This window comes from Streptomyces sp. NBC_01506, from assembly GCF_045040295.1.
In the GTDB taxonomy this organism is placed as follows: Bacteria; Actinomycetota; Actinomycetes; order Streptomycetales; family Streptomycetaceae; genus Streptomyces.
In genome coordinates this window covers 7,847,205-8,077,890 of record NZ_CP109422.1, presented here as the reverse complement: position 1 = coordinate 8,077,890, position 230,686 = coordinate 7,847,205, and the positions used below count along the sequence as shown (strand labels likewise).

200 protein-coding genes, 7 tRNA genes, 3 rRNA genes, 1 pseudogene and 2 riboswitches (2 of these 213 only partly in view) are annotated in these 230,686 nt (G+C 70.8%); of the genes and pseudogenes, 63 read left to right on the top strand and 148 right to left on the bottom strand.

Going from position 1 to position 230,686, the window contains the following annotated elements; genetic code table 11:
- The 7 genes from OG329_RS36255 to OG329_RS36225 all read left to right on the top strand — a co-directional run.
- A protein-coding gene (locus OG329_RS36255; protein ID WP_405800898.1) for a hypothetical protein crosses the window boundary here: on the top strand, positions 1-1,120 show its 3' portion. 890 nt of this gene lie to the left of the window's left edge; only the last 1,120 of its 2,010 coding nucleotides appear in the window; its start codon lies off the left edge, out of view; its stop codon occupies positions 1,118-1,120.
- 164 nt (positions 1,121-1,284) lie between these two features.
- Complete coding sequence (locus tag OG329_RS36250; RefSeq protein ID WP_405800896.1) at positions 1,285-3,441, top strand: Ig-like domain-containing protein; 2,157 nt, start codon at positions 1,285-1,287, stop codon at positions 3,439-3,441.
- Between the two features lie 153 nt (positions 3,442-3,594).
- Entirely contained in the window at positions 3,595-3,927 is a 333-nt protein-coding gene (locus OG329_RS36245) for a hypothetical protein (RefSeq protein ID WP_405800895.1), read from the top strand.
- The gene (locus tag OG329_RS36240; protein WP_405800893.1) at positions 3,920-4,990 is read left to right on the top strand and encodes a polyprenyl synthetase family protein; all 1,071 of its coding nucleotides are present in this window, start codon (positions 3,920-3,922) and stop codon (positions 4,988-4,990) included. Before OG329_RS36245 ends, OG329_RS36240 begins: the two co-directional genes overlap by 8 nt.
- A gap of 50 nt (positions 4,991-5,040) precedes the next feature.
- Entirely contained in the window at positions 5,041-6,204 is a 1,164-nt protein-coding gene (locus OG329_RS36235; RefSeq protein ID WP_405800892.1) for an oxygenase MpaB family protein, read from the top strand.
- Between the two features lie 60 nt (positions 6,205-6,264).
- The gene (locus OG329_RS36230; protein ID WP_405800891.1) at positions 6,265-7,230 is read left to right on the top strand and encodes an endonuclease/exonuclease/phosphatase family protein; all 966 of its coding nucleotides are present in this window, start codon (positions 6,265-6,267) and stop codon (positions 7,228-7,230) included.
- Between the two features lie 147 nt (positions 7,231-7,377).
- The gene (locus tag OG329_RS36225; protein ID WP_405800890.1) at positions 7,378-7,866 is read left to right on the top strand and encodes a Rieske (2Fe-2S) protein; all 489 of its coding nucleotides are present in this window, start codon (positions 7,378-7,380) and stop codon (positions 7,864-7,866) included.
- A gap of 27 nt (positions 7,867-7,893) precedes the next feature.
- Here the strand turns inward: OG329_RS36225 and OG329_RS36220 are convergent, their stop codons facing one another.
- On the bottom strand, positions 7,894-8,811 hold the full coding sequence (locus OG329_RS36220) for a LysR family transcriptional regulator (protein ID WP_405800889.1): 918 nt from the start codon (positions 8,809-8,811) through the stop codon (positions 7,894-7,896).
- 73 nt (positions 8,812-8,884) lie between these two features.
- On the opposite strand from OG329_RS36220, the gene OG329_RS36215 reads away from it, so the two are divergent.
- Positions 8,885-9,856, top strand: coding sequence for a DMT family transporter (locus tag OG329_RS36215; protein ID WP_405800888.1), 972 nt, complete (start codon positions 8,885-8,887; stop codon positions 9,854-9,856).
- Here the strand turns inward: OG329_RS36215 and OG329_RS36210 are convergent.
- Positions 9,847-11,178, bottom strand: a complete 1,332-nt coding sequence (locus OG329_RS36210) for an aminotransferase class I/II-fold pyridoxal phosphate-dependent enzyme (RefSeq protein WP_405800887.1) — start codon at positions 11,176-11,178, stop codon at positions 9,847-9,849. The two genes, OG329_RS36215 and OG329_RS36210, sit on opposite strands and share 10 nt — an antisense overlap.
- Before the next feature lie 35 nt (positions 11,179-11,213).
- On the opposite strand from OG329_RS36210, the gene OG329_RS36205 reads away from it, so the two are divergent.
- Complete coding sequence (locus OG329_RS36205) at positions 11,214-11,891, top strand: pyridoxamine 5'-phosphate oxidase family protein (protein ID WP_405800886.1); 678 nt, start codon at positions 11,214-11,216, stop codon at positions 11,889-11,891.
- A 1-nt stretch (position 11,892) separates the two neighbouring features.
- On the opposite strand, the gene OG329_RS36200 is transcribed toward OG329_RS36205, so the two are convergent.
- The 3 genes from OG329_RS36200 to OG329_RS36190 form a co-directional block, all read right to left on the bottom strand.
- Positions 11,893-12,885: a DMT family transporter gene (locus tag OG329_RS36200; RefSeq protein WP_405800885.1), complete on the bottom strand. Its 993-nt coding sequence runs from the start codon at positions 12,883-12,885 to the stop codon at positions 11,893-11,895.
- Positions 12,886-13,046: 161 nt separating this feature from the next.
- Complete coding sequence (locus tag OG329_RS36195; protein ID WP_405800883.1) at positions 13,047-14,060, bottom strand: EamA family transporter; 1,014 nt, start codon at positions 14,058-14,060, stop codon at positions 13,047-13,049.
- Positions 14,061-14,145: 85 nt separating this feature from the next.
- Positions 14,146-14,697 (bottom strand): Clp protease N-terminal domain-containing protein, encoded by a 552-nt coding sequence (locus OG329_RS36190; protein WP_405800882.1) that lies wholly within the window; start codon positions 14,695-14,697, stop codon positions 14,146-14,148.
- 235 nt (positions 14,698-14,932) lie between these two features.
- Between OG329_RS36190 and OG329_RS36185 the strand changes: the two genes are divergently transcribed.
- On the top strand, positions 14,933-15,127 hold the full coding sequence (locus OG329_RS36185; protein ID WP_384321491.1) for a hypothetical protein: 195 nt from the start codon (positions 14,933-14,935) through the stop codon (positions 15,125-15,127).
- Positions 15,128-15,238: 111 nt separating this feature from the next.
- On the opposite strand, the gene OG329_RS36180 is transcribed toward OG329_RS36185, so the two are convergent.
- The gene (locus OG329_RS36180) at positions 15,239-15,844 is read right to left on the bottom strand and encodes a PadR family transcriptional regulator (protein ID WP_405800881.1); all 606 of its coding nucleotides are present in this window, start codon (positions 15,842-15,844) and stop codon (positions 15,239-15,241) included.
- Between the two features lie 162 nt (positions 15,845-16,006).
- On the opposite strand from OG329_RS36180, the gene OG329_RS36175 reads away from it, so the two are divergent.
- A complete protein-coding gene (locus OG329_RS36175; protein WP_405800879.1) occupies positions 16,007-16,828 on the top strand; it encodes a PhzF family phenazine biosynthesis protein in 822 nt (273 codons plus the stop codon).
- Positions 16,829-16,852: 24 nt separating this feature from the next.
- Here the strand turns inward: OG329_RS36175 and OG329_RS36170 are convergent, their stop codons facing one another.
- Entirely contained in the window at positions 16,853-17,653 is an 801-nt protein-coding gene (locus tag OG329_RS36170; protein ID WP_405800878.1) for a CPBP family intramembrane glutamic endopeptidase, read from the bottom strand.
- A gap of 161 nt (positions 17,654-17,814) precedes the next feature.
- Between OG329_RS36170 and OG329_RS36165 the strand changes: the two genes are divergently transcribed.
- Positions 17,815-19,581, top strand: coding sequence for a substrate-binding domain-containing protein (locus OG329_RS36165; protein ID WP_405800877.1), 1,767 nt, complete (start codon positions 17,815-17,817; stop codon positions 19,579-19,581).
- A 21-nt stretch (positions 19,582-19,602) separates the two neighbouring features.
- On the opposite strand, the gene OG329_RS36160 is transcribed toward OG329_RS36165, so the two are convergent.
- Positions 19,603-21,135 carry a glutamate--cysteine ligase gene (locus OG329_RS36160; RefSeq protein WP_405800876.1) on the bottom strand — a complete coding sequence of 511 codons (1,533 nt, stop codon included), beginning with the start codon at positions 21,133-21,135 and terminating at the stop codon, positions 19,603-19,605.
- A 521-nt stretch (positions 21,136-21,656) separates the two neighbouring features.
- Between OG329_RS36160 and OG329_RS36155 the strand changes: the two genes are divergently transcribed.
- Together OG329_RS36155 and OG329_RS36150 are read left to right on the top strand one after the other, a co-directional pair.
- Complete coding sequence (locus OG329_RS36155) at positions 21,657-22,274, top strand: hypothetical protein (RefSeq protein WP_405800875.1); 618 nt, start codon at positions 21,657-21,659, stop codon at positions 22,272-22,274.
- Positions 22,275-22,641: 367 nt separating this feature from the next.
- Entirely contained in the window at positions 22,642-22,848 is a 207-nt protein-coding gene (locus tag OG329_RS36150; RefSeq protein ID WP_405802200.1) for a DUF5999 family protein, read from the top strand.
- Between the two features lie 165 nt (positions 22,849-23,013).
- Here the strand turns inward: OG329_RS36150 and gcvP are convergent, their stop codons facing one another.
- Positions 23,014-25,899 (bottom strand): aminomethyl-transferring glycine dehydrogenase, encoded by a 2,886-nt coding sequence (gene gcvP / locus OG329_RS36145; protein ID WP_405800873.1) that lies wholly within the window; start codon positions 25,897-25,899, stop codon positions 23,014-23,016.
- A gap of 182 nt (positions 25,900-26,081) precedes the next feature.
- Positions 26,082-26,179: riboswitch (glycine riboswitch) on the bottom strand.
- 112 nt (positions 26,180-26,291) lie between these two features.
- On the opposite strand from gcvP, the gene OG329_RS36140 reads away from it, so the two are divergent.
- Entirely contained in the window at positions 26,292-26,696 is a 405-nt protein-coding gene (locus tag OG329_RS36140) for a PRC-barrel domain-containing protein (RefSeq protein WP_405800872.1), read from the top strand.
- A 139-nt stretch (positions 26,697-26,835) separates the two neighbouring features.
- Here the strand turns inward: OG329_RS36140 and OG329_RS36135 are convergent, their stop codons facing one another.
- From OG329_RS36135 to OG329_RS36075, 13 genes are all read right to left on the bottom strand, one after another.
- Positions 26,836-28,200, bottom strand: coding sequence for a DNA polymerase IV (locus tag OG329_RS36135; protein WP_405800870.1), 1,365 nt, complete (start codon positions 28,198-28,200; stop codon positions 26,836-26,838).
- Between the two features lie 73 nt (positions 28,201-28,273).
- Positions 28,274-28,840: a MerR family transcriptional regulator gene (locus tag OG329_RS36130; protein WP_405800868.1), complete on the bottom strand. Its 567-nt coding sequence runs from the start codon at positions 28,838-28,840 to the stop codon at positions 28,274-28,276.
- A gap of 185 nt (positions 28,841-29,025) precedes the next feature.
- Positions 29,026-29,499: a bifunctional nuclease family protein gene (locus tag OG329_RS36125; protein ID WP_031232239.1), complete on the bottom strand. Its 474-nt coding sequence runs from the start codon at positions 29,497-29,499 to the stop codon at positions 29,026-29,028.
- 53 nt (positions 29,500-29,552) lie between these two features.
- Complete coding sequence (locus tag OG329_RS36120; protein ID WP_405800866.1) at positions 29,553-30,305, bottom strand: MerR family transcriptional regulator; 753 nt, start codon at positions 30,303-30,305, stop codon at positions 29,553-29,555.
- A gap of 17 nt (positions 30,306-30,322) precedes the next feature.
- A complete protein-coding gene (locus OG329_RS36115) occupies positions 30,323-31,234 on the bottom strand; it encodes an FHA domain-containing protein (RefSeq protein WP_405802199.1) in 912 nt (303 codons plus the stop codon).
- A gap of 85 nt (positions 31,235-31,319) precedes the next feature.
- Positions 31,320-32,105 carry a DUF881 domain-containing protein gene (locus OG329_RS36110; RefSeq protein WP_405800865.1) on the bottom strand — a complete coding sequence of 262 codons (786 nt, stop codon included), beginning with the start codon at positions 32,103-32,105 and terminating at the stop codon, positions 31,320-31,322.
- Between the two features lie 5 nt (positions 32,106-32,110).
- Entirely contained in the window at positions 32,111-32,443 is a 333-nt protein-coding gene (locus tag OG329_RS36105; protein ID WP_023543062.1) for a small basic family protein, read from the bottom strand.
- Positions 32,440-33,369: a DUF881 domain-containing protein gene (locus tag OG329_RS36100; RefSeq protein WP_405800863.1), complete on the bottom strand. Its 930-nt coding sequence runs from the start codon at positions 33,367-33,369 to the stop codon at positions 32,440-32,442. Before OG329_RS36100 ends, OG329_RS36105 begins: the two co-directional genes overlap by 4 nt.
- 97 nt (positions 33,370-33,466) lie before the next feature.
- On the bottom strand, positions 33,467-35,962 hold the full coding sequence (locus OG329_RS36095; protein ID WP_405620317.1) for a sugar phosphate nucleotidyltransferase: 2,496 nt from the start codon (positions 35,960-35,962) through the stop codon (positions 33,467-33,469).
- 114 nt (positions 35,963-36,076) lie between these two features.
- Positions 36,077-36,685, bottom strand: coding sequence for a CDP-diacylglycerol--glycerol-3-phosphate 3-phosphatidyltransferase (gene pgsA / locus OG329_RS36090; protein WP_405800861.1), 609 nt, complete (start codon positions 36,683-36,685; stop codon positions 36,077-36,079).
- 143 nt (positions 36,686-36,828) lie between these two features.
- Positions 36,829-36,945 (bottom strand): 5S ribosomal RNA (gene rrf, locus OG329_RS36085).
- Positions 36,946-37,025: 80 nt separating this feature from the next.
- Positions 37,026-40,150 (bottom strand): 23S ribosomal RNA (locus tag OG329_RS36080).
- A 317-nt stretch (positions 40,151-40,467) separates the two neighbouring features.
- Positions 40,468-41,991, bottom strand: a 16S ribosomal RNA gene (locus OG329_RS36075).
- The 16S, 23S and 5S rRNA genes sit together here, the layout of an rRNA operon.
- A 568-nt stretch (positions 41,992-42,559) precedes the next feature.
- On the opposite strand from OG329_RS36075, the gene OG329_RS36070 reads away from it, so the two are divergent.
- Positions 42,560-43,009, top strand: coding sequence for a PTS glucose transporter subunit IIA (locus OG329_RS36070; RefSeq protein ID WP_405800859.1), 450 nt, complete (start codon positions 42,560-42,562; stop codon positions 43,007-43,009).
- Between the two features lie 103 nt (positions 43,010-43,112).
- Entirely contained in the window at positions 43,113-44,783 is a 1,671-nt protein-coding gene (ptsP, locus tag OG329_RS36065) for a phosphoenolpyruvate--protein phosphotransferase (RefSeq protein ID WP_405800857.1), read from the top strand.
- Between the two features lie 76 nt (positions 44,784-44,859).
- Here the strand turns inward: ptsP and OG329_RS36060 are convergent, their stop codons facing one another.
- Positions 44,860-45,819, bottom strand: a complete 960-nt coding sequence (locus OG329_RS36060; RefSeq protein WP_405800856.1) for a hypothetical protein — start codon at positions 45,817-45,819, stop codon at positions 44,860-44,862.
- Between the two features lie 64 nt (positions 45,820-45,883).
- On the bottom strand, positions 45,884-47,872 hold the full coding sequence (locus tag OG329_RS36055) for an acetoacetate--CoA ligase (RefSeq protein ID WP_405800855.1): 1,989 nt from the start codon (positions 47,870-47,872) through the stop codon (positions 45,884-45,886).
- 236 nt (positions 47,873-48,108) lie between these two features.
- Between OG329_RS36055 and OG329_RS36050 the strand changes: the two genes are divergently transcribed.
- Positions 48,109-50,517 carry a glycoside hydrolase family 31 protein gene (locus tag OG329_RS36050; protein ID WP_405800853.1) on the top strand — a complete coding sequence of 803 codons (2,409 nt, stop codon included), beginning with the start codon at positions 48,109-48,111 and terminating at the stop codon, positions 50,515-50,517.
- 38 nt (positions 50,518-50,555) lie between these two features.
- Here OG329_RS36050 and OG329_RS36045 read toward each other — a convergent pair whose 3' ends face one another.
- Positions 50,556-51,128 (bottom strand): NUDIX domain-containing protein, encoded by a 573-nt coding sequence (locus OG329_RS36045; protein ID WP_405800851.1) that lies wholly within the window; start codon positions 51,126-51,128, stop codon positions 50,556-50,558.
- 60 nt (positions 51,129-51,188) lie between these two features.
- On the opposite strand from OG329_RS36045, the gene OG329_RS36040 reads away from it, so the two are divergent.
- A complete protein-coding gene (locus OG329_RS36040) occupies positions 51,189-52,076 on the top strand; it encodes a M15 family metallopeptidase (protein ID WP_405800850.1) in 888 nt (295 codons plus the stop codon).
- A gap of 135 nt (positions 52,077-52,211) precedes the next feature.
- On the top strand, positions 52,212-52,568 hold the full coding sequence (locus tag OG329_RS36035; protein ID WP_405800849.1) for an Mpo1-like protein: 357 nt from the start codon (positions 52,212-52,214) through the stop codon (positions 52,566-52,568).
- Between the two features lie 222 nt (positions 52,569-52,790).
- Here OG329_RS36035 and OG329_RS36030 read toward each other — a convergent pair whose 3' ends face one another.
- The 4 genes from OG329_RS36030 to OG329_RS36015 are packed head-to-tail and all read right to left on the bottom strand — an operon-like array spanning position 52,791 to position 57,222.
- Entirely contained in the window at positions 52,791-53,399 is a 609-nt protein-coding gene (locus OG329_RS36030; protein ID WP_405800847.1) for a GTP-binding protein, read from the bottom strand.
- Positions 53,380-53,775 carry a DUF742 domain-containing protein gene (locus OG329_RS36025; RefSeq protein WP_405800846.1) on the bottom strand — a complete coding sequence of 132 codons (396 nt, stop codon included), beginning with the start codon at positions 53,773-53,775 and terminating at the stop codon, positions 53,380-53,382. Before OG329_RS36025 ends, OG329_RS36030 begins: the two co-directional genes overlap by 20 nt.
- 10 nt (positions 53,776-53,785) lie before the next feature.
- The gene (locus OG329_RS36020) at positions 53,786-54,244 is read right to left on the bottom strand and encodes a roadblock/LC7 domain-containing protein (protein WP_405800844.1); all 459 of its coding nucleotides are present in this window, start codon (positions 54,242-54,244) and stop codon (positions 53,786-53,788) included.
- Entirely contained in the window at positions 54,241-57,222 is a 2,982-nt protein-coding gene (locus tag OG329_RS36015) for a nitrate- and nitrite sensing domain-containing protein (RefSeq protein ID WP_405800843.1), read from the bottom strand. The genes OG329_RS36020 and OG329_RS36015 overlap by 4 nt, the downstream gene beginning before the upstream one ends.
- Positions 57,223-57,690: 468 nt before the next feature.
- Between OG329_RS36015 and OG329_RS36010 the strand changes: the two genes are divergently transcribed.
- Entirely contained in the window at positions 57,691-58,230 is a 540-nt protein-coding gene (locus OG329_RS36010; protein ID WP_405800841.1) for a hypothetical protein, read from the top strand.
- 50 nt (positions 58,231-58,280) lie between these two features.
- On the opposite strand, the gene OG329_RS36005 is transcribed toward OG329_RS36010, so the two are convergent.
- The 9 genes from OG329_RS36005 to OG329_RS35965 form a co-directional block, all read right to left on the bottom strand.
- Positions 58,281-63,224 carry a hypothetical protein gene (locus OG329_RS36005; RefSeq protein WP_405800840.1) on the bottom strand — a complete coding sequence of 1,648 codons (4,944 nt, stop codon included), beginning with the start codon at positions 63,222-63,224 and terminating at the stop codon, positions 58,281-58,283.
- Positions 63,225-63,324: 100 nt separating this feature from the next.
- A complete protein-coding gene (locus tag OG329_RS36000) occupies positions 63,325-64,251 on the bottom strand; it encodes a hypothetical protein (protein ID WP_405800838.1) in 927 nt (308 codons plus the stop codon).
- An 82-nt stretch (positions 64,252-64,333) separates the two neighbouring features.
- Positions 64,334-65,878 (bottom strand): hypothetical protein, encoded by a 1,545-nt coding sequence (locus OG329_RS35995; protein WP_405800837.1) that lies wholly within the window; start codon positions 65,876-65,878, stop codon positions 64,334-64,336.
- Positions 65,879-66,063: 185 nt separating this feature from the next.
- Positions 66,064-69,696 (bottom strand): hydantoinase B/oxoprolinase family protein, encoded by a 3,633-nt coding sequence (locus tag OG329_RS35990; RefSeq protein ID WP_405800836.1) that lies wholly within the window; start codon positions 69,694-69,696, stop codon positions 66,064-66,066.
- The gene (locus tag OG329_RS35985) at positions 69,693-70,739 is read right to left on the bottom strand and encodes an SGNH/GDSL hydrolase family protein (protein ID WP_405802197.1); all 1,047 of its coding nucleotides are present in this window, start codon (positions 70,737-70,739) and stop codon (positions 69,693-69,695) included. Before OG329_RS35985 ends, OG329_RS35990 begins: the two co-directional genes overlap by 4 nt.
- Positions 70,740-70,810: 71 nt before the next feature.
- Positions 70,811-72,139 carry a glycosyltransferase gene (locus OG329_RS35980; RefSeq protein WP_405800834.1) on the bottom strand — a complete coding sequence of 443 codons (1,329 nt, stop codon included), beginning with the start codon at positions 72,137-72,139 and terminating at the stop codon, positions 70,811-70,813.
- On the bottom strand, positions 72,064-73,278 hold the full coding sequence (locus OG329_RS35975; RefSeq protein WP_405800833.1) for a glycosyltransferase family 4 protein: 1,215 nt from the start codon (positions 73,276-73,278) through the stop codon (positions 72,064-72,066). The genes OG329_RS35980 and OG329_RS35975 overlap by 76 nt, the downstream gene beginning before the upstream one ends.
- Positions 73,279-73,571: 293 nt before the next feature.
- Complete coding sequence (locus OG329_RS35970) at positions 73,572-74,990, bottom strand: HEAT repeat domain-containing protein (RefSeq protein ID WP_405800832.1); 1,419 nt, start codon at positions 74,988-74,990, stop codon at positions 73,572-73,574.
- A 205-nt stretch (positions 74,991-75,195) separates the two neighbouring features.
- Positions 75,196-75,603: an ankyrin repeat domain-containing protein gene (locus OG329_RS35965; RefSeq protein WP_405800831.1), complete on the bottom strand. Its 408-nt coding sequence runs from the start codon at positions 75,601-75,603 to the stop codon at positions 75,196-75,198.
- Between the two features lie 253 nt (positions 75,604-75,856).
- Between OG329_RS35965 and OG329_RS35960 the strand changes: the two genes are divergently transcribed.
- Positions 75,857-76,051: a hypothetical protein gene (locus tag OG329_RS35960; protein ID WP_189109156.1), complete on the top strand. Its 195-nt coding sequence runs from the start codon at positions 75,857-75,859 to the stop codon at positions 76,049-76,051.
- Positions 76,052-76,106: 55 nt separating this feature from the next.
- On the top strand, positions 76,107-77,777 hold the full coding sequence (locus tag OG329_RS35955; RefSeq protein WP_405800829.1) for a hypothetical protein: 1,671 nt from the start codon (positions 76,107-76,109) through the stop codon (positions 77,775-77,777).
- Between the two features lie 33 nt (positions 77,778-77,810).
- Here the strand turns inward: OG329_RS35955 and OG329_RS35950 are convergent, their stop codons facing one another.
- The gene (locus OG329_RS35950) at positions 77,811-79,355 is read right to left on the bottom strand and encodes a PLP-dependent aminotransferase family protein (protein ID WP_405800828.1); all 1,545 of its coding nucleotides are present in this window, start codon (positions 79,353-79,355) and stop codon (positions 77,811-77,813) included.
- Positions 79,356-79,459: 104 nt separating this feature from the next.
- Between OG329_RS35950 and OG329_RS35945 the strand changes: the two genes are divergently transcribed.
- The 4 genes from OG329_RS35945 to OG329_RS35930 all read left to right on the top strand — a co-directional run bounded on the left by OG329_RS35945 (position 79,460) and on the right by OG329_RS35930 (position 82,937).
- Entirely contained in the window at positions 79,460-80,128 is a 669-nt protein-coding gene (locus OG329_RS35945) for a YitT family protein (protein WP_405800826.1), read from the top strand.
- Complete coding sequence (locus OG329_RS35940) at positions 80,125-80,895, top strand: glycerophosphodiester phosphodiesterase (protein ID WP_405800825.1); 771 nt, start codon at positions 80,125-80,127, stop codon at positions 80,893-80,895. The genes OG329_RS35945 and OG329_RS35940 overlap by 4 nt, the downstream gene beginning before the upstream one ends.
- Positions 80,896-80,904: 9 nt before the next feature.
- The gene (locus OG329_RS35935) at positions 80,905-82,296 is read left to right on the top strand and encodes an MFS transporter (protein ID WP_405800823.1); all 1,392 of its coding nucleotides are present in this window, start codon (positions 80,905-80,907) and stop codon (positions 82,294-82,296) included.
- Positions 82,297-82,562: 266 nt separating this feature from the next.
- Positions 82,563-82,937: an RNA polymerase-binding protein RbpA gene (locus tag OG329_RS35930; RefSeq protein WP_003959706.1), complete on the top strand. Its 375-nt coding sequence runs from the start codon at positions 82,563-82,565 to the stop codon at positions 82,935-82,937.
- A 131-nt stretch (positions 82,938-83,068) separates the two neighbouring features.
- Here OG329_RS35930 and fxsA read toward each other — a convergent pair whose 3' ends face one another.
- From fxsA to OG329_RS35910, 4 genes are all read right to left on the bottom strand, one after another.
- Complete coding sequence (gene fxsA / locus OG329_RS35925) at positions 83,069-83,680, bottom strand: FxsA family membrane protein (protein ID WP_405800822.1); 612 nt, start codon at positions 83,678-83,680, stop codon at positions 83,069-83,071.
- Between the two features lie 53 nt (positions 83,681-83,733).
- A complete protein-coding gene (locus tag OG329_RS35920; RefSeq protein WP_405800821.1) occupies positions 83,734-84,501 on the bottom strand; it encodes a polyprenol monophosphomannose synthase in 768 nt (255 codons plus the stop codon).
- Between the two features lie 551 nt (positions 84,502-85,052).
- On the bottom strand, positions 85,053-86,693 hold the full coding sequence (locus OG329_RS35915) for an amidohydrolase (protein ID WP_405800819.1): 1,641 nt from the start codon (positions 86,691-86,693) through the stop codon (positions 85,053-85,055).
- Positions 86,694-87,283: 590 nt separating this feature from the next.
- Positions 87,284-87,724 (bottom strand): Lrp/AsnC family transcriptional regulator, encoded by a 441-nt coding sequence (locus OG329_RS35910; RefSeq protein WP_405800818.1) that lies wholly within the window; start codon positions 87,722-87,724, stop codon positions 87,284-87,286.
- 203 nt (positions 87,725-87,927) lie between these two features.
- Here OG329_RS35910 and OG329_RS35905 point away from each other — a divergent pair, with 203 nt between their 5' ends.
- Complete coding sequence (locus OG329_RS35905; RefSeq protein ID WP_405800817.1) at positions 87,928-88,326, top strand: hypothetical protein; 399 nt, start codon at positions 87,928-87,930, stop codon at positions 88,324-88,326.
- Positions 88,327-88,460: 134 nt separating this feature from the next.
- On the opposite strand, the gene OG329_RS35900 is transcribed toward OG329_RS35905, so the two are convergent.
- The 3 genes from OG329_RS35900 to OG329_RS35890 all read right to left on the bottom strand — a co-directional run bounded on the left by OG329_RS35900 (position 88,461) and on the right by OG329_RS35890 (position 91,239).
- Complete coding sequence (locus OG329_RS35900) at positions 88,461-89,633, bottom strand: acyl-CoA dehydrogenase family protein (protein ID WP_405800815.1); 1,173 nt, start codon at positions 89,631-89,633, stop codon at positions 88,461-88,463.
- A 283-nt stretch (positions 89,634-89,916) separates the two neighbouring features.
- The gene (locus OG329_RS35895) at positions 89,917-90,573 is read right to left on the bottom strand and encodes a TetR/AcrR family transcriptional regulator (RefSeq protein WP_405800813.1); all 657 of its coding nucleotides are present in this window, start codon (positions 90,571-90,573) and stop codon (positions 89,917-89,919) included.
- A 96-nt stretch (positions 90,574-90,669) separates the two neighbouring features.
- Positions 90,670-91,239, bottom strand: a complete 570-nt coding sequence (locus tag OG329_RS35890; RefSeq protein WP_405800811.1) for a TetR/AcrR family transcriptional regulator — start codon at positions 91,237-91,239, stop codon at positions 90,670-90,672.
- A 102-nt stretch (positions 91,240-91,341) separates the two neighbouring features.
- Between OG329_RS35890 and OG329_RS35885 the strand changes: the two genes are divergently transcribed.
- The gene (locus tag OG329_RS35885; protein ID WP_405800809.1) at positions 91,342-92,253 is read left to right on the top strand and encodes an alpha/beta hydrolase family protein; all 912 of its coding nucleotides are present in this window, start codon (positions 91,342-91,344) and stop codon (positions 92,251-92,253) included.
- Between the two features lie 73 nt (positions 92,254-92,326).
- Here OG329_RS35885 and OG329_RS35880 read toward each other — a convergent pair whose 3' ends face one another.
- Positions 92,327-93,733, bottom strand: coding sequence for a peptidase C39 family protein (locus OG329_RS35880; RefSeq protein ID WP_405800808.1), 1,407 nt, complete (start codon positions 93,731-93,733; stop codon positions 92,327-92,329).
- 165 nt (positions 93,734-93,898) lie between these two features.
- Between OG329_RS35880 and OG329_RS35875 the strand changes: the two genes are divergently transcribed.
- Complete coding sequence (locus OG329_RS35875) at positions 93,899-94,528, top strand: hypothetical protein (protein WP_405800806.1); 630 nt, start codon at positions 93,899-93,901, stop codon at positions 94,526-94,528.
- Positions 94,529-94,890: 362 nt separating this feature from the next.
- Positions 94,891-96,801, top strand: a complete 1,911-nt coding sequence (locus OG329_RS35870; RefSeq protein ID WP_405800804.1) for an AAA family ATPase — start codon at positions 94,891-94,893, stop codon at positions 96,799-96,801.
- A 33-nt stretch (positions 96,802-96,834) separates the two neighbouring features.
- On the opposite strand, the gene OG329_RS35865 is transcribed toward OG329_RS35870, so the two are convergent.
- The 10 genes and pseudogenes from OG329_RS35865 to ribD all read right to left on the bottom strand — a co-directional run bounded on the left by OG329_RS35865 (position 96,835) and on the right by ribD (position 105,657).
- Positions 96,835-97,944 carry a hemolysin family protein gene (locus OG329_RS35865; RefSeq protein ID WP_405800803.1) on the bottom strand — a complete coding sequence of 370 codons (1,110 nt, stop codon included), beginning with the start codon at positions 97,942-97,944 and terminating at the stop codon, positions 96,835-96,837.
- On the bottom strand, positions 97,941-99,365 hold the full coding sequence (locus OG329_RS35860) for a hemolysin family protein (protein WP_405800802.1): 1,425 nt from the start codon (positions 99,363-99,365) through the stop codon (positions 97,941-97,943). Before OG329_RS35860 ends, OG329_RS35865 begins: the two co-directional genes overlap by 4 nt.
- 281 nt (positions 99,366-99,646) lie before the next feature.
- Positions 99,647-100,117 (bottom strand): annotated as a pseudogene (locus tag OG329_RS35855) (PH domain-containing protein); the annotation flags it as partial.
- Positions 100,118-100,131: 14 nt separating this feature from the next.
- Positions 100,132-100,980: an ATP phosphoribosyltransferase gene (gene hisG / locus OG329_RS35850; RefSeq protein ID WP_405800800.1), complete on the bottom strand. Its 849-nt coding sequence runs from the start codon at positions 100,978-100,980 to the stop codon at positions 100,132-100,134.
- 89 nt (positions 100,981-101,069) lie between these two features.
- Complete coding sequence (locus tag OG329_RS35845) at positions 101,070-101,339, bottom strand: phosphoribosyl-ATP diphosphatase (RefSeq protein ID WP_405800798.1); 270 nt, start codon at positions 101,337-101,339, stop codon at positions 101,070-101,072.
- Between the two features lie 34 nt (positions 101,340-101,373).
- Positions 101,374-101,859 carry a 6,7-dimethyl-8-ribityllumazine synthase gene (gene ribH, locus OG329_RS35840; RefSeq protein ID WP_405800796.1) on the bottom strand — a complete coding sequence of 162 codons (486 nt, stop codon included), beginning with the start codon at positions 101,857-101,859 and terminating at the stop codon, positions 101,374-101,376.
- Between the two features lie 80 nt (positions 101,860-101,939).
- Positions 101,940-103,232: a bifunctional 3,4-dihydroxy-2-butanone-4-phosphate synthase/GTP cyclohydrolase II gene (locus OG329_RS35835; protein ID WP_405800794.1), complete on the bottom strand. Its 1,293-nt coding sequence runs from the start codon at positions 103,230-103,232 to the stop codon at positions 101,940-101,942.
- A complete protein-coding gene (locus OG329_RS35830) occupies positions 103,229-103,897 on the bottom strand; it encodes a nicotinamide riboside transporter PnuC (protein WP_405800793.1) in 669 nt (222 codons plus the stop codon). The genes OG329_RS35835 and OG329_RS35830 overlap by 4 nt, the downstream gene beginning before the upstream one ends.
- Positions 103,894-104,526, bottom strand: a complete 633-nt coding sequence (locus OG329_RS35825; protein WP_405800792.1) for a riboflavin synthase — start codon at positions 104,524-104,526, stop codon at positions 103,894-103,896. Before OG329_RS35825 ends, OG329_RS35830 begins: the two co-directional genes overlap by 4 nt.
- The gene (gene ribD / locus OG329_RS35820; protein WP_405802196.1) at positions 104,527-105,657 is read right to left on the bottom strand and encodes a bifunctional diaminohydroxyphosphoribosylaminopyrimidine deaminase/5-amino-6-(5-phosphoribosylamino)uracil reductase RibD; all 1,131 of its coding nucleotides are present in this window, start codon (positions 105,655-105,657) and stop codon (positions 104,527-104,529) included.
- Between the two features lie 175 nt (positions 105,658-105,832).
- Positions 105,833-105,963: riboswitch (FMN riboswitch) on the bottom strand.
- Positions 105,964-106,123: 160 nt separating this feature from the next.
- On the opposite strand from ribD, the gene OG329_RS35815 reads away from it, so the two are divergent.
- Positions 106,124-106,870, top strand: a complete 747-nt coding sequence (locus OG329_RS35815) for an SDR family oxidoreductase (RefSeq protein ID WP_405800790.1) — start codon at positions 106,124-106,126, stop codon at positions 106,868-106,870.
- A gap of 47 nt (positions 106,871-106,917) precedes the next feature.
- On the opposite strand, the gene OG329_RS35810 is transcribed toward OG329_RS35815, so the two are convergent.
- On the bottom strand, positions 106,918-108,102 hold the full coding sequence (locus OG329_RS35810) for an ROK family transcriptional regulator (protein WP_405800789.1): 1,185 nt from the start codon (positions 108,100-108,102) through the stop codon (positions 106,918-106,920).
- Positions 108,103-108,231: 129 nt separating this feature from the next.
- Between OG329_RS35810 and OG329_RS35805 the strand changes: the two genes are divergently transcribed.
- Positions 108,232-109,452: an MFS transporter gene (locus OG329_RS35805; RefSeq protein ID WP_405800787.1), complete on the top strand. Its 1,221-nt coding sequence runs from the start codon at positions 108,232-108,234 to the stop codon at positions 109,450-109,452.
- A 119-nt stretch (positions 109,453-109,571) separates the two neighbouring features.
- Here OG329_RS35805 and OG329_RS35800 read toward each other — a convergent pair whose 3' ends face one another.
- From OG329_RS35800 to OG329_RS35790, 3 genes are all read right to left on the bottom strand, one after another.
- Positions 109,572-110,864: an alginate lyase family protein gene (locus tag OG329_RS35800; protein ID WP_405800786.1), complete on the bottom strand. Its 1,293-nt coding sequence runs from the start codon at positions 110,862-110,864 to the stop codon at positions 109,572-109,574.
- Between the two features lie 286 nt (positions 110,865-111,150).
- Complete coding sequence (locus OG329_RS35795; RefSeq protein WP_405800784.1) at positions 111,151-112,872, bottom strand: flavin monoamine oxidase family protein; 1,722 nt, start codon at positions 112,870-112,872, stop codon at positions 111,151-111,153.
- Positions 112,873-112,930: 58 nt separating this feature from the next.
- Positions 112,931-113,746, bottom strand: a complete 816-nt coding sequence (locus tag OG329_RS35790; protein ID WP_405800783.1) for a carbon-nitrogen hydrolase family protein — start codon at positions 113,744-113,746, stop codon at positions 112,931-112,933.
- A gap of 311 nt (positions 113,747-114,057) precedes the next feature.
- Here OG329_RS35790 and OG329_RS35785 point away from each other — a divergent pair, with 311 nt between their 5' ends.
- Positions 114,058-114,663: a Repetin gene (locus tag OG329_RS35785; protein WP_405800782.1), complete on the top strand. Its 606-nt coding sequence runs from the start codon at positions 114,058-114,060 to the stop codon at positions 114,661-114,663.
- A 93-nt stretch (positions 114,664-114,756) separates the two neighbouring features.
- Here the strand turns inward: OG329_RS35785 and OG329_RS35780 are convergent, their stop codons facing one another.
- Positions 114,757-115,212 (bottom strand): Lrp/AsnC family transcriptional regulator, encoded by a 456-nt coding sequence (locus tag OG329_RS35780; RefSeq protein WP_078078353.1) that lies wholly within the window; start codon positions 115,210-115,212, stop codon positions 114,757-114,759.
- Positions 115,213-115,234: 22 nt separating this feature from the next.
- On the bottom strand, positions 115,235-116,716 hold the full coding sequence (locus OG329_RS35775) for an amino acid permease (protein WP_405800780.1): 1,482 nt from the start codon (positions 116,714-116,716) through the stop codon (positions 115,235-115,237).
- Between the two features lie 155 nt (positions 116,717-116,871).
- Between OG329_RS35775 and OG329_RS35770 the strand changes: the two genes are divergently transcribed.
- Positions 116,872-117,270 (top strand): ATP-binding protein, encoded by a 399-nt coding sequence (locus tag OG329_RS35770; RefSeq protein ID WP_405800779.1) that lies wholly within the window; start codon positions 116,872-116,874, stop codon positions 117,268-117,270.
- Between the two features lie 86 nt (positions 117,271-117,356).
- On the opposite strand, the gene OG329_RS35765 is transcribed toward OG329_RS35770, so the two are convergent.
- The 5 genes from OG329_RS35765 to OG329_RS35745 form a co-directional block, all read right to left on the bottom strand.
- Positions 117,357-118,229 (bottom strand): RNA polymerase sigma factor SigF, encoded by an 873-nt coding sequence (locus tag OG329_RS35765; protein ID WP_405800777.1) that lies wholly within the window; start codon positions 118,227-118,229, stop codon positions 117,357-117,359.
- A gap of 118 nt (positions 118,230-118,347) precedes the next feature.
- Positions 118,348-119,790: a GuaB1 family IMP dehydrogenase-related protein gene (locus OG329_RS35760; RefSeq protein WP_405800776.1), complete on the bottom strand. Its 1,443-nt coding sequence runs from the start codon at positions 119,788-119,790 to the stop codon at positions 118,348-118,350.
- 392 nt (positions 119,791-120,182) lie between these two features.
- The gene (locus OG329_RS35755) at positions 120,183-121,232 is read right to left on the bottom strand and encodes a sugar-binding transcriptional regulator (protein ID WP_405800775.1); all 1,050 of its coding nucleotides are present in this window, start codon (positions 121,230-121,232) and stop codon (positions 120,183-120,185) included.
- 102 nt (positions 121,233-121,334) lie between these two features.
- A complete protein-coding gene (gene rpe / locus OG329_RS35750) occupies positions 121,335-122,018 on the bottom strand; it encodes a ribulose-phosphate 3-epimerase (protein ID WP_405800773.1) in 684 nt (227 codons plus the stop codon).
- 69 nt (positions 122,019-122,087) lie between these two features.
- Entirely contained in the window at positions 122,088-122,522 is a 435-nt protein-coding gene (locus OG329_RS35745) for a winged helix-turn-helix transcriptional regulator (RefSeq protein ID WP_405800772.1), read from the bottom strand.
- Positions 122,523-122,611: 89 nt separating this feature from the next.
- Here OG329_RS35745 and OG329_RS35740 point away from each other — a divergent pair, with 89 nt between their 5' ends.
- Positions 122,612-123,286: an NADPH-dependent F420 reductase gene (locus OG329_RS35740; protein ID WP_405802195.1), complete on the top strand. Its 675-nt coding sequence runs from the start codon at positions 122,612-122,614 to the stop codon at positions 123,284-123,286.
- Here the strand turns inward: OG329_RS35740 and OG329_RS35735 are convergent.
- From OG329_RS35735 to fmt, 6 genes are all read right to left on the bottom strand, one after another.
- Entirely contained in the window at positions 123,238-123,633 is a 396-nt protein-coding gene (locus tag OG329_RS35735) for a signal peptidase I (RefSeq protein ID WP_405800770.1), read from the bottom strand. The two genes, OG329_RS35740 and OG329_RS35735, sit on opposite strands and share 49 nt — an antisense overlap.
- 55 nt (positions 123,634-123,688) lie before the next feature.
- On the bottom strand, positions 123,689-125,044 hold the full coding sequence (locus OG329_RS35730) for an FAD-binding oxidoreductase (RefSeq protein ID WP_405800768.1): 1,356 nt from the start codon (positions 125,042-125,044) through the stop codon (positions 123,689-123,691).
- 42 nt (positions 125,045-125,086) lie between these two features.
- On the bottom strand, positions 125,087-125,737 hold the full coding sequence (locus OG329_RS35725; RefSeq protein ID WP_405800767.1) for a TetR/AcrR family transcriptional regulator: 651 nt from the start codon (positions 125,735-125,737) through the stop codon (positions 125,087-125,089).
- Positions 125,738-125,827: 90 nt separating this feature from the next.
- Positions 125,828-126,280, bottom strand: a complete 453-nt coding sequence (locus OG329_RS35720) for a pyridoxamine 5'-phosphate oxidase family protein (RefSeq protein ID WP_405800766.1) — start codon at positions 126,278-126,280, stop codon at positions 125,828-125,830.
- A 125-nt stretch (positions 126,281-126,405) separates the two neighbouring features.
- Complete coding sequence (locus tag OG329_RS35715; RefSeq protein WP_405800765.1) at positions 126,406-127,839, bottom strand: RsmB/NOP family class I SAM-dependent RNA methyltransferase; 1,434 nt, start codon at positions 127,837-127,839, stop codon at positions 126,406-126,408.
- 106 nt (positions 127,840-127,945) lie between these two features.
- Positions 127,946-128,902, bottom strand: coding sequence for a methionyl-tRNA formyltransferase (gene fmt / locus OG329_RS35710; RefSeq protein WP_405800764.1), 957 nt, complete (start codon positions 128,900-128,902; stop codon positions 127,946-127,948).
- A gap of 531 nt (positions 128,903-129,433) precedes the next feature.
- Here fmt and OG329_RS35705 point away from each other — a divergent pair.
- Entirely contained in the window at positions 129,434-129,970 is a 537-nt protein-coding gene (locus OG329_RS35705; protein WP_405800763.1) for a hypothetical protein, read from the top strand.
- Between the two features lie 136 nt (positions 129,971-130,106).
- On the opposite strand, the gene OG329_RS35700 is transcribed toward OG329_RS35705, so the two are convergent.
- The 14 genes from OG329_RS35700 to pyrR all read right to left on the bottom strand — a co-directional run bounded on the left by OG329_RS35700 (position 130,107) and on the right by pyrR (position 146,787).
- Positions 130,107-132,254, bottom strand: coding sequence for a primosomal protein N' (locus tag OG329_RS35700; RefSeq protein ID WP_405800761.1), 2,148 nt, complete (start codon positions 132,252-132,254; stop codon positions 130,107-130,109).
- A gap of 134 nt (positions 132,255-132,388) precedes the next feature.
- Positions 132,389-133,597, bottom strand: coding sequence for a methionine adenosyltransferase (metK, locus tag OG329_RS35695; protein ID WP_405800760.1), 1,209 nt, complete (start codon positions 133,595-133,597; stop codon positions 132,389-132,391).
- 259 nt (positions 133,598-133,856) lie between these two features.
- Complete coding sequence (gene coaBC / locus OG329_RS35690) at positions 133,857-135,095, bottom strand: bifunctional phosphopantothenoylcysteine decarboxylase/phosphopantothenate--cysteine ligase CoaBC (protein ID WP_405800758.1); 1,239 nt, start codon at positions 135,093-135,095, stop codon at positions 133,857-133,859.
- Between the two features lie 97 nt (positions 135,096-135,192).
- Positions 135,193-135,465: a DNA-directed RNA polymerase subunit omega gene (gene rpoZ, locus OG329_RS35685; protein ID WP_023542989.1), complete on the bottom strand. Its 273-nt coding sequence runs from the start codon at positions 135,463-135,465 to the stop codon at positions 135,193-135,195.
- Positions 135,466-135,545: 80 nt separating this feature from the next.
- On the bottom strand, positions 135,546-136,109 hold the full coding sequence (gmk, locus tag OG329_RS35680) for a guanylate kinase (RefSeq protein ID WP_405800757.1): 564 nt from the start codon (positions 136,107-136,109) through the stop codon (positions 135,546-135,548).
- A 38-nt stretch (positions 136,110-136,147) separates the two neighbouring features.
- A complete protein-coding gene (locus tag OG329_RS35675; RefSeq protein WP_354607031.1) occupies positions 136,148-136,471 on the bottom strand; it encodes an integration host factor in 324 nt (107 codons plus the stop codon).
- Between the two features lie 257 nt (positions 136,472-136,728).
- Complete coding sequence (gene pyrF / locus OG329_RS35670) at positions 136,729-137,610, bottom strand: orotidine-5'-phosphate decarboxylase (protein WP_405800755.1); 882 nt, start codon at positions 137,608-137,610, stop codon at positions 136,729-136,731.
- Positions 137,607-138,716 carry a quinone-dependent dihydroorotate dehydrogenase gene (locus tag OG329_RS35665; RefSeq protein ID WP_405800754.1) on the bottom strand — a complete coding sequence of 370 codons (1,110 nt, stop codon included), beginning with the start codon at positions 138,714-138,716 and terminating at the stop codon, positions 137,607-137,609. Before OG329_RS35665 ends, pyrF begins: the two co-directional genes overlap by 4 nt.
- A gap of 15 nt (positions 138,717-138,731) precedes the next feature.
- Entirely contained in the window at positions 138,732-142,043 is a 3,312-nt protein-coding gene (gene carB / locus OG329_RS35660) for a carbamoyl-phosphate synthase large subunit (RefSeq protein WP_405800752.1), read from the bottom strand.
- A complete protein-coding gene (gene carA / locus OG329_RS35655) occupies positions 142,036-143,187 on the bottom strand; it encodes a glutamine-hydrolyzing carbamoyl-phosphate synthase small subunit (RefSeq protein WP_405800751.1) in 1,152 nt (383 codons plus the stop codon). Before carA ends, carB begins: the two co-directional genes overlap by 8 nt.
- Positions 143,184-143,777 carry a hypothetical protein gene (locus tag OG329_RS35650; protein ID WP_405800750.1) on the bottom strand — a complete coding sequence of 198 codons (594 nt, stop codon included), beginning with the start codon at positions 143,775-143,777 and terminating at the stop codon, positions 143,184-143,186. Before OG329_RS35650 ends, carA begins: the two co-directional genes overlap by 4 nt.
- Positions 143,774-145,060, bottom strand: a complete 1,287-nt coding sequence (locus OG329_RS35645; protein ID WP_405800748.1) for a dihydroorotase — start codon at positions 145,058-145,060, stop codon at positions 143,774-143,776. Before OG329_RS35645 ends, OG329_RS35650 begins: the two co-directional genes overlap by 4 nt.
- Before the next feature lie 2 nt (positions 145,061-145,062).
- Entirely contained in the window at positions 145,063-146,085 is a 1,023-nt protein-coding gene (locus OG329_RS35640) for an aspartate carbamoyltransferase catalytic subunit (RefSeq protein WP_405800747.1), read from the bottom strand.
- A gap of 141 nt (positions 146,086-146,226) precedes the next feature.
- Positions 146,227-146,787: a bifunctional pyr operon transcriptional regulator/uracil phosphoribosyltransferase PyrR gene (pyrR, locus tag OG329_RS35635; protein WP_405800745.1), complete on the bottom strand. Its 561-nt coding sequence runs from the start codon at positions 146,785-146,787 to the stop codon at positions 146,227-146,229.
- 216 nt (positions 146,788-147,003) lie between these two features.
- Here pyrR and bldD point away from each other — a divergent pair, with 216 nt between their 5' ends.
- Complete coding sequence (gene bldD, locus OG329_RS35630; protein ID WP_023542978.1) at positions 147,004-147,504, top strand: transcriptional regulator BldD; 501 nt, start codon at positions 147,004-147,006, stop codon at positions 147,502-147,504.
- A gap of 375 nt (positions 147,505-147,879) precedes the next feature.
- On the opposite strand, the gene nusB is transcribed toward bldD, so the two are convergent.
- The 14 genes from nusB to OG329_RS35560 form a co-directional block, all read right to left on the bottom strand.
- A complete protein-coding gene (nusB, locus tag OG329_RS35625; protein ID WP_405800744.1) occupies positions 147,880-148,311 on the bottom strand; it encodes a transcription antitermination factor NusB in 432 nt (143 codons plus the stop codon).
- 2 nt (positions 148,312-148,313) lie between these two features.
- Positions 148,314-148,880: an elongation factor P gene (gene efp / locus OG329_RS35620; protein ID WP_405800742.1), complete on the bottom strand. Its 567-nt coding sequence runs from the start codon at positions 148,878-148,880 to the stop codon at positions 148,314-148,316.
- Positions 148,881-148,964: 84 nt separating this feature from the next.
- Positions 148,965-150,077 carry an aminopeptidase P family protein gene (locus OG329_RS35615; protein WP_405800741.1) on the bottom strand — a complete coding sequence of 371 codons (1,113 nt, stop codon included), beginning with the start codon at positions 150,075-150,077 and terminating at the stop codon, positions 148,965-148,967.
- A 197-nt stretch (positions 150,078-150,274) separates the two neighbouring features.
- The gene (locus OG329_RS35610; RefSeq protein ID WP_405800740.1) at positions 150,275-151,303 is read right to left on the bottom strand and encodes an AAA family ATPase; all 1,029 of its coding nucleotides are present in this window, start codon (positions 151,301-151,303) and stop codon (positions 150,275-150,277) included.
- Positions 151,304-151,488: 185 nt separating this feature from the next.
- Positions 151,489-151,929, bottom strand: a complete 441-nt coding sequence (gene aroQ, locus OG329_RS35605) for a type II 3-dehydroquinate dehydratase (protein WP_023542973.1) — start codon at positions 151,927-151,929, stop codon at positions 151,489-151,491.
- Entirely contained in the window at positions 151,926-153,029 is a 1,104-nt protein-coding gene (gene aroB, locus OG329_RS35600) for a 3-dehydroquinate synthase (RefSeq protein WP_405800739.1), read from the bottom strand. The genes aroQ and aroB overlap by 4 nt, the downstream gene beginning before the upstream one ends.
- On the bottom strand, positions 153,026-153,601 hold the full coding sequence (locus tag OG329_RS35595; protein WP_405800738.1) for a shikimate kinase: 576 nt from the start codon (positions 153,599-153,601) through the stop codon (positions 153,026-153,028). The genes aroB and OG329_RS35595 overlap by 4 nt, the downstream gene beginning before the upstream one ends.
- Positions 153,598-154,782 (bottom strand): chorismate synthase, encoded by a 1,185-nt coding sequence (aroC, locus tag OG329_RS35590; protein WP_405800736.1) that lies wholly within the window; start codon positions 154,780-154,782, stop codon positions 153,598-153,600. Before aroC ends, OG329_RS35595 begins: the two co-directional genes overlap by 4 nt.
- 140 nt (positions 154,783-154,922) lie before the next feature.
- Positions 154,923-155,768 carry a shikimate dehydrogenase gene (locus tag OG329_RS35585; protein WP_405800735.1) on the bottom strand — a complete coding sequence of 282 codons (846 nt, stop codon included), beginning with the start codon at positions 155,766-155,768 and terminating at the stop codon, positions 154,923-154,925.
- Positions 155,755-157,698, bottom strand: coding sequence for an endolytic transglycosylase MltG (gene mltG / locus OG329_RS35580; RefSeq protein WP_405800734.1), 1,944 nt, complete (start codon positions 157,696-157,698; stop codon positions 155,755-155,757). The genes OG329_RS35585 and mltG overlap by 14 nt, the downstream gene beginning before the upstream one ends.
- Before the next feature lie 191 nt (positions 157,699-157,889).
- Complete coding sequence (ruvX, locus tag OG329_RS35575) at positions 157,890-158,366, bottom strand: Holliday junction resolvase RuvX (RefSeq protein ID WP_405800733.1); 477 nt, start codon at positions 158,364-158,366, stop codon at positions 157,890-157,892.
- Positions 158,367-158,420: 54 nt separating this feature from the next.
- Entirely contained in the window at positions 158,421-161,090 is a 2,670-nt protein-coding gene (gene alaS, locus OG329_RS35570; protein ID WP_405800732.1) for an alanine--tRNA ligase, read from the bottom strand.
- Positions 161,090-161,458 carry a DUF6167 family protein gene (locus OG329_RS35565; RefSeq protein WP_405800731.1) on the bottom strand — a complete coding sequence of 123 codons (369 nt, stop codon included), beginning with the start codon at positions 161,456-161,458 and terminating at the stop codon, positions 161,090-161,092. The genes alaS and OG329_RS35565 overlap by 1 nt, the downstream gene beginning before the upstream one ends.
- Before the next feature lie 5 nt (positions 161,459-161,463).
- The gene (locus OG329_RS35560; RefSeq protein WP_405800729.1) at positions 161,464-161,934 is read right to left on the bottom strand and encodes a DUF948 domain-containing protein; all 471 of its coding nucleotides are present in this window, start codon (positions 161,932-161,934) and stop codon (positions 161,464-161,466) included.
- A 213-nt stretch (positions 161,935-162,147) separates the two neighbouring features.
- Between OG329_RS35560 and OG329_RS35555 the strand changes: the two genes are divergently transcribed.
- Positions 162,148-164,463, top strand: coding sequence for an ATP-binding protein (locus tag OG329_RS35555; protein ID WP_405800728.1), 2,316 nt, complete (start codon positions 162,148-162,150; stop codon positions 164,461-164,463).
- 37 nt (positions 164,464-164,500) lie between these two features.
- On the opposite strand, the gene rpsD is transcribed toward OG329_RS35555, so the two are convergent.
- The gene (gene rpsD / locus OG329_RS35550) at positions 164,501-165,115 is read right to left on the bottom strand and encodes a 30S ribosomal protein S4 (protein ID WP_023542962.1); all 615 of its coding nucleotides are present in this window, start codon (positions 165,113-165,115) and stop codon (positions 164,501-164,503) included.
- A gap of 180 nt (positions 165,116-165,295) precedes the next feature.
- Here rpsD and OG329_RS35545 point away from each other — a divergent pair, with 180 nt between their 5' ends.
- Positions 165,296-165,973: a DUF2470 domain-containing protein gene (locus OG329_RS35545; protein WP_405800727.1), complete on the top strand. Its 678-nt coding sequence runs from the start codon at positions 165,296-165,298 to the stop codon at positions 165,971-165,973.
- Positions 165,974-166,024: 51 nt separating this feature from the next.
- Here OG329_RS35545 and OG329_RS35540 read toward each other — a convergent pair whose 3' ends face one another.
- Together OG329_RS35540 and OG329_RS35535 are read right to left on the bottom strand one after the other, a co-directional pair.
- Positions 166,025-167,392 carry a replication-associated recombination protein A gene (locus OG329_RS35540; RefSeq protein WP_405800725.1) on the bottom strand — a complete coding sequence of 456 codons (1,368 nt, stop codon included), beginning with the start codon at positions 167,390-167,392 and terminating at the stop codon, positions 166,025-166,027.
- Between the two features lie 44 nt (positions 167,393-167,436).
- Complete coding sequence (locus tag OG329_RS35535) at positions 167,437-168,072, bottom strand: vitamin K epoxide reductase family protein (RefSeq protein WP_405800723.1); 636 nt, start codon at positions 168,070-168,072, stop codon at positions 167,437-167,439.
- Between the two features lie 145 nt (positions 168,073-168,217).
- Between OG329_RS35535 and OG329_RS35530 the strand changes: the two genes are divergently transcribed.
- The 4 genes from OG329_RS35530 to OG329_RS35515 are packed head-to-tail and all read left to right on the top strand — an operon-like array spanning position 168,218 to position 171,811.
- Positions 168,218-169,099: an ABC transporter ATP-binding protein gene (locus OG329_RS35530; protein ID WP_405800721.1), complete on the top strand. Its 882-nt coding sequence runs from the start codon at positions 168,218-168,220 to the stop codon at positions 169,097-169,099.
- Positions 169,099-169,956, top strand: coding sequence for an ABC transporter permease (locus tag OG329_RS35525; RefSeq protein WP_405800720.1), 858 nt, complete (start codon positions 169,099-169,101; stop codon positions 169,954-169,956). The genes OG329_RS35530 and OG329_RS35525 overlap by 1 nt, the downstream gene beginning before the upstream one ends.
- Positions 169,914-171,188 carry a sensor histidine kinase gene (locus OG329_RS35520; protein WP_405800719.1) on the top strand — a complete coding sequence of 425 codons (1,275 nt, stop codon included), beginning with the start codon at positions 169,914-169,916 and terminating at the stop codon, positions 171,186-171,188. The genes OG329_RS35525 and OG329_RS35520 overlap by 43 nt, the downstream gene beginning before the upstream one ends.
- Positions 171,185-171,811 (top strand): response regulator, encoded by a 627-nt coding sequence (locus OG329_RS35515; protein WP_405800717.1) that lies wholly within the window; start codon positions 171,185-171,187, stop codon positions 171,809-171,811. The genes OG329_RS35520 and OG329_RS35515 overlap by 4 nt, the downstream gene beginning before the upstream one ends.
- A gap of 66 nt (positions 171,812-171,877) precedes the next feature.
- Here OG329_RS35515 and hisS read toward each other — a convergent pair whose 3' ends face one another.
- Positions 171,878-173,140 (bottom strand): histidine--tRNA ligase, encoded by a 1,263-nt coding sequence (gene hisS, locus OG329_RS35510; RefSeq protein WP_405800716.1) that lies wholly within the window; start codon positions 173,138-173,140, stop codon positions 171,878-171,880.
- A 13-nt stretch (positions 173,141-173,153) separates the two neighbouring features.
- Positions 173,154-173,867: an MBL fold metallo-hydrolase gene (locus OG329_RS35505; RefSeq protein WP_405800715.1), complete on the bottom strand. Its 714-nt coding sequence runs from the start codon at positions 173,865-173,867 to the stop codon at positions 173,154-173,156.
- Positions 173,868-174,224: 357 nt separating this feature from the next.
- Between OG329_RS35505 and OG329_RS35500 the strand changes: the two genes are divergently transcribed.
- Positions 174,225-175,013 carry a peptidylprolyl isomerase gene (locus OG329_RS35500; RefSeq protein WP_405800714.1) on the top strand — a complete coding sequence of 263 codons (789 nt, stop codon included), beginning with the start codon at positions 174,225-174,227 and terminating at the stop codon, positions 175,011-175,013.
- A 258-nt stretch (positions 175,014-175,271) separates the two neighbouring features.
- A complete protein-coding gene (locus OG329_RS35495) occupies positions 175,272-176,501 on the top strand; it encodes a DUF349 domain-containing protein (protein ID WP_405800713.1) in 1,230 nt (409 codons plus the stop codon).
- Positions 176,502-176,595: 94 nt separating this feature from the next.
- Here the strand turns inward: OG329_RS35495 and OG329_RS35490 are convergent, their stop codons facing one another.
- From OG329_RS35490 to pgsA (OG329_RS35420), 15 genes are all read right to left on the bottom strand, one after another.
- Positions 176,596-179,226 (bottom strand): RelA/SpoT family protein, encoded by a 2,631-nt coding sequence (locus tag OG329_RS35490; RefSeq protein ID WP_405800711.1) that lies wholly within the window; start codon positions 179,224-179,226, stop codon positions 176,596-176,598.
- Between the two features lie 171 nt (positions 179,227-179,397).
- Positions 179,398-179,943 (bottom strand): adenine phosphoribosyltransferase, encoded by a 546-nt coding sequence (locus tag OG329_RS35485; protein WP_405800710.1) that lies wholly within the window; start codon positions 179,941-179,943, stop codon positions 179,398-179,400.
- Entirely contained in the window at positions 179,940-181,079 is a 1,140-nt protein-coding gene (secF, locus tag OG329_RS35480; RefSeq protein WP_405800708.1) for a protein translocase subunit SecF, read from the bottom strand. The genes OG329_RS35485 and secF overlap by 4 nt, the downstream gene beginning before the upstream one ends.
- Position 181,080: 1 nt before the next feature.
- The gene (secD, locus tag OG329_RS35475) at positions 181,081-182,844 is read right to left on the bottom strand and encodes a protein translocase subunit SecD (RefSeq protein ID WP_405800706.1); all 1,764 of its coding nucleotides are present in this window, start codon (positions 182,842-182,844) and stop codon (positions 181,081-181,083) included.
- A gap of 144 nt (positions 182,845-182,988) precedes the next feature.
- Positions 182,989-183,516, bottom strand: coding sequence for a preprotein translocase subunit YajC (gene yajC / locus OG329_RS35470; RefSeq protein ID WP_405800705.1), 528 nt, complete (start codon positions 183,514-183,516; stop codon positions 182,989-182,991).
- Between the two features lie 162 nt (positions 183,517-183,678).
- Positions 183,679-184,812, bottom strand: coding sequence for a Holliday junction branch migration DNA helicase RuvB (gene ruvB / locus OG329_RS35465; protein WP_405800704.1), 1,134 nt, complete (start codon positions 184,810-184,812; stop codon positions 183,679-183,681).
- Between the two features lie 97 nt (positions 184,813-184,909).
- A complete protein-coding gene (gene ruvA / locus OG329_RS35460; protein WP_405800702.1) occupies positions 184,910-185,536 on the bottom strand; it encodes a Holliday junction branch migration protein RuvA in 627 nt (208 codons plus the stop codon).
- The gene (ruvC, locus tag OG329_RS35455; protein WP_405800700.1) at positions 185,533-186,090 is read right to left on the bottom strand and encodes a crossover junction endodeoxyribonuclease RuvC; all 558 of its coding nucleotides are present in this window, start codon (positions 186,088-186,090) and stop codon (positions 185,533-185,535) included. The genes ruvA and ruvC overlap by 4 nt, the downstream gene beginning before the upstream one ends.
- A 174-nt stretch (positions 186,091-186,264) precedes the next feature.
- Positions 186,265-187,017, bottom strand: coding sequence for a YebC/PmpR family DNA-binding transcriptional regulator (locus OG329_RS35450; RefSeq protein ID WP_405800699.1), 753 nt, complete (start codon positions 187,015-187,017; stop codon positions 186,265-186,267).
- A gap of 62 nt (positions 187,018-187,079) precedes the next feature.
- Complete coding sequence (gene pdxT, locus OG329_RS35445) at positions 187,080-187,685, bottom strand: pyridoxal 5'-phosphate synthase glutaminase subunit PdxT (protein ID WP_405800698.1); 606 nt, start codon at positions 187,683-187,685, stop codon at positions 187,080-187,082.
- Positions 187,675-188,586: a pyridoxal 5'-phosphate synthase lyase subunit PdxS gene (gene pdxS / locus OG329_RS35440; RefSeq protein WP_405800696.1), complete on the bottom strand. Its 912-nt coding sequence runs from the start codon at positions 188,584-188,586 to the stop codon at positions 187,675-187,677. The genes pdxT and pdxS overlap by 11 nt, the downstream gene beginning before the upstream one ends.
- Positions 188,587-188,712: 126 nt before the next feature.
- A complete protein-coding gene (locus OG329_RS35435; RefSeq protein ID WP_405800695.1) occupies positions 188,713-189,258 on the bottom strand; it encodes a hypothetical protein in 546 nt (181 codons plus the stop codon).
- A gap of 138 nt (positions 189,259-189,396) precedes the next feature.
- The gene (locus tag OG329_RS35430; protein ID WP_405800694.1) at positions 189,397-190,560 is read right to left on the bottom strand and encodes a glycosyltransferase family 4 protein; all 1,164 of its coding nucleotides are present in this window, start codon (positions 190,558-190,560) and stop codon (positions 189,397-189,399) included.
- Positions 190,557-191,510, bottom strand: coding sequence for a phosphatidylinositol mannoside acyltransferase (locus OG329_RS35425; RefSeq protein WP_405800693.1), 954 nt, complete (start codon positions 191,508-191,510; stop codon positions 190,557-190,559). Before OG329_RS35425 ends, OG329_RS35430 begins: the two co-directional genes overlap by 4 nt.
- Positions 191,507-192,163 (bottom strand): phosphatidylinositol phosphate synthase, encoded by a 657-nt coding sequence (gene pgsA, locus OG329_RS35420; RefSeq protein WP_405802193.1) that lies wholly within the window; start codon positions 192,161-192,163, stop codon positions 191,507-191,509. Before pgsA (OG329_RS35420) ends, OG329_RS35425 begins: the two co-directional genes overlap by 4 nt.
- Before the next feature lie 285 nt (positions 192,164-192,448).
- On the opposite strand from pgsA (OG329_RS35420), the gene OG329_RS35415 reads away from it, so the two are divergent.
- Positions 192,449-194,662, top strand: coding sequence for an elongation factor G-like protein EF-G2 (locus OG329_RS35415; protein ID WP_405800692.1), 2,214 nt, complete (start codon positions 192,449-192,451; stop codon positions 194,660-194,662).
- Between the two features lie 155 nt (positions 194,663-194,817).
- Positions 194,818-196,473, top strand: a complete 1,656-nt coding sequence (locus OG329_RS35410) for a hypothetical protein (RefSeq protein ID WP_405800691.1) — start codon at positions 194,818-194,820, stop codon at positions 196,471-196,473.
- Between the two features lie 30 nt (positions 196,474-196,503).
- On the opposite strand, the gene OG329_RS35405 is transcribed toward OG329_RS35410, so the two are convergent.
- Entirely contained in the window at positions 196,504-197,064 is a 561-nt protein-coding gene (locus tag OG329_RS35405) for an HIT family protein (RefSeq protein WP_405800689.1), read from the bottom strand.
- 66 nt (positions 197,065-197,130) lie between these two features.
- Here OG329_RS35405 and OG329_RS35400 point away from each other — a divergent pair, with 66 nt between their 5' ends.
- Entirely contained in the window at positions 197,131-197,871 is a 741-nt protein-coding gene (locus tag OG329_RS35400; protein ID WP_405800687.1) for a potassium channel family protein, read from the top strand.
- A 28-nt stretch (positions 197,872-197,899) separates the two neighbouring features.
- Here the strand turns inward: OG329_RS35400 and thrS are convergent, their stop codons facing one another.
- Positions 197,900-199,882, bottom strand: coding sequence for a threonine--tRNA ligase (gene thrS, locus OG329_RS35395; protein ID WP_405800686.1), 1,983 nt, complete (start codon positions 199,880-199,882; stop codon positions 197,900-197,902).
- 194 nt (positions 199,883-200,076) lie between these two features.
- Here thrS and OG329_RS35390 point away from each other — a divergent pair, with 194 nt between their 5' ends.
- Positions 200,077-200,802 (top strand): exonuclease domain-containing protein, encoded by a 726-nt coding sequence (locus OG329_RS35390; RefSeq protein ID WP_405800685.1) that lies wholly within the window; start codon positions 200,077-200,079, stop codon positions 200,800-200,802.
- A 54-nt stretch (positions 200,803-200,856) separates the two neighbouring features.
- Here the strand turns inward: OG329_RS35390 and OG329_RS35385 are convergent.
- Both OG329_RS35385 and OG329_RS35380 read right to left on the bottom strand, forming a co-directional pair.
- Positions 200,857-200,928 (bottom strand) — tRNA-Val (locus OG329_RS35385).
- Positions 200,929-200,967: 39 nt separating this feature from the next.
- Positions 200,968-201,423, bottom strand: a complete 456-nt coding sequence (locus OG329_RS35380) for an SRPBCC family protein (protein WP_405800684.1) — start codon at positions 201,421-201,423, stop codon at positions 200,968-200,970.
- 92 nt (positions 201,424-201,515) lie between these two features.
- On the opposite strand from OG329_RS35380, the gene OG329_RS35375 reads away from it, so the two are divergent.
- Positions 201,516-204,005, top strand: a complete 2,490-nt coding sequence (locus OG329_RS35375) for an SCO7613 C-terminal domain-containing membrane protein (protein WP_405800683.1) — start codon at positions 201,516-201,518, stop codon at positions 204,003-204,005.
- An 80-nt stretch (positions 204,006-204,085) separates the two neighbouring features.
- Here the strand turns inward: OG329_RS35375 and OG329_RS35370 are convergent.
- Positions 204,086-204,157: transfer RNA gene (locus OG329_RS35370), tRNA-Val, on the bottom strand.
- Between the two features lie 55 nt (positions 204,158-204,212).
- The gene (locus tag OG329_RS35365) at positions 204,213-204,671 is read right to left on the bottom strand and encodes a TIGR02611 family protein (RefSeq protein WP_405800681.1); all 459 of its coding nucleotides are present in this window, start codon (positions 204,669-204,671) and stop codon (positions 204,213-204,215) included.
- Between the two features lie 190 nt (positions 204,672-204,861).
- Between OG329_RS35365 and OG329_RS35360 the strand changes: the two genes are divergently transcribed.
- Both OG329_RS35360 and OG329_RS35355 read left to right on the top strand, forming a co-directional pair.
- Positions 204,862-205,275: an SsgA family sporulation/cell division regulator gene (locus OG329_RS35360; RefSeq protein WP_023542925.1), complete on the top strand. Its 414-nt coding sequence runs from the start codon at positions 204,862-204,864 to the stop codon at positions 205,273-205,275.
- A gap of 206 nt (positions 205,276-205,481) precedes the next feature.
- Positions 205,482-206,039, top strand: coding sequence for a CGNR zinc finger domain-containing protein (locus OG329_RS35355; RefSeq protein ID WP_405800679.1), 558 nt, complete (start codon positions 205,482-205,484; stop codon positions 206,037-206,039).
- Between the two features lie 3 nt (positions 206,040-206,042).
- Here the strand turns inward: OG329_RS35355 and OG329_RS35350 are convergent, their stop codons facing one another.
- Complete coding sequence (locus OG329_RS35350) at positions 206,043-206,195, bottom strand: hypothetical protein (RefSeq protein ID WP_203233637.1); 153 nt, start codon at positions 206,193-206,195, stop codon at positions 206,043-206,045.
- A gap of 128 nt (positions 206,196-206,323) precedes the next feature.
- Positions 206,324-206,785, bottom strand: a complete 462-nt coding sequence (locus tag OG329_RS35345; protein ID WP_405800678.1) for a hypothetical protein — start codon at positions 206,783-206,785, stop codon at positions 206,324-206,326.
- A gap of 205 nt (positions 206,786-206,990) precedes the next feature.
- Between OG329_RS35345 and OG329_RS35340 the strand changes: the two genes are divergently transcribed.
- Entirely contained in the window at positions 206,991-207,503 is a 513-nt protein-coding gene (locus tag OG329_RS35340; protein ID WP_405800677.1) for a DsbA family protein, read from the top strand.
- A 24-nt stretch (positions 207,504-207,527) separates the two neighbouring features.
- Here OG329_RS35340 and OG329_RS35335 read toward each other — a convergent pair whose 3' ends face one another.
- From OG329_RS35335 to OG329_RS35325, 3 genes are read right to left on the bottom strand one after another with little or no spacing between them, the layout of a single operon-like run.
- Positions 207,528-208,367, bottom strand: coding sequence for a GNAT family N-acetyltransferase (locus OG329_RS35335; protein WP_405800675.1), 840 nt, complete (start codon positions 208,365-208,367; stop codon positions 207,528-207,530).
- Positions 208,368-208,409: 42 nt separating this feature from the next.
- Entirely contained in the window at positions 208,410-209,231 is an 822-nt protein-coding gene (locus tag OG329_RS35330) for an aminotransferase class IV (RefSeq protein WP_405800673.1), read from the bottom strand.
- On the bottom strand, positions 209,228-210,286 hold the full coding sequence (locus OG329_RS35325) for a chorismate-binding protein (RefSeq protein ID WP_405800672.1): 1,059 nt from the start codon (positions 210,284-210,286) through the stop codon (positions 209,228-209,230). Before OG329_RS35325 ends, OG329_RS35330 begins: the two co-directional genes overlap by 4 nt.
- A gap of 178 nt (positions 210,287-210,464) precedes the next feature.
- Between OG329_RS35325 and OG329_RS35320 the strand changes: the two genes are divergently transcribed.
- The 5 genes from OG329_RS35320 (at position 210,465) to OG329_RS35300 (ending at position 210,907) form a co-directional block, all read left to right on the top strand.
- Positions 210,465-210,537 (top strand) — tRNA-Gly (locus OG329_RS35320).
- A gap of 36 nt (positions 210,538-210,573) precedes the next feature.
- Positions 210,574-210,647 (top strand) — tRNA-Cys (locus OG329_RS35315).
- 1 nt (position 210,648) lies between these two features.
- Positions 210,649-210,720 (top strand) — tRNA-Val (locus OG329_RS35310).
- A gap of 20 nt (positions 210,721-210,740) precedes the next feature.
- A tRNA-Val gene (locus tag OG329_RS35305) sits at positions 210,741-210,812 on the top strand.
- Positions 210,813-210,835: 23 nt separating this feature from the next.
- Positions 210,836-210,907, top strand: a tRNA-Val gene (locus OG329_RS35300).
- Between the two features lie 90 nt (positions 210,908-210,997).
- On the opposite strand, the gene OG329_RS35295 is transcribed toward OG329_RS35300, so the two are convergent.
- The 4 genes from OG329_RS35295 to OG329_RS35280 form a co-directional block, all read right to left on the bottom strand.
- Positions 210,998-211,309 carry a zf-TFIIB domain-containing protein gene (locus OG329_RS35295; RefSeq protein WP_405800670.1) on the bottom strand — a complete coding sequence of 104 codons (312 nt, stop codon included), beginning with the start codon at positions 211,307-211,309 and terminating at the stop codon, positions 210,998-211,000.
- Positions 211,310-211,377: 68 nt separating this feature from the next.
- Positions 211,378-212,370: a phosphotransferase family protein gene (locus OG329_RS35290; RefSeq protein WP_405800668.1), complete on the bottom strand. Its 993-nt coding sequence runs from the start codon at positions 212,368-212,370 to the stop codon at positions 211,378-211,380.
- Positions 212,371-212,591: 221 nt separating this feature from the next.
- Positions 212,592-212,798 carry a hypothetical protein gene (locus OG329_RS35285; protein ID WP_382570012.1) on the bottom strand — a complete coding sequence of 69 codons (207 nt, stop codon included), beginning with the start codon at positions 212,796-212,798 and terminating at the stop codon, positions 212,592-212,594.
- 188 nt (positions 212,799-212,986) lie between these two features.
- Positions 212,987-213,244 (bottom strand): hypothetical protein, encoded by a 258-nt coding sequence (locus OG329_RS35280; RefSeq protein WP_405800667.1) that lies wholly within the window; start codon positions 213,242-213,244, stop codon positions 212,987-212,989.
- A gap of 205 nt (positions 213,245-213,449) precedes the next feature.
- On the opposite strand from OG329_RS35280, the gene OG329_RS35275 reads away from it, so the two are divergent.
- Positions 213,450-214,721, top strand: a complete 1,272-nt coding sequence (locus OG329_RS35275; RefSeq protein ID WP_405802191.1) for a protein kinase domain-containing protein — start codon at positions 213,450-213,452, stop codon at positions 214,719-214,721.
- 7 nt (positions 214,722-214,728) lie between these two features.
- Here the strand turns inward: OG329_RS35275 and OG329_RS35270 are convergent, their stop codons facing one another.
- From OG329_RS35270 to OG329_RS35235, 8 genes are all read right to left on the bottom strand, one after another.
- Positions 214,729-215,550: a TrmH family RNA methyltransferase gene (locus OG329_RS35270; protein WP_405800666.1), complete on the bottom strand. Its 822-nt coding sequence runs from the start codon at positions 215,548-215,550 to the stop codon at positions 214,729-214,731.
- Entirely contained in the window at positions 215,543-216,769 is a 1,227-nt protein-coding gene (cobA, locus tag OG329_RS35265; RefSeq protein WP_405800664.1) for a uroporphyrinogen-III C-methyltransferase, read from the bottom strand. The genes OG329_RS35270 and cobA overlap by 8 nt, the downstream gene beginning before the upstream one ends.
- Before the next feature lie 457 nt (positions 216,770-217,226).
- Positions 217,227-220,601: a nicotinate-nucleotide--dimethylbenzimidazole phosphoribosyltransferase gene (gene cobT, locus OG329_RS35260; protein ID WP_405800663.1), complete on the bottom strand. Its 3,375-nt coding sequence runs from the start codon at positions 220,599-220,601 to the stop codon at positions 217,227-217,229.
- Positions 220,602-220,937: 336 nt separating this feature from the next.
- Entirely contained in the window at positions 220,938-222,158 is a 1,221-nt protein-coding gene (gene cbiE, locus OG329_RS35255) for a precorrin-6y C5,15-methyltransferase (decarboxylating) subunit CbiE (protein ID WP_405800662.1), read from the bottom strand.
- 214 nt (positions 222,159-222,372) lie between these two features.
- Positions 222,373-223,011, bottom strand: coding sequence for a GNAT family N-acetyltransferase (locus OG329_RS35250; protein ID WP_405800661.1), 639 nt, complete (start codon positions 223,009-223,011; stop codon positions 222,373-222,375).
- A 131-nt stretch (positions 223,012-223,142) separates the two neighbouring features.
- Positions 223,143-224,003: a MetQ/NlpA family ABC transporter substrate-binding protein gene (locus OG329_RS35245; RefSeq protein WP_405800660.1), complete on the bottom strand. Its 861-nt coding sequence runs from the start codon at positions 224,001-224,003 to the stop codon at positions 223,143-223,145.
- 86 nt (positions 224,004-224,089) lie between these two features.
- Complete coding sequence (locus OG329_RS35240; RefSeq protein WP_405800659.1) at positions 224,090-224,758, bottom strand: methionine ABC transporter permease; 669 nt, start codon at positions 224,756-224,758, stop codon at positions 224,090-224,092.
- Complete coding sequence (locus OG329_RS35235) at positions 224,755-225,843, bottom strand: methionine ABC transporter ATP-binding protein (protein WP_405800657.1); 1,089 nt, start codon at positions 225,841-225,843, stop codon at positions 224,755-224,757. Before OG329_RS35235 ends, OG329_RS35240 begins: the two co-directional genes overlap by 4 nt.
- A gap of 725 nt (positions 225,844-226,568) precedes the next feature.
- Here OG329_RS35235 and OG329_RS35230 point away from each other — a divergent pair.
- The gene (locus OG329_RS35230) at positions 226,569-226,928 is read left to right on the top strand and encodes a hypothetical protein (RefSeq protein ID WP_405800655.1); all 360 of its coding nucleotides are present in this window, start codon (positions 226,569-226,571) and stop codon (positions 226,926-226,928) included.
- A 116-nt stretch (positions 226,929-227,044) separates the two neighbouring features.
- Positions 227,045-227,380 carry a hypothetical protein gene (locus OG329_RS35225; RefSeq protein WP_405802190.1) on the top strand — a complete coding sequence of 112 codons (336 nt, stop codon included), beginning with the start codon at positions 227,045-227,047 and terminating at the stop codon, positions 227,378-227,380.
- An 85-nt stretch (positions 227,381-227,465) separates the two neighbouring features.
- Here the strand turns inward: OG329_RS35225 and OG329_RS35220 are convergent, their stop codons facing one another.
- Both OG329_RS35220 and OG329_RS35215 read right to left on the bottom strand, forming a co-directional pair.
- A complete protein-coding gene (locus tag OG329_RS35220; protein ID WP_405800654.1) occupies positions 227,466-227,972 on the bottom strand; it encodes a GNAT family N-acetyltransferase in 507 nt (168 codons plus the stop codon).
- Positions 227,973-228,160: 188 nt separating this feature from the next.
- On the bottom strand, positions 228,161-229,330 hold the full coding sequence (locus tag OG329_RS35215; protein WP_405800652.1) for a glycerophosphodiester phosphodiesterase: 1,170 nt from the start codon (positions 229,328-229,330) through the stop codon (positions 228,161-228,163).
- Positions 229,331-229,620: 290 nt separating this feature from the next.
- Here OG329_RS35215 and OG329_RS35210 point away from each other — a divergent pair, with 290 nt between their 5' ends.
- The gene (locus OG329_RS35210; protein WP_405800651.1) at positions 229,621-230,244 is read left to right on the top strand and encodes a lysophospholipid acyltransferase family protein; all 624 of its coding nucleotides are present in this window, start codon (positions 229,621-229,623) and stop codon (positions 230,242-230,244) included.
- A gap of 54 nt (positions 230,245-230,298) precedes the next feature.
- On the opposite strand, the gene OG329_RS35205 is transcribed toward OG329_RS35210, so the two are convergent.
- Positions 230,299-230,686 carry the 3' end of a DHA2 family efflux MFS transporter permease subunit gene (locus tag OG329_RS35205; RefSeq protein ID WP_405800650.1) on the bottom strand. It continues 1,166 nt past the right edge of the window, so 388 of the gene's 1,554 nt are visible here — the last part of the coding sequence; its start codon lies beyond the right edge, outside the window; it ends in the stop codon at positions 230,299-230,301.

Genomic DNA, 230,686 nt, shown 5'->3' with positions numbered 1-230,686 from the left:
GTATCTGTCCATCGACTACAAGTCGCCCGACAACTTCGTACGCGAGGTGCCCGCCACCTTCGAACTCGTACAGAAGGCCGAGGAGGCCTACCGCTGGAGCGGCGACCGCGCGTACGTGGACGACCCGGCCCTGTGGAACTTCTACCGGCACGCCACGAACGAGTTCGTCGAGCTGCACGACGGGCTGAAGGACAACGGGTCCGTGAAGGTCGCCGAAGGCACGGGCAAGGGCATCTTCGAGGGCGCCGCCAGCTACAACGAGCAGAGTGACGAGCCGCTGGCCGAGGCGGGCGACGCGATCGGCTCCCAGTACCAGGCGTATCTGGCGATGGCCTCACTCGCCCGCGGCAAGGGTGACCGCGCGCTGGCCGCGGCGTACGACAAGAAGGCCAAGGCCCTCAAGGAGTACTTCAACTCGACCTGGAGCGGGGACGGTTCGGGCGCCGACATGGTGCGCGGCTACACCACCGACGGCGCGCCGCTGACCGGCTGGGGCAAGGAGAACAGTTGGTTCATGCCGATGAAGCAGATCATCGAGCCGGGCGCGCGCAACGAGGCGTATCTCGACTACATCGACGAGCAGGCGTCGGGCGCGGGCAAGCCCGGCAACATCGAGGCCATCTCGTATCTGCCCGACACGTTCTTCCGCAACAACCGTCAGGACACCGCCTGGAAGTGGATGACATACGTCTACGACCAGAAGGACATCCAGCACGTCAACGCCAAGCAGGGCACCAACGGCGACTATCCCGAGATCTCCTTCACGCTGCTCGGCCAGACCGTGGAGGGCCTGATGGGTGTCACGCCGAACGCGCCGCAGCGCGCCCTCACGACGGGGTCGCGGCTGCCCTCGGGCATGGACTGGCTGAAGATCGACGATCTGGCCGTCGGCGACAACACGTTCAGCCTGCGGCACGACGGGGCGAAGAAGTCCACACTCACCAACTCCTCGGGCCGGTCGGCCTATTCGTGGGAGGCGCGCTTCCCCGGCAGGTACTCCACGGTCAAGGTGAACGGTCAGACGCGCAAGGCGCGGACCAAGGTCGTGGACGGGGTGACGTACACGTACGCCTCCGTGTCGGTGGGCCGGGGACGGACGGTGACGGTCGAGGTCCGCTGAACCACCGTACGTCGGCGGGTAGTTGGGCAGGGTCACACCAACACACGAACACGGGCCGGCGGTCCGTCGCGAGAGGAGCGGCTGTGGGAAGAGCCGTCGTGGGGCGAGCGGTCAGGGTCGGGCGTCGGAGGCGAGGCCGATGGGCGCGGGTGCTGGCTCCGGTGGTGCTGGCTGTTCCCCTCAGCATGGTGGTGCCGGCGCACGCCGGTACCGATGGCCCCGACGGGGCGCGCCGCACCGTCGTGGAGGTCACCGACTTCGGCGCCGATCCGCGCGGCAGGCGTGACTCCGCCGCCGGTATCCGCGCCGCCGTCGACCACGCGAAGAAGGTCGACGGACCGACCACGATCCACTTCTCGCCGGGCACGTACCAGATCTGGCCCGAGCGGACCGCCAAGCGGGAGCTGTACGTCAGCAACACCTCCGGCACCGACCAGAGCGTCAAGACCAAGAACATCGGCATCCTGATCGAGGACATGGCCGACGTGGTGGTCGACGGCGGCGGATCGACGCTGGTCAACCATGGGTACCAGACCATATTCGCCGCCGTCCTCTCGACGGATGTGCGGTTCACCGACTTCCGTCAGGAGTGGGTGGCTCCCAAGACCGTCGACCTCACGGTGAGCGACACGGGAGTGGACGACGGCCGGGCGTATCGCACCGTCACCGTGCCGAAGGCGTACGGCTACACCGTCGACGGCACGACAGTGAACTGGCGGGGCGAGCGCAGCCCCACTACCGGTGAGCCGTACTGGACCGGGTCCAACTCGTTCAACTACACGCAGGTGCACGACCCCAAGGCCAACAAGACCTGGCGTACGGACAATCCGGTGTTCCACAACGTCGCGGCCATCACCGAAATCGGTCACCACCGGCTGCGGATCGAGTACGAGAACGCCACCGCGCCCACGGACCGGGGGTACGTCTACCAGATGCGCGAGACCACCCGGGACACCCCCGGCGGTCTGTTCTGGGAGTCGAAGAACGTCACGGTGGACCATCTGGACCTGGGCTATCTCCACGGGTTCGGGCTGGTCGGCCAGCTCAGCGAGAACATCACGATCGACTCGGTGAACTTCAAGGCCGACCGCGAGTCGGGCCGGGTGACCTCCGCCTTCGCCGACCACATCCAGATGTCCGGGGTGAAGGGCAAGGTCCGGATCTCCAACAGCCTCTTCGACAACCCGCAGGACGACCCCATCAACGTGCACGGCACTTACCTCCAGGTGACGTCGGCCGAGGCCGACTCGCTCAAGCTGAGCTATATGCACCGCGAGACGGCGGGCTTCCCGCAGTTCCACCCCGGCGACGAGGTGGAGCTGGTCGACAAGCGCACGATGCTCGCCGTGCCCGGCGCCACCGCGACCGTGCTCGCGGTGGACGGTCCGAGCGGCGAGGCGGTGCCGCCGGGCGAGGAACCGGCAAGCTATCTGCGGGAGATGACGCTCGCCGTCGACGCGCCGCTGCCCGCCGAGATCGCGGCCGGCCCGGACAACTACGTCGCCGAGAACACCACGTACACGCCGAGCGTCGAGATCGTCGGAAACATCTTCCAGGCGGTGCCGACGCGCGGCATCCTCGTCACCACGCGCCGGCCCGTCCTGATCGAGGGCAACCGGTTCGACGGTATGAGCATGGCGAGCATCTACATCTCCTCGGACGCCTATCAGTGGTTCGAGTCGGGCCCGGTGCGCGACGTGACCATCCGCGACAACGTCTTCGACCGGCCCGCCAGCCCGGTGATCTGGTTCGATCCGACCAACCGCGAGACCGTACCGGGGACCCCGGTGCACCGTGGTGTGCTGGTCGAGGACAACACGTTCAACATGGCCGGGGGCACCCTGGTGTCCGGCCGTGGTGTGGGTGATCTGACCTTCAGGGGCAACGACGTCAACCGGTACGCGTGGGTGACCCTCAAGGGCGGCACCGACCCGATGCGCGTCGGCGACACGACAGCGCTGACCGCCGAGACGCTGCCCGCGAGCTACCCGGCGCCGCTGTTCACCTTCGACGGGGCCGACGACATCACGGTCGCGGACAACGACTACGCGGCCGGCTTCAACCGGCGGATCGACAGCCGGGACATGGACGCGGACGAGATCACGGTGACGGGCGACGACCTCGCCCGCAACGAGGACAACCAGAGCGCCGATCCCGTCACCGTCACGTACACGAGCAGCGACCGCCGGGTCGCCAGGGTCGGTGCGGACGGCACTGTCACGGCGGTCGGCAACGGTACGGCGCTGATACGGGCGCATGTCACGGTCGGGGGCCGCGCGGCCGCGTCCGACCCGGTCCGGATCAGGGTGGTGAGGAGCTAGGCCGACTCAGACCCGACCGCAGCCCCGAATCCGCACATCTGAACGAGCGATCACCCGTTGGGGTATCCCGGGGCCGCGGGCGCCGGCCACCAGGCACTCTGCTGTCAGGGGGCGGGCACGGACGTGCCCGCCGCGGGGCGGAGGGTGGGGACGGTGCGCGTGCCACAGGGCATCCATCATGACCGGGACAGTGCCGGCGGGGGCGGTCCGGTGCTCCTGCTGGCCGGTCTGGCCGATCTGGCGCTGAGTACATGCGGGTCGGCGCTGAAGGCCGCGAACGGTCTGCTGGGCCGGTCGGACATCGGCGCCCTGGCGGCGCAGGGCCGGCAGGACCTCCAGGCACGCGGCCGACTGGCCATCGACCGGCTCGGCGACCAACTGGGGGGCGGCGACGGCAACGGCTCGGGCTCGGGGGGCGAGGCGCACATGGAAGTGCTCGCGCGCCAATCGCACCGCCGCGTCGCCGGCGGCGGCCCCGGTGTCTGACCCCTGCGAGCCGACGTCGTTGAAGTCCCGCGTGGACCGGGAGCTGGAACGGTTCGTGGCGGCCGAGGCCGACGCGCTGCTCGCGCTGGACGACGAACTGGCGCCCCTCGTGGACGTACTGACAACCGTGACCGCTCGCGGTAAACGCCTGCGGTCGGCGTTCTGCTACTGGGGCTGGCGTGCCTCGGGACAGCCGGACAGCGACGCGATGGTACGGGCGGCGGCGAGCATGGAGCTGGTCCACGCCGCCGCCGTCGTCCACGACGACATCATCGACGACAGCGCCCTGCGGCACGGCCTGCCGACCGCCCATGTGGCCCTGCGCGAGGCGTTCGCGCACGGAGCGGACGGATCGCCCCCCTCGCGCCGCAAGGCGCGGGCGCGGTCGATGGCGATGCTGGCCGGCGACCTGCTGATGTCGTGGGCCGGCCAGATGTTCACCGACTGCGGCCTGCCCGCCGCGTATCTGGGGCAGGCCCGGGGCCTGTGGGCGGTGCTGGCCCGGGAGTTGATAGCCGGGGAGGCCCTGGAGATCCTGCACACCGAAGGCGCGGCCGACGTACGGCGATCGCTCAAGGTGATCCGCTACAAGACGGCGAAGTACACCGTCGAGCATCCTCTGCACATCGGCGCCGCACTCGGCGGCGCCGACCCTTCCCTGCGGGAGGTCTTCACCGACTACGGGCTCCCGCTGGGAGAGGCGTTCCAACTGCGGGACGATCTCATCGGTATGTTCGGCGACCCCGCGACCACGGGCAAGTCGAACACCGACGACATCCGCGCCGCCCGCCCCACCGCGCTCCTCGCCCTCGCCCAGCAGGCGGCCACCCCCGCCGAACAGGACGAGTTGACGAGTCTCCTCGGGCGTCGCTCCCCCACCGCCCCTCAACTGCGGCGTGTACGGGCCGTCGTGGAGCGCACCGGGGCGCGCGCCCGGGTCGAGGACATGATCGCCGAACGGGTCGGGCACGCGGTCGGCGCGCTGGACGGCGCCGGGCTTCCCGAACTCGCCCACCGGTCCCTGACCCGGCTCGCCACCGCGGCCACCAGCCGGCCGGACTGACCACCGTCCGACGCCGCTTCTGAGCCCCCCCACTCCCGAAAGGGTCGCCCGTGGCCTACACCGAACAGTCCCTCGACGCCCTGCGCCGGACCGGCGACGAACTGGCCGACGCCACCGTCGCGACCCTCTTCGAGCGCGGCGAGGTGGGCACGTTCAACACCCTCATGCGGTACGTCTCCACGGTCGGGCAGCCACTGCCGGACGGGCTTCCGGAGGTGGCCCGTGAGTATCTGCACCGGACCGCCGCCCCGCCCGCGTGGGTGGACTGGGACGAGATGGAGAGAGCGCGGCTGTTCTTCATCGACAACAACGTGCACATCTCCACCGCGCTGTCCTTCGCCTCCATGCCCGCGTGTTTCCTCGTACCGCATGTGGCGAAGCTGCTGTCGGCGAGCCATTCGCTCAACTTCCCGTCCAAGCGGATGGCCGAGACCGGGCAGTTCACGGTCTATCTCATGCGGCCGGACGCCTTCGAGGCGGGCAGCCGGTTCGTCCCCGCCGTCCAGAAGGTCCGGCTTCTGCACGCGTCGATCCGCCATCACCTCGCGCGGGAGGGGCGCTGGGACGTGGCGAGCCTGGGCACGCCGATCTGCCAGGAGGACATGATCGGCGGGCAGATGATGTTCTCCATCCAGGTCCTGGACGCCCTGCACCGCCTCGGCATCCATATGAGCACGGAGGGGGCGAATTCGTACTACTACGCGTGGCGCGTGGTGGGTGCCATGCTCGGTGTCGACCAGGCCCATGTGCCCCCGGATCTGGAGGCGGCGCGCCACTTCTCGGACCTGTACATGACGCGCCACATGGGCCCCAGCGAGGAGGGCGCCCATCTCACCCGCCAACTGATCGATCTGTACGAGGAAGTGGTGCCCGGCACCCTCCTGGACCCCGTCGTCTCCGCCCTCATCCGGCATCTGATCGGTGACACGTCCGCCGACTGGCTTCAGGTGCCCCGCACCCGGTGGGACACGCTCGTCAAGGCGGTGCCCATGTTCCTGAACGTGCTGGAGACCGTCGAGGACCACTCCCCGCTCGGCGCCTGGGCCCTGGATCGCCTCGGCCACCTCACCACCATGTTCGAACTCTCTTCCCTCACCCGTGGCCGCGTCATGCACTACGCCGTTCCTGAGCGGTTGAAGAAGGAGTACGGCCTGTCCTCCACCGTCCCTCGCGGCCACCGCTGGACTCCCCCGGCGCCCACGGTGCGCGCGTGAACGGCAACTGATCCGCCTGCCTGTTCGTCTTGATGAACACGATCAAGCGGATGGGAAGCCATGGTGAAGGACACAGACGGGACGGCGAGCGTCGGGTCGCCGTGGACGCGGGGCCGGGTGCTCGCCGGGCTCTCGGTGCTGACGGCCGCGCTGCTGGTGTTCCACCGGGCCGTGCCCAACGTCGCCGGGAACGTGGGCAGTTCGCTGGAGGCGTTCCTGCCGTGGCTCGGTGTGGCGGTCGTGGTGCTGCTCGCTCTGGCGCTGCTGCGCCGTTCGGCCCTCGCGCTGGTGGCCGTGCTGCTGCCGGTGGCGGCGTGGACGTATCTCTTCGGCGGGCTGTTCCTGCCGGGTGCGGCGTCCGACTCGTACGACCTGGTCGTGGTGCAGCACAACGTGAGCGACGAGAACACCGACCCGGCGGGCACCGCCCGCGCGCTGGCCGAAGCCGAGCCGGATCTCATCGCGCTTCAGGAGTTGGTGCACCCGGAGCTGGCGGTCTACGAGAAGACCCTCGCCGCCGACTATCCGCACCATGCGGTCCGGGGCACGGTCGGGCTCTGGTCGAAGCATCCGCTGAGCGGCACACAACCGCTGGACATCAAACCCCGGGCCATCGCGGAAGGGTGGAATCGCGGGCTGCGGACCGTGGTCCACTCCCCGTACGGCGAGATCGCGGCGTACGTCGCGCACCTGCCGTCCGTCCGCTTCGGGGTGAGCGGCCTCGCGTCGTCCTCGCGCGACGAGAGCGCCGGGCTGCTGGGCGAGGCCGTCGCGGCCGAGCGGACGGGAGCGGTGATCCTGCTGGGCGACCTCAACGGCACGGTCGACGACCGGGGGTTGGGCCCGCTGACGTCACGGATGAACACGGCGGAACGGGGCTTCGCTTTCAGCTTCCCGGCCGCTTTCCCGGTGGCGCGGATCGACCAGGTCATGGCCCGCTCGGCGACCGTCGCCCATATCCGCACGCTGCCCGCGACCGGCAGTGACCATCTGCCGGTCGCCGCCGGGATCACGGGTCTTGGCTGAGGAATCGGCTTGATCCGGAGGGGCGATTTCCCCGGGAAGTCCTTGAAACTTTGAGAAAGTCTTCCGGGGCTTGAACGCCGCGTCCCAGCGGTGCGTACCCCCTCAAGAACCGGCCGCCGGAGCCGGCCACGGACAGGGAGCAGAGACATGACGGGAACGCAGGGCACCGCGCGGCCGGCCACGGGCCGGACAGTGGCGCGCCGTACGGTCGTGGCGGCGGCGGGCGCGGCCGGCCTCGGCGCGGCACTCGTCGCCTGCGGCTCGGACGACTCGTCGTCGGAGCCGGCCGCTCAGGAACCGGCGGGCAAGGACGACGGCGCCAACGGTGACGGCGGCTCCGCCGGGCAGGGAGAAGTGCTCGCCAGGACCGGCGACATCCCGGAGGGCGGCGGCAAGGTCTTCGAGTCCAAGGGCGTCGTGGTCACCCAGCCCTCGGCCGGCCAGTTCAAGGCCTTCTCCTCCGAGTGCACGCACTCCGGATGCACGGTCGGGAGCATCTCGAACGGCACCATCACCTGCCCCTGCCACAACAGTCAGTTCGACGCGTCGGACGGCAGCGTGAAGAAGGGCCCCGCCACCCGGCCGTTGGGAGCGGCGTCGATCTCGGTGGACGGAGACGAGATCAGACTCGCCTGACCACGCGGCCGACGAGCCACCTACCCCCTACGCCGCGTCCGCCGCCGTCACCACCCTTGCCGCTTCCTCCAACGCCTCGACCGCCGCCCTGATCGACGGGCGCCGGTCGGCGTCGGCACGCCACACCGCGTACACGTGCCGGAACATCTTCTCCCGGACGGGCACCGCCACCACGCCCTGGGGCAGCCGCCCACGCCCCAGCCGAGGCGCGACACAGACCCCCAACCCGCTGGCGACCAGCTCCAGTTGGGTGTGCTGCTCGCCCGCCATGTGCTCGATCCGCGGCTCGATCCCCTTCGCACGCAGCGTGAACATCAGCCACTCGTGGCAGAACTCGCCCATCGGCCAGGACACCCACGACTCATGGGCGAACTCCTCCAGGTCGACGTCCCGCCGGTCCGCCAGCGGGTGATCGGCCGGCATCGCCACATCGGCCGCGTCCTGAAGCAGGGACGCCCGCGCCAGCCCGCCGGGCACGGGCAGCCGTTTGTTGTTCCAGTCCAGTACGACGGCGAGATCGAGGTCGCCCCGCAGCATCTGGCGGATCGCGCCGTCCGGGTCCAACTCCCTTGAGCGCACCCGCAGATCGGGATGCGCCTTGCGCAGCGCGGCGAGCGCGACGGGGAACAGACCACGGGCGGCGGTGGGAAACGCCGCGAGCCGCACCTCGCCGACCGCCTGGCCACGCTGCGCCTCGATGTCCGACTGCGCGAGTGCCACCTGGGAGATGATCCGCCCGGCGTGATCGGCGAGCAGGCGTCCCGCGTCGGTGAGCCGGACGCCGCGCCCGTGCTTGGCGAGCAGTTGCTGGCCGACCTCCCGCTCCAGCTTGGCCATCTGCTGCGAGACCGCCGAGGTGGTGACATGGAGTCCGTCCGCCGCGCCGCTCACGGAGCCGTGCCGGGCGAGCGCGTCGAGGATCCGCAGCCTCTCCAGGTTCAACATGTAAGCGATGCTACGCGAACAGGTCAAGAAATTCTTGCTTGTCCTAAGAGGTTCCGGCCCTCATGGTTGCCGTATGACCCCAGCGACCCCGCCTCGCCGCCCCACGATCGACTGGCGCATCCGCTTCGGTGCGCTCTCGCTGATCTGGGGCTTCAGCTTTCTGCTCATCAAGGTCGGCACGAACGGCTACGCGCCGTTCCAGGTGACCTTCGGCAGGCTGTTCTTCGGTACGGCGGTCCTGGCCGTCGCGATCGCGGTACGGCGCGAGCGGCTGCCGCGCTCCATCCGCACCTGGGGCCATCTGGCGGTGGCCGCGTTCTTCCTCAACGCCGTGCCGTTCTCGCTCTTCTCCTACGCCGAGCTGACCATCCCGACGACCCTCGCGAGCATCTGCAACGCCGCGGCACCGCTGTGGGGCATGCTGCTGTCGCTCGTCGCGCTCTCCGAGGACCGCCCCACCAGGCGCCGCGTCGGCGGTCTGGGCCTCGGCTTCGTCGGCGTACTGACCGTACTGGGCGCCTGGCAGGGGTTCTCCGGGCTGGACTTCACCGGTACGGCCATGGCTCTGCTGGCCTCCCTCAGCCACGCCGTCGGCTGGATCTATGTGCGCCGCACCCTGGCGGCCAGCGACAGCTCGCATATCGCGCTCACCGGAACCCAGTTGTTCCTGGCCACGGTCCAACTGGCCGTCGTGACACCGCTGTTCACCGATCTGCCGACGTCCTTCCCGATGGTGCCGCTGTTCGCCGTCGTCGCGCTCGGCAGCCTGGGAACGGGGCTGGCCATGCTGCTCCAGTACGGCATCGTCGCCGAAGTCGGCCCGACGACCGGTCAGATGGTCACCTACTTCATCCCCGTCATCGCGACGGCCGCCGGTGTGGCGGTCCTCAATGAGCCGCTGCACTGGAACACCCCGGTCGGCGCGGTCATCGTGCTCGTCGGCGCCGCGCTCACCCAGGGCAGAAGCAAGAGCCCCCGCGCCACCCAAAAGCCCACACCCGCACCCGAGCCCAGGCCCGCGCCCGAGCCCGCCGCTCAGCCGTAACTGCGCGCCGGCGCGGCCCCCGCCGCGTCGGCCACCGCGTCCGCGACCGACCCGATGTCGTCCCGCGTCATGCCCGAGACCGTCAGCCGCACGCCGGGCGCCGCCGCCAGCCGGAAGCGCGCCCCCGGCGCCACCGCCCAGCCCGCGCGCAGCAGCCGCGCCACCGCGCCCGTCTCCTCGGCGACCGGCACCCACACGTTCATCCCGCTGCGCCCGTGCGCTTCGACCCCCCACTCCGCCAGTGCCCGCACCAGCGCGTCACGCCGCTCGCCGTACGCGCGCGCGACGTCACGGGTGTCCACCGCGCCGGCCGTCCACAGCTCCACGACCGCCTGTTGCAGCAGCCTGCTCACCCAGCCGGGACCGAGCCGCTGACGGCCCGTCACCCGGTCGACGGTCACGGCGTCCCCGGTCAGCACGGCGATCCGCAGATCGGGGCCGTACGCCTTCGCCGTCGACCGGACGAGCGCCCAACTGTCCGTCACCCCGGCCAGCGGATACAGCGGCTCGTCGACGATGCGGTGACCGTGGTCGTCCTCGATCAGCAGTACGTGGGGATGGGCCGCCAGCACCGTACGCAACTCCCGCGCACGGGCCTCGCCCACCACCGCGCCCGTCGGATTCTGCGCCCGGTCGGTGACGACGACCGCCCGCGCCCCGGCCCGTAGCGCCCGCTCCATCTCACCGGGCAGCGGCCCGTCGTCGTCCAGCGCCATCGGTACGGGCCGCAGCCCGAGCGCCGGCACCAGGTCGAGCAGGGCGCCCCAGCCCGGGTCCTCGACGGCGACGGCGTCCCCGGGCCGCAGATGCGCGGCCAGGACACGCTCGATCGCGTCCAGCGATCCCGAGGTGACGGCGACCGGCCCGGCGGGCACGCCGTCCTCGTCCAGCCCGGCACGGGCGAGCCGGGCCAGCTCCGGCAGGACGGCGGCGTCCCCGTACCGCCCCGGCCGCCGATCGTGGCGCCGAGCCGCGGCCGCGAGCGCGTCGTGCAGCGGCGGCAGCAGGGCCGGATCCGGATTGCCGTCCGACACCTCCCGTACGCCCTCGGGTGCGTCGACCCCGATCGAGCCGCGCGCCGTGCTCGACGGGCGCGCGCGCACGCGGCTGCCCCGGCGGCCCGCCGTCTCGATCACACCACGGTCGCGCAGCGTGCGGTACGCGGCGGCCACCGTGTTCGGGTTGACGCCCAGCTCCAGCGCCAACTCCCGCAGCGGGGGCAGTGGTTGGCCGGGCGCCAGATGTCCGGCGCCGATCCCGCGCTCCACGCTCGCGGAAATCTCCGCCGCGCGCCGCCCTGTGATCCGATACTCTCCTAGCACAAAGAACACTATGCACTAGCACAAAGGAGAGCGCAATGCCGGAGCCCACCTCCTCCCCCTCCGCCTATCGGCCCACCGACCGCACCGTCCCCACCCGCTCCGCCGACCGCGCCTCGTACGACCGCGAGACGGTGCACGGGATACTCGACGCGACCTACCTCTGCCACCTCGGATTCGTGCGCGACGGCGCTCCCGTCGTCCTCCCCACCCTCTACGCGCGGGTCGGCGAGACGCTGTACGTCCACGGATCGACCGGCTCCCGGCCGCTGCGGATGGCGGGCGACAAGGCGGACCCGGGGCTCGCGGTCTGTCTGACGGTCACCCATGTCGACGGCCTGGTGCTGGCCCGCTCCGCCTTCCACCACTCGATCAACTACCGCTCCGTCGTGGTGCACGGCACCGCCTACCAGGTCACCGACCTCGACGAGCGGCGGGCCGCGCTGGACGCCGTGGTCGAGCAGGTGGTGCCCGGCCGCTCCCACGACTCACGGCCCGCCAACGCCAAGGAGCTGGCGGCCACCGCCGTACTGCGCCTCGATCTCGCCGAGGTGTCCGCCAAGATCCGCACCGGCGGCCCGAACGACGAGCCCGAGGACCTGTCGCTCCCCCACTGGACCGGTGTGGTGCCCGTCGTACGCGGACACGGCACACCGGTCCCGGCCGACGACCTGGACCCGGCCATCGGCCTGCCCGACTACCTCTCGCCGCTCTGAGTCACGCGAGGACCGCCGCCTTCCGGCGGTCCGACGCGAGGCGCGCCTCCGCCGTGGCGAGCCCCACCACGGCGGCGAGCAGCAGCAGCGTCCCCACCACCGTGGCGACGGTGAGCTGTTCGTCCAGGAGGGTGACCGCGATGACCGCCGCGCTCACCGGCTCCAGCAGCATGATCACGGAGACGGTCGCGGACCGGACGACCGCCGCGCCCGCGAAGTACAGGGCGTACGCGAGGGCCGTGGGCACGGCGGCGACGTACAGCAACAGCCAGAGCACCCGCGCCGGTTCGGCCAGGTGCGGCAGCAGCCCCTCGCCGGCCGCGAGCGGCAGCACGCACAGCGACGCGACGGCGAAGGCCCCGGCGGTGGTGGACAGGGAGTCGACCTTGCCGCCGTCGCGGCCGAGCCGGCGGGTGAGCAGGGTGATGGCCGCGTAACCGGCCGCCGCGAGCACCGCGTACGCGATGCCCACGGGACGTACGGTCGCACCGTCGCCGCCGAGCACCAGGACGGCGAGTCCGGCGAGAGCGCCGACGACGGCGGCCAGACCGCTGCCGCCGAGCCGTTCGCCCATGGTCAGCCGCGCGCCGAGCGCGATGAGAACGGGGCCGGCGCCGAGGGTGACCACGGTGGCGACCGCGAGACCGGTCTCCTCGACCGCCGCGAAGTACGCGCTCTGGAAGACCGCGAGGCCAACGCCCGTACCCACAACGCGGATCAGTCGGCGGCGGCGCGGCTCGGCGGCCGTCTCCCGCGGAAGGGACGCCGCCGCGCGCCTGCGGCGCAGCGCCAGCGGACCCAGCAGCAGGACGAGCCCGCCGACGCAGCGCCAGAAGGAGAGGGAGAGCGGACCGATGTCGCTGACGCGGTAGACCAGCGAGGCGGCGGCGCCGGCGGTCCCCCAGGCGACACCGGCGACGACAAGATAGAACAGGCTGCGGCCGACCGACAGGCCAGGGGCGGCGGACGAGACGGATGATGCGGAAATCGACACGTGACTTCTCCGTGTGAAGAACGGGTTGGTGGTCGCTCACTGCGTCTCGCGGGCAGCGACGAGCCGCTCGGGGACTGCCCGAGCCCGGTCTTCGTCAGCGGATGGCCGCCCGCGGTCAGACGGCGGGAGGCGGAAGCACTGTCAGTCGCATGATCGGCAGCTTATGTCGCCGTCCGTCCGGCGGACAACCCATCGCCCTCACCGATCACTTCGGGCACGTCAGCCCCGTCAGCCCCGTCGGCCGGTGCACCACCCCTCGCCGCCGACGTGGAGGTCTGGGCGATGAACGCACCGACAAGCACCACGAAACCGCCCAGGATCTGCGGCGCCGACAGGTGCTCGCGCAGCAGGACCCAGGCGAGCACGGTCGCGATCACCGCCTCCAGACAGGCGATGACCCCCGCCACCTGCGGCGAGAGTCTGCGCACGCTGACGACGCCCGTGGCGTACGCGAGCACGGTCGCGATGAGCACGATCCACCCGAGCAGCAGCGGTGCGGCGATCTGTGACCCGCCCATGTCGGCGTGGCCGGCCAGGAGCGAGAAGTCCATGCCCCAGGGCCGGGCGACGACGGTGAGTACGAGTGTGCCGATGAGCAGCCCGTACGCGATGACTCCCAGCGGGTCGACGGCGTCGGCCGGGTCCGCGGGGTCACCGCCCTGGTCGGACAGCAGGAAGTAGCCGACCTGGCAGAAGGCGGCAGCGAGCGCCAGCAGCAGACCGATCACATCGAAGGAGAGCCCGGACCACACCTCCACGACGCAGGCGAGTCCGCCCACAGCCAGGACCACGCCGACGGCGGCGGCGCGGGTCACGGGCCTGCGCCGGACGAAGCGCACCCAGAGCAGGACCAGCGCCGGTGCCAGGTACTCCACGAGCAGCGCGACACCGACGGGGATACGGGAGAGCGAGGCGAAGTAGAAGGCCTGCACGCCCGCCACGGCGAACAACCCGTAGCCCGCCAGCAGCGCGGGCCTGCGGCGGACGAGGTCCCGGTGGCGCCAGGCGAGCGGCAGCATCACCAGCGCGGCTCCGGCGGCCCGGAGCCAGACGACATGCAGCGGATCGAGCCCCGCTTCGATCAGCGGCTTGGCCGCGACACCTGATCCACCGAACGCGAAGGCCGACACAAGCGCGAGTCCCAGGCCGACGCTTCTCCCCTGAGACGCGTGCATGAGCACATCATGTCAGTCGCGGTCAGGAGCGTCGGCACTTTTTGCGCCTGTCGAGACGGGCCGTGACCGCGGGCTTCGTGACCCGTCACACTCCGTGAGCCGCGTCCGCGATACGGCTGGTGAGTGCCCGCGCGTCCACTCCCGCCCGCTCCAGCACCTCGACCGCGCGGCAGGCCCGGTCCGAGGCGAGCGCGGTGAGCAGATCGAGACCACCGGCCCTCGGCGCCCCGCGCAGTCGGGCCCGTTCGATGGTGCCTTCCAGGACGGTGACGGCCGACGGGGACCAGCCGGGGACGCCGCGCACCGATACGACGGGAACCGCGCCCGAGTCCTCCACCGTCCCCTGCCAGCGCAGCCCGTATCCGATGCTCCGCTGGACGAGATAGCCGAGGACGCGGGCGACCTGCGACCCGCCGTCGAACGCCGCGCGCACCTCGGAATCCGACTCCAGCAGTGAATGGAGCAGATGGGCGGTGTCGATCTGCCGGTCACCGTCGCGGTGGGCCCGCCTGCGCGCTCCCGACACGACGGCCGCGAGCGCGGCGGAGAGTCCGGCGTCGATGTCCGCGCGGATCGAGACGGCGGAGACAACGGTCGAATCGGACTGTTCGGGCAACCACGGGGTAGGGCTCTGCACCCTCCCACCTCATCACCGGGCCGGTGGAGAACGCATCCCCGGCGGGGAGCATTCGAGCATCCCACCGAAGTTGGGTACAGCGGTGCGCCCTCTCCTCCTTACGAATGAGATCCGGCGCCGACGTGCCCGAGGGGGCGCGCGCCGCCTTGCCTCACACCCGTGACGCAACCGCCGCGCGAGAGCGATCGTCCCTCAGGTACGACGATGGCGCGACGACCGCAGGAAGGGGTGGCCGATGTACTGGATGGTCGCCCTGCTCGCGGTCGACGGACAGCAGTACGTGTACCGCGTGTACGCGCCGGCCGACGCCCTGCGCGGTGATGTCTTCTGGGCGGCGTTCCACTGCCACGACGAGGGCCCGCACCCACGGGCGAGCGACCGTTTCGACTCGGCGGAGTTCTGGCGGCTCCTGCCGGCGGCCCGCACCTGACGCCCGGACACGCCGAAGGGGCCCCGCGACGATCTCGTTGATCGTCGCGAGGCCCCTCGCGAGCGGTACGTGGCGGACAGGCGCCCGCCGCCCGGTCCGGCCCGGTCCGGCTCAGTCCTCGTCGGCGAGGATCAGATAGAGCTTCTTACGGGCGTCGTTGATGACGGCGAGAGCCTTCTGGCGCTGGTCGGCGGAGCCGGTCTTCCAGACCTGCCCGAACGCCTCCATCAAACCGAAGCCGGCCTGCCGGATCTCGTTCATCGTCTCCCAGTCGACCCCGCGCCCGGCCTCTTCCCACGGGGCGTCGGGCCCCGACTCGGCCTCGGTACGGCCGGCCTCGGTCAGCGTGAACAGATTCTTGCCGCCCTCGCTGCGGCTGGCGATGAGACCTTCGTCCTCCAGAAGCTGGAGGGTCGGGTAGACCGAACCGGGGCTGGGGCGCCAGGCGCCCGAGCTGCGCTCGCCGATCTCCTGGATCATCTCGTAGCCGTGCATCGGCCGGTCCTTCAGCAGCGCCAGGATCGACGCGCGTACGTCGCCGCGCCGCGCCCGGCCCCTGCCTGGGCCACGGCCTCGTCCGCCGCCCCCGAAGGGGGGCCCGAAGTTCGGCCCGAACGGCCCGAAGGCCGCACGCCGCCCCTGGGAGTCACCCCGACCTCGATGGCCGGGCCCGCACTGCCCATGTCCGTGATGTTGCTCGTGTCCATGTGAACGCATTGCTACGCTCCTTCCATCAGTGATCAGTCGCGAGTCTGTCGCGATGGCTCAACGATATATCGGTATAGTTCGTTTGGCAACAGCCTTGGCAACCGTCTTCGATGCCAGTCGTCCCGTATTGGCCTTGGCCTGCGACGTCCGCGCTCTCCTACGGTCTGGGGCATGCGCATCCGAATCGTCGACGCCTTCACCGACCGCCCCTTCGCCGGCAATCCGGCGGGGGTGCTGCTCCTTGAGTCCGGGCCGTTCCCGGACGACACCTGGCTCCAGCGGGTCGCCAGGGAGGTGCACCTCTCGGAGACCGCGTTCGCCCATCCCCTGCCGCCCGGCGGCCCGGCGGACTGGGCGCTGCGCTGGTTCACCCCGGCGGCCGAGGTCGACATGTGCGGGCACGCCACACTCGCCACCGCCCATGTCCTGCACGGGTCCGCACTCGCGACCGGCGCGATCCGCTTCGCCACGCGCAGCGGCGTACTGGGCGCGACGGCGCACGACGACGGCCGACTGACTCTCGACTTCCCCACGTCGTCACTGACCCCGGTCGCGGTCCCGGACGGCGTCCCCGCCGCCCTGGGCGCGGCTCCGCTCTCGGTGCACGACACCGCGGTCCACATCGGGGATCTGCTGGTGGAGCTGGCCGACGAGCGGACCGTACGGGAACTGACCCCGGACATCCGGTCGCTCGCCGCCGTCTCGCGGCGCGGCATCGTCGTCACCGCGGCGGCCGAGGACCCGGACCGGGGCTACGACTTCGTGTCGCGCGGCTTCTTCCCCAACGTCGGCATCGACGAGGATCCGGTGACGGGCAGCGCGCACACGGCGCTCGCCCCGTTCTGGTCGGCGCGGCTCGGCCGTACGGAGCTGACCGGTCTCCAGGGGTCCGTCCGCACCGGTCTCGTCGTCACCTCACTGCGTGGCGCGCGGACGCTGCTCACGGGCCGCGCGGTCACCGTCATCGACGGCGAACTCCTCGCGACCCCGTGAGTCCCCCGATGTGATCGCCGTCGCCTACGGCGTCGGCAGCCAGTCCACATGTCCGGCGAGCAGCGCGTATCCGACGAACGCCACGATGTCGAGCAGCGCGTGCGCCACCACCAGCGGCATGACCCGCCCCCAGCGCCGGTAGGCCAGCACGAACACCACGCCCATCACCATGTTCCCGATGAAGCCGCCGATGCCCTGGTACAGGTGGTACGACCCGCGCAGCACCGAACTGGCCACCAGGGCGGCCATCGGTGTCCACCCCAACTGTCCGAGTCTGCGCAGCAGATACCCGACGACGATGACCTCTTCGAGTACGGAGTTCTGCACGGCCGACAGGATCAGTACCGGGTACTTCCACCACACCTCGGGCAGCGATTCGGGCACCACGGTCAGATTGAACCCGGCCGCGCGCGAGGCGATGTAGAAGGCGAGTCCGGCGCTGCCGATACCGGCGGCGAGCAGCGCGCCACGGCCGAGATCGGGCCACGGCCGGCGTCGGTCGAACCCCAGATCCCGCAGTCCGCTGCCCTCCCGGAGCAACAGATGTGCCACCAGCACCACAGGCACCAATGAGCTGGCGATACCGAACAGTTGCCAGGCAAGATCCAGCCAGGGACGTCCGGGCGCGTGCGAGCTGTTGAGCGTGGCCGCCTGATCGCTCAGTCCGCCGGGCCTGGTGACCGACCCGACAAAGCTGATCAGCGCCGACACCCCGCTCGCCCCCAGCGAGAGCGCCAGGACGATCAGCACCTCGGACCGCAGCATCCTGCGCGAGAGGCTTCTCTGGGGAATGGAATCGGCCACGACGCCCGCCTCCGACTGCACTGCTGCCTCCAGTTGACTAATCGCGCCTCAAGCCCCTTCCCGTCCCGCTAGGGTCTCGAATGCGGGTACGAAGATCGTGCGACAGGCCGGGGGACGGGCGTTTTTCAGCGGGCCGAAGTCCCCCATTTTCCTTGTTCAGGCCAAGGAGGGGCACCACCGCCATGGAACGTCACAGCTTGCCCGACGACGCGGCGCCGGACAGCACCAGGGGCCGTCACCCGCGCCGTCGCAACGTGCTGATCGCCACGGCTCTCGTCCTGAGCGTGGCGGCGGGGGCGGGCATCGCGGCGGGGAGCGGTCTGCTGTCCTTCTCGGACGGCTGTACGGGCTCGGCCGTACGGATCGACCTGGCGGCCTCGCCGGACATCGCCCCCGCCGTACGCGCCGTCGCCGACAAGGCCCGCGAGAACGACATCACCTCCGACGGCCGCTGCGTCGACGTGCGGGTCGACGCCCGCGAGAACTACGAGATCGCCGACGACCTCGCCACCGGCACCGGCGCGTCCGACTACGAGGTGTGGCTGCCCGACTCCGACGTCTGGGTCGAGCGCGCGCTGGACGCGGACGACGGCGTCGCGCTGACCACCGCGGGCAGCGCGGCGACCACACCGGTGACCCTGGCCGTGGTCCCCTCCGCCGGCACGAAGCTCGACTGGCCCGAGGAGACATACACCTGGGCGCAGTTGACGGCGTCCGCCATCGGCAAGGACGCGATACGCCTCGGAGTGGCGGACCCGGCGCGCAGCGCCACCGGTCTGCTGGCATTCAGCAGCGTCGTCGCGTCCACGCGCCGGGCGGACCCGGACAGCGACACCCGGATCGCCGCCACCGCCGAGGCGCTGGCGGCGCGCGTGTCCGAATCGGACGGCCAGGTGGTCCGGTCCCTGGCGCGCGGCCCGGCGGACAACGAGCGCGGCAACGAAGCCGTGTTCCTCACCGAACAGGCCGCGTTCACCCACAACTCCGCCGACAGCGGCGCGTCCGACCTCGAGCTGTTCTATCCGACGGACGCGGCACCGGTCCTCAACTACCCGCTGAATCTGGTCAATGAGGCCGACCTGTCCACGGCGGAGAGCCGCGCCGCGATGCGCTTCATGTCCCTCCTCAACGAGGAGGGGGCCCAGCGCACGCTGGCGGAGCACGGCTTCCGTACGGCCCACGCCGTCGTGCCGGCCGGCCTGGTCCGCGCGGCGGGCGGCCGTGCCCCGCAGCCGTACGCCCTGACGAAGGCACAGCCCCCGACCACGGACACGGTCGACGAGACGCTCGGCATGTGGACGATCACCGTGCAGGACTCCCGGCTGACCCTCGTCGTCGACACCTCGGACTCGATGGCGGCGCCCGTACCGGGCCGCGACGGCGAGACGCGCATGGACGCCACGAAAGCCTCCATGCTCCAGACGCTCGCCCGGTTCACACCGGAGGACGAGGTCGGTCTGTGGGACTTCGCGGCCGGTCTCGACGGCGGCGAGGACCATCGGCGACTGGCGGACACCGCCCCCCTCGGCGAGCGCGCCGAGGGCGGCGCCACCCACCGCGAAAGCCTTTCGGCCGCCGTCTCGGCACTGGCACCCGTGCCTGCGGGATCGGCCGCGGCGACCGGTCTGTACGACACGACGCTGGCCGCCTTCAAAGAGGCCCAGTCGTCGTACGTGAGCGGCAAAGCCAACGCGCTCGTCGTCCTCACCGGCGGACCGGACACGGACGGCGCGGCGCGCACGGCCCTGATGGACGAGCTGAGGAAGCTCGCCGACCCCAGGCGTCCGGTCCCGCTGATCGCGATCGCCCTGGGCCCGGAGGCGGACCGCGAGGAGATGGACGAGATCGCCAGGATCACCGGCGGGGCGGGTTACGAGGTGAGCGACCCGGCCGACATCGAGGCGGTGATGATGGAGGCGATCATGTCGGTGGGCACGAGCGAGCGGTAGCCACCACGTGTCCCCGCGCCGTCAGAGGGACAGGTCGGGCATCCGCGCCGGAGCGGGGAAGCCCACCGGCCAGGTGTGCACCGGCTCCCCCTGGTGCATCAGCTCCGCGTAGCGCCGTGTCGTCGCGGCGAGCGCCGCCTCCCGGCGGAGCCCGGCCTCCTGGGCTCGGTGGTAGGTGTCCACCTGCCACGACGCACCGTTCACCCGGCTCTGGCAGCGCCCCTCGATCACCCCGAGGTAGAAGTCCCGGTCGGCCGGTTCCACATTCCACGCGTCGAGCCCGGCGGCGGCGAGCGGCAGCAGTTCGTCGCGCACGAGCTGCACGGCCGACACCTCGGCGACGGCGTTGCCGGCACGGCCGTTGCGCGGCCACCGCAGCCGGGCCTCGATCCCGTCGCGGCACGCGACATCGAAGTTCCGCTCCGCGGTGGCGAACGGCATCCGGGTCCACACGGGCCTGGACTCCTCGGCGAGCGCGCGCACGAGACCGTAGTAGAAGGCGGCGTTGGCGACGACGTCGGTGACGGTCGGCCCGGCGGGCAGGACGCGGTTCTCGACCCGTAGATGGGGCTGCCCGTCGGCGACGTCGTACACGGGCCTGTTCCAGCGGTAGACGGTGCCGTTGTGCAGCACCAGCTCCGCGAGGCGCGGCGTACCGCCGCCGTCCAGGACCTGGAGCGGATCCTCCTCGTCGCTCATCGGCAGCAGCGGCGGGAAGTAGCGCAGATTCTCCTCGAAGAGGTCGTACGCGGAGTCGATCCAGCGCTCGCCGAACCAGGTCCGGGGCCGCACGCCCTGCGCCTGGAGCTCCGGCGGCCGGGTGTCGGTCGCCTGGAGGAACAGCGGCGGCCGGGACTCGCGCCACAGCTCTTTCCCGAACAGGAAAGGCGCGTTGGCGCCCATGGCGATCTGTACGGCGGCGACGCACTGCGCCGCGTTCCATACGTCGGCGAAACGGTCGGGGGTGACCTGGAGATGCAACTGCACGGACGTACAGGCGGCTTCGGGCGCGATGGAGGGTGAACTGCAGGAGAGCCGTTCGACCCCGTCGATGTCGAGCGCGAAATCCTCGCCCCGCGCGGCCACCATCTGGTCGTTGAGAAGTGTGTAGCGGTCCGCGTCGGAGAGGTTCGTCGAGACCACGTCATCGAGCGAGAGCGTCGGCAGAATGCCGATCATCACGATCCCGGCGTCGACCTCATTCGCTTTGCGATGGGCATATCCGAGACCCGTACGCAGTTCTTCCGCGAGCTGGTCGAGAACACGTCCGCCGAGCCGGTGCGGAGCGATATTCACTTCCAGATTGAACATTCCGAGTTCCGTCTGGAAATCCCGACTGGCGATCCGCTCAAGCACTTCCGCATTCATCATGCGGGGCATCCCGTCGGAGCCGACGAGATTCAGCTCGATCTCCAGACCCATCAGATTCCGGGGCCGGTCGAACCGTTTCTCCCCCAGGAGCCGCCCCAGCACCGCGAGGCACTGCTGGAGCTTCCTGCGGTATTTCTGCCGATCGGACAGGCCGATACCGCCCGATTCGACCTTCTCCCCCATCGGAGGGTTCCTCCTTCATCTCGGCGCCCCGGCGGCCCCGTGCGGCGCTTCACGATCGATAGTGCCCAGACTGAGTGATCCATAACGCCCCGTTTGCACGCCGCGCCCGGTAGAGTGGGGTGAGCGACCTCGCGGCACATTCCTTCGGCATGAGGTAGTGAGCAAATTCACTTTCCGTCGGGGCCGTGAAAACGGTGACGAGTTTCGGCCTACCGCTCCAGCCGAATCATCCCAGGCCACAAGCCTGCGTTCACCGCTCATCTCGCGGTTCATCGATGACGATTCCGCGCAAGATGGACCGGATACCGCCTTGTACGCAATGCGTGCGACAGCTAGCAGAAACATTCTGTGAACACGCATCGTATAAACTGTGTGCGAACCAGGCAGAGAGTCGGAGCCCGGCCACGGCCTTGGGCCCTCCTCTGACCACGTTCGACCCACGCGCGCCGACAGCGACGTCTGCACCCGCACTCCGCACCACCGACGCTTCACTGTGCCTACTGAGCGAGAGGCAACCCACCATGCCGCTGCATGTCCCCCTGGCTCCAGCGCCCGCCCTGCGCAGCGTCCTCGCGGCACTCGGTTCTCCCACCGCCGTGCGCGAGGCCCGTACACCCGCTCTCCGGTCCGTCCAGGGACCGTTGAGCCCCGAACTGCCCCTTCCGGTACACGTACTCGAACAGATCGCCCCGAGCAGTGACGCGCCACAGACCCGGCTGGCCGGCTGGCGCTTCCTGATCCACAGCGGCGATCGCGCCGTCGCGGCGGCCGACACGATGCTCACCCCGGACGGCTGGGCGTTCTCGCGCTTCTTCGAGGGCCCCTACATCTCATCCACCCAGCGGGCTCTGCGTCAGGCCGAGACGCTGAAGTCCCCGTACCAGCCACGCCTGCTCTCGGTGCCGGGGCTCTACATGCTCACGCTCTGGCTGCACCAGGACATCGAGGCGGACGGCTCCGCCGGCGCTCCGGCCCCGGCGGATCTCCTGATCCCCCTCGCGCCCGCCCCGCCCGGCATCGTGGCCCACCGGCCGCACCGTGTCGCCGACCTGCTCCCGATGATGGGCCTGCGACTGACCTCGGGTCGGCCGGCGGCGTCCGCCGCCTCGTCGGGACCGCTGCTGACCGCCCCCGCCTGAGCGGTGCCCGCGGTCCGTTCACCGGACCGCCGACGTCCGGACCGCCTCCCGACCGCCCCACGCGCCTTACACTGCCCCGTGACCCACATCGGTCACGGGGCAGTGCGCTGACCCGCGCCGGACAGGGAGCGACGGAGGTGGACTAGTCCCGATGGGTCACCCCGAACCACCCGAAATGACGCCCCAGTTGGGCTGAACCGTCCGGGTGGGTGACACGTCCTTAGGCAGAGACGAGCGCTGCCGCGAAATCCCTGCGGAACGACGCCCGTGGGGCAACACTGGGGTACGGACCAACAGAAACCGGGGGGCGGCCATGAACACATCGAGCCGCAGGACACTCACCACGACGCAGCGAGAGAACCCACCCATGTGCCAGCACCAGCCAGCCTGCCCGACAGCCGACTCAGCCGACCGGGAGGCCGCCCGGCTCGCGGCTCACCATCCGGAGCAGGGCTGGAGCCTGCTGTGCAACGGCGTCCTGCTCTTCGAGGACACCGGTGAGCTGCTGCCCGACGGCCAGATCATCGCTCCGCACCGGCCGTCCGGCACCGAACAGGTGATGACGGCGGCCTGACGCGGTCCGTACGAAGGGGGCCGGCCCGGAGACTTCACTCCGCACCGGCCCCGACGCATGTACGGCAGGTACGTCCCAGCCCGGACCGGTCTCGAACCGGCCCCGGTACGCGGTCCGTCCGCGCCCTGTCCGCGTCCGCCCGGCCCGACGGCCGTACGCCGTGCGTCAGTTGTCGTACTCGTCCAGCGGCGGGCACGAGCACACGAGATTGCGGTCACCGAACGCCCCGTCGATCCGGCGGACCGGCGGCCAGTACTTGTCGGCCGCCGAGACCCCGGCCGGGAAGACCGCCTCCTGACGGCTGTACGCGTGCTCCCACTCCCCGCCCAGCGCGGCGGCCGTGTGCGGGGCGTTGCGCAGCGGATTGTCGTCCGCCGGCCACTGGCCCGACGCGACCTTCTCGATCTCGGCGCGGATCGCGATCATCGTCTCGCAGAACCGGTCCAGTTCGGCGAGATCCTCGCTCTCGGTGGGCTCGATCATCAGCGTGCCCGCCACCGGGAACGACATGGTCGGGGCGTGGAACCCGTAGTCGATGAGCCGCTTGGCGATGTCGTCGACACTGACGCCGGTCGCCTTCGACAGCGGACGCAGATCCACGATGCACTCGTGGGCCACGAGCCCGTGCGGCCCCGCGTACAGGACCGGGAAGTGCGGCTCCAGTCGCTTGGCGATGTAGTTGGCGGCCAGTACGGCGACCTGGGTGGCGCGCTTCAGGCCCTCGCCGCCCATCAGCCGTACGTAGGCCCAGGAGATCGGCAGTATCCCGGCCGAGCCCCAGGGGGCCGCCGAGACCGGTCCGACGCCCGTGGCGGGTCCCGCGGCGGGCTGGAGCGGGTGGTTGGGCAGATACGGCGCCAGGTGGGCGCGTACGCCGACCGGGCCGACACCGGGGCCGCCGCCGCCGTGCGGGATGCAGAAGGTCTTGTGCAGATTCAGATGCGACACGTCCGAGCCGAACCGGCCCGGCTTCGCCAGCCCCACCAGCGCGTTGAGGTTCGCGCCGTCGACGTACACCTGACCGCCGGCGTCGTGCACGGCCGCGCAGATGTCGGTGATGTGCTCCTCGAACACCCCGTGCGTGGAGGGGTAGGTGACCATCAGGACGGCCAACTCGTCGCCGTACCGCTCGATCTTGGCGCGCAGGTCCTCGACGTCGACGTCGCCGTCCTCGCGGGTCTGCACGACGACGACCTTCATCCCGGCCATGACGGCGCTGGCGGCGTTCGTCCCGTGCGCGGAGGACGGGATGAGACAGACGGTGCGGCCGGTGTCGCCGTTGGCGCGGTGGTAGGCCCGTACGGCCAGCAGCCCGGCCAGTTCGCCCTGGGAGCCCGCGTTGGGCTGGAGGGACACCGCGTCGTAGCCGGTGACCTCCGCCAGGCGCTCCTCCAGCTCGCGGATCAGCGTGAGATAGCCGCGCGCCTGGTCGGCCGGCGCGAAGGGGTGCAGCGCGGCGAACTCCGGCCAGGTCACCGGCTCCATCTCGGTGGTGGCGTTGAGCTTCATGGTGCAGGAGCCGAGGGGGATCATGCCGCGGTCCAGCGCGTAGTCCCGGTCGGCGAGTCGGCGCAGATAGCGCAGCATCGCGGTCTCGGAGCGGTGCTGGTGGAACACCGGGTGGCTGAGGTAGTCGTCGGAGCGCAGCAGGGAGTCCGGCAGCGCGTCGCGCGACGCGGCGTCCAGGGCCTCGATGTCGCCCTTGACGCCGAAGGCGGTCCATACGGCGGCGAGTTGGGCGCGCCCGGTGGTCTCGTCGCAGGCGAGCGAGACGAGGTCGGCGTCGACCTGGCGGAGGTTGACCCCGCCCTCGCGGGCGGCGGCCACCACGTCGGCGGCCCGGCCCGGGACCCGTACCGTCAGCGTGTCGAAGTAGGCGTCGTGGACGATCTCGACGCCACCGGCGCGCAGACCGTCGGCGAGGACGGTGGCGAAGCGGTGGGTGCGCTCGGCGATCGCGCGCAGCCCGTCGGGACCGTGGTAGACGGCGTACATTCCGGCCATCACGGCGAGCAGCACCTGAGCGGTGCAGATGTTGCTGGTGGCCTTCTCGCGCCGGATGTGCTGCTCGCGGGTCTGCAACGCCAGGCGGTACGCCTTGTTGCCGTCCGCGTCCACGGAGACCCCGACGAGCCGGCCGGGCAGGCTGCGGGCGAACTTCTCACGTACGGCCATGAATCCGGCGTGCGGTCCGCCGAAGCCCATGGGGACGCCGAACCGCTGGGTGGTGCCGACGGCGATGTCCGCGCCCAGCTCACCGGGTGAGGTGAGCAGCGTGAGGGCCAGCAGGTCGGCGGCGACGGTGACGACGGCGCCGAGTCCGTGCGCCTGGTCGATGACGGGCTTGATGTCCCGTACGGCACCGGAGGCGCCCGGGTACTGGACGAGTACGCCGAAGGCACCGCGCTCGGCCACCTCGGCGGGGATTCCGTCGGCCAGGTCGGCGACGACGACTTCGACACCGGCCGGTTCGGCCCGGGTGCGGATCACGGCGACGGTCTGCGGCAGCGCGTCGGCGTCGACCAGGAAGACGCCGTCCTTCACCTTGCCGACGCGGCGGGCGAGCGCCATGGCCTCGGCGGCGGCCGTGCCCTCGTCCAGCAGGGAGGCTCCGGACGTCGGCAGACCGGTCAGATCGGCCACGACGGTCTGGAAGTTGAGCAGGGCCTCCAGGCGGCCCTGGGAGATCTCGGGCTGGTACGGCGTGTACGCGGTGTACCAGGCCGGATTCTCCATCACGTTGCGCAGGATCACCGGCGGCGTGAACGTGCCGTAGTAGCCGAGACCGATCATCGGGGCGAGGACCTTGTTGCGGTCGGCGAGGGACCGCAGCTCGGCCAGCACCTCGGCCTCGGTGCGCGCGGCGGGCAGCCGCAGGGCCTCGGCGCTCTTGATCACGTCGGGCACGGCGGCGGCGGTCAGCTCGTCGAGCGAGCCGTAGCCGACCTGCGCGAGCATCTTCGCCTGCGCGGCGGCGTCGGGGCCGACATGGCGCCGCTCGAAGGGGATGCCTCGCTCCAGTTGGGAGAGTGGCGTGCGGTGAGCTGTCATAAGGGGAGGTCCTCCTGGTCTGGCGCGACCTGCGAGGGGCACCGATACACGCATGCCCGGACGGGGCCTCCCCCTCTGTCACATCAACCTGAGAGTTTCACCGGTCCACCGCGAGGCGGGCCGGCTTTCACCGTCGGTGAGAGCCGATGCCGTCCGACACCTGCTCTGCTTTCCAGAGTGACCTCGTCCATGCGGTACGGGGGCCTGAGAGTTTCCGGGGAGGATTTGCTCCTTCGGCGCCTCCGGCAGTCTCACCGGACGGCTCTCCCGCACGGGGTCGACAGCCACTGGCCAGCCTACCAGCGAGGTCTCGCCATGGGGCTCGAGTGGCCGATACCCCGGATGTGCCCTTTCGTAGGGTAAGGGAGCAGGTGCGACCAGTTGGAGGGACCGTGCAGACCGACATCGATCCGCGGAGCCTGATCGGCCGCAAGGCGTACGACCGCGACGGGCACAAGATCGGCACCGTCGACGAAGTGTATCTGGACGATGCGACGGGCGTACCGGAGTGGGCGGCGGTACGGACGGGGCTGTTCAGCCGGGACGCGTTCGTGCCCCTGGCGCCCAGCACCTACCGCAACGAGACCCTGCACGTCCCGTACGAACGCGCCCTGATCAAGGGCGCCCCCGACTTCGGTGTCGGCCGCCATCTCTCCCCCGACCAGGAGGTCCAGCTCTACCACCACTACCAGTTGGATCTCCCGGAACCGGCGGCCCCGGAAACCCCGCCCCGCCGACCCGACCGCGACTTCGGCCATGTGGCGGGCCATGACAACCCGAGCCCGTCCGGCGACTAGAAGAACACCCCGCCAGACGGACCCTTGAAGCCCGCCCGGCGCTTGAGGACACCACGCCGCCGAGCGGACCACCCAAGCCCGCCCGGCGCTTGAGGACGAACCGGCCGCCGGACGGGCCCGGCGATCCCGACCCGGCCCCTCACAAGGACCGCGGCGCGACCAAGGGCAGCGGCTCCGAAAGCGCCAGGTCAGGATCGTCCGTACGGAAGGTCCGCACCCGCCCCGGCACCACCGACGTGGGCTCCTCGAACCGTACGGTGACCCGCCCCACGCCACTTCCCTGCACCCACCCCGCGCCGAACTCGGCATGACGCACGTCGTGCCCGGCGGGCCAGTGCCGCTCCGCGACCGGCTCCGCGTCGGCCTGCGGCAGCGGCGCCTCGGGCTCGTCCGGCTCATGAACGACTCCCGCACCCCCCGCATCCGCGTCGGCCGCCGCCTGCGCGAACAGATCCTCCTGCGTGTAGTCGGTCAGCCCCGTCACGCCCACCCCCAGCAGCCGCACCCCTCCGGTGGTGTCCAGGGACTCCAGCAGCCGCCCCGCGGCCTCACGCACCACGCCCGGGTCGTCCGTGGGCCCGCGAAGCGTCTCGGAGCGGGTGAGGGTCGAGAAGTCGTACCGGCGCACCTTGAGCACGATGGTCCGGCCCGAGTGCCCGGACTCCCTGAGCCGCCGCACACACCGCTCCGCCAGCCGGTCCACCTCCGTCCTGACCCGCACACGGTCGTGCAGGTCCACGTCGAAGGTGTCCTCGACGGAGACGGACTTGGTCTCCCGCTCGGCCACCACCGGCCGGTCGTCGTGCCCCGACGCCATCCGGTACAGCGACGCGCCGTGCGCCTTCCCGACGAGCCGTACCAGCTCGTCCTCGCCGGCCTCCGCCAGATCGGCGACGGTGGTCATCCCGGCCCGGCGCAGATGCTCGCCGGTGGCCGGCCCCACGCCGGGCAGCGTCCGTACGCCCATCGGCCCCAGCAGCTCGCGCTCCGTGCCCGGCTCCATGAGCACCAGACCGTCGGGTTTGGCCTGCTCGGAGGCGATCTTCGCGAGCATCTTGGACCCGGCGAGACCCACCGAGCCGGTCAGCCCGGTCACCGCCCTGATGTCACGCCGCAGCCCCTCGCCCGTGGCCCGCGCCGACGCCGAGTCGAATGCCGAGCCACCGGCCTCCAGATCGACGAACGCCTCGTCCAGACTCAGCGGCTCCACCAGCGGTGACAGTTGCCCCAGCAGCTCCATCACCTGCTCGCTGACCGTGCGGTAGAGCGTGAAACGCGGCACCAGATACGCCGCGTTCGGCGCGAGCCGTCGCGCCTGCGCCATCGGCATGGCCGAGTGGATCCCGAACCGCCTCGCCTCGTACGAGGCCGTCGAGACCACCCCGCGCGGACCGAGACCCCCGACGACGACCGGCTTTCCGCGCAGGCTCGGCTTGGCCGCCTGCTCCGCCGCGGCGAAGAAGGCGTCCATGTCGAGGTGCAGGATGGTCGGTGCGGGTCTCACCCCACCGATGCTCCCCTACACCACTGACAATCGGCCGGACCAGGTGCCCGGACCGCGTGCTCGGACCAGGTGCTCAGACGGCCCGGTCACGGCGTCTGCGGGCGAGTTCGTCGGCGGGATTGTGGCCGATCAGAGTCTCGCCGGTGTCGACGCGCTCCCCGTGCAGTTGCGACAGCGCCGCTTCCACGTCCCGCCACACCACCCCGACGGCGATGCCGAAGATGCCCTGACCGCCCTGGAGGAGATCGACGACCTCGTCCGGCGACGAGCACTCGTACACCGTCGCGCCGTCGCTCATGAGCGTCATGCGCTCCAGGTCGCGTACCCCCCGCCCGCGCAGATGCTGGACGGCCGCCCGGATGTTCTGGAGGGCGACTCCGGTGTCCAGGAAGCGCTTCACGATCTTGAGGAAGACGACGTCCCGGAAGCTGTAGAGCCGCTGGGAGCCCGATCCCTTCGCGGGGCGCACACTCGGCTCGACCAGCCCGGTGCGCGCCCAGTAGTCCAACTGGCGGTACGTGATGCCCGCCGCCGCGCACGCGGTCGGCCCCCGGTAGCCGACCGTGTCGGTCGTGGGGTCGGACGTACTGCCGTGAAGCGGGTACGGGCCGTTCGCCGTACCGTCGCCGCTGCTTCTCACACCGACCTCCGTCCTTGACCTGCCCCGTCGACGGTAGGCAGTCCCTCCGGGTGCGTCAACGATCGCCACGCTAGGCACGCCGAGTGATAATCACCCTGAGAGTGGTTTCGCGTGTCCCGTCGCCGGGAAAGGCTGATCGAATGCGCTGACAGAGTCCGGTATGACGGTCTTCGACCGTTCACCGCTCACTGGCTGTTGGTCCCGAAATCCTCCGGAGAGATCTGGTCGAGGAATTCGCGGAACTTCTCCACCTCGTCCTCCTGCTCGTCGGGGATGGCGATGCCCGCATCGTCCAGCACCCCGTCGCTGCCGTAGATGGGCGTGCCGGTGCGCAGTGCCAGCGCTATGGCGTCGGACGGCCTGGCACTGACCTCGACACCACTCGCGAAGACCAGCTCCGCGTAGAAGACTCCTTCGCGCAGGTCGGTGATGCGCACCTGCGTAAGTTCCTGGCCCACCGCTTCAAGGACATCCTTGAAGAGGTCATGAGTCAGTGGTCGGGCCGGTGCCATGCCCTGTTGGGCGAAGGCAATAGCGGTAGCTTCCCCAGGCCCGATCCAGATGGGAAGGTACCGGTCGCCTCCCACTTCACGCAGGAGCACGATCGGTTGGTTGGAGGGCATTTCCACCCGGACACCCACGACGTCGAGCTCGTTCACACAGCAACCCTAGGACGTGCCCGGTCGGTTTGGGTAGTCGGACTCCCCCAAGATCAGGTAAGCCGGACACCGAGAGCCGTCTGGACCAGTGCCGCGTGCAGCCGGACCGAGAGCGCGGCGAGCTCCCTCGTCGCGGCCTCGGCATGTGCCCTGGTCTGCGGATTGCGGTGCCGGCGCAGGGGCGCGACGACCTGCTCGACCAGTCCCACCTCGCGGTCGGCGGCGGCTTTCACCGCTCGTAGATGACGTGGCTCCAGACCGAATCTTCCGAGTTCCGCGACAAGTTTCGCCACGGTCACGGTCTCGGAGTCGTAGCCGCCGTCCGCCATCGGGGCGATGAGGCCGTACGCCTCCCACTCGTCCAGCTCGCTCTCGGCCGCCTCGGTGGCCGCCAGCAGCTCCGCGCGGCCGATCTTCGGGGCGGTGGGCGGCTCGGGCTCCGCGCCCCACGTGGAGCCGAGCAGATCGCGCTGGGCGCCCTGGGAGGTCTGCGCGGGCAGTGGGAGCCGTTCCCCGCGCGCCACGGCGTCGAGGTGCTCCCTGATGACCTTGAGGGGCAGATAGTGGTCGCGCTGCATGCGCAGGACCTGGGCGAGGCGCTCGATGTCCTCGGCGCTGAACTTGCGGTACCCCGACGGAGTGCGCCGGGGCTCGACAAGACCCTCGGCCTCCAGAAACCGGATCTTGGAGATGGTGACCTCGGGGAACTCGTCCCTGAGCTGGTTCAGCACCATGCCGATACTGACCAGTGGTTCACCCGTGGGGGCGGTGCCGTGGCCGGCACCGCCCGTCGGTGGTCGCAGCATGGACCTTCCCTGAAGGGTCACACGCCCCGCTGGCTCGCGTAGAAGACCAGCCGGTACTTGCCGATCTGGACCTCGTCGCCGTTCGACACGGCCACGGCGTCGATCCGCTCCCGGTTGACGTACGTGCCGTTGAGACTGCCGACGTCGGAGACCGTGAAGTGACCCTCGGGGCTCCTGCGGAACTCGACATGCCGCCGCGACACGGTGACGTCGTCGAGGAAGATGTCGCTCTGCGGGTGCCTTCCGGCCGTCGTCAGGTCGCCGTCCAGCAGGAAGCGGCTGCCCGAGTTGGGGCCGCGGCGCACGACGAGCAGCGCGGAACCGAGGGGAAGCGCGTCCACCGCGGCCTGCGCCTCCGGCGAGAGCGAGGGAACGGCCGTCTGACCGGTCGCTTCCGCCTCGTACGCCTCAAGCCCTGAGATGGAGATGGTCGAGGTCGTCTCCGAAGGACGCTCCGCGGGCGTTCCGGCCCTCAGCGGCGCGCCACAGTTGGAGCAGAACCGACTGTCCTGGGCGTTGCGGTGCCCGCACCTCGTACAAACCGGCAAGGCCGCCATGGGCGGACCCTCCTGACCGGGGGGAAACCCTCCACCCGTACTTGAGGTTGATGGTCCACCGAAACCTATGCCGCCAGAACTGGCGGGGTCAACAGACGACGCGCCGTGACCGCCCGGATTGTCCCCACCGGGGCCGCCGACCTCATCACGGAAGAGCGGACGCTCGCCGCCCTGCTCCTCCTGGCCGTGGCGCGGAGCGCGATGCCGGGCGTTGCCGCCGTCCTCGCGTGCACGCCTGCCGAACAACTTTCCAAACAACTTCACGGGCGATTCCCCTTGACCTGAACAGACCCGCCCGTGGGGCAGGACGAACCCTGAATGAACACACCTGCCGACTCGGACATCTTCACAACGTCCGTATCCATCAGACAGTTTCCACCACGCACGACGCGGAATGTGCGCCGACCCCCCGGAACCTTCTGCCCTGGTCCCCCGGTCCGCATGCGCCCCCGCCCCACTATGACGACGACCGAGCGTAGTCAGGGCGCTTCGCCGGTCGCAAGGCGTCGACGACGATCTCGTCAGCGGCCGCCACCGTGGCCGTGGCCTGCTCCTTCTCCAGTGTCTGCACCACACCTCCGGGGATGTTGAGCGCCGGCTCCAGATCCTGCGGTTTGCCGATCACCTTGAAACGGTACGGGGCGTTGATCCGCTTCCCGTCCACCTCGATGTCGCCGCCGCTGCCTGAGAAGTACGTCGCGGCGACCACCCGGACCCCGTTCACCTGGATCGCCTCGGCGCCGGCCGCGCGCAGCTCCTGGATCGCGTCGAGCAGCATGTCGGAGTCGACGGAGCCGCCGTCGTCGTGGACGGTCAGCGTGATGCCGGGCCCTTGAGCGGCGACCGTACCGGCCAGGATGCCGAGCTGCTGTTCCTTCTCCCGTGTCTGCTTACGCGCCTCCTCGGCCTGGTCGGAACTGGTCTCCAGCTCCGTCTGCTGGTCGTCCAGACTCTGCTTCTCGTCCTCCAGCCGCTGGGTGCGGCCGTCCAGCTCGTCCAGGATCCGTACCAGGTCCTCCTGGCGCGCGCCGCGCAGCGCGCTGTCGTCGTTGGTCGAGCGGACCTGGATGGCGAGACCGAGGCCCAGCACGAACAGCAGGACGGCGACGATGAGTTGGGCCCGGGTGACCCGCGGCGGCCACAGTCCGGCGGCGAGCCGCTGACGGCCCGTCATCCGCGCCGGCTCGGGACTCTGCGGAGTCTGCGGGCTCTGCGGAGTCTGTGGGGGCTGTTCGCTGTTCATCGGCCTCACGCCCGGAAGACGTGCCGGCGGATCGCGGCAGCGTTGGAGAAGATCCGGATACCGAACACCACGACCACTCCGGTGGACAACTGGGCGCCGACACCGAGCTTGTCACCGAGGAAGACGATGAGCGCGGCCACCACCACGTTCGACAGGAACGACACCACGAACACCTTGTCGACGAAGATCCCGTCGAGCATGGCCCGCAGTCCCCCGAAGACCGCGTCGAGCGCGGCGACGACGGCGATCGGCAGATAGGGCTCGACCACCGCCGGCACTTCGGGTCGAACCAACAGTCCGACCACGACTCCCACGACGAGGCCAAGTACCGCGATCACGATGTGCCCTTCCCTGTGTCTGCCGTGGCCGCTGCGTCGCCCTTCCCCGGGTCGGCGGCCTTCGGCTCTGCTGTACGTACGATCAGGCTCGGCGCGGCAGGAAGGCGCACCGTCTCCTGGTCGGAAATGCTGGTGCGGACACCGAAGTTCTCCTGCAACGAGTGCAGATACTGCCCGTCGGCGCTGTCCTGGAACGCGGTGCTCAGGTTTTTCCCGTCCCCCACGGCCAGCACCGTGTACGGCGGCACCAGCGGCTTGTTGTCGACCAGTATGGCCTCACCGGCGGCTCTGATCGCCGAAAGGGCCGTCAGACGCTGGCCGTTGATGGACACCGCCTCGGCCCCCGACTCCCACAGACCGTTGACGATCTGCTGCATGTCCCGGTCCCTGACCCGCCCGTTGTCCGAGAAGTTGGTGCTCTCACGGGGGCCGCCGGCGCTCTCGTCGGCGGTCTTGGCATCGTCCACGACGAGCTTCACGCCCGGCCCCTCGACCTCCGTGGCACCCGACAGGAGGGCCACCAGTTCGCCCTGCTCACCGCCGTGGTCCCGCAGCGCCTCGCGCTGCTGGGCGCTCACCTCGTCGCGGAGCTTGTCCACGTCGCGTTCGAGGGTGTCCGCCGCGGACGTCTCGGCGTCGATCCGGTCGATCAGCTCCTCGCGTTCCTTGGCGAGGACCGGAGCGTCGACACGCGCCTCGGCCGCGCCCACGGTGACGACCAGCGCGGCCAGTACGAGCCCCGCCGCCAGGCCCAGCTTCGCCCGGAGCGTACGGGGCATCCCGCCGTCCTCCGCGTCCCTGCGGGCCGCCGCCTCCGCGTAACCCTCGTCCAGGCTGTGGTCCATCACATTGTTCAGCAGCGACATGGACGCGTCGGGACGCCGGGGTGGCGACGGTGTGCTCCGAACGGGGGGGTGCTGCGGCATGCCGCACATCGTCGCACGGCGCGGGCGCTACCGCCGAATGGCCCCATCGGTGTGCCGGAGAGCGTCGGCCACCCGCCTCCGGCACACCGTACTCACGTCACTGACCTGCGCTGTCCACGACCGCCGACCACTCGTCCAACAGCGCCTGGGCGGAGGCGTCGTCCGGGCCTTCGGCCCACAGATGGGTGACGGCCTCGGCGGGCGCGGGCAGCACCATCACCCACCGCCCGTCGGCCTCCACGACCCGGACGCCGTCGGTCGTGTCGACGTCCCGCTCACCGGCCGCCTCCACGACCCGCCGCATGACCAGGCCCTTGACGGCCCAGGGGGTCGCCAGATCCCTGCGCAGCACATGGGCGCGGGGAATGCGGGCGTCGATCTGGCTGAGCGTGAGCTGCGTACGGGCGACCAGACCCAGCAGCCGTACGAAGGCCGCCGTGCCGTCGAGGAGACTGCTGAACTCGGGAACGATGAACGCGCCGCGACCGTCGCCGCCGAAGATCGTGGAATCCTCGCGGCCGACCCGTGTCAGATCGTCGGGCGACGTGGTCGTCCACTCGACCTGGGTCCCGTGGTACGCGGCCACCTGCTCGGCGATCCTGGTGGTCGTCACGGGCAGCGCCACCCGCCCGCTGCGCCGCTCTGCGGCGACGAGGTCGAGCAGCACCAGCAGGGCACGATCATCCTCGATGATGCGTCCGCGCTCGTCCACGAGCGACAGCCGCTCACCCACGGGGTCGAACCGCACCCCGAACGACGCCCGCGCCGACGCCACGATCTCGCCCAGCCTGACCAGACCGGACCGGCGCGACTCGACGGTCTCGGTGGGCCGCGCCTCGTCCAGGCCGGGGTTGATGGTCAGCGCGTCGACACCGAGCCGCCCGAGCAGACTGGGCAGAACAAGCCCGGCACTGCCGTTGGACGCGTCGACGACGACTTTCAGCCCGGCCTCGGCGATCCCCGTCGTATCGACATTCCTGAGCAGCGATCCGGTGTACGAGTCGAAGACGCTCGCCGGGAAGTGCAGGTCCCCGATCTCGCCCGGGAAGGCCCTGCGGTACTCCTGCCTGGCGTACACCCGGTCCAGCTTGCGCTGCCCGCCCTGCGAGAGGTCGGCGCCCCGTTCGTCGAAGAACATGATGTCGACGGAGTCGGGCACACCGGGCGTCGTCCGGATCATGATGCCGCCGGCGCTGCCGCGCCCTGTCTGCTGCCGGGCGACCGGCAAAGGCACGTTCTCCAGATCGCGTACGTCGATGGCGCTGGCCTGGAGCGCGGAGATCACGGCCCGCTTGAGCGCGCGCGCACCACGTGAGTGGTCGCGCGCCGTGGTGACCGTGGAGCCCTTCTTGAGCGTCGTCGCGTACGCGCCGGCCAGCCGCACGGCCAGCTCGGGCGTGATCTCGACGTTGAGGATCCCGGAGACCCCACGCGCTCCGAAGAGATGCGCCTGCCCCCGGGACTCCCAGATCACCGAGGTGTTGACGAACGCGCCGGCCTCGATGGTCTTGAACGGATACACCCGGACATTGCCCTGGATGATCGATTCCTCGCCGACAAGGCACTCGTCACCGATGACGGCGCCGTCCTCGATGCGGGCGGCGCGCATGATGTCGGTGTTCTTGCCGATCACACAGCCCCGCAGATTGCTGTGCTGCCCGATGTACACGTTGTCGTGCACGACGGCCCGATGGAGAAAGGCCCCGGTCTTGACGACCACGTTGGACCCGATGACGGTGTGCTCGCGAATCTCGGCGTCCGCCTCGACCTTGGCGTAGTCACCGATGTAGAGCGGACCGCGAAGGACGGCGTCCGGATGGACCTCGGCACCTTCGGCGACCCACACTCCGGGGGAGATCTCGAACCCGTCGAGGTCGACGTCGACCTTCCCCTCCAGGACATCCGCCTGGGCCTTCACATAGCTCTCGTGCGTCCCGACGTCCTCCCAGTAACCCTCGGCGATATAGCCGTAGATGGGCTTGCCCTCCTTCATGAGCTGGGGGAAGACATCGCCCGACCAGTCCACCGAGGTGTCGGCCTCGACATAGTCGAAGACCTCGGGCTCCATCACATAGATGCCCGTGTTCACCGTGTCCGAGAACACCTGGCCCCAGGTGGGCTTCTCCAGGAAGCGCTCGACCTTCCCCTCCTCGTCCACGATCGTGATGCCGAATTCCAGTGGATTCGGCACCCGAGTCAGACACACCGTGACCAGCGCGCCCTTCTCCTTGTGGAAGGCGATGAGGTCCGTGAGGTCGAAGTCGGTGAGTGCGTCACCGGAAATGACGAGAAAAGCGTCGTCCTTGAGGGCCTCTTCGGCGTTCTTCACACTCCCCGCAGTGCCGAGCGGCTTCTCCTCATTGGCATAGGTGAGCTCCATTCCAAGCTCCTCGCCGTCACCGAAGTAATTCTTCACGAGAGAGGCGAGGAACTGAACGGTGACGACGGTCTCACTGAGTCCGTGCCGCTTGAGCAAACGCAGCACATGCTCCATGATTGGCCGATTTGCCACCGGCAGCAGCGGCTTGGGCATGCTCGAGGTCATGGGGCGAAGACGTGTGCCTTCGCCGCCAGCCATCACGACGGCCTTCATGTCGGAAGCGTCCTCCTTGAAGAGACGGTCTCGCCGACGTCACCCATCTGGACAGGCCGTATGGCAGGCATCAGGTGCGGGCCGGCGACTCTGCACGGCACCACATCGACGAGCTCAATCGGCCACTCTGTCCGCTCTGACGAGCCGGCGGACCTGGACCACGTAGAGGATCCCTGCCCACCAATAGAGAGTTGTACCCCATCCAGCGAACGCCCATCCGAAAACTTCGGCGAGTGATGCAAGCCATCCGCTCCCGTCGCTGAGTAGCAGCAACGGGAAGGCATACATCAAGTTGAAGGTAGCCGCCTTTCCCAGGAAGTTCACCTGGGGAGGCGGATAGCCGTGCCTGCGGAGGATTCCCACCATCACCAGCAGCATCAGCTCGCGGGCCAGAAGCGCCGCGGTGAGCCACAGGGGCAAGATCTCCCGCCAGGTCAGGCCGACCAGGGTGGAAAGGATGTAGAGCCGGTCCGCGGCGGGGTCCAGGAGGCGCCCGAGGTTGCTGATCTGGTTCCAGCGGCGGGCGAGGTAGCCGTCGAGATAGTCGGTCACTCCGCTGAGCATCAGGACGAGCAATGCCCACCCGTCACTGTTGGGCCCGCCGAACTCCGGACGGAGGATGAGCCACAGGAACAGCGGCACGCCCAGGAGGCGAGCCATGCTCAGGATGTTGGGGATGGTGAACACCCGATCCGTCTGGACGCGGGTCTCCTGAACCTCCACCCGGGGGCCTCCTGTGCGGGTATGTACCGACGATGCCCCCTGACCCTACCCGGACCGCCCAGGGGCGGACGCCGTGGGGTTTGGCACAACGCAGAAATGCCTCAGCCCCCGAACACAGAGTTCGGGGGCTGAGGCTAAAGATTGTTCGGCGGCGTCCTACTCTCCCACAGGGTCCCCCCTGCAGTACCATCGGCGCTGAAAGGCTTAGCTTCCGGGTTCGGAATGTAACCGGGCGTTTCCCTAACGCAATGACCACCGAAACACAATGAAACACTGAACCAACCGGAAAAACACACAGTCGTTCGTTGTCTCAGAACTAACACAGTGGACGCGAGCAACTGAGGACAAGCCCTCGGCCTATTAGTACCGGTCAACTCCACACCTCACGGTGCTTCCATATCCGGCCTATCAACCCAGTCGTCTACTGGGAGCCTTACCCCATCAAGTGGGTGGGAGTCCTCATCTCGAAGCAGGCTTCCCGCTTAGATGCTTTCAGCGGTTATCCCTCCCGAACGTAGCCAACCAGCCATGCCCTTGGCAGGACAACTGGCACACCAGAGGTTCGTCCGTCCCGGTCCTCTCGTACTAGGGACAGCCCTTCTCAAGACTCCTGCGCGCGCAGCGGATAGGGACCGAACTGTCTCACGACGTTCTAAACCCAGCTCGCGTACCGCTTTAATGGGCGAACAGCCCAACCCTTGGGACCGACTCCAGCCCCAGGATGCGACGAGCCGACATCGAGGTGCCAAACCATCCCGTCGATATGGACTCTTGGGGAAGATCAGCCTGTTATCCCCGGGGTACCTTTTATCCGTTGAGCGACGGCGCTTCCACAAGCCACCGCCGGATCACTAGTCCCGACTTTCGTCCCTGCTCGACCCGTCGGTCTCACAGTCAAGCTCCCTTGTGCACTTACACTCAACACCTGATTACCAACCAGGCTGAGGGAACCTTTGGGCGCCTCCGTTACTCTTTAGGAGGCAACCGCCCCAGTTAAACTACCCATCAGACACTGTCCCTGATCCGGATCACGGACCCAGGTTAGACATCCAGCACGACCAGAGTGGTATTTCAACGGCGACTCCACCGGAACTGGCGTCCCGATCTCAAAGTCTCCCACCTATCCTACACAAGCCGAACCGAACACCAATATCAAACTGTAGTAAAGGTCCCGGGGTCTTTCCGTCCTGCTGCGCGAAACGAGCATCTTTACTCGTAGTGCAATTTCACCGGGCCTATGGTTGAGACAGTCGAGAAGTCGTTACGCCATTCGTGCAGGTCGGAACTTACCCGACAAGGAATTTCGCTACCTTAGGATGGTTATAGTTACCACCGCCGTTTACTGGCGCTTAAGTTCTCAGCTTCGCCACACCGAAATGTGACTAACCGGTCCCCTTAACGTTCCAGCACCGGGCAGGCGTCAGTCCGTATACATCGCCTTACGGCTTCGCACGGACCTGTGTTTTTAGTAAACAGTCGCTTCTCGCTGGTCTCTGCGGCCACCCCCAGCTCACACTGCAAGAGTGATCACCGGAAATGGCCCCCCTTCTCCCGAAGTTACGGGGGCATTTTGCCGAGTTCCTTAACCATAGTTCACCCGAACGCCTCGGTATTCTCTACCTGACCACCTGAGTCGGTTTAGGGTACGGGCCGCCATGAAACTCGCTAGAGGCTTTTCTCGACAGCATAGGATCATCCACTTCACCACAATCGGCTCGGCATCAGGTCTCACCCTGCATGAGAGACGGATTTGCCTATCTCTCGGGCTACACCCTTACCCCGGGACAACCACCGCCCGGGCTGGACTACCTTCCTGCGTCACCCCATCGCTTACCTACTACAAGTCTGGTCCGACGGCTCCACCACTCCCCTACACTCCGAAGAGCTCAGGGCGGCTTCACGGTCTTAGCATCGCCTGATTCAGTACTGGGCGTTTCAAAGCGGGTACCGGAATATCAACCGGTTGTCCATCGACTACGCCTGTCGGCCTCGCCTTAGGTCCCGACTTACCCTGGGCAGATCAGCTTGACCCAGGAACCCTTAGTCAATCGGCGCACACGTTTCCCACGTGTGTATCGCTACTCATGCCTGCATTCTCACTCGTGAACCGTCCACAACTCGCTTCCGCGGCTGCTTCACCCGGCACACGACGCTCCCCTACCCATCCGCACGCCCGTTGAGGCTATATGTACGAATGACACGACTTCGGCGGTACGCTTGAGCCCCGCTACATTGTCGGCGCGGAATCACTTGACCAGTGAGCTATTACGCACTCTTTCAAGGGTGGCTGCTTCTAAGCCAACCTCCTGGTTGTCTCTGCGACTCCACATCCTTTCCCACTTAGCGTACGCTTAGGGGCCTTAGTCGATGCTCTGGGCTGTTTCCCTCTCGACCATGGAGCTTATCCCCCACAGTCTCACTGCCGCGCTCTCACTTACCGGCATTCGGAGTTTGGCTAAGGTCAGTAACCCGGTAGGGCCCATCGCCTATCCAGTGCTCTACCTCCGGCAAGAAACACACGACGCTGCACCTAAATGCATTTCGGGGAGAACCAGCTATCACGGAGTTTGATTGGCCTTTCACCCCTAACCACAGGTCATCCCCCAGGTTTTCAACCCTGGTGGGTTCGGTCCTCCACGACCTCTTACAGCCGCTTCAACCTGCCCATGGCTAGATCACTCCGCTTCGGGTCTTGAGCGCGCTACTATACCGCCCTGTTCGGACTCGCTTTCGCTACGGCTTCCCCACACGGGTTAACCTCGCAACACACCGCAAACTCGCAGGCTCATTCTTCAAAAGGCACGCAGTCACGACTGACAGCACAAGTGCTGCCAGCGACGCTCCCACGGCTTGTAGGCACACGGTTTCAGGTACTATTTCACTCCGCTCCCGCGGTACTTTTCACCATTCCCTCACGGTACTATCCGCTATCGGTCACCAGGGAATATTTAGGCTTAGCGGGTGGTCCCGCCAGATTCACACGGGATTTCTCGGGCCCCGTGCTACTTGGGTGTCTCTCAAACGAGCCGTTAATGTTTCAGCTACGGGGGTCTTACCCTCTACGCCGGACCTTTCGCATGTCCTTCGCCTACATCAACGGTTTCTGACTCGCCTCACAGCCGGCAGACTGTGAAAGAGAGATCCCACAACCCCGTATGCGCAACCCCTGCCGGGTCTCACACACATACGGTTTGGCCTCATCCGGTTTCGCTCGCCACTACTCCCGGAATCACGGTTGTTTTCTCTTCCTGAGGGTACTGAGATGTTTCACTTCCCCTCGTTCCCTCCACATACCCTATGTGTTCAGGTACGGGTGACAGCCCATGACGACTGCCGGGTTTCCCCATTCGGAAACCCCCGGATCAAAGCCTGGTTGACGGCTCCCCGGGGACTATCGTGGCCTCCCACGTCCTTCATCGGTTCCTGGTGCCAAGGCATCCACCGTGCGCCCTTAAAAACTTGGCCACAGATGCTCGCGTCCACTGTGCAGTTCTCAAACAACGACCAACCACCCGCCACCCCGCCCACAACAGACGAGTTCACCGGGGCCGGCATCCCGAAGACACAAACAGCTCACGCCGCCCGTACCTTCAGACACCCAACAGCGCGCCCGGCCCAGCCCCCCAGCATTCCCGTTCCACGCCGAAGCAGTACTTGGAAAACCCTGAAAAACTGTGCCGAATAGTCAACGTTCCACCCATGAGCAACCAGCACCGGACAGTCGCCGGTGTACTGGCCTCTGACCAAACCCCCGAAAGAATCTGGTGAGAAGTGCTCCTTAGAAAGGAGGTGATCCAGCCGCACCTTCCGGTACGGCTACCTTGTTACGACTTCGTCCCAATCGCCAGTCCCACCTTCGACAGCTCCCTCCCATAAGGGGTTGGGCCACCGGCTTCGGGTGTTACCGACTTTCGTGACGTGACGGGCGGTGTGTACAAGGCCCGGGAACGTATTCACCGCAGCAATGCTGATCTGCGATTACTAGCAACTCCGACTTCATGGGGTCGAGTTGCAGACCCCAATCCGAACTGAGACCGGCTTTTTGAGATTCGCTCCACCTTGCGGTATCGCAGCTCATTGTACCGGCCATTGTAGCACGTGTGCAGCCCAAGACATAAGGGGCATGATGACTTGACGTCGTCCCCACCTTCCTCCGAGTTGACCCCGGCGGTCTCCTGTGAGTCCCCATCACCCCGAAAGGCATGCTGGCAACACAGAACAAGGGTTGCGCTCGTTGCGGGACTTAACCCAACATCTCACGACACGAGCTGACGACAGCCATGCACCACCTGTACACCGACCACAAGGGGGGCACCATCTCTGATGCTTTCCGGTATATGTCAAGCCTTGGTAAGGTTCTTCGCGTTGCGTCGAATTAAGCCACATGCTCCGCTGCTTGTGCGGGCCCCCGTCAATTCCTTTGAGTTTTAGCCTTGCGGCCGTACTCCCCAGGCGGGGAACTTAATGCGTTAGCTGCGGCACCGACGACGTGGAATGTCGCCAACACCTAGTTCCCAACGTTTACGGCGTGGACTACCAGGGTATCTAATCCTGTTCGCTCCCCACGCTTTCGCTCCTCAGCGTCAGTAATGGCCCAGAGATCCGCCTTCGCCACCGGTGTTCCTCCTGATATCTGCGCATTTCACCGCTACACCAGGAATTCCGATCTCCCCTACCACACTCTAGTCTGCCCGTATCGAATGCAGACCCGGGGTTAAGCCCCGGGCTTTCACACCCGACGTGACAGACCGCCTACGAGCTCTTTACGCCCAATAATTCCGGACAACGCTTGCGCCCTACGTATTACCGCGGCTGCTGGCACGTAGTTAGCCGGCGCTTCTTCTGCAGGTACCGTCACTTTCGCTTCTTCCCTGCTGAAAGAGGTTTACAACCCGAAGGCCGTCATCCCTCACGCGGCGTCGCTGCATCAGGCTTTCGCCCATTGTGCAATATTCCCCACTGCTGCCTCCCGTAGGAGTCTGGGCCGTGTCTCAGTCCCAGTGTGGCCGGTCGCCCTCTCAGGCCGGCTACCCGTCGTCGCCTTGGTAGGCCATTACCCCACCAACAAGCTGATAGGCCGCGGGCTCATCCTGCACCGCCGGAGCTTTCAACCATCCCCCATGAGGGGCACAGTATTATCCGGTATTAGACCCCGTTTCCAGGGCTTGTCCCAGAGTGCAGGGCAGATTGCCCACGTGTTACTCACCCGTTCGCCACTAATCCACCCGAAGGCTTCATCGTTCGACTTGCATGTGTTAAGCACGCCGCCAGCGTTCGTCCTGAGCCAGGATCAAACTCTCCGTGAATGTATTCCCGACCCCAAGGGTCAGGTGGACACCACGAGAGCGGAACAACCAGTCGGAATAAGACCGGCCGTTCACAGCGTCCTCGCTGTGTTTCTATCAAAGGAACCTCAACCCAATCCACAGAATGTGGACGAGGTCGGGGTATCAACATATCTGGCGTTGACTTTTGGCACGCTGTTGAGTTCTCAAGGAACGGACGCTTCCTTCGACCCCGTCTCCGGGCCCTCCGGGCTTTCCCTTCGGTCTTACGTTTCAAACAGTATCAGGCCTTTTCGCCTTCCCTGACCACTACCTTCCGCAGGCATGCGAAAGCCGTAATCCGAGAGAGTTTCTGACTTGATGGGTGCTGCCGACCGACGACTCGAAGTCGCGTAAGGGTCAGGCAGGGGTACGACAGTACATGCCGCCCCGGCGGGCAGGCAAATCGTTTTCAGGGCCTCGCGGGGCCACCGACTGGCAGCTCTCGGGCGGAACCGTCACTTCATATGACTTACGCTTCTGAACGGTACGTCGTCCATGACAGGTAGTGACGGCGGCAGACGAATCTCCGCCCCCTGGGAGGCTCCCTATGACCAGCGTGACGTCCCCACTTGCTGGACGCGTCATCGGACTCGCGGCTGTGCCGGACCCGGTGTTCTCCGGTGCGATGGTCGGGCCCGGTACCGCGATCGACCCCGTGCGTGAGCCGTCCGAGGCCGTCTCGCCCATCGACGGCACCGTCGTCTCCCTGCATCCGCACGCTTTCGTCGTCCTCGACTCCGAGGGTCACGGCGTGCTGACACATCTGGGCATCGACACCGTCCAGCTCAACGGCGCGGGGTTTGACCTGCTCGTCGGTAAGGGGGACACCGTGACGCGCGGTCAGGCCGTCGTGCGGTGGAACCCCGCCGACGTCGAGGCCGCCGGGAAGTCCCCGGTGTGCCCGGTGGTGGCGCTGGACGCGGGCGCCGATGCGCTGTCCGATGTCGTGCGGGACGGCGAAGTGAAGGCCGGCGACGCGCTCTTCGGCTGGCAGTGACCTCCGCGACATAGTCGGCACGGCCGTCGGCCGTCATGACCGGCGGTCCAGTTCATCAACCGCGGCGATCCGGTCGGTCGCCGCACAACCGGAGACGGGTGCGATGCAGACAACGCTGCGAGGCGTCGGCGTCAGCCACGGCGTGGCTATCGGCGAGGTTCGGCACATGGGAACGGCGGTTCTGGAGCCGCCGGCCAAGCAGATCCCGACCGAGGAGGCCGGGCGCGAACAGGGGCGGGCCCGCCAGGCCGTCGAGGCCGTGGCCGCGGACCTGATCGCTCGGGGCAATCTGGCCGGCGGCGATGCGCAGGGGGTGCTCGAGGCGCAGGCCATGATGGCTCAGGACCCGGAGCTCATGTCCGACGTGGAGCGGCGTATCGCCGTCGGGAGTACGGCGGAACGGGGCGTGTACGACGCTTTCGCGTCGTACCGGGCCCTGCTCGCGAACGCCGGGGAGTATCTGGCGGGACGGGTCGCCGACCTGGACGACGTGCGGAACCGGATCGTGGCGCGGCTGCTCGGGGTGCCGATGCCCGGTGTGCCGGACAGCGACGAGCCGTACGTACTGATCGCCCGTGATCTGGCTCCCGCCGACACGGCGCTGCTGGATCCGACACTCGTGCTCGGATTCGTGACCGAGGAGGGCGGGCCGACCAGTCACAGCGCGATTCTCGCGCGCCAGTTGGGTGTGCCCGCCGTGGTGGCGCTGCCCGGTGCCGGTGAGCTGGCCGAGGGCACGATGGTCGCGGTCGACGGCAGCACCGGTGAGGTCTTCGTCGAGCCGAGCGCTGCGAGGCGGGCGGAGCTGGAGGAGTCGGCCGCGGCGCGGCGGGCCGCGCTGGCCGCCTCCTCCGGGCCGGGTGCTACCTCCGACGGGCACAAGGTGCCGCTGCTGGCGAACGTCGGCGGTCCCGCCGATGTGCCGGCGGCCGTCGAGGCGGGCGCCGAGGGTGTGGGGCTGTTCCGTACCGAGTTCCTGTTCCTCGACGACAGCAAGCAGGCGCCGTCGGAGGAGAAGCAGGTCGAGGTGTACCGGCAGGTGCTCGAGGCGTTCCCCGAAGGCCGGGTGGTCGTACGGGTGTTGGACGCGGGCGCCGACAAACCGCTCGATTTCCTGACGCCGGCCGACGAGCCGAATCCGGCGTTGGGTGTGCGTGGGCTGCGGAGTCTGCTTGAGCACCCGGATGTGCTGCGGACGCAGCTCACCGCGCTGTCCAAGGCCGCCGAAGGTCTGCCGGTGTATCTGGAGGTCATGGCGCCGATGGTGGCCGACCGCACCGATGCCAAGGCGTTCGCCGACGCGTGCCGCGAGGCGGGGCTCAACGCCAAGTTCGGGGCGATGGTGGAGATTCCGTCGGCCGCTCTGCGGGCGCGCTCGGTTCTTCAGGAGGTCGAGTTCCTTTCGCTGGGGACCAACGATCTCGCGCAGTACACCTTCGCCGCCGACCGGCAGGTGGGCGCGGTGTCGCGTTGGCAGGACCCCTGGCAGCCCGCGCTGCTCGATCTGGTGGCGATGGCTGCCGACGCGGCCGGCCACGAGGGCAAGAGCTGCGGTGTGTGTGGTGAGGCGGCCTCCGATCCGCTGCTGGCGTGTGTGCTCACCGGGCTGGGTGTGACGTCGCTGTCGATGGGCGCCGCGTCGATCCCTTACGTACGGGCGACGTTGGCCAAGTACTCCCTCGCGCAGTGCGAGCGTGCCGCGTCCGCCGCGCGCGCGGCGGACACCGCCGAGGGGGCGAGGTCGGCCGCTCAGGCGGTGCTGTCCGGCGAGTGACCTCTGGGGCCGGTGGCTCGACCGGTCCCCTTCCGTAGGAGCTTCCCGTCGCGGCGCGGCGGGAAGCTCCTCGCGTTCAGCGGTGGATGTCCATGTCCTCGATGCCGAGGTCGAACCCCGCGCGATACTCCACCCCCGATTCTGGGGAGAGTGGTTCGCCCGTGTCGGCGTCGGTGCAGTACGCGCTGAAGACCTCGCCCTCGCTGAGCGGTGTGAGGGTGCTGTTCCTCAGCCGCCAACCGTGGAGCCGGTCCGGGGCGCCGGGTCCGGTCGTGCGGAGAACGACTCCTCCGGATCCGTCGAGCGCGATGCCCGCGGCGAGGACGGTGACGAACTCCGCGCTCTCGGTCGCGTCGAGCCGGGCGGGCCCGGTGTCGGGCCGTTCCACATGGAGGGCCGCGAGGAGTTGTTCGTCCGGTGTCGGGACGCTGCACACGAGGTGATGCGTGCCCGGTCCGGCCCGCTCGATCAGATGGGTCAGGAGCCTTGAGGCGCGGTCGAACGAGGCGCGGCCGATGTCCACTCCGCAGTCGGCGCACTCCCCGAGGTCGGCGAGGACCATCGTCGCGTACTCCCAAGTGGCCTTGCGGACGGCGGTGTCGATGAGCTGCGGGACGAGTTGCCCGAGGGGCTGTCCGGTGTACGGCACGACGGCGCCGCCCGTCGCCGCGATGCGTGCGGTGAACCGGCCCCGGCTGGCCTCGGCGTCCGGGTCGAGCGCGGTCTGCGCGCAGTACTCGGCGAACTCCTCCGGGTCGAACAGCGCGACGGATGTGTGCGCTCCCTCGGTGGCGAGGGAGCGGAGCAGTCCGTCGATCTGCCGCAGATAGCGCTGGTGGTCGTCGAAGGTGAAGGTGCGGTAGCGGCGCATGGCGGCGAAATCCTGCTCGTCGGCGAGCAGGCCGACGGTGCAGGGCACTTCGCGGCGCAGCGCGCGCCGTTCGCTCCGCGCGCGCCGCGACGTACCCACCGGGCCGGTCCGTCGGGCAGTCCTGTCGTGCGTACGGTTGGTCTTCCTACGGTTGATGTGTGTCATGACTCCCCCTGAGCACTGTCGATCTCTGCTCACTCAGAGTAATCGGGGGGTCTGACAACGGCGGTCAGGAGCGGTGAGCGCGCCGCTCCTGGGCCAAGGACTCGTAGAAGTGGAGCAGTTCGAGATTGTCGACGGATCCGGGATTGACGGCCTTGGTCAGCTCCGTGCCCTGGAGCAGGCGCTTCACCGGGACCTCGATCCGCTTGCCGGTGAGTGTGTGGGGAACGGCCGGGACCTCGATGATCGTGTCCGGGACGTGGCGCGGCGAGAGTTCCTGGCGGATGGTCGTCTTGATCCGGGCGCGCAGGGTGTCGTCGAGTACGGCGCCTTCGGCGAGATGGACGAACAGCGGCATCCAGTAGCCGCCGTCCGGTTCCTCGAGGCCGATGACCAGGGATTCGCGGATCTCGGGGAGGCGTTCCACGGCTTCGTAGATGTCGGCCGAGCCCATCCGTACGCCTTGGCGGTTGAGGGTCGAGTCCGACCGGCCGTGGATGACGACCGAGCCGCGGTCGGTGAGGGTGATCCAGTCTCCGTGGCGCCAGACGCCGGGGTACATGTCGAAGTAACTGTCGTGGTAGCGGCTGCCGTCCGGGTCGTTCCAGAACCTGACGGGCATCGACGGCATGGGGTTGGTGATGACGAGTTCGCCGACCTCGTCGATGACGGGTTCACCCTGCGGGTCCCATGCCTGGAGGTCGGTGCCGAGGCAGGCGGCCTGGAGTTCGCCGATGTGGACGGGGAGGGTGGGGACGGCTCCGGCGAAGCAGGTGCACACGTCGGTGCCGCCGCTGACGGAGGCGATCCACAGGTCGTCGGCGACCTCGTCGTGGAGCCAGCGGAAGCCGTCGGGGGGCAGGGGCGATCCGGTGGTGGCGACGCAGGCGATCTTGGACAGGTCGTGGTCGCGGGCGGGGTGTACGTACGCCTTGCGGCAGGCCATCACGTACGCGGCCGAGGTGCCGAAGAGGGTGGCTCCGGTCTGTTCGGCGATGCCCCACTGGGCTCCGGTGTCGGGGTAGCCGGGGCTGCCGTCGTACAGGACGATCGTCGTCCCCGTGAGCAGGCCGGAGACGAGGAAGTTCCACATCATCCAGCCGGTGGAGGTGTACCAGAAGAAGCGGTCGCCGGGGCCGAGGTCGCAGTGGAGACCGATCTGCTTGAAGTGTTCGAGGAGGATGCCGCCCTGCGACTGGACGATGGCCTTGGGCAGACCGGTGGTGCCGGAGGAGTACAGGACCCACAGGGGGTGGGCGAACGGGACCTGTTCGAAGACCGGTTCGGTGTCGGCGGAGGTGAGGGCGGACCAGTCGAGGGCGCCTTCGGGGGCCGGGGTGCCGAGGAGTGGCACATGGATGACGGCGCGCAGGGTGGGCAGTTCGGCGCGGAGTTCGGCGACGGTCGCCGTGCGGTCGTGTTCCTTGCCGCCGTAGCGGTAGCCGTCGACGGCGAACAGGACGACGGGCTCGACCTGCTGGAAGCGGTCCAGGACGCTGCGGGCGCCGAAGTCGGGGGCGCAGGAGGTCCAGACGGCACCGACGGCGGCGCTGGCGAGGAAGGCGACGACGGCCTGCGGGACGTTGGGCAGATAGCCGCTGACGCGGTCGCCGGGCCGTACGCCGACGGCGCGCAGTTCGGCGGCGAGTGAGCCGACCTGGCTGCGCAGCTCCGCCCAACTGAGGGGCGTCGGTCCGTGTGTCTCGTCCACGGACAGGAGCGCGGGTTCGTCGGCGCGCGCCGGGTCCTCGGCGGTGCGCAGGGCGTGCTCGGCGTAGTTGAGGGTGGCGCCGGGGAACCACTCGGCGCCGGGCATGGCGCGCGAGCCGAGCACGCGTTCGTACGGGGTGGAGAACCGTACGTCGAACCAGTCGGCGACCGCCGTCCAGAACGTGTCGAGCTCCGTGACCGACCAGCGGTGCAGCGCAGCGTAGCCGCCTTCGGCGGGGGCGCCGTACCGTTCGGCCGCCCACGCCTGGAACCTGGTCACGTGCGCCGCCGCGATCCGGTCGGCGTCCGGCTGCCACAGGGGCGCTGGGCTGGCTGCTGAGGTCATTCGGGGGCTCCCGGGCTTGCTCGACGCGTGGTGTGCGTGGGGCGCGCGCACTGGTGTGGCACAGGTGTGGAGGTGCGCCCCGGCTCTCACGGACGATGCCATGTGATCGTCTTTCGCACCAGACATGCCCTGCCGAGTGCCCGGGAGGGCCCCTGCGGCGACATGTGGCCGCACCACGGGTGAACGGGAGTTGAACGCGGCCCGGTCGGTCTCCGCCGGGTGGCAGGCTGAGCAGCATGAACGGTCGTGAGCTGCTGCGCTCGATGAAGGATGCCGGTTCCGTACGGGGAATGCGGACGGTGCGGTCGGCCTGGCGTCGGCACCGTACGGACGAGCGTGATCTGCCGGCGCGGGGCGCGGAGCGGGCCAGGGTGCCCGGACCGGTCAGTGGTGCGGAGCCGTTGGCGGGCGGTGGGATCGTGCGGTTCGCGCGGGCCGAGCTACGGGTGTGGGTGGCGGTCGGCGGCGCCGTGTTCTGGGGCTGGGACGGCGACGGTCCTTCGCCGTCGTACGCGCTGGCGGGCGATCCGCCCGAGCCGGATCCGCGGGCCCAGCTCGAGCCCGACAAGGACGGCGGCTGGCGGGTGGTGTCGGAGCGGGTGACGGTGGCGGTCTCCCGGCACGGCGGTGTGGAGGTGGCGACGCCGGGGGGTTTGGTGCTGCGCCGTGAGCTGCCGCCGCGCTGGTGGGAGCCGGTGGACGGGGGCGGGCCCGCGCGGTGGGCGCAGCGGACCGAAGTGGCCGCCGACGCGCGGTTCTTCGGGCTCGGCGGGCGGGCGTCGGGGCCGCGGCTGCGCGACGGCGTGTACCGGCTGTGGAACACCGATCCGCGCGGCGGCTTCGGCCCCGGTGACGATCCGCTGTACATCACGATGCCGGTGCAGTTGGTGGTGGCGGACGCGGGCACGCACCTCGCCTTCTACGACAACGCGTGGGACGGGCGCGTGACTCTTAAAGAGGGTGAGGAGGGCGCGGGCTCCGGTCATGACCGGCCGGGCACCTCCGAGGTGCGGATGGACGGTGGTCCGCTGCGCTGCTGGGTGCTGCTCGGCACGCCCGCGCGGGTGCTGCACGGCTGGACGGCGCTGACGGGGGTGCCCGCGCTGCCTCCTTCGTGGGCGCTGGGGCCGCAACACGCGCGGTGGGGTTTCGGCAGTGCGCGGGAGGTACGGCGGATCGTGGCCGGCTACCGCGAGCGCGGGCTGCCGCTGTCCGCGCTGCATCTCGACATCGATCACTACGACGGGCACCAGGTGTTCACCGTGGACCGGCGGAACTTCCCCGATCTGCCCGCTCTCGCCAAGGAGTTGCGGGCCGAGGGGGTGCGGCTGGTGTCGATCGTGGATCCGGCGGTGAAGGCGGCGCCGGGGAACGAGACGTACGACAGTGGCGCTGCGGCCGGTGCGTTCGTGCGGGACGCGCGCGGTGGCGACGTACGGGGCGAGGTCTGGCCCGGTGAGTGCGTCTATCCGGATTTCACCGATCCGGCGGTGCGCGAGTGGTGGGGCGCTCTGTACGAGGAGCGGCTGGCGCAGGGTTTCTCGGGAGTCTGGCACGACATGAACGAGCCGGTGTCGTTCGCGCCGTTCGGGGACATGACGCTGCCCCGGTCGGCCAGGCACGCGCTCGACGGGCGTGGTGGCGATCATCGCAAGGCCCACAACGTGTACGGACTGACGATGGCGATGGCCGGGTACGAGGGGCTGCGGCAACTGCGGCCGGACGAGCGGCCCTTCCTGTTCTCGCGTTCGGGGTGGGCGGGGATGCAGCGGTACGGCGGCACCTGGTCGGGCGACGTGGAGACCGGTTGGCCGGGGCTACGCGCGTCGCTCGCCCTGGTGCTGGGGCTGGGGCTGTGCGGGGTGCCGTACTCGGGTCCGGACGTGGGCGGCTTCACCGGGAGTCCGTCGCCCGAGCTGTATCTGCGGTGGTATCAACTGGGCGCCTATCTCCCCCTGTTCCGTACGCACGCGGCGATCGACGCGGGGCGCAGGGAGCCGTGGGAGTTCGGTGCCGACGTGCTGGGCCACGCGCGGGCGGCGCTCCTGGAGCGGGAGCGGCTGGGGCCGTACTTCATGACGCTGGCCCAGTTGGCGCGGCTGACGGGCGCGCCGTACGCCCGTCCGGTGTGGTGGGGCGCGCCGGAGGACCGGGCGCTGCGGGACTGTGAGGACGCGTTCCTGCTCGGGGACTCGCTGCTGGTGGCGCCGGTGCTGGAGGCCGGTACGGACCGGCGCGCGGTGCGGCTGCCGCGCGGGCGCTGGTACGACACGGCGACCGGGGCGGCGTACGAGGGGCCCGGTCAGGTCCTGCTGGACGCGCCGGCGTCCCGGATCCCGGTGCTGGCGCGGGCGGGCGCGGTGATTCCGGTCCGGTCCTGGGCGGGCGCCGACGGGGCGGCCGGGGGTGTCGCGGATGCCGCAGGTGTCGAGCTGGAGGTGTGGCCTCCGGCGCCGGGGCGTACAGGTGGCGGGCTGGTGGTGCGGGACGCCGGGGACGGGTGGGCGTATCCGGAGGTGGAGCGGTACACGTCGCGGCTGGTGGGCGGCGAGGTGGTGGTGGAGCGGGTGACGGACGACGGGGTGGTGCCCCCGGAACTGCCGGTGCGGGTACGGGGTCGGGGCGCCGGGTCGGCGGTCGGGTAAGGCGCGGCGCGGGAGGCGGTCGGGCGGGGCCGGAGGGGTCAGACGGGGCGTGCGGGAGGTTCCGGGGCTGCCGGGGCTGCCGGGGCGCTGTCGTACCGGCCGGCGAACCAGGACCGTACCGCCCGCGTGTGCAGCGGGAACGCCAGCTCGGCCGGGGCTCGCAGCAGATGCCAGCCGGTCGTCTCGTCGGTCGCCACGGACGCGGGCAGTTCGGCGGCGGGGCGTTCCGGCAGCAGCGCGAAGATCAGCAGGTGGCCGTCCGGCGAGCTCATGGCGTCGGCCAGCCGTACGTCCCGCTCGGCGGCCTCGATGCCGGTTTCCTCGCGCAACTCGCGTACGGCGGCGTGCCGCCAGTCCTCGGCGTGGTCGATGAAGCCGCCGGGGAGGGCGACCTGGCCGCGCCGGGGTTCGATCGTGCGGGTGATGACGACGAGTGCGGTACCCCGGTCGTCGGTCACGGGCAGCAGGGTGACCGCGACCGGGAGGGGGTTGCGGTAGGCGGTGGCGCCGCAGACACGGCAGGTGCGGGGCCAGTCGGCGGCTGCCGGGTACGGCGCGCCGCAGCTTGTGCAGTGCGAGTCCTTCACGAAGTGGTTCTTGGGGTCGGCCACGCGCGGACTGTAGCCGATCACTCTTTCCCACGGGCCGTGGAACTGATAGACGGTGTGTCCATGACACGACTCGCTTCCGCACTCCGCGCGCTGGCCGCCACGGCGGCCACCCTGCTCGCCGTGACCGCCGCAGCCCCGGGGGCGTCCGGCGCGACCGGGACGTCAGGATCGGCCGAAACGGCAGGAACCATCGGGGCCGCCGACACCTCCGGCGTGGGCAGCGGCTCCCCGACCGCCGGGCCCACGGCGCCCGAGCAGTTCGTGGCGCTGCGGGCCGTGGCGCCGACGATCATCCATGACATCCGCTACATCACCCCGCACAACTTCATGGGCGAGCCCGTCGACGGCTACCAACAGCCGCTGTGCATCCTCACGCGCCCGGCCGCGCAGGCGCTCCAGCGGGCGCAGTGGAAGCTGCTGCGGCAGGGCTACTCGCTCAAGGTGTACGACTGCTACCGCCCGCAGCGGGCGGTCGACCACTTCGTTCGCTGGGCGAAGGACCTGGAGGACGAGCGGATGAAGCCAGAGTTCTATCCGCAAGTCGACAAGTCGAGACTGTTCACGGACGGTTACATCGCCGAGAAGTCCGGGCACAGCCGTGGCAGCACGGTGGACCTGACGATCGTCGAACTGCCGGCCAAGCCGACCCGGCCGTATGTGCCCGGCGAGAAGCTGGTCCCCTGCTACGCGCCGCAAGGTGAGCGGTTCCGGGACAACTCCGTCGACATGGGCACCGGTTACGACTGCTTCGACACGCTCTCGCACACCGACGATCCGCGCGTGCGGGGTGAGCAGCGGGCGAACAGGCAGCTCCTGAAGAACACGCTCGCCGATGTCGGATTCACCAACCTCCCTGAGGAGTGGTGGCACTTCACCCACAAGCCGGAGGTCTTCCCCGACACCTACTTCGACTTCCCGGTGTCCTGGCGCTCGGTCGTCGGCCACTGACCCCCGAGGGCGGTCGGCCGGGACCACCCCCGTGGGCTCCGGCCGGACCGCTCTCTACTCTCGGACGCGCGAAGCCCGTTTCCGGTTCTCCTCCTGCCCGTTCCGGGTTTCAGGCGGAGCCGTTACGGTGCCCGTATGGCATCGCGGACACCGGCGACATACCAGTCGTACGACGAATTCTGGCCCTACTACGTGGCGATGCACTCCCGCGCGGCCACGCGTTGGGTGCATCTGACGGGGACTCTGACCGGCCTGGCCGTCAGCGTCTACGGGCTGGCGCGCGGCCGGAAGCGGTACGCGGCGGCGCTGCCGCTGATCGGGTACGGAACGGCCTGGCCCGCGCATTTCCTCATCGAGAAGAACAATCCCGCGAGCTTCGGACACCCGGCATGGTCGCTGCGCGGCGACGTGCAGATGATCCGGATGATGCTGGCGGGGCGCGATGCCGAGCTGGCCGAGATCGCCGCGAAGTGGCTCGCCGAGAACCGCTGAGAGCCGCCGAGAACCGCTGAAGACCGCTGGGAAACGTTGAGAAGCGTTGAGGCGTCGCACCGGTGAGGCACCGGTGCGACGCCTGCGGACACGTCGTGTCCGCGCGTGCGGGAGGGCTGGTGCGGGCGGTAGTCGGAGCCGTACACCTCGGATCTCACGGTCCGTACCCCTGTCGGTGGGGGTACGGACCGTGTTCCGTCCGGGCGGTCGGCCGGCGGCCCGTCAGGTGGTGACGGCGGGTTCGCGCTGTTCGCGGGCGCGGATCATCGCGTGTTCCACAACGGCGACCAGGACGTCCTTGGCGGACTCGCGGCGGCGCGCGTCGCACATCAGCAGCGGCACCTCCGGGTCGAGATCGAGCGCCGCACGGACTGTCTCGGCGGGGAAACGGGCCGCGTCCTCGAAGCAGTTGACGGCGACGGCGAAGGGGATGTCCCGTCGCTCGAAGTAGTCGACCGCCGCGAAGGAGTCCTCCAGCCGCCGGGTGTCGGCGAGCACGACCGCGCCGAGCGCGCCCTGGGCCAACTCGTCCCACAGGAACCAGAAGCGGTCCTGGCCCGGCGTACCGAAGAGGTAGAGCACGAGGTCGTCCCGGAGCGTGATGCGCCCGAAGTCCATGGCGACCGTGGTGGTGGTCTTGCCCTCGATGCCCGCGATGTCGTCCACGGGCCGGCCCGCCTCGGTCAGCAACTCCTCGGTGCGCAGCGGCTTGATCTCGCTCACCGCGCCCACGAAGGTGGTTTTGCCCACCCCGAAGCCGCCTGCCACCAGGATCTTCAGAGTCACCGGCTCGATCGGCCGCTGTCCACGGCTAGAGCGCCCGAAGACCATTGATCACCTCGCGGAGAATGTTCACGTCCGGCAGCTCGGCCGGTGGAACGGGACGGGTTACGTGCACCAGTTCGCTCTCGACCAGATCTCCCACGAAGACTCTGACCACCCCTACGGGGAGGTCGAGGCCCGCGGCGAGTTCCGCGATCGACTGGGGGCCGGCTCTGCAGAGTTCGACTATCTCCACATGCTCGGGAGACAGTGTCCGGTCGCCGACGGGTTCGTCGGCGGCGGACGCCGGGATGACGATGGCGATCAGATCGAGCCGGTGCCGGGTCGCGCTGCTGGTCCGGCCGCGTGTCATGGCGTACGGGCGCACCACCGGGCCGGCGTCTTTGTCGAACCAGTGCTTCGGATCCTCGCCTGCTTGACTCATGACATTCAGCTCACCCGGTGGCGGGCTGTCCGGTGGACTGTCCGGCGCGTGGTGCGGCACCGAGGTGGACGCCCACGCGCTTGACCATGAGCGTCATCTCGTAGGCCACCTGGCCGACGTCGGAGTCGGAGTCGGAGAGCACGGCGAGGCAACTGCCGTCGCCCGCCGCCGTGACGAACAGGAAGGCGTCGTCCAGCTCCACGACGGTCTGGCGGACCTTGCCCGCCTCGAAGTGCCTGCCGACGCCCTTGGCGAGGCTGTGGAAGCCGGAGGCGACGGCGGCGAGATGTTCGCCGTCCTCGCGGGTGAGTTCCTTGGACGTTCCCGTGGCGAGGCCGTCCCCGGAGAGGACTATCGCCTTACGGATGCTGCCGACCCGTTCCACCAGCTCGTCCAGGAGCCAGTTGAGGTCGCCCGGCACGGATCCGCGGCGGGTGGAATCGGATGCTGCGGCTTTCGGTGCGGTCATCGACCGTCCCCCTCCGGTGTCGTTCCTGTGGTGTCGCCGGGGCCGTTGATGTCAGCGGTGCCGTCGGTGCCATCGGTGTTGTGGGTGCCTTTGAAGTCTTGGAAGACGCGGGTGTCTTGGGTGTCTTGGGTGTCTTCGGCGGTGTTCTGCTGACGGCCACGCTGCCAGCCCCTTTGAAGGGACGCCATACGGTTGCGGACTTCGTCCGCGTCGCGCTCGTAGTCCCGTTCCGTCGCGTCGGCCGGCGGCGTCTCGACGTCTTCGCGTACGGCGTCCTTGAGCTGGGGCGCGAGGCTGGCCTGCCGCACGCGCCGCGGGAGGCCGCCGAGAGGGGCGCTGCCGAACGGGGCGGGAGAGCGGTTCTCGTCGGGCGTCACGCCGGCTCCCTCGGGTGTGGGCGTCACGAGGCGTGAGGCGGGAGCAGGTGCGGGCGCGGAGGCGGGGGCGGGACCGGTCGCGGGATCGGTCGGCGACGGCTCCGTCGCCGGGTGGGCGCCGCCCCTCTCGTCCAGGCGCCGTCCGTGATCGGCGACCAGCTTCGGGGTCTTGCGGCTGCGGCGGGGCAACTGCGCCGGGAAGCCGAGCGCGTCGGCGGCGTCGCGGCCGGGACGGCCGTCCCGGCCCTGCGGGCCGTCGGGGTCCGCGGCCTGACGGTGCTGCTCGTGGACGTCCCCGGCGCCGGGACCGCGCGGTCCGCGCGGCTGACCCGCCTCGCGCACCTCGCGCCCGCGCGTGCCGCGGCCGGTGTCACGCAGGTGCTCACGGGCGCGGAAGATTCCGCCGCGCTCGCTCTCCGTGTCGTCCAGGTCGCCGCTGCCGAGATCACCGAGATCACCGCTGCGGTCACCGAGATCGCCACGGTCGGTCGCCGCGTCGCCGTTGTCGTCACGGGCGGGCCGTTCCTCGAACTCCCCGCCGGTGAGCGGTGGTTCGAGTTCGATGGGCCCATCGAGCACGGAGCGGCTGCCGCTGAGTCCGGTGGGCACCTGCGACAGCGAGGCCAGCCTGCCGTCGGCACGCCCACGGCCGTTGTCGGCCGCGAGGTTCTGCCGGTCGAGCCGGAATCCGGTGCCCTGTGTCTCGGGCGCCTCGGTGAGCAGCGCCGCCGGCAGGAACACGATCGCGGTCGTGCCTCCGTACGGAGAAGGCTGGAGCGAGACCCGGACGTTCTGCCGCTGCGCGAGCCGGCTGACGACGAAGAGGCCGAGGCGGTCGGTGTCGGAAAGCTCGAACTCGGGTGTCTCCGCGAGCCGCAGATTCGCGTCGAGGAGGTCGTCGGAGTTCATGCCGAGGCCGCGGTCGTGGATCTCCAGGGTGAATCCGTTGGCGACGCGTTCGCCGTGGACCTGTACCGCCGTGTGCGGGGGCGAGAACACCGTGGCGTTCTCCAGCAGTTCGGCGACGAGGTGGGTGAGGTCGGCGACGGCGGGGCCGCCGACACCGATCCGCGGCAGCCTGCGGACCTCGACGCGCTCGTAGTCCTCGACCTCGGCCACGGCGGCCCGTACGACGTCCATGAGCTGGACCGGCTTGCGCCACTGGCGGGACGGCGCGGCTCCGGAGAGGATCACCAGGCCCTCGGCGTGGCGCCGCATACGGGTCGTCAGGTGGTCGAGGCGGAACAGGTCGGCGAGTTCGTCGGTGTCCTCCGTACGGCGCTCCATGGTGTCCAGGAGCGTGAGCTGGCGGTGCAGCAGGACCTGGTTGCGGCGGGCGAGGTTGACGAACACCTCGGAGACTCCGTGGCGCAACTCGGCCTGTTTCACGGCTGCTTCGACGGCGGCGCGCTGGAGCGTGTTGAGCGCCTGGCCGACCTGGCCCAGCTCGTCGCGCTCGTAGTCCAGTCGCGGGGCTTCCGTCTCGACGTCGACCTGCTCGCCCGCCGCGAGGCGTCGCATGACGCTCGGCAGCCGGACGCCGGACACTTCGTGCGCCTCCTTACGGAGGCCGGACAGGTCGCGGATGAGGCTGCGGCCGACGCGTATGGAGACGATGAGCGAGACGAGCAGTGCGAGGAAGCCGAGGACGCCGGCGACTCCGGCCAGTACGAGGACGTTGAACCCGGCCGGCTCGACCCGGTCCTGGTAGCGCTCGTCGGCCGCCTCGCTCTCGCGGGCGAGGCTGTCGAGGACCGGATCGGACGTCTCCTGCCAGCGGGCGGCGTCCACCGACACCGGGTCCTTGCCCGGACCGGCGGCGATGAGCTGTTCCTCCGCCTCCCGGAGCGGCTGGGTGCCGGGGCCGCCCCAGTACTGCTCGAAGATCTCGCGCTCCGAGGCGGGCAGGACGTCGAGGTTGGTCTCGTAGAGCAGCGTGCGGTTGGCCACGAGGTCGGAGACCAGACGGATCTCGTCCGATGTGGTGCGACGGGTGATGAGCGCGGAGACGACCAGCGCGTCCTCACGGGAGAGCATCTCCTGGGCGCGGTCGACACCGACCAGTGCGCGGGCCTGCCTGTCCAGATCCACGTCCTGAAGGGCGTGCAGCGACGACAAGAAGCTCTGGCAGGGGTCGACGAGTCGGTTGTAGAAGTCGAGCGCCTGGCCGCGGGTGACGGTGCTCTTCTCGACGGAGCGGCGCAGCGCGCCGAGGCCGTCGAGCGCGTCGGTGAGCGACGTCAGCCGTGCGGAGGTGGTCTCGCTCATCTGGTCGCGGACCGACGGGTTCTCGGCGTTCGCCTTGATCTTGGTGACGGCCCGGTCGGTGGCCGCGCGTGTTCGGCGCAGTTCGGCCAGGGAGTCGGAGTTACGGGGGTCGGCCAGATAGATCAGGGTCTGGCGGCGTTCCCGCTGGACGACCTGGACCGTGTTCTCCACCGGGTCGCCGACCTTGTCGATGATGTAGGCGACGTCGAGGAGTTGGTTGGCCTCGCGGCCGGTGAGTGTGGTGGCGAATGCCCACAGGGCCGTGAGGGAGACGAGCGGCACAAGCAGCAACGCCACGATCTTCCGGCGGATGGACTTCCCGCGAAAGCGCATGGCCTCCCCCAGCTCGACCTTCCACCCGATGTGGAAGGCGTCTTCGTCAGAATCGACAACCTCGTCAACAAACGGCGCGAGCCTACTACTGCCACACCGACAACTCGAAGGCATGTCCGGGCAATTTTCGGCCCAAACCAGGCGAGTTGATCACGAGTTGTCCTGGTATTCACGGAGATGACTTTCGCCGCTGTCGCGCACAGTACCTGGCGGGACGTCACTTTTCGCAATCGATCAGATGGCCGGATCTGTGCGTGCGCGGGAATCTTCCTGATCTGTCGCTCGTCTATGTGTATGGGTACTGACGTACGGAAGTACCGGCTCAGGGCGGGGAATTCGGAGCGAGGGACGGGGCGGGCGGTGGGCGCTGCGGCGCCGCTCATCGCACATTCGGTGTCATGGTTCGCGTGAAGCGGCCTGGGCCGGGCAGTCACCCTGATGTCGGACAGTGGTGGGGAGTTACGGTCCATGAATACGAAGTCGGACACGGATACGGCGAAGAAGGCGGGCAAGGGGACCCAGGCACGCGCGGCGGGGCGCGAGGACCGGGAGTCGGACGGTCGGGCGCCGGCTGAGGTCGAAGTCGAGGTCGAGCTGCCCGCCCCGCGCGGTACGGGCCTCTCGCGGCGGCTGTGGGTGGAGGAGCCCGCGATACGGCGCCGGATGCCCGACCCGGTGCGTACGGCGGCGGTGCGGGCCGTGATCATCGCGTCGCTGACGCTGATGCAGGCGATGGTGGCGTTCTTCTCCACGCTCGCGGGCTCGTGGCTCGCCTTCCCCATGGTGCTGAGCAGCGTGGGGAGCACGGTCGTGGCGACGTGGGGGGTGCTGGACGTATGGGTGACGCGTCAGGTGTGGAATCAGCGCCATGGCGTGGTGTCGGTGCCGAGCAGTACGGCACGGCAGTTGCGCAGGGAGCGCCGCCGGGCGAGGCGTACGGCGCGCGCGGCGGAGCGTGACGGCGCGCGGATACGACGCCGGGGCGCCGGCCGGCTCTCCGAAGCCTGAACGCGATTCATCGAGCGCCGGCGGCCGTCGAGGACCGAGTGGTCACTCTGTCATTCGATCACTCGGTCTGTGAGCGGGGCGGCCGGCACCTCGTCGGCCGCCGTCGTGGCCGCCGTCGTGGCGGCTGCCGCTGCCGCCTGGGAGCGTTTGAACATACGCGTCGCCGTGATCTCGCCGTGCACCGTCTCACCGTCCGGGTCCTGTTGGGGAAGTCCCGGCCGCAGATGCTCCTCGACGCTGATGTATTTGAGGCCCGCCCGCAGGTCCGCGTCGTTGCGCAGCCGGATCACCAGAGGGAATTCGGCCAGTGCTGTCGTGTCGAAAAGGCCGGTCGTGTAGAGGAGTTGGACGCCGAGCGCGTCCGAGACGGCGCGCTGGAGCTCCAGCAGGTACGTGGCGTTGGCGCGGCCGATCGGATTGTCGAGGAAGAGTGTGCCGGCGTGCCGGTGCTTGTCACGGCCCCGGTCGTTGCTGCGCAGCGCGGCCATCGTGCAGTACAGGGCGATCGCGGCGGTGAGCAGTTGGCCGCCGGAGAAGACGTCGCCCATCTGCCCGACCGGGACCCGCTCGGCGCGCAGCACGGCGTCCGGTTTCAGGATCTCGACGGCGATGCCCTTGGGCTGGAGGGCGGCCTGGACGCCGCGCAGCAGCAGGGACATGCCGTCCCTGCGCAGGTCGGAGTTCTTCTTGAGGGCGGCGCGGGTCGCCTCGTCGATGACCTCGCCGAGCCGTTCGGTGAGGGTCGCCTGGTCGGGTTCCTCGAAGCGGATCCGGAGGAATTCCTGGCCGGACCACTCCCCCAGCCCTTCGGGCAGCCGGGAGAGCCGCTGCGCCGAGCGCAGGGTCGTGAGCGCGGATTCCACCAGCCCGCGCAGCCGGTCCACGATGGAGTCGCGGTTGCGTTCCAACTGCTCCAACTCGTCGGTGAGCACCCGCAGTCGGGGTGCGAAGGCGCCGGCCCACTTCGCGGCGTGGTCGGGCAGCGCGGCGGCGGGCAGTTCGCGGATCTGCTGGCGGGCGGGGGTGCGTACCTGCTCGTAGCGGGTGGAGTTGGCGTGCCGTACGAGAATGTCGCTCGCTTCCCGGACGGCGGCCTCGGCGGCGGACAGCTCCGTGGCACAGGCGCGCAGCGAGCGGCGGGTCTCGGCGGCGGCGTTGCGGGCCTCTTCGATCGTTCCGGGGTAGGGCTCGGGCGCTTCCGGTGCCTCGTCGGTGTCCTCGTAGGCCGAGCCCCTGAGCAGATCGCCCAGGAGGGCCGCCGTCTCCTCGAAGCCGCCTGTCGCGTCCTCCGCCGTGCGGTGGGCGTGCAGCAGCTCGCTGTGCGCGGCGCGGGCGGTGTCCAACGCGTCGGTGCGCGTGGCGAGTTCGTTGGTGGCGGTGCGCAGCAGGGCCTGGGCCTGTTCCACCTCGGTGGGGACCTGGCTCTCGGGCAGGTCGGTGTGCGACTCGCCCTCGGCGGGTGCGAGCCGCTCGGCCTCGCCGCGCAGTCGGCCCAGTTGCTCGCTGGCGGCGGACGCGCGTGACTCCAGCATCTGGACGAGCGATTCGGCGCGGGCCGCCGCGGCCTGCCGGGACGGCCCGTCGGCGCCGTCCGTGCTCTGGAGGAGCTGGGCGGCGCGGGTACGGACCTTGTTGCTGAGCCGGTCCAGTTCGGCCAGGGCCGCGCCCTCGTCGCTCTCGGCGTGGGCCTGTTCGGCGCGGAGGTCGGCGCCGACGCCGACCTTCTCGTACAACTGCGAGGCGGCGCGGTATGCCTCGCGCAGCGCGGGAAGGGCGGTGCGCGGGGTGTCCGGGTCGGGCTCGGGCAGATTTTCGGGCGCGCCGGCGATCTCGGCGCGTTCGGCCCGCAGCGCACGGGCCGTACGGCGGGCGTCGTCGGCGGCGCGCTGGGCGGCGCGGCGGTCCTCGTCGGCGGCGCGGGCCCGGTCGAGGCAGACCGTGGCGCGGGCCTCGGCCTCGGTGGCGTCGTCGGCCAGCGCGCGGAGCTTGACCTGCCAGCCGGCCCGCTCCCGCAGCCGGAAGGCGAGGCCGGACAGTGCGTCGGCGACGCGGCGGGCTCGCTGGGCGGCCTCCTGGCGTTCGTCGCGTACCCGCGCGGTGTCGGCTGCGGCCTCGTCCGCCTCGGTGCGGACCGTGCGGGCCTCGGCGAGTTCGGCCCCGGCGGTCCGCGCCACGTCGTCGGCCGCGCGCGCGGTCTCGGCGAGTTCGGTGAGTCTGCCGGGCGCGCAGGTGGCCCGCCAGGAGCCGAGGCGCGCGGCGATGGCCCGGTCGGCGGAGAGCCGGGCCGACAGGGTGCGGATCTCCTCGTCGCGTGCGGTCGACTTGGTGCGCAGGGACTGCCGTTCGGCGTCGGCGGCGTGTTCGTCGTGCATCGCCGGGTTGGGCGGGACGAGGAAGACGCCGGTGTCCTCGCCGCCGGTCGTGGCGCCGTGCGGGCCGGGGCCCGGTACCGGTGCGAGCAGCGCCGCGGCCGTACCGACGGCGACGGCCGAGCGCGGCAGGAGGGCGGCGCCGGCGAGGACTTCGCGGGCCCGTGCGTGCGAGGCGGGTTCGGTGATGATGACGCCGTCGACCAGTTCGGGCCGGGCGGCGAGGACCGCCGCGTGGTCGGCGGGGTCGACGGCCTGGGCCAGATAGCGCCAGCCGGGGAGGGCCGGGATGCCGTGTTCGCCGAGATGTTCGACGGTGGCCAGCACATCGGGGCCCGGCGGCAGCAGTCCGCCGTCGCCGAGTGCGCCGAGGATGCGGGAGTCGTCGGCGGCGGCCGTACGCAGGTCGAAAAGCTGGCGCTCGGCGGCGGCGACGCCCTGGTCGAGGAGTTCGCGCAGTTCGTCGGCGTACCGGTCCAACTCCTCGGCGGTGAGGGGGCCTTGAGCGCTGGGGTGGGGCGCGGTGGCGCCGCGTGGCCCGGTGGTGTGCGGGTGGGTGCCGTGGGGGCCGGTGGCCGAGTCGTCCGTCCGGGACAGTTGGCCCACGGCCGTCCCGCCGCCGGTGCCGTCCCGGCGCTTCGTACCTGTCGAGCCTCCTGAGCCCGCTGAGCCCGGCTCTGAGGCGGTGCCGGTCCCCGCGTCCGCCGCAGGGCCGGTCGGGCCGTCCGAGCCGCCCTGGGCGGCGCTGCGGGGCCCTGGGACGCCCGCTCGTGGTGGCGCGCCGGGCAGGCCGAGCAGTTCGGTGAGGCGTTCCTCCTCGGCGATGGACTCGGCGGTACGGCGCTCCGCCTCGTACTCGTGCTCGGCGGCGCGGGCGGCGTCGACCGCGCGGGCCTCGGCCAGTTCGGCGCGGGATTCGGCGCCCGCCGCTTCCCTGGCCCGCTCCGCCGCCGCGCGCGCGGCCTCTCGGGCGGTGTCCCAGGCGGCGACCGCGGCCTTCTCCGCGTCGCTCGCGGCGAGCGCGGCGCGTGCCGGGTCGGCGTCGGGCGCCGTGTCGTCGAGCCAGCCGGCCCGTACCGCCTCGGCGGTCTCCTGTTCGACCTCGGTCAGCCGCTGGCGCAGATGACCGGTCTCGCTGCGGGCACGCTGCGCCTCGGTGGCCGCCGCTGTGGCGTCGCGGTGCGCGGTCTCGCCGACCTCCTGGAGCGCGGCGGAGCGCTCCTCCTCCTCGTTGGCCAGGCTCTCGCCGTCGGCGGCGGCGCCGTGCAGCGCGCGGACGAGGTCGGCGGCGGCGGTGGCGCGGGCGGCCAGGGCGGGCGCGGCGTCGCGTTCGGCCTCGCGGATCGCGACGGCGACGCGCGCCGAGCGGTCGGCGGCGGCGCGGTGCCGCAGGACGTTCTCGGCGGCCTGCCAGGCGGAGTGGAGTGTACGGGCGTCGCCCAGCTCCCGCCGTTGGGCCGCGGCGGACTTCTCGGCGACGGTGAGGGCCAGGGAGGCGTGCCGGTAGGCGAGTTCGGCGGCGATGAGCGCGCTGCGGCCACGGGCCCGGTCGGCTTCGGTGACGGTGTGGGCCGCGGCGGTGACCTGCTGGGCGAGGTCGCCGACGCGGCCTCGTTCCACGGCGGCGCGGGCGGTGAGCCTGCGGGCGAGTGTGCGGGTACGGCGCTCGGCGGCGGCGTGGATGTCGCGGGCCCGGGACCGCGAGTCGGCGGCCTCCACGATGCGGCCGAGCAGGTCGACGGAGCCCGCCGTGAAATCCCGCTCGGCGGTCAGCTCGGCCCGCCGGCCCAGTTTGTTGCCGAAGCCGCCGACGAGGTCGGCGAGCCCGTCGGTGTCGCGGGTGTCGGTGACGGCGCGCAGCAGCAGATCGGTGAAGTCGGAGTCCTTCTTCACCGCGAAGAGGCCGGCGGCCTCGCCTTCGTCGGCGTTCATCTCCCGCTGGTAGCGGAACAGTTCGGGGTCGAGGCCCAGATCGCCGAGATGTTCGATCCAGCGGTCGTGGATCTCCTCCCAGACCACGTCGAGGTGCGGATACGCCTTGCCCGCCTCGGTGATGGCGTCCCGGAACCCCTTCATGGTGCGGCGGCGGCCCCGCGCGCCGGAGACGCCTTCCGCGGGCCGCCGGACGGCGGTCGACTCGGCGACCGGCAGCGAGTCGAGGCTGAGCCCGGGGCCCGGCCGGAAGGAGTACCAGCCCTCGGCGAACTTGCGCGGGTCGTTGGAGACCTGACGGCCGCGCCACTCGCTGGCCTTGCCGACCACGACCAGTTCGCCGGTGAGGGTGTGCTGCCATTCGAGGGCGACATGGCCGCAGTCGTCGGCGAGCAGGAACTTGCGCAGCACGCCGGAGCTGGCGCCGCCGAGGGTGTTGCGGTGGCCGGGGAGCATGACCGAGAAGATCAGCTTGAGCAGGACGGACTTGCCGCCGCCGTTCTCCAGGAAGAGCACACCGGCCGGGGCCGGGCGGCGGGGCGGTCCGACCGGCTCCTCCTCGAAGAACTCCGCCTGGGTGGGGGCGGGGTGGGGCACCGGCTCGCCGACTCCGCGCAGGTCGAGCACGGTGTCGGCGTAGCGCGCACCGGCAGGCCCGATGGAGTAGAGGCGGACCCGGGACAGCTCGTACATGGCGGCGGACTCTCGTCGTGGTCAGGACCGGATGAAGACCGGCGGGGTGCGGGCGGGAGCGGACGGAGCGGGGCCGGAGGATGCTGGGCCGCGGGTCCGCTCAGGAGTGGAACGGCAGTCCGGCGTCGGCGACCAGGTCGAGGTCGTCCGGGTCGGGTGGGGGGAGCAGCGTGGCGGATCCGTCGGTGACCGGTACGACGCCCAGGGCGAGCAGTTCGGCCATGGCGGCGCTGCCGGCCATGTCGCGGACCTGGAGCTGGTAGCGGGCCGTGGTGCGGTACGCGCCTCCGGCGTCGTCGCCGGTGCGGTGCAGGAACCCGGAGTCGGTGAGGAAGGCCATGGCCTTGCCGATGATGCCGGTGGTGGAGCCGGCGAGGCGGCGCGCGTCCTTGGTGGCGCCGGTCGAGCTGCGCCGCGCGTAGATGCGCCAGGCCGATTCGAGGCCGGGGGCGTCGGTCGCCGGGTCGGTGTTCTCGCCCTGCTCCTCGGCCTGTTCCTCCAGCCTGCGGCATGCCTGTCGTACGAAGGCGTCGACGCCGTTGACGGTGATCCGGCCGATGTAGCCGTCGTCGGCGAGGTCTTCGGGGCGGGGGAAGGCCATGGCGGCGACGGCGAGATGGGCGAGGCCGTGCAGGAAGCGGTCGGCCGCGTCGGTCGAGGCGCGGCGGGCGTAGTCGCCCATGCGGACGGCGAACACGGAGTCCTCGCCCGCCGTCACGGCCATCCCGGCGCGGGAGGAGACTTCGAGGACGACGAGACCGAGACCGGTGGCAACGGCGTCGGCCAGCCGTGCGAAGGCCGGTTCCTCGCGGTAGCGGCGCAGCAGGTCGGCGTATTCGGCGTCGCGCGCGGGCAGCAGTCTGGGCTGGAGTCCGAAGGCGACGAGGCGGGCGGCGTCGGCCGCGTCGGCGGGCGTGACGGCGGGCGTGACGGCGCCGCCCGACGCGGGGGCGGCGGACGGGCGGGCCGTGTCGGTGCTGCCCGGCTCGCCCCACGCGGCGGCGTGCTCTGCCTGGTGGTCGCTCACGGGCGCTGCTCCTTACCGAGGGTGGTCCAGGTGGGAGTGATACGGATGGCACGGAGGGGGGCGGCGGCCGGTCCGGTGGGCGTCATGCCGCCTCCTTACGGTCGGCGGTCATACCGGCCGCGTCGAGCAGAGCCGTGCCCACTATCAGGTCGGCACCGCCGAACTCCGGGTCCTCGAGGGGAGTCCCGTCGTCCACGGCGAACAACAGCCGCTCCTCGCCCTGCCGGTAGGCCGTACCGACCGGCGGACTGGCCGCGTGGATCGCCAGCAGGGCGACCAGATAGGGCAGGTCGGGATCGCGGCGGCGGGCCTCCGCGAGCAGACCGGAGAGCCTGCGCGGCGCGTCGTGCTCCAGATCGAGCAGTTCCATCGCGTGCGCCAACTGCTCCTCGCTGAAGCGGCTGTCGTCGGGGGTCGCGATCAGATCAGGCTCGGGCATCTCCGCGCCGAGGTGTTCGCGCTCCACGGGAGGCGTGAGCAGCAGGTCCACGAGGTCGCCGACGCGCACGGACGCGGGCGTGCGCAGGCCGGTGCCACGGGCGAAGAACGCGTCGGTGACGCGGCTCGCCCGATCGACCGGCAGCGGGAGGAGCGGGGCGACGAGTTGGCCGTACAGATCCAGCCCCGTCCGCGTGGTGGGCTCGGCGAACGCCTGGCGGTCCTGCTCCGCGCGGAACAGCGGGCCCGCCTCCAGCAGCCGGGACTGGAGTTGGGTGTGCCGGCGGATGCAGTCCTTGACGATGTCGACCAGTTCGGCCGCGCGCCGCTTGTGCTCGGCCGTCTTGGGGTCGGCGCCGGTCTCCGCCTCGTCGCGTGACTTGCGGATGTTGTTCAGGATGGCGTTCTCATGACGATAGCGGTCGGCGACATGGTCGAGCGCTTCGGCGATCATGTCGGGCACGGCGTTGAGCCAGTCGACCGCGCGAACGTTGCGCCGGGTCGCCTCCAGGGTCCTGCGCAGCGTCTCCGCGTACTGCACGGTGCGGTAACGGGCCTGCTCGGCGGCGAGTTGGGCGTCGGCGAGCCGACCTCTGTTGATCAGCACCTCCAGCTTGACCTCGGCGGCGATCTGCGCGCTGGTGACATCCGTGTCCAAGGCGCCCACCAGCACGTTCACCGCCTCGTCGGTGGTGCGCAGGTAGACGCTGCCGCCGTGGCCGGGGACTTCCTCGATCAGTTTGAAGTCGTAGTCGCGGCGGGTGTAGACGCCGTCGGCGCCGAACGTGCCGTACACGGCGCGGAATCCGCGGTCGACGCTGCCGACATTGATCAAGTTCTCCAGGACCCAGCGGGCCACCCGCTCGTGCTCGGTGACCGGGCGGTGCGGTGCCTGTGCCGCGACACGCGGCAGGAGTCTGGCCACTATCTGCTCATGGTCCGCGCCGGTGTCGAAGTCCATGTTGAGCGTGACGAGGTCGATCGCCGAGAGCGCGACCTCCGCCATCGCGTAGACCGAGTACTCCCCCGCCAGATTGGCCTTGCGGGTGTCGAGGTCGTGCAGCGGTGCGGTGCACGCGAGCGCGCGCAGCCGCCGCGCCAGCCCTTCGTCGGCGGCCGGGCCCTGGGCGAGCCGCGGCCCCGCGCTGAGCTGGGGCGGAACGGGGTCCGTCGAGGCAGGCGAAGTCACGCTGCACAGATTAGGTCCTCGGACTGACAACGGTCGAAACGACGCAGAAGCCCCAGCGGTGTCCGTGGGCCGGTGCGCGGACGGCGGGCCGCCCACCGGCCCGGCCCGCCGGGCGAGTTGCGCGCGGTCCCGATGTCAGCCCGGTCGCGGTTCACCGCGGCGGCGGGTTCACAGCGGCATCGGGTTCAGCGCGGCGTTCCGTATCCGCCGCCGCCCGGTGTGCGCAGCACCAGCACGTCGTCCACGCTCACCTCGACCGAGTCGACCCCCTTCAGCGCCGTACGCGTCCCGTCGGCCCGTCGCACCTCGTTGCCGCCCAGTTGGCCGGGTTCGCCGCCCGCCATGCCGTACGGCGGCACCGTGCGGTGCCCGGTCAGCAGCGTCACCGTCATGGGTTCCAGGAAGCGGATGCGCCGTACGACTCCGTTCCCCCCGGTCCAGCGGCCACGGCCGCCGCTGCCGTCCCGGACGGCGAATCCGTCGACGCGCACCGGGTAGCGCCATTCGAGCACTTCGGGGTCGGTGAGGCGGGAGTTGGTCATATGGGTCTGGACGGCGTCGGCGCCGTCGAAGCCCTCGCCCGCGCCCGATCCGCTCGCCACCGTTTCGTAGTACTGGACCCGTTCGTTGCCGAAGGTGAGGTTGTTCATGGTGCCCGAGCCTTCGGCCTGGACGCCGAGCGCCGCGTACAGCGCTCCCGTCACGGCCTGCGAGGTCTCCACGTTGCCCGCCACCGTCGCCGCCGGGAAGGCGGGCGCCAGCATCGATCCTTCGGGCACCCGCACGTCCAGCGGCGCCAGACAGCCGCTGTTGAGCGGGATGTCGTCGGCGACCAGCGTCCGGAAGACGTACAGGACGGCCGCCATCACCACGGATTTAGGCGCGTTGAAGTTGCCTTCCTGCTGCGGCGAGGTGCCGGTGAAGTCCACGACCGCGCTGCGGGACGCGCGGTCGACGCGCACGGCGACCTCGATGACCGCGCCGTTGTCGGTCTCGTAGCGGTACGTCCCGTCGCTCAGCCCGGCGATGATGCGGCGTACGGACTCCTCCGCGTTGCGCCGTACGTGCCCCATGTAGGCGTCCACGACGTCGTAGCCGAACTGCTCCGTCATACGGCGCAGTTCGGCGATGCCCTTCTCGTTGGCGGCGATCTGGGCGCGCAGGTCGGCGAGGTTGGTGTCCGGGTCGCGGGAGGGGTACGGCGCGTCGGCGAGCAGTTCGCGGGTCTCGGCCTCACGGAGTCTGCCGTCGCGCACGAGGAGCCAGTTGTCGAAGAGCACGCCTTCTTCGTGGATGGTCCGGCTGAAGGCGGGCATCGAACCGGGCGTGATGCCGCCGATCTCGGCGTGGTGGCCGCGCGACGCGACCAGGAAGCGCAGATGTTCGCCCTGTTCGTCGAAGACGGGCGTCACGACCGTCACATCGGGCAGATGGGTGCCTCCGTGGTAGGGGTCGTTGACGGCGTACACATCGCCGGGCCGGATCTGGCCCTTGTCGCGTTTCAGCACCTCCTTGATGGACTCGCCCATGGAGCCGAGGTGGACGGGGATGTGCGGCGCGTTGGCGATCAGGTTGCCACCGGCGTCGAAAAGCGCGCAGGAGAAGTCGAGCCGCTCCTTGATGTTGACGGAGTGGGCGGTGTTCTCCAGCCGTACGCCCATCTGCTCGGCGATGGCCATGAAGAGGTTGTTGAAGACCTCGAGCAGCACCGGGTCCACGTCCGTGCCCGCCGCGACCCTGGTGGGACGGGGGCGTACGCGGGTCAGGAGCAGATGCCCGAGGTCGCCGACGGCCGCCTGCCAGCCGTCGTCCACCACGGTCGTCGCGTCGGCCTCGGCGATCATCGCGGGGCCTTTAACGGTGTCGGTGGGCCGCAGATCGGCGCGCCGGTGCAGCGGGCAGTCGCGCTCGGTGCCGTCGACGAACATCCGTACGTTCGCGGGCTTCACGGACCCGCCGTCGCCTTCCACTGAGGTCGCCTGCGCCGCGTACGTACCGTGCGACTCGGCCTTTCCTACGGCTTCGACCGACACGGCCTCGACCACCAGCGGTTTGTCCATGGTGAAGGCGTAGCGGGAGCGGTGTTCGCTTTCGAAGGCCGCCTTCATCGCGGCGGCGCCGCCGAGGGGCACCGCCAGGCTTGCGTCCGTTCCGGCGTAGCGCAGCAGCACGCGCGCGTGGGTGGTGATCGCGGCGTCCGGGACGGAGTCGGCGCGCAACTCGGCGCGGGTGCGCTCCGCGAGTGCGGCACACAGATCCCGCACCCGGCCGAGTGTGCTGCCCTCGCCGTCGCCGCTGCCCTCGCCATCGGCGAGTTCGGCCTCCACCGACTGCTCCCGCATGGCGGTGGCGTCGGCGAGCCCGATGCCGTACGCGGAGAGCACCCCCGCGAGCGGCGGCACGATCACCGTGTCGACGCCCAGCGCGTCGGCGACCGCGCACGCGTGCTGGCCGCCCGCGCCGCCGAAGCTGGTGAGGGCGTAGCGGGTGATGTCGTGGCCGCGCTGCACGGAGATCTTCTTGACGGCGTTCGCCATGTTCAGTACGGCAATCTCCAGGAAGCCGGCGGCGACTTCGGCCGGTTCGCGCCGTACGCCGGTGGCCTTCTCGACCTCGTCGGCGAGCGCGGCGAAGCGCGCACGCACCACGTCGGCGTCCAGCGGCTGGTCACCGTCCGGTCCGAACACGGCGGGGAAGTGGTCCGGTTGCACCCGGCCGAGCATCACGTTGGCGTCGGTGACGGTCAGCGGGCCGCCACGGCGGTAGCAGGCGGGGCCCGGCACGGCGCCCGCCGAGTCGGGGCCGACGCGGTAGCGCTGGCCGTCGAAGTGCAGCACGGAGCCACCGCCGGCCGCGACGGTGTGGATGTTCATCATGGGCGCGCGCATCCGGACCCCGGCGACCTGTGTGCCCAGTTCGCGCTCGAACTCCCCCGCGTAGTGCGAGACATCGGTCGACGTGCCGCCCATGTCGAAGCCGACGACACGGTCGAAGCCGGCCTGTCCGGAGGTACGGGCCATGCCGACGACACCGCCGGCCGGGCCGGACAGTACGGCGTCCTTCCCACGGAAGTGGGCGGCCTCGCGCAGTCCTCCGTTGGACTGCATGAACATCAGCCGGATGTCGCGCAGTTCGGAGGCGATCTCGTCGACGTAGCGCCGCAGGATCGGGGAGAGATAGGCGTCCACGACGGTGGTGTCGCCGCGCGGCACCAGTTTGATCAGGGGACTGACCTCGTGGGAGGAGCTGACCTGGGTGAAGCCCGCCGCGCGGGCCGCTTCGGCGACGGCACTCTCGTGGTCGGGGTGGCGGTAGCCGTGCATGAGGACGACGGCGGCGCTGCGGAAGCCGTCGTCGTACGCCTCCCGCAGGCGCGCGGCGACGGCCTCCGTGTCCAGCGGTCGCACCGTGACGCCCTGCGCGTCGACGCGTTCGGGAACCTCGATGACGCGCTCGTAGACCGCTTCCGGGAGCACGATGTGACGGTCGAAGAGTCGGGGACGGTTCTGGTAGGCGATCCGCAGCGCGTCGCCGAAGCCCTCGGTGACAAGAAGGACCGTCGGCTCGCCACGGCGCTCCAGCAGTGCGTTGGTGGCGACGGTGGTGCCCATCTTGACGACGTCGATCCGGTCGGCGGGCACCGGATCGTCCGGTGCTACGCCGAGCAGCAGCCGGATCCCGGCCACCGCCGCGTCGTCGTACCGCTCCGGGTTGTGCGAGAGCAGCTTCCTTGTGACGAGACGGCCGTCGGGCCGCCGCCCCACCACGTCGGTGAAGGTGCCGCCACGGTCGATCCAGAATTCCCAGCGCCCACTCATTCCCCCATTCTCGCAAGCGGAGCGGCCGGCGGCAGTGCTGTCAGCGCGCGGGTCAGCGCGTGCTCGGCGCGCAGATCGAGCCGGGCGGCCGTGCCGCGCGCCCAGTGCAGCGTCTCGCCGCCCGCGAGCCACAGCAGTTCGGGCAGCAGATCGGTGCTTCTGCGCGCCATCCAGCCGGTGCCCGCCGTGGCCAGCCACAGCAGTGCCTGGGTCCGGGTGGGCGGCGGCCGTTCGGGCTCCTGGGGCGGTGGTGGGCCCAGTGTGAGACCGCGCGCGGTGAGCATCGTGTGGAAGCGCGCGGCGATCATCCGGTGGCCGCGTTCGCCGGGGTGCAGCCGGTCGGCGCTCCACAGGGAGCGGTCGGCGACCCACGCCGGGTCGGCGGCGTGCAGATGGACGGCGCCGTACCGCGCGGAGAGCGCGTGGACGAGTGCGTTGACCGCGCGCTGTCTGCGCGCGAGCGGTCTCGCGAGCGGCGCGGGCAGGCCGAGCATGACGCCGGGGTCGGGCAGGCAGGCGGTGAGCAGGACCGTGCCGCGCGCCGTGAGTGCGGCACACACCTCGTCGAGGGAGCGGGCGATGGGGACGATGTCGAAGGCACGGCGCAGTGTGTCGTTGACGCCGACGACGACGGACGCGATGTCGGGCCCGAAGGCGAGGGCGGCGGGCGTCTGTTGCTCCCGGACGTCACGGGTCAGGGCTCCGCTGGTGGCGAAGTTACGGAAGGTGGGCGCGGATTCGGCGGGGGCGGCGGGTTCGCCGTGGCCGGGCGGGCGTCGGGTGGACGCGGCAGAGCCGCCGCGGCCGGGCGGTGCTCCGGTGGAGCAGGGCCCCGGTCGTGCGCCGGGTGCCGCCCGGAGGCCGTCAGGTGGGGCGGCCGCCCCTGTGCGGGCCGACGGGACGCGGCCCGTCGTCCCGCCGGCCGCCACGGCGGCCGGCGTGATCGCCTCGGCGAGCAGCACCGCCCATCCCCGCCAGCCGCCGCCCTCCAGGCGGTCACCGACGCCCGCCGTGAGCGAGTCGCCGAGCGCGGCGAACCGCAGCGGCCTCGGTACGGAGGGCTCCACCCGGGCAGCCGCCTCGGTCGGCTGCCCGGGGTTCGCGTACACGGTCATCACTCGGCCCCGTCCACGGGCCGCACCGGCACCACCGCACCGGTCGGATCCGACGACAGCGACGCCGCGCCCACGACGTCGCGCACCGCCGCGAGCGGGTGGTGTCCCGTACGCACCCGCGCCTCGTGCGCCGCCAGGAAGGACTCCACCGCGCGGTCCCACCCGAAGAGTTCGGCCCGCGCCCGCGCGGCGGCCCGGCGGGCGGTCTCCGGGCGGTCGAGGAGTTCTCGTACGGCGTCGGCGAACGCCTCCGGCGTGTCCGTCGCCGTGCCGCCCGCCGCGCCCAGGATCTCGGGGAGGGCGGACGACGCGCTGGCGACGACCGGTGTGCCGCAGGCGAGTGCTTCCAGCGCGGACAGGCCGAACGTCTCGGCCGGTCCCGGTGCCAGGCAGATGTCCGCGGCGGCCTGGAGGTCCGCCAGCTCCTGCCGGTCGCCCACGTACCCGAGGAACACCACGGGCAGCCGCCGCTCGCGCGCCCGGCGTGCCAGCGCGTTGGCCAGCGGGCCGTCCCCGGCGACCGCCAGCGCCGCCTTCACACCCCGCCCGCGCAAAACGGCGAGGGCGTCGAGCGCGACGGCGGGGCGCTTCTCGACGGACAGCCGCGAGCACAGCAGGAGCAGGACGTCCGCCCCGCGCGCGTATCGGGCGCGCAGGGCCTCGCGGCGCCGGTCCGGCCGGCAGCGCAGCAGGTCGACACCGAGCGGCGCGCGCACCACGTTCCGCGCGCCGATCCGGACGAACTCGCGCTCGGCCCACTCGGTGGTGCACACGATCCGTGAATACGCCCACGCGCTGCGCCGGTTGAGCAGGTCCGCGGCCCCTACGGCCGCCCTGGCCGGTACGCCCCAGGTGCGCAGCACCCCGTCGGCGGTCTCGTGGGACACCATGACGGAGGGGATCCGGTTGCGCCGTGCCCACTCCCCCGTCCACCGCAGGGTGGTGCGGTCGGAGACCTCCAGACGGTCGGGGGCGAGGGAGTCGAGCAGGGCGCGCAGCCGCCGGCGGTCGGTCAGCACCCGGTAGCCGCCGGTGCCGGGCAGCACCGCTCCGGGCAGGGTGATCACCCGTCCTTGCGCCGTGCGTTCGTCGCCGGGCCGTTCGCCGGGCACGACCAGGACCGGCTCGTGCCCGGCGGCCAGGTAGCCCGTGCCGAGCTCCTGAAGGGCGGTACGCAGGCCGCCGGAGGCCGGGGTGACGAAGTTGGCCAGCCGGACGATCCGCAGGCCGCGAGAGGCCGCGCCGACGCCGTTCACGCGACCACCGCCGTGCGTTCGACGAGTACCTCGGCGTAGTGGTCGAGCAGTTGGTCGCCCACGGCGGCCCATGTCCGGCCCTCGACCATGGCGCGTGCCGTACGTCCGTAGGAGGCGCGCAGTTCCGGGGCCGACTGGAGGTCCCGGACCGCGTCGGCGACGGCCCGCGCGTCGTGGGGCGGTACCAGCAGCCCCGTGCGGCCGTGGTCGACGAGGTCGAGCGGTCCGCCCGCCGCCGGCGCCACTACGGGTGTGCCGCTGGCCATGGCCTCCTGGACGGTCTGGCAGAACGTTTCGTACGGCCCGGTGTGCGCGAAGACGTCGAACGAGGCGAAGATCCGCGCCAGTTCGGCCCCGGTTCGGCGGCCGAGGAACACAGCGCCGGGGAGCGTCGCGCGCAGGGACGGCTCGCTCGGCCCGTCCCCGACGATCACCACCCGGACGCCGGGCAGCGCGCAGACGCCGGACAGGAGTTCGACGTGCTTCTCGGGCGCCAGCCTGCCGACGTAGCCGACGATCAGCTCACCGCCGGGCGCGAGAGTGCGGCGCAGTTCGTCGTCGCGCAGCTCGGGCCGGAATCTGACGGTGTCCACACCGCGCGGCCAGAGCCTGACGCGCGGCACGCGGTGCTCGGCGAGGTCCTTGACGGCGGCGCTGGACGGCGCGAGCGTGCGGTCCGCCGCGCTGTGCACGGCGCGCAGCCGCCGCCAGGCGGCCGCCTCGCCCGCGCCCATATACGTACGGGCGTAGCCGGCGAGGTCGGTCTGGTAGACGGCGACGGCGGGTATCCCCAGCCGTGCGGCGGCTGCCATGCCGCGTACGCCGAGGATGAACGGCCCGGCCAGGTGGACGAGGTCGGCCCGGTGCGCGGCAAGGGTGGCGGCGACGCGGCGGCTGGGCAGGGCGACGCGTACCTGGGGATAGCCGGGCAGGGGCAGGGAGGGGACGCGCACCACGGGGCACGGTGCGTCGGAATCGTTCGTGCGGGGAGAGGGAGACGGGGAGTCGGCGGGGGACGGGGATGAGGGGGATGAGGGGGACGGGGAAAGGGAGGCGGTCTCGGCGCCCGCGAATGCGGCTGACGACGAGGCCGGTGCGATGACGAGCGGGTCATGGCCGCGCGCGACGAGGTGCCGGGCGGTCTGCAGGGCGCAGTGCGCCACGCCGTTCACATCGGGCGGGAAGGATTCTGTGACGATGACGACACGCATACTCGTGTTGTCGCCGTACCGAGGGTGGTCCCGCCAACGTGGATCTTTCCGCGTGGGGAACGTCCCGTGAGCATTGGTCGCCGGGGGCCCTGAGCAGGTCGGAAGGCGGCTCTGGGCAGCTCAGGAGCCGTTCGCGCCCCGGATGGCAAGTGGCCCGCTCGCCCCGGTTCACCTGGTGGAGCCCGTACGGCCACGCCCGCGCGGTAGAACCCGCCCGCCGGCACCGCCACGGCACAAAGAGCCCCCGTACGCCGCTCTCCCCCGCCCGGCACGCCCCGGGCGGGGGGGCGTTGTCAGACGGCGGGCGCGTCGGGCCCGATCCGGCTCCGTACGGCGGTCTGCACCTCGGCCTCCTCGGCCGGATCCGCCGCGAGCCGCCGCAGCCGGTCCGCCACCCGTACGTCACCGGTCTCGGCGTGCAGAGCGGCGACCTCTCTGGTGGTCTCCTCGCAGTCCCAGAGGCATTCGACGGCGAAGCCCGTGGGGTACGAGGGATCGGTGGCCGCCAGCGCCTTGGCCGTACGGCCGCGCAGTTGTGAGGAGGCGGTCTCCCGGTACACATGCCGCAGGACGGGCGCGGCGCAGGCGATACCGAGCCGTCCGGTGCCGTCGACGAGGGTCCACAGCCGGGGCGCGTCGGGTCCGTCGGACCGTACGGCCTCCCGCAGTGCGCCGAGCACCAGTTGGGAGTCCCGCGCGCCGCCCCGGGAGGCAAGGACGCCCGCCGCGGAGGCGCCGAGCGCGTCGGGCCGGTGCACCCAGCCGCGTGCCCGGTCGACCGCCGCCTCGCCGCACATCCTCTCGAAGGCGGCGACGGCGGCTTCGGCCAGGCTCTGCGACGGGTCGGTCGCCGCGGCCTCGATCAGGTCGAGCACGGCGGGATCGCGGGCCTCGGCGAGATAGTGCAGCGCGGCCGAGCGGGCGCCGTCGGGGGCGCTGCGGCCGGCTTCGACGATCGCGGGGCGGTCGTCGGGTCCGGCGACCGCGGTCAGACATCGGGCGGCGGGCACATGCAGGGTCGTGCCCCGCTCCAGGCCGTCCTGCGCCCATTCGAATACGGCCTGGACACTCCAGCCGGGGCGCGGTCCGGTCGGCCGCATCTGCTGCTGCCATCGGTCGAAGGAGCCCTGTTCGCGGGCCGCCCTGACGCGGACGGCGACCGCCTCGCGCGGGTCGTCGGCCCACAGCCGCCACGGCCGGGGCTCGAAGGCGCCCCGGAGTGCGGCCGCCAGCTCCGCCTCGCCTTCGGCGGTCTCGGGGAATCTGGCGAGGATCGGCGGGGCGAGCGAGCGCAGACCCGCGTCGTCGTCGCGCAGCGCCAGCTCGTCGAGCGCCCACGCCCAGTTGGATCCCGAGGCGGCGTACCGGCGCAGGAGCGCCAGGGCGTCGTCTCTTCCGTAGGAGGCGAGGTGGCCGAGTACGGCGAGGGAGAGCCCGGTACGCGACTCCTCGGTGTCGAAGTGGTCCTCGGCACGGAAGAGGTGGTGCTCGAGCGGGTCGAGATCGCCGTGGAGGTCCAGATAGAGGCGTGCGTAGTACAGAGAGCGGTTCTCGACCTGCCAGTCGTGGCGGGGGTCGTTCATGACGCAGTGGTTGAGGGCGGTGAGCGCTTCGGCTCGGGGTGCGGCCAGCGCGTGCAAAGTGCCGTCGCCGCGCCCCCTTTGCAGCAGGCCGAGCAGCGTGCCGCTCGGCGCTATGACTGGATCGAACATGGGGAGTGCCTCACATCAAGCTGTCGACGCGACCGGAGGGTGGGGATGCCTAGCCTGGCTAGGCCGCGCGGCAACATCGCTCGACCGTCGTCTCCTGCTTGGTGTAGACCATCTTCCTCTGCCTCTCGTCGGTGGCCCCTTCCGGGCCCGACGTCATGATGACCCACCCATTTCGCCACCGCGACCACATTTACGACGCCTCCCTTCACCGCGCTCCGAACAGCTCCAGCAGGTCCGTCTTCCCGAACATCCGCGCTGTATCCACGGCGGAGGGTGTTCCGGCCGTCGGGTCGGCCCCGCCGGTGAGCAGCGCGCGGATCACGGCGTCCTCGCCCTTGAAGACCGCGCCGGCCAGTGGGGTCTGCCCGCGGTCGTTGGCCCGGTCGGCCTCGGCGCCACGCGAGAGCAGCGCCGTCACGGCGGGTGCGTGTCCGTGGTAGGCGGCGAGCATGACCAGTGAGTCGCCCCGGTCGTTGGTGAGGTTCGCGGGGACGCCTGCGTCGACGTAGGCGGCGAGCGCGTCGGTCTCTCCGCGCCGCGCGAGGTCGAAGACCTTCGTGGCCAGTTCGACGACGTCGCTGTCGGGCGCGTCACCTTCCGGGGCCTCGCTCATCGGTGGACCACCTCTCACGTCGCTGACCTGGGACGCACGGCTGTGGAGCCGTACGGGTGAATCGACAGGTTACTGCCCCGTAGGCCGCTCCGGGGCTACAGAGGCCGCATCAAGCGGTACGCGGGCTTCCGCTGTCCGCCGGTCAAGTGAAATTCCATGAATTTCACCCACTTGCACCTTTTATCACATAGATACTTACTGTGAGCATGGAACAACTCATGGTGACTGTCCCCCTCGACCAGGAGAACCCCTCATGATCCTGTCCATGTCAGGCGTCGTGCTGCTCGGAATCATCGTCTTCCTCTTCTTCAGGAAGGACGGACTCAAGGCGTCCCACGCCCTCGTCTGCGCACTCTTCGGCTTCTATCTCGCGGGCACGGCCATCGCCCCGAGCATCACGGCCGGAGGCGCCAGCCTCGCCGGCCTGCTGGGCGGCATCAAGTTCTGACCGCCTTCCGTCCCCGCGACACCCTCAGCACCTTCCGCACCTTCAGGAGACAGACGTGGCCCGGCGACCACTCCCCCGCATTCTGAGCAGCGGCAGCGCTCACATCGCTCGCAGCCGAGAGATGGCCCGCTCGGCCGCCGACAGCGCCACCGACGTCCTCCATCCGCTGATCACCATCACCCGTGGTCTGCGGCTGTTGGCCGGCACGGGACGGCGGAAATGGACCGCGACCCCCAAGGACCGGCGTGGTCCCGCGCTGTTCCTGGTGGCGGCCGTCGTCCTGGTGGTCGCGCTCGCCCCGTACGGACCGCTCATCGCCCTCATCTCGGTGATGGCGGTGGCCGGCTGGAAGGGCCGTGACCGTACGCCGGTACGCACCGGGCCCGACGACGCGGAGCTCCAGCGCCTGCGCTCTCTTTACGAGGCGCTGGTGCCGTACTTCTCCGTGCCGGAGGACCCGAACCCGCTCTTCTCCCACGGAGGCGAGTGGGACAAGGCGTTCGACGAGTACGAGTTCGACGCCGACGGGCGTCTCACCCACCTGCGGGTGTCGTACCCGCCGTACTTCACCGATGGTGAGGACACCGCCCGCGTCCGGATCGAGCATCTGCTGCACGCGAAGTCCGGACGCGGCCGGGAGTATCTGTTCGACTGGGACGAGGAGGGCAACGAGCTCGTCATGAGCGTGCTGCCCCCGCTTCCCACCGGTATCGCCGCCCAGCGGTTCGTCACCGCCCCCGGCGAGACCGTGCTCGGCTTCACCGACGCCGACGCGGTGCGGCGCACCGTGCCGGTCATGGAGGGCGACGAGACCCGTGACGCCCCTCCGGTTGTCTGGCGTACGGGCGCCCGATCGACCGAGCCTCATCTGCTCGCCGTCGGGCGCCCGGGGAGCGGCACCACGAGTCTGCTGCGCTCGATCGCCCTCCAGGCGCTCGCGCACGGCGACGTCGTGATCGTGGAGGGCAACGGGACCGGCGAGTACGCCAGCCTCGGTGGCCGTACGGGCGTCCTCGCCGTGGAGTGCGGGCTCTCGGGCGCGCTGGCCGGTCTCGAATGGGCCGCCACCGAGACGGAACGGCGGCTGATCGCCGCCAACCGCGCGCGGCAGTTGGGCCACGCCGTGCCGGAGGACACCAAACGCCCGCTGTGGCTCCTGCTGGACCGGCCGAGCGCCTTCGCCCATCTGGCGACCGCCGACGGGCGGCCCGATCCGCAGGAACTGCTCCAGGTGCCTCTGCGGCACGGCAGGGCGGCGAACGTGACAGTGGTCGTGGCGGAGCAGTTCGACACCCTGGACGCCCTCAGCGAGACCGTACGGACGCACACCCGCGCCCGGGTCGTGCTGGGCGCCGCCACCCGCGCGGAGCTTCAATCGGTCCTCGGAGCGCCGCCGCACACCACCCCCACGCCGGAGATCCCCACCGGCCGGGGGTACGCACGGCTCGGCACCGGACCGGTGCTCAGGCTCCAGGTCCCGGCGACGCCCGATCCGTACGACGACGCCACGAGCGACGCGCACCGGCGGGCCGTGCTGGATCTGCTGCCGGACCGGCACACACCGCTCGACGGCGACGACGACCAGGCCCCCGACCCCGCCGCGGACCCGGACCCGATCCCTGAGCCCGCACCACCGACGCAGCCCCAGCCCCAGCCCCAGGTCCAGCCGCAACAGCCGCGCCAGAGCCAGTCGCCGGTTCCCGCCGCCGTACCGGCCGAGGGCTGACGCCTCCGGCCGTACACGCGCGCGGGGTGCCGGTCAGGCGACGAACGTGCGTGGCGTGTCCGTCCCGGCGCGCGCGCCGCTCTCCACGAGGCGGGCCGCCGCCGCCAGCCGGACGGCCGCCTCGTCGGCGACAGGGCCGCCCACGGTGAACGGCAGCCGTACGTACCCCTCGAAGGCCCCGTCGACCCCGAAGCGCGGCCCGCCCGGCACCCGTACGCCGGCCCGCTCGCCCACCTCGGCGATCCGCGAGCCCGACAGGCCCCCGGTGCGCACCCACAGCGTCAGCCCACCGCGCGGCACGTCGAACTCCCAGCTCGGCAGCTCCCTGCGGACGGCGGCCACCAGCGCGTCGCGGTTCTCCCTGCCCTGCGCGCGCCGCACGTCGACCGCCTGCTCCCAGCCGCCGCCGACCATCAGCCAGTTGATCGCGAGCTGTTCGAGCACGGGGGTACCGAGGTCGGCGTAGGCGCGGGCGGAGACCAGTGAGCGGATGACCTCGGGCGCGGCCCGTACCCAGCCGATGCGCATGCCCGCCCAGAACGCCTTGCTGGCGGACCCGACCGTGAGGACCGTGCTGCCCGCCGGGTCGAACGCGCAGACCGGCGGCGGCAGTTCACCACCCGGCCCGTCACCGTTCCCGTCACCGGTTCCTTCCTCGCCACCGTTTCCGTCCAGATACAGCTCGGACATCGTCTCGTCCACGACGAGCACCGTCCCCGCCGAACGCGCCGCCTCGACCAGTTGTCTGCGCTGGTCCTCGGTGGCCAGGGCGCCCGTCGGGTTGTGGAAGTCGGCGACGACGTACGCGAGTCGGGGCGCGGCGTCCCTCAACACCTGGCGCCAGCACGGCAGGTCCCAGCCGGCCAGCCCCTCGGCCATGGCGACGGGGACGAGCCGGGCGCCCGCCTCGCGCATCAGTTGGAGGATGTTCGCGTAACTGGGCGACTCGACGGCGACACGTTCGCCGCGACCGGCGAAGAGATGACAGATCGCGTCGATCGCGCCCATCGCGCCGGTGGTGACCATGATCTGCTCGGGCATGGTCGGGATCCCGCGCGCGGTGTACCGGTCGGCGAGCGTCTGGCGCAGCGCGGGCAGCCCCGCCGGATAGTCTCCGTGCGTGTGCGCGTACGGCGGCAGCTCCCCCAGGGCGCCCTGCACGGCGCGGGTGAGCCAGGGCTCGGGCGCCGGCAGCGCTGCGCAGCCGAGGTCGATCATCGAGCCGAGGGCGTCCGGCGGCAGCGGTTCGAGGCCGCGGGCGGGCAGCGGGTTCCCGGCCGGTACGGCGGTCCAACTGCCGGCGCCTCTGAGGGATTCGAGGAACCCCTCGGCGCGCAGGGCCTCGTACGCCGCGGCGACCGTCGTACGGCTCACGGAGAGCGCGAGGGCCAGCTCGCGTTCGGCGGGGAGCCGGGCGGCGACCGGCACACGGCCTTCGAGGACGAGCAGTCTGACGCCGTCGGCGAGGGCGCGGTAGGCGGGCGGCTTGCGGGTGCCGGGGCCGGCGGGGCGCGGCTGCTGGGCGTTGAGCTGTCGCGCGAGCTGAGCCGCCCCGACCGCCGAAGTCCACCGAGTCATAGAAATCAGTCCACCTTCACCGAATTGGCCATGGTTGGCTCTCGCCGCCCAGCCACAGAGTGACACGGACCAGTCCACTCGTTCCACCCCTGGAGGACAGCGCCTTGTCCAGCACACCCGCTCTGCGTGGGAAGCGGCTCCCCCGCCGGCTCCTTCAGCTCTACGTCGGTCTGACGCTGTACGGCGTGAGCGCCGCCCTGCTGGTCAGGGGTGGTCTCGGGCTGGAGCCGTGGGGTGTGCTGCACCAGGGTCTGTCCGAACTCACCGGTCTGACCATGGGCGTCGTCTCGATCGTCGTCGGCGCGGTCGTGCTGCTGCTGTGGATCCCGATCAGGCAGCGTCCCGGGCTCGGCACGGTCTCCAACGTCTTCGTGGTCGGCATCGCGATGGACGCCGCGCTGGCCGTCGTCCCGGACGGCCACGGTCTCGCCGTCCAGATCCCGCTGCTCGTGGCCGGCATCGTCCTCAACGGCGTGGCCACCGGCCTCTACATCGCCGCGCGGTTCGGCCCCGGCCCCCGGGACGGCCTGATGACGGGGCTGCACCGGCTCACCGGCCGGTCGGTGCGGCTGGTGCGTACCGGAATCGAGGTGGCCGTGGTCGCCACCGGTTTCGCTCTCGGCGGTTCCGTCGGGATCGGCACGATCGCCTACGCGCTGGCGATCGGGCCGCTCGCCCAACTGTTCCTGCGGGTCTTCGTCGTCCCGCCGCCGGACGGCGGCGGGACGGTCGTCGCCGGGGGTTCTCCCGAGCAGGCCATACTTCGGCCGTGACTCCCGTACGCCATCCCTACCTGGACCATCCGTCGCCGATCCCGTTCGCCCACCGGGGCGGCGCGGCCGACGGGATCGAGAACACGGCGGCAGCGTTCCGGCGCGCCGCCGGACTCGGTTTCCGCTACTTCGAGACCGACGTGCACACCACGGCCGACGGCCGGCTCGTCGCGTTCCACGACGCGACCCTGGACCGGGTCACCGATCTGCGCGGCCGGATCCGCGAGCTGCCGTGGAGCGAGATCAGCCGGGCCAGGGTCGGGGTCGGTGGCGGTGAACCGCTCGCGCTGTTCGAGGATCTGCTGGAGGAGTTTCCCGACGCCCGCTGGAATGTCGACATCAAGGCGGAGCCCGCCCTGCGCCCGCTGATCGACCTGATCCGGCGGACGGACACCTGGGACCGGGTGTGCGTGGGCTCGTTCTCGGAGGCCCGGGTCGCGCGGGCGCGGCGGCTGGCGGGTCCCCGGCTCGCCACGTCGTACGGCGTGCGCGGGGTGCTCGGCCTGCGGCTGCGCTCGTACGGGGTGCCGGTGCCCGTGCGCGGGAGCGCCGTCTGCGCGCAGGTCCCGCAGGACCGGAGCGGGGTGCGGGTGGTCGACGCGCGCTTCCTGAGGACGGCGCATGCCCGTGGTCTCCAGGTCCACGTGTGGACGGTCAACGAGGCGGATCGGATGCGGGCCCTCCTGGACCTCGGTGTGGATGGCATCATGACCGATCATCTTCAGACGCTGCGCGCGGTGTTGACCGAGCGCGGGGCCTGGCACTGACAGGTATGGATGTCCCCTTCGGGGACGTTGAGGGGGCGCGGGTTGACCGCCGGCACCGCGGACCTGACCGACGACGAGACGGGCCGCATACGTGAACAACGCGGCTGGTACTTCTACGACTTCGCGTGCTCCGTCTACTCGACGAGCGTCGTCACCGTCTTCCTCGGCCCGTATCTGACGTCCGTGGCGAAGGCCGCCGCCGACGCGGACGGTTTCGTCCATCCGCTGGGCATCCCGGTACGGGCCGGTTCGGTGTTCGCGTACGCGGTGTCCCTCTCGATCGTGCTGGCCGTGCTGCTGATGCCGCTGGCCGGGGCCGCGGCGGACCGGACGGGGCGCAAGAAGCCGCTGCTCGCCGTCGCGGCGTACGTCGGGGCGGGGGCCACGGCGGGCATGTTCTTCCTGGACGGCGACCGCTACGCGCTGGGCGTGGTCCTGCTGATCGTGGCGAACGCCTCGCTGTCGGTGTCCATGGCGCTCTACAACGCCTATCTGCCACAGATAGCCACGCCCGAGGAGCGCGACGCCGTGTCCTCACGGGGCTGGGCGTTCGGCTACACCTCGGGCGCCTTCGTCCTCGTACTGAACCTGATTCTCTACACCGGCCACGAGTCGTTCGGCGTCTCGGAGTCGACGGCGGTGCGGATCTGTCTGGCCTCCGCCGGTGTCTGGTGGGGCGCGTTCACGCTGGTGCCACTGAGCCGGTTGCGCGACCGGCGCGTGGCGCGGGACGCCGCGAAGTCGGGCGAGGGATCGGTCGGTACGGGCTGGCGTCAACTGATGGCCACACTGCGCGACATGCGCCGCCATCCTCTGACGCTGTCCTTCCTGCTCGCCTATCTGATCTACAACGACGGCGTGCAGACGGTGATCTCCCAGGCGTCGATCTACGGCTCCGAGGAGCTGGGGCTCGATCAGACGACGCTGATCACGGCCGTGCTGCTGGTGCAGATCCTGGCGGTGGCCGGCGCCCTGGGCATGGGGCGGCTGGCGCGGACCCACGGGGCCAAACGGACGATCCTCGCCTCGCTGGCCGTCTGGACGGCGATCCTGGGGGCCGGGTACTTCCTGCCCGCCGGGGCGCCGGTCTGGTTCTTCGCCCTGGCCGCCGCGATCGGCATGGTGCTCGGCGGGAGCCAGGCGCTGTCGCGTTCGCTGTTCTCGCATCTGGTGCCGCGCGGCAAGGAGGCGGAGTACTTCGCCGCGTACGAGATGAGTGACCGCGGGCTGAGCTGGCTGGGGCCCCTGGTGTTCGGCCTCGCCTACCAGGTCACCGGCAGCTACCGGGACGCGATCGCCTCCCTGGTGATCTTCTTCGTGGTCGGGTTCGTACTGCTGGCGCGGGTGCCGGTCCGCCGGGCCGTGGCCGAGGCGGGGAACCCCGTGCCGGAGCGGATTTAGACGTTGAAGTGAAAGCGCGGTAGTGTACGCCGTTGGCCTGCCAGCCGGACCGTTACTGCGTGTCACAGAAGCGAAAACACCGGATGACATCCAGCGCCAGATGTGACAAACCGGGCACTGGTGGGTACGCAGACCTTGGCAATGCAGCGGCACGACGGGCGACGCACTGACCCGCAACGGGAATCTTTACCGCCGACCGGACGTTGACCGGATGACGACGACAGCGACACCTGTCCTGTGGGCGACAAGCCCGGGAGGCACGATTCATGAGTGAGCGAGCTCTCCGCGGCACGCGACTTGTGGTTACCAGCTACGAGACGGACCGCGGCATCGATCTGGCCCCGCGCCAGGCGGTGGAGTACGCATGCCAGAACGGCCATCGATTTGAGATGCCGTTCTCGGTAGAGGCGGAAATTCCGCCGGAGTGGGAGTGCAAGGCGTGTGGCGCCCAGGCACTCCTGGTTGACGGGGATGGTCCCGAGGAGAAGAAGGGCAAGCCTGCGCGTACGCACTGGGACATGCTCATGGAGCGACGCACACGCGAGGAGTTGGAGGAGGTGCTGGCCGAACGGCTGGCCGTCCTGCGCTCCGGCGCCATGAATATCGCGGTGCATCCGCGGGACAGCCGAAAGTCGGCCTGATCCGCTGGGCACCGCCACAACAGCACATGCGAGAAGCCGTGGGCCGCGACACACACAGTGTCGCGGCCCACGGCTTTCGTCTGTATCCCCTCGGCCGTATCCCTCGGCGCTTCACGCCGAGGGAAGGCTTCTCAAGGCGTCAGGGGCGGGCGGGGTCCGTCCTGGTCGGAGTCGCGCGGCGGCTTCGGCTCGTCGTTCTTGATGACCTCGCCCTGCACGACCTTGCCGTCCGGGCGCGACATCCTGGCCTGCTGAGCCTGCTGGAAGGCGTCCCCGAGGCCCCCGGGCCCGGCGGCGCGCATACGGCGCTCCAGCGACCGCTCGGCCCTGCGGCTCAGCATCGACCGCACCGGCGGCACCAGCAGGACCAGCCCGACGGCGTCGGAGATCAGCCCCGGCAGCATGATCAGCAGGCCGCCCAGCATCAGGAAGCCGTTGCCGGAAGTGGTGTTCGCGCTCTCTTCGGCGTCCTCGGGAGCGTCCGGGTTCTGCTGCCGGCGCTGCGCCTGCTGAAGGGTCTCGGTGAGGTTCCTGAAGGCCCGGCGGCCCGCCCGCTTCACGACCACCGCCCCCAGGATGCCCGCGCCGATCAGCAGCAACAGCACGGTCAGCGCGTTCGTCGCGCTCGCCACGACAGTCAGCAGCCAGATTTCGAGCACCAGCCACAGAGCGATGCCCAGAGGGACAATTTTGCGCGCGCGAGAGCGCTGCGGAGCCGCGGGAGGCGGTGCGCCGGTCGTCATGGTTCCAGTGTGCCTGGCAGCGGCCCGCGTTGTCGTACGAGGGGCGGCCGGATTCAGAGCGGCTTGCGGCCGAGCACGCGGTTCGCCCGCGTACCCACACCCCACGCGGTGACCCGCCAGAGCGCTTCCACGAGGATGTCGCGGCTCATCTTGGAGTCGCCCAGCTCGCGGTCCACGAAGGTGATCGGCACCTCCACGACATGGCAGCCGGCCTCGACGGCGCGGCGCGCGAGGTCGACCTGGAAGCAGTAACCCTGCGAGGCGACCTCGTCCAGTCCGAGCCGGTCGAGCGTCTGGGTACGGAAGGCGCGGAAGCCGCCGGTGATGTCGCGCAGCGGCAGGCCGAGCAGCGCCCGTGAGTACGTGCTGCCGCCGCGGGAGATCATCTCCCGCGTCCGCGGCCAGTTCACCACCCGGCCGCCGGGCACCCAGCGCGAGCCGAGCACGAGGTCGGCGCCCTTGAGGGCGGTCAGCAGCCGGGGCAGCTCCTCGGGCTGGTGGGAGCCGTCGGCGTCCATCTCGACCAGCACGCCGTAGTCGTGGTCCATACCCCAGCGGAAGCCCGCCAGATAGGCCGCGCCCAGTCCTTCCTTGCCCTTGCGGTGCAGGACATGGATCTGGCTGTCGTCGGCGGCGAGTTCGTCGGCGATCTTTCCGGTGCCGTCGGGGCTGTTGTCGTCGGCCACGAGAATGTCGGCCTCCGGGACCGCCGCGCGCAGGCGCTTGACGGTCCGTGTGATGTTCTCCGCCTCGTTGAAGGTCGGGATGATCACCAAGGCTGCGCCGAGCGGGCCGTACTGCCTCTGACCACCGTCGTTCACAACTGCCCCTTAATCGCCGTACGCAGAAGTACCACCTTAGCGAGCACGCGAGGGGTGTCCGGCCACTCGGTGACGGGGTGTCGCACGGGAAGGGGCGCGCGCGGCCGGAATACGGCGGTCGGGCGGCCGGGCGCAGATCCCGGGTCCGGGGATCGGGTCCCGGCGTCCTTCGGGCCGACCTGGGACCCGCCGGCTGCGGGTCGACCGAAAGCCGTTGTCTACTGAACGCCGGGGCCCTACCCGGGTCGCACCCGCCGACCGGCGGAAACCTTCCCTCACCCCCGAGGCGCGGGCGCTGAACCTGGCTCCCAGCGGCGGTGCGCCGGTGCGGCACACCAACCCCATGACCCAGCGGCGTTCGACGACTGCGAGGGAGTTGCCGGTCGGACGTCCTGTGGTGGACCCGGCCGAACCTACCGGCCGGTGAGTGCTTGCTGTCAATACTCCTTTGACCTGCGGAAATTATCTGTTTCAGCAGGTCAGCGCGGAAGATCCGCTGGTCGCGACAGTGGCCGGTAAGCATCGGTCGGCCGTATGGAGACACGGGTACATCACTCGTTCGGTCGCACGAACACCGTTCGTCCGCCCACCACGGTCCGCAGACAGACGGGCAGGGCGGCGCCGGGTGTGAGATCGGGCAGGCCGGGGGTGCCCGAACGCGGGTCGGTGGACCAGCGGGAGACCCGGTCGTCGGGTGCCTGGACGATCAGCTCCTCGGTGCGCCACAGCGCGTAGTCGGCGGGCGCGCCGGGCACCAGCACCCCCGTGTCGTCCCGGCCGACGGCGCGCCCGCCGCCGCGCGTATGGGCGGTGAAGGCGGCGCGTACGGAGATCCGGTGGGCGGGTGTGCGGTGGAAGGCGGCGGCCCTGATCGTGCCCCATGGGTCGAGCGCGGTGACCGGGCTGTCCGAGCCGAAGGCGAGCGGGACACCGGCGCGCAGAAGGGCGGCGTACGGGTTGAGCGTGCCGGCGCGCGCCTCGCCGAGCCGGTCGGCGTACATGCCCGCCGTACCGCCCCACGCCGCGTCGAACGCGGGCTGGACGGAGGCGGTGAGGCCGAGTTCGGCGAAGGCGGCGACGGTGTCGGGGGTCAGCATCTCGGCGTGCTCGACCCGGTGGCGGGCGGCCCGGATACGGGCGAGGCCGAGCGTGTCGGCGGCGGCGCGCGTCCCGGCGACGACCGCGCCGATCGCGGCGTCCCCGATGGCGTGGAAGCCGGCCTGGAGACCGGCTTCGGTGCAGGCCGTGACATGGGCGGCGATACCGGCCGCGTCGAGGTGCGCGGCGCCGGTGTGGGGCGCGTCGGCGTACGGCTCGCTCAGCCAGGCGGTGTGCGAACCGAGGGAGCCGTCCACGAAGAGATCGCCCGCCGCGCCGATGGCGCCGAGTCCGCGGATCCGTTCGGCGCCCTTGGCGTCGCTGATCGGCTCGGCCCAGTAGCCGTGGACGCGCGGGCCCGGCTCGTCGTCGGCGAGCCGCAGCAGGCCGGTGAAGTCGTCCTCGGCGGAGATATCGGGGCCGGCGCACTCGTGGAGCGTGCCGATACCGAGCGCCGCCGCGCGGGCGCGCGCGACGCGCTGCGCCTCGGTGCGCTGCGCGGGGGTCACGGCGGCGTGCGCGGCGGCGCGTACGGCGTGGTGCGCGTCGCCGGTCAGCGGGGCGTCCCGATGGAATCCGGCCAGTTCGGCGATGCCGGGCACCAGATCGAGCAGCGCGGTGGTCACGACGGCCGAGTGGACGTCGACGCGGGTCAGGTAGAGCGGTCTGCCGCCCGCCGCCTCGTCGAGTTCGGCACGGTTGGGGGCACGGCGCTCGGGCCAGCGCGCGGCGTCCCAGCCGTGCCCGAGGAGCACCCGGTCGCCGGGGTGCGCGGTGCGGTGGGCGCGTACGAGCGCGAGCGCGTCACCGAGCGTCCGGGCGCCGGCCAGGTCGAGTCCGGTGAGGGCGAGCCCGGTGGCGGTGGTGTGGACGTGCGCGTCGGTGAACGCCGGTGTGACGAGGGCGCCTTCGAGGTCGACGGTCTCGTCGACACCGGAGGCGAAGGAGTCGGCGGCGCCTTCGGAGCCGACCCAGGCGACATGACCACGTTCGACCACCATCGCCGTGGCGAAGGGGTCGGCGGGGCTGTGGACGTCTCCACCGCGCAGCAGCACGGTGCGGGGTTCGCTCTGAGGGGCGGCGCGATCGTTCATGGCGCCCAGTCTCCCGCCTCCTGGGGAGACGGCCTCACGCAGGGTGCGAAGGCGCGGGCGGGTGCGGGAACCCGCAGAACCGCCCGGCGAGTGAGCCGAAGGGCGCGCCGCTGTCGAAAGGGAGAGCGCGCGCAGGCCCCGAGGAACGAGGGGGCGAGCACGCACGCAGGGTGCGAAGGCGCGGGCGGCTGCGGGAACCCGCAGAACCACGCGGCGAGTGAGCCGAAGGGCGCGCCGCTGTCGAAAGGGAGAGCGCGCGCAGGCCCCGAGGAACGAGGGGGCGAGCACGCACGCAGGGTGCGAAGGCGCGGGCGGCTGCGGGAACCCGCAGAACCACGCGGCGAGTGAGCCGAAGGGCGCGCCGCTGTCGAAAGGGAGAGCGCGCGCAGGCCCCGAGGAACGAGGGGGCGAGCACGCACGCAGGGTGCGAAGGCGCGGGCGGCTGCGGGAACCCGCAGAACCACGCGGCGAGTGAGCCGAAGGGCGCGCCGCTGTCGAAAGGGAGAGCGCGCGCAGGCCCCGAGGAACGAGGGGGCGAGCACGGTCGACCGTCGACAGTGGCTCTAAGCGCCCGGAGGCGAACCGAGCCCCTAAAAATACGGCGCCCTCGACTCGTACGGCGTGGACAGGACCACCGTCGTACGGGTGGAGACACCGGCCAGGGTGCGGATACGCGTCAGCAGGTGTTCCAGATCCAGCGGCGTGGCCACCCGCACCTTCAGGATGTAGTTCTCCTCGCCCGCCACGCTGTGGCACGCCTCGATCTCGGGGATCGGGGCGAGCCGTTCCGCGATGTCGTCCGGCGCGCTGGGGTCGAACGGTTTGACCGAGATGAACGCGGTCAGCGGCAGGCCGACGGCTTCCGGGTCGACCACGGCGACGTAGCCCCGTACGACTCCGCGCTGCTCCAGCCTGCGCACGCGCTGATGCACCGCCGAGGTGGACAGACCCGTGGCCTTGCCCAGGTCGGTGTAGCTCATCCGCCCGTCCTTGACGAGCAATTCCACGATCTGACGATCCAGCTCCTCCATGCGGATCAACCTATTGCCCCGGGCGCTTCCGGCACAGTCGACGGCGTACCGGATCGTCACTTGCGCCGGGCATGTGACGAAGACCACAGGTGTGTCACCGGGTCCGTCGAGACCTTACGGTTACCTGCCTCGCGCGACGGGAATTGCTTGCTGTGGTCGATGCCGCACGTGGCTGTTCGGCCCACCCGAGGGGGAGTGCCTGTATGCAGAGCCTGAAGCGCACCGGACGTATCGAACCGGAGCCCGTTGATCCCGTCGAGGCCGATGAGCTCGACTTCTACGACACCTTCGAGATGTACCGGGTCGTGTGCCCGGACTGCTCCCAGCCGATCGCCCTGCTGGCGGACGAGGACAGCCTGCCGGAGCACGCGCTGTGCCCCAGCCCGTGGAATCCGTTCGTCCTCACCGTGTGCGCGGGTACGGGCCGTTCGGCCCTGGACACCCGGCCGGCCGACGAATCGCTCGACGCCCAGGAGCAGGACACCGCACTGCTGCTGACGCTCCCTCAGGGCCTGGACTGGCGGACGCAGCCGTTCTCCCATGCGGGCGGCCCGAGTTCACGCCCGTTCAAGATGCCGCACCAGCGGCGTCATGCCGCCTGACGCACCCTCACATCGCGCGCGATCGCCATCTCCGGCCGCCGACCCGCCTGTCGAGCTGCCCCTTCGCCAAGCCGCCTGACCCGTCCGCCAGTTGGTGACAACCGACGGACGGGACCAGCATGGCGTGCGGGCGGTCAGCGGGTCTCCGGGCCGGCGATATGCCGGGCGATCACCATGCGCTGGATCTGGTTGGTGCCTTCGACGATCTGGAGCACCTTCGCCTCGCGCATATAGCGCTCGACGGGGAAGTCGGCGGTGTAGCCGTAGCCGCCGAGCACCTGGATCGCGTCCGTGGTGACCCGCATCGCGGAGTCCGTGCAGAACAGCTTCGCCATCGCCGCCTGCCGGGAGAACGGCAGGCCCGCGTCGCGCAGTCGCGCCGCCGCGAGGTACAGGGCCCGCCCCGCCTCGATACGGGTGGCCATGTCGGCGAGCATGAAGCGCAGCCCCTGGAAGTCGGCGATGGGGCGGCCGAACTGGCGGCGTCCCGTCGCGTACTCCACGGCCTCGTCGAGAGCCGCCTGGGCAACGCCCACGGCACAGGCCGCGATCCCGAGACGGCCCGAGTCGAGCGCGGCCAGGGCGATCGCGAACCCCTGCCCCTCGTCGCCGATCCGCCGGTCGTCGCCGATCCGGACGCCGTCGAAGTGGACCTGGGCGGTGGGCGAGCCCTTCATGCCCATCTTCTTCTCGGGCGGGGCGGCGGCCAGCCCGTCGGCGTCGCCCGGCACCAGGAACGCCGAGATACCTCCGGCGCCCTCGCCCCCGGTGCGCGCGAGCACGGTGTAGAAGTCGGCGATGCCGCCGTGTGTGATCCAGGCCTTGGTGCCGGTGATCAGCCAGTCGTCGCCGTCCCTGACGGCCTTGGTGCGCAGCGAGGCCGCGTCGGAGCCCGAGGCGGGCTCGGAGAGGCAGTACGCGCCGAGCAGGCCGCCGCCCAGCATGGTGGGCAGGCGCTTGGCCTGCTGGTCGGCGGTGCCGTACGCGGCGAGCGCGTGGCAGGCCAGGGAGTGGACGCTGACGCCGAGGCCGATGGTGAGGCGGGCCGCGGCCAGCTCCTCGAGGACCTGGAGGTAGACCTCGTACGGCTGGTCGCCGCCGCCGTGTTCGGAGTCGTACGGCAGGCCGAGCAGTCCGGATTCGGAGAGGAGGGAGAAGGTCTCCCGCGGGAAGTGGCCCGCCTCCTCCTCCGCGGCGGCCCGGGGGACGATCTCCCGCTCGATGATGTCGCGTACGAGTGCGAGCAGGTCCTTGGACTCCTCGGTGGGCAACTGACGTTCCACCGGTCGCGAAGCGCGGTCGGGCATGGCGGCGCTCTCCTCCCTGTCGGGGCGCTACGGCGGTCGCGCGCGGGGTGTGGTGGCGCCGCCGGTCGGGGCCCGGGGGTGTCCCCGGACGGAATGCTGCCCAGCCGATGCTGCCTTCCCGGGTCACGGGTGCGGCTGACCAGCGGCTGTGGCGCGTTGAGTATGCCCGATCGGCGGGGTGCAGTCACGGGGAGCCCGTCGCCGGGGGCTGCCGTCGAACATACCGGGGAATTGGTCCATACCATTGGGCCCGGACCCCGGTCCGGCGCTCGGTGACGAATCGTCAGAGGCCGGTGTACGGAACGAAGTCCGGGTCCGGCGGTGGCGCCGGGCAGTCCGGCGCGAACTCCTCGATCGTGTTGAGCGTGTGCCGCAGCATCCGTACCAGCAGATCGCGCGGGATCTCCCGGGGCAGCTCCTCGCGGTGCTCCAGCCACTCGAGCGTCAGCCACTCGACGCTGCTGAGCCAGCCCAGCAGGGCGAGCCGGGCGATCGGCGGGATGTCCTGGCGGCCGTACGCGCGCTCGACGATGGCGGAGACCAGTCCCGTACGGACCGTGTCGCGGATGGCCTGCACCTGGGTGTCGAAGCCAACGCCGCCTGTGGTGATCGTCCGGTAGGCGGCCTCGTTGAACTCGGCGAACCTCAGATACGCCTCGACGGTGCGCTGTACGCGCTGGGTGGTCGGCAGGTCGTCGCCGCCCGACGCGAGCGAGACCAGTTCCATCACCGAGTCCTCGATGATGGCGAGGTAGTAGCCGCGCTTGTTCTTGAAGTAGTAGTAGATCAGCCCTTTGGCGACGCCGGCGTGCTGGGCGATCTCGTCCATCGACAGCGCGTCGTACGACGTGTCGGCGAACAACTTCCGGCCGGTGGCGATGAGTTCGGAACGGCGCAACTGCGCCCGCTCGCTTTCGCCACGCTGCTGCCTGTTGTTCAAATCCGCGCGTCCCAGTCTCGGCTGTCACAGGAGATCGCAGTATCGCAGACTCGCCGTCCACGGCCGAAGCCGCCGGTGGCGCCGGGGCCGCTGTCGCTATGCGGTGCGACGGCATCCGGTGAGGAGGGTGGCGACCATGTGCTTGGCGTCGGCCTGGTCGTAGTCGGGGCCGGTGATGCAGAGGTTTCCGATGGCGCGCATCAGCGTGTACGCGGTGATGCCGGGGTTGAGTTCGCCGGCGGCGGCGCAGGCGTCGAGCAAGGTCGCGCAGGCCGGGACCAGGGTGTCGAGCATGAGGGTGTGGAGGTTCTCCAGCCCTGGATCACCGGACCCCAGGGCGGCGCCGAGACCGTGCTTGGTCACCAGGAACTCCACGAACGCGTCCGTCCACAGGGTCAGGGCGGTGAACGGGGAGGCGGACTCCTCAAGGAGCCGGGGCGCGAGTGCGGTGCAGGCGTCGATCTGGTGCCGGTAGACGGCGGTGACGAGGTCCGCCCGGGTCGGGAAGTTCCGGTAGATCGTGCCGATGCCGACGCCGGCGCGTTCGGCGATGTCGCGGATCGGGGCCTGGACGCCCTGGTCCACGAAGACCGCCGACGCCGCCGCCAGTACACCGCTGCGGGTGCGCTGTGCCTGTGCCTGGCGTACTCCGGCCGGTTCCGGCACGGGCTCCTCCTTTACTCGCGGAACAATGTTCCGCTAGATTGGCGGAACGACGCTCCGCCAAAGTATGGCAGAGCGGTCCCATGGAGAAAGCGCAGGTCCCCCATGCCTTCCCGCCACCTCGACCAGCAGATCGTCTCGGTCAAGCCCCTTACCGTTCCCGCGCCCGGCCGCGGCGCCGACCTTCTGGTGAAGGTCACCGCCCCCCGGTCGGGCCAGGACCTGCCCGTCATCGTGTTCTCCCACGGCAACGGGTGGTCCCTGGACGGATACGAACCCCTCGTCGACCGATGGGCGACGGCCGGATTCGTCGTCGTGCAGCCCACCCACCTGGACTCCCGCCGCAACGGCATCGGATGGGACGACCCGCGCTTCGCCACCATCTGGCGCGTACGGATCACCGACCTCCACGCGGTCATCGACGGCCTCGGCGACATCCTTGCCCAGGCCGGCGACCTGGAGGCCCGCGCCGACCGCGCGCGCATCGCGACCGTCGGCCACTCCTGGGGCGCCCAGAGCGCCGGCGCGATCCTCGGCGCGCGCGTGTTCGACGCCGACGGCATTCCCGGAGAGGACTTCTCCCACCCCGCGGTCTCGGCCGGCGCGCTGATCGCCGCGACCGGAACCGGCGACACGCTCACTCCGTTCGCCGCCGAGCACCTTCCGTTCATGAGGCCGGACTACTCCACCATGACCACCCCGGCCCTGATCGTCGCGGGCGGCAAGGACCAGTCGCAGCTCTCCACCCGGGGGCCGGAGTGGTTCACCGACGCCTACCACCTCAGCCCGTCCCCCAAGAGCCTGCTCGCCATCGCCGAGGGCGAGCACACCCTGGGCGGCATCGCCGGCGAGAGGGCCGCCGAGACCACCGACGAGGACCCCGCCCGCGTCGCCCTCGTCGCCGACGCGATCTCCGCGTACCTCCTCGACGCCTTCAAGCTCGACGACGCCCCATGGACCGCCCTCAACAACACCGCCACGGCCGGCGACGGCACGTGGAACATCACCAGCAAGTGAACCCGGCCGGACCGCGCTGTCGGCCGAGCCGAGGACCCCTCGCTCTCGTCGCGAGAGGCCCTTCCCGGTTCCGTCAGTAGACCCCCACAGAGGCAAGCGCGGCCTTCTGACCCGCTGTGGGCTCCACGGGCCAGTACAGGTAGCAGACACCGCCGGTGCCGGAGGCGACCGCGCCCGACGCGTTGTAGCGCTTGGTGCGCAGCCAGATGTTCTCCCACTCGCGGCGCCGGTAGACCCGCCGTACGGCCGCGTTGCTCGGCGAGGCCGGGTCGTTGGCGATCACGTCGCCGTCGGGCGTGAAGCCGATCACGGTCATCAGATGGCCGGAGGTGCCGTAGCCCGCGCCGGTCAGTTCGCTCGCCAAGAAGGACTGTGACGTTATGACCGGGATGCCCGCGCGGATCAGCCGCTCGACGTCGGTCAGCGAGCCGAGCCGGGTGACGACGGCGTTCATGTCCCGGTAACTGGTCGCGTACGCCGCGTTGAAGGGCCAGTTGCCGCAGCCGTCGTACTGATAGTCGAAGGTGTACCGGGCCGCGTGGCAGACCTGCGGGTCGGCGAACGCCGGGTTCACCCAGGCCAGATCGGCGGCGGTGGGCTTACGGCCCCAGTACTCGATGATCATCTGTGAGGAGGTGGGGCTGCACCATGCCTCGCCGCCGTTGTCGTACTCGGGGTACTGGCCGACGTGGGTGTTCTGCGAGTAGCGCGGCACGGTCAGCTCGCGCGAGACCTGGTGCGCGGCCGCCGGGACGGTGAAGCGGTCGGGGATGTCCGAGGCCATCGCGCCGACCCGCCGGACCGTGGGCGTGAGCGTGGTGCCCGGCTTGCGGTGGAGCGTGAGGCGGAGCTGGTAAGAGGCGAGGCGCAGACCGCTCGCGGCGTCGTCGATGGCGAAGGTGTCGGTCCAGATGGTGCTGCGGTCGTCCGTCTGGTCGTCCACGGACGTACGGCGGATGTCGCCGTCCCCGGACGCCCAGCGGCCCATCACGTACCAGGGGGTCGCCGTGCCGTCGGAGTAGGTGCCGCTCAGCTCGGTCTGGATCCAGGTGCCCGCCGGAGTCTCGGCGTTCCAGGAGGCGATCGCCTCGGTGGCCGGGACCTTGGAGCGGTGGACGGGCGAGGTCCAGGTCGCGTACTCCCAGGTGCTGGTCTTCCCGGTGTGCGGGTCCGCGTAGTCGGTGCTGCCCGCCGGGGCGGCGATGACCAGACCGGACCGGCTGCCGGTGAGGACCTTCGTGCCGTTGGCCCGGCCGCCGCGCCAGTCGGCGGCCGAGCTCCAGAAGCGGTTGTCCACGAGAGCACCCGCGCGGCGGTGGCCAAAGGACGTCCCGGGAGCGGAGGAAGGTGCGGAGGAGGGTGTGGAGGCCAGGGCGGGCGCGGCGGCGGAGAGCGCGCCCGCGCCGGCCGCCGCGAGGGCGGTGGCGAGCACCGTACGGCGCGACGCCGGGCTGTTCCGGGACGATGCTGGACTGTTCATGGGACCCCCGGGTCACTGGTCTCTTCACTGGTTTGTGCACGACAGTCCGTCAACTATCGCGGTTCCCTGACCCCTTCTGCCAGCGATTCTTCTCGCGTCGCGAGACCAATATTGGTCTCCACCACTGACACGGACACCCCCTGCGGGCGGGCTTAGGGTGGCCGGGTGGACGACCTCACCGAAGCCGCCGTGACCCTGCGCGCGCTGCCGCCCTCCTGCGGGCCGGTGCGGCTGGTCGCGGTCGACGGCCATGCCGGTTCCGGCAAGAGCACCTTCGCCGCGCGGCTCGCCGCCGCGCTCGGCGGCGCTCCCGTGCTGCACCTGGACGACCTGGCCACGCACGACGCCCTCTTCGACTGGACGCGGCGGCTGGCCGACGACGTGCTCGGCCCCCTCGCGCACGGCGCGACCGCGCGGTACGCGCCGTACGACTGGACCCTGCGGAGCTTCCGTGCGCCCCTGCCACTGCCTCCCGCGCCGGTCGTCCTGATCGAGGGGGTGGGCGCGGGCCGGGCGGCGGTACGGCCGTGGCTCGCGAGGCTGCTGTGGATGGACCGGGGCGCCGAGGAGTCCTGGCGACGGGGCCGCGAGCGCGACGGAGCCGGACTGTCGGCCTTCTGGGACACCTGGACGCGGGCGGAGACGCGCCATTTCGCGGCTGATCCCTCGCGTCCTTTCGCCGATGTTCTGGTACGTGAGTGGCAGCAGGGGTACAAGTGGCTGCCCGCGGCTCCTGCGACCGCGCCACAGGATCATCCCGTCACCTACGGTGACCGGACATTGCCTCCGCACTGAGCAGTCGCAAATCAGCCCCGAAGGTGCCTCAACTCGGCTTGACCAAGGGGTGGGACAGGTCTTACGTTCTCAATGTGCGGCTTTTCGGAGCTGCCCCAGACGCGAAGCCCCCGGTTGTTCCCCCGTGATCGGGGGCTTCGTTCTGCTCTCTTCGCCACCTCCCGGCGCCGTCCCCCACCCAGCGATCACCCTGGGTCACCGGCGCGGGCGGGACGGCCGCGCCCTTAGTCGCGCACCCTCTGCGCAGGTACGATGCCTCTTGGTGGGGTCAATTCCCGTCCACGACAAGGTGGTTCAGCACGCTCTGCCGACGGGCGCCCGCCCGGCGGGACATCACGGGGTCATGGTTTGTGGGGGGCCTGATGGACATCGGCACGCAGGGCGCTCAGGCCCCGGCCGATCTCGCGTGGGTGCGTGGTGTGGATGCCTACACGATGGGGGCGTATCCACAGGCGGAGGACGAGTTCCGGGAGGCCGTACGGCTCGATCCCGGAATGGCCGACGGCTGGCTGGGGCTGCACGCGCTACGGGTCGACACCACGACCGCGCTGCTGCACATGTACCGCCACCGTGACCGCTTCGGCGAGCAGCGCTCGCGCCACCGCCGCACGCTCAACTCCTGGTACTGGCTGGGCTGGTGGGTGCAGCCCGTGCTGGAGAGCCGGCGCGATCTGCTGCTCGCGCACGCCTCGCACTGGCTCGACGGCCGGCACGTACCCGAGCTGGACCGGGCGCTCGCCGGGCTGCCGCCGGTGGACGCCGATGGGCACGTGCGCTTCCTGCACGCCTGCCGGGCCTATCTGGTCAAGGACTGGGACCAGTTGGTGCGCCACACCGAATCCCTCGTCAACGATCCGCTGATGGGCATCGAGGCGGGCCTCTTCGGCGGAATGGCGCGCGTGCGCCTCGAGATGTACGGACAGGCCGAGCCGCTGCTCTCGACGTCGCTGATGCGCTGCCGCAGCGAACAGCCGCAGCGCAAGGAGCTGCGCTACTGGCTGGCGCGGGCGCACGAGGGGACCGGGCGCAGCGCCGCCGCGCTGCCGCTGTACCGGGCCGTGCACCGGATCGACCCCACCTTCATGGACACCGCCGCCCGGCTCGCGGCGATCACCGACTCCGACGGGTTCGACGGGGCGGACGAGTCGGCCGGTCTCGCCTCCGTCGCGCTGGCCGGCTTCGGTCAGGACGCGATCGACGCGCAGGTCGACGGCGAGTATCCGCAAGGGCCCGACCCTCGGCCGGGCGTCGACAGCCAGTCCCCCTTCGGGGTGGGTGGCCCGCCGGATCCCGGGGACCCGGTGGACGCGATATGGGAGAAGGCGGTCCTGCCGTCGCAGCCCGCTCCCCCGCAGTTCCCCGACCGTCCCACCGATCCGGTCCTGCTCGCCGACGCGCTGGCCGAGCTGGAGCGGATGGTCGGTCTGGAACCGGTGAAGCGCCAGGTCAAGGCGTTGTCCGCGCAGCTCAACATGGCGCGGTTACGAGCCGGCCAGGGGCTGCCCGTACAGCCTCCCAAGCGTCACTTCGTCTTCTCCGGTCCCTCGGGCACCGGCAAGACGACCGTCGCCCGCATCCTCGGCCGGGTCTTCTACGCGCTGGGGCTGCTCGGCGGAGACCATCTGGTCGAGGCCCAACGGGCCGATCTGGTCGGCGAGTTCCTGGGGCAGACGGCGGTGAAGGCGAACGAGCTGATCGACTCGGCGATCGGCGGCGTGCTGTTCGTCGACGAGGCGTACAGCCTCGCCAACTCCGGCTACAGCAAGGGCGACGCGTACGGCGACGAGGCCCTTCAGGTGCTGCTGAAGCGCGCGGAGGACAACCGCAACCATCTCGTGGTGATACTCGCCGGCTATCCGGAGGGCATGGACCGGCTGCTCGCCACCAACCCCGGTCTCTCCTCCCGCTTCACGACGCGCGTCGACTTCCCCAGCTACCGCCCCCTCGAACTGACCGCGATCGGCCAGGTGCTGGCCGCCGAGAACGACGACGTGTGGGACGACGAGGCGCTGGACGAGCTGCGCAGCATCAGCGGCCATGTGGTCGACCAGGGCTGGATCGACGAACTGGGCAACGGCCGTTTCCTGCGGACGCTGTACGAGAAGAGTTGCGCCTACCGCGATCTGCGGCTGTCCGGTTACACCAGCACACCGGGGCGCGCCGATCTGGCCACGCTGCGGCTGGCGGATCTGATGCAGGCGTACGGCGAGGTGCTGTCGGGCCGGGGGCCGGTGGACCGGGGGCGCGGTCCGGTGGATCCGCCGCCCCTCTGACCGTTGCGGTGAGAGGGACGGCGGCAGGCGCGATCAGTGCGCCAGGACCTGCTCCGACGGGTCGGGCGGGCCGGCCGTACCGCCGGTGCGCAGGGGCACCGGCGCCGTCGCCTCCCGGTGGGACGGGTCCCGTACCTCACCGACGAGCATTTCCAGTACGTCCTCCAGCGCGACGAGCCCCAGCACCCGGCCCGACGCGTCGGCGACCTGCGCGAGGTGCGTGGCTGCCCGGCGCATGACGGTCAGGGCGTCGTCCAGCGGCAGCTCGGCCCGCAGGGTCGTCATCGGCCGCCAGACGTGCTGCGGTACGGCGCGCTCCCGCTCCTCCAGGTCGAGGACGTCCTTGACATGCACGTAACCCATGAAGACCCCGGCGTTGTCGGCGCAGACCGGGAAGCGGGAGAAACCGGTGCGCACCGTCAGCTCCTCGATCTCGCGGGGCGTGACGGCGGGCGTCACCGTGACCAGCCCGGCCCGGGTGAGCAGGACGTCGGTGACCGGCCGGGAGCCCAGCTCCAGGGCGTCCTCCAGGCGCTCCTGCTCGGCCGGTTCGAGGAGGCCGGCCTGGCCGGAGTCCTCCACGAGGCGGTTGAGCTGTTCGCTGGTGAAGGCCGCCTCCACCTCGTCCTTGGGCTCGACGCCGAAGGCCCGCAGGACCAGCCCGGCGCAGGCGCCGAGGGCGGCGGTGACGGGGCGGCAGAGCCGGGCGAATCCGACGAGTCCGGGGCTGAGCCAGATCGCGGTCTTCTCCGGTGCGGCCATGGCGAGATTCTTCGGGACCATCTCGCCGATGACGAGATGCAGGAAGACGACCAGCGCGAGGGCGATGAAGAAGCCCAGCGGGTGGATCAGCCCCTCGGGCACATGGGCGGCGTGGAAGACCGGTTCGAGGAGATGCGCCACGGTGGGCTCGGCGACCGCGCCGAGCGTCAGGGAGCAGATGGTGATGCCGAACTGCGCGGCGGCCATCATCTGCGGAAGATTCTCCAGTCCGTGCAGCACCTGTCGGGCGCGTGCCGATCCCTGGGCGGCGTGGGGCTCGATCTGGCTGCGGCGTACGGAGACGAGTGCGAACTCGGCTCCGACGAAGAATCCGTTGGCGAGGACGAGCAGGACGGCGAAGAAAAGTTGCAGGACGCTCACCGGGCCGCCTCCGCCTTGGCCGGGGCGGCTGTCGTCGTGGCCGAGACCTGGACTTCGACCGTGGCGGGCTGCCGGGACGGTACGGCGGTCCGTACGCCGACGGCCGGGACGTCGCCGGTGCGCACCAGGCGCACCCGCTCGGCCCGGTAGCGGCCGACCTGCCGGACGGACAGGCGCCAGCCGGGCAGCTCCGCCCGGTCGCCCGGTGCGGGGATACGGCCCAGCAGGTCGGCGACCAGCCCCGCCACCGTCTCGTACGGCCCGTCGGGCACTTCGAGCCCTATCCGCTGGAGGGAGAGGACCCGGCAACTGCCCTCGGCGTCCCAGGTGGGACGGCCGTCGTCGGTGGCGACGGAGGCGAGTTCGGGCCGTCCGTCACCCTCGCTGTCGTGCTCGTCCAGGACCTCGCCGACCAGTTCCTCGATGATGTCCTCGAGGGTGACGACTCCGGCCGTACCGCCGTACTCGTCCACGACCACGGCGATGGGCTGCTCGCTGCGCAGCCGCTCCAGGAGCTGCTGCACGGGCAGTGTCTCGGGCACGAGCTGGGCCTGTACGCAGATCCGGCCGACCGGCACCCGCCGGCGTTCGTGCGGGGGAACGGCGAGCGCGTCCTTGAGGTGGGCCATGCCGACGATCTCGTCGATGCGCTCGCGGTAGACCGGGAAGCGCGACAGGCCGGTGGCGCGGGTCAGGTTGAGCACGTCGGCCGCGGTCGCGTCCGACTGGAGGGCTATGACCTTCACGCGCGGGGTCATGACGTGCTGCGCGGTGAGGTGGCCGAGGGACAGGGTCCGTACGAAGAGGTCCGCCGTGTCCTGTTCGAGGGCGCCGGCCAGCGCGGAGTGCCTGGCCAGCGAGACCAGTTCACCGGGCGTACGGGCCGAGGCCAGCTCGTCGGTCGGCTCCACGCCGAACAGCCGCACCAGCCGGTTGGCCACCGCGTTGAGCAGGGTGATCACGGGCCGGAAGACGGTGGCGAACAGATGCTGCGGTCCCGCGACGAAGCGCGCGACCTGCAACGGGCGGGAGACCGCCCAGTTCTTCGGTACGAGTTCACCGATGACCATCTGGACGGCGGAGGCGAGGAGCACACCGATCACCACGGCGACGCCGGACACGGCCCCTTCGGGGAGGCCCGTGGCGGTGAGCGGGCCGTCGAGCAACCGGGCGAGCGCGGGCTCGGCGAGCATGCCGACGACGAGGGAGGTGATGGTGATGCCGAGCTGGGTGCCGGAGAGCTGGAAGGACAGCTCCCGCAGGGCCCGGACGACGGCACGGGCGCGGCGGTCGCCCGCCGCCGCCGCGCGTTCGGCGTCCGGCCGGTCCACGGTCACGAGACCGAACTCGGCCGCCACGAAGAATCCGTTGGCGAGGATGAGAAGGAATGCCGCGGCGAGCAGCAGAAGGGGGATGGTCATGCCGCCGCCTCTTCGAAGGCGGCGGCGCAGGTACTACCGGATGATCCGTCCATTGCTGGAGGGAGTCACTCCTCGGGTCGCAGGATGCCCCGCGGGCCGGTACTCACGGCCGTCGGATGCGGGGCGGGGCGCACTTGGCGCCTCCGTCCCCAGGGTAGCCACTGGGGCGGGCACCGCAATGTTCACGCGGGACCGGAGTCCGTGGCGGTGTCTGAGGTGGTGCCCGTGGCCGTGCCCGTGTCCGCGGCTGTGTCCGTACCGGCGGCCCCGCCCGTGTCCGCGCCCGTGTCCGCGCCGGTGCCGTGCGACTCCGCGAGGGCGCGCAGCGTCCGCGCGTCGCGTACGGCCTTCTGCCGGGCGATCCCGGGCTGGATGCCGAGCACGGCCAGGCTGGTGCCGTCGCTCAGGTCGAGGAAGACCCACGGGTCGCCGACCCGCAGATTGACGCGCACGATCTGCGCCCACTCCAGCCGCCGGGTGCGGGTGATATTGACCACGGTGACGCCCGTACCGTCGGCGACGACCTTGGGGCGGCTCAGCAGGACCAGCACCCCGAAGAAGAGCAGCCCGACGAAGACGAAGCTGACCCGCTCCGCCGTGTTCAGCTTCTCCAGCGTGACGGACATGGCCGTGATGACGGCGAGCATGACCGTCCCGACGGACAGCAGGACGGCCCGGGTGCCGTTGGGCCGGAACGTCACGGGCAGGGCGGGCGGGACGGGGAGCGCGGGACGGGGGGCCGGCACGGGCATCAGGTGTGTGTCCTTCACAGGCGGCAGGCGTGGATGGCCGTGGTGAGGATGGCGCGGGCACCCAGCTCGTACAGGTCGTCCATGATCCGCTGCGCCTCCCTGGAGGGGACCATCGCGCGGACGGCGACCCAGCCCTCGTTGTGCAGCGGCGAGATGGTCGGCGACTCCAGTCCGGGTGTGAGGGCGACGGCGCGCTCCAGGTGCTCGGCGCGGCAGTCGTAGTCCATCATCACGTAGGTGCGGGCGACCAGGACGCCCTGGAGGCGGCGCAGGAACTGCTGGACCTTCGGTTCGTCGGCGTCCGCCCCGCTGCGGCGGATGACGATCGCCTCGGACCTCATGATCGGCTCGTCGACGACTTCGAGGCCGGCGTTGCGCATCGAGGTACCGGTCTCCACGACATCCGCGATGATCTGCGCGACGCCCAGCTCGATGGCGGTCTCGACGGCGCCGTCGAGGTGGACGACGGAGGCGTCCACGCCCTTGTCCGCGAGGTACTTGACGACGACACCTTCGTAGGAGGTGGCGATCGTCAGTCCGCCGAAGTCGGCGACGGAGGTGGCCGTTCCGGGCTTCGCCGCGAAGCGGAAGGTGGAGCGGGCGAAACCGAGCGGCAGGATCTCCTCGGCGCCCGCGCCCGAGTCGAGCAGCAGGTCACGTCCGGTGATGCCGATGTCGAGACGTCCGGCGCTCACATAGATCGCGATGTCGCGCGGACGGAGGTAGAAGAACTCGACCTCGTTCTCGGGGTCGACCAGGACGAGTTCCTTGGACTCCTTGCGCTGCTGGTAGCCCGCCTCATGGAGCATCGCCGACGCTGCCCCGGAGAGTGAACCCTTGTTGGGGACGGCGATACGCAGCATGAGCGCGGCTTCCTTACCTGTGCGTGGGAGCGGGAGGAGACGAGGAGGGTACGTCGACGAGCGTGACGCCCGGAGGATGAGCGTGGTGCTCAGAGATGGGAGTAGACGTCGTCGAGCGAGATCCCGCGCGCGACCATCATCACCTGGACGTGGTACAGGAGCTGCGAGATCTCCTCGGCGGTGGCTTCGGGGCCCTCGTACTCGGCCGCCATCCACACCTCGGCGGCCTCTTCGACAACCTTCTTACCGATGGCATGCACTCCCTTGTCCACCAGTTCGGCGGTGCGGGAGGTGCCGGGGTCGCCCGTGGCGGCCTTCTGCTGGAGCTCGGTGAAAAGCTCCTCGAACGTCTTCGACATGGTGTCGCCTAGCCTACGCGCTCCGGCCGGGGCGTCAGCGCCAGGGTTCGGCGACCGTGCGCAGGGTGACCGCCGTGGCGACGGCGGCGGTGACGGCCTCGTGTCCCTTGTCCTCGCGGGAGCCCTCAAGTCCCGCCCGGTCGAGCGCCTGTTCCTCGGTGTCGCAGGTCAGTACGCCGAATCCGACCGGCACCGCGGTGTCGATCGATACCTGGGTCAGCCCGTGGGTGACGCCCTGGCACACGTAGTCGAAGTGGGGGGTCCCGCCGCGGATGACGACGCCGAGGGCGACGACGGCGTCATAGCCGCGGTCGGCGAGGACCTTGGCGACGACGGGCAGTTCGAAGCTGCCGGGGACCCTGAGCAGGGTCGGCTCGTCGATGCCCAGCTCCCGCAGCGCGCGCAGGGCGCCGGCGACGAGTCCGTCCATGACCTGCTGGTGCCACTGGGCCGCGATGACCGCCACCCGCAGGTCGCCGCAGTCGCGGACGGACAGTTCGGGTGCACCCTTGCCGCTCATGTCTCTCCTGTTGTTCTTGTTGATCCGGTTGTGCCGGTTGTTCCGGTTGTACCGGTTTGCATGTCGGGCTACGTGTCGGGTTACTGATTGCCGCAGGCCGACGTCGCCGCCGGGTCGAGCCAGGGCAGTTCGTGCCCCATCCGGTCCCGCTTGGTGCGCAGGTACCGCAGGTTGTGCTCGCCCGCCTGGACGGGCATGGGTTCGCGCGCGGTCACCTCGAGCCCGTACCGCGTCAACGCGTCGACCTTGTCGGGGTTGTTGGTCATCAGCCGCAGGCTGCGCACCCCGAGGTCGTCGAGAATCCGCGCCCCGGCCGCGTAGTCCCGCGCGTCGGCGGGCAGGCCGAGTTCGAGGTTGGCGTCGAGGGTGTCGCGCCCGCGCTCCTGGAGTTCGTACGCGCGCAGCTTGGACAGCAGTCCGATGCCGCGCCCCTCGTGGCCGCGCAGATAGACGACGACGCCCCGGCCCGCCTCGGTGACGCGCCGCATGGACGCCTGGAGCTGTGGGCCGCAGTCGCAGCGCTGCGAGGAGAAGACGTCGCCGGTCAGGCACTCGGAGTGGACCCGGACGAGTACGTCGGTGCCGTCGCCGATGTCGCCGTGGACGAGGGCGACATGCTCGACGCCGTCGACGGTGGAGCGATAGCCGTACGCGGTGAACTCGCCGTACGCCGTGGGTAGTCGGACTTCGGCCTCACGGCGGACGGTGGGCTCCGCCGTACGCCGGTAGGCGATCAGGTCCTCGATGGAGATGATCGTCAGTCCGTGCTTGCGTGCGAACGGGATCAGCTCCGGCAGCCGGAGCATCACCCCGTCCTCGCCCGCGATCTCGACGACCACCCCGGCCGGGCGCAGCCCCGCGAGGCGCGCCAGGTCGACCGCCGCCTCGGTGTGGCCGTTGCGTGCGAGCACCCCGCCCGGCTTGGCGCGCAGCGGGAAGACATGACCGGGCCGGACGAAGTCGCCGGGTCCGGCGGCCTCGCCGGCGGCGAGCAGCCGGAGCGTGATGGCACGGTCGGCGGCCGAGATGCCGGTGGTGACGCCGTGGGCCGGTCCCGCGTCGACGGAGACGGTGAACGCGGTCCGCATCGACTCGGTGTTGTGGTCGACCATCTGCGGCATTTCGAGCCGGTCCAGCTCCGCGCCCTCCATGGGGGCGCAGATCAGTCCACGGCACTCGCTCATCATGAAGGCGACGATCTCGGGGGTCGCCTTCTCGGCGGCGATGACGAGGTCGCCCTCGTTCTCGCGGTCCTCGTCGTCTACGACCACGACGGGGCGCCCCGCCGCGATGTCCATGATCGCCCGCTCCACGGGGTCGAGGGCGAAGTCCTCGATGTTGTCGGTGGAGTACCAGGTCGGTTGTGCGGTCATGCTGTTGCTCCTTCCAGAGCCGGGGCGGCGGGCCGGGTGCGCGACCACCAGTCGCGCAGTCCCCACAGGACGAGGCCGAGGTAGACGACGTACACGAAGCCGGAGAAGGCGAGTCCGCTGCTGAAGGCGAGCGGTACGCCGACGAGGTCGACCAGGAGCCAGGCGAACCAGAACTCGACCAGGCCGCGCGCCTGGGCGACCATCGCGGCGAGGGTGCCGACGAAGATGTACGCGTCGGGCCAGGGGTTCCAGGACAGGTCGGGTACGGCGGTGAACAGGCCGCCGACGGCGAGGGTGCCCACCGCCGTACCGCCGAGGAGCAGCCAGCGCTCGGGCCAGGTGGCGAACCGTACGGCGATCGTGCCGTCCTGCGCCTGCTGCCGGCCGCGCTGCCACATCCGCCAGCCCCACAACGCGACGCCGATGACAAGGAGTTGCTTGCCGACGCCGCCGCTGAGGTGAGCCGAGGCGTAGGCGGCGACGAGGATGAGGCCGGACAGCAACTGCGCGGGCCAGGTCAGGATCGAGCGCCGCCAGCCGAGCGCGAGGGCGATCAGACCGATGGAGTTGCCGATCATGTCGGACCAGATGATGTGCTGGCCGAAGGCGGTGAACGCCTGCGCGTTCAGCCAGTCCATGGCCGGCCAGGAGGCCGCGGCGTTCATCGGACCGGTCCCTGCGCGTCCGCGGCTTCGGCGTCCGGGGCGGGGTGGGCCAGCAGCCGCTCCACGTACTTGGCGATGACGTCGACCTCGAGGTTGACCGGGTCACCGGGGCCCTTGATGCCCAGGGTGGTCAGCGCGAGGGTGGTGGGGATGAGGCTGATGGTGAAGTAGTCGTCTCCCGCGTCGACCACCGTGAGGCTGACGCCGTCGACGGTGATGGAGCCCTTCTCGACCACGTAGCGGGTGAGGCCGGCGGGGAGCGAGACCTTGACGATCTCCCAGTGCTCGGACCTCTTTCGCTCCACGACCGTGCCGGTGCCGTCGACATGGCCCTGGACGATATGTCCGCCGAGCCGGCCGCCGACGGCCATGGGCCGCTCCAGATTGACCCGTGCGCCAGGCACGAGCGCGCCGAGGCTGGAGCGGTCGAGGGTCTCGGCCATCACGTCGGCGGTGAACTCGCCCCCGTCGAGGTCGACAACGGTGAGGCAGACGCCGTTGACGGCGATCGAGTCGCCGTGCTTGGCGCCTTCGGTGACGGCGGGGCCGCGCAGTCGGAAGCGGGAGGAGTCGCCGAGGTTCTCGACGGCGGTGACCTCACCCAGTTCTTCGACGATTCCGGTGAACACTCAACGCTCCTTGGGAGTTCTGGGAGTTGACGCGACCGCGGTGCTGACGGCCGCCGCGCCGTTTTCGGGTGTGGCGGTGATACGGAGATCGGGGCCGACGCGCGCGGTCTCGGTCATCCGCAGGCGCAACGCCTGCGTGAGGGTGGTGATTCCTGCGTCGCCGAGGGCGGTGGGCCCGGCGCCGAGCAGGACGGGCGCGAGATAGCCGACGACCTTGTCGACGGCCCCGGCGGCGACGAAGGCACCGGCCAGCGTCGGGCCGCCTTCCAGGAGTACGGAGCGCACGCCGCGCGCGTGCAGTGCGGCGAGCAGCGCGGGGACGGACAGCCCCCGTTCGGCGCGCGGCAGCCGCAGGACGTCCACGGGCTCCGCGCCGGGCCCGGCGGCCTTGAGGTGTGTGGTGTCCGCGTCGTCGGCGACGGCGATCAGGGTGGGCGCGGCACCGTCGAGGACGCGTGCTCCGGGCCGTACGGCGGTGGCCTCGGTGTCGATGACGACCCGCAGCGGCTGGACGGCGCCCTCGACGCCCCGGACCGCGAGGTGCGGGTCGTCCGCGCGCGCGGTGCCCGAGCCGACGACGACCGCGTCGGCCTCGGCACGCAGTCGGTGGACGTCGGCGCGGGACTCGGCGGAGGTGATCCAGCGGCTGGTGGCGTCGGCCGCCGCGATACGGCCGTCGAGCGTGGCGGCGTACTTCCACAGGACATGGGGGCGGCCGAGGCGTACGGAGGTAAGCCAGGCCGCGTTGCCCGCCTCGGCCTCCTCGGCGAGAAGCCCCTGCTCGACCCGTATTCCGGCCGCCCGCAACGTCTCCGCGCCGCCGGTCGCCCGGAGGTCGGGGTCGCCCACCGCGTACACGACGCGGGCGATCTTGGCCTCGATGAGCGCCCGGGTGCAGGGTCCGGTGCGGCCGGTGTGGTCGCACGGTTCGAGGGTGACGTACGCGGTGCCGCCCGCGGCCCGGCCGCCGGCCGCGCGCAGGGCGTGGATCTCGGCGTGCGGGCCGCCGGCGCGCTGATGGAATCCCTCGCCCGCGAGTTGGCCTTCGGCGTCGAGGATCACGCATCCGACGACCGGATTGGGGCTGGTGGCGCCGAGTGCGCGGGCGGCGAGCGTGACGGCTCGGCGCATGGCGTCGATGTCGGCCGTGGTGGTGGCCACCGGGTCCTCCCTGCCTGAAGGGGCACGGACTCCGGGGCCTGTCGATGACGACAGAGAAACGGGACACGCACACGGCAACGCCGAGACCGATGAACGGATGCGTCCGAGGACGATCCGCCGACGGCGGCATACCGATGACGGCCCGCCGCGCACTGCCTCCCATCCGGACTTTCACCGTCGGTCCAGGAGTTTCACCTGGTCAACCGGCCGCTGGAAGCGGTCGGGTCGCGGACTGTAACCGCCGGTTCGGAATTACACCGACCCCGGAGTGCGCTGCTGCTGGTACCCGACCAGTGTGCCACGCCTGATCGTCGGCCATCAGGGGGCGGTGTGTGCGCTGGCTCACAGCCGGTACGGGCGGCCCGCCGGGGCGCGGCTCGCACCCTGTGGTCACCCTGTCGTCACCCGGGGCGTCACACGCTGGCAGGCTTGGGCCATGGCAACAATCCTCGTGACCGGTGGTACGGGAACACTCGGCAGGCAGGTCGTGGACCGACTGCGCACGGACGGGCACACCGTCCGTGCGCTGAGCCGCAGTTCACGGCCGTACGCCGTCGATCTGCGGGACGACGACAGCAGGGGGCTGGACGAGGCGCTGCGGGATGTGGACGTGGTCGTCCACTGCGCCTCGTCGCCGCGCGGCGGTGACGACAGGGCGGCGGCGCATCTGGTGGAGTCGGCCGTACGGGCGCGGATTCCGCATCTCGTCTACATCTCGGTCGTCGGGGGCGACCGGTTGCCGCTCGGCTACTACCGGACGAAGCGGATCGTCGAGCGGATGATCGAGGATTCGGGGCTCGGCTGGACGATTCTGCGTACGACCGACTTCCACGACCGGGTGCTGAAGATGCTTCAGGGCGCGACGAAGCTGCCGGTCGCGGCCGTGCTGCCCGCGCAGGTGAGCCTTCAGCCGATCGGCTCGGCGGAGGTCGCGGCGCGGCTGGCGGACCTGGCGACGGGCCCGCCGGCGGGGCGGGTGCCCGACCTCGGGGGTCCCGAGGTGCGCACGCTCGAGGATCTGGCTCAGGCGTATCTGCGGGCGACGGGCCGTGGGCGGCGGCTGGTGGCGATGCCGCTGTTCGGCAAGGCGTACGCGGGCTACCGCCGGGGCGATCAGCTCACGCCCCAACGGGCTGTCGGCAAGGAGACGTTCGAGGACTTCCTGGCGACGCGGAAGATGTGAGCGCCGGCCGGGTCCGCGCCGCCAGGTCCGCGCCGCCGGGTCCCGCGTCAGGCCGGTGGGGCGAACAGGTCGTTCTGGGCCGCGTCCCGCGCCGTCAGCAGTGCTCCCCGCAGCACGGCCGCGCCGCCCAGGGACGTCGCGACGACCTCCGTACGGAGGGGGGACATCTCCGCCAGGCGCGCCTCGGTGCGCGAGGCCAGCACCGCACCGCCCGCCTGGCCGACCTCGCCTCCCAGGACCACCCTGCCCGGGTCGAGTACGGCGCTGATGGCCGCGGCGCCGACCGCGAGCCGCGCGGCGAGGGCGTCGAGGAAGGCGTCGCCCGCGTCGCCCGCATCGAGGGCGGCGCGGACGACGGCCGCCGCGGGCGGCTCCTGGGGGCCGGCGTCGGCGAACAGGCCGTGGCGCTCGGCCAGTTCGCAGACGGCCGCCGATCCGGCGAGCGTGTGGAACCCACCGTCGCAGGCGGTGGCCGAGGGCAGCCCCGAGGTCCCCGGCACGGGCAGGAAGCCGATCTCGCCGGCGCCGCCCGAGGCACCGCGCCGGACCTTGCCGTCCAGGACGAGGGCGGCGCCCACGCCGAAGCCCAGCCACAGCAGTACGAAGGAGCCCGTGCTGTGGTCGCGGGCGGCGCCCACGCGCTGTTCGGCGACGGCGGCGAGATTGGTCTCGTTCTCCACAAGGACGGTCGCGGACAGGCGTTCCTGAAGTGCGGCGACAAGTCTTCGGTGCCAGGCGGGCAGGCCGCTGGTCTCGCGTAGTTCGCCGGTCACCGGGTCGATCAGGCCGGGCGCGCCGATGCCGACGCTGTGCAGCCGTACGGCGCCGGCCTCCCGGGCCGTGCGCTCCAGCAGGGCCGCCGCGCCCTCGACGGCCGGTTCGGTGCCCGTGTCGCTGCCGATGGGCAGCACCGCCTCGGCGAGCGTGGCCCCGAGGAGGTCGGTGACGACGACGGCGACGCTCTGCGTCCGTACGTCGAGCGCCGCGAGATGCGCCCGGTCGGCGACCAGCCCGTACAGGCGCGCGTTGGGGCCGCGACGGGTGCCTCCCGCCTCGCCGACGATCCTGACCAGTCCGGAGCCTTGCAGCCGCTCCACGAGATCGGCGACGGTGGGCCGCGAGAGCCCGGTGAGCGTCTTGAGCTGTCCCGCCGTCAACGGGCCCTCGTCCTGGAGGAGTTCCAGGGCGAGGCGGTCGTTGATGGCCCGTGCCGTGCTCGGGGATGCGGCCATGCCTGGATCCTTCCAGATGTCTGCGGATCTCTTGCGGGCGGTGCCATCTATTTATCATGCAGGGTTCCTGATAGTTTACTGCCGCACTGCTGGAGGCGTGAGCGCGCCGCACGGGGAGGACAAGACGCGATGCCGACTGGACCACCGGTCTTCGACAAACAACGACTGCGCCAGGCACGGTTCGCCGTGGCCGCGGTCTTCTGTGTGCACGGCGCGGTCACCGGCAGCTTCGCGACCCGTATCCCCTGGATCCAGGACCACGCGGCGCTCAGCGCCGGGCAGTTGGGGCTCGCGCTCGCCTTCCCCGCCATCGGCGCCTCGGTCGCGATGCCGCTGGCCGGCGCGATCAGCCACCGATTCGGCGCGCGTACGGCGCTGCGCGGGCTGCTCGCGCTGTGGACGCTCTCCCTCACGCTGCCGGCGCTCGCCCCCAACCTGCTGACGCTGTGTCTGGCGTTGTTCGTGTACGGCGCCACCTCGGGCATGTCCGACGTCGCGATGAACGCGCTCGGTGTGGAGATCGAGAACCGGCTCGACAAGTCGATCATGTCCAGCCTCCACGGCATGTGGAGCACGGGCGCGCTGCTCGGCTCCGCCGGAGGCACGCTCGCGGCACACATGGACAGTGACGCGCGCGTGCATCATCTGATAGCGGCCGCGGTGCTCACCGTCGCGGGGCTCATCGCCTGCCGCTGGGTGCTCGACCTGCGCAGCGCGCCGGACGACGAGCCGCCGCCGCGCTTCGCCCTGCCGCCGAAGTCCGCGCTGCTGATCGGTGCCGTGGGCTTCTGCGCGGTCTTCGCGGAGGGCGCGAGCCTCGACTGGTCGGCGGTGTATCTGGAGGACGTACTGGACACATCACCCGGTCTCGCCGCCGCGTCCACGACGGCCTTCGCACTCACCATGGCCGTGGCGCGGCTGCTCGGCGACCGGGTGGTCGACCGCTTCGGCGCGGTGCGGTGCGTCAGGGTCGGCGGGGTGTCCGCCACCATCGGCGGCGCGTTGGTGGTCTTCGCGCCCGGTCCGCTCGTCGCCATGAGCGGGTTCGCCCTCGTCGGGCTGGGTGTCGCGGTGGTCGTACCACTGGCCTTCGCCGCCGCCGGGCGCAGCGGGCCCAACCCCAGTCAGGCCATCGCGGGCGTCGCGACCATCACGTACACGTCGGGGCTGATCGCCCCCTCGGCGATCGGCGCGGTGGCCGACGCGACGTCTCTGGTGGTCTCGTTCGGCCTGGTGACCCTGCTGGCCTTCGGTCTGGTGCTGGGTGCGAACGTGCTGAAGACCGGGGACCGGCGCGCGGCCCCGGCCGTGGGGACGCCGAAGCCCGCACCGTCCATACAGAACGACTGACGGACCCCGGACCCCGGACCCCGGACCCCGGGCCTCGGGCCCCGGGCCCCGGGCCCTGCGGCTCGATCGCCGGACGGGGCGGGAACACGACCCACGACCCGTCCGGCGAACCGATTCACTCAGGGCGCGATCGAGTCGAGCTGTTCCGCGGCCGGCCGCAGCGCCCAGAGGTCGCCCAGGGGTGGCTCCTCCAGCAGGGGTACAGCGGCCTTCGCCTTCTTGTTGCCGGCGTCGGCCGCGGCGTGGACGATGTCGCTCGCCGCGTACCGGTCGAAGTCCAGCTCCGGATGCGGCCACGGGGCGCTGCCGGTCGCGGCCGGCAGCAGATACTCGACGGCCTTGAACAGGCTCTGGCCGTCCGGCCCCCTGTGGTCCCAGAGGTTCACGCCGACGTGTTCGCCTATGTCGGCGAGCCGGGTGTAGGCGACCAGCGCGAACGTCGAGTAGTGATAGCTGCGGGTGCGGGCCAGCTCCTGCGGCTGGGTGCCGTCGCCCTTGATCTGGGTGTCGATCCGCTTGGCCCGCGCGTCCTTGACGACCTTGCGGGCGAGAGCCTTGTCGCCGGTGGCGAGCGCGAGACCGGCGACCTGCATGTCCATGAAGGTGCCGTGGTTGTTCTGGGCCGCCGACTCCTCCTTGCCGAAGGGGGAGTTGACGAGCCAGTCGAGGAAGTCCTCGTTCCAGGCCCGCATGCCGGCCCGGTCGGCCTTGGTCCAGCCCGGAGCGCCGGTCTGAAGGATCGCGAGCGCGTCGAGCACGCTCGTGTACTGCTGCGAGAAGTCGATGATCCCGATCGCGCGGCCCTCGTACTTGCACGGGATGAACTGCCCGTGGTTCAGATTCGGGTTCATCCGGGTCGCCGGGTCGACGAACCAGGTGCGCAGGATCTTGGCGGCGTGCTCCGCGTACTTCTTCTCGCCCGTGTAGTACCAGGCGAGGCTGAGGCTGGTGGTGGAGTTGAACACCTTCCCGATGTCGGGGCGGTCGGTGCCCGTGTCGACCTCGGGGTTGCGCTCGCCGTCGCGCTGGACGTACGGGCAACCCCAGGGATTCTCCTCGGTCTTGGGCTGCGTCGGCCACCAGTACGGTGCCTGGCTGAGGTAGTCGTGCGGATCGCCGCTGGGCGCCGGTTTGGGTTTGTCGGTGACGGTCCAGGGGCCCTGGTTCAGGTACTTGTCGGCGGTGGCGGTGAGTTGGCCCACCGTCTCGCGCAGCGCGGGGTCGCCCCTGTCTAGGCGGGCCTTGGCGTCCTGCATGCGCTGCCCGTCGATGACGACCGTCGCGGGGGCCTTACGGGCGTCGCCGTGCCGGGCTTCACCGGCGGACGAGGACGTCGCGGGCAGGAGGACGGCGGCCAGGGCCGCCGAGACGGCGAGCAGGGCGCCGAGGCGCCGAGGGGTTCTGCTCCTCATCGAGCACTCCCATCATGTATATGAATGATGTTCATGAACAAGACCGTGCGAGCTGCGAGCGTAGAGGTACGACATGTGAACGGACAATCACTCGGACAGGATTCAGTGACGCGAACTTCGGAGCAGAGCTCGTCCGGAGCTACGATGTCCAGCTATCCTGTCTCGGTGTCCGCGAGCGCGACGAGGTCGTCGCGTCGGGCATCGGGCGCGTCCGCGACAGTCGTGAGGAGCACGGCCCGGCCGGCGAGCGGCAGCGCCGCCAGAGCGGGCACGGCGGCAGGTTCCGTCAGTCCTCGGGCAGTTCCACCGGCGCGATCTCGTCGTACACGTCCCCCGGCCCCGGATTCGTCGCGTCCGAAGCGCCACCGAAGTGGGTCATCACACCCCACACGGCGTTGAGCGCGGTCTGCACGGCGCCCTCCGCCCACCCCGCCGTCCACGAGATGTCGTCCCCCGCCAGGAAGATCCCACGTTTGTCGGCGGGCAGCCTGTCCTGCATGAAGTGGGTGAACAGCCGGCGCTGGTAGCGGTAGTGGCCCGGCAGGTTCGCTTTGAACGCGCCCATGAAATATGGCTCGTTCTCCCATGACACCGTCACCGGGCTGCCGATGACATGCTCGCGGATGTCGACCCCAGGATAGATCTCGCCCAGCGACTTCAGCATGACCTCCATCCGCTCGTTCGCCGACAGCGGCAGCCACTTCAGGCTGTCGTCGGCCCAGGTGTAGGAGAGGCAGATGACGGCCGGTCTGTCGGGCCCGTTGTCCAGGAGGTACGTGCCGCGCGTCATCCGGTCGGTGAGGGTCATCGACATCGTGTCGCGCCCGGTCGGCTCGCCCCTGTCGTCCACGGCCTCGTCCAGCCAGAACGGCCGGTCCACCGGCACGAACAGCTTGGACGACTCCATGTAGTGGGTGCGCTCCATCGCCGTCCAGTGGTCGATCGGGAAGAGCGAGTCGGCGCAGTCGATCTTCGAAAGCAGCAGCCAGGACTGCGCGGTGAAGACGGCGGCGCGGTAGGTACGGATGTCCCCGGAGGCGTCGGTGACGGTGATCCGGTCCCCCGCCGTGCGGTGCAGTTTGGTCACGGCGCCGCGCGGCGCGCCGCCGTGCAGCGAGGAGAGCGAGGTGCCGAGCGGCCAGTGCGTGATCTTGGCGGGTTCGCGCTCCCAGAGCCGTAGCGGCAGTTGGCTGCTGCCGCCGACGATGCCGCGGTGGTGGTCGTCGGCCTCGGAGTAGACGACGCGCAGGATCTCCAGGATGGAGTTGGGGAAGTCGGTGTCCCAGCCGCCCGTTCCGAAGCCGACCTGGCCGAAGATCTCGCGGTGCCGGAAGGACTTGAAGGCGTCGGAGTCGCAGAGGAAGCCGTAGAAGGTCTGGTTGTCGAGCTTGTCCACGAGCCGCGCCCAGATCTCCCGGATGCGCGGTACGTCGCGTTCGCGCATGGCGCGGTTCATGTCGGAGAAGTCGGCGCCTTCCTCCAGACAGGTGTTCCAGGCGGTCATGACGTCGCGGTAGACCTGCGGCAGGTCGTCGATCGTCCGCGCGTAGTGCGACTCGCCCTTGAGGTCCACGACGGTCGAAGGGGTGCCGGGGGCAAGGGGGTTGGGGAACGGCTCGGTGACCAGGCCCACCAGGTCGATGTAGTGCTGGAGCGCGGTGGACGACGGCGGGAAGCGCATCGCGCCCATCTCGGCGGTCAGTTCGGGGTCGCAGCCGTCGAAGCCGACGGTACGCAGCCGGCCGCCGATCCGGTCGGCCTCGTACACCACCGGCCGCAGGCCCATCTTCATCAGCTCGTACGCGGCGACGATGCCCGACAGACCCCCGCCGATGACCGCGACCTCGGCGCCGTGCTCGGTCGCCGGTATCTGGCCGAGGCCGGCGGGGTGGGCGAGGAAGTCGTCGTAGGCGTACGGGAAGTCCGGACCGAACATGGTGATCGGCGGCAGACCGGCCGGCGGCCGGTCCTCGGTGTGCGGGACGGAGGTGGGCACCGTGGACGTCATGGGGTACGGACTCCTTGCGGGAATGGCGTGAGCGACGAGGGGCAGGGGCGAGCGGCGGTCAGTTCAGCGCGCCGTACATCCCGGGGCGCCGGTCGCTCAGATACGGGTTGGCGGCGCGTGAGGCCCGCAGCAGCTCGGGGTCGACGTCGCCGAACAGCAGCTCCTCGCCGCGTCCCGCACGTGCGCGGGTGGTGCCGTCCGGCCCGGCCAGACAGCTCAGCCCGACGAACTCGAACGCGGACCCGCCGTCCCCCTCGGGACCTGTCCGGTTCACGTACGCCACATACATCTGGTTCTCGAAGGCGCGCACCGGCACGACCGATTCGGCGACGAACTGGAAGGGGTGCATCTGAGCGGTGGGCACCAGCAGCAGATCGGTCCCGGCGAGGGCGTGGGCGCGTACGTTCTCCGGGAACTCGACGTCGTAGCAGATCATGATCCCTACCCGCAGACCGCCGAGTTCGGCCTGTACGACCGGGATGTCGCCGGGGGTGAACCACTCCCGCTCGAAGCCGCCGAAGAGATGGGTCTTGCGGTAGTCGGCGAGGGCGGAGCCGTCCGGGCCGATGAGCCGCGCGGCGTTGTACAGCGGCGAGTTCGCGCCGGACCGCTCCGGGTAGCCGTACAGGACCGCGACGCCGTGCTCGGCCGCGATCCGGGCCACGGCCTCGGCGGCCGGACCGTCCGCGCTCTCGGCCAGTCGCGACACGTCCGGGCCGATGGCGTAGCCGGTGAGGAACATCTCGGGGCAGACCAGCAGCCCGGCCCCGCCGGCCGCCGCCTCGCGGGCCGCGCCCGCGATGATCTCAAGATTCTTCACGGCGTCGCCGGGCCGGCCGGAGCTCTGGAGCAGGGCGATACGTGACGACGGCATGGCTGACCTCGGGACGTCATGGGGTTTCGGGGGACGACTTCGACGGTACGGCTCCGACTTCCGCGGCGGCAAGGCGCCTGTGTTGCGTGTGGGCGGGGCAATCGTTGCGTGTTCGGGCCGTTTCGCGGCGATTCGTTGCGCCGCCGGGACAAGGGCTGGTCGGACGCGGTTCTCCGCCGTGCGGCGGAGCCGGTGGCGACCGTGGCATGACGCCCGGGAGAGGCCCGGCGCGGGAGGGTGATCAAGCCCGGGAGGCACCGGGCGCATGACATCGGTACCGGGACACCGGTACTCCCGAGAAAGGGATTCCCATGAGTCTTGGCACACCGTCACGCAGCACCCGCACCCGCGCCACGGCGGTGGGGGCCGCACTGCTGGTCGCCGCCCTGGTCGTCACCGGCGGATCGGCGGTGGCATGGGACGGCCCCGGTACCGGCACCGGCGCCGGCACCGGGGCGAGCGACCGGAGCACGACGCGCGAGGCGGCGGCCCTCACCGGCACCGCCAAGCTGTACCGCTCGCTCGGTGACGACATCACCTTCACCTTCGACGCACACCTCGCGGCCAAGGACACCGACGACCCGACCAAGGCCACCGGCACCTTCCGTTTCAGCCACTATCTGGACGACTTCGGCGCCTCGGCCGAAGTGAAGGTCGACTGCCTGCTGACCGGCGGGAAGGTGGCCGTCGTGAGCGGCATCGTCACCAAGTCGGACCTGCCGGGTGCCGAGGGCGAGCGGGTCGGTGTCACGGTGCACGATCTGGGGCGCGGGGACCGGCTCGGCTATAGCTGGGCCTCCACCGGCAGTCCGGCCGACCAGGGACCGATGCCGAAGTGCGTGAGTTCCGCGCCGTTCGAGAAGGTCAAGGCGGGCACCGGCGACTTCAAGGTGCTGCCCTGGGAGCCGAAGCTCTGAGCGGCGCACGGTGACGGCCGGGGCTCCCGCGCGAGGGGACGGGAGCCCCGGCGCCGTGCCGTTCGGTATCGGCCCGGTGCGCTGGGCCCGGCGTCAGCCCGGCGCGCCCGACGAGAAGCGTCTGAGCAGCGGTGAGAGCACCAGTACCGACTTCGTACGCTCCACGTACGGCTCCCCCGCGATCTGTTCGAGCACCCGCTCGAAGTGGCGCATGTCGGAGGCGAAGACCTGGACCACGGCGTCGGCGTCGCCCGTGACGGTCGACGCGGACACCACCTCCGGGTAGCGCGACAGACCGCGCCGGATGTCCTCGGGCGAGGTCTTGTGGCGGCAGTAGATCTCCACGAACCCCTCGGTCTCCCAGCCGAGCGCGGCCGGGTCCACCCGTACGGTGAAGCCGGTGATGGCGCCCTCGGCGCGCAGCCGGTCGACCCGCCGCTTCACGGCGGGCGCCGAGAGGCCGACCTCGGAGCCGATGTCCGCGAAGGAGCGGCGGGCGTCCTCGGCGAGGGCGTGCACGATGCGTTCGTCCAGCTTGTTCAGTCGCACTGCGGGTCGGTCACTTCTCGGATCACTTCTCTGCGGGTGGTGGTTCTGGCGAGGCCGGCCGGGCGCGGCGCGCCCCGTATCCGAAGTAGACCATGAGCCCGACGGCCATCCAGATTCCGAAGACCACCCAGGTGATCTCCGCGAGACCGGCCATCAGATAGAGGCAGAGCCCGAAGCCGATGGCGGGTACGACGGGCGACAGCGGGACACGGAAGCCGCGCCGTATCTCCGGCCGGGTGCGCCGCAGCACGACCACGGAGACGTTGACGAGGGCGAACGCGAACAGCGTGCCGATGCTGGTGGCGTCGGCCAGTTGGCCGAGCGGGACGACGGAGGCGAGCACCCCGCAGAACAGCGCGACGATCACGGTGTTGGCGCGCGGGGCGCCGGTCGTGGGATGGACCTTCGCGAAGATCCTCGGCACCAGGCCGTCGCGGGACATCGCGAACAGGATGCGGGTCTGCCCGTACAGGACCGTCAGAACGACGCTCGCGATGGCGACGACCGCGCCGGCGGCGAGCAGCACGGCCCAGACGTCGCTGCCGCTGACATCGCGCAGGACGCCGGCCAGTGCCGCCTCGGAGTCCGAGAAGTCGCGCCACGGCCGGGCGCCGACCGCGACCGCCGCCACCAGGACGTACAGCACGGTGACGATGAACAGCGAGAGCATGATGGCGCGCGGCAGGTCCCGCTGCGGGTTCCTGGCCTCCTCACCGGCGGTGGACGCGGCGTCGAAGCCGATGTACGAGAAGAACAGCGAGCCCGCCGCCGCGCTGACCCCGGCCACCCCGAGCGGCATGAACGGCGTGTAGTTGCCCGCCTTGACCCCCTGGAAGGCGACGGCGCAGAACAGCAGCAGCGCGGCGATCTTCACCGTGACCATGACCGTGTTGACCCGCGCGGACTCCCGCGCGCCGCCGAGGAGGAAGGTCATGGCGAGCAGGACGACCAGCAGGGCCGGGAAGTTGAAGACACCGCCGTCGCCGGGCGGCGAGGAGAGCGCGTCGGGAATGGTGACGCCGATCGTGCCGTCGAGGAGTTCGTTCAGATACTGGCCCCAGCCGACGGCGACCGCGGCGACAGACACCCCGTACTCCAGGATCAGACACCAGCCGCAGATCCAGGCCACGATCTCGCCCATGGTCGCGTAGGCGTACGAGTAGGAGGAGCCGGACACCGGGATGGTGCCGGCCAGTTCGGCGTACGAGAGGGCGGAGAACAGCGCCGTCAGCCCGGCGAGGACGAAGGAGAGGGTGACGGCGGGTCCGGCCTTGGGGACGGCCTCGCCGAGGACGACGAAGATCCCGGTGCCGAGGGTGGCGCCGATGCTGATCATCGTCAGTTGCCACAACCCGAGCGAACGGCGCAGCGATCCGCCTTGGCCGTGGCCGCTCTCGGCGACGAGCTGGTCGACGGGTTTGCGCCACAGCAGCCGGGCGCCGAGTGCCGGGCGGCCGGGCCCCGGTGCGGGGGCGGGGGGTGGTGCGGCGCCGTTGTCCGGCACGGGTGACTCCCTCGGGGTTCCTGCGGTCAGCCTCCCAGAAGGCCGCCTGCCGGGCGGGCGAGCCACGAGCGCGGGGGCGGCGTAACATTTCGGCCTGCGGCTCCCCGGTGTGGGGCTTCATGGATGCCCGAGAACGGGGTAGGCGAGCGAGTGAGATGAGTCAACAGCCGCACATGGTGATCGTGGAATCACCGCACCGGGACACCGCGTCCGCCCGTACGGTCGCCGCCGACTTCCTGACGCAGCACTGCCCCTGGGCCGATCCGGACGCGGTGCTCCTCGTCATTTCCGAACTCGTGGCGAACGCCGTCCGGCACACCTCCGGCTGGTGGCGGCTCCATCTCACCGCCGAGCAGGAGTCGTTGGTCGTGGAGATCGACGATTCGAGCCCGCAGTTGCCCGTCCCGCGCGACCCCGACTTCGGCGGCGGTGGCGGATTCGGCTGGCCCATGGTGCTGAAGCTGGCGGGCCGGGTGGAGATCAGGCCGCTGCCCGAGGGCAAGCGGGTGCAGGCGGTCTGGGACCGCCCGGCGGCTGAGGCACGGGTCTGCTGATCCGTCCCGTATCACGTAGGCGTACGAACGGCGGTGGGGACGGCCCGCGTCCGGGACCGTCCCCACCAGCCTTCGTCACCCGCGACTCATTCGACGGCCAGCAGCCCTTCGCGCAGCCGTCCGGTGATCCGTGACAGCAGCCGTGACACATGCATCTGGGAGACGCCCAGTTCATGCCCGATCTCCAACTGCGTCATCTCCGCGCCGAAGCGCATCTGGAGGATCCACTTCTCGCGGTCGTCCAGCTCGTCGAGCAGCGGCTTGAGCGCCTGTACGTTCTCCGCCGCCTCCAACTGCGCGTCGGGCGCGCCGAGTCGGTCGGACAGCGGCGATGACGAATCGGCGGTGTCGTCGCTCGGCAGGTCGATAGAACCGGCCGTGTAGCCGTTGCTCGCGACGACGCCTTCGACGATCTCGTCCTCGCCCAGGCCGAGGTGGTCGGCGAGTTCGGCCGTCGTCGGCGCGCGGTCGAAGCGCTGCGACAGTTCGTCCGTCGCCTTGGCCAGATCGATCCGCAACTCCTGGAGCCGGCGCGGCACATGCACGGCCCAGCTCGTGTCGCGGAAGAACCGCTTGATCTCACCGACGATGTACGGGACGGCGAACGTCGCGAACTCCACCTCGCGGCTGAGCTCGAAGCGGTCGATCGCCTTGATGAGGCCGATGGTGCCGACCTGGACGATGTCCTCCATCTGGTCCGAGCGGTTCCTGAAACGCGTCGCCGCGTACCGCACCAGGGCCAGGTTCAGCTCGATCAGGGTGTTGCGCACGTACTGGTGATCGTGCGTGCCCTCCTCCAGCTCCGCCAACCGGACGAAGAAGCTCCGCGAAATCTCCCGTGCGTCCTTGGGTGCCACATCTCCCGGGCACTCCACGTACGGCAGACCGAGTTCCGCCGTGTCGGCGTGGTGGGTTCCGTACGGGATGGTGTCGGTCGGGACCGTGCTCGCCGTGGACACTGTGTCCTCCCCTGCTCTGTTGGACAGTGCACAGCCCGTGTACCCAGTCGTAACCCAGTCATGTCTCCCGGACCCCGACCGGGATATGCCGGTCGGGGTCGGGGCCCGCGCGGCGGCTCTAACTCCAGCTCGCGTGAAGGGGCTTGCCCTCCGCGTAACCGGCCGCGCTCTGCACGCCGACGATCGACTTCCGCGCGAACTCCTCGAGCGAGTTGGCCCCGGCGTAGGTGCACGCGGACCGGACCCCGGCGATGATCGAGTCGATCAGGTCCTCGACGCCGGGCCGCGCCGGGTCCAGGAACATCCGCGAGGTGGAGATGCCCTCCTCGAACAGCGCCTTGCGGGCCCGGTCGTAGGCCGATTCCTCGCTGGTGCGGTTCCGCACGGCGCGCGCGGAGGCCATGCCGAAGGACTCCTTGTAGAGCCGTCCGTCGGCGGCCTGCTGAAGGTCGCCGGGCGACTCGTACGTACCGGCGAACCAGGAACCGATCATGACGTTCGACGCGCCGGCGGCCAGCGCCATCGCCACATCGCGCGGGTGCCGGACACCGCCGTCCGCCCACACGTGCTTGCCGTACTTCTTCGCCTCGGCGGCGCACTCCAGCACGGCGGAGAACTGCGGCCGGCCCACCCCGGTCATCATGCGCGTGGTGCACATGGCGCCGGGGCCCACACCGACCTTGACGATGTCGGCGCCGGCCTCGATGAGATCGCGTACGCCCTCGGCGGCCACGATGTTGCCCGCGACGATCGGCACCTTCGGGTCGAGCGCCCGCACGGCCCTGATCGCCGTGAGCATCGACTCCTGGTGGCCGTGGGCGGTGTCGACCACGAGCGTGTCGACCCCGGCGGCGAGGAGCTGCGCGGCCTTGCCCGCGACGTCGCCGTTGATGCCCACGGCGGCGGCGATCCGGAGCCGGCCGTCCGCGTCGGTGGCCGGGGTGTAGAGCGTGGCGCGCAGGGCGGCCTTACGGGTCAGGATGCCGACCAGTTGGCCGTCGGCGCCGACGGCCGGGGCGAGCTTGCGGTTGGCCTCGTCCAGCGTGTCGAACGCCTCGCTCGGGTCGATGTCCGCGTCGATGAGCAGCAGGTCCTTCGACATGACCTCGGACAGTTGGGTGAACCGGTCGACCCCGGTCAGATCGTGGTCGGTGACGATCCCGACCGGACGCAGGTCGACATCGACCACGACCCCGGCCCCGTGCGCCCGCTTGGGCAGCAGGGACAGGGCGTCACCGACCGTCTGCGTCGGCGCCAGGACGATGGGGGTGTCGAGCACGAGATGCCGCGTCTTGACCCAGGAGACGACCTCGGCGACGACCTCGATCGGGATGTCCTGCGGGATGACGACGAGGCCGCCGCGCCGGGCGACGGTCTCGGCCATCCGGCGGCCCGCGATCGCCGTCATGTTGGCGACGACGAGGGGGATCGTGGTCCCGGTGCCGTCCGGCGCGGCGAGGTCCACGCCTTGGCGGGAGCCGACGGCCGAGCGGCTGGGCACCATGAACACATCGTCGTACGTCAGGTCGTACGGCGGCTTCAGATCATTGAGGAAGCGCATGCCAACTCTCTCACCAGCAGGTATACGTACAGGGCGGGTGGGAAGTCAGCACCGAACCAGCACGGGATCGGGCTGCGGCTCCTAGGCCATCATCACCGATGCCACCACGCCCAGGCGAACCGGCACCCGCTTCTGTGTGCGATCCGCCAAACCTTCGGCACCGGCGCCCGTATCTTCGACCAAGCGCCAGGAGCTGCCGTCGACGGTTGCGACGAGGCGGCCTCCCGCCGTCCCGAGGGGCGTTGGCCTGGAGAGGCGGGTTCCTTGACGATCGGTGAACCGCCGCCCGAGGCGGCTGCTGCCGAACGCAGCAAAAAAAGGTCCCGCCCACCGGGCGGGACCTTGGCTCTTGACCTGCGTGTGCGCGTTCCGCTCAGCCGAACTCCGGCCGGTTACTCGCCGTCCGGATCCTTGCGCTCCAGGGCCGGGCGGGGGCCGGGCTCGAAGTCGTGCAGCAGGAAGTCGGCGGCGGCGGTGTCGGTGACCAGGCTGGTGACGAGTCCGGATCGCAGTACGGCTCCGATCGCCGCGCCCTTGCGCTGGCCGCCCGCGATCGCGACGACCTCGGGGATACGGCGCAGCCGGTCGGCCTCGACCGTGATGCACCGCTCGCCCAGGTCACGTCCGACCCGTCGACCCTCCGCGTCGAACAGGTGCGCGGACATCTCGGCCTCGACCCCGAGGGAGGCGTAGTGCGAGCGCTCCTCGTCGGTGATCATGTCGTGGACCGTGGAGATCCCCGCCTCCCAGGAGCCGATGGAGACGGCGGCGACGGTGACCTTGTCGAAGTAGTCGAAGGCGCGGGCGATACCGGGCTGGCTGCGCAGCGCGGCGGCCGTCGCCGGGTCAGGCAGCAGCATCGGGGCGTAGATCGGGTGCGCCTCGCCGCCGGAGACCTGGGCGGCGCGCCGTACGGCCTCGACCGAACCGCGCTCGGCGGTGCCCGCGTCGTACACACCGGTCAACTGCACGACGGTGCAGGGCGGCAGCCGGTCGAGCGCGGCGGCCATATGGATGGTGGAGCGGCCCCAGGCCAGGCCCAGGACGTCGCCCTCCACGACCAGCTCACCGAGGAGGTCGGCGGCGACCTCGCCAAGATTCTCGGGGTCGGGCGACTCGTCGGCGGCCTCGGCGGGCGATTCCACGACGACGGCGTGCCGCAGGCCGTAGCGGGCGCGCAGGGCGTCGGAACGCTCGGCGTCCAGCTCGGCCGGGACGCGGATCTCGATCCTCACGAGGTCACGTTCGAGCGCGGTCTCCAGGACCCGGGCCACCTTGAAGCGGCTGACGCCGAACTCCTCGGCGATCTGGATCTTGGACTTGCCCTCCAGATAGAAGCGGCGGGCCATGGCCGCGGCCTGCACCAATTCCGCGGGTCCCATGCGCAGGGCCGGGCGACCCGCCGACATACCAGACACCGCGATCTCCTCACTTCTGTTCACACTCTGGACGCGCTCTCATCCTGTCAGATTCGACAGTCCCTGATCAGCCCGGCCGGGCGCCGTTCATACAGCCGTGGCCCGGTGGCCGCGTGAAGTTGTGCCTCAGTGGGCGCAGGCCCAGCCGGCCGAGGCGGTCGCCTCGTCGGCCTGGTGGCGCAGCATCCGCACGGCTGCTGCCGGGTCGTCGGTCCCGTACACGGCCGAACCCGCGACGAAGACGTCGGCGCCCGCCTCCGCGCACCGTTCGATGGTGGCGGCCGAGACACCGCCGTCGACCTGGAGCCACAGCTCGAGGCCGTGCTTGGAGATCAGCTCACGGGTACGGCGGATCTTGGGCAGCATGATGTCGAGGAACGCCTGACCGCCGAAGCCCGGCTCCACCGTCATGATCAGCAGCATGTCCAGCTCGGGGAGCAGGTCCTCGTACGGCTCGACGGGTGTCGCGGGCTTCAGCGCCATCGAGGCGCGCGCGCCCTTGGCACGGATCTCGCGCGCCAGCCGTACGGGGGCCGCCGCGGCCTCGACGTGGAAGGTGACCGACCCGGCGCCCGCCTCGACGTACTGGGGCGCCCAGCGGTCGGGCTCCTCGATCATCAGATGGCAGTCCAGCGGGGTCTCCGTGGCTCGTGCGAGCGCTTCGACCACCGGCACACCGAGGGTCAGATTGGGCACGAAGTGGTTGTCCATGACGTCGACGTGGAGCCAGTCGGCCCCTTCGGCCGCTTTCGCCTCCTCGGCCAGACGTGCGAAATCGGCGGACAGGATGCTGGGGTTGATCTGAGCCATGTGCCAAGCCTGCCATGCTCCGGGCGACTTCCTCGCCTCGTCTCGCGCGGGGAGTCCACGAAGGCTTCCTCAGCCGCGGGGCCTTGGGGACCTCGGGGACCGTGGAGTGCACTCGTCCGCTTCCCGATCCGCTTCCCGATCCGCTTCCCGATCCGCTTCCCGATCCGCGTCCTGCGCGGCCACGACCTCGTCGCCGTGCTCGAAGGCCCACGCCCCGACGGCGTCGATGGGGGCCAGCAAGGTCCGTCCCAGGGCGGTGAGCCGGTACTCGACCCGTGGCGGTGCTCCCGGATACGCGTGCCGTTCCACCAGTCCGTTGGAGCGCAGCCGCCGCAGCGTCTCGGTGAGGACCTTGGAGCTGATGCCCCCGATCCGCTCGCGCAGTTCGACGGGGCGCCGGGGACCGTCGCGCAGCGCCCAGATCACCACGGCGTTCCACGTGTTCGAGAGCAGGTCGAAGGCGAGACGGGCGCGGCAGTCGGCGAGGAAGGCGTCGGTGGTCACGTACCAAATGGTGCCCGACGGGCCGCCTAGCGTCGTTGTGGACGGTCGATACGGGCACCGTCGCGGCAACGCACGGAAGGGGACGCATGATGAGAATCGGTGTGCTGGGGACGGGCGACATGGCGGACGCACTCGCCACCCACTGGGTAGGGGCCGGCCACGAAGTGGCCATCGGCGGACGGGACTTGGCCAAGGCGGAGCGGCTGGCGTCCCGTATCGGGGGCGGCGCGGAGCCCGTGGGTCTGCGGACGGCGGCCGAGTTCGGTCAGGTGGTGCTGGCCGCGCTGCCTTTCGGCGTGGGCGCGGATGTGGCGCGGGGGCTGCGGGCGCCTCTGGACGGCAAGGTGCTGCTCGACTGCTCCAACCCGGTCGGGCCGGGCTTCCGGCTGCTGACGGAAGGCGGCCCCTCGGCGGCGCGGCGACTGGCCACGGCGGCACCGGGGGCCCACGTGGTCAAGGCGTTCAATATCTGCCACGAGGATGTGTGGCGCATGCGGCCACCCGTCTTCGACGGGCGGCCACTGGCCGTTCCGGTCTGCGGGGACGACGAGGCGGCCCTCGTACGCGTACACGAGTTGGTACGCGACGTGGGCTGCGAGCCCGTGGCCGGCGGCGGGCTGGACCGGGCCGGGATCCTGGAGGCCACCGCGGCGCTGTTCATCGGGCTGTGGGTCGGCGAACGGGCGGACGCCCAGGCGATCGCGCCGCCGCTGGCCTACGCGGCCGGACCGGCCGCCGGGCCGTCCTCCTCAGTCACCGCGTAACCCGGTACGGACGGCCAGCGAACCGTCAGCACCACCGACTCTTCCTCCGCGAACCAGGAATGGTCGACTCCGCGACCCCAGACGACGTAATCGCCCTGCTGTGCCAGAAGCACGCTGCGGCCGGGGAGTTCGACATGGAAGCGACCGCTGATGAGTACGAGGAGGGCTGTCCGTTCCTCGCCACGCACCCACCGCGTCCGCTCGTCACCGCGCGGATGAACGCCCCATTTGATCTCGACGGCCTCGCTGTGACGAGGATCCCCGGCGTCCTTGAAGTGTCCGAGGAGCCATCCACGGTCCAGTGCCGCGTCGTCGCCCGCGTTTCCCACGTACACGCTGTCGTTCATCCGGCCGGACGCTAGCACCCGTCGGCGCCCCCGGACGGAGCCACCGAGGGGGCGGTCACCCCGCCCGGCCCGTGGCATCCCCGGGCGGAATGTTGAAGTTCACGCGGAACATGTTGCCGGGGTCGTGGCGGGCCTTGACGGCGCGCAGCCGGTCGAAGTCGGCCGGTGCGTAGGCGGCGCGTACGCGGGCGAGGCCGGCGTCCTCGACGCCGGCGAAGTTGAGATTGATCCCCCCGGTGCCCCACGGGCGCAGATGCGCCAGCAGCTCGTCACGGCGCCGCAGGTTCCCGGGGTCCGGGACGGTGACCGTGAAGAGTGAGAAGGCGGCGTCGCGACCGCCCACACAGTTGCCGGCCTTCGGCGGGCGGGCGTACGCACCGCCGAGATGGGTCAGTTCGGTGACGAACGGTGCTCCCGCGTCCGGTCCGGCCAGGGCGACGAGCGCGTCGACGGTGTCGCCGGTCAGCTCGCTCAGCAGCAGGTTGCGGTCGTACTCCCGGTAGGGCTCGGACGTGCGCTCGTGGTAGATCCTGCCGACCTCGGCGTACGGCATGTCCCGCACGGTGTCCAGGACGACCCCGCCGAGTTCGCGCAGCGGCCGTACCAGGCGCTCGCCGTCCGCCGCCGGGCCGCTGTAGGCGATGCGGAGGTGGACGATGAACCGCCCGCGCGGTGCGTCCGGCACGCCGGACGGGTCGGGGTTGTGGGTCAGCAGCACCGAGGAGGCCATCTCCTCGGGCAGGTGCCGGGTCCACTCGGCGTAGGCGTGCAGTACGTCGGCGGTGGCCGCGCCCTCGAAGTAGAGGCCCCCGCCGTACAGCCTGGAGACCGGGAACAGATCGACCTCCATGCCCACGACCAGCCCGAAATTGTCCTTGCCGCCGCGTACCGCCCAGAACAGGTCGGGTTCCTCCTCGGCGGTGACGTCACGCAACCGGCCGTCGGCGGTGACCAGGCGCAGCCGCCGTACATGGTCCGCGGCGAATCCGAAGCGACGGCCCAGCAGCCCCACTCCGCCTCCCACCAGATAGCCGACCGCCCCCACGGCGGGGCTCGAGCCGCTGAGCGGGGCCAGCCCGTGCGGGGCGGTGCGCTCGAGCACGTGGCGCCACCGTGCCCCGGCCTCGATCCACGCCGTCGCACCGGGGACGTCGACCGCCACGCCGTCCATCCGCCCGGTGTTGACGAGCACGGCGTCGTCGGCGGGCAGGCTCGGGCCGTGCCCGGTGGCCATGACTCCCACGGGGCGCTTCCGCTTCGCGGCCAGCCTGACGGCAGCGACGACATCCTGTTCGTCGCGCGCCACGACCACATAGGCCGGCCGTGACTCGGCCGCGCGGTTCAGCCCCCGCCGCGCTTCGTCGTATCCCTGCTCGCCCTGTCGGCGGCTCGGGGGACTGTCCGTACTCATCCGTGCAACGTAGGGGGCGGGCCGGGCCCGGTTATGAAGGAATCAGATCCGCGCGTGTCGTGTGGCGTCGCGCCCGGCGGTGAGTGCGCGAAGGCCGAGGATCATGACGTCCATCGCGAGGTCGAAGTGGGACCGCGGGGGATTCTCCGGGGGATTCCCGGCCGGGACGGGCGACGGCGGCTCAAGCCCTGCCAGGGCGAACCCGTTGGCGAAGTCGACGAACATACCGACGCATGCGTCGATCTTGTCCGCCGGTACCCCGGCCGAGGTCAGCGCCGCGTGCAGCGGCCCATTGATCATCTCCGCCGCCTGGGTGACGGCCACGGGGTCGGTGACGATCTGAAGTACGAGGCGGGGGTGACGGCGGGTCAGGCCCTGGTAGGCGTTCACCCAGGCCCGTACCTGCTCGGCCCAGTCACCGGCCACGGCGCGCGGCGACTCCATCCGTGAGAAGACGAGTTCCACGAGCCCGGAGACGACCGCGGCCTTGTTCGGCAGATGGTGATAGATCGACATGGGATCCACGCCCAGTTGCCCGGCCAGCCGGCGCATGCTCAGCGCCTCGAGACCCTGCTCGTCCACGAGCGCGAGGGCGGTCGTGAGGATCCGGTCAACTGTCAGTCCTGACTGGCCGGCGGCGGGACGGCCGCGCTTCCTGGCCTTGGCTGATCCTGTGTCCGATTCCGTTGCCACGTCGGCACTCTACAGCGCAGAAATAGATTCCTACGGTGTTGATTTCCCGGTGGACGCCGCACAGCGCGCCTGCGCGTGGCGGCGACCGGTTCAGTGCGTCCTGCGCCGCCAACCGTGTTCCGTGTCCCAGGACTCGATCACCAGGTGGTCGGCGGGGGTGCCGAGACAGGTGAGTGCGACTTCCCGGATGTCGATCCGGAAGAAGCCCGCGCCGACATGCGTGTTCCCCGCCGGGGCCGGCGTCTCCACGAGGACTCCGGAGAGTTTGGCGTCTCCATGCCAGGTCCCGTCCTCCGCGGGCTCGACCGTGGGGCTGTGGACGGCGACGCGCGGGTCGCGTCGGGCGTCGCGGAGTTTGACCGATCCGCCCATCATCCCCAGCGTGATCTGGCCGTCGTTCAGCTCCAGCTCAATCGCGCTGATACGGGGCGAGCCGTCCTCGCGCAGGGTCGCGATCGTCTTGTTGACGCCCCTCGCGAAACACGCCCAGACCTTGTCCGCGAACTCCGGCTGCCGGCTCCGGATCTCTTGCCACGTCGCCATGCCGTGAAGCCTCTCGTCGGTGGGATGCCGCTGTCACATCGACAGTCTACAGCGTAGGAATCTTTTCCTACGCTGTAGATCCAGGGGATCGCCCTGCCCCAAGAGCCCCCGTCCCCGTCCGCGCCTCAGGCGGTACGCCGCAGCAGCGCCAGATACATCGCGTCCGTGCCGTGGACATGCGGCCAGAGCTGGACGTCGGGGCCGTCCCCCAGCGCCGCGACGCCGGGCATCAGCGGCCGGGCGTCGACCCATTCGGCCTCGGCGGCGGAACCGCCCCTGCCCTTCAGTACGTCCTCCACGACGGCCCGTGTCTCCGCCAGATGCGGGGAGCACGTCGCGTAACCGACCACTCCCCCCACCCGCACGGCCTTCAGCGCCTCGCGCAGCAGGGCCCGCTGGAGCGGCGCGAAGCCCTCCAGGTCCTCGGGACGGCGCCGCCAGCGGGCCTCCGGGCGACGGCGCAGGGCGCCGAGGCCGGTGCACGGGACATCGACCAGAACACGGTCGAAGACACCGGTCCGCCACGGCGGGCGGGTGCCGTCGGCGGTGATCACCTGGTACGGGCCGGGGTTGCCCGCGAGCGCGCGCTCGACCAGGCGGGCCCGGTGCGGCTGCTTCTCGGAGGCGAGCAGCCACGCGCCGCGCTCGGCGGCCAGCGCCGCCAGGAGCGCCGCCTTGCCGCCGGGCCCCGCGCAGCCGTCGAGCCAGCGCGTGTCGGTGCCCTCCAGCGGCGCGTTGGCGAGCGCCACGGCGACAAGCTGGCTGCCCTCGTCCTGAACTCCGGCCCGCCCGTCGCGTACGGCGTCGATGGCGCCCGGCTCGCCGCCCTCGGTGAGGCGGACGGCGTACGGGGACCAGCGTCCCGGCAGTGCGGACTCCTCGCCCAGGGTGTCGAGGAGTTCGTCGGCCGAGACCCGGCCGGGGCGCGCGACGAGCGTGACCTCGGGGCGTTCGTTGTCCGCTTCGAGCAGGTCCTCGATACCGGCCCGGCCGCCGCCGAGCGCGTCCCAGAGGGCGGAGACGATCCAGCGCGGGTGCGAGTGGACGACGGCGAGGTGGTCCTCGGCGTCCTCGTCGTACGGCGGTGCGACCCGCTCCAGCCAGGCGTCGAGGTCGTCCTTGGAGATCTTCCGCAGGACCGCGTTGACGAATTTCGCGCGCCCGTCGCCGAGCACCACGCGGGCCAGCTCCACGCTCGCCGACACGGCGGCGTGGGTGGGGATGCGGGTGCCGAGCAACTGGTGTGCGCCGAGGGCGAGTACGTCGAGCACGGGCGGGTCGACCTGGCGCAGCGGGCGGTCGATACAGGCGGAGATGATCGCGTCGTACGTGCCCTGGCGGCGGAGCGTGCCGTAGACCAGCTCGGTCGCGAGCGCCGCGTCGCGGGTGTCGAAGTCGCCCGCCTCCCTGGCCTTCTTGAGAAGGGGCGGGAGGACGAGGTTGGCGTACGCGGCGCGCTCGTCGACGGCCCGCAGTGCCTCGAAGGCGAGGATCCGCACGGGATCCTTCTTAGGACGGCGGTAGGACTTGGAGGGACGGCGACGGGCCTGCTCGTTCAAAGGTGCTCCGCAAAGGTTCTACGCGTGAAAGGTCGTGGTGGTGCGTGGGTGCTGCTCATGCAACCTGCAAGGTCGAACACCTTCTTCTGAAGAAGGTCGACCACTTTCAGCGTACGTCCGCCGCCCCGTCGACCGCGCCGAGCCGTTCACCTGGGGCGATCCGTACGCCGCGGGCCCAGTCCGCGGCCCGCATGGGCTTCTTGCCCTGCGGCTGGACCCAGAGCAGTTCGACGGCGTACGAGCCGGTGCCGACGTGCACGGAGTTCTTGCCGACAGCCGGCTCGCCGGGGGCCAGGTCGGTGCGGTCGGCCGTCGGCGTGAGCTGGATCAGCTTGAGGCGTTCGCCGCGGAAGACGGTCCAGGCGCCGGGCGCGGGGGTGCAGCCGCGGACGACACGGTCGACGCGCAGCGCGGGCGCCGCCCAGTCGACCCGCGCGTCCTCGACGGTGAGTTTGGGGGCGAGCGAGACGCCTTCGGTGGGCTGCTGCACGGCCTTGAGCGTGCCGTCCTCGATGCCGTCCATGGTCGCGGCGAGCAGCCCGGCGCCGGCGAAGGCGAGCCGGGTCAGCAGGTCGCCGCTGGTGTCGGTGGGCCGTACGTCCTCGGTGATCACGCCGTACACCGGTCCCGAGTCCAGCCCTTCCTCGATGAGGAAGGTGGCGGCGCCGGTCGTCTCGTCACCGGCGATGACCGCGTGCTGTACGGGGGCGGCGCCGCGCCACGCGGGCAGCAGCGAGAAGTGCAGATTGACCCACCCGTGGGCCGGGATGTCGAGGGCGACGCGGGGCAGCAGGGCCCCGTAGGCGACGACGGGGCAGCAGTCGGGCGCGATCTCGCGCAGCCGGGCCAGGAAGGCTTCGTCGCGCGGTTTCGCGGGCCGCAGGATCTCGATGCCCGCCTCTTCGGCGCGTTGCGCGACGGGGCTGGCTACGAGCCTGCGGCCACGGCCGGAGGGCGCGTCGGGACGGGTGACGACGGCGGCGACCTCATGCCGGTCGGAGGCGATCAGTGCGTCCAGGGCTGGTACGGCGACCTCGGGGGTGCCTGCGAAGACGAGCTTCACTGCGGGACTTCCTCGCTCTCTCGTGCGGCTTCCGGTCCGTCGGGCCGGGCGGGCGGACACCGGCTCGGCCGCCGACGGACAGCGCATCAGTCTAGGCCGTGTCCGCGAAGTAGCGCCGTCCGCCCGCAGGGCGGGGCCCGCGCCCGCCGCGGAGCGGCTGATGTCTCGTTGGTGCGGTGCATCGCAAGGCGGAGGATCGGGCTCGTACCGGCCGTACTTGGCCGACTGAAGACAACGCAGGGGGCACCTCCCGTGCCCCCCTCGGGGGCTACGGGGGAGAGGTGCCGTCCAGACGTCGCGGGCCAGGCGGGACTTCGCGGACACGGCCTGGCCGTGTCCTCCCTGTGAAGACACGGCCCGGAAGCCGGGAAGGCAGGGGGCGTACGGGAGCCCGCGCGCACCGCGCATATGCGTATACGCCCCCGCAGCGTGACCACAACGGCGGGTGGCGCGTTGTCAAGGGAGATTGACCCCAAACGGGCCGCCCGGTGCGGCCCGATCCGTTTCAACGCCGGTTCGAGAGGCTTGTTCATGGCCGACCACGCAACCCACGACGCACAAGCCCGGGCAAATCTGCACCTGTTGGTGCGGGACATCGAGCGCGTCCGCCGGCAGGTGGACGCACTGCGCACCCTCACAGCCCAGTTGGGCAACGTCTACCGCCCGCGCCGTTCAGGCCCCTCGACGGGCTTCGTCGTCTACGGCCGGGCGCCAGCCCCGACCGTCCGTCTCGCGCAGGAACTGCGGGACAGTGTCGAGAGCCTGGTGACGGCGGCCGTGGACTTCGATCGCTCGCTGGGCTTCTCGTGGGACGCGGTCGGCTCGGCGCTCGGTGTCACCAAGCAGGCGGTGCACCGTCGTTACGGTACGAGGCGCGCGGCCCAGCAAGCCGCCCTCGCCGAGGGCGACCGCCCGCAGGACGCCGCCCAGCCCCGTCCGACGGGCCCGGTGCAGGGCGTCCCGGCCGTGCCCGCGGCCCGGTCGATGCCACCGCAGCCGACGGTGGCCGTACAGCCGCTCCGCGAGGAGGCGCGCCCGGGTGCGTTCCCGGGTCCACGCAACGGCTGACGCGGCCGTTCCCTGACGGCCGGACGGGCCGACCGCGTGTGCGGCCGGTCCGGCGATCGGGGACAGAGCGCGCGCCGCCGCCCGGCGATGGGGAACGGGCGCCCGTACGGCTGCCGAAGCCCGGACGCGCGCCCCGTCAGCCGATGTCGGGCGGATCGATCCGGATACGCACCGGCTCGCCGCCACCCCGTGCCAGCCGGCCCGCCTGGGCGGACTTCAGGGCCGCCGCCAGCGCGGCGCCGCTGCCGGGCGGCACGCGCAGCAGCGCGCGCTCCCACACCACGCCCGGCGGCGCGTCGCCGGTCCTGCGGGGCCGGGCCGGGACCGTAACCGGCAGGGGGACCGGGCCCAGGACCTCGGCGTCCGGCGGCAGTTCGGCGCCGGCCAGGAACGCGGCCACCGCCTCGGGCTCGCCGGTCACCGCCGCCATCCGGGACACCGGCGGGAAGCCCAGCTCGGCCCGCTCCGCCAGCTCGCGCTGGGCGTGGCCCACGGGATCCCACCGCACGAGCGCCTGTACGGGCCGTAGCGTCGGCTCGGCGACGATCACGACCGTGCCGCCGTCGGCCTGGCCCCGGACCAGCGACGCGGCGTGCAGCCAGCGCCGTAGCGCCTCCTCCCCCGCCCTCAGGTCGGGCCGGCCGAGCATCGCCCAGCCGTCGAGGAGCAGTGCCGCCGCGTAGCCGCCTTCGGCGACGGGCTCGGCGCCGGGTGTGCTCACCACCAGCGCGGGGCGGCCGGGCACGGTGTCGAGGATGTGGTCGCGGCCCGACGTACGCACCGGGACCGCCGGGAAGGCCCTGCCCAGCTCCTCCGCCGTACGCCGCGCGCCCACGACGCTGGCGCGCAGCCGCGTACCGCCGCACTCGGCGCAGCGCCAGGCGGGCTCGCCGCGCCCGCACCAGCCGCAGTGCAACTCCCGCTGCTCGGGCGCCTCCAGGGGCCCCGCGCAGTGGCGGCAGCGGGCGGGCGCGCGGCAGCGTTCGCAGCCGAGCCGGGGCACATAGCCGCGCCGGGGCACCTGCACGAGGACCGGTCCTGTCTTGAGCCCTTCGCGGACGGTCTGCCAGGCGAGGCTCGGCAGCCGGGCCGCGCGCGCGGCCTCGTCGCGGGCCAGCTCGCCGTCGCCGACCGTCCGGACCAAAGGCGCGGCCGTACGGATCCGCTCCCGGTCGGCCGTCATGGGCAACGCCCAGCCTGTCTCGACCAGTTGGGCCGCCTCGACGGTGCAGCCCGTACCGCCCAGCAGGAAGGCGCACCTGTCGTGCGCGGCGCGCGACAACAGGACCTCGCGGGCGTGCGGCAGCGGCGCGCGCGGTTCGCTGTGGCTGGAGTCGCCGTCGTCCCAGATGGCGACGAGCCCGAGGTCCTGTACGGGGGCGAACATGGCCGCGCGGGTCCCCACGACGGCCCGCACCGCGCCGCGCCGGACGGCGAGCCACTGGCCGTACCGCTTCTGGGGACCCGTCTCGGCGGTGAGCAGCGCGTGGTGTCCCTCGCCGAGCAGGGCCGTGAGCGCGGTGTGGACGCGGGCCGCCGCCCGGCCGTCCGGGACGACGACGAGCGCCCCGCGCCCCGACGCGAGCGTCGCGGCGACGGCCCGTGCCAGCTCGTCCGCCCAGTGCGGTCCGGGCAGCGCGGTCCAGACGGCTCGCGGGGCGCCGCCGTCGGCGAGCGCGTCCAGGAAGGCGGGGCCCCGCGCGTACCGCTCCCAGGTGCCCGCCTCCGGGCGGCCCGGCGCGGGCAGCGGTTCGGGCGACGGCTTGGCCTCCGCGCGCCCGTTCCTCGGCGGCACCGCCAGTTGCAGTACGTCGGCGAGGCTGCCCGCGTAACGGTCGGCGACGGCCCGCGCGAGCCCCAGCAGCTCGGCGCTGAGCACCGGCTCCGGCGACACGACACCGGCCAGCGCGGCGAGCGGCCCCGCGTAGTCCGACTCGGCCCGCCGCTCGACGACGAACCCGTCGATCAGCCGCCCGCCCTCCCGCCGCCCACCCCGCACCTGATGCGCCCCGGCCCCGAACCTCACCCGCACCCGCACACCCGGCTGCGCGGCCTCGTCCAGCTCCTCGGGCACGGCGTAGTCGAAGAACTGGTCGAGATGCAGCACCCCCTTGTTCACCACGACCCGCGCCACAGGCAACTCCTGCGCCAACGCCGCCCCCCGCCACGTCCGCGGCTTGGCCCGCGGCACCTTGGCGCCCCGCACGGTCTCCCGAATGAACGCAAGCTGCTCCGGCCCACCACCCCCGGCGGACTCCTCGGCCTGCTCGTCGTCGCTGCTCACAGCCAAATTCTTACAGACACCACTGACACCGGCGGCCCACCGGCGGCCCGTCGCCGGGCATGCTCCGCGTACGGCGACGGGCCCCGGACACCAGTGGTGTCCGGGGCCCGCACCGTCGATGTGCGTCGGGTGCTTTACAGACCCGCCGCCTCGCGCAGTGCGTCCACGCGGTCCGTGCGCTCCCACGTGAAGTCCGGCTCCTCGCGGCCGAAGTGGCCGTACGCCGCCGTCCGGGCGTAGATCGGGCGGAGCAGGTCCAGGTCGCGGATGATCGCGGCCGGGCGGAGGTCGAAGACCGTGGCGATGGCCTGTTCGATCTTCTCGACGTCGACCGAGGCCGTGCCGAAGGTCTCGATGAACAGGCCCACCGGCTCGGCCTTGCCGATCGCGTAGGCGACCTGGACCTCGCAGCGCGACGCGAGGCCGGCGGCCACCACGTTCTTCGCGACCCAGCGCATCGCGTAGGCCGCCGAGCGGTCCACCTTGGAGGGGTCCTTGCCCGAGAAGGCGCCGCCGCCGTGGCGGGCCATGCCGCCGTAGGTATCGATGATGATCTTGCGGCCGGTGAGGCCGGCGTCGCCCATGGGGCCGCCGATCTCGAAGCGGCCCGTGGGGTTGACCAGCAGGCGGTAGCCCTCGGTCTCGAGCTTGATGCCGTCCTCGAGAAGCTGGCTGATCACGTGCTCGACCACGAACTCGCGGATGTCGGGCGCCAGCAGCGAGTCCAGGTCGATGTCCGACGCGTGCTGCGAGGAGACGACGACCGTGTCGAGGCGGACGGCCTTGTCGCCGTCGTACTCGATGGTGACCTGGGTCTTGCCGTCGGGGCGCAGGTACGGGATGGTCCCGTTCTTGCGGACCTCGGAGAGCCGGCGCGAGAGCCGGTGGGCGAGGTGGATCGGGAGCGGCATCAGCTCGGGCGTCTCGTCGCAGGCGTAGCCGAACATCAGGCCCTGGTCGCCGGCGCCCTGCTTGTCGAGCTCGTCGTCCTCTCCGCCGACCCGCTTCTCGTAGGCGGTGTCGACGCCCTGGGCGATGTCGGGGGACTGCGCGCCGATGGACACCGAGACGCCGCAGGAGGCGCCGTCGAAGCCCTTCTTGGAGGAGTCGTAGCCGATTTCCAGGATCTTGTCCCGGACGAGCTTCGCGATGGGCGCGTACGCCTTGGTGGTCACCTCACCGGCCACATGCACCAGGCCGGTCGTGATCAGGGTCTCGACGGCCACCCGCGAGGTGGGGTCCTCCCGCAGGAGCGCGTCGAGAATGGTGTCGCTGATCTGGTCAGCGATCTTGTCAGGGTGACCTTCGGTCACAGACTCCGAAGTGAACAGACGGCGCGACACATCGCTCCCTGGGGTTGCAGCGGCTGCTGGCTAGATCCTTGGCGGAACGTCCTGGGGAGCTGCGCCCCGCGACGTTCCTCGGCCAGTTTATCCGGCCGACGGCTCAGAAGGTCCAGACGTCTCGGACTGTGGGAGTGGAGTCGGGGGTGTCACTCCGTCCTGCGATACGACGATCGCCCCCTATCCCGACCTGGAACGGCTGTTTTGGGCCGATTTTCTCCACCCGGAGGAGCGAACGAAGAATTAACTTCCCGTTCGTCTACTCGGGACCGAATGCCGGTACGACGAGGTCCCAGACGGTGTCGGCGAGCGCTTCCTTGGGACCGTAGGGCACCGGGGTCTCGCCGCCGTCGGCGGCGAGGATCACCGCTTCGTTCTCCTCGGCGCCGAAGGTCTTGCGCTCCCCCACCTCGTTGACGACCAGCAGGTCGCAGCCCTTGCGGCGCAGCTTCGCGCGGCCGTTGGCGAGCACGTTGTCGGTCTCGGCGGCGAATCCGACGATCACCTGCCCGGCACGGGCACGCTCCGCGCCGATCTCCGCGAGGATGTCCGGGTTACGGACCAGCACGATCGGCGCCGGCTCCTCGCCGTCCTTCTTCTTGATCTTGCCTTCGGCGTAGGAGGCGGGGCGGAAATCGGCCACGGCAGCGGCCATGACCACCGCGTCGGCGTCGGCCGCCGCCTTCAGCACGGCCTCGCGCAGTTGTACGGCGGTGCCGACGCGCAGCACGTCGACGCCGGCCGGGTCCGGCAGCCCGGTGTTGGCCTCGATGAGGGTGACGCGGGCGCCGCGGGCCGCCGCCGTACGGGCCAGGGCGTACCCCTGCTTCCCGGAGGAGCGGTTGCCGAGGAAGCGCACGGGGTCGAGCGGTTCGCGGGTCCCGCCGGCGGAGACGACGACATGGCGCCCCGCCAGATCGGGCGTCCGCACGCCGCGCGCCAGCACCCGCCGGCAGACCTCGTAGATCGCCTCGGGGTCGGGCAGCCGTCCCTTGCCGGTGTCGACGCCGGTGAGGCGGCCGACGGCGGGCTCGATGACGACGGCTCCGCGCTCGCGCAGGGTCGCGACGTTCGCCCGGGTCGCGGGGTGCTCCCACATCTCGGTGTGCATGGCCGGTGCGAAGACCACCGGGCAGCGCGCGGTGAGGAGCGTGTTGGTCAGCAGGTCGTCGGCCAGGCCCTGGGCGGCCTTGGCCAGCAGGTCGGCGGTGGCGGGGGCGACGACGACGAGGTCGGCGGACTGTCCGGTGCGCACGTGCGGCACCTCGTGGACGTCCGACCAGACCTCGGTGGAGACGGGATGGCGGGAGAGCGCGGACCAGGTCGCGGCGCCGACGAAGTGCAGGGCGGACGCGGTCGGTACGACCCGTACGTCATGGCCCGACTCGGTGAGGCGGCGCAGCAGCTCGCACGCCTTGTACGCGGCGATCCCGCCGCTCACCCCCAGGACGACCTTCGGCCTGCCGTCCGTCTGCCCCGACCGCTCCGTCTGGTCCACCGTGTCTCCCCGCGTTCGGCTGGATTCGTCTTCCCCATGACACACCACGGGCCCGGCGGTCGCGCCGCCGGGCCCGTGGTTGTCGAGACTGTCGTCGTTACTGCGCCGGGCCGTCGATGGCCTCGGACGTCAGCAGACCCGCGTTGATCTCACGCAGGGCGATCGAGAGCGGCTTCTCGTGGACGTGGGTGTCCACCAGCGGACCGACGTACTCGAGCAGGCCCTCGCCGAGCTGCGAGTAGTACGCGTTGATCTGACGCGCGCGCTTGGCCGCGTAGATCACCAGGCTGTACTTCGAGTCCGTGGCCTCGAGCAGCTCGTCGATCGGCGGGTTGATGATGCCCTCGGGCGTGGAAATGGAAGAGGACACTCTCTTGCCTTCCGAAGATAATTCAGGGAAATACAGGAAATATCGAGCGCTACCGACGGCTGCGCGAAAGCAGACAGAGGTCAGGCAACTGCCATCAAGGCTAGCAGCTCGCGCGCCACGTCCTCGACGGAGGTGTTCACCAGGCTGGTGTCGAACTCCGACTCGGCGGCCAGCTCCACCTTCGCGGCCTCCAGCCGGCGCTCGATCACCTCGGGCGACTCGGTGCCCCGGCCGGTCAGCCGGCGGACCAGCTCGTCCCAGCTCGGCGGCGCCAGGAAGACCAGTTGTGAGTCCGGCATCGAGTCCTTGACCTGCCGCGCGCCCTGGAGATCGATCTCCAGGAGCACGGGCTCGCCCGCCTCCAGGCGGTCGAGTACCGCGCGGCGCGGTGTGCCGTAGCGGTTGCCCGCGAACTCCGCCCACTCCAGCAGCTCGCCGTTGGCGACCAGCTTGTCGAACTCCTCGTCGGTGACGAAGAAGTACTGGACGCCGTGGCGTTCGCCGGGACGCGGCCTTCTGGTGGTGGCCGACACCGAGAGCCATACCTCGGGGTGGACTTTGCGCATATGCGCGACGACCGTGCTCTTGCCGACCCCCGAAGGGCCGGAGAGCACGGTCAGCCGCGGACGTACCTCTGGTGCCATGCGGCGATTATCCAGGTTCCCGGGAGTGCCCGGGAACGTCAGGCGGCACCGCCGCCGAACTCGCGTTCAAGCGACGCGATCTGGTTGGAGCCGAGACCCCGCACACGGCGGCTCTCGGAGATGCCGAGCCGCTCCATGATCTGCTTGGCGCGGACCTTGCCCACGCCGGGCAGAGATTCAAGGAGGGCGGAGACCTTCATCTTCCCGATGACGTCGTTCTCCTGGCCCGTCTTGATGACGTCGTGGAGGGAAGCGCCGGAGTGCTTGAGTCGATTCTTGACCTCGGCCCGCTCCCGGCGAGCCGCGGCGGCCTTTTCGAGCGCGGCTGCGCGCTGTTCAGGGGTAAGGGGCGGAAGAGCCACGCCTACGTCACCTCGGATGTCGAACTGTCGGATACGGACCGGTGCGGAACTGGTTCGCCCCGCACCAGGGCGAGCAACGAGCGATGCTTCCGCGCGTTGGCTCTCGACGGAGACTAGCGTTGAAGAACGCTGTCGTCAGCGAGAACAGCCGAAAAGTCCTGGTCAGCATCGCTCGACCAGGACATTCCTGGCATATCGACCCGCTTTTCTGTCAGGATCGGCGTTCGATCCGCTTCGGCGCGCTCCGCCGAACCGCGTCAGCGCCCTCCGGGAGCGCCCTCGACCGCCGTTCGTACCTCGTCGCCGAACCGCTCCGCCGCCGCACGCAGGGCGTAAACATCCGGACCGTGACGCAGTACACCCCGGCTCACACTCGGCACCACGTTGCCGACGGCCGCGCCGAAGACACCCGGAAGGTCCGCGGGGGTCGCGCCCTGCGCCCCGATGCCGGGGGCGAGCAGCGGACCGTTGATCGCGAGATCGACCCCGGCGTCGCCGAGGGTCGCCCCGACGACGGCGCCGACCGAACCGAGCGGCGTCGCCCCGGCGTTCTCCCGAGCCGCGTGGTCGAGCATCATCTGCGCCACCGGGACACCACCTTCGGTGGTGGCCCGCTGCACCTCGGCGCCCTCCGGGTTGGAGGTGAGGGCGAGCACGAAGAGACCGCAGCCGCCGGCGCGTGCCAGGTCCAGGGCGGGGCGCAGCGAGCCGAAGCCGAGGTACGGCGAGACGGTGAGGGCGTCGGAGTGGAGCGGGCTGTCCTTGTCGAGGTACGTCGCGGCGTACGCGGCCATGGTGGAGCCGATGTCGCCGCGCTTGGCGTCCATCAGGACGAGCGCGCCGGCGGCCCGCGCCTCGGCGACCGCCTTCTCCAGGACGGCGATACCGCGCGAGCCGAACCGCTCGAAGAACGCCGACTGCGGTTTCAGTACGGCGACACGGTCGGCCAGCGCCTCGACGACGGTACGGGTGAAGGCCGTCAGGCCCGCGACGTCGTCGCTCAGGCCCCAGTCGCGCAGCAGCGAGGCGTGGGGGTCGATGCCCACACAGAGCGGGCCCCTGGTGTCCATCGCGCGGCGCAGGCGCGCCCCGAAGGGCTCTGGCCCACGCTCGGGTTCGGAGGCGGCGGCGGCGTTCACGCGTGCACCTTCCTGGTGTCGGCGCCGACGGCCTCGGCGAGGGTGGCGTACTCGCTGGTGGCCAGCCGGGCGGCGAGCCCCTTGTGGATGCCGCGGCTCCAGAACGGGCCCTGGTAGATGAACGCGCTGTAGCCCTGGACGAGCGTCGCGCCCGCCAGGATCCGCTGCCAGGCGTCCTCGGCGTTCTCGACGCCTCCCACGCCCACCAGCGTGATCCGGTCGCCCACACGCCCGTACAGCCGCCTCAGGACCTCCAGCGAGCGCGCCTTCAGGGGCGCTCCGGACAGCCCGCCGGCCTCGGCGAGCAGGGAGGGGGCCGTCTTCAGGCCGAGGCCGTGCCGCGCGACGGTGGTGTTGGTGGCGATGATGCCGTCCAGGCCCAGCTCCACGGCCAGGTCGGCGACGGCGTCGATGTCGTCGTCGGCGAGGTCGGGGGCGATCTTGACCAGAAGCGGGACGCGCCGGTCCGGCACGACCCGGTCGGCGGCCTCCCGTACGGCGGTCAGCAGCGGGCGCAGTTGGTCGACGGCCTGGAGGTCGCGCAGACCGGGGGTGTTGGGGGACGAGACGTTGACGACGACGTAGTCGGCGTGGGCGGCCAGACGCTCGGTCGACGTCACGTAGTCGCCGATCGCCGCGTCGTCCGGTACGGCCTTGGTCCTGCCGATGTTGACGCCGACCGTCGTACGGAAGATCGCGCGCCGGGTGGCCAACCGCAGGGCGACGGTGGCCGATCCGTCGTTGTTGAAGCCCATGCGGTTGATCAGCGCCCGGTCGGCGGGCAGCCGGAACAGCCGTTGCGGGGCGTTGCCCGGCTGCGGCTGCCCGGTGACCGTGCCGATCTCGACATGGTCGAAGCCGAGCATGCTCAGGCCGTCGACGGCGACGGCGTTCTTGTCGAATCCGGCGGCGAGACCGAACGGGCCGTGCATCCGCAGCCCGAAGGCCTCGGTGCGCAGCTCCTCGTAACGAGGCGCGAGGGCGGCGGCGACGAAGGTGCGCAGCACGGGGACGCGCACGATGAGCCGGATCCAGCGGAAGGCCAGGTGGTGGGCCTGCTCCGGATCCATCCGTCGGAAGAGGAGCCGGAAGAAGAGTCGGTACATGGGAGCGGGCTCCTCCTAATCCTGGCGTGCGGCGATGAGGTGCTGGGCGTGCTCCTGGAGTGAACGGACGCCCACGTCGCCGCGGTTGAGGGCGTCGATGCCCTGTACGGCCGCCGCGAGCGCCTGCACCGTCGTCAGGCAGGGGATGCCGCGTGCCACGGCGGCGGTGCGGATCTCGTAGCCGTCGAGCCGGCCGCCGGTGCCGTACGGGGTGTTGACGATGAGGTCGACCTCGCCGTCGTGGATGAGCTGGACGATGGTCTTCTCGCCGTCGGGTCCGGTGCCTTCGAACTGCTTACGTACGAGCGTGGCGTTGATGCCGTTGCGGCGCAGGACCTCGGCGGTGCCGGAGGTGGCGAACAGTTCGAAGCCGTGCGCGACCAGTTCACGCGCCGGGAAGATCATCGAGCGCTTGTCGCGGTTGGCGACGGAGATGAAGGCGCGGCCCTTCGTGGGAAGCGGACCGTACGCGCCCGCCTGCGACTTGGCGTACGCCGTGCCGAAGACGGAGTCGATGCCCATGACCTCGCCGGTGGAGCGCATCTCCGGGCCGAGGACGGTGTCCACGCCGCGCCCGTGGATGTCGCGGAAGCGCGACCACGGCAACACGGCCTCCTTCACGGAGATCGGCGCGTCCATGGGCAGGGTGCCCCCGTCGCCGTTCGCGGGCAGCAGCCCCTCCGTACGGAGGTCGGCGATGGTGGCCCCCAGGGAGATCCGGGCTGCGGCCTTGGCCAGGGGCACGGCGGTCGCCTTGGAGGTGAAGGGCACGGTGCGCGAGGCGCGCGGGTTGGCCTCCAGGACGTAGAGGATGTCCCCGGCAAGCGCGAACTGGATGTTGATCAGGCCACGGACGCCGACCCCGCGCGCGATGGCCTCGGTGGAGGCGCGCAGCCGCTTGATGTCGAAGCCGCCGAGGGTGATCGGAGGCAGGGCGCACGCCGAGTCGCCGGAGTGGATACCGGCCTCCTCGATGTGCTCCATGACGCCGCCCAGATACAGCTCCGTGCCGTCGTAGAGCGCGTCGACGTCGATCTCGATGGCGTCGTCGAGGAAGCGGTCCACCAGGACGGGCCGGGTGGGGCTGATCTCGGTGGACTCGGCGATGTACGAGGAGAGCCGGGCCTCGTCGTACACGATCTCCATGCCGCGTCCGCCGAGCACGTACGAGGGCCGGACGAGGACCGGGTAGCCGATCTCGTCCGCGATCGCCTTGGCCTCGGCGAAGGTGGTGGCCGTGCCGTGCTTCGGTGCGGGCAGGCCGGCCTCGGCGAGGACGCGGCCGAAGGCGCCGCGGTCCTCGGCGGCGTGGATCGCCTCCGGGGGCGTGCCGACGACCGGCACCCCGTTGTCCTTGAGCGCCTGGGCGAGACCGAGCGGTGTCTGGCCGCCGAGCTGGACGATGACGCCCGCGACAGGCCCGGCCAGGGTCTCCGCGTGGACGATCTCCAGGACGTCCTCCAAGGTCAGCGGCTCGAAGTAGAGCCGGTCGGAGGTGTCGTAGTCGGTGGAGACGGTCTCGGGGTTGCAGTTGACCATCACGGTCTCGTACCCGGCGTCGCTGAGCGCGAAGGACGCGTGCACGCACGAGTAGTCGAACTCGATGCCCTGGCCGATGCGGTTGGGGCCGGAGCCGAGGATGATCACGGCGGGCTTCTCGCGCGGTGCGACCTCGCTCTCCTCGTCGTAGGAGGAGTAGAAGTACGGCGTCCTGGCGGCGAATTCGGCGGCGCAGGTGTCGACCGTCTTGTAGACGGGGCGCACGCCGAGCGCGTGCCGTACCTCCCGTACGACGTCCTCGCGCAGCCCCCGGATCTCGGCGATCTGGGCGTCGGAGAAGCCGTGCCGCTTGGCCTCGGCGAGGAGTTGGGGGTCGAGCCGGTCGGCGGCGGCCAGCTCGTCCGCGTACTCCTTGATCAGGAAGAGCTGGTCGACGAACCACGGATCGATCTTCGTCGCGTCGAAGATCTCCTCCTGGGTGGCTCCGGCGCGGATCGCCTCCATGACGGTGTTGATCCGGCCGTCGGTGGGGACCTTCGCCGTCTCCAGCAGCCCAGCTTTGTCGCCAAGGCCGCTCGTGAAGGAGAACTGGCTGCCCTTCTTCTCCAGCGAGCGCAGCGCCTTCTGCAATGCCTCGGTGAAGTTACGGCCGATGGCCATGGCCTCGCCGACCGACTTCATGGTGGTGGTGAGGGTGGCGTCGGCGGCAGGGAACTTCTCGAAGGCGAAGCGCGGGACCTTCACCACGACGTAGTCGAGGGTCGGTTCGAAGGACGCCGGCGTCTTCTCGGTGATGTCGTTGGGGATCTCGTCCAGCGTGTAGCCGACGGCCAGGCGTGCGGCGATCTTGGCGATCGGGAAGCCGGTGGCCTTGGAGGCGAGCGCGGAGGAGCGCGAGACGCGGGGGTTCATCTCGATGACGATGATCCGGCCGTCGGCCGGGTCGACGGCGAACTGGATGTTGCAGCCGCCGGTGTCGACGCCGACCTCGCGGATGATGGCGATGCCGATGTCGCGCAGCCGCTGGTACTCGCGGTCGGTGAGGGTCATCGCGGGCGCCACGGTGATGGAGTCGCCGGTGTGGACGCCCATCGGGTCGAAGTTCTCGATGGAGCAGACGACCACGACGTTGTCGTTCCGGTCGCGCATCAGCTCCAGCTCGTACTCCTTCCAGCCGAGGATGGACTCCTCCAGAAGCACCTCGGTGGTCGGCGACAGCATCAGGCCCTGTCCGGCGATCCGGCGCAGCTCGTCCTCGTCGTGGGCGAAGCCGGAGCCGGCGCCGCCCATGGTGAAGGAGGGGCGTACGACGACGGGGTAGCCGCCCAGCTCCTCGACGCCGGCCAGGACGTCGTCCATCGAGTGGCAGATCACGGAGCGGGCGGACTCGCCGTAACCGATCTTCGCCTTGACGGCTTCGACGACGCCCTTGAAGAGGTCGCGGTCCTCGCCCTTGTTGATGGCTTCGACGTTGGCGCCGATCAGCTCGACGCCGTACCTCTCCAGGACGCCGTTGTCGTGCATGGAGATCGCGGTGTTGAGCGCGGTCTGGCCGCCGAGGGTGGGCAGCAGCGCGTCGGGGCGCTCCTTGGCGATGATCTTCTCGACGAACTCGGGGGTGATCGGCTCGACGTACGTGGCGTCGGCGATCTCCGGGTCGGTCATGATCGTCGCGGGGTTGGAGTTGACGAGGATGACGCGCAGGCCCTCGGCCTTGAGGACGCGGCAGGCCTGGGTGCCCGAGTAGTCGAACTCGGCCGCCTGGCCGATGACGATCGGGCCCGAGCCGATGACCAGGACGGACCGGATATCGGAGCGCTTAGGCACGCTGGCCCTCCATCAGGGATGTGAAGCGGTCGAAGAGGTACGCGGCGTCGTGCGGACCCGCGGCGGCTTCGGGGTGGTACTGGACGCTGAAGACCGGCCGGTCGAGCAGCCTGAGCCCTTCGACCACGTTGTCGTTGAGACAGACGTGGGAGACCTCGGCGCGGCCGTAGGGGGTGTCGGAGATCTGGTCGAGCGGGGCGTCGACGGCGAACCCGTGGTTGTGCGCGGTGACTTCGACCTTGCCGGTGGAACGATCCTGCACCGGCTGGTTGATGCCCCGGTGGCCGTACTTGAGCTTGTACGTCCCGAACCCCAGCGCGCGGCCCAGGAGTTGGTTGCCGAAGCAGATGCCGAACAGCGGTGTGCCGCGCTCCAGCACGCCCTTGACGACGGTGAGGTCGGCGGTGGCGGGGTCGCCGGGCCCGTTGGAGAGGAACACGCCGTCCGGCGCGACCGCGTACACCTCGTCCACGGTGGCGGTGGCGGGCAGGACATGCACCTCGATGCCCCGCTCGGCCATCCGCTGCGGGGTCATGCCCTTGATGCCGAGGTCGACGGCGGCGACGGTGAACCGCTTGGTGCCGACGGCCGGGACGACGTACGTCTCGGTGGTGGCGACCTCCGCGGAGAGGTTCGCGCCCATCATCCGGGGCGCTTGACGCACCCGCGCGGTCAGCGTCGCGTCGTCGGTGAGGAGGCCGCCGGCCAGCGCGTCGCCGGAGAAGATGCCGACGCGCATCGCGCCGCGCTCGCGCAGATGGCGGGTGAGCGCGCGGGTGTCGACGCCGCTGATGCCGACGATGCCCTGCCGCAGGAGTTCGTCGTCCAGGGAGCGCCGGGAGCGCCAGTTGGACGGGGTGCGGGCGGGGTCGCGTACGACATAGCCGGCGACCCAGATCCGGCCGGACTCGTCGTCCTCGTCGTTGACGCCGGTGTTGCCGATGTGCGGGGCGGTCATGACGACGACCTGGCGGTGGTACGAGGGGTCGGTGAGCGTTTCCTGGTAGCCGGTCATGCCGGTGGAGAACACCGCCTCGCCGAAGGTCTCCCCCACGGCCCCGTAGGCACGGCCGCGGAAGCTCCGGCCGTCCTCCAGGACGAGTACGGCGGGAGCTTTGGCGGCTCCCCGGGTGGAGAGGGTCATCGTGCGGTGCCTTCCGTCGTCGTTGGTACGTCGTCTGTGGTGACGGCCTGGTTCATGAGGTTGACCGCTTCGACCCAGGCGGCGTGCTCGGCCGCGCGGTCGGAGCGGAAGCCGGAGTCGAGCAGCCGCTCCCCGTGCTGCCAGGTGAGGATCAGCAGTCCGCCCTCGGCCAGGACCTTGCCGGCGATGCCCTTGTCGAGCCGCGCGGCGCGCAGTTGACCCGCCGGGATGTAGAAGTCGGTGGCCCCGGGCCGTACGACGGCCACGCCCGCGTCGGTGAGCGTGAGCTCCACCCGGCTGCGTACGCCCAGGCCGTGGGCGACGATCCGGTCCAGCCACTGACCGGCGGTCGTGGAGCCGTGGTACCGGCCGCTGAGGCGCAGCGTCACATCCCCAGCGGCCTGCGGCCCCTGGGGCAGCTCCGGCAGATCGGACTGGAGACTTCCGCGCCACTTCCAGCCCTGGCGCATCAGCCAGTACACGAACGCGATGAACAGGAGCAGACCCACCACCCAGCCGATACGGGCGGCCCAGTCGGTCACTTCTGCCGACTTCTGCTCGGCGGCGATATTGATCAGTGCGGCGCTCACGCCAGACTCCCGTCGACGACCGTGGCACGGCCCCGCAGGAAGGTGTGGGTGACGCGTCCCGGCAGCTCACGGCCCTGGTAGGGGGTGTTACGGCTGCGGGAGGCGAAGCCCGCGGGGTCCACGACTCCACGGTATGCGGGATCGACGAGCGTGAGGTTGGCGGGCTCACCTGCCGAGACGGGACGGCCGTGACCGGCGAGCCGGCCGATCTGCGCGGGCCGCACCGACATCCGGTCGGCGACGCCCGCCCAGTCGATGAGACCGGTGTCGACCATCGTGTGCTGGACGACGGACAGCGCGGTCTCCAGGCCGACCATGCCCATGGCCGCCGCCGCCCACTCGCAGTCCTTGTCCTCGTGCGGGTGCGGGGCGTGGTCGGTGGCGACGCAGTCGATCGTGCCGTCCGCCAGGGCCTCGCGCAGCGCCAGGACGTCGGCCTCGGTGCGCAGCGGCGGGTTCACCTTGTAGACGGGGTTGTAGGACCGTACGAGCTCGTCCGTCAGCAGCAGGTGGTGCGGCGTGACCTCGGCGGTGACGTCCCAGCCCTTCGACTTGGCCCACCGGACGATCTCGACCGAGCCGGCCGTGGAGAGATGGCAGATGTGGACGCGGGAGCCGACGTGGGCGGCGAGCAGTACGTCGCGGGCGATGATCGACTCCTCGGCGACGGCGGGCCAGCCGCCGAGCCCCAGCTCCGAGGAGACGATGCCCTCGTTCATCTGGGCGCCCTCGGTGAGCCGGGGCTCCTGGGCGTGCTGGGCGACGACACCGTCGAACGCCTTCACGTACTCCAGCGCCCGGCGCATGATCACCGCGTCGTCCACGCACTTGCCGTCGTCGGAGAAGACCCGCACGCCGGCGGCCGAGTCGTGCATGGCGCCGAGTTCGGCGAGCTGCTTGCCCTCCAGTCCGACGGTGACGGCGCCGATGGGCTGGACGTCGCAGTAGCCGGACTCCCGGCCGAGCCGCCAGACCTGCTCGACCACTCCGGCGGTGTCGGCGACGGGGAAGGTGTTGGCCATGGCGTGCACGGCGGTGAAGCCGCCGACCGCCGCCGCCCTGGTGCCGGTGAGAACGGTCTCGGAGTCCTCACGGCCGGGCTCGCGCAGATGGGTGTGCAGATCGACCAGGCCGGGCAGCAGGATCTGCCCCTCGGCCTCGACGACGGTGGCGTCGCCCGCGTCGATGCCCGTGTCGACCCGCTCGATGACCGTGCCGTCGATGAGGACGTCGCGCGCTTCGCCGCCGAGGATCTTGGCACCGCGGATCAGGGTCTTGCTCATGGTTACTTGCTCTCCTCGATGGCGGACGCCGGGCGGGAATGGGTGACGGCGGGCTCGTTGCCGCCCAGAAGCAGATACAGGACGGCCATCCGGGTCGAGACGCCGTTGGCGACCTGCTCCACGGCCGTGCAGCGGTCGGAGTCGGCGACCTCGGCGGTGATCTCCATGCCGCGGTTCATCGGGCCGGGGTGCATGACGATCGACTTGTCGGGCATCCGGGCCATCCGGTCGCCGTCGAGCCCGTAACGACGTGAGTACTCGCGCTCGGTCGGGAAGAACGCGGCGTTCATCCGCTCGCGCTGGACCCGCAGCATCATCACGGCGTCGGACTTGGGCAGCACCCGGTCCAGCTCGTACGACACCTCGCACGGCCACTGCTCGACGCCGATCGGCACCAGGGTCGGCGGGGCGACGAGCGTGACCTGCGCGCCGAGCGTGTGCAGCAGCAGGACGTTGGAGCGGGCGACGCGGCTGTGCAGGATGTCGCCGACGATCGTGATGCGGCGGCCTTCGAGGTCCCGGCCGATGCCCGCGTCGGCGCCGACCAGTCTGCGGCGCATGGTGAAGGCGTCGAGCAGGGCCTGGGTGGGATGTTCGTGCGTGCCGTCACCCGCGTTGATGACGGCGCCGTCGATCCAGCCGGAGTTGGCCAGCCGGTACGGGGCGCCGGACGAGCCGTGCCGGATGACGACGGCGTCGGCGCCCATCGCCTCCAGCGTCAGCGCGGTGTCCTTCAGCGACTCTCCTTTGGAGACCGACGATCCCTTGGCCGAGAAGTTGATGACATCGGCGGACAGCCGCTTCGCGGCGGCCTCGAAGGAGATGCGGGTGCGGGTCGAGTCCTCGAAGAAGAGATTGACGACGGTACGGCCGCGCAGCGTCGGCAGCTTCTTGATGGGCCGGTCGGCGACCCTGGCCATCTCCTCGGCCGTGTCGAGGATCAGTACGGCGTCGTCACGGGTGAGGTCGGCGGCGGAGATGAGATGGCCGGGGGTATGGGGACTTGCCCCTGTCAGGCGCAGCATCGGGTGTGCTCCGTTGTGTGGAGGTGGTTCTGGGGTTCCGGGTCTTCCTGGGGCTTCCTGGGATTCCCGGGCGGGCACGGCGGCGTCGGGGCGCGCCGGCGCGCGGCCGTGAACGGGCCTGCGGTGTACGGGAGAAGCCCGCTAGTCGGGCTTCCGCAGGCCCAGCAGGACCGTGTCGCGGCCGTCCTCCTCGGCGAGCTGGACCTTGACCGTCTCGCGCAGCGAGGTGGGCAGGTTCTTGCCCACGTAGTCGGCGCGGATGGGCAGTTCGCGGTGGCCCCGGTCGACCAGGACGGCGAGCTGGACCGCGCGCGGCCGGCCGATGTCGCCCAGCGCGTCGAGGGCGGCGCGGATCGTACGGCCGGAGAAGAGCACGTCGTCCACGAGGACGACGAGACGTCCGTCGACGCCGTCGGCCGGGATGTCGGTGCGGGCCAGCGCGCGGGCGGGCCGCATCCGCAGGTCGTCGCGGTACATGGTGATGTCGAGGGAGCCGACCGGGATCTTGCCGCCGGTGATCTCCTCGAGCTTGTCGGCCAGCCGCCGGGCCAGGAAGACGCCACGGGTGGGAATGCCGAGCAGAACCACGTCGTCGGCGCCCTTGGCGCGTTCGACGATCTCGTGGGCGATACGGGTCAGTGCCCGTGCGATGTCGGGCGCCTCCAGCACGGGGCGGGCTACATCAGAGCTGTGCGTGTCCATAAGAAACGGACCTCCTTCTCCGCCTCACGGGACGGACGTTAAAGGACGTCGGATTTGCGCCGTCGACATTACCAGGTCCGATGGCCTTTTCCGGACTTGTGGAGGGTCGGTCGCCGACCTTTCGGCTTGACGCATCCAAGTCACGCTGCGTAACCTCACAGTGAGTTACCAGCCACGCGGCGGAGCCGCAGATTGTCCCAGCGTCCGGGGAGCCTTATGTCCAGCGAATACGCAAAGCAGCTCGGGGCCAAGCTCCGCGCCATCCGCACCCAGCAGGGCCTCTCCCTCCACGGCGTGGAGGAGAAGTCACAGGGCCGTTGGAAGGCCGTGGTGGTGGGGTCGTACGAGCGCGGCGACCGCGCGGTGACCGTGCAGCGCCTCGCCGAGCTGGCCGATTTCTACGGTGTTCCGGTGCAGGAGCTGCTGCCGGGCACGACACCGGGCGGGGCCGCCGAGCCGCCGCCGAAGCTCGTCCTGGACCTGGAGCGCCTCGCCCATGTCCCACAGGAGAAGGCGGGCCCGCTCCAGCGTTACGCGGCGACCATCCAGAGCCAGCGCGGCGACTACAACGGCAAGGTGCTGTCGATCCGCCAGGACGACCTGCGCACGCTCGCGGTCATCTACGACCAGTCGCCGTCGGTCCTCACCGAGCAGTTGATCAGTTGGGGTGTGCTGGACGCGGACGCGCGCCGCGCCGTGGCCCACGACGAGGGCTGACACCTCGGCACAGACCAGCAGAAACGTCACATCCCGGAGGGGCGGACCGCGATCGGCGGGCCGCCCCTCCGGTGCGCCGCCCTCGACAAGGGCCGTGGCCGCCCGGTGCGCGCCCGGAGCGCCGCACAGCCGGTTCGAGGGCGCCGATCCGTTCCCGGACCGCCCAGACGGCGGCCCACGGGCTCACGGACCTGGTGCCCCGAAGGTCTCGGCGAGCGAGAGAGATGTCACTCCGCGCACCGGCGGATCGAACGCGGATGCGGGCGCCTCGAGCCCCACACGTCACACGAATGGCCCAGTCGCGGACGGCCGGACTCAATCGCCGGACGGGCCGCATAGGTGCGGCCCGTCCGGCGATTGAGGACACGTACCCCGCTAGTCCGCGCGGAGCAGGCTCGGCTTGAGGTCCTTGAAGCGGCCGAGCAGGCCGTTCACGAAGGACGGTGAGTCGTCGGTGGAGAACTCCTTGGCGAGCTGTACCGCCTCGTCGATCACCACGGCGTCGGGCGTACCGTCCACCCACACCAGCTCGTACGTGCCGAGCCGCACGATGTTGCGGTCCACGACCGGCATCCGGTCGAGCGTCCAGCCCACCGAGTAGGTGGTGATGAGTTCGTCGATCCGGTCCGCGTACCGCGCGTACCCCTCGACCAGCTCCATCGTGTACTCGCTGACCGGCGGCTGGCGGTCGTCGGTCCGGGCGTGCCGGAGCCAGTCCGCGAGGACCGTCTGCACGGGCGCCCCGCGCTGGTCGGCCTCGAAAAGGATCTGGAAGGCGCGCTTACGGGCCTTGTTGCGGGCAGCCACGGTTAGCTGTTCACCCGGCCGAGGTACTCACCGGAGCGCGTGTCGACCTTGATCTTCTCGCCGGTCGTGATGAACAGCGGGACACCGATCTCGTAACCGGTCTCCAGCTTCGCGGGCTTGGAGCCGCCGGTGGAGCGGTCGCCCTGCACGCCGGGGTCGGTGTGCTCGATGACCAGCTCGACGGCGGCGGGCAGCTCGACGTAGAGCGCGTTGCCCTCGTACATCGCCACCGTGGCCTCGAAGCCCTCCAGAAGGAAGTTCGCGGCGTCGCCGACGATCTCCCGGCTGACGTGGATCTGGTCGTAGGTGCCCATGTCCATGAAGACGAAGTACTCGCCGTCCATGTACGAGAACTGCATGTCGCGGCGGTCGACGCTGGCGGTCTCGACCTTCACGCCGGCGTTGAAGGTCTTGTCGACGACCTTGCCGGAGAGCACGTTCTTCAGCTTGGTGCGCACAAAGGCGGGGCCCTTGCCGGGCTTGACATGCTGGAACTCGACAACGGACCAGAGCTGGCCGGAGTCGAGCTTGAGAACCATGCCGTTCTTGAGGTCGTTCGTGGAAGCCACGGTTGCGGAATCTCCTGGACTGAAGCGGGGTGGGACCACGGGTGTGCGCGCCACCGCCGCGACCGGCAAAAGCTTGCCGGAGCGCTAGAGCGCGAGCAGTTCCTTGGTCGTGATGGTGAGCAGTTCGGGTCCGCCGTCCGCCTCGGGGCGGACGACGAGCGTGTCATCGATCCGGACACCGCCCCGGCCCGGGAGGTGGACCCCCGGTTCGACGGTGACCGGCACACAAGCGTCCAGTTTACCCATGGCGGTGGGTGCCAACTGCGGGTCCTCGTCGATTTCGAGCCCCACACCGTGTCCGGTACGGGCCGCGAGCCCTTCGCCGTACCCCGCCGACTCCAGCGGCCGGCGGGCCGCGCGGTCCACGTCGCGGAAGGCGGTACCGGGCGTCAGAGCCTCCCGACCTGCCCGTTGTGCGGCGAACACCAGGTCGTACAGCTCGATCTGCCAGTCGGCGGGCGACGATCCGATGACGAAGGTGCGGCCGATCTCGCAGCGGTATCCGTGGTAGTTGGCACCGAGGCGTACGGAGAGGAAATCACCCTCCTCGACCCGGCGGTCCGACGGCCGGTGGCCGGGGCGGCCCGAGTTCGGCCCGGTGGCGACGGAGGTCCGGAAGGCCGGTCCGTCGGCGCCGTGGTCGACCAGTCGGCGCTCCAGCTCCAGGGCGAGATGCCGTTCGGTGCGGCCGACGAGGATCGATTCGAGCAGTTCGCCGAGCGCCTGGTCGGAGATCTCGGCGGCGATGCGCAGGTGGGAGATCTCCTCCTCGTCCTTGACCGTCCGCTGCTGTTCCACGGTGCGGCCCAGGTCGGTGAGGAGCAGCCGGGGCGCCACGGAGCGCATCGCGCGGTGCCGGGCGACGGTCAGATGGTGTTCCTCGACGGCGAGGGTGCGGGCCGTGGCGGGGTCGAGGAGGTCAGCGGCGGCGACGGCCGGATCGCCCGTCGTGGTGGGCAGCACGCTCAGCCGAAGGTGCTCGTCGGGGCGGCCGTCGGCGGGGTCGCCGGTGGGGGTGCGGGGGCACAGCAGCACGTCGCGCTGGTCGGCGACGCCGAGCAGCAGGACGGCGCCCGGTGGCGCGCCGCCGGCGAGATAGCGGACGTTGGCGGGCAGTGACACCAGGGCGGCATCGCTGCCGGCCGCGGAGCACCGGTCGCGCAGCCGCCCGCGACGGACCGCATACACCTCTGACATGTATCGAGCCTATGAGCGCGGGCCCCGCTCGGCGCGGCCGACGCGTCCGACCGGGGCGGCCCGGAATGTACGGCACCGGGCCTGGGGCGTGTCTGGCGAATGGCGCCGTACGCCCGCAGGGCGGGGCGCGTGCCGGGCGTCGCGGGGCGGGCGGGACTTCTCGAACACGGCCTGGCGGGCCCCGGCCGAAGGCCCCGCTACCAGGCCGGGGGGCTGGCGATCGACCGGGCGAGGACGTCGTCCAGCACGCGGGCCGTCGTCTCGACGTCGTACTTCGAGTTGTCGATGATCGGCAGTCCCGAGCCGTACCAGCCGGCCATCCGCCCGTGGATGCCCGCCACTTCCTCGTCCGAGAGCCTGCGGTTCCCGCTGCGCTCCGCGTTGCGCTCCAGCACGATCTCCAGGCCGGGCAGCAGGACGACGGGCAGCAGACCGGGGCCGACGTGGCGCTTCCAGCCGCCGAGTCCGACGACGGGGCGGTCGGGGAAGACCGCGTCGTCCAGGATGCAGGAGATCCCGTTGGCCAGGAAGTTACGGGCGGCGAAGCCGCAGGTGCGGCGGGCGAGACGGTACTGCGCCTCGGAGTGCTCGTTCCATCCCGACTGCGGGTCGGCGAAGCCGGAGCAGACCCATTCGCGTACGTCGTCGAGGCTGATGTGCGCGGTGGGGACCGGCCGGCGGGCCGCCCAGTGCCGGGCGACGGTCGTCTTGCCCGCGCCGGCTGGCCCGATCAGCAGCACGGCCAGCGTGGCGGCGCCCGTACCGCTGTCGGCGAGATGCGGTACGGGGAGGGGAACCGGCCCGCCCGGCGGCAACTGGATGTGCCCGGTCGAGTCCGGCCGGGGCGCCGGGGGTCCCTGCTGGGGCACGGGGGTCTGCGGCGGTGCCGGAGGAATCCGCTGCGGCCCGCTGGGGCGGCCCGCCGGCGGCGGCCCGGGATGCGCGTGCGGGTGCGGATGAGGTGCGCCGTGCGGCGGCGGGCCGCCGTGCGCCTGCGGCCCCGGACGGCCGCCGGGAACGGGCCGGCCGCCGTACGGCACCGCGCCCGGGGCGGGCGGCTGCCCGTGGGGCGCGGGAGGGCCGGCCGGCGGGCCGGGGCGCGGTGCGCCGTGCGGTGGCGGACCGTGCGGCGGGGAGCCGTGCGCCCAAGCGCCCGGACCCTGTCCGCCCGCGCCCTGCGCCGAGCCATGGGGAGGCGGCAGCGGACCCCCCACTGCGTGCTGCATTCCGGTGCCACTCCGTCTCGTACGTCTGACGTTGATCGCTCGGCCGCCCGGCCGACTTGCTTTCGAACGGTACCGTCCCGGCCGGCGCGGCCGTCCCCCGGAAGAACGTCACAGGCCCGCCCCGAGTGCCCGGCCGGCCGTTCGGGCCTCCCCCGTCAGCCGTCGTGAGCCGTCAACGGGCCACGTCAGCCGTCCAGTTCCTCGGCGACCGCGCGCAGCGCCAGTCGGTAGGAGCCGATGCCGAACCCCGCGATCGTGCCACTGGCGACCGCCGCGACGACCGACGTGTGGCGGAATTCCTCCCGTGTGTACGGATTCGAGATATGCACCTCGATCAGCGGCGCGGTGCGCTGCGCCGCCGCGTCCCGCATTCCGTACGAATAGTGGGTGAAGGCCCCCGGGTTGAGCACGACGGGGATCGATCCGTCCGCCGCCTCGTGCAGCCAGCGGATCAGTTCGCCCTCGTCGTTCGTCTCGCGCACGTCGACGGCGAGGCCCAGCTCCTTGCCCGTCGACTGGCAGGTCTCCACAAGTCCGGCGTACGAGACGGAGCCGTAGACGTCCGGTTCGCGCGAGCCGAGCCGGCCCAGATTGGGGCCGTTGAGCACCAGCACCCGACGGGTCACTCGGACACCTCCCCGTACGCGGCGAGCAGCACCGCCGGGTCGGGTCCCTCCAGCACGGTGGGCTTGGCCAGACCGTCGAGGACGATGAAACGCAGCAGGTCACCGCGGGATTTCTTGTCGACCTTCATCGTTTCGAGCAGCTTGGGCCACTGGTCGCCGCGGTAGGTCAGGGGCAGTCCGACGGACTTCAGTACGGCGCTGTGCCGGTCGGCGGTCGCGTCGTCCAACCGGCCCGCGAGACGGCCCAGTTCGGCGGCGAAGACCATGCCGATGGAGACGGCCGCGCCGTGCCGCCATTTGTAGCGTTCGTTCTTCTCGATGGCGTGGGCGAGGGTGTGGCCGTAGTTCAGGATCTCGCGTACGCCGGACTCCTTGAGGTCGTTGGACACGACCTCCGCCTTGACCCGGATGGAGCGCTCGATCAGTTCGGCGGTGTGCGGTCCGGTGGGGACGCGCGCGCCCTCGGGGTCGGCCTCCACCAGATCGAGAATGGCCGGATCGGCGATGAACCCGGCCTTGATGATCTCGGCCATACCGCTCACGTAGTCGTGCACGGGCAGCGAGTCCAGCGCCGCGAGATCGCAGAGCACCCCGGCGGGCGGGTGGAAGGCGCCGACGAGGTTCTTGCCCTCGGCGGTGTTGATGCCGGTCTTGCCGCCGATCGCGGCGTCGACCATGCCGAGCACCGTCGTCGGTACGGCGATCCACCGCACCCCGCGCAGCCAGGTCGCGGCGGCGAAGCCCGCGACATCGGTGGTGGCCCCGCCGCCGACGCCGACGATGACGTCGCTGCGGGTGAAGCCGCTCTGGCCGAGCGCCTTCCAGCAGTAGGCGGCGACCTCGACGGTCTTGGCCTCCTCGGCGTTCGGCAGTTGGATGGCGATCGCCTCGTACCCCTGGTCCGCCAGGTCCTGGCGCAGCGTCTCGCCGGTCTCGGCGAGCGCTTCGGGGTGCAGCACGGCGACGCGCTTGGCGCGGGTGCCGATGAGTACGGGCAGCTCGCCCAGCAACTGACGGCCGATCAGCACCTCGTACGGGTCGTGGCCCGCGGTGCCGCCGACCTGGATGCGGGTGACCGGCTGGTCCTGGTCCGTCGTCATGCCTGGTTCTCCTTCCGGGGGTTGCCGGGGGTGGCGGAACCATCCGCGCCGGGAATGGCCGCCGCGGCCAGGTCCAGCGCCTCGATGACGGCTTCGGCGACCTCTTCGGGCGCCCGTTCGTCGGTCGGGACGACCGCGCGCGCGACCTCTGTATAGAGGGCGCGTCGCTCCTCCATCAGCAGCTTCCACTGCTGGCGGGGGTTGATGGCGAGCAGCGGGCGGGCGAGGCCCAGACCGGTGCGGCGGACCGCCTCGTTCGCCTCCATGGAGAGGTAGACGACGGGGAGGCCCGTGAGCAGTTCGCGGGTGTCCTTGTCGAGGACCGCGCCGCCGCCGAGCGCCACGATGCCGGAGTGTTCGGCGAGCGCGGTGCGTACGGCGGCCCGCTCCAGGTCGCGGAAGTGCTGTTCGCCGTCGTCGAAGAAGATGTCCGAGATCTCCCGGCCCTCGGCGGCCACGATGTCCGCGTCGGTGTCCCGGTACTCGGTGTCGAGGCGTTCGGCGAGGAGCGCGCCGACGGTGGTCTTGCCGACCCCCATGGGGCCGACCAGGACGATCAGCGGGCCGCTCACCGGATCACCAGGTTCGTCAGGTACGACTCGACGTTGCGCCGGGTCTCGGGGACGCTGTCGCCGCCGAACTTCTCGGCCACGGCGTCGGCGAGGGTCAGCGCGACCATGGCCTCGGCGACGATGCCCGCCGCGGGCACCGCGCAGACGTCGGAGCGCTGGTGGTGCGCCTTGGCGGGCTCGCCGGTCGCGACGTCGACGGTGGCGAGCGCGCGGGGAACGGTCGCGATGGGCTTCATCGCGGCCCGTACGCGCAGCAGTTCGCCCGTCGACAGTCCGCCTTCGGTGCCGCCGGAGTGGCCCGAGGCGCGCCTGATGCCCTCGTCGGTGACCATGATCTCGTCGTGGGCCTGCGAGCCGGGCACCCTGGCGAGGCCGAAGCCGTCACCGACCTCGACGCCCTTGATGGCCTGGATGCCCATGAGGGCGGCGGCGAGCCGGGCGTCGAGCCTGCGGTCCCAGTGGACGTGCGAGCCGAGACCGACGGGCACGCCGTACGCCAGCACCTCGACCACACCGCCGAGGGTGTCGCCGTCCTTGTGGGCCTGGTCGATCTCGGCGACCATCGCCTCGCTCGCCTCGGGGTCGAGGCAGCGCACGGGGTCGGCGTCGAGCCGTTCGACGTCGGCGGGGGTCGGGTACACGCCGTACGGGGCCTTGGCGGTGGCCAGTTCGACCACGTGGGACACGATCTCGATCCCGGCCGTCTCCTTCAGATACGACCGCGCGACCGCGCCGAGCGCGACCCGGGCCGCCGTCTCGCGGGCGCTGGCGCGCTCCAGGATGGGCCGGGCCTCGGACGCGCCGTACTTCTGCATGCCCGCGAGATCGGCGTGGCCGGGGCGCGGCCGGGTCAGCGGCTCGTTACGGGCGAGATTGGCCAGCACCTCGGGGGCGACCGGGTCGGCCGACATGACCTGCTCCCACTTGGGCCACTCGGTGTTGCCGATCATGATCGCGACGGGCGATCCCATGGTGAGGCCGTGCCGGACGCCGCCGAGGAAGGTGACCTCGTCGCGCTCGAACTTCATGCGGGCGCCGCGTCCGTAGCCCAGCCGCCGCCGGGCGAGATGATCGCCGACGATCTCCGTGGTGATCGGTACACCCGCGGGAAGTCCCTCCAGAGTCGCCACGAGTGCGGGTCCGTGCGACTCCCCCGCGGTCAGCCAGCGCAACCTGCTCAACGGTGCTCCTCGGTAACTCTCGACAGCTTCGACGGTACGAATCGGGTACGAGTCCGGTACGCGTCCCCGGGCCTCGATCCTGCCATGACCGGCCACCGGCTCCGTGACTCCGTCCAGCCTGCGGATACCCGGGAAGGCGGTCAGGTCTTCTGTGCCAGGAGCGCCTGTTCGCCGGCCTCGCGCATCACGGCGAGCGGCGCCGGCGCCCGCCCGGTCATCAGCTCGACCTGGAGGACGGCCTGGTGCACGAGGAGGTCGAGGCCGCCGACCACGGGGCCGCCCCGGTCGGACCAGGCGGCGGCCAGCGCGGTGGGCCAGGGGTCGTACAGCACGTCGAAGAGGGTGCCGGGGCGGTCGGGGATCCGGTGCGCCAGCGCGTCGGTGGCCCCGGCGGGGGTCGTCGCGATCACCAGTGGCGCGGCGAGCGCGTCGGCCGCGTCCGACCAGTCGGCGGTGCGCATGTCGACACCGAGCCTGGTCCCCCAGCCGCGCATCTCGGCGGCGCGGGCCGGGCTTCGTACGTAGGCGGTGACCGGGCCCGTACAGACGCGGGAGAGCGCGGCGAGCGCGGACGACGCGGTCGCTCCGGCGCCGAGGACGGCCGCCGACTCGACCGCCGTGACGCCGCGCTCGCGCAGGGCGGCGAGCATGCCGGGGATATCGGTGTTGTCGCCCGTACGCCGCCCCCCGCCGTCGATGACGACGGTGTTGACGGCCTCCACCGACGCGGCCGTCTCGCTGATCGCGTCGAGCAGCGGGATGACGGCGCGCTTGAGCGGCATGGTCAGCGAGAGCCCGGCCCAGGACTCGTCGAGGCCGGTGAGGAACGCGGGAAGCTGTGCCTCGACCACTTCGAAACGGTCGTACGACCAGTGGGTGAGGCCCAGTTCCGCGTATGCCGCCCGGTGCAGTACCGGGGAGAGCGAGTGCGCGATGGGCGATCCGAGGACGGCCGCCCTGCGCTCGGTGGTTCTACTCGTCCGCATTCTTCTGTCGCTCGTTGAATTCCTTGACCAGCTTCTCGTGCTCGGCCAGGGTCTTGGTGAATTCGGTGGTCTTGCCGTCGATGGAGATGAAGTACATCCAGCCGCCCGGGTCGGGCGCCTTCGTGGCGTTGAGCGCGTCGGCGCCGGGATTTCCGATCGGACCCGGCGGAAGACCCTTGTGGAAGTACGTGTTGTACGGGTCCGGGTTGTTCCTGATCTCCGAGGTGGAGATGTCGATCTCGCTCTCGTTCTTCAGATAGTTGAACGCCGAGTCGAATTCGAGTTTCTGGTTGGTGTCGGTGTTCGTCGGCTTGAGCCGGTTGTAGACGACGGACGCCATCTTCTTGAAGTCGTCGTGCGTCATGCCCTCGGCCTGGACCAGGCTGGCGACGGTGACGACGTCGAGCGGTGAGTCGAGGCCGAGATCCTTGGCCGAGCCCTCCAGGTCGTACTTCTTGTACTCCTTGTTGGAGCGCGCGACCATCTGTCTCAGGAGATCCTGCGGTTTGGTCTTCTCACCGATTTCGTAACGCGCGGGATAGAGGAATCCTTCGAGCGGATCCTTTATGTTCTTGTCGTCGTCGGCCCAGTCGGGCAGGCCCAGTTTGCCGGCTTCCGCCTTGGCCACGTCCGCGGTGGTACCGGGGTCGAGCTGGAGCTTCGTGTCGATGAATTCGTAGACCTTGACGGCCCGTGTGCCCTCGCCGATGGTCAGCGAATTCAGGTTGGCCGGGTTGGTCATCAACTCGACCGCGGCCTTCGCCGCCATTTCCTTCTTCATCGGATAGACACCGGGCTGGATGGCACCGCCCTTGGGGTGCTCACCGGCCGCGTCGACGAAAGCCTGGGCGCTCTTGACCACGCCGGCCTTCTTCAGCAGACCGCCCATTTCGGCCAGCCCGGCACCCTGCGGGATCTCGACCTGGACGGTGCCCGTACCTGCGCCCGAGAAGTCGGCGGGCGGACCGAAGCGTTCCTGCCAGAACTGGTAGCCGTAGTACCCGCCGCCGGCCACACCGGCGAGCAGGACGAGGGACGCCACGAGGCAGGCGCCGCCGCCACGGCGCTTCTTCTTCGACTTGCCGCGGCGGTCACGTCCGCCGCCTCCGCCGCGCCGCCCGTCGCCCTCGTCGTCGTACTCCCGGTCGCCGTCCCCGTCGTCCCGGTCGTCGTCGAACAGACGGGGCCGGTCGTCGTCGCGGTCCTCGCCGGTGAAGAACGGATGCGTCTCCTCGGGCTGCGGGCCGTCCCACCCGTTCTCGGGCTGCGCCGGGGGCGGGGGCTCCTGTTGGCGGCGGTCCGGCGGGCGGGGCGGTGGGTACGCCTCGGAGGTGCCGTACCGGTCGGGGCTCTCGCCGCCGTAGCCGCCGTTCTGCTGGCCCGCGTAGGGGTCGCCCGGATTCTCGCCGTACGGCATGGCCGCCTGCTGACCGGTGTCCCAACCGCCGCCGTGCTGGGGGTTGTCGGGCTGATTGCCGGGGTGCTGGGGCTGGTTGCCGTACTGCGGGGCGTGGTGGTCGTTGTACTGCTGCTGCGGGTACTGGGGCTGCTGCTGCGAGTCGTACTGCTGCTGGGGGTACTGATGCTGCGGGTGCTGATGTGCCTGCTGCGGCTGGACGTACTGCTGCTGACCGGTGTCCCAGCTTCCGCCGCCGTACTGGGGGTCGTACTGCTGCTGGGGATGTTGCTGCTGGTGGGGGTGCTGCTGCTGGTGCTGAGGGTGCGCGTACTGCTGCTGGCCCGTGTCCCAGCCCCCGCCGTCGTACTGGGGGTCGTACTGCTGCTGCGGGTGGGGCTGCTGCGGCTGCGCCTGCGCGTCGTAAGGAGTCCGGCCCTCGGCGGCCTGCTGCGCTCCCCACCCCTGGTCCCCGTACAAGGGATCCTCGGGGTGCCACGGTTCGGGGCCTCGACCCCGGCCATAGTCAGTCATCGATCCCCTAGAGCCGCGAGACGACCGGTGCCGGGCTCGGATGGCCCGGTGTCCGTGACGCCTCTCTCTGTGCGGCAGTTGTTCGAATCCCCGCCGCATCGCGCGGAACGTTACCGTATCGCGATCAGGCGGCTTTCATCCGCGCACACAGATAACCGTAAGTATGTTCCGGTTTCGCCCGATCGGGCGTCTCAGGTCTGAACCGGCACGCCCTCACCGGGCGGTGCGCCCGACGCTCTCTCCGACTCCAGCGCGTTCTGAAGGATGATGACGGCCGCCACCTGATCGATGACGGACCTGCCCTTCTTCGCCTTGACACCCGAGGCGCGCAGCCCCTGGCCGGCGGTCACGGTGGTCATTCTCTCATCGACAAGACGTACCGGAACGGGCGCGATACGGCGTGCCACCTCCTCCGCGAACGCCCGCACCTTGACCGCCGCCGGGCCCTCGCCACCGCTGAGCGAGCGCGGCAGACCCACCACGACCTCGATCGGCTCGTACTCCTCCACCAGTTGTACGAGCCGCCGGTGGGCGGCCGGGACATCACGGCCCGGCACGGTCTCCACCGGTGTCGCGAGGACCCCGTCGGGGTCGCACGAGGCGACCCCGATCCGGGCGTCCCCGACATCGACGGCCAGTCTGCGGCCCCGGCGGGCGAGGGCCGTCACGCCGTCACGTCCTCAGCCCCGGCGGCCCCGGCGGCCACGTCCTCGGCCATGTCCTCAGGCCGTCTCGGAGACAAGGCGCTCGACGGCGGCCACGGCGTCACCGATGGCCCCCGGGTTCTGACCGCCGCCCTGCGCGACGTCCGGCTTGCCGCCGCCTCCGCCGCCGAGGGTCTTGGCGGCGGCGCGCACCAGCTCGCCGGCCTTGAGCCCGCGCTCACGGGCGGCCTCGTTGGTGGCGATGACCGTCAGCGGGCGCCCGTTGGCCGTCGTGAACAGCGCGACGACGGCGGGCCGGCCTCCGCCGATCCGCCCGCGCACGTCGAGCACCAGCTTGCGCAGGTCGTCGGCCGATGTGCCGTCCGGCACCTGGCCGGTGACCAGGGCCGTGCCCCGTACGTCCATGGCGCCCTCGACCAGTCCGGCGGCGGCGGCCAGCACCTTCTCCGCGCGGAACTTCTCGATCTCCTTCTCGGCGTCCTTCAGCTTGCCGAGCATGCCGGCGATCTTCTCCGGCAGCTCCTCGGAGCGGCCCTTGACCAGCTCCTGGAGCTGGGCGACGACCGTGTGCTCCCTGGCCAGGAAGTTGTACGCGTCCACGCCCACCAGCGCCTCGATACGGCGCACACCGGAGCCGATCGAGGACTCGCCGAGCAGCTTCACCAGACCGAGCTGGGCGGTGTTGCGCACGTGCGTGCCGCCGCACAGCTCCTTGGAGAAGTCGCCGATGGTGACGACCCGGACCCGCTCGCCGTACTTCTCGCCGAACTCGGCGATGGCGCCCTGCTTCTTGGCCTCGTCGATGGACATGACCTCGGCCTGGACGTCGAGTTCACGGGCGAGCACTTCGTTGATGTTCTGCTCGACGTCGGTGAGGACCGTGCCCGGTACGGCGGCGGGCGAGCCGAAGTCGAAGCGGAAGCGGCCCGGCGAGTTCTCCGAACCGGCCTGGGCGGCCGTGGGGCCCAGCGCGTCGCGCAGCGCCTGGTGCGTCAGATGGGTGGCGCTGTGGGCGCGGGCGATGGCCCGCCGGCGGTGGGTGTCGATGGCGGCGAACGCGGCGGAACCCACCGTGACCTCGCCGACCTGCACGGAGCCCTTGTGCACGAAGACGCCGGGGACCGGCTGCTGGACGTCGCGCACCTGGATGACGGCGCCGGTGTCGAGCCTGATCCGGCCCTGGTCGGCGAGCTGGCCGCCGCCCTCGGCGTAGAACGGGGTGCGGTCGAGTACGACCTCGACCTCGTCGCCCTCGGTGGCGGCGGGCGACGGCACGCCGTCCACGAGCAGGCCGACGATCCGCGACTCGCCCTCGGTGCTGGAGTAACCGGTGAACTCGGTGGCGCCGGCGGTGTCGGCCACCGCGCGGTAGGCGGAGAGGTCGGCGTGACCGGTCTTCTTGGCCTTGGCGTCGGCCTTGGCCCGGTCCCGCTGCTCCTTCATGAGCCGGCGGAAGCCGTCCTCGTCCACGGACAGGCCCTGTTCGGCGGCCATTTCGAGGGTGAGGTCGATCGGGAAGCCCCAGGTGTCGTGGAGCAGGAACGCCTTGTCCCCGGCCAGGACCGAGCCGCCGGCGGCCTTGGTCTCGGTGACGGCGGTGTCGAGGATGTTGGTGCCGCCCTTGATGGCCTTGAGGAAGGCGGCTTCCTCGGCGACGGCGACGGTCTCGATGCGCGTGCGGTCGGTGATCAGCTCGGGGTACTGCTCGCCCATGGACCTGATGACCACGTCGAGCAGGTCGGCGACGACCGGTCGGGTGGCGCCGAGGAGCCGCATGTTGCGTACGGCGCGGCGCAGGATACGGCGCAGGACGTAGCCGCGGCCCTCGTTGCCGGGGGTGACGCCGTCGCCGATGAGCATCACGGAGGTGCGCATGTGGTCGGTGACGATGCGCAGCGAGACGTCCGAGGCGGGGTCGGCGCCGTAGAGCACGCCGGTCAGCTCGGTGGCCTTGTCGATGACGGCCATCGACGTGTCGATCTCGAACATGTTGTTCACGCCCTGGAGAATCATGGCGAGGCGTTCGAGGCCGAGACCCGTGTCGATGTTCTTGGAGGGGAGGTCGCCCAGGATCTCGAAGTTCTCCTTGCCCTCTCCCTCACCGCGCTCGTACTGCATGAAGACCAGGTTCCACAGCTCCACGTAGCGCTCGTCGTTGACGGCGGGGCCGCCCTCTTCGCCGAACTCGGGGCCGCGGTCGTAGAAGAGCTCCGAGCAGGGTCCGCAGGGGCCGGGCACGCCCATGGACCAGTAGTTGTCCTTCTTGCCCAGGCGTTGGATCCGCTCGACGGGGAAGCCGACCTTGTCGGTCCAGATACCGGCGGCCTCGTCGTCGTCCAGATAGACCGTGACCCACAGCTTGTCCGGGTCCAGGCCGTAGCCGCCGTCGGCCACGGACTTGGTCAGCAGCTCCCAGGCGAGCGGGATGACGCCTTCCTTGAAGTAGTCACCGAACGAGAAGTTGCCGCACATCTGGAAGAACGTGCCGTGCCGGGTGGTCTTGCCGACCTCTTCGATGTCCGGCGTACGGACGCACTTCTGAACGCTGGTCAGGCGCGGGGCGGGCGGCTTGGCCTCGCCGAGGAAGTACGGCTTGAAGGGCACCATGCCCGCCGGGACCAGCAGCAGAGTCGGGTCGTCCGCGATGAGCGACGCCGAAGGGACGACGGTGTGACCGCGCTCCTCGAAGAAGCGCAGCCAGCGGCGGCGGATTTCGGCCGACTCCATCAGTGGTCCTCATTCCGGTTGTGCGAGGTGCGCGAGTTGGATCCCTCGCGGTGCGTGCGGTCGTAGTCGTGCTCGTCGTAAGGGCGTTGGGCGCGGGCCTCGACGGCGAGGCGGCGGCTCACGGGCGGTTCGGGGTCGACGGGTGCGTCGAGCCCCAGCACCTCGCCCAGTTCGGACTCGCGCCGGGCCATGCCCGCCCGGACGTCGAGTGCGAAGTCCTTGAGCCGGTGCCCGGCCTCGAGCGCCTTGTCGGCCGCCTGCGCGGCAAGACTCTCGGGCGTCAACTGCCGGAGTTTCGTATGGACCTTGGTGGTGGCCCACACGCCGGCCGCCGCGCCCGCGGTGAACCAGAACGTACGGCGGAACATCGGCCTCAGCCCTTCTGCTTCCTGCTGCGTCGGGCGGACGGAACGGTCCTGCCCACGATGACGGTGCGGCGTCCGCGCCCGGCCGGTGCGCGCACCGGTGCCTCGCTCTCGGCGCGTACCGGCTCGGCCGGGGCCTTGCGGCTCATCGCCCGCCGTACCCCGTAGCCGAAGGCCGCGACCTTGACGAGCGGTCCGCCGAAGGTCGAGGCCACGGTGGTGGAGAGCGCCGACGCGTTGGAGGTGACCTCCTGGACGTCCGTCGCGATGGCATCGACCCGGTCGAGCTGGGTCTGTGCCGCGCGTACCGTCGCCGACGCGTCCGCCAGCAGCGGTACGGCCTGGTCGGTCACGTCCGCCACGAGTTTGGTGGTCGCCTTGAGCGTCTGGGCCAGCCTCACGAGCACCACGGCGAGGAGGGTGACCAGAACCGCCCAGAAGACGGCCACCAGGATCCCGGCAACCTCTCCACCGGTCACGCTGCACCGCTCTCTGAAGTCTGTTGTCGGCCGGATCGGATCCGAGCGATCCGGTGGGCCTCAAAAATCGTCCTTCGAGCCTATCGCGCCCGAGGTGTCTGTCCGTACCGCATTAACGCGGTCGCGGACCCTACCTCATCGGCCGGGGCACGGAGGGAGAGTTGCCGCAGACGATTGTACGCAGTGCTTCCGTATGAGTACTGTGCGTGTCCCATGCGACCTGTCCCCGGCAATCTCCCCGCGGAGCTGAACCGGTTCGTAGGCCGTGCCGACGAACTGGCGGAGCTGACGCGTCTTCTGTCCGAATTCCGGCTGATCACCCTGGTGGGGGTCGGCGGTGTCGGCAAGACGCGGCTCGCCGTGCGCGCGGCCGGCCGCGTCCTGCCGTCCCTGAATCTGGAGAAACGCTACTGCGACGGCGTATGGCTCGCCGAACTCTCCGCGATCCGCGATCCCGGACTGCTCGAGCACGCGCTCGTCGACGCCCTGCGCATCACCGATCACAGCGGCCGGCCGCCCCGTGAGGTGCTGCGCACCCATCTCGCCGACCGCCGCCTGCTGCTGGTGCTGGACGGTTTCGAGCAGTTGGTCGACCCCTGCGCCGAGCTGGTACGGGACCTGCTGCGCCGCTGTCCCGGCCTGAGGGTCCTGGCCGTCGGCCGGCGGCCACTGCGGCTGGCGGGCGAACGGGCCTTCCCGCTGGCCCCGATGTCGGACGCCGACGCGGCGCTGCTGTTCGCCGACCGAGCCGTCGACGTGCTGGCCGGGAGTTCCCCGCTGGACGAACACGCGGATTCCGTACGGGAGTTGTGCAGCCGCCTGGACGGCATCCCGCTCGCACTCGAACTGGCCGCCGCCCGGCTGCGTGCCCTGTCCGTCGACCAGATCCTGCGCCGTATCGACGACCGCTTCCATCTGCTCACCGGGGGCTCGCGCGGCGAACTGCCGCGCCACCGCACGCTGCGTACCGCGATCGGCTGGAGCCATGAACTGTGCACCCCCGCCGAGCGGTTGCTGTGGGCGCGGCTCTCGGTCTTCGCCGGGCCCTTCGATCTGGAGGCCGTCGAATACGTGTGCGTGGGCACCGATCTGCCGGCCGACAGCGTCCTCGACGTACTCGGCGAACTGATCGCCCAGTGCGTCGTCGTACGCGAGGACACGCCCGCCGGGGTGCGCTACCGGATGCTGGACACGGTGCGGGCGTACGGCGCCGAGTGGCTGGACGCACTCGCGGACACCGGCCGTATGCGCAGACGACACCGCGACTGGTACATGGGCCTGGCCACCTGGTGCGAACTGGACTGGTTCAGCCCGCGGCAGGCGGAGATCGCCGCCGGCACCGACAGTGCGCTGCCCAATCTGCGCGCCGCCATCGAGCTGTGCCTGGAGACGGAGGGCGAGGCTTATCTGGGCCAGTATCTGGCGGGCACGCTCTGGTTCTACTGGTCGGGCTGCGGACGGCTCACCGAAGGACGGCACTGGCTGGAGCGGGCCCTCGCACCACCGCCCGCCCGGCACGACGAACCGCTGTACGAACCACACGAACCACACGAACCGCATGAACCCCACGACCCGCACGACCCGCACGACCCGCACGACCCGCACGAGGGGTCACGCCACGACGAGTCACGGCTCAAGGCCCTGTGGGTGCTGGGCTATGTGGCGATCCTCCAGGGGGACAACGCCGCCGCGGTGGGCGCGCTGTACGAGTGCCGGGAGGAGGCCGCCCTTACGAAGAACGACCTCGCGCACGCGTACGCGGTGCACCGGCTCGGCTGTCTCGCGCTCCTCACCGACGACATGCCGCGCGCCGAGCGGCTGCTGCGCTCCGCGCTCGGCGCGTACCGCGAGCTGGGCGAGATCAACAGCAACGTACTGATGGGCCAGGCGGAGCTGGCCCTGTCCCTCGTCTTCCTGGGCGATCTGGACGCGGCCGTGGCGCTGTGCGCCGATGTGCGGGAGATCTGCGAGGACACCGGCGAGCGCTGGGCCCGGTCCTACGCGCTGTACGTGCACGCGTACGCCGCCTGGACGGACGGGCGGCTCGTGGAGGCGCGCACGCTGCTGGCCGAGGCCATCACCATCCACCAGACCTTCAACGATCTGGTCGGTCTGGTGCTGGCGATGGAGCTGATGGCGCTGGTGACGGCGGGCGAGGGGGACTCGGCGGAGGCGGCGGTGCTCCTGGGCGCGGCCTCCCGGCTCTGGCTGTCGGTCGGGGTTCCGCTGTTCGGCTCCGCCGGCTTCGGGGCGCCGCACGAACAGTGCGAACGGCGGGCGAGTCAGGTGCTGGGAGCCGAGCTGTACGGCGCCCGGGTGGCGGAGGGGCGTGCCCTGGCACCGGCGGCGGCCGTCGAGCGGGCGCTGGCCGGGCCGCGCGCGACACCCGTGCCACCGCACCGGGCGCCGGGCGACCGCAGAGTGGCACCGGACCGGGAGAAGGACCGGGAAGCCGCGCGGGAGACGGGCCGCGAAACGCGAGAGCCCGCCGGCTCCCCCGGCCAGATCGGCGGGGAAGCGGCGGGCTGAGTCGCGGTCGGGCGAACGAACGCGAACTACGCCTGAATCAGCGGGCGTAGTACTCGACGACGAGCTGCTCGTCGCAGATGACCGGGATTTCCTTGCGCAGCGGGTCGCGGTCCAGCCGGAACGCCAGCGCCTTCAGGTTGACCTGGAGGTAGCGCGGGGTCTCGCCGTCCGTGTCGTAGCCACCCTCGCGGGCGACCTGGAAGGGAACCTTCTCGCGGCTGCGCTCGCGGACCATGATGACGTCGTCGGGACGGACGCGGAACGACGGCTTGTCGACCTTGCCGCCGTTGACCTCGATGTGGCCGTGGACGACCATCTGACGGGCCTGGTAGATGGTACGGGCGATGCCCGAACGCAGGACCAGGGCGTCGAGACGACGCTCCAGCTCGACGACCAGGGCCTCGCCGGTCTTGCCGCCGGCCTTGCGGGCGCGGTCGTAGGCGCGGGCCATCTGGCGCTCGCTGATGTCGTACTGGGCACGCAGACGCTGCTTCTCCAGCAGACGGACCTTGTAGTCACTGTTCTGCTTGCGGCCGCGGCCGTGCTCGCCCGGCGGGTAGGGACGGGCCTCGAAGTACTTCACGGCCTTCGGCGTCAGCGCGATGCCGAGCGCGCGTGACTTCTTGACCTTGGGACGCGACTGGTTAGGCACGTTCTCCAGACCTCCGTTGTAGGTTAGGTTAGGCTCACCTTACTCAAAGGAGATCGCATGTCTCGTCGCCCTGGGAACACCACACGCATCACAGACAGTCTCGACGCGCAGGGCATCGATACGACGGAGGTCCGATCAGCTCATGGTCAGCCGCGTCCCAGCGGGCTTGAAATCGCCCGGATGCCGTCAGCAGCCGAACGCACACGAACTCTCGTACAGAGTACATGCTCAAGCGTGCTGCTCGTCCCGGGCCTGGACGCCCCGCGACCCGACCAGTTGATGCCCGACGCGCGGACCGTGGACACCGACGGTGACGTGCTGCTGGCCTTCGCCGCCGACTCCCCCGTCGTCAGGGCCGCGACGCACGCGCAGGCCGACGAGCTGGCCGTTGTGCTGGAGATCACCGATGTCGCGCCGGTCTCCGTGCCCCACCGTATCCGGGGCCGCGCCTGGGTCTCGGGCTGGCTGACGCGCGTTCCGGGCGAGGCCGAGCCCGGCAGGACGACGCTGCGGCTGGAGGTCGGTGAGGCGTACGTGGACGACCTGTGGGGCGCGGAGCCGGTGGAGGCGGACGAGTTCGCCGCGGCCGTACCGGATCCGCTGTCGGAGCACGAGGCCGAACTCCTCCAGCATCTGCACTCCGCGCACGGCGCCGAGGTGCGGACGCTGCGTTCGCTGCTCGGCGAGCGGTCCGGCGGGACGGCGGCCGTGCCTGTCGGTGTGGACCGCTTCGGACTGCGGGTGCGCTTCACGGGCGTCAACTGCTTCGACGCCCGCTTCGACTTCCCCGAGCCGGTACGTGACGTGTCCGAACTGCGCCGCGCGATGCACGCGCTTTTCGAGGCCGCGAGCCGCTGAACCGGGCGGGCCGGCCAAATCGGGGGCCCTCAACCACCCGCGCCGAAACGCTCAGTTGGCGGGGACGTCGCCGCGCAGGCGCTCGCGGACCTTCTCGACCACGTCCGCGTACCGCGCCTCCGCGCCGTACCGCGTCGGTTCGTAATACCGCTTGCCCCGCACCTCTTCCGGGGCGTACTCCTGCGCGGCGATACCGCCCGGCACATCGTGCGGGTAGACGTACCCCTGCGCGTGACCGAGCTTGGCCGCGCCCTTGTAGTGACCGTCGCGCAGATGGGGCGGTACGGGACCGGCCAGGCCCCGCTTCACATCCTCCAGCGCGGCGGAGATCGCGAGCGTCGCCGCGTTCGACTTCGGGGCCAGCGCCAGCGCGATGGTGGCGTGGCTCAGGGTGAGCGCGGCCTCGGGGAAGCCGATCATCGCCACGGCCTGCGCCGCCGCGACGGCGGTGGGCAGCGCCGTCGGGTCGGCCAGGCCGATGTCCTCGCTGGCCGAGATCATCAGTCGGCGGGCGATGAACCGGGGGTCCTCGCCCGCCTCGATCATGCGGGCCAGATAGTGCAGGGCCGCGTCCACGTCCGAGCCGCGGATCGACTTGATGAGGGCGCTCGCCACGTCGTAGTGCTGGTCGCCGTCGCGGTCGTACTTCACGGCCGCGCGGTCGACCGTCTCCTCGACCGTGCCGAGGCTGATCTCCTTCTCGCCCTTGGAGATCGCGGCGCCCGCCGCCGCCTCCAGGGCGGTCAGGGCCCGCCGGGCGTCTCCCCCGGCGATCCGCAGCAGATGCGCCTCGGAGTCGTCGGGCAGCGAGACCGCGCCGCCGAGGCCGCGCTCCTCGGTGAGCGCGCGCCGCAGCAGTGCGCGCAGGTCGTCGTCCGTCAGCGGCTCCAGCGTCAGCAGCAGGGAGCGCGAGAGGAGCGGGGAGATGATCGAGAAGTACGGATTCTCGGTGGTGGCCGCGATGAGCGTGATCCAGCGATTCTCCACGGCGGGCAGCAGGGAGTCCTGCTGGGCCTTGCTGAAGCGGTGGATCTCGTCCAGGAACAGGACGGTCTCCTTGCCGAAGCCGCCGGAGGCACGCCGCGCGCCGTCGATGACGGCACGCACCTCCTTGACGCCCGCGGTGATCGCGGACAGCTCCACGAAGCGCGCGTCGGTCGCCTTGGAGACGACATAGGCGAGTGTCGTCTTGCCCGTGCCGGGCGGCCCCCACAGAAGCACCGACGAGGGGCCGGCGGGTCCCCTGCCCCGGGCCGCCTGCTCGACCAGCCGCCGCATCGGGGAGCCGGGCTTCAGCAGATGCCGCTGGCCGACGACCTCGTCCAGGACGCGCGGGCGCATCCGTACAGCGAGGGGGCTGCTGGACGGGTCCTTCTCCTGGCGGTCTTCGGCCGCTGCGGTAAAGAGGTCGGGCTCCACGTCTTGAACCCTATGTCAGCCCACTGACAGCGCGGCCGGCGCCGTCAGCTCGTCCAGAAGTCCCACCAGCGGGTCAGGATGAGCATCCCGATGATCCCGATCCACAGCACCGGCAGCACCCAGTGGAACTCCCCCATCGCACCGCGCAGCCATCGCGGCGCCGGGATGATCCCGCGCGTGACGTTGTGCGTGGTGACGTAGGAGAACATCACGATCGTCGCCACCCAGGCGAGACAGCACCACAGACACAGCGAGTTGATGTTGTACAGCGACTGGTACTGGAGCCAGGTGCAGAAGCCGACGCCGAACAACATCCCGGCGTTAAGGCCGAGCCAGAACCACCGCCGGTAGCGCGCCCCCGCCAGCAGCCCCAGTCCGACGCAGACCACGACCGCGTACGTCACCAGACCCAGCATCGGATTGGGGAATCCGAAGGCCGACGCCTGCTCGCTTTTCATGATGTTGCCGCAACTGACGACCGGGTTCAGGCTGCAACCCGGCGTGAAACTGGGATCCTCGAGCAGCTTGAACTTGTCGATGGTGATGACCCACGACGCCAGCACACCCGCCGCACCCGTCACCACCAACAACCACGCCAGCACCCGCCCCGCCCCGACCGTGCCGGTGGCGCCGTGCTCGTCCCGGTGGGCGGACACGTCGTCAAGCGCTGTACTCGTCATATCGCCGTTCCCTCACTCGTCGCCCGCGCCTTGCGGAGGGCCAGGTCATTGTGCCGCACCCGGGCCCGTGTCCACCGTTCGACTGACATAAGGAGGTACGGACGGTTGTCCCGGAGCCACCGGTTCCGGGACGAGGCTCGAGGACATGAAGCAAGCAGCGGCAACGAGAGCATCGAGCGGGCGGCTCGCGGTGGACGTACGCGGCCTCCACAAACGGTACGGCGACGTGACGGCGGTGAGGGACCTGGACCTGCGCATCGGTCGCGGCGAGGTCTTCGGCATCCTCGGCCCCAACGGCGCGGGCAAGAGCACGACCGTGGAGATCCTTCAGGGCCACCGTGCCCGGGACGGTGGCGAGGTCACGGTCCTCGGGGCGGATCCCGCCACCGGCGACAGGCTGTGGCGCTCCAGAATCGGCATTGTGTGGCAGGACGAATCCGCGCCCGCCGAGTTGACGGTCCGCGAGACCGTCTCCCATTTCGCCGCCTACTACCCGACGCCGCGCGACACCGAGGAGGTCATCGACCTGGTGGGCCTCGGCGCGAAGGCCACGAGCCGCGTCAAGGGCCTGTCGGGGGGACAGCGGCGCCGGCTGGACGTGGCGCTGGGCGTGATCGGCGACCCCGAACTGCTGCTCCTCGACGAACCGACGACCGGTTTCGACCCGGCGGCCCGGCGGCAGTTCTGGGACCTGATCCGCCGGCTCGCGCACGAGGGCACGACCATCGTTCTCACCACGCACTATCTGGACGAGGCCGAGGCGCTGGCCGACCGTCTCGCCGTGATCGCGGCGGGCCGGGTGGTGGCCGAGGGCACCCCGTCCGGTCTGCGCGAGCGGTACTACGCGCCGGCCACGGTCGCCTGGACGGAGTCGGACGGTTCGCCGCGTACGGAGCGCACGACGACCCCGACCCGTACCGTCGCCGAGCTGACACGGCGCTTCGACGGCGAGATCCCGGGCCTGCTGATCAGCCGGCCCACTCTGGAAGACGTCTATCTGCGGCTCATCGGACAGGAGGCCGCGTGATGACGACCGTCACCGACCGGACCGGCACCACTCGCACCGACGACACCGCCCCGGCCGCGCTGCCCGGCGCCTGGACGCTGGGGCTGCGACGCGGAGCGCTGGAGCTGCGGCAGTTCTTCCGCCAGCGCGACCAGGCGATCTTCACCTTCGCCTTCCCCATCGTCTTCCTCTTCCTGTTCGCCTCGATCTTCAGCAACGACGTCGAGGGCGCCGGCATCACCGCCTCGCAGCTCTATGTCCCGGCGATGATCGCCGCGGGCATCATGTCGACGAGCTTCCAGTCGCTGGGCATCTCCATCGCGATCGAGCGGGACAACAAGCAGTTGCGGCGGCTGCGCGGTACGCCGATGCCGCCCGCGTCGTACTTCCTCGGCAAGGTGTGGCTGGTCCTGGTGACCGGGCTGCTGGAGACGGTGGCGCTGCTCGCGGTCGGCGTGGTGTTCTACGGCATCGAGCTGCCCACCGGCGCGGTCGACTGGCTGACCTTCGGCTGGATCTTCGCCCTCGGACTGACGGGGTGCGCGCTGCTCGGGATCGCGATCAGCAGCGTTCCGAAGACCGGGCAGAGTGCGTCGTCCGTGGTCGTACTACCGTTCCTGGTGCTGCAGTTCATCTCGGGGGTGTACATCGCGATCGACACCATCCCCGACTGGCTGCTGAACATCGGCGCGCTGTTCCCGCTGAAGTGGATGTGCCAGGGGCTGCGCGGGGTGTTCCTGCCCGAGACGGCCGCCGTGCTGGAACAGGCGGGCGGCTGGGAGTACGGACGGATCGCGCTGGTACTGGGCGCCTGGTGCATCGGAGGACTGGTGCTGTGTCTGCTGACCTTCCGCTGGAAGAGCCGGCGCGACGGGTGAGCCCGCCGCCGGGCGGGGCGCTCGACGCGGACGTGTGGGATCGCAGTTTCCGGCCCTGGGACGCGTACTTCGGTGTCGTCTGGGCGGCGACGCTGGTCTTCACGATCGCCGCCCCGAACTCGGCGCCCGTCCGGGCGACGGCGTTCACGCTCTTCGCCCTGTTCGCGCCCTGGTACATGTGGGTGGGGCGCCCGGAGATGATGCGGACGCCCGATTCCCGGCGGTCGCTGTACTACGTCACCGGCGCGATCCTGCTTTTCCTGCCGCCCGCGATCATGGTGGGCGAGATGCGTTCGGCGGCCTTCGCCCTCGTACCGCAGTGCTTCATGCTGCTGTCGATGTCCCGCGCCCTGTGGGCGGTGGGGGTGCTCAACCTCGCACCGGTGATCGGCTGGGTGCTGGTGTGGCGCCCCCCGGCCGAGGCGATCTTCTTCAACGCGCTGTTCGCCGTGATCACTCTGGCCTTCTCCGCCGTCCTCGGAAGCTGGATCATCCGGATCATCGCGCAGAGCGCGGAGCGCGCCGATCTGATCGCCGAGCTGGAGGCGAGCCGGGAGGAGGTCTCGCGGCTGTCGGCCGAGCGGGGCGCGCTGGCCGAGCGCGAGCGGATGTCCCGGGAGATCCACGACACGCTGGCCCAGGGGTTCACCAGTGTGCTGATGCTCGTGCAGGCCGTGGACTCCGAGCTGGAGCGGGATCTGCCGGGCGCCCGCCGTCATCTGGATCTGATGGCGGACACGGCCCGGCAGAATCTCGCCGAGGCGCGTGCCCTGGTGGCCGGTGGGGCGCCCGCCGATCTCGACGGGAACTCGCTGCCCGACGCGCTGCGGCGGCTCGCCGCCCGGCACGGTCCAGGACCGGCCGAGGTGTCCGTCGAACTGACGGGCGAGGCCCGTCCGTTGGCCCCGGCACTGGAGGTGGTGGCGCTGCGGACGTGCCAGGAGGCGCTGTCCAACACCGCCAGACACGCGGGGCCGGGCGCGACGGCCGCCATCTCGCTCGCGTACACGGACGCCGCGCTCTGTGTGGAGGTACGGGACACGGGCCGCGGTTTCGACACCTCGGCGCCGTCCGAGGGATACGGACTCAGCGGGCTGCGGGCCCGTGCGGCGGAGGTGGGCGGCAGCGCTCGGGTGCGCAGTTGTCCGGGCGAGGGCACGCTCGTCGCCGTACGCCTGCCACTGCCGCCACCGACAACGCCGCCGTCCTCGCTCACCGGGAGTCCCACATGATCCGTATCCTGCTCGCCGACGATCACCCCGTCGTACGTGAGGGGCTACGCGGCATGCTCAGCGCCGAGCCCGATCTGACGGTGGTCGGCGAGGCGTCGAACGGCCCGCAGGCGGAGGCGCTGAGTGCCGAACTGAGCCCGGACATCGTGCTGATGGACCTGCGGATGCCGGGCGGCGGCGGTGTGGAGTCGATCGGCCGGATGCACGCGGCCGGGCTGTCCTGCCGGGTCATCGTGCTGACAACGTACGAGACGGACACCGACATCCTGCGCGCGGTGGAGGCGGGCGCCGCCGGCTATCTGCTGAAGGATCTGGCGCGCGCGGAACTGGCGGACGCCGTACGGGCCGCCGCGCGGGGCGAGACCGTGCTGGCGCCTTCGGTGGCGGCGCGCCTCGTCGACCAGTTGCGCAGCCGACCGGAGCGGCCGAGGCTGTCGGAGCGTGAGACGGCGGTGCTGCGGCTGGTCGCCGAGGGGTGTACGAACGCGGAGATCGGGCGCCGGCTGTACATCGGCGAGTCGACGGTGAAGACGTATCTGCTGCGTATCTTCGGCAAGTTGGGGGTGGACGACCGGACGGCGGCGGTGACGAACGCGATGCGGCACGGGCTGCTGGCCGACTGATCCGGGGAGACAGCCGGAAGGCCCCGGACAGGTGCGGCGTCCGGGGCCTTCGGCCTGCTCACAGGATCAGACGAGCCTCGCGGTGAGGTCGGCCACCAGCGCGTCGAGCGGTACGGGCTTCTGCTCGCCGCTCTCCATGTCCTTGACCTGGGCCACACCGTCGGCGAGATCGCGCTCACCGGCGACGACGGTGAACCGCGCGCCCGAGCGGTTGGCGTTCTTCATGGCGCCCTTGAGCCCCTTGCCGCCGTAGCTGAAGTCGGCCGCGACCCCGGCCCGGCGCAGCTCGGTGACCACGCCGAACAGCAGCCGTCGCGCCTCTTCGCCGAGCGGCACCGCGAACACGCTGGTGGCGGGCGGCAGTTGGAGCGTGATGCCCTCGGCCTGAAGCGCCAGCACCGTACGGTCCACACCGAGCGCCCAGCCGACGGACGGCAGCGCGGGGCCGCCGATCATCTCCGACAGCCCGTCGTAGCGCCCGCCGCCGCCGACCGCGGACTGTGAGCCGAGGCCGTCGTGGACGAACTCGAAGGTCGTGCGGGTGTAGTAGTCCAGCCCCCGTACGAGCCGTTCGTCGTCCTCGTACGCGACACCCGCCGCGGTCAGCAGGTCGCGCACCTGCGCGTGGTACGCGCGGCACGCCTCGCACAGGTGGTCGCGCAGCTTGGGCGCTTCGGTGAGCTGGCTCCGCACCTCCCGGCGTTTGTCGTCGAGGACCCGCAGGGGGTTGATCTCGATACGCCGGCGGGTCTCCTCGTCCAGGTCGAGATCGCGCAGGAAGCCCTGGAGCGCGTCGCGGTAGACGGGGCGGCACTCCTTGTCGCCCAGCGAGTTCAGCAGGATGCGGAAGCCGCGCAGGCCGAGCGAGCGGTACGCCTGGTCGGCGAGGATGATCAACTCGGCGTCCAGCGCGGGGTCCTCGGCGCCGATCGCTTCCGCGCCGACCTGCGAGAAGTGGCGGTAGCGGCCCTTCTGGGGGCGTTCGTAGCGGTAGTACGAGCCCGAGTACCAGAGCTTGACGGGGAGATTGCCGGCCTTGTGCAGATTCGCCTCGAGCGCGGCGCGCAGCACGGAGGCGGTGCCTTCGGGGCGCAGCGCCAGTTCGGAGCCGCCCTTGGTGGTGAGGGTGTACATCTCCTTGGTGACGATGTCGGTGGACTCGCCGACGCCACGGGCGAAGAGTTCGACGTCCTCGAAGCCGGGCGTCTCGATGTAGCCGTAACCGGAGTTCTTCAGCGGCGCGGAGATCGCGTCGCGCACCGCGAGGAACACGGCGGACTCCGGCGGAAGCAGGTCGTACGTGCCCTTGGGGGCCTGAAAGGTGTTCATGGGAATCGCTGCGTCACAATCCTCGTCGCGGAGCGGCGCTCTCGCCGCTTCCGTGGCCTGCGGCCACCTCCCGCAGATACGGGTTGGTGGCTCGCTCGCGGCCGATGGTCGTCTGGGGGCCGTGGCCGGACAGCACCACGGTCGAGTCGTCGAGCGGCAGGCACACACGGCCCAGCGACTCGATCAGCTCGGCCGGATCGCCGCCGGGCAGGTCCGTGCGTCCGACGGAGCCGGCGAACAGCAGGTCGCCCGAGAACAGGACGGACGGGATGTCCGCCGCCTCGGGCACCCTGAAGGTCACCGACCCCTTCGTATGGCCGGGCGCGTGCGCGACGCCGAGGCGCAGGCCGGCCAGCTCCAGCTCGGCGCCGTCGCCCAACTCCTTGACGTCGTCGGGCTCCCCGACGGTGAGTTCACCCATGAGCGGCATGCCGATGGAGCGGCCGAGAGCCTTCTCGGGGTCGCTCATCATGTACCGGTCCGACGGGTGGATCCACGCGGGCACCCCATGGGCACCGCACACGGGGACGACGGAGGCGACATGGTCGATGTGGCCGTGGGTGAGGATGACGGCGACGGGCTTGAGACGGTGCTTGGCGATCGTCTCCGCGACGCCCTCGGTGGCCTGATGGCCCGGGTCGATGATGACGCACTCCTCGCCCGCGGCGGGGGCGACCAGATAGCAGTTGGTCCCCCAGGCCCCGGCCGGGAACCCGGCAATAAGCACGATCGTCCTCAAATGTCGTCGGTCGGGAGATTGCAGCAGATCAGAGCCTACCGGCGCTCCTCATTCCACAGGTAACCCATATAGCGTACGGGGCTAGGTCCTGTCCGGCGGATCTTCGGGGATCAGGCCGGGGCGTCTGGCGCGGTGCATCGCAAGGCGGAGGATCATCCTCGTACTGGACGTACTCGGATGACTCCGACAACGCGGCGAGGTGCCGTGCCAGACGCCCCGGACCCCCGAAGATCTGCCGGACAGGGGCTAGTCAGGCGTTCATAGGACTTGGTTCCGAGCACCGGCTTCAGCACCAACTCAGCACCGGCTTCAACAGGGCCCACGAAGACACGAGGAGACGACCCGGTGGTCAACAGCGAGCAGCGCCGGCGCCAGCTTGCCAGGGAGAAGTTCGAGCGGCAGCAGCAGCGCCGGGCGCAGAGCCGGAACAAGGCCAGGCGCCGTAACGTGGTCATCGCCTCGGCGCTGGCCGTCGTGGTGGCGGCGGGCGGCGGCGCGTACGCCATCGCGGGTCTGACGGACGACAACGGCAAGGCGGACACCGCCCAGGACAATCCGTCGGCGCCGCCGTCCCCGACCGAGAGCGCGCCCGCCGGGCCGAAGATGTCGATCGACGCCAAGGCCAAGTACACGATGTCCCTCAAGACGAACCAGGGCGACATCGGTATCGCGATGGACGCGGCGAAAACGCCCGAAACGGTGAACTCGTTCAAGTCGCTCGCCGACGACAAGTTCTTCGACGGCACGAAGTGTCACCGGCTGACCACGGAGAACATCTTCGTGCTCCAGTGCGGCGACCCCAAGGGCGACGGCACGGGCGGTCCCGGCTACACGATCCCGGACGAGAATCTGGACGCGCTGGGCAAGCCCGCCGCGGACGGCGCGGTGACCTACCCCGCCGGGTCGGTGGCGATGGCGAATACCGGCCAGCCGGACAGCGGTGGCAGCCAGTTCTTCCTGGTGTTCAAGGACACCAAGCTGCCGCCCTCGTACACCCCGTTCGGGACGATGGACGCCGAGGGTCTGAAGACCGTGAAGGCCGTGGCCGCTGAGGGTGTCACCGGTGACACCCCGGGTGACGGTCCGCCGAAGAAGGCCGTCACGATCGAGAAGGGCACCGTCGACAAGACGTGAGCGCGGGTGACCGGCGGCGCGGCCCGTGGCACGGCCCGCCGCACCGCACCGGAGCGCCCCGCCGCCGGACCCCGCGAATTTCGGCCGTGCGGAGTGCGGACAGCCGGGCCGCCGGTCACCTAGATTGGCGTTGTGCGGCGCGCGGATCGGCTGTTGCGGATCGGCTTTCGCGTCGCGGAAGACGGGCGAGGCCCGTCCTGGAAACTGTGGACGATGCCCGGGGGGCACCCCTCGCAGGCATCAGGTGGAGGAGGCGCTGTGAGCAGCGACCCGTGGGGCCGTGTCGATGAGACAGGCACCGTGTACGTGCGCACGGCCGAGGGCGAGCAGGTCGTCGGATCGTGGCAGGCAGGCTCTCCCGAGGAGGCACTGGCCTACTTCGAGCGCAAGTACGAGGGCCTGGTGGTCGAGATCGGCCTTCTCGAACGGCGGGTGAAGACCACCGATCTGTCGGCCAAGGACGCGCAGTCCGCCATCGATCATCTGCGGACGCAGGTGGACGAGCATCACGCGGTCGGGGATCTCGCCGCGCTGCGTACGCGTCTCGACGGGCTTGTCGCGACGGTCGAGGCGCGCCGCGAGGAGCGCAAGGTCCAGAAGGCCAAGCAGACGGACGCCGCGCGTGAGTCGAAGCAGGCTCTGGTCACGGAGGCCGAGGAGCTGGCGGTCAGCGACCAGTGGCGGTCCGCCGGTGAGCGGCTGCGCGCGCTGGTGGACATCTGGAAGGGCCTGCCACGGCTCGACCGGAAGTCCGACGACGAGCTGTGGCACCGCTTCTCGCACGCGCGCTCCGCGTTCTCCAAGCGCCGCAAGGCGCACTTCGCCTCGCTCGACGCGCAGCGTGAGGAGGCCCGTAAGGCCAAGGAGAAGCTGGTCACGGAGGCCGAGTCGCTGTCGGGCTCCACGGACTGGGGCGGGACGGCGGCCCGCTACCGCGAGCTGATGACGCAGTGGAAGGCCGCGGGCCGTGCGCAGCGCGAGGCCGAGGACGATCTGTGGAACCGCTTCCGCGGTGCCCAGGACATCTTCTTCGCCGCCCGTGGTGAGGTCTTCGCCGAGCGGGACGCGGAGCAGACCGAGAATCTGAAGCTCAAGGAGGAGCTGGCGACCGAGGCGGAGCGGCTGCTCCCGGTGACGGACCTGAAGGCGGCCCGTGCCGCGTTCCGGGCGCTCAACGAGCGCTGGGAGGCGGTCGGGCATGTGCCGCGCGACGCCAGGCCCCGTATCGAGGGCCGGATGCAGACGGTCGAGCGGGCTCTCCAGGAGTCCGAGGAGAGCGAGTGGCGCCGTACGAACCCGGAGGCGCTGGCGCGTGCGACGGGTCTGACGGGCCAGCTCCAGGCGGCCGTCGACAAGCTGCGTACGCAGATCGACACGGCACGCGCCTCGGGCAACAACGCCAGGGCGGACAAGCTGGCGAAGGAGCTGGAGGGCCGGCAGGCGCTGCTGGACCAGGCGTTGAAGGGTCTCCAGGAGTTCGGCGGCTGACGCTGACGCCGTACGCGTAACGAAGCGCCACGAAGGAGCGGCCCGGCGGTGGGATCACCGCCGGGCCGCTCCTTCGTGGCTCCCTGTGGCCTTTCTACGGCCTGCGGGCCGAGGTGACGCGGTAGACGTCGTACACGCCCTCCACGCCCCGTACCGCCTTCAGCACATGCCCCAGGTGCTTCGGGTCGCCCATCTCGAAGGTGAAGCGCGAGGTGGCGACCCGGTCGCGGGACGTCTGGACGGCCGCCGACAGGATGTTGACGTGCTGGTCGGACAGGACGCGGGTGACGTCGGACAGCAGCCGGGACCGGTCCAGCGCCTCGACCTGGATGGCGACGAGGAAGACCGACGACTGGGTGGGGGCCCATTCGACTTCGAGGATCCGCTCCGGCTGCTGCGACAGCGAGTCCACGTTGACGCAGTCCGCGCGGTGTACGGAGACGCCGCTGCCACGCGTGACGAAGCCGATGATCGGGTCGCCCGGCACCGGCGTACAACAGCGGGCGAGTTTGACCCACACGTCCTCGACGCCCTTGACGACGACACCGGGGTCACTGCTCGAGCGGCGCTTGGAGCGTCCGCGCGAGGGCGGCGCGCTCTCGGCGATGTCCTCGTTGGCGGCCTCCTCGCCGCCGAGCGCCTGCACGAGTTTCTGTACGACGCTCTGCGCGGTGACATGGCCCTCGCCGATCGCCGCGTACAGGGACGAGATGTCGGGGTAGCGCATCTCGTGCGCGAGCGTGACGAGCGAGTCGCCGGTGAGGATCCGCTGGATCGGCAGGTTCTGCTTGCGCATCGCCTTGGCGATGGCGTCCTTGCCGTGCTCGATCGCCTCGTCGCGGCGCTCCTTGGAGAACCACGCGCGGATCTTGTTCCTGGCCCGTGGCGACTTGACGAAGCCAAGCCAGTCCCGCGAGGGTCCGGCGCCCGACGCCTTGGAGGTGAAGACCTCCACCAGGTCGCCGTTGTCGAGGGTCGATTCGAGGGGGACGAGCCGCCCGTTGACCCGCGCTCCTATGGTGCGGTGGCCGACCTCCGTATGGACGGCGTAGGCGAAGTCGACAGGGGTGGCCCCGGCCGGCAGCGCTATGACGTCGCCCTTGGGCGTGAAGACGAAGACCTCGTTGCGCGACAGGTCGAAGCGCAGCGACTCCAGGAACTCGCTGGGATCCTCGGTCTCCTTCTGCCAGTCGAGCAACTGCCGCAGCCACGCCATGTCGTTGACGGTGTCCTGGCCTGCGCCCTTGCCGACGTTCTTCGGGATGTCGGTACGGACCTTGGACGCCCCGGCGACGGCCTCCTGCTTGTACTTCCAGTGCGCGGCGATGCCGTACTCGGCGCGGCGGTGCATGTCGAACGTACGGATCTGGAGCTCGACCGGCTTGCCGCTGGGTCCGATGACCGTCGTGTGCAGCGACTGGTACATGTTGAACTTGGGCATCGCGATGTAGTCCTTGAACCGTCCCGGTACCGGATTCCACCGGGCGTGGACGGTGCCGAGCGCCGCGTAGCAGTCGCGGACCGTGTCGACGAGGACGCGAATACCCACCAGGTCGTAGATCTCGGCGAAGTCCCGGCCCCGCACGATCATCTTCTGGTAGACGCTGTAGTAGTGCTTGGGCCTGCCGGTGACGGTGGCCTTGATACGGGCGGCGCGCAGATCCGACTGGACCTCGTCGGTCACTATGGCCAGATACTCGTCACGCTTGGGCGCCCGCTCGGCGACAAGCCGGACGATCTCGTCGTACATCTTGGGGTAGAGGATCGCGAAGGCGAGGTCCTCCAGCTCCCACTTGATGGTGTTCATGCCCAGGCGGTGGGCCAGCGGAGCGTAGATCTCCAGCGTCTCGCGGGCCTTCTTCTCCTGCTTCTCCCGCTTGAGATAGCGCATGGTGCGCATGTTGTGCAGCCGGTCGGCGAGCTTGATGACCAGGACACGCGGGTCCTTGGCCATGGCGACGACCATCTTGCGTACGGTCTCGGCCTGGGCGGCCTCGCCGAACTTGACCTTGTCGAGCTTGGTCACGCCGTCGACCAGGAGGGCCACCTGGTCGCCGAAGTCCTTGCGCAGCGTGTCCAGGCCGTACTCGGTGTCCTCGACGGTGTCGTGCAGCAGCCCGGCCATCAGCGTCGCCGGGTCCATGCCCAGCTCGGCGAGGATCGTCGTCACGGCGAGGGGGTGGGTGATGTACGGGTCGCCGCTCTTGCGCTTCTGGCCGCGGTGCCAGCGCTCGGCGACCTGGTAGGCGCGCTCGATCTGGCGCAGGACGGCGGTGTCGATCTTGGGGTCGTTGATGCGCACGGTCCGCAGCAGCGGTTCGAGGACCGGGTTGTACGGCGACGAGCGCTGGACGCCCAGGCGGGCCAGCCGGGCGCGTACGCGGTTGGAGGAGCCGCCGGAGCGCGAGGGGGCGGCGGGGGCGGGCTTGGGCGCGGTGACGGGGACCGGGAGCTGGCTCTTGGCGGGCGCGGAGCCCGGCACCGGAGCCGGGGCGGGAGCGGGGGCGGGAGCGGGGGCGGGAGCGGGGGCCGAGGTGGTCGCCGGGTCCACCGGCTTGGAGGCCGGCCGGGAACCGTTGCGCCCGGCGCCGTTGTGCTCGGCAGGCGTGTGCGCAGCCGTCCTCGCCCCGTCCGCCTGCTTCTGCGGCGTGGCAGGCGCCGCCGTGGCCTTCTCTGCGTGCGGATCGGGCTGGGCGGCGGCGAGTGGCTGGGCCTCGTCTGGCAAGAGCGCTCCTCGTGCGTTTCCGGGTCCCCCGGTCAGGTCCGGAACGGCCATGGTAACGACCTCATGGCGCCGGTGCTCGCGCGGAGGGATTCCGCCCGGTGGAGTGAAAACGCGGACGCCCCGGGTGGAATTCCCGGAGCGTCCGCTTATGTCGCGTTTCAGGCCGTGGCCTCAGACCTTGATCAGTGCCTCCAGCGGAGCGTCCCGCAGATGCGGCTCCAGACGGGACCTGCCGCCGAGGAAGCCCAGCTCCAGCAGGACGGCCACCGCCACCACCTCGGCGCCGGCCCGGCGTACGAGCTCGACCGAGGCCCCGGCGGTGCCGCCGGTGGCGAGCACGTCGTCGATGACGATGACGCGGTCGCCCTCCTGAAGGTCCTCGGCGTGGACCTCCATCTCGGCGCTGCCGTACTCCAGGTCGTAGGTCTGCGACAGCGTCGCACCCGGCAGCTTCCCCGCCTTGCGGACGGGGATGAAGCCGATACCGGCCCGGACCGCGACCGGCGCGGCCAGGATGAAGCCGCGTGCCTCCAGGCCGACGATCTTCGTGGCACCGTGCCGTACCGACAGCTCAGCGAGCGCGTCGGTGAGCGCCGTGAACGCCTTCGGGTCCGCGAGCAGCGGTGTGATGTCCTTGAACATCACACCCGGCTTCGGATAGTCGGGCACGTCACGGATCCGGCTGAGGAGCAGTTCCCTCGTGCTGTCGTCGGTCATCGACGCTTCCCAGAGGCACGGCCCCGGCCACGGCCCCCATGGCTGCGGGGACCCGCGACCGCGGCGGCGGGCGGCGCGTCCTGCGTGGGCGCCTCGTCGTCGTCCGGCTCGGCGTCCCGGGGCGCGTCGGCACCGTCGTACGCCAGATCGGGCGACTCGCCCTTGGCCGCGGCGGCCTTCCGCTTGGCCAGGACCCGCTTGCTCAGTGCCTTTATCTGCGGCTCGCGCTCCTTGAGGTCGGCGACCAGCGGAGTGGCGATGAAGATCGACGAGTACGCGCCGGCGGCGAGGCCGACGAACAGCGACAGCGAGATGTCGTTCAGCATGCCGGCGCCGAGGACACCGCCACCGATGAACAGCAGACCGGCGACCGGCAGCAGGGCGACCACGGTGGTGTTGATGGAGCGCACCAGGGTGGAGTTGATGCTGCGGTTGGCGACCTCGCTGTAGGTGAAGCGCGTCTGCTTGGTGATGTCCTTCGACCCCTCCTTGAGGCTGTCGAAGACCACGACCGTGTCGTAGAGGGAGTAACCGAGAATGGTCAGCAGACCGATCACCGTGCCCGGCGTGACCTCGAAGCCGACCAGCGCGTACACACCGACCGTGATCGTGAGGTCATGGATCAGGGCGATGAGCGCCGCGACCGCCATTCTCCATTCGAAGGCGATCGCCAGATAGATCACCACCAGGACCATGAAGATCCCGAGACCCGTCCACGCCTTGTTGGCGATCTGCTTGCCCCAGCTCGGCCCGACCAGGTCGGCGTTGATCTTCTCCTTGGGGATGTCCAGATCCTTGGAGAGCTGGTCCTGCACCTTGTCGGCCTGCGACGTGTTCAGCTCGGTGACCTGGATACGCAGTCCGCCGTTGCCGAGCTTCTGGACGATCGCGTCATGGCCGGAGGCCGCTTCCGCGTGCTCCTGCGCCGCGGACACGGAGATGCTCGTCTTCGGGGTGTTGAAGACGGCACCGCCCTTGAACTCGATGCCCATGTTGAGCCCGCGCACCGCGAGGCCCGCGATGGCCGCGATGGTGATGAGGATCGAGAGCGCGTACCAGAACTTGCGCTTCCCGACGAAGTCGTAGCCGACCTCGCCGCGGTAGAGCCGGGCGCCGAGATCTCCGAGTCGCGACATCTCACGCCTCCTTCGGGTCGGTGGGGGCGCTGAGACGGCGGGTGCTGCGGCGCAACGGTGGTTTGGCCCCGAGACGCTTCGGGTCGAGACCGGACCACGAGCCGCCGCCGGAGAAGAACTTCGTACGGGCGACCAGCGTCATGACCGGCTTCGTGAAGAAGAACACGACGACGACGTCGAGGACCGTGGTCAGGCCGAGCGTGAACGCGAAGCCCTGCACCTTGCCGACGGTGACGGTGAACAGCACGGCCGCGGCGAGGAACGACACGAAGTCGGAGACCAGGATCGTGCGCCGGGCCCTCGGCCAGGCACGCTCGACGGCGGGCCGCAGCGTACGGCCCTCTCTGATCTCGTCACGGATTCGTTCGAAGTACACGATGAACGAGTCCGCCGTGATGCCGATCGCAACGATCGCACCACACACCGCGGGGAGGTTGAGGGCGAAGCCGATACCCGGCCCGAGCAGCGTCATGATCGCGTACGTCATGACCGCCGAGGCCAGCAGGCTGACGATGGCGATCAGCGCGAGACCCCGGTAGTAGAGCACCAGGTAGATGATCACCAGGGCGAGACCGATGGCGCCGGCGATCAGACCGGCGTGCAACTGCTCACCGCCGAGCGCGGCGGTGACCGTGGTGACGGTCTCTTCCTGGAAGGTGAGGGGCAGCGCGCCGTACGACAGGATGTTGCCCAGGTCCTGCGCGGACTCCTGGGTGAAGTTGCCGGAGATCTCCGCGTTGGCGCTCAGCGTCTGGCGCACCGAGGGCGCCGAGACGACCTCGCCGTCGAGGACGATGGCGAACTGGTTCTGCGGCGCCTGCTGCTGCGAGAGCTTGCTGGTGATCGACTGGAACTTCTTGGAGCCACCGCCCGTGAAGTCCATCTGGACGATCCACTGGCCGGTCTGCTGGTTGATGGTGGCGTTGGCGTCGTCGACGTCCTTGCCGCCCACCTCGGCCGGGCCGAGGATGTACTTCTCCCACACCCCGTCGTTCTCGCCGCAGGCGAGCGTCGGCTGGTCCGGCTTGGCGTTGTCCCCGAGGGCGCCCCTGGCCTTCTCGTTCGTGCAGTCGAGCGCGGTGAAATCGGCCTGGAGCTTCTCCGTCGCGGGGTCCGCGGGCGGCGCCGCGGTGTCGCTGGGCGCCGGGGTGTCGGAGGCGGAGCCGCTGGGGGTGGGAGTCGCGTCGGCCTTGAGGTCGTCCGTCAGGGGGCGGCCCTGGGTCGTCTCCGAGGGGCTGGGGGACTCGGCCGGCTTGTCGGCCGGCTTGTCGCTCCCGGAAGGGCTCGGGCTCGTCGACGAATCGGCGCTGGGAGCCGGGCTCGCGTCCGGCGGCGGCTGCGTCGCGGCGGGGTCACCGGGTCCGAGGGTCAGGACCGGCCGGAAGTAGAGCTGAGCGGTGGTGCCGACCTGCTCACGAGCCTGCTCGGAGTTCGTGCCCTTGGGGATGTTGACAATGATGTTGTCGGATCCCTGGGTCTGAACCTCGGCCTCCTGAACGCCGAGACCGTTCACACGACGCTCGATGATGCCGACCGCGGTGTTCATGTTGGTCTCGTTGACCGCGTTCGCCTGGCCCGGCGAGCTCTTGGCCTTGAGCGTGATGGTCGTCCCGCCGGCGAGGTCGATGCCCAGGCGCGGCGTCAGCTCGCCCGCCCCGAACATCCCTCCGACAAGGGCGATCATCGCGATCAGGAACAGAATCAGGGTGCGCCCCGGCTTTCCCGGGGCCCCCGTCTGCCTTCGGCCCTTCTGAGGTGCTGCCACCTTTTCGTTTCTCCCTGTCCAACCGCCCCACGCCGGGTGAGCGACGGAGCGGCAACGAAGTGTTGTGGGGACCTGCCCACGCGAATGTCGGCATGGTCCGGGAGCCGCGGTGCGCCCGGGGGCGCAGCACGGTGCCGGACGTGACTACTTCGCGCCGCTCTCGCCGTCGGCCTTGGTGGCTTCCTTGGCGGAGGCGTCGTCGTCGGAGCCGGCCTTCTCCGCGTCCGCGTCCGCGTCGGCCTTGGGCGCCTCGACATCGTCGGCCACGGCGTCCGCAGCCTCGTCGGCCTCGTCCTTCTTGCCCAGGTCGATCTTCGAGACGTCGGCGTCCTCGGTCAGCGAGGAGGCGTCGTCGGGAACGACGGGAGCGTCGTCCTCCAGCTCCTCCTCGTCGCCGTGCACGATGCGGTTGTACTCCGCGTCGGTGAGGACCGCGCCGATGGAGTTCTTCGCGTACACGGCGTGGACGGCCGGGGCGACCTCAAGGAGGACCGTGTCGTCGTGAACTTCCTTGACGGTGGCGTACATGCCCCCGATCGTCCTGACACCGGTGCCGGGCTGCATCTCATTGCGCATCTGCGCAGCCGCCTGCTGCTTCTTCTTGGCGGACCGGGTCATCAGGAACATGGCCCCGATGAGCACGATGAAGGGGAGGAGGGTCACGAGACTCACGGGAGGGAACTTCCTTCGCACGACCGCTGTCGAGCGGCCTGGTATACGGGGGTGGGTAGCCGACCTTTAAGGGCGGCATCGGCGGAGTCTAAGCGAGTCCGCATCATTGGAACAACGCCCAGCATGGCACCGGGGTTCCTGCTGTGGCGAGTGTCCGCGCGCTCACGCCCCGAACAACCCCGGTTGTCCGCTTGCGCCCGGCCCCGGGCGGGGCGGTGTGAGCCCCAGGTGCGCCCAGGCGGCGGGGGTCGCGACCCGCCCGCGCGGGGTACGGGCGAGCAGGCCCTCCCGTACGAGGAAGGGCTCGGCGACCTCCTCGACGGTCTCACGCTCCTCCCCCACCGCGACGGCGAGGGTCGACAGGCCGACCGGTCCGCCGCCGAACAGTTTGAGCAGGGCCTGGAGCACGGCCCGGTCGAGGCGATCGAGGCCCCGTTCGTCCACCTCGTACACCCGAAGGGCTGCCCCGGCGATCTCGCGGTTGATGTAGCCCTCGGCCTTGACCTGCGCGTAGTCGCGGACCCGGCGCAGCAGCCGGTTGGCGATACGGGGCGTGCCGCGTGAGCGCCCGGCGATCTCGGCGGCCCCGTCCGTGTCGATCTGAAGGTCGAGCAGATGGGCGGAGCGGTGGATCACCCGTTCCAGCTCGGCGGGCTCGTAGAACTCCATCTGGGCGGTGAATCCGAAGCGGTCGCGCAGCGGGGGCGGCAGCAGTCCGGCCCTGGTGGTGGCGCCGACGAGGGTGAACGGCGGCAGCTCCAGCGGGATGGCGGTGGCGCCGGGGCCCTTGCCGACGATGACGTCGACGCGGAAGTCCTCCATGGCCATGTAGAGCATTTCCTCGGCGGGCCGGGACATCCGGTGGATCTCGTCGAGGAACAGGACCTCTCCCTCCTGGAGGGAGGAGAGGATCGCGGCGAGGTCGCCCGCGTGCTGGATGGCGGGGCCCGAGGTGATGCGGATCGGGGCGCCCATCTCGGCGGCGATGATCATGGAGAGGGTGGTCTTGCCGAGGCCGGGGGCGCCGGAGAGCAGGACATGGTCGGCGGTGGCACCCCGGGCGAGGGCCGCCTTCAGGACGAGGTCGAGCTGTTCGCGTACGCGCTCCTGCCCGACGAACTCGTACAGCGACTTGGGCCGCAGGGCCGCCTCGACCGCCTGGTCCTCGCCGTCGGCCGACGCCGCGACGAGCCGGTCGGCCCCGTCGGCCCCGTCGGTCGCCTCGGGGCCGTCGGTCGAGCCGGCCGGCGGGGGGCCGCCTCCCGGCGGCCCGTTGCGGCTGTCGTCCCAGTTCACTGTGGATCACCTCATGGAGTCGGGACGTGTCTGGACGGTCCCGTGGAGTTCGGCCGGCGCGGGCCGGACCGGCGTGGCCTGGTCATGCGCGGCCTGGTCAGCGTGTCCGGTTCAGCGACTGGAGCGCGGCGCGCAGCAGTCGCGGTACGGCGGGCTCCTCGCCCGCCTCGATCGCCGCCTCGGCCTGGGGCCCGACCAGCTCGACCGCCTCGTCGGCCTCCCTCGTCGCGTACCCGAGGCCGATCAGTGCCGAGTGGAGCTGATCGTTCCAGGACGCGGGGGCGGGGGTGCCGATGCCCTGTCTGCCGATATGGGTGCCGAGCGGTTGGCCGAGCCGGTCCTTCAGTTCGAGGAGGAGCTTCTGGGCCCCCTTCTTACCGATGCCGGGGACGGCCGTCAGCGTCTTCTCGTCACCCGTGGCGACGGCGGCGCGCAGTGTGTCCGGCGCGTGCACCGCGATCATCGCCTGGGCCAGCCGAGGACCGACGCCGCTCGCGGTCTGGAGCAGTTCGAAGGTCTGGCGCTCGTCGTCGTCGGCGAAGCCGTACAGCGTGAGTGAGTCCTCCCGGACGACCAGCGAGGTGGCGATCTTCGCCTCCTCGCCGATCCGCAGCCCGGCGAGGGTGGCCGGGGTGCAGTGGACGAGCATGCCGACGCCGCCGACCTCGATCACCGCGGTGGTCGGGGCGAGGGCGGCCACCGGGCCGCTGACGAAGGCGATCATCGGGGGACCTTCCGTACGGGAACAGGGCTGGAGGGGCGGGCCGCCTTGGCCGCGGCGTGCGCCTGCTGGAGGCGGTTGACCGCGGGGGCGCGCCAGATGTGACAGATGGCCAGGGCGAGGGCGTCGGCCGCGTCGGCCGGTTTGGGCGGGGCGTCGAGGCGCAGCAGCCGGGTGACCATGGCGCCGACCTGTGCCTTGTCGGCGCGCCCGCTGCCCGTGATAGCGGCCTTGACCTCGCTGGGTGTGTGCAGGGCGACGGGGATGCCGCGGCGCGCGGCGCAGAGCATGGCGACGGCGCTGGCCTGGGCCGTCCCCATCACCGTACGCACATTGTGCTGGCTGAACACCCGCTCCACGGCGACCAGTTCGGGCCGGTGCTCGTCCAGCCAGGCTTCCACGCCCCGCTCGATGGCGACCAGACGTGATCCGAGGTCCGCGTCGGGGGCCGTCCGTACGACTCCGACGCCGAGCATCGTCAACGGGCGCCCCGCGGCGCCCTCGACGACGCCGACACCGCACCGCGTCAGTCCGGGGTCCACGCCCAGTACCCGCATCGCGCCCCTCCCCCTCACACTCTCGGTCCCGCTCGATCACACGTACTGCCGCTGGGTCAGAACCCCTGATCAGCACAGTATCGGTCGGCACCGACAACGCGGCGGGCCGACGGGGGGTGTGTCCCCGTCGGCCCGCCGCGTGAAGCCGAGTTGGCGCCGGTCAAGCGTCAGGCGTCAGGCGTCGACCTTCTCCATGACCTCGTCCGAGACGTCGAAGTTCGCGAAGACGTTCTGCACGTCGTCGCTGTCCTCCAGGGCGTCGATCAGCTTGAAGATCTTCCGTGCGCCGTCCTCGTCCAGCTCGACCTGCATGGTCGGTACGAAGTTGGTGTCGGCGGAGTCGTAGTCGATGCCGGCCTGCTGGAGCGCGGTGCGGACCTCGACCAGGTCGGTGGCCTCGCTCAGCACCTCGAAGGACTCACCGAGGTCGTTGACTTCCTCGGCGCCCGCGTCCAGGACGGCGCCCAGGACGTCGTCCTCGCCCAACTCGCCCTTGGGGACGATCACGACGCCCTTGCGGTGGAACAGGTACGACACGGAGCCGGGGTCGGCCATCGAGCCGCCGTTGCGGGTCATCGCGACGCGGACGTCGGACGCGGCACGGTTGCGGTTGTCGGTCAGGCACTCGATGAGCACGGCGACACCGTTGGGTCCGTAACCCTCGTACATGATCGTCTCGTAGTCGGCGCCACCGGCCTCCAGGCCGGCACCGCGCTTGACGGCCGAGTCGATGTTCTTGTTCGGCACCGAACTCTTCTTCGCCTTCTGGATGGCGTCGAAGAGGGTCGGGTTGCCGTCGACATCGGCGCCGCCGGTGCGGGACGCGACCTCGATGTTCTTGATCAGCTTCGCGAAGAGCTTGCCGCGCTTGGCATCGATCACGGCCTTCTTGTGCTTCGTCGTAGCCCATTTAGAGTGGCCGGACATCTGCCTGTCTCCTTCGCGTAACCAATCCTGCTCCGTTCGGCAGAGATCCTACCGGGATCGCCTCACCCCGCGGAGCGCACCATCTCCGTAAAGAAGCCGTGCAGCCGGTGGTCGCCGGTGAGTTCCGGGTGGAACGCCGTCGCGAGGGCGGCGCCCTGCCGTACGGCGACGACATGCCCGCCGTGCTCGGCCAGCACCTGGACCTCGGCGCCCACGGACTCGACCCACGGCGCCCGGATGAAGACCCCGTCCACCGGTCCCACGCCCGCGACGTCGACGGCCGCCTCGAAGGACTCGTTCTGCCGGCCGAAGGCGTTCCTGCGGACGATCATGTCGATCCCGCCGACGGTCTCCTGTCCCGAGCGCGGATCGAGGATCTTCTCCGCGAGCAGGATCAGACCGGCGCAGGTGCCGTAGACCGGCATCCCGGCGCGTACGCGCTCGCGCAGCGGCTGAAGCATCCCGAAGAGGACGGCCAGTTTGGACATGGTCGTGGACTCGCCGCCGGGGATCACCAGGCCGTCGACGGCGGCCAGTTCGTCCGGCCGCCGTACGGTCGTGGGCACCGCTCCGGCCGCCGCCAGGGCCGCCAGGTGCTCGCGTACGTCGCCCTGGAGGGCCAGGACGCCGATCAGCGGGCCGCGCGCGGCGCCCTGGTCACCAGCCACGGTTCGCGTAGTGCTCGGACTCGGGCAGGGTGTCGATGTTGATGCCGACCATGGCCTCGCCGAGGTTGCGCGAGGCGTCCGCGACGATCTTCGGGTCGTCGTAGAAGGTGGTGGCCTTGACGATGGCGGCCGCGCGCTTGGCCGGGTCACCCGACTTGAAGATGCCGGAGCCGACGAAGACGCCCTCGGCGCCGAGCTGGCGCATCAGCGCGGCGTCCGCCGGGGTGGCCACACCGCCCGCGGAGAACAGCACGACGGGCAGCTTGCCGAGCGCGGCGACCTCCTTGACGATCTCGTACGGGGCGCGCAGCTCCTTCGCGGCGGCGTACAGCTCGTTGTTGTCGTAGCCGCGCAGCCTGGCGATCTCGTTCTTGATCTGGCGCAGATGACGGACGGCCTCCACGACGTTGCCGGTGCCGGCCTCGCCCTTGGAGCGGATCATGGCCGCGCCTTCGGCGATACGGCGCAGCGCCTCGCCCAGGTTGGTCGCTCCGCAGACGAACGGCGTGGTGAAGGCCCACTTGTCGGCGTGGTTGACCTCGTCGGCCGGGGTCAGTACCTCGGACTCGTCGATGTAGTCGACGCCGAGCGACTGGAGGACCTGCGCCTCCACGAAGTGGCCGATACGGGACTTGGCCATCACCGGGATCGAGACGGCCTCGATGATGCCGTCGATCATGTCGGGGTCGGACATCCGCGCGACGCCGCCGTCCTTACGGATGTCGGCGGGGACCCGCTCCAGCGCCATCACCGCGACCGCGCCGGCGTCCTCGGCGATCTTCGCCTGCTCGGGCGTGACCACATCCATGATCACGCCGCCCTTGAGCTGCTCGGCCATGCCGCGCTTCACCCGCGCGGTGCCGGTCTCGGGCGTCTGGTTCTCGGCGAGTGTGCTGGACATGGTTGACCTCACTGGGGAACGGAAGAGGAGCGGTTCGACGAATTTGAGCCAACCTCTCCGGACCAGTCCACAGCAAGGGCCAATAGAAGGCCGGTGGATCGTTCTCGCTGCCCTTGGGCGGCTCCGCTACCTGCCGGGGCGGTCCGCCAGGGCGACCGGCGGCTCGTCGTCCATCTCGAAGGCGAGCGGGAACGGCGCGTGACCGGCGAGCCGGAACCAGCGCACGGTGCGGTGCCGGCGCAGGGCGCGGGCCGCGCGGACGGAGTCGTTGTGGAAGCGCCGGGCCATGGGTACGCGGCGTACGGAGGCCGCCAGCTCGTTGGCGGCCTCCTCGCCGCCCGGCGCCTCCCGTACCGCCTCGACCTGCGCGACCTCCCCGAACACGGCGCGCAGGGCCTCGCTCAACTCGCTCTCGGCCACCTCGCGTTGCTCCTCCTCGGCCTGGCGCGCGGTGTGCGCGCCCTGGTAGAGGACGATCGAGGCGGCGGGGTCGAGAACACCGGCGGTGGCCAACTCCTGGGCGACCGAGGCGCGGCGCAGGAGTTGGGCGTCGAGGGAGGCGCGGGCGGCGTCGATCCGTGAGTGCAGACGGTCGAGGCGGCCGGCGGTCCAGCTCAGATAGAGGCCGATCGCCAACAGCCCGGCGAAGATCCAGATCAGGGTTTCGGTCACGAACGGCAGGCTACTGGTGGCCGGGGCGGATTCCCCCACCCCGCCCCAACATGCAGCCCGCCCGGCGATTGAGGGCACAACAATCAGCCCGTCCGGCGATTGAGGACACCGCCTTCCAAAGAGGCAGGCGGCGGCAGCTCAGTCGCGGGTCGCCAGGCCGAAGCGGGCGCGCAGGCCGACGCGTTCGTCCGTGGCCACCGACGCCGCGCCGTCGGTCACCGTCTCGTACACCGCCAGAATGTCCGCGCCCACCGTCGACCAGTCGAACCGCCGCACATGCGCGCTGCCGCGCTCCCGCAGTGCCTCGCGGCGCTCCGGGTCGCCCAGGAGCCGTACCGCCGCCTCCGCCAGGGCGTCCGCGTCCTCGTTGGCGAACAGCTCCCCGGCCGCGCCCTGGTCCAGGACCTGCGCGAACGCGTCCAGGTCGCTCGCCAGCACCGCCGCGCCCGCCGACAGCGCCTCGACCAGGACGATGCCGAAGCTCTCGCCCCCGGTGTTGGGCGCCACGTACAGGTCGACACTGCGCAGCAGCCGCGCCTTGTCCTCGTCGCTGACCATGCCGAGGAATTCGACGCGCCCGCGCATCTCCTTGGGAAGCGACTCGACGGCTTCCTTCTCGTCGCCGCGCCCGGCGACCAGCAGCCTGGTCTCCGGGAGGGCGTCGAGGATCTTCGGCAGGGCCTTCATCAGGACGGGCAGCCCCTTGCGGGGTTCGTCGATGCGCCCTATGAAGCCGATCGTGCCGCCCTGCCAATCGGGGTTGACCTCGGCCCCGGCGAAGAAGCCGACGTCGACACCGTTGGGGATGACGACGGCGTCGCCGCCCAGGTGCTCGACCAGTGTGCGCCGCGCGTACTCGCTGACGGCGATCCGCGCGCTTATCTTCTCCAGTGCCGGCTGGAGGATCGGGTACGCGGCGAGCATCACGCGCGAGCGCGGGTTCGAGGTGTGGAACGTCGCGACGATCGGTCCCTGCGCCGCCCAGCAGGTGAGCAGTCCGAGCGAGGGCGCCGTGGGCTCGTGGATGTGGATGACGTCGAAGGTGCCGTCGTGCAGCCAGCGCCGTACCCGGGCGGCCGCGAGGAAGCCGAAGTTCAGCCGGGCGACGGAGCCGTTGTACGGGACGGGCACGGCCCGCCCGGCGGACACCACGAACGGCGGGAGCGGTGTCTCGTCGTCGGCGGGCGCGAGCACCGAGACCTCGTGGCCGAGCCGGATCAGATGGTCCGCCAGATCCCTGATGTGGAACTGCACTCCGCCCGGTACGTCCCAGGAGTACGGGCAGACGATGCCGATCTTCACGCGGTCCCCCCGGCCCTCTCGGCGGTCTCCGCGGCCCCCGTGCTCTCGGCGGTACGTGGTTCGAGGTCGGCGAGCCAGAGACGTTGCAGCATGTGCCAGTCCTCCGGGTGCTCGGCGATTCCGGTGGCGAACACGTCCGCCACGGCCTGTGTCATCACAGACGACTTTTCGGCCCGCTTACCTGTCTCAGGTACCTCGACGGCCGGATACACCCGCCCCCGCATGAGCTTCGGACCGTCGAAGTTGAGCGTCACCGGGAACAGCAGCGCCCCCGTCTGCTGCGCCAGCATCGCGGGTCCGGCCGGCATCCGTGTCTTCTCACCGAAGAACGTCACCTCCACGCCCGACGCCGACAGATCGCGGTCGGCGACCAGACACACCAGGCCACCGGCCCGCAGCCGCCTGGCGAGCGTCCCGAAGGCGCTGCCACCGGTGTGCGGCAGCACCTCCATACCAAGGCTCTCGCGGTATTCGACGAAGCGGTCGAAGAGTGATTCGGGTTTGAGCCGTTCCACGACGGTGGTGAACGGAACGCCCATCCCCCGGGTCAGCCACGCCCCGGCCAGATCCCAGTTGGCCAGATGCGGCAGGGCCAGTACGACGCCCCGCCCGCTCTGAAGCCCCTCGGTCAGCAGATGGATGTCCTTGATCTCGACGCTGACCCGCACCCGCTCCGCGGACCAGACAGGCAGCCGGAACGACTCCATCCAGTACCGCATGTACGAGCGCATCCCGGCCTTCGACAGCTCCGCCAGGCGCTCGGGGCTCGCCTCCGGCACCACCCGGGCCAGATTCGACTCGAGCCGCAGCACATTCGTGCCGCGCCGCTTCCACACGGTGTCGGCGATGGTCCTGCCGAGTGCGTCGGCGGCCGGTTCGGGGAGCTTCTTGACGGTGCTCCAGCCGAGCCCGTACAGCCCGTCGACCAGCCGGTCCCGCGCGCCGCTCATGAGGCGGACTCGCTCGCGGCGGCGGCGTCCGCCTCGGCGGCCTCGCGCCGTACGGTCACCACCCGCTGCCCGAGCGTCACCAGGGAGCCCACCGCCACCACCCACAGCGCGATCGGCAGCAGGACGTCGATCCCGGGCACGCCGAAGGCGTGCAGCCCCGCGAGACCCGCCGCGACCAGCGAGATGACCAGACGCTCGGCGCGCTCGATGAGCCCGTTGACCGCCACCGGCAGCCCGATGGACTCGCCGCGGGCCTTCGTGTACGAGACGACCTGGCCGCTCGCCAGACAGAAGATCGACACGGCGCACAGCACGTTGTTGTCGCCGTTGCCCGCGTACCAGAGCGCGAATCCGCCGAAGACCGCGCTGTCGGCGACCCGGTCGAGCGTGGAGTCCAGGAAGGCCCCCCACCGGCTGGAGACCCCGGCCTGCCGCGCCATGTTGCCGTCGACGAGGTCCGAGAAGACGAAAAGCGTGATGACGATGGTGCCCCAGAAGAACTCTCCGCGGGGGAAGAAGAACAGCGCGCCGGCCATCACTCCCGCCGTACCGATGAGCGTCACAGCGTCGGGACTCACCCCCCGGCGGAGCAGAAACGCGGCGAACGGGGTGAGGACACGCGTAAAGAATGCACGCGCGTACTTGTTCAGCATGGCCTTCCCGACGGTCGGTGGGCCGGCGGCCCCATCGGTCACCGGCTGGCCCATCGTAGCCACGCCGCGGACCCGCCACCGCCGGGGAGCCCACGCTCGTCTTCGATCACCGGACGGGCCGCGTTCACCGCCCGTCCGCCCCCGCGCCCGCGCGCCCCAGATATGGACGCGGGCCGTGCCGAGTGGAAAGCTCGAAGGACCACCGTGGGCATCGCCGGAGCTGCCGCGCGGCTCCCGTTGCCCGCGCCCTGCTCCTCACCGTGCGATCGATCGGGAGGCATGATCATGGGCGACAAGGCGAACGGACATCCCGGGGCCGCCGGAAGGGCGACGACGGCCGACCGGCCCTCCCGCGTACGGAACGTGGTGCTGGTCGGCCACAGCGGATCCGGCAAGACGACTCTCGTGGAGGCCCTGGCGCTGACCGCCGGGGCGCTGACCCGCGCGGGCCGCGTGGAGGACGGCGGCACCGTCTCGGACTACGACGAGATCGAGCACCGGCAGCAGCGTTCCGTGCAGTTGTCCCTCGTCCCACTGGAGTGGGGCGGATGCAAGATCAATCTGCTGGACACCCCCGGCTACGCGGATTTCGTCGGGGAGTTGAGGGCCGGTCTGCGTGCCGCGGACGCGGCCCTGTTCGTCGTCTCGGCCGCCCAGGAGCCTCAGGCGGTGGCCGGCGCCACCCGCGCGGTGTGGGAGGAGTGCGCCGCCGTCGGCATGCCGCGCGCGATCGTCGTGACGCATCTGGAGACCGCCCGCGTCGGCTTCGAGGAGCTGACCCGGGTCTGCGGCCGGATCTTCGGCGGCGACGACCCCGACGCCGTCCTGCCGCTCCACCAGCCGCTGTACGGCCCCGAGGGGCCCGACGGGCACGCACAGGTCACCGGGCTCACCGGACTGCTCTCACGCAAGATCTACGACTACTCGTCGGGCACCCGCGAGGAGCTGGCGCCCGATCCCGGCAGGCTGCCGTCCATCAACGACGCCCGCGACCGGCTGATCGAGGGGATCATCGCCGAGAGCGAGGACGAGACCCTGATGGAGCGCTATCTGGGCGGTGGCGAGATCGACGGGCGCACCCTCGTGAACGATCTGGAGAAGGCCGTCGCCCGCGGCGTCTTCCACCCCGTCCTCGCGGCGGCGCCGGCCGCCGCCGGTGCCCGCCAGGGGCTCGGCACGGTCGAACTGCTCGAACTGATCACCGGTGGCTTCCCCACCCCGCTGGAGCGCCCCGCCCCCGAGGTCACCACCCCGCACGGCTCCGCACGGCCCCGTCCGAGCTGCGACCCGCGCGGTCCACTGGTCGCCGAGGTGGTGAAGACGGCTTCGGACCCGTACGTGGGCCGGCTCTCCCTCGTCCGGGTCTTCTCCGGCACCCTGCGGCCCGACGAGACGGTCCATGTCTCCGGGCACGGTCTCGCCGACCGGGGGCACGAGGACCACGACGTGGAGATGCGGATCGGCGCGCTGACGGCGCCCTTCGGCAAACAGCAGCGCGCACTGGACAGTTGTATCGCGGGCGATCTGGCGTGTGTGGCGAAGCTGTCGCACGCCGAGACCGGCGACACGCTCTCCGCCACGGACGACCCCCTGCTGATGCGGCCCTGGGCGATGCCCGACCCGCTGCTGCCGCTCGCCGTTCAGGCGCACAGCACCTCGGACGAGGACAAGCTGTCGCAGGGGCTCGCGCGGCTCGCCGCCGAGGATCCGACGATGCGTCTGGAGCAGAATCAGGCCACCCGCCAGGTCGTCCTGTGGTGCCTCGGCGAGGCGCACATGCAGGTGGCGCTGGAGCGGCTGCGCCACCGCTACGGCGTCCAGGTCGATGTCGTACCGCACAAGGTCTCCCTACGGGAGACGTTCGGCGAGCCGGCGGCCGGGCGCGGGCGGCATGTCAAACAGTCCGGCGGCCACGGTCAGTTCGCGATCTGCGAGATCGAGGTCGATCCGCTGCCCGCCGGGTCCGGTTTCGAGTTCGTGGACAAGGTCGTCGGCGGCGCGGTGCCCCGGCAGTTCGTCCCCTCCGTGGAGAAGGGGGTACGGGCGCAGGCCGCGCGCGGCGTCGCCGCCGGGCATCCGCTGGTCGATGTGCGGGTGACGCTGGTCGACGGCAAGTCGCACTCCGTGGACTCCTCCGACGCCGCCTTCCAGACGGCCGGCGCGCTCGCGCTGCGCGAGGCGTCCGCCCGTGCCCGTATCGAACTGCTCGAACCCGTCGCCACGGTGGAGGTGGTGGTCCCCGACGAGTACGTGGGCCACGTGATGAGCGATCTGTCGGGGCGGCGCGGCCGGGTCGTCGGCACCGATCAGGCCGGGCAGGGGCGGACGGCCGTACGGGCCGAGGTGCCGGAGATCGAGATCGGCCGGTACGCGATCGACCTGCGGTCGGTGTCGCACGGCACGGGCCGGTTCAGCCGCGCGTACGCCCGGCACGAGGCGATGCCGCCCCAGTTGGCCGACCGGTTCCGCGAGGGCGCCGGAGCGGCCGTGGTGGCCTGAGCCGACGCGACCGTGGGCCGCCCCGGCCGGATTCTCCCTGACGCGGGGGGTGTGCCCCGGTTACGCTGTGGTGCGCTCCAGCTCAGCAGGTGTGCGGGGCGCGGTAGTTGGGAAAAGGGCGCAGCAGCGGATGCTCGCGGCGATGGGGGCGGACAGTGGCGCACGAAGGATTCGATTTCTCTCCTGGAGCTCAGGTTCCGCTTCAGGGGTCCGCGGGTCAGACGGCGGCGACGCATGCCCTGGCCTCGGCGGCGTACCGCGACAGTCCGATGGAGGAGATCCTCAAGGCGGACAGCGAGTGGCACAAGTCCACCGTCACGAAGGGCAAGATCTCGCTCTTCGAGCCGAATCTGGGCGAGGCGTTCGCGCGCGCGGTGCAGATGCGGATGCTGGGCGGCGGCCGGGGGGACCTCGTCCAGTCCTTCGGCATGGAGCCGCAGACGGTGGTCGAGCACTGCCTGGCGGCCAACCACATCCGCAAGCAGCGCGACATCCGGCTGACCCTGGTGAGCGTGGTGTTCGGCGTGCTGTTCCTGCCGGGGACGCTGTTGTGGATCGGCGTCTTCCAACTGCGCCGGATGCTGGCGGGGTCGAAGGACAAGAAGGCGGGCGCGATCGGCGGGGCGCTGCTGTTCGGGGTCGCCGCGCTGGCGGTGGTGTTCGTGGTCGCGCTGCCGTTCAACGGCTTCCTCGGCTGGTATCTGCGCGGGGTGATCATCGCTCCGGTCGTCGGCTGGCTGCTCGCCAAGCAGATCTGTGAGTCGACGGCGAAGGATCTGCGCGCCCGCTGGACCGACCTGCTCTCGGGCGGCGGTCTCGGCGCCAAGGTGCCCGACGCGGTGCCGGGCCATCCGGACGAGACCGCGCGGGAGGAGCTGCGCAGCGGGCTGGAGAAGCTGACGGCCGAGCAGCGCTCCAACGCGGTCTTCTACGCGGGCCCCAAGGGGATACTCGGCATGGGCACCCGGTGGGGCAGTTGGCAGCTCGCGGAGGAGCTGGCTCCCAAGGATCCCGGCAAGGAGATCCACCAGTTCCGCAGTTACGACGTGATACGGGCGATGCACGACCAGTTGAAGATGCTGGAGCGCAGCCCGCTGAACTCCGGTGGTTTTCCCAAGCCGGAGGTGAAGCACTGGATCGTACGGCCGGTGGGTGAGAACGCCGGGTCGGTCAGCAGGCCGACCGGCGAGGACGTGGAAGCCTTCCAGGTGAAGCCGCACGCCATACAGAAGATCTGCAACCACCAGCAGTTCGGCGCCGGCGACCGGCACTATCTGGGCGTGCAGTTCGTGCTGTGGGACGGCCAGTTGATCCTCACGATGATGATCACGGTGACGGTGCTGCACGAGACGCTGCGGATCGAGGTGACCGGCCACGCGCTGGGCCCGGTCCACTCCCTGTTCACCTCAGGGCCGGCGGCCAAGACGGTCACGACGGCCAAGACGGTCCGGTTCTGGGAGACCAAGACCCGCACCCTGCCGCTGATCGAGCCGAAGGAAGCGGTACGGCTGGCGGTCCGGGCCCCGTTCACCTGGTATCCGCCGATCCTGGATTTCCTCGGCGGGAAGCTGTCCCTGCCGGAGCCGTTCGGTCTGCGGCACGCCTGGGCGGAGAAGCCGTGGCGGCACCGCTTCATGGCGGACGACGCGATGCGCGCGGCGGCGCCGGTGCTGCGGGTGGCACACACGGCGGCCCTTCGGGTGCTGAACGACAACGGTGTGGACACCGACCGCTTCGGCAGCCGCTTCTCCGCCCTCAGCGGCGCGGTCCAGGACCCGACGCCGAAGAAGGTCGACGTGTACGACGCGTAGGCCGGGGGGCCGGGGGCCGGGGACGCCTGGTCAGCTCGTCGGCCACGCGTCGGCGAGCATCACCCGGGTGTCCGCCAGCAGTTGGGGCAGCACCTTCGTATGCGCGATGACGGGCATGAAGTTGGCGTCGCCGCCCCAGCGCGGCACGACGTGCTGGTGCAGATGCGCGGCGATGCCGGCGCCCGCCACGGTGCCCTGGTTCATGCCGATGTTGAAGCCGTGCGCCCCGGAGGCCGTACGCAGCGCGGTCATCGCCTGCTTGGTGAACGCGGCCAGCTCGGCGGTCTCGTCCGCCTCCAGCTCCGTGTAGTCGGCGACGTGCCGGAACGGCACGACCATGAGATGGCCGCCGTTGTACGGATACAGGTTCAGCACCGCGTAGACGAACTCGCCGCGGGCGATGACGAGCCCGTCCTCGTCGGACTTGCGCGGGATGGAGCAGAAGGGGCAGCCGTCGTCCGCGTTCGGGCCGGTGGGCTTGTTCTCGCCCTGGATGTAGGCCATCCGGTGGGGCGTCCACAGACGCTGGAACGCGTCCTGGGTGCCCACTCCGATCTGCTGCTCCGGCTCACTCGTCATGCTCCGAAGCATATGACTTCGGCCCGGTGAAGCGTGTCGCCGGGCCCGCCGCGCGCATGCCCCCGCCATGCTGGCGCGATGCATGTCCGGAACCGGGCCGACCGGCTGCGCGACTGGGAGCGGCGTGTCGAACTGCCGCTCCTCATCGCCTCGCCGCTCTTCCTCGCCTGTTACGCGGTGCTCGTTCTGAACGACAACCGCGCCCCTGTCCTCGGCGACGTCGCGCTGTCCCTCCTCTTCACGATCTGGGCGCTGTTCGTGGTCGACTACGCGGTCCGGGTGTGGCTGAGCGGCCGGGGCGCCCACTTCGCGAGGACGCACTTGCTGGACACGGTCGTCCTGCTGCTGCCGTTGCTGCGCCCGCTGCGGATCGTGAACACGTACGCGACGCTCCAGCGCCGCCACGACCGGCCCCGGCTGAGCCTGTACGGGCGGGTGATGGCGTACGCGGGGATCTCCGCCGCCCTGCTGAGCTTCGCCGCGGCCCTCGCGGTCTACCAGCAGGAGCGCGGCGCGCCGGGTGCCACCATCCGGACCTTCGGGGACTCCGTGTGGTGGGCCTGCTCGGCGATCACCACGGTCGGGTACGGCGATGTCACCCCGGTGACGCCGCTCGGCCGGCTGTTCGCGGTCTTTCTGATGATCTGCGGTCTGGCGCTGCTGGGCGCGGTCACCGGTTCGTTCTCCTCCTGGCTGATCCAGGTCTTCGGCCGCGAGGACCGCGCGGGCGAGGCGAGTGGGGCCGATGGGACCGGCGGGGCGATCACGGCGGCCGAAGGCGGCCCGCTGCCGGACGACGTACGGCCCCCGGGGGGCTGATGCCTCTCCGGGGGCCGTACAACACGCCTCAGACCTGTACGCGGCGCTCCACGACGTCCAGCAGCTCGGCCAGCGCCTCGTCGGCGGGGATGCCGTTCTTCTGCGTCCCGTCGCGGTAGCGGAAGGACACCGCGCCGTTGGCGACGTCCTCGTCACCAGCGATGATCATGAACGGCGTCTTGGCCTTCTGGTGGTTGCGGATCTTCTTCTGCATCCGGTCCGCGGACGCGTCCACCTCGACCCGCAGCCCCTTGGCCTTCGCCCGCGCGGCGAACTCCTGGAGGTAGGGCACATGCGCGTCGCCGATCGGGATGCCGACCGCCTGGACGGGCGCCAGCCAGGCCGGGAACGCGCCCGCGTAGTGCTCCAGGAGCACGGCGAAGAAGCGCTCGATCGAGCCGAACAGCGCCCGGTGGATCATCACGGGCTGCTGCTTGGAGCCGTCCGGCGCGGTGTACTCCAGCTCGAACCGCTTCGGCTGCTGGAAGTCGACCTGGATGGTGGACATCTGCCACGACCGGCCGATGGCGTCCTTGGCCTGTACGGAGATCTTCGGCCCGTAGTACGCGGCGCCGCCCGGGTCCGGGACCAGCGGCAGACCCTGCTTGTCGGCGGCGGCCTGGAGCGCCGCCGTGGCCTCCTCCCACTCCGCGTCCTCGCCCATGAACTTGTCGGACTCGGGATCGCGGGTGGACAGCTCCAGCTCGAAGTCGGACAGCCCGTAGTCGCGCAGCAGATCGAGGACGAAGGTGAGCAGGGAGTCCAGCTCCTGCGGCATCTCCTCCTTGGTGCAGTAGATGTGCGCGTCGTCCTGGGTGAAGCCGCGCGAGCGGGTGAGGCCGTGCACGACCCCGGACTTCTCGTAGCGGTAGACCGTGCCGAACTCGAAGAGACGCAGCGGCAGTTCGCGGTAGGACCGGCCGCGCGCCTTGAAGATCAGGTTGTGCATCGGGCAGTTCATGGCCTTGAGGTAGTAGTCCTGGCCGTCGAACTGCATGGGCGGGAACATGCCGTCCGCGTAGTGCGGCAGGTGTCCCGAGGTCTCGAACAGCTTCTTCTTGGAGATGTGCGGGGTGTTGACGAACTCGTACTCGGCCTCCTCGTGGCGGTGGCGCGAGTACTGCTCCATCTCCTTGCGGATCACCCCGCCCTTGGGGTGGAAGACCGCGAGGCCGGAGCCCAGCTCGTCGGGGAAGGAGAACAGGTCCAGCTCGCTGCCCAGCCTGCGGTGGTCGCGGCGCTCGGCCTCGGCGAGGAAGTCGAGGTGGGCCTTCAGCTCGTCCTTGGACGGCCAGGCGGTGCCGTAGATCCGCTGGAGCTGCGGGTTCTTCTCGCTGCCGCGCCAGTAGGCGGCGGCCGAGCGCATCAGCTTGAAGGCGGGGATGTTACGGGTGGTGGGCAGGTGCGGGCCGCGGCACAGGTCCTTCCAGCACAGCTCGCCGGTCTTGGCGTCGAGGTTGTCGTAGATCGTCAGCTCACCGGCGCCGACCTCGGCGGACGCGCCCTCGGCGGCGTCGGCGGCCTTGCCCTTGAGCCCGATCAGCTCGATCTTGTACGGCTCGCCGGCCAGCTCGACCCGCGCGTCCTCGTCGGTGGTGACCCGCCGGGAGAATCGCTGGCCGCGCTTCTGGATCTCCTGCATCCTCTTCTCGACACGCTTGATGTCGTCGGGGGTGAAGGGCTCGGCGACGTCGAAGTCGTAGTAGAAACCGTCCTTGATCGGCGGACCGATACCCAGCTTCGCCTCGGGGAACAGATCCTGCACGGCCTGCGCCATGACATGCGCGGTGGAGTGCCGCAGGATGTTCAGCCCGTCCTCGGACGACATCTCGACGGGCTCGACACTGTCGCCGTCGGCGACCTCGTGGCTGAGGTCCTTCAGCTCACCGCCCACCCGGGCGGCGATCACGGTGCGCTCGCCGGGGAAGAGGTCGGCCGCCGTAGTGCCCGTCGTCACCACGCGCTCTTCCCGCTCGGAATCGCGTTCGATGGTCACGCGGACATCTGACACCGGTCTCTCCTTCACTCATGGGGCGCGCACGCTCGTATCCGTACGCGTCGGGAATCGTACCGAGCCGAAGGGGCCACTCGCTAAACGGTTGAATTGTGCCGTCATCTCCGGCGTACGTCGCGAAGGGCGCGGGTATCACCGATTCGGGCAGTCGGCCCGATGCCATCTGCCAAGCGTGCGCGAGGAGTTCGGGGATGACGCACTGGTACGAGGGCCCCCTGGCCGCATTCGACATCGAGACGACAGGAACCGACGCCGAGCGGGACCGGATAGTGTCGGCCGCCCTCGTCGTCCAGGACAGCTCGGGCACCCGCGCCCGGGTCACCCGCTGGCTGGTCAATCCGGGTATCCCGATGCCGGTCGAGGCGACCGAACGGCACGGTCTCACCGACACGTTGGTCCAGCGCTCCGGCCGCTGGCCGGCCCCGGTGATCGAGGAGGCCGGCCGGGCGCTGGCCGAGCAGTGCACGGCGGGCCGGCCGCTGGTGGTCATGAACGCGCCGTTCTGTCTGACGGTGCTGGACCGCGAGATGCGGCGCCATCGCGACTCGTCACTGGCCCGCTATCTGGAGAATGCCCCGCTCTGTGTGCTCGATCCGAGCGTGCTGGACCGGCATCTCGATCCCGTCCGCAAGGGCCGGCGGCGGCTGATCGACCTCTGTTCGCTGTACGGGGTGGTGCTGGACGGCGAGCACGACGCCGTGGCCGACGCGGCGGCGGCGCTCGAAGTGGTCCGCTCGGTGGGGCGCCGGTTCGCCACGACGACACAGCAGCTCAGCGTGGCCCAGTTGCACGCGCGGCAGGCCATCTGGCACGCGGCGCAGACGCGCGGCCACCAGGAGTGGTTCGCCCGCGGCGGCCCACGGACCGCGCCCGATCCCGCGTGGCCGCTGCGCCCCCAACTGCCCGCCGCGGCCTGAGAGTCGACCCACACAGCAAGGCCGGTCCGTCATCGACGGACCGGCCTTTCCCGGTGGGCGATACTGGTTTCGAACCAGTGACCTCTTCGGTGTGAACGAAGCGCTCTCCCACTGAGCTAATCGCCCGGGAACGCACTGAACCATACAGGTCTCGGCGGGTTTCGTTCAAACCGTATGACGGCCCGCGAGGACCTTCCGCAGCCCTCGCCGCCCGGACCGCATCATCAGCGCGTGGTTGGCGAGGAAGAAGGGACGCCCGACCACGGCGAGCCGCCGCAGCAGCGGCTTGTTGACGTCGACCTCCTGCTCGTACAGGGCGCTGGTGCCGTCGCCCCGGGCGCTCAGGGTCCAGCGCGCCCAGCCTTCGAGGTCGCCGGTCATCTCCATCTCGAGGACACGGGCGCGCGGATCGTTCCTGCTCTCGCGGGCGCTGATGACGAGGTCGTACGGAATCACGGACCGGAACCGCGCGGTCCCGCCGCGCTCGTCGATCGGGGTGACCTCACGGACCTGGGGCCACCAGTCGGGATACTCGCCGGCCCGCTCCAGCACAAGGAAGACGGAGTCGGGGTCGGCGTCGAGCAGCCAGACGGTGCGGAAGCGGTAGTGATACCAGTCCATGGTCCAAGTGTGCGCTCCGCGCGGGTACTCACACACGTATCTGAGTACGAGAGCCGATGGCCCGTCCGGTGGCACAGGCCACACTCCGGACCATGGAGAACGTTCCGCGTCCGGCCGAGGAGCTGGCGGTCCTCGATCACGAACTGGCCCACATCGAGGCGCGCAGGCTTCAGTTGCTCGCCCGCAGGTCCCATCTGCTGACGCTGCTGACACCTCCGCAGCCGGTGCCGACGCGTCAGACGCCGGCGCCGTGGCCCGCCGCCCGCGCGCCCGAGACGTCCCCGCCGAGCGTGCAGAACGCTCTGCTCGCGCTGGGCGGTGTGCTGCTGACCATCGCGGCGATCGCCTTCACGGTGGTGAGCTGGGGCTCCATGGGCATCGGCGGCCGGTCCCTCGTGCTGGGCACCGTCACCGCCGCCGCGCTCGCCGCACCGGCCGTGCTGCTGCGCCGGGGTCTGGCCTCCACCGCCGAGGCCGTCGGCGCGCTGGCCCTGGTGCTGACCGTCCTCGACGCCTACGCGCTGTACCGGGTCGCGCTTCCCGACGCCGACCCGCTCGGCTACACGGCCGCCGCGTGCGCCGTGCTGGCCGCCGTCTGGGCGGCGTACGGGCTGCTGCTCGACCAACTGCGTACGCCGCTGCCCGCCGCCGTCCTGACCGCCCAACTCCCGCTGCCGCTCTGGGCACTGGCCGCCGGTACCGGCCAACTGACCTTCGCGTGGGCGCTGCTGGCGACCGCCGTCGCGGACACCGCGCTCGCGCTGTGGACGAAACCCGAGCCGACCCGGTCGATCGCGGGCGTCACCGCCTGGGTGGCCGGCGGCTCGGCGCTGCTCATCGCGAGCGGTCTCTCGCTGACCGCCGACTCCCCGCTCGACGCCTCCCGGCCCGGCGCGCTGCTGCTCGCCGGGGCCGGACTCGGTCTCTTCGTCGCCGTCCGGGCGCCCGGCGTCGCGTTCGCCGGCGCTCTGGTGGCCGGCCTCGCGGCGACCGCCGCGACGGGCGGTGTGGTGCGCCCCGCGGTGCCGCTCCAGTGGGCCGTGGTCGGGTATCTGCTGTGCGGCGCCGCCCTGTTGACGGCTGTACGCGCTCCGCTGCCCCGCGCGGCGGTGCGCGGGCTGTGCGCCGCCGCCGGGGCCGTCGGGGCCGGAGCCGTCCTGTGGACGCTGCCCTCGGTGGCCGCGACACTGCTCGGTCCGGTGTCCCGGGTGGACGCCGTCTGGTCGGGTGCGCCGGGCAGCGCGCGGGAGGCGATCGGAACCGATCCGGGGTGGTCGGCGAACGCGACGGCGCCGCTGGTGCTGCTGATCGCCGCCGGGCTCCTCGCACTCGCGTACCGCCGCCTGCCCGCCTCCTGGCGACCCGCCGCGCTGTCCGGTGCGACGGCGCTCAACTGGGCCGCCGTGCTGGTCCTTCCCGCGGCGCTGGACCTCGGGCACGGGGCAGCGGTGGCGACGGGTCTCGTCCTGACGGCGGGCGCGCTGACGCTCGCGGTGTACGCGCATCTGCCGGCCGCGCGGCGACGGCCCGGCCACGCGGTACCGCCGGCGGTCTCGACGACCGCCATGATCTGCGCACCGGCCGGCGCGGCCAATGTCTCGCTGCTGGCCCTGGCCACCGAGTCGACCACGCTGGTCACCCTCGGCGTACTGCTCGCCCTGCTCTGCGTCGCCGCGCCGGCCCTGAACCCCGCCGCGACGGCGGACGACACCGAAGGCGACGCCACGGAGGTCTCCCCCGTGGCACGGGCCGCCTACCTCGCCCGGTCCTTCCAGACCGTCCTCGCCTGTCTCGCCGTCGTGACGGCCGTCGCCCTGCTGTGCGCGATCTGCGCGTCCGCCGGGCTGCCACGCGAGCACATCGCCCTGGTGGTCCTCGTGGTACCCGCCGCCGGCGCCCTGCTCGGCGCCCGCCTGGGCCGCCACCCCGTCGCCCTGCCGCTGGAGCTGACGGCGGCCGGTGCCGGTCTGCTCGCCGTCGTCCTCGCCGCCGGCCGCCCGGAGACCGTCGCCCTCGTGCTCGCCCTGTGCGCGGTCGTCGCGGCGGGCACCGCGCTGCGCCCGGACCGCCGCCCGGCGGCCGGTTATCTCGCGGCGGCGCTGTTCGTCCTGGCCACCTGGGTGCGGCTGTACGCCTCCGACGTGTCCACCCCGGAGGCGTACACCCTGCCGGTGACCGTCCCCGCGCTCGTCGTGGGTGCCCTGCGGCGCCGTGGCGACCGGGAGGCGTCGTCCTGGACGGCGTACGGCCCCGGCCTGGCCGCCACGCTCCTGCCGAGCCTCGCCGCCGCCTGGGGCGACACGCACTGGCTGCGCCCGCTGGCCCTGGGAGCCGCCGCGCTCGCCGTCACCCTCGTCGGCGCCCGGCTACGGCTCCAGGCGCTGCTGGTCCTCGGCGGCACCGTGCTCGCCCTGGACGCGCTGCACGAACTGGCGCCGTACATCGTCCAGGTCGTGGGCGCGCTGCCGCGCTGGCTGCCGCCCGCGCTCGCCGGGCTGCTGCTCCTGGCGGTGGGCGCGACCTACGAACGGCGCCTGAACGACGCCAGACGGCTCCGGGAGTCGCTGGGCCGGATGCGCTGACGGACCGGCGCCGGGGAATCACGTACCGGAAACGACCGATGCCCCTCAGACGGTGAAGTCTTCGGGGCATCGATTTCGGGTGGGCGATACTGGGTTCGAACCAGTGACCTCTTCGGTGTGAACGAAGCGCTCTCCCACTGAGCTAATCGCCCGGACGCGGGGCAAACATTACCCCATGTCAGCAGCCCCTGAGGACCGCTCCCCGCCTCACTCCTCGATCTTCCAGGGCATGGTCAATCCGAACTGCCACAGGTAAATGCCGACCAGTACCGCGATGATCACCACACCGATGCTCGTGAGGATGATGTTGCGCCGTCGCACCTTGGGATCGAGCGCTTTCTGCGCCGCTTCGGTGACCTTGCGCCGCGTCCACCGGAGCACCAGTTGTGCCCAGACGAATTCGGTCGCCCAGATCGCCATACCGCCGAAGATCACCAGCCAGCCGGGACCGGGCAGCACCAGCATCGCCGCACCCGCCACGACCACCGCGAGCCCGACGACGAATACGCCGACCTGCCAGCTCACATGAAGCGTCTTCGAACTCTTGATAAAGCCCGGGGCACGTGAGCCCAGCACGGGCTCCTGCCGCTCCGCCGCCAATTCCCCCGCGGATTTCTCTGCCGTCGGCACGACGACATCCCCCCGCTCGTCACTCTCCGCATGCATGGTTCCCAACCTACCCGACGTCGGGTCGTCACCGGAATGGCGGCATAAGTCGAAGTTACACACCGCTGTACGAGCTACCTGAAGGATCACAAAACAGACAGAGGGGTTTACAACGACACCGTAGGTGGCATGTCGATTTCGCCGACGTGCGAATCCCCGAGCGCACACTGAGCGAAAGGCCCTGGCGCTTATGAACACCACGGTCAGCTGCGAGCTGCACCTGCGCCTCGTTGTATCGAGCGAGTCCTCACTGCCTGTACCCGCGGGCCTGCGGTATGACACGGCCGATCCTTACGCCGTGCACGCCACCTTCCACACCGGAGCCGAGGAGACGGTCGAGTGGGTGTTCGCCCGCGACCTTCTGGCCGAGGGGCTGCACCGGCCCACCGGCACGGGCGACGTCCGCGTATGGCCCTCACGCAGCCAGGGCCAGGGCGTCGTCTGCATCGCGCTCAGCTCTCCGGAGGGTGAAGCCCTGCTGGAGGCCCCGGCGCGAGCCCTGGAATCCTTCCTCAAGCGAACCGACGCGGCGGTGCCACCCGGCACCGAGCATCGCCACTTCGACCTCGACACAGAGCTGTCTCACATCCTGGCCGAGAGCTGAGCCAGACCGAGAGCTGCACGGCGCCGTCCGACTCGGGGAGACGGCGCCGCGCGGACAACCACATACGGCGGACAGCGACGCCGTCGCCGCGGACTCCACCGCGACGACGGCGTCGTTCGCGCTTCCGGCCCTGTGCGCCCCGGAACACGGCCTAAGATCTGCGGAACCCGGCGGGCACCGGTCCGCAGCAGGCCAGGGAGCGAATCGTGCAGATCCCCCACGACACCCGCAACGCCCTTGAGACCGTCGTCAGTCTGGTGAACACGATCCCCGAGGCCGGCGGTGCGGACGGGCTCGGCGATGTCGAGGCCCTGTACGACTTCGCACGGACCCACCGCATCAGTGGCGTCGGCGACCTCGGTCCCCGCGATCTGCGGGCCGTACAGGAGGTACGTACGCGCTTCGCCGAGGTGTTCGCGGGGCCCGGTCCCCGCGAGGCGTCCGAGCTGATCAACCGGTTGGTGGCCGCCGCCGGCACGACCCCGCAACTGACGGATCACGACGGCTACGACTGGCATGTGCACTACTTCGCCCCGGACGCGTCGGTGGCCGACCACCTCGCCGCCGACTGCGGCATGGCGCTGGCGTTCATCGTGGTGGCGGGCGAACAGGAGCGGCTGCGGCGCTGCGAGGCGCCGGACTGCGGGCACGCCTTCGTCGACCTGTCGCGCAACCGCTCGCGCCGTTACTGCGACAGCCGCACCTGCGGCAACAGGCTGCATGTGGCCGCCTACCGGGCACGCCGCAAGGAAGCGGCCGGCTGAGCGTCACAGCAGGAACAGATCATGGACCGCCGCCATCAGCAGCAGGGTGCCGATCACCGCCAGGAAGATCATCAAGGGCGGCTGGGAGAGCGCGAACAGACAACCGCGCGGCTCTTCGGTGGGTGCGGGATTTGTGCCCCGTGAGGTATCGAGCATCTCCGGGTGATCATGACGCAGGCCACGGTCCGCCGAACAACCAACACGCGTCCCGGCGGGGCGAGTTCGTCAGATTCCCGGCAAACGTCCACCCCCTGAGACGGACCGGGCTCCGGAAGCCTCCCCGGTCAGATGCCGTGCTTCTTGAGGATGGCCTCGACATCGCTGAAATCGTCACCGGAGTCGGTGCCGCCCTGCTTCTTCGCCTTGGTCGCCTTCGGCTGCGCCGCAGGCGCCTTGGACGCTCCGAGCGAGGGCGCGGAGGCCGCCGGCGCGACCGCGTCGCGCTGCGCCGCCTTGGCCGCCGCCCTGCGTTCCTTACGGCTCCCGACGCCCGCGCGCCGTTCCACCATCCGTGTCGTCATGAACAGCAGCCAGGAGACTCCGAGGAGCCCGACACCCACCCACGCGGTCGGGCTGAACGCCTTGTCGGCGAGCCACTGGACGACGCCGGTCATCACGAGCGCGACCGGTACCAGTGAGTAGGCGGCGATCCTGGTCGCCGCCAGGAATCGCTTGCGGTAGGCGGTGATCGCCGCGATACCGAGGCCGGCAGCGGACACCGCGGAACAAATGGTCTCGGCAATCATCCGGTCCTCCAGGCGTGGCGCCGTCGTAGGTCAGGTCAGTCCTGTCGCACGTGCCGGTGGTAGGCCGACATGTCGACCACTCCATCCTGCACCTCCCGGCGGGGTGGAGGCCACGGTCTGTGGGGACCTCAGGGAGATCTCCGGGGTTCGCCTCCTCCCCAGGTCCCGGTCGGGAGCGGGTCCGGGGACCTGGAAGACTGACCGCATGAGTGACACCTCCCCCGCCGGCCCCGTCGTCCTCGACGTCTGGTGCGAGCTCCAGTGCGCCGACTGCCACACCGCGCTGGCGGACCTGCACGCGCTGCGGGCGCGCTACGGCGACCAACTGGACGTACGGCTGCGGCACTTCCCCCTGGACAAGCACCGGCACTCCTTCGCCGCCGCCCAGGCGGCCGAGGAAGCGGTCGAGCAGGGCCAGGGCTGGGCCTACGCGGAGGCCGTACTGGCCCGCACCGCGGAGCTGGCCACCCGGGGCGAACCGCTGCTGCTGGAGGTCGCCCGTCAACTGGGCCTGGACGACGAGGAGTTCGACACCGCGCTGATCGACGGCCGGCACACGCTGATCGTCGACGCCAACCAGGCCGAGGGCAAGGCGATCGGCGTGACCGGCACCCCTACGTATGTCATCGGCGGCGAACGGCTCGACGGCGGCAAGAGCCAGGACGGGCTGCGCGAGCGCGTCGAGGAGATCGCCGACCGGCTGCTCGCCGGATCCTGACACCCGCTCACGTGGGGTGCCGCGTCAGAGCAGCGCTTTGACGACGTTGCGGTACGTGGTCGCGTACCCGAGGGATTCGTAGAGGCCGATCGCCGGGGTGTTGCCCGTGAAGACGTGCAGCCCCAGGGCGCCCGCCCCCTTCGCGTGGGCGATCCGCTCGGCGTGCAGCATCAGCGCGCGGCCGTAGCCCTTGCCGCGCTGTCCGGCCGCCACCACCACGTCGTAGACGAACGCGTCGACCACACCGGGGCCGGCCTCCCGCGTGCTCACCCACACCTGGCCCACCGCCTGCCCGTCGTGCGTCAGGACCTCGATCGAGGCGCCGGGGGTGGCGAGGCCGTCCCGCAGGTGCTCCAGGCGGCCGGACTCGGCCTTGGCGGCGGCCTGGTCCGGCGGCAGGCCCCGGTCGATCCAGCTCTGCCGGAAGCCGCCGAGCGAGTGCTCCTCCCAGACCCCGTACTCCGACTCGTCCATCCCTCTGCCGACGAGTCCGGGCGCCAGGGCCGGCGGCTCCTGGCCCAGGGCCTTGAGCATGTTCCTGCTGCGTTCCGTATAGCCCAGCGACTCCAGCAGCCCCAGCGCACCCTGGGCGTCGGCCGGGACGGAGGCGATCACCTGGCCGCAGCCCCAGCTTCGCAGGACCTCCTCGGCGGCCAGCGCGGCGATCGTGCCCCGGCCGCGGCGCCGGTTCGGCTCGTCGATCCGCACGTGGCGCAGGACGCCCGCCGGGGTGCCGAACGCGCCGTCCATGCCGAGGTCGATCACGCCCACGGGGCGGCTGTTGTCACACACGTCGTAGGTGCGTGACGTCATACCGTCATCGGTCTTCTGAAGCGGCCCGGTCGGCCGCAGAGTCGTGGTCATCAGGGGAGTTCTACCCACCGCGCCGCCCGACGTCATCGGGTTTTACGGATCGAGGTCGGCCGCCGCGCGCTCCTCGAAGACCCGCACGGCCTTGGCGGTGACCGGACCGGGGGCGCCGGGCAGCTCACGGCCGTCGACGCGGTGGACGGCCTGTACGTCGCGCAGCGACGACGTCACGAAGACCTCTTCGGCCCGCTCGAGCGCGTCGAACGGCAGCCGGGTCTCATGGGCGCCGGTCCACTCCACCGTCAGCGCGCGGGTGATCCCCGCCAGGGCGCCCGAAGAGAGGGGCGGGGTGTGGAGTCGGCCGTCCAGGACGACGAAGACGTTGGAGCCCGTGCCCTCGCACAGATCCCCCACCGTGTTCGCGAACAGCGCCTCGGACGCGCCCTGTTCACGGGCGCGGGCGAGGGCGACGACGTTCTCGGCGTACGACGTGGTCTTGAGCCCGGTCACCGCGCCGCGTTCGTTGCGCACCCAGGGGACGGTGATCACCGCGGTGGTGTCGGGGCGGCGCTTCGACTCCCCGACCGCCACGACCAGCGTCGGTCCCGCGTCGCCCCGGTCGGAGCCGAGCGGCGACAGACCGCCGGTGTACGTGATCCGCAGCCGGCCCATGTCCACCGGATTGGCTTCCAGGACGGCGGCGCACGCCGCGCGCACCTCGTCGTGGTCGGGATCGGGCAGTCCGAGACCGCGCGCCGAGCGGGTCAGCCGGTCCAGATGCCGGGTGAGGGCGAAGGGCCGCCCCTGGACGGACTTCACCGTCTCGAAGACTCCGTCGCCCACGGTCAGCCCGTGGTCGAGCACGGAAACCTGTGCGGCGTCGGCCGCCCGCAGTCCGCCGTTGACCCAGATCATCACCAGCCGGTCCTTCCTGTCGCCTCGTACACTCCCGACGCTACCGCCAGCAGCCGCGACGCCTTCAGTTCTGTCTCCTGCCACTCCCGCTCGGGGTCGGATCCCCAGGTGATGCCCGCGCCGGTGCCGAACCGGACTACGGGCCCCAGCGGGGGGTGCCGCTCGATCCAGAACGTCCGTATACCGACGGCGAGTTCGGCCGTGCCCCGGTCGGCGTCGACCCAGCCGACGGCGCCGCAGTACGGTCCGCGCGGTGCGGTCTCCAGGGCCTCGATAATCTTCAGCGCGCTTGATTTCGGCGCGCCGGTGACCGATCCGGGCGGGAAGGTCGCGGCCAGCAGCTCGCTCCAGCCCGCGCCGGCGGCGAGTTCGCCGCGCACCGTCGACACGAGATGGACGAGCCCGGGGTGGGGCTCGACGGCGCACAGGGCGGGCACGGTCACGGATCCGGTGGCGCAGACGCGGCCGAGGTCGTTGCGGACGAGGTCCACGATCATCACGTTCTCGGCGTGGTCCTTCTCCAGCAGGTCGGCGGCGGTGCGGCCGGTTCCCTTGATGGGTCCGGACTCCACGGTGCGGCCGGTGCGCCGCAGATACAGCTCCGGGGACGCGGTGGCGATCTCCACGCCGTGCGCGGGCAGCCGGATCGTGCCGGCGTACGGGGCGGGGTTGCCGCGCGCCAGGAGGGCGGTCAGCGCGTCGACGTCGGCCGCGTCCGGGGCGGGCAGCGGGGCGGTCAGGACGCGGCAGAGGTTGGCCTGGTAGACCTCGCCCGCCGCGATGAGTTCGCGGACGCGTCGTACACCCGAGAGGTACGCGGCGCGGTCGAGCGACGTCGTCCAGTCGCCCGCGGCGGGGCCCCGCCACCACCCGGGGACGGGCGCGGGCACCGGTTCGCGGCGCACGTCGCCGAACCGGGCACAGGTGAGCCGGCCCTCGAAGTCCATGGCGACGGCCCAGAAGCCGCTGGAGTCCAGGGCGGCCGGGTCACGGGTGACGTCGCGCAGATCGGTGGCGACGAGGTCACCGAAGCGGGCGAGCGGAGGGAGGTCGGGCACAGTGGTGAGTCTAGGACGGCTCACCGGACGCACCACGAAGTGCCGCGAGGGCGCGGTGGAGGTGCCGCAGTGTGAACGCACGGCAGCACGCTGCACAAACGCGTTTTTGTACTGGCCCCGTAATCCGCTAGAGTTCACCACGTCGCCGGGCCGCGTAGTAGGGACCGGGAAACGGCACGCGGACGTAGCTCAGTTGGTAGAGCGCAACCTTGCCAAGGTTGAGGTCGCCAGTTCGAACCTGGTCGTCCGCTCGAGATGGGGGATTCATTCCCGGCCCCCGTACTCCTGGTGGAGTGGCCGAGAGGCGAGGCAACGGCCTGCAAAGCCGTCTACACGGGTTCAAATCCCGTCTCCACCTCCAAGGACGATTAGCTCAGCGGGAGAGCGCTTCCCTGACACGGAAGAGGTCACTGGTTCAATCCCAGTATCGTCCACTGGATCCACTTGGATTCCCGCGCGATTAGCTCAGCGGGAGAGCGCTTCCCTGACACGGAAGAGGTCACTGGTTCAATCCCAGTATCGCGCACGCAGTACACGCGGGATCACCCCGCGCGATTAGCTCAGCGGGAGAGCGCTTCCCTGACACGGAAGAGGTCACTGGTTCAATCCCAGTATCGCGCACAGACCGAAGCCCCCGGCCCTTGCGGCCGGGGGCTTCGTCGTGCGTACGGGCTGCTCAGAAGGTCAGGACGGTCAGGACGGTCAGGACGGTCAGGACGAGAAGAGCATCCGGCCGAAGCCCTTCTGGCGGTGGTGACCGCCGTGGTGACCGCCGCCGTGCGGCGCGCCCCACGCGGGAGCCGGCGCGGCGGCGGCGGGATAGCCGGGGGCCCCCTGGGCGGGGTAGCCGCCGGGGGCCGCGGGCGGGGGCGGGGCCTGCTGTCCCCACTGCGCCTCAAGACGGGTCAGGGACTCCAGCTCGCCGTAGTCGAGGAAGATCCCCCGGCAGCCGCTGCACTGTTCTATCTGGACACCGTTGCGGTTGTACGTATGCATCGCTGCATGGCACTTGGGGCACTGCATTGATCGGCTCAGCTCCTCGCCGTTCGGTCGGCATCGCCGGAATGCCTTCCGGCGACGGTCCGTTCACCTTACGACGACGGCCCGGCCGCCAACTCCGTTGGGAGTGTGGCAATTCGGGCACAGGTCTCGATCATCGTCTCCTCCACCTCGTCCAGTTCACGGCCCTGCTCGGCCGACTTGGCGACGGCGAGCGCGGCGGTCTGGACGGTGAGGGCGCGGGCGGCGGCGTCGAGCCGGGGCCAGGGGTCGCCGTCGGGCGGTACGGCGGGGCCGCCCGCGGCACGGTAGGCGCCGAGGAAACGCAGCCACTCGCCGGGGCTCAGCAGTCCGGCGGCGTACCAGGCGGCGGGGCGGGCCAAGTCCCAGGCGGCGTCGCCGAGTCCGAGGTCGTCCACGTCGATCAGCAGCCAGGGGCCGTCCGCCACGGGGTGCCGCACGAGCTGGCCGAGGTGGAGGTCGCCGTGGCACAGGGAACCGCCGGCGGGTGCGGGCGCCTCGTCCCTGGCCCAGGCGGGCAGCCCCGCCCAGGCACGCTCCACGTCGGCGGCGGCCGGGTGGCGTCCGGCTGCCCGCATCCGGGAGAGGGCCTGGGCGGCCTTGAGGGGGCCGCGCATGGGCGGGACGGACAGGGGAGCGAGGACGGCGGGCGTTACGGCGTGCAGGCGGGCCAGCAGCGTCGCCGCCGCCTCCCAGGGCGCGTCGTCGGGGCGGTCGGGGTCGACGGGGGTGCCGTAGGGCCAGGCGGTGACGGGGCGGCCCGCGAGGTGCTGAGTGGCCGCGGTGAGCGGTGGCAGCAGGATTCCGGCGAGCAGTGGATGGGCGGCGACGCAGAGACGGGCGCGGTGCGCGGCCGGGTCGGTGCCGGGCGCATGGGCCTTGGCGACGGCGGCCCCGTGCCGTACGACCACACCGTCGGACCGGTCGGCCAGCACCGTCTCGTCATGTCCGCAGGCGTGGCAGGGGTGCGGGGGGTTGGCCGGGGAGCCCGCGTCGGGGTGGGCGGCGTGCCGCGCGGCGGCGCTGAGCGCGGGTACGACGGACGTGGTAGTCGCCGTTCTCACGGATGTGGTCACGATGGTGTCCCCCGGTGCGGTGTGTTCCCGCCGGGAGCCTACGTGGGGCGGGGCGTTACGAGGTCCGGAAAATGGGTCCGGACAGCGCGATGGCCGGTCAGCTCCCCAGCTAACCGGCCAAACGCTGCCGTCCGCCGCACCCCCGTCCCCACGGGGTTGTTGGCCGGATGTCTGTGGTTCGGGCCGCTCTCCCGAACCTGGGGCGCCGCTCAGCGCCCCAGCATCACGCCCACGGACGACGCTTGTGTGACCACTGCTTCCCAGCCGCCGAATACGACGACCAGCAGGGCCGCGAGAGGGAGAACCATGGCGGTCGCCACCAGGGGGTGGCGCGAACCGGAATTCCGCCCGCCGAACGCGTCGAACGCCCGTCGTCCCTGTGTGCGGATCATCGCTCGCGATGCCGTGTCGGCCATGGTCCTACTCCTGTCATGTCTGGCAGCGGCGAGTGTCTGACCTCGGGGGACGAGTGCTGCACTCGCCGCTTGACAACAACATTAGGTACACGCGGCGCCCAGGTCGTCATGCCCGCGTACCGATTGCCGGGCCTCCCGGAGGATGAGCGGTACCCCCACCGCGTACTCCCCTGGGTGGAGAGGAGGACTTAGGGCTTGGGGTCTTCCCGGAGGGGACGCTCGGAAAGGTCCTCCCTGGGCACCGGTTGTTCGACCAGAGCGAGCACGCGCGTGGCCATGAAGCGCGCCGTGCGCACCACCGAACCGTTGCGGGTGACTTCACTCACTTCCACCACTCCTCGACGCACCGCCGTCTCCACCCGGCGGCCTGCCCGACTTGCCACGACTTCGTACGTACGCGTCGTGTCACCCGCGTCCACCACTATCTCCACGCGGTCACCCTTCATTGATCCAATCCCCCTTCTGCGACGGACCATTGAGATCTCGCACGGGCCTGAGGACCTTGGATCCGCGGTCCCCTGACCACCCCTCAAGTTTCTCACCCAGCACTGACAATCGATCCGTTCACGAGGGCGCGGCCTATGAGCGCCCCGGGGCGCGGGTACGTAAGCTGTGCCACGTCACACGGACGACCGGGCAGCGGGGATGGACATGGCGATGATGCGGCTCCGGCGCGAGGACCCGCGTGTCGTCGGTTCGTTCAGGCTGCACCGGCGGCTTGGCCAGGGCGGCATGGGCGTCGTGTATCTGGGTTCCGACCGGCGTGGCCAGCGGGTCGCGCTGAAGGTGATCAGGCCCGATCTCGCCGAGGACCAGGAGTTCCGCTCCCGGTTCGCCCGCGAGGTCTCGGCGGCCCGGCGGATCCGCGGGGGCTGTACGGCCCGGCTGGTGGCGGCCGATCTCGACGCGGACCGGCCGTGGTTCGCCACCCAGTACGTACCGGGGCCCTCGCTGCACGACAAGGTCGCCGAGGACGGGCCGCTGACCGCCGCCGAGGTCGCCTCTGTAGGAGCCGCGCTCTCCGAGGGGCTGCTGGCGGTGCACGAGGCGGGCGTCGTCCACCGCGATCTGAAGCCGTCGAACATCCTGCTCTCCCCCAAGGGCCCGCGCATCATCGACTTCGGGATCGCCTGGGCGACCGGGGCGAGCACGCTTACGCATGTCGGTACGGCGGTGGGATCGCCCGGCTTCCTGGCGCCCGAGCAGGTGCGCGGCGCGGCGGTGACCCCGTCGACCGACGTCTTCGCGCTCGGCGCGACCCTGGCGTACGCCGCGACGGCCGACTCGCCCTTCGGGCACGGCAGTTCGGAAGTCATGCTCTACCGGGTGGTGCACGAGGAGGCGCAGCTCTACGGGGTGCCGGACGCGCTGGCGCCGCTCGTGCGGGCCTGTCTGGCGAAGGACCCCGAGGAGCGGCCGAGCACGCTCCAGCTCTCCATGCGGCTCAAGGAGATCGCGGCGAGGGAGGCGCAGGGGCTGCCCGACGGACGGCCGCCGGCGCAGCGGGAGCGGACCGGGCAGGACGTGCCGACGGGCCGGATCGCGGAACGTACGGCGCGGATGCCGCAGCGGACCGAGCGCACGGAGCGTTCGGAGCGGGCGGAGCGGGTCGAGCGTTCGGACCGGGCGGACCGGTCCACTCAGGGCCGTACGGCCGGGGGGCCCGACTCCCGGTCCCAGGGCTCGCGTGGTTCGGCGCCGCGCACGGGCGGCGGCGGGCGTCCGCCGAGGCCCCGTGAAGGCTCGCGTACGGGTTCACGTACGGGCGGCCGTCAGGGCAGCAGGCCGGGTGCGCGTACGACGTCGGGTGGACGCGGCGGGCGCAGGCCGGCCAATCCGCGTCTGCTGCGGCAGCGGCTGATCGTGTTCGTGGTCGTCACGCTGATCGTGGCGCTGGGGATCGCGGCGGCGCAGAAGCTGTGACGCGGGATCAGGCTCGGGGCCGCGTCATGTAGAAGGCGACGGCCGACGTGGCGGCGACGTTGAGGGAGTCCACCCCGGCGTCCATCGGGATACTCACCCGCAGGTCGGCGGCGGCGAGCGCGCCGGCGGTCAGCCCGTCGCCCTCCGTACCGAAGAGGAGCGCGAGCCGGTCGTGGCGCCGCTCGGCGAGTGCGTCGAGGGTGATCGACTTCTCGTCCAGGCAGAGGGCGGCGGTGACGAATCCCGCCTCGCTCAGCAGGGCCGCGTCCTTGGGCCAGGACTCCAGCCGCGTCCAGGGGACCTGGAGGACGGCGCCCATCGAGACCTTCACGGCCCGCCGGTAGAGCGGGTCGGCGCAGCGCGGGGTGAGCAGGACGGCGTCGACGCCGAGCGCCGCCGCGTTACGGAAGGCGGCCCCCAGGTTGGCGTGGTCGACCATGTCCTCGAAGACGGCGGCGCGACGGGCGGTACGCAGCAGATCGGCGGGCGGCGGCAAGGGCTTTCGGCGCATGGAGGCGAGCGCGCCGCGGTGGACGTGGTAGCCGGTGACGCGTTCGGCCAGGTCCGGGGTGACCTGGTAGACGGGTGCGGCCGTCCGGTCGATGACGTCGCGCATGACGTCGGTCCACTTGGCCGTCAGGAGCATGGACCGCATCTCGTAACCGGCCGCGACGGCACGGCGGATGACCTTCTCGCCCTCGGCGATGAACAGGCCCTCGGCGGGCTCGCGCCGGCGGCGCAGTTCGACGTCCGTGAGGTCGGTGTAGTCGGCGAGGCGGGGGTCGGCGGAGCCGTCGGGGGACGGTTCGACGGTGACGATCTCAGCCACGGTGGACGCTTCCGGGGCCGACCGGGACCACGTCGCCGACGACGATGACGGCCGGGGGGCGTACGTCGTGCGCACGGGCGGCTTCGGCGGCCGTCTCCAGTGTGGCGTCCACGCGGCGCTGCGTCGCGGTCGTGCCTTCCTGGATCAGCGCCACGGGGGTCGACGGCGATCTGCCGTGGGCGATGAGGGTCCGGGCGATGGCGCCGATCTTGTCGACCGCCATCAGCAGGACGAGCGTGCCGCGCAGTTGGGCGAGCGCGGGCCAGTTGACCAGGGAGCGCGGGTCGTCGGGCGCCACATGGCCGCTGACCACCGTGAACTCGTGTGCCACGCCCCGGTGTGTGACCGGGATGCCCGCGGCGCCGGGCACGCTGATGGAGCTGGAGATTCCGGGGACGACGGTGCAGGCGATGCCCGCCTCGGCGAGCGCCTGGGCCTCCTCCATGCCGCGGCCGAAGACGAAGGGGTCGCCGCCCTTGAGCCGTACGACCGCCTTGCCCGCCTTGGCGTGCTCGATCAGCGCGTTGTTGATCGCCTCCTGGGCCATGTAGCGGCCGTACGGGATCTTCGCCGCGTCGATCACCTCGACGTGGGGCGGGAGTTCGTCGAGGAGGTCGCGCGGGCCGAGGCGGTCGGCGATGACGACGTCGGCCTCGGCGAGCAGGCGCCTGCCCCGTACGGTGATCAGCTCCGGATCACCGGGGCCGCCGCCGACGAGGGCGACGCCGGGGGTCCTGGTGCGGTGCCGGGGGGCGGCGAGGGTGCCGTCGCGCAGGCCCTCCACGATGGCGTCCCGCACACCGGCGGAGCGGCGCGGGTCGCGTCCGGTGAGGACGGCGACGGTGACGCCCTCGCTGCGGCCGGTGGCCGGGGTCCAGGCGGTGGCTGCCTCGGCGTCGTCGCTGCGTACGCACCAGGTCCTGGTCCGCTCGGCCTCGGCGGAGACGCGGGCGTTCGCCTCGGTGTCGCTGGAGGCGACCAGGACGTACCAGGCGTCGCTCAGGTCGCCGTCGGCGTACGGGCGGCGCTCCCAGCGGAGTTCGCCGGCGTCGGCCATGGCCTCGACGGAGGGGGTCACGGACGGCGAGACGAGCACGATGTCGGCGCCGGTGGCGATGAGGGCCGGGAGCCGGCGCTGGGCGACCTGTCCGCCGCCGATGACGACGACGCGCCGTCCGGCGAGACGGAGTCCGACGGGGTAGGCGGGATGCTCGGCCATGGCGGTACGGGCTCCTCTGGGGGTGGTGCGGGGGGTGTTGGGGTGGTGAAGGGGCTGGTGGGACGCGGTTCCAGCTTAGTGGGGGTGCGGGTGGGTGGTGGGCGGAGCTTTCCCCTACCCGCCCCTTCCCTCAACCGGGGCTGCGCCCCGGGCCCCGTACGGCCTTCGGCCGTGCCCTCAAACGCCGGGCGGGCTGGGTTTCGGGGCTCCGCCCCGGACCCCGCGCCTCAAACGCCGGCGAGGCTGAAGGTGCCCGGTGCTGCGCCAGAAACGCTAGTGAGGCCGAAGATGCCCGGTCCTGCGCCACGAACGCCAGTGAAGCCGAAGATGGCCGGTCCTGCGCCACGAACGCCAGTGAAGCCGAAGATGCCCGGTCCTGCGCCACGAACGTCGGCGAGGCTGGAGATGGCGCCGGAGGGGCTGCATGCGTCGGCGCGGCTGGATGGGAAGCTCGCGGCTATTTCTCCGTCACTCCCGCCGAGTCGAACGTCGCCACCTCGTGCATCGCCCGCGCCGCGCTCTGGACCACCGGGAGCGCCAGCAGGGCGCCCGTGCCCTCGCCCAGGCGCAGGTCCAGGTCCACCAGTGGTCGCAGGCCCAGTTTGTTGAGCGCGGCGACATGGCCCGGTTCGGCGCTGCGGTGGCCCGCGATGCAGGCCGCCAGGGCCTCGGGGGCGATGGCGCGTGCGACGAGGGCCGCCGCTCCCGCGCTCACGCCGTCGAGGATGACCGGCGTACGCAGCGAAGCGCCGCCCAGCAGGAACCCGACGAGCGCCGCCTGCTCCAGACCGCCGAAGGCCGCCAGCACGCCGATCGGGTCGTCCGGGTCGGGGCGGTGCAGTTCGAGGCCGCGGCGCACGACGTCGATCTTGCGCGCGTGCATCTCGTCGTTGATGCCCGTCCCGCGCCCGGTGACCTCGGCGGGGTCGGCGTCCGTGTAGACGGAGATCAACGCGGCGCAGGCCGTGGTGTTCGCGATGCCCATCTCACCGGTGAGCAGGCCCTTGTTGCCCGCCGCCACCAGATCGCGGGCGGTCTCGATGCCCACGTCGATCGCGGCCAGCACCTCTTCGCGGGTCAGCGCGGGCCCGGTCGTGAAGTCGGCCGTGCCGGGACGGACCTTGCGGGGCAACAGGCCGGGGGTGGCGGGCAGTTCGCCCGCGACGCCGACGTCGATGACACAGACCTCAGCGCCGACCTGATTCGCGAAGGCGTTGCAGACCGCGCCGCCGCCGAGGAAGTTGGCGACCATCTGCGCCGTCACCTCCTGGGGCCAGTGGGTGACGCCCTGCGCGTGCACACCGTGGTCGCCCGCGAAGACCGCGACGGCCGCGGGCTCCGGGATCGGCGGCGGGCACATCCGGGACAGTCCGCTGAGCTGCGCGGAGATGATCTCCAGCATGCCGAGCGCCCCGGCGGGCTTCGTCATCCGCTTCTGCCGCTCCCACGCCTCGCCGAGCGCCTTGGCGTCGAGCGGGCGGATTCCGGCGATCGTCTCCTTGAGGAGGTCGTGGGGCTCCTCGCCGGGCAGGGCCCGGCGGCCGTACGTCTCCTCGTGGACGACCCAGGACAGCGGGCGGCGCTTGGACCAGCCCGCCTGCGTCAGCTCGGGCTCCTCGGGGAACTCGTCGACGTACCCCACGCACAGATACGCCACGACGTCCAGGTGCTCGGGGAGCCCGAGCGCGCGGACCATCTCACGCTCGTCGAAGAAGCTGACCCAGCCGACGCCGAGTCCTTCGGCGCGGGCGGCGAGCCACAGGTTCTCCACGGCGAGGGCGGAGGAGTACGGCGCCATCTGCGGCTGTGTGTGGCGGCCGAGGGTGTGCCGGCCGCCGCGCGTGGGGTCGGCCGTGACGACGATGTTCACCGGGGTGTCGAGGATGGCCTCGATCTTCAGTTCCTTGAACTGCTTGGCCCGGCCCTTGGGGAGCGACTTGGCGAAGGCGTCGCGCTGGCGCTGGGCCAACTCGTGCATGGTCTGCCGGGTCTCGGCGGAACGGATGACGACGAAGTCCCAGGGCTGCGAGTGGCCGACGCTGGGGGCGGTGTGCGCGGCTTCGAGGACGCGCAGCAGGACCTCGTGCGGGATCGGGTCGGAGCGGAAGCCGTTACGGATGTCGCGGCGTTCGCGCATCACGCGCAGGACGGCCTCGCGCTCGGCGTCGTCGTAGCCGGGGGCGGGGGGTGACGCGTCGTCGGCGACGGCGGGGGGCTCCGGCTCGGCGTCGGGCACCGGGGTCGGGGCCTCGACGGGAACCACGGGAACGGCGGGAGTTGTGGGCTCCGGGCCGGGCGCCGGTACGGGCTCGGCCACCTCCACGGCCGGTACGGGCTCGGGCTCCACCGGGTCGGGCTGTACGGGCTCGGGCTCGGCGTCCGCCTGTACGGGCTCCGGCTCGGGCTGTGCCGGGGCGGCCACCGGGTCCGCACCGGGCAGCGCTATCGGCTCGCGCTTCTCCTCGGCCTCGACCTGCTCCACCGGCTCGACGGGCCGGGCGGGCCCGGCGGCCGGGGTCTCGTCCACGGTCACCGCGTCGGGCGCGGGAAGGGGCTCGGGCGCGGGATCCGCCACGGGCTCCTCGGCCACCGGCTCGGGTGCGGGCCGGGGTTCGGGCTCCGGCTCGGGCTCCGGCTCAGGGGTCGGCTCGGGCTCGGGAGCCTGTTCGGCCACCACGTCCGGCACCGGTACGGGCTCCGGCTCGGGGGCGACTTCCGGCGCCTGAACAACCGGCTCCGGGACGACCGTTTCTGCGGGAGCCTCGGGGACCGCCGCTTCGGCGACCGCCTGCGGCTCGGCCACCGCGATCTCCGCCACCGCGATCTCCGCCACCGGGGTCTCGGACTGCGGCGGCAGCGAGTCCCACGGGTCCGCCCCCTGCATGGGGATCGCGCCGAGCTGCGGCCCCGGCAGCGCCGCGGCCTCCTCGCGCGGGATGTCCAGATACTGGGGGCCGACCGTGGGCGGCCCCTGTGTCCGTACCCGAACGGGGTTCGGCGGCGTACTCGTAGGGCCGCGGTCGGCGAGGGAACGCACCACGCCACCCGTGGAGTCGGGCATCGGCGGACCCATGTGCAGCGGGCGGCGCGCGGGCGGCGGCGTCGGTGTGGACGTGGCGGTCGGGATCCGTACAGCACCGAGGTCGACCGAGCCCGAGTCCCGGCCACCGGCTTCGTGCGCGCCCGGCTCGGGCGCGGGCGCCGTCGCTTCCTGAGCCGCCTCCGGCGCGGGGGTGGGGTTGGGGGCGGGGGCGGATGCGGGTGCTTCGGTGGCCTCCGGGACCACTTCGGCGACTTGCTGGGGAGCCGTCTCCACGACAACCGGAGTCGGAGCCTCCGCAGGGGCCTCCGCCGCCACCGCGAACTCGGCTTGCGGCGCCACAGGTTGCACGGGCTGCACGGGCTGCACGGGCTGCATCTGCATATGGGCCATGTCCGGCGCCGGATACTCGGTCGGTGGCTGGTACGCCACCTGCCCGTGCCCCGACGACTCGGACTCATACTCGGGCTGCGAGTAAGTGGCGAGTCGCGACTGCGGCTGCGGCTGCGACGGCGACTGCGGCGCGAACTCGGCTTGCGCCGCCGGAACGGGCTCCGGCTCGGGCACGGGCACGGCATAGGCGGCGGACGTGAGCGGGTCCGCCGGCGGCGCCGGCTGCGGATCGCCCCAAGCCCCCTGCGAACTCGGCATCAGCAGAAGGTCGTCGTCCTCGGGAGCACTGTCGGAGGGGCCCAGGTAGGCGTAGGAGCCGGCAGCGGGGTCGCCCGGCTGCTCCACCATGCCTGCGTTCTCCGGCTGTCCCTCGTCCGGGACCTGGCCGGTGTCAGTCATGCGTACCCCTCGCCCATTGGTTGTGCTCCTTCGGCCCTTCGACCGGGGCCCCCGATTCGACGGCGCGTCCAGCACCCGTCAGTGACAACGAGCGTGGGCGCCGCGCGGCACGAATCGAGCCGTTGCCCGCACGTATTCTCGCGGCCCTTCGACACCGACACACGGTGATCCGCGGTGGTGTTCTGTGGGCTGCGCCACGTTGCGCCTCCCCCGGTGCAGCCGTACCACACGGGGGTCCAAAACGACCCACTTTTCCGGACATTGACGAACGAAGCAACGAACGACCGGCTGCGGTACAACGATCGGTCAGCCTACCTCGCGCCTCTGACAACGGGGTCAGGGGGCGCGATCCGGCCGCTGCCCGGAGACCAGGAAAACCACGGAGCGTGTCCGCTCCGACCAGTCTCCGGTGTCCATGTCGACGGACTGGAGCAGGACGCATTCCACCACGTAACCACCCTCGCGGAGGGCGGTACAGACGGCCTCGGCCTCGTCCCGCGTCGCGGCGTGGGTCACGATGCGCGCGGGCCTGCGGTCGGCGCAGGCGACGACGACGTCCACTCCCCCGCCGCCGATGCGCACGACGTCGGGCTCGGGCAGATTCTCCAGGACGTGGGGCGCGCGGCCTTCCACGACTTCCAGTTGTACGCCGGCGCGCCGGGCGGCGGCTGCCGTGCTTGCGCACGCTCCCGGTTCGGCGTCCACGGCGATCACGGCGGCGCCGAAGCGTCCCGCCTCGGCGGCGAGCGCGCCGCTGCCGGACCCGATGTCCCAGACCAGATCGCCGGTACGGGCTCCGAGCCGGGCGAGCTGGGCCGCGCGCAGCCAGGTCGACTCGCCCTCGTCGAGGTCGATGCCGTACTCCTCGGAGGGCAGCGCCCAACCCCGTACGGCGGGCGGGTACTCGGGGTCGTGGCCCGCGATCCAGCCGCCGGTGCGCACGGCCGAGGTGCCGATTCCGCCGACGACGATCACCACGTTGGGGTCGCGCCAGACATGGTCGGCGGCCTTGTCGGAGGTGAGGACGGTGACCTGTTCGCGGTCGGTGCCAAGTTCCTCGCAGATCACGAAGGTGCGGTGAACTCCCTCGAGCAGCAGGGCGAGTTCGGCGGGCCCGGCGCCCGGTGAGGTGAGGACGGCGACTTTGGTGTGCGCCCGGCACACATTGACGGCACGCCGGAGCGTGCGCCGGTGGGCGACCACCACCTGCGCGTCGTCCCACGGCATTCCGGCGCGGGCGAAGGCGGTGGCCACGGAGGAGACGGCGGGCACGACTTCGACCTCGAGTCCGTGCTCGGGGGCGCGCAGGGTGCGTACGACACCGAAGAAGCCGGGATCGCCGTCGGCGAGTACGACGGCGCTGCCGCGGTGTCCGGCGATCCTGCGCGCAGCGAGGTCGACGCTGCCGAGGCGGATGCGTTCGGCGCCCGGCGGGACTTGCGGCAGGGCGAGATGGTGCGCGGCGCCTGCCACCAGCGTGGCGGCGGCGAGCGCGGACGTGGCCGCGGGCGCGAGGGGCGAGCCGTCCCAGCCGATCACCGTGACGCGGTCGGCCATCGTCGTCAGTCTCCCCAGGGATCGTCAGGTCATCAGGTGGTCGGTGGCCGGTCGGCCGGGTGGCCAGGTCGGTTCGTCGCAGGCCGGAGTCGCCGCGGATCGTCTGTGCCGTGAGGGGGTCCGCACCGGGGCGGTGCGTGTGAGAGTACCCGCCGGACGTCACGTCGTCCGCCGGGGGTCCGGGAGGGCAAGGGGCGGCGGGCCGCCGCGTCGTTCAGTTCCAGTCGGTGAAGGACGCGTAGCCGCCCGCGTCCGCCATCTGTTCGGCGACGCCTTCGAGGTCTTCCGGCAGCAGGCTCCAGACGATGAGGTCGGTGCGGATGTCGATCCAGCCGCCGGACTCCGTCTGCGTACGCGCTATCCACGCGTTGCGCAGGACACCCTCGCTGATGCAGCCGGCCTTCTGCGCGACCTGCTGGGCCGCGGTGTTGTCGGCGGCGGTGCGCAACTCGATGCGCTCGAAGGACTGGTCGCGAAAGAGCCACTGCGCCACGGCGAGCACCGATTCGGTGGCGTAGCCCTCGCCGCGCGCCCAGGGAGCGGTGATGTAGGAGATCTCGGTCGCGCGGGTGCGCCAGTTGGTGTTCGTCAGCCGGGCGAGTCCCACGAGGCGCTGGGTCAGGAACTCGGTGACGGCGAGCACCAGTCCGCGTCCCTCGGTGCGCTCGGCCGGGGCGATGGCGCTCACCCATTCCTCGGCGTGCCGGGTGGTGTACGGGTGCGGCGTCTGCGTCCACGCGATGACCGGTTCGTCGTTCATCATCTCGATGTACGCCGGAATGTCCGCCGCCTCGAACGGGCGCAGCACCAGCCGCTCGGTGCTGATGGAGACGTCCGGAAAGGTGGTAGTCATGCGCAGCTCCATGCCTCAGTCCGTCGTAAATGCACAGCATGCAGTATCGGGTGAGCCCCGCACACGGGCGGGGTGTGCGGGGCTCTTACCGGATTGACGGCCGGATTGCGCGGGCGCGTTGTACCGGCGCGTTACGCGGGCGGGCCGAAAGCGGGCAGGACCGCGCCGTTCTTGTAGGTGTCCTTGATGTACTTCTCCACCTCGGGCGAGTTGAGGAGCTTCGCGAGCTTCAGCACGCGCGGGTCCTTCTCGTTGCCCTCCTTGACGGCGAGGAAGTTGGCGTACGGGTTGTCCTCGGTCTTCTCCAGGGCCAGCGAGTCCTCGGCGGGGTTGAGGTCGGCCTCGATGGCGTAGTTGCCGTTGATGACGGCGGCGTCCACGTCGTTCAGGGCGCGGGGCAGCGTGGCGGCCTCCAGCTCCTTGAACTTCAGGCCCTTGTCGTCCTTGATGTCGGCCAGGGTGCCGTTGCCCGTCACACCGTCCGCGAGTGTGATCACGCCGTTGTCGGCGAGGAGCTTCAGCGCGCGGCCCTCGTTGACGGTGTCGTTCGGAATAGCCACGGTCTGGCCGGACTTGAGGCCGGTCAGCTCGTCGACCGTCTTGGAGTAGAGGGCCAGCGGCTCCAGGTGGACGTTGACGACCGGCACGATGTGGGTGTCGTTCTTCTTGTTGAAGTCGTCCAGATACGGCTTGTTCTGGAAGTAGTTGGCGTCGACCTCGCCGCTCTCGGTGGCGGTGTTCGGCAGGACGTAGTCCGTGAACTCCTTGACGTCGAGCTTGAGTCCGGCGTCCGCCGCCAGGTTGTCCTTGATGAAGTTCAGGATGTCGGCGTGCGGTGTCGGGGACGCGGCGACGAGCAGGGGCTTGGACTCGTCGGCCTTGGCGCCGTCCGCGGTCTTCTCCGCGGGGTCGGACGAGGTGCCGCAGGCGCTGAGGCCGATGGCGAGGGCGGCGGTGGCCGCGGCGGCGGCGAGCTTGAGGTGAGTGCGCACGAAAAGTGCCTCTTTCCTGTGTGGGTGGACGGACCCGGACAAGGAGTGCGGGCCGGTGGGACATCTGGGGTGGGGCGGCGGGGCGGTTATGCCGTACGGGTCCGGCGGGTCAGCAGTCGTACGGCGAGGTCGCCGATCAGTTGGATCACGGTGACGATCAGGATCAGCACGACGACCGTGGCGATCATGAAGCCGTTCTCGAAGCGCTGGAATCCGTACGTGACGGCCTTGGAGCCGAGACCTTCGCCGCCGACCGCGCCGGCCATCGCCGAGTAACCGATGAGCGCGATGACGGTGGTGGTCGTGCCGGAGACGATCGACGGCAGCGCCTGCGGCAGCAGCACCTTGCGCACGATGGTGGGGATCGAGCCGCCCATCGACTGGACGGCTTCCACCAGACCGTGGTCGACCTCCCGTATCGCCGTCTCGACCAGCCGGGCGAAGAACGGGATCGCGCCGATGGCGAGCGGCACGATCATCGCGGTGGGGCCGATGAAGGTGCCGACGACGAAGGTGGTGAAGGGGATCAGCGCGATCAGCAGGATGATGAAGGGCAGCGAGCGGCCGATGTTCACGATGACACCGACGACCTTGTTGACGGCCGTGTTCTGGAGCAGGCCGCCTTTGTCGGTGAGGACGAGCAGCACACCGAGCGGCAGTCCGCCCGCGACGGTGACCAGCGCCGACCACAGCACCATGTAGAGGGTGTCGAGCGTCCCCTGGCTGAGCAGTGGCTGCATTTCGGACCAGGTCACTTGGCACCGTCCTTGGTGAGCGCGGCGGGCTGACCGGTGGATCCGGCCGGGGCCTCGACGGCCGGGCCGTCCACCAACTCGACCTGGAGTCCCTGTTCACGCAGGAAGCCGACCGGCACGACGTTCTCCTCGTAGGGGCCGGGCAGTTCGATACGCATCCGGCCGATCTGGCGGCCCCCGACGGTGTCCATCGCCGCGCCGAGGATCGAGATGTCGATGTTGTAGGTGCGCGAGAGCTGGGAGATGACGGGCCTGGTCGCCGCCTCGCCGTGGAAGGTGACGTCGACGACCGTGCTGCCCGGTCCGGTCCCGGCGCCGTCCACCGGGAACAGCTCGTGTGCCAACCGGGAGCCGGGGGTGGCGAGCAGTTCGCCGACCGTGCCGGACTCGGTGATCCGGCCGTTCTCCATGAGCGCGGCCGAGTCGCAGATCGTCTTGACGACCTCCATCTCGTGCGTGATCAGCAGGACGGTGAGACCGAGTTGCTGGTTGATGTCGCGCAGCAGTCGCAGGATGGAGCGGGTGGTCTCGGGGTCGAGCGCGCTGGTCGCCTCGTCGGAGAGCAGCACCTTGGGGTTGCCGGCCAGGGCGCGTGCGATGCCGACGCGCTGTTTCTGGCCGCCGGAGAGCTGGGCGGGGTAGACCCTGGCCTTGTCGGCGAGACCGACGAGGTCGAGCAGTTCCAGGGCTCTGCGAGAACGTTCCCGCGCGGAGTGGCCGAGGATTTCCAGCGGCAGTTCGATGTTGTCCTTCACTGTGCGCGAGGACAGCAGATTGAAGTGCTGGAAGACCATGCCGATGGAGCTGCGCGCGCGGCGCAGCTCCTTGCCGGCCCGTCGGCCGCGCCCGGCGAGCGCGGTCAGGTCGGTCCCGTCGACGGTCACGGTGCCCGCCGTGGGACGTTCGAGGAGGTTGACGCAGCGGATGAGCGAGGACTTCCCGGCGCCGCTGCGGCCGACGACTCCGAAGACCTCGCCCTCGCGTACATGCAGGTCGACGCCGTCCAGCGCGGTGACCTCATGGCCGCGCGACCGGCCGGACCGGCCGGTCCGATAGACCTTCGTCAGGCCACTGGTGGTGATCACAGGCGTTTCCGTCACTGTCGGGTGCGCGGCGCGATGGCCGCCGGGGCATGGGGAGTTCGGGCAGGGGGCGGTGGGGTACGGCGGGGGTGGTGGGATCCGGCAGGACGCGGCGGCGCGACACGGCCCGGCAGCTCTCGGCGGCTCACGGCCGGCTCAGGTGTGAGGCGTCGGGTGGCCGTGCGGCGCTGGGCGCGGGCGGGCGTGGTCCATGTCCGTGACGTACGGGAGGTACGAGACGTGGAGACGGACGCGGCGTCGCTTCTGTCGGGTCTCGCTTCGGGGCGCGAGGCTCAGGCAGGGGCCCTCAGTGGGCGCACATTCGACACAGACAGCGAGCACCGGGCGTCGTGATCGCCTCGGTCGCAAGGGCGCGGCTGCTCGTCGTGGTCATGTCGCAAGTAAAGCAGACACAGATCCGCGCTCCGGCCAGTTGTCCGAATAGCGGATACGTCTTCCGGGGCTCGTCCGGGGTGGGGCGACCCGGCCGGAAAGCCGCGCCGGGCTCCCGCTCCACGCCTCTGACCTGCATGGATAGGGCCGCGAGGTGATCGGCGACGGCGTCGGCGGTCGGTTCGGAGCGGGCGCGCGTTGTGGCCAAGGCCACGGTCGGCGGGCCCGCCGCCGCCTCCGGAGCGAGCCTTGACCGCCCTCGCGCGGCACCCGCCCTGCCCTCGCCCGCAGGGGCGATCGCACTGGGCTTTTCGGGCCGTAATACCCTCGTGTTCATGCTTGTCGCCCTGACGGTCACCGTCTCCGTGACCGCCCTCCTCCTCGCCGCCTGGTGCGGTTTCGCCGCGTACCGGGACCAGCCCACCAAGGACTGGCACTTCATCGGCATGGCCGTGGTCACGGTGCTGGCGCTGGTCCAACTGATAGTCGGAATAGTTCAGTTGGCGCGTGGCGAGGACCCGGACCAGGGCTCGGTGATCTTCGTCTCGTATCTGATCGGCGCGCTCGCCACCGTACCGGCGGCGGCGCTCCTGTCCCTGTCCGAGCGGACCCGGTGGGGTTCGGTGACGGTCTCCGCCGGCGCCGTCGTCCTGGCCGTACTCGAAGTGCGTCTGTACGACATCTGGGGAGGCTGACGGTGGAAGCCGATACAGGGACCGGGGCGAACACGGCGGGCCGCGGAGAGCGGCCGGCCGGGCGGACCAAGCTGGTCCAGGGGCCCGGACTGCTGCTGGTCTGGCTCTACGGGGTGATGTCGGTCGGCGCGGTGTCGCGGACCGCCTTCGAGATCTCCACCAAGTTCGACCGCGCACCGCTGGCGTACGCGCTGTCGGGCGTCGCCGCCGTCGTGTACGTGTTCATCACCTACACGCTCGTACGGGGCGGCGAGACGGCCCGGAAAGCGGCGCTGGTGTGCTGCGCGGCCGAACTCGTCGGTGTGCTCACCGTCGGGACCTGGACGATCGTGGACACCTCCGCCTTTCCCGAAGCGACGGTCTGGTCGGGGTTCGGCTGGGGGTATCTCTTCATTCCCGTACTGCTGCCGGTCACGGGGATGCTCTGGCTGCGCAGGTCCCGACGGAGTTGAGCGGGTGAAGTGGGTGGGGCGGTTTGAGCGGATCGCTCCGTACCGGCGTACGTCGTCAGGCGGTTGACCGTCACACGGTCGGCCGTCAGGCGCTGGCGGCGAAGGCTCCGTCGGCCGCCTCCTTCTCCAGCGTCACGAGCGTGAGACCGGGTCCGACCGCCTCGCTGGCCACCGGCGCGTACCCCTTGCTCCGGTACAGCCGCAGATTGCCCTCGCTGCGCTGACCGGTGAAGAGTTGGAAGCGCTTGGCCGCCGCCTCGTCGGCGGCGAAACTCGCCTCTATCGCGTCGAGCAGCCGGCCGCCGAGTCCGTGGTGCCGCATCCGCGGATGGACGATGAGCTTGCCGATCCTGGCCGTGCCCCGCGTGTCGACGACGCCCCGCACGGAGGCGACGACTTCACCGCCGAGCCTGGCCACCAGCGCGTGGCCGCGGGCGATTTCATCCTTGAGGTCGTCGAGGGTCTGGGTCAGCGGTTCGATGGTGTAGTCACCGTAGAGCTCGGCCTCGCTCTGGTAACACAGGTACTGCAGCTTGAGGATGTGCTCCGCGTCCTGCGCGTTCGCTGCTGAGATGGTCACGCTCATGCCCATGTGTGCATGCCTCCCGCTCACCTGCTGCCGGTTGTCTACCGCTCCTTTCCCCGGAGTTCAGGAGCCGCAACCTCTTGTGATGAGCATTACGCCCAACTCGTGGCCCCCTACAAGCGGTTGCGCCCCGACCGGCGACAGGCCGATCGGGGCGCGGGGCCGGGGCACGAACAGGCGTGTCCTGGCCGGGGTCAGTCCTTGGTGAAGTCGGCCGCCGCCAGCAGACCCGTGTCCGGGTTGTCGGTGAAGATGCCGTCGATGCCCTGCTCGAAGTAGACCTTGAAGGCCCCGAAGGCGTCGCCGTACGCGTTGGGATCCGTGCCGATCCGGAAGTCCGCCGGCAGGAAGCTGTTCTCGTTGCGCATCGTGTACGGGTGCAGGATCAGGCCCTTCGCGTGGGCGTCACGCACCAGGGTGGTCGGCTCGCCCAGCTTGCCGGCCTTGTCCTTCGGAATGATCAGGTCCACCCACGGGCCGATGCCCTGCGCGAACGACGCTATCCACTTCAGCCCGGTGGGCGTGATGAGGTCGGCGACGAAACGCGGGTCGCCCGACTGCTTGAAGTCCCACGGCTGGGTGTTCGCGGCGTCGAACAGCACGACGCGCGGCGTCGAGACCAACTTGGCCATGCGCTGCATGCTGGTGGGCTCGAAGGACTGGAGGAACAGCGGGGAGTCGCCGCGGTCCCTGCCGTACCGGCGCAGCAGCTTCGCGAGCCGTTCCTCCAGGCCCAGGCCCAGACCCCGGAAGTAGGTGGGGTGCTTCGTCTCGACGTACAGCCATACGGGCTCGCCCCGGCGGCGGCCCTCCTCGTCGGCCCAGCGCAGGACCTCCTCGAAAGTGGGGATCTCCCAGCGGCCGTTGTAGAGGGTGCTGTGCCGGCGGTTTCCCGGGATGCGCTCCTTGGCGCGCAGTGTCTTCAGCTCGGCGAGGGTGAAGTCCTCGGTGAACCAGCCGGTGAGGCTGACCCCGTCGACGCTCTTGGTCGTCCTGCGCCCCGCGAACTCGGGGTGGTCGGCGACGTCCGTGGTCGCGGTGATGTCGTTCTCGTGACGGCAGACGAGATGACCGTCCTTGGTCGGCACGAGGTCCTGCTCGATCACATGCGCGCCGAGGTCCAGCGCGAGCTGGTACGAACCGAGGGTGTGCTCGGGCCGGTAACCGCTGGCGCCGCGGTGTCCGATGATCGTGGGCACGGGCAGCCGCTTGTTCGGCGGGCGGTTGCCGCCGCCGCGTCCGTCGTTCTGGGCGGCCCGCGCCGTACCGGCCGTACCTGCGGAAAGCCCGAGTGCCGCCGAGCCGAGCACCGCCGCTCCCAGCACGGTCCTTCGTCCCGGGATGTTTCTCGCACCCTGTGTCATGAACGCTCCTTCATGTGATGTCCATGTGCTGTCCCGCACCTGTCAAACGAGGGCTTGATCGTAGGCAGTCACCCCCCTACGGCGGGCAGATCCCGCGCGAACACGGCGGAAACACGTGTCAACACCCCGTATCAGTTCGATGAACCCGATGTGCGCGGGGGGCCAACCCGCGAGTATCGTCCCCACCTGCGACGAGTTAGCCGGCTCGATGCGATCCGCTCACCAACCGGAGGACCCCGTTGTCCCGCTTTGCGCTCGTCAAGGCAGTGCTCGGACCGATCTTGCGTCTGATGTTCCGGCCACGGGTGGAGGGCGCCGAGAACATTCCGGGGACCGGTCCGGTGATCCTCGCCGGGAACCACCTCACCTTCATCGACTCGATGATCCTGCCGCTCGTCTGCGGCAGCCGTCAGGTCTTCTTCATCGGCAAGGACGAGTACGTCACGGGCAAGGGGCTCAAGGGCCGGCTGATGGCCTGGTTCTTCACCGGCTGCGGCATGATCCCGGTGGACCGTGACGGCGGGCACGGCGGTGTGGCGGCGCTGATGACCGGCCGCCGGGTGCTGGAGGACGGCCATATGTTCGGCATCTACCCGGAGGGCACGCGCTCCCCCGACGGGCGGCTGTACCGGGGCCGTACGGGTATCGCGCGGCTCACACTGATGACCGGCGCGCCGGTGGTGCCCTTCGCGATGATCGGCACGGACAAGATCCAGCCGAACGGGTCCGGGATGCCGCGCCCGAGCAAGGTGACCGTCCGGTTCGGCGCGCCGATGGAGTTCTCGCGGTACGACGGCATGGACCGTGACCGCTATGTGCTGCGGGCGGTGACCGACTCCGTGATGACGGAGGTCATGCGGCTCGGTGGCCAGGAGTACGTGGACATGTACGCCACCAAGGCGAAGGCGGCCTGAGCCGGGCGGACCCGGCCCGAGGCGAATGCGCCGGGCCCGCCGGACGGGTTGTCCTCAATCGTCGGACGGGTTTTCGACGCCCTCCTCCAGCTTCTGTCCGCGCAGCAGGAACCACGCCACCACCGAGGTCGCGAGCAGCACCGTCGCCCCCGCGCCCGCCGCGATGCGCAGACCGTGGACGAATGCCTCCTGTGCCGCGGCGACCAGTTCCGCGGCCTGGTGTCCTGGGATGCCGCCCGCCGCCTCCACCGCGCCGCCCAGCGACTCGTGCGCGGCGTCGGCCGTCCCCGCGGGGACGCCCGCCGGGGTGTGGAAGCCCTGGTAGACGCTGGTGACGATCGAGCCGAGGAGCGCGATGCCGAGCGCGGCGCCCAGCTCGTACGCCGTCTCCGACACCGCCGACGCCGAGCCCGCCTGCTCCTTGGGGACGCTGGACAGGATC

Bases quoted from the DNA above. Each gene is read 5' to 3' on its own strand.
- OG329_RS36230 (WP_405800891.1), top strand. From the start codon at position 6,265: ATGGTGAAGGACACAGACGGGACGGCGAGCGTCGGGTCGCCGTGGACG.
- OG329_RS36225 (WP_405800890.1), top strand. From the start codon at position 7,378: ATGACGGGAACGCAGGGCACCGCGCGGCCGGCCACGGGCCGGACAGTG.
- OG329_RS36220 (WP_405800889.1), bottom strand. From the start codon at position 8,811: ATGTTGAACCTGGAGAGGCTGCGGATCCTCGACGCGCTCGCCCGGCAC.
- OG329_RS36215 (WP_405800888.1), top strand. From the start codon at position 8,885: ATGACCCCAGCGACCCCGCCTCGCCGCCCCACGATCGACTGGCGCATC.
- OG329_RS36205 (WP_405800886.1), top strand. From the start codon at position 11,214: ATGCCGGAGCCCACCTCCTCCCCCTCCGCCTATCGGCCCACCGACCGC.
- OG329_RS36195 (WP_405800883.1), bottom strand. From the start codon at position 14,060: ATGCACGCGTCTCAGGGGAGAAGCGTCGGCCTGGGACTCGCGCTTGTG.
- OG329_RS36185 (WP_384321491.1), top strand. From the start codon at position 14,933: ATGTACTGGATGGTCGCCCTGCTCGCGGTCGACGGACAGCAGTACGTG.
- OG329_RS36180 (WP_405800881.1), bottom strand. From the start codon at position 15,844: ATGCGTTCACATGGACACGAGCAACATCACGGACATGGGCAGTGCGGG.
- OG329_RS36175 (WP_405800879.1), top strand. From the start codon at position 16,007: ATGCGCATCCGAATCGTCGACGCCTTCACCGACCGCCCCTTCGCCGGC.
- OG329_RS36165 (WP_405800877.1), top strand. From the start codon at position 17,815: ATGGAACGTCACAGCTTGCCCGACGACGCGGCGCCGGACAGCACCAGG.
- OG329_RS36160 (WP_405800876.1), bottom strand. From the start codon at position 21,135: ATGGGGGAGAAGGTCGAATCGGGCGGTATCGGCCTGTCCGATCGGCAG.
- OG329_RS36155 (WP_405800875.1), top strand. From the start codon at position 21,657: ATGCCGCTGCATGTCCCCCTGGCTCCAGCGCCCGCCCTGCGCAGCGTC.
- OG329_RS36150 (WP_405802200.1), top strand. From the start codon at position 22,642: ATGTGCCAGCACCAGCCAGCCTGCCCGACAGCCGACTCAGCCGACCGG.
- gcvP (WP_405800873.1), bottom strand. From the start codon at position 25,899: ATGACAGCTCACCGCACGCCACTCTCCCAACTGGAGCGAGGCATCCCC.
- OG329_RS36120 (WP_405800866.1), bottom strand. From the start codon at position 30,305: ATGCTGCGACCACCGACGGGCGGTGCCGGCCACGGCACCGCCCCCACG.
- OG329_RS36110 (WP_405800865.1), bottom strand. From the start codon at position 32,105: ATGAACAGCGAACAGCCCCCACAGACTCCGCAGAGCCCGCAGACTCCG.
- OG329_RS36100 (WP_405800863.1), bottom strand. From the start codon at position 33,369: ATGCCGCAGCACCCCCCCGTTCGGAGCACACCGTCGCCACCCCGGCGT.
- OG329_RS36095 (WP_405620317.1), bottom strand. From the start codon at position 35,962: ATGAAGGCCGTCGTGATGGCTGGCGGCGAAGGCACACGTCTTCGCCCC.
- OG329_RS36070 (WP_405800859.1), top strand. From the start codon at position 42,560: ATGACCAGCGTGACGTCCCCACTTGCTGGACGCGTCATCGGACTCGCG.
- ptsP (WP_405800857.1), top strand. From the start codon at position 43,113: ATGCAGACAACGCTGCGAGGCGTCGGCGTCAGCCACGGCGTGGCTATC.
- OG329_RS36060 (WP_405800856.1), bottom strand. From the start codon at position 45,819: ATGACACACATCAACCGTAGGAAGACCAACCGTACGCACGACAGGACT.
- OG329_RS36055 (WP_405800855.1), bottom strand. From the start codon at position 47,872: ATGACCTCAGCAGCCAGCCCAGCGCCCCTGTGGCAGCCGGACGCCGAC.
- OG329_RS36050 (WP_405800853.1), top strand. From the start codon at position 48,109: ATGAACGGTCGTGAGCTGCTGCGCTCGATGAAGGATGCCGGTTCCGTA.
- OG329_RS36040 (WP_405800850.1), top strand. From the start codon at position 51,189: ATGACACGACTCGCTTCCGCACTCCGCGCGCTGGCCGCCACGGCGGCC.
- OG329_RS36035 (WP_405800849.1), top strand. From the start codon at position 52,212: ATGGCATCGCGGACACCGGCGACATACCAGTCGTACGACGAATTCTGG.
- OG329_RS36030 (WP_405800847.1), bottom strand. From the start codon at position 53,399: ATGGTCTTCGGGCGCTCTAGCCGTGGACAGCGGCCGATCGAGCCGGTG.
- OG329_RS36025 (WP_405800846.1), bottom strand. From the start codon at position 53,775: ATGAGTCAAGCAGGCGAGGATCCGAAGCACTGGTTCGACAAAGACGCC.
- OG329_RS36020 (WP_405800844.1), bottom strand. From the start codon at position 54,244: ATGACCGCACCGAAAGCCGCAGCATCCGATTCCACCCGCCGCGGATCC.
- OG329_RS36015 (WP_405800843.1), bottom strand. From the start codon at position 57,222: ATGCGCTTTCGCGGGAAGTCCATCCGCCGGAAGATCGTGGCGTTGCTG.
- OG329_RS36010 (WP_405800841.1), top strand. From the start codon at position 57,691: ATGAATACGAAGTCGGACACGGATACGGCGAAGAAGGCGGGCAAGGGG.
- OG329_RS36005 (WP_405800840.1), bottom strand. From the start codon at position 63,224: ATGTACGAGCTGTCCCGGGTCCGCCTCTACTCCATCGGGCCTGCCGGT.
- OG329_RS35990 (WP_405800836.1), bottom strand. From the start codon at position 69,696: ATGAGTGGGCGCTGGGAATTCTGGATCGACCGTGGCGGCACCTTCACC.
- OG329_RS35980 (WP_405800834.1), bottom strand. From the start codon at position 72,139: ATGGGCCGCCGTGGGCGACCAACTGCTCGACCACTACGCCGAGGTACT.
- OG329_RS35975 (WP_405800833.1), bottom strand. From the start codon at position 73,278: ATGCGTGTCGTCATCGTCACAGAATCCTTCCCGCCCGATGTGAACGGC.
- OG329_RS35970 (WP_405800832.1), bottom strand. From the start codon at position 74,990: ATGTTCGATCCAGTCATAGCGCCGAGCGGCACGCTGCTCGGCCTGCTG.
- OG329_RS35965 (WP_405800831.1), bottom strand. From the start codon at position 75,603: ATGAGCGAGGCCCCGGAAGGTGACGCGCCCGACAGCGACGTCGTCGAA.
- OG329_RS35960 (WP_189109156.1), top strand. From the start codon at position 75,857: ATGATCCTGTCCATGTCAGGCGTCGTGCTGCTCGGAATCATCGTCTTC.
- OG329_RS35950 (WP_405800828.1), bottom strand. From the start codon at position 79,355: ATGACTCGGTGGACTTCGGCGGTCGGGGCGGCTCAGCTCGCGCGACAG.
- OG329_RS35935 (WP_405800823.1), top strand. From the start codon at position 80,905: ATGTCCCCTTCGGGGACGTTGAGGGGGCGCGGGTTGACCGCCGGCACC.
- OG329_RS35930 (WP_003959706.1), top strand. From the start codon at position 82,563: ATGAGTGAGCGAGCTCTCCGCGGCACGCGACTTGTGGTTACCAGCTAC.
- fxsA (WP_405800822.1), bottom strand. From the start codon at position 83,680: ATGACGACCGGCGCACCGCCTCCCGCGGCTCCGCAGCGCTCTCGCGCG.
- OG329_RS35915 (WP_405800819.1), bottom strand. From the start codon at position 86,693: ATGAACGATCGCGCCGCCCCTCAGAGCGAACCCCGCACCGTGCTGCTG.
- OG329_RS35910 (WP_405800818.1), bottom strand. From the start codon at position 87,724: ATGGAGGAGCTGGATCGTCAGATCGTGGAATTGCTCGTCAAGGACGGG.
- OG329_RS35905 (WP_405800817.1), top strand. From the start codon at position 87,928: ATGCAGAGCCTGAAGCGCACCGGACGTATCGAACCGGAGCCCGTTGAT.
- OG329_RS35900 (WP_405800815.1), bottom strand. From the start codon at position 89,633: ATGCCCGACCGCGCTTCGCGACCGGTGGAACGTCAGTTGCCCACCGAG.
- OG329_RS35885 (WP_405800809.1), top strand. From the start codon at position 91,342: ATGCCTTCCCGCCACCTCGACCAGCAGATCGTCTCGGTCAAGCCCCTT.
- OG329_RS35880 (WP_405800808.1), bottom strand. From the start codon at position 93,733: ATGAACAGTCCAGCATCGTCCCGGAACAGCCCGGCGTCGCGCCGTACG.
- OG329_RS35870 (WP_405800804.1), top strand. From the start codon at position 94,891: ATGGACATCGGCACGCAGGGCGCTCAGGCCCCGGCCGATCTCGCGTGG.
- OG329_RS35860 (WP_405800802.1), bottom strand. From the start codon at position 99,365: ATGACCATCCCCCTTCTGCTGCTCGCCGCGGCATTCCTTCTCATCCTC.
- hisG (WP_405800800.1), bottom strand. From the start codon at position 100,980: ATGCTGCGTATCGCCGTCCCCAACAAGGGTTCACTCTCCGGGGCAGCG.
- OG329_RS35845 (WP_405800798.1), bottom strand. From the start codon at position 101,339: ATGTCGAAGACGTTCGAGGAGCTTTTCACCGAGCTCCAGCAGAAGGCC.
- ribH (WP_405800796.1), bottom strand. From the start codon at position 101,859: ATGAGCGGCAAGGGTGCACCCGAACTGTCCGTCCGCGACTGCGGCGAC.
- OG329_RS35835 (WP_405800794.1), bottom strand. From the start codon at position 103,232: ATGACCGCACAACCGACCTGGTACTCCACCGACAACATCGAGGACTTC.
- OG329_RS35830 (WP_405800793.1), bottom strand. From the start codon at position 103,897: ATGAACGCCGCGGCCTCCTGGCCGGCCATGGACTGGCTGAACGCGCAG.
- ribD (WP_405802196.1), bottom strand. From the start codon at position 105,657: ATGCGCCGAGCCGTCACGCTCGCCGCCCGCGCACTCGGCGCCACCAGC.
- OG329_RS35815 (WP_405800790.1), top strand. From the start codon at position 106,124: ATGGCAACAATCCTCGTGACCGGTGGTACGGGAACACTCGGCAGGCAG.
- OG329_RS35810 (WP_405800789.1), bottom strand. From the start codon at position 108,102: ATGGCCGCATCCCCGAGCACGGCACGGGCCATCAACGACCGCCTCGCC.
- OG329_RS35805 (WP_405800787.1), top strand. From the start codon at position 108,232: ATGCCGACTGGACCACCGGTCTTCGACAAACAACGACTGCGCCAGGCA.
- OG329_RS35800 (WP_405800786.1), bottom strand. From the start codon at position 110,864: ATGAGGAGCAGAACCCCTCGGCGCCTCGGCGCCCTGCTCGCCGTCTCG.
- OG329_RS35795 (WP_405800784.1), bottom strand. From the start codon at position 112,872: ATGACGTCCACGGTGCCCACCTCCGTCCCGCACACCGAGGACCGGCCG.
- OG329_RS35790 (WP_405800783.1), bottom strand. From the start codon at position 113,746: ATGCCGTCGTCACGTATCGCCCTGCTCCAGAGCTCCGGCCGGCCCGGC.
- OG329_RS35785 (WP_405800782.1), top strand. From the start codon at position 114,058: ATGAGTCTTGGCACACCGTCACGCAGCACCCGCACCCGCGCCACGGCG.
- OG329_RS35770 (WP_405800779.1), top strand. From the start codon at position 116,872: ATGAGTCAACAGCCGCACATGGTGATCGTGGAATCACCGCACCGGGAC.
- OG329_RS35760 (WP_405800776.1), bottom strand. From the start codon at position 119,790: ATGCGCTTCCTCAATGATCTGAAGCCGCCGTACGACCTGACGTACGAC.
- rpe (WP_405800773.1), bottom strand. From the start codon at position 122,018: ATGGCTCAGATCAACCCCAGCATCCTGTCCGCCGATTTCGCACGTCTG.
- OG329_RS35740 (WP_405802195.1), top strand. From the start codon at position 122,612: ATGAGAATCGGTGTGCTGGGGACGGGCGACATGGCGGACGCACTCGCC.
- OG329_RS35735 (WP_405800770.1), bottom strand. From the start codon at position 123,633: ATGAACGACAGCGTGTACGTGGGAAACGCGGGCGACGACGCGGCACTG.
- OG329_RS35730 (WP_405800768.1), bottom strand. From the start codon at position 125,044: ATGAGTACGGACAGTCCCCCGAGCCGCCGACAGGGCGAGCAGGGATAC.
- OG329_RS35720 (WP_405800766.1), bottom strand. From the start codon at position 126,280: ATGGCGACGTGGCAAGAGATCCGGAGCCGGCAGCCGGAGTTCGCGGAC.
- OG329_RS35705 (WP_405800763.1), top strand. From the start codon at position 129,434: ATGGCCGACCACGCAACCCACGACGCACAAGCCCGGGCAAATCTGCAC.
- gmk (WP_405800757.1), bottom strand. From the start codon at position 136,109: ATGGCACCAGAGGTACGTCCGCGGCTGACCGTGCTCTCCGGCCCTTCG.
- OG329_RS35665 (WP_405800754.1), bottom strand. From the start codon at position 138,716: ATGTACCGACTCTTCTTCCGGCTCCTCTTCCGACGGATGGATCCGGAG.
- carA (WP_405800751.1), bottom strand. From the start codon at position 143,187: ATGACCCTCTCCACCCGGGGAGCCGCCAAAGCTCCCGCCGTACTCGTC.
- OG329_RS35645 (WP_405800748.1), bottom strand. From the start codon at position 145,060: ATGAGCAAGACCCTGATCCGCGGTGCCAAGATCCTCGGCGGCGAAGCG.
- OG329_RS35640 (WP_405800747.1), bottom strand. From the start codon at position 146,085: ATGCTGCGCCTGACAGGGGCAAGTCCCCATACCCCCGGCCATCTCATC.
- pyrR (WP_405800745.1), bottom strand. From the start codon at position 146,787: ATGGACACGCACAGCTCTGATGTAGCCCGCCCCGTGCTGGAGGCGCCC.
- bldD (WP_023542978.1), top strand. From the start codon at position 147,004: ATGTCCAGCGAATACGCAAAGCAGCTCGGGGCCAAGCTCCGCGCCATC.
- OG329_RS35615 (WP_405800741.1), bottom strand. From the start codon at position 150,077: ATGTCAGAGGTGTATGCGGTCCGTCGCGGGCGGCTGCGCGACCGGTGC.
- OG329_RS35610 (WP_405800740.1), bottom strand. From the start codon at position 151,303: ATGCAGCACGCAGTGGGGGGTCCGCTGCCGCCTCCCCATGGCTCGGCG.
- aroB (WP_405800739.1), bottom strand. From the start codon at position 153,029: ATGACGACGGACCAGGACCAGCCGGTCACCCGCATCCAGGTCGGCGGC.
- OG329_RS35585 (WP_405800735.1), bottom strand. From the start codon at position 155,768: ATGCGGACGAGTAGAACCACCGAGCGCAGGGCGGCCGTCCTCGGATCG.
- mltG (WP_405800734.1), bottom strand. From the start codon at position 157,698: ATGACTGACTATGGCCGGGGTCGAGGCCCCGAACCGTGGCACCCCGAG.
- alaS (WP_405800732.1), bottom strand. From the start codon at position 161,090: ATGGAGTCGGCCGAAATCCGCCGCCGCTGGCTGCGCTTCTTCGAGGAG.
- OG329_RS35565 (WP_405800731.1), bottom strand. From the start codon at position 161,458: ATGTTCCGCCGTACGTTCTGGTTCACCGCGGGCGCGGCGGCCGGCGTG.
- OG329_RS35555 (WP_405800728.1), top strand. From the start codon at position 162,148: ATGCGACCTGTCCCCGGCAATCTCCCCGCGGAGCTGAACCGGTTCGTA.
- OG329_RS35545 (WP_405800727.1), top strand. From the start codon at position 165,296: ATGCCGTCAGCAGCCGAACGCACACGAACTCTCGTACAGAGTACATGC.
- OG329_RS35535 (WP_405800723.1), bottom strand. From the start codon at position 168,072: ATGACGAGTACAGCGCTTGACGACGTGTCCGCCCACCGGGACGAGCAC.
- OG329_RS35530 (WP_405800721.1), top strand. From the start codon at position 168,218: ATGAAGCAAGCAGCGGCAACGAGAGCATCGAGCGGGCGGCTCGCGGTG.
- OG329_RS35525 (WP_405800720.1), top strand. From the start codon at position 169,099: ATGACGACCGTCACCGACCGGACCGGCACCACTCGCACCGACGACACC.
- OG329_RS35515 (WP_405800717.1), top strand. From the start codon at position 171,185: ATGATCCGTATCCTGCTCGCCGACGATCACCCCGTCGTACGTGAGGGG.
- hisS (WP_405800716.1), bottom strand. From the start codon at position 173,140: ATGAACACCTTTCAGGCCCCCAAGGGCACGTACGACCTGCTTCCGCCG.
- OG329_RS35485 (WP_405800710.1), bottom strand. From the start codon at position 179,943: ATGACCGACGACAGCACGAGGGAACTGCTCCTCAGCCGGATCCGTGAC.
- secF (WP_405800708.1), bottom strand. From the start codon at position 181,079: ATGTCGCGACTCGGAGATCTCGGCGCCCGGCTCTACCGCGGCGAGGTC.
- ruvA (WP_405800702.1), bottom strand. From the start codon at position 185,536: ATGATCGCCTTCGTCAGCGGCCCGGTGGCCGCCCTCGCCCCGACCACC.
- ruvC (WP_405800700.1), bottom strand. From the start codon at position 186,090: ATGCGGGTACTGGGCGTGGACCCCGGACTGACGCGGTGCGGTGTCGGC.
- OG329_RS35450 (WP_405800699.1), bottom strand. From the start codon at position 187,017: ATGTCCGGCCACTCTAAATGGGCTACGACGAAGCACAAGAAGGCCGTG.
- pdxS (WP_405800696.1), bottom strand. From the start codon at position 188,586: ATGTCCAGCACACTCGCCGAGAACCAGACGCCCGAGACCGGCACCGCG.
- OG329_RS35425 (WP_405800693.1), bottom strand. From the start codon at position 191,510: ATGAGCGGCGCGCGGGACCGGCTGGTCGACGGGCTGTACGGGCTCGGC.
- pgsA (WP_405802193.1), bottom strand. From the start codon at position 192,163: ATGCTGAACAAGTACGCGCGTGCATTCTTTACGCGTGTCCTCACCCCG.
- OG329_RS35415 (WP_405800692.1), top strand. From the start codon at position 192,449: ATGGGCGACAAGGCGAACGGACATCCCGGGGCCGCCGGAAGGGCGACG.
- OG329_RS35405 (WP_405800689.1), bottom strand. From the start codon at position 197,064: ATGCTTCGGAGCATGACGAGTGAGCCGGAGCAGCAGATCGGAGTGGGC.
- OG329_RS35400 (WP_405800687.1), top strand. From the start codon at position 197,131: ATGCATGTCCGGAACCGGGCCGACCGGCTGCGCGACTGGGAGCGGCGT.
- OG329_RS35390 (WP_405800685.1), top strand. From the start codon at position 200,077: ATGACGCACTGGTACGAGGGCCCCCTGGCCGCATTCGACATCGAGACG.
- OG329_RS35380 (WP_405800684.1), bottom strand. From the start codon at position 201,423: ATGGACTGGTATCACTACCGCTTCCGCACCGTCTGGCTGCTCGACGCC.
- OG329_RS35375 (WP_405800683.1), top strand. From the start codon at position 201,516: ATGGAGAACGTTCCGCGTCCGGCCGAGGAGCTGGCGGTCCTCGATCAC.
- OG329_RS35365 (WP_405800681.1), bottom strand. From the start codon at position 204,671: ATGCATGCGGAGAGTGACGAGCGGGGGGATGTCGTCGTGCCGACGGCA.
- OG329_RS35360 (WP_023542925.1), top strand. From the start codon at position 204,862: ATGAACACCACGGTCAGCTGCGAGCTGCACCTGCGCCTCGTTGTATCG.
- OG329_RS35350 (WP_203233637.1), bottom strand. From the start codon at position 206,195: ATGCTCGATACCTCACGGGGCACAAATCCCGCACCCACCGAAGAGCCG.
- OG329_RS35345 (WP_405800678.1), bottom strand. From the start codon at position 206,785: ATGATTGCCGAGACCATTTGTTCCGCGGTGTCCGCTGCCGGCCTCGGT.
- OG329_RS35340 (WP_405800677.1), top strand. From the start codon at position 206,991: ATGAGTGACACCTCCCCCGCCGGCCCCGTCGTCCTCGACGTCTGGTGC.
- OG329_RS35335 (WP_405800675.1), bottom strand. From the start codon at position 208,367: ATGACCACGACTCTGCGGCCGACCGGGCCGCTTCAGAAGACCGATGAC.
- OG329_RS35295 (WP_405800670.1), bottom strand. From the start codon at position 211,309: ATGCAGTGCCCCAAGTGCCATGCAGCGATGCATACGTACAACCGCAAC.
- OG329_RS35285 (WP_382570012.1), bottom strand. From the start codon at position 212,798: ATGGCCGACACGGCATCGCGAGCGATGATCCGCACACAGGGACGACGG.
- OG329_RS35280 (WP_405800667.1), bottom strand. From the start codon at position 213,244: ATGAAGGGTGACCGCGTGGAGATAGTGGTGGACGCGGGTGACACGACG.
- OG329_RS35275 (WP_405802191.1), top strand. From the start codon at position 213,450: ATGGCGATGATGCGGCTCCGGCGCGAGGACCCGCGTGTCGTCGGTTCG.
- cobA (WP_405800664.1), bottom strand. From the start codon at position 216,769: ATGGCCGAGCATCCCGCCTACCCCGTCGGACTCCGTCTCGCCGGACGG.
- cobT (WP_405800663.1), bottom strand. From the start codon at position 220,601: ATGACTGACACCGGCCAGGTCCCGGACGAGGGACAGCCGGAGAACGCA.
- cbiE (WP_405800662.1), bottom strand. From the start codon at position 222,158: ATGGCCGACCGCGTCACGGTGATCGGCTGGGACGGCTCGCCCCTCGCG.
- OG329_RS35250 (WP_405800661.1), bottom strand. From the start codon at position 223,011: ATGACTACCACCTTTCCGGACGTCTCCATCAGCACCGAGCGGCTGGTG.
- OG329_RS35230 (WP_405800655.1), top strand. From the start codon at position 226,569: ATGCTTGTCGCCCTGACGGTCACCGTCTCCGTGACCGCCCTCCTCCTC.
- OG329_RS35225 (WP_405802190.1), top strand. From the start codon at position 227,045: ATGTCGGTCGGCGCGGTGTCGCGGACCGCCTTCGAGATCTCCACCAAG.
- OG329_RS35220 (WP_405800654.1), bottom strand. From the start codon at position 227,972: ATGGGCATGAGCGTGACCATCTCAGCAGCGAACGCGCAGGACGCGGAG.
- OG329_RS35215 (WP_405800652.1), bottom strand. From the start codon at position 229,330: ATGACACAGGGTGCGAGAAACATCCCGGGACGAAGGACCGTGCTGGGA.
- OG329_RS35210 (WP_405800651.1), top strand. From the start codon at position 229,621: ATGTTCCGGCCACGGGTGGAGGGCGCCGAGAACATTCCGGGGACCGGT.